At 72.3% G+C, this 230,686-nt stretch carries 183 protein-coding genes, 5 pseudogenes and 1 riboswitch (1 of these 189 cut by a window edge); of the genes and pseudogenes, 98 read left to right on the top strand and 90 right to left on the bottom strand.

Annotated features, from left to right (window positions below; genetic code table 11):
- The 3 genes in view from ACFYXC_RS25780 to ACFYXC_RS25770 are tightly spaced (at most 5 nt apart) and all read right to left on the bottom strand, a layout consistent with a single transcriptional unit that may run on beyond the window.
- Nucleotides 1-249: the start of an ATP-binding cassette domain-containing protein gene (locus ACFYXC_RS25780; RefSeq protein ID WP_389554211.1), read on the bottom strand. Its footprint begins 723 nt before the window's first position; only the first 249 of its 972 coding nucleotides appear in the window; it begins with the start codon at nt 247-249; its stop codon lies off the left edge, out of view.
- Between the two features lie 3 nt (nt 250-252).
- Nucleotides 253-1,326, bottom strand: coding sequence for an ABC transporter permease (locus ACFYXC_RS25775; RefSeq protein ID WP_388920176.1), 1,074 nt, complete (start codon nt 1,324-1,326; stop codon nt 253-255).
- A 5-nt stretch (nt 1,327-1,331) separates the two neighbouring features.
- A complete protein-coding gene (locus ACFYXC_RS25770; RefSeq protein WP_388920173.1) occupies nt 1,332-2,348 on the bottom strand; it encodes a sugar ABC transporter substrate-binding protein in 1,017 nt (338 codons plus the stop codon).
- Nucleotides 2,349-2,615: 267 nt separating this feature from the next.
- Between ACFYXC_RS25770 and iolC the strand changes: the two genes are divergently transcribed.
- The 9 genes from iolC (at nt 2,616) to ACFYXC_RS25725 (ending at nt 15,751) form a co-directional block, all read left to right on the top strand.
- Nucleotides 2,616-3,566, top strand: coding sequence for a 5-dehydro-2-deoxygluconokinase (gene iolC, locus ACFYXC_RS25765; protein ID WP_389554210.1), 951 nt, complete (start codon nt 2,616-2,618; stop codon nt 3,564-3,566).
- 59 nt (nt 3,567-3,625) lie between these two features.
- Nucleotides 3,626-4,504, top strand: coding sequence for a deoxyribose-phosphate aldolase (locus tag ACFYXC_RS25760; protein ID WP_388920167.1), 879 nt, complete (start codon nt 3,626-3,628; stop codon nt 4,502-4,504).
- 25 nt (nt 4,505-4,529) lie between these two features.
- Nucleotides 4,530-5,402, top strand: a complete 873-nt coding sequence (gene iolB, locus ACFYXC_RS25755; protein ID WP_388920164.1) for a 5-deoxy-glucuronate isomerase — start codon at nt 4,530-4,532, stop codon at nt 5,400-5,402.
- 67 nt (nt 5,403-5,469) lie between these two features.
- Nucleotides 5,470-7,344: a 3D-(3,5/4)-trihydroxycyclohexane-1,2-dione acylhydrolase (decyclizing) gene (iolD, locus tag ACFYXC_RS25750; RefSeq protein WP_389554209.1), complete on the top strand. Its 1,875-nt coding sequence runs from the start codon at nt 5,470-5,472 to the stop codon at nt 7,342-7,344.
- A gap of 43 nt (nt 7,345-7,387) precedes the next feature.
- Nucleotides 7,388-8,884: a CoA-acylating methylmalonate-semialdehyde dehydrogenase gene (locus ACFYXC_RS25745; RefSeq protein ID WP_389554208.1), complete on the top strand. Its 1,497-nt coding sequence runs from the start codon at nt 7,388-7,390 to the stop codon at nt 8,882-8,884.
- A 27-nt stretch (nt 8,885-8,911) separates the two neighbouring features.
- The gene (locus ACFYXC_RS25740) at nt 8,912-9,694 is read left to right on the top strand and encodes a GntR family transcriptional regulator (RefSeq protein ID WP_389554207.1); all 783 of its coding nucleotides are present in this window, start codon (nt 8,912-8,914) and stop codon (nt 9,692-9,694) included.
- A 131-nt stretch (nt 9,695-9,825) separates the two neighbouring features.
- Nucleotides 9,826-12,324 carry a SpoIIE family protein phosphatase gene (locus ACFYXC_RS25735; RefSeq protein WP_389554206.1) on the top strand — a complete coding sequence of 833 codons (2,499 nt, stop codon included), beginning with the start codon at nt 9,826-9,828 and terminating at the stop codon, nt 12,322-12,324.
- 215 nt (nt 12,325-12,539) lie between these two features.
- Nucleotides 12,540-15,002, top strand: coding sequence for a beta-glucosidase (locus tag ACFYXC_RS25730; protein WP_388920148.1), 2,463 nt, complete (start codon nt 12,540-12,542; stop codon nt 15,000-15,002).
- A gap of 113 nt (nt 15,003-15,115) precedes the next feature.
- A complete protein-coding gene (locus tag ACFYXC_RS25725; protein WP_388920369.1) occupies nt 15,116-15,751 on the top strand; it encodes a DedA family protein in 636 nt (211 codons plus the stop codon).
- Nucleotides 15,752-15,760: 9 nt separating this feature from the next.
- Here the strand turns inward: ACFYXC_RS25725 and ACFYXC_RS25720 are convergent, their stop codons facing one another.
- A complete protein-coding gene (locus ACFYXC_RS25720) occupies nt 15,761-16,291 on the bottom strand; it encodes a gamma carbonic anhydrase family protein (RefSeq protein WP_389554205.1) in 531 nt (176 codons plus the stop codon).
- 120 nt (nt 16,292-16,411) lie between these two features.
- Here ACFYXC_RS25720 and ACFYXC_RS25715 point away from each other — a divergent pair, with 120 nt between their 5' ends.
- Nucleotides 16,412-17,185, top strand: coding sequence for an acyltransferase (locus ACFYXC_RS25715; protein WP_389554204.1), 774 nt, complete (start codon nt 16,412-16,414; stop codon nt 17,183-17,185).
- A 255-nt stretch (nt 17,186-17,440) separates the two neighbouring features.
- Here the strand turns inward: ACFYXC_RS25715 and ACFYXC_RS25710 are convergent, their stop codons facing one another.
- Entirely contained in the window at nt 17,441-18,292 is an 852-nt protein-coding gene (locus ACFYXC_RS25710) for an EamA family transporter (protein WP_389554203.1), read from the bottom strand.
- 69 nt (nt 18,293-18,361) lie between these two features.
- Between ACFYXC_RS25710 and ACFYXC_RS25705 the strand changes: the two genes are divergently transcribed.
- The 4 genes from ACFYXC_RS25705 to ACFYXC_RS25690 all read left to right on the top strand — a co-directional run bounded on the left by ACFYXC_RS25705 (nt 18,362) and on the right by ACFYXC_RS25690 (nt 21,752).
- Entirely contained in the window at nt 18,362-18,967 is a 606-nt protein-coding gene (locus ACFYXC_RS25705) for a helix-turn-helix domain-containing protein (RefSeq protein ID WP_389554202.1), read from the top strand.
- 43 nt (nt 18,968-19,010) lie between these two features.
- On the top strand, nt 19,011-19,568 hold the full coding sequence (locus ACFYXC_RS25700) for a YbaK/EbsC family protein (protein WP_388920132.1): 558 nt from the start codon (nt 19,011-19,013) through the stop codon (nt 19,566-19,568).
- A gap of 286 nt (nt 19,569-19,854) precedes the next feature.
- The gene (locus ACFYXC_RS25695; protein WP_389554201.1) at nt 19,855-20,652 is read left to right on the top strand and encodes a VOC family protein; all 798 of its coding nucleotides are present in this window, start codon (nt 19,855-19,857) and stop codon (nt 20,650-20,652) included.
- Nucleotides 20,653-20,864: 212 nt separating this feature from the next.
- A complete protein-coding gene (locus ACFYXC_RS25690; protein ID WP_389554200.1) occupies nt 20,865-21,752 on the top strand; it encodes an MHYT domain-containing protein in 888 nt (295 codons plus the stop codon).
- A gap of 27 nt (nt 21,753-21,779) precedes the next feature.
- On the opposite strand, the gene ACFYXC_RS25685 is transcribed toward ACFYXC_RS25690, so the two are convergent.
- The gene (locus ACFYXC_RS25685) at nt 21,780-22,187 is read right to left on the bottom strand and encodes a CoA-binding protein (protein WP_388920124.1); all 408 of its coding nucleotides are present in this window, start codon (nt 22,185-22,187) and stop codon (nt 21,780-21,782) included.
- A gap of 294 nt (nt 22,188-22,481) precedes the next feature.
- Here ACFYXC_RS25685 and ACFYXC_RS25680 point away from each other — a divergent pair, with 294 nt between their 5' ends.
- From ACFYXC_RS25680 to ACFYXC_RS25660, 5 genes are all read left to right on the top strand, one after another.
- Nucleotides 22,482-23,291 carry a hypothetical protein gene (locus tag ACFYXC_RS25680; RefSeq protein ID WP_389554199.1) on the top strand — a complete coding sequence of 270 codons (810 nt, stop codon included), beginning with the start codon at nt 22,482-22,484 and terminating at the stop codon, nt 23,289-23,291.
- Nucleotides 23,288-23,842 carry a SixA phosphatase family protein gene (locus ACFYXC_RS25675; RefSeq protein WP_389554198.1) on the top strand — a complete coding sequence of 185 codons (555 nt, stop codon included), beginning with the start codon at nt 23,288-23,290 and terminating at the stop codon, nt 23,840-23,842. Before ACFYXC_RS25680 ends, ACFYXC_RS25675 begins: the two co-directional genes overlap by 4 nt.
- A gap of 87 nt (nt 23,843-23,929) precedes the next feature.
- Nucleotides 23,930-24,556 (top strand): YigZ family protein, encoded by a 627-nt coding sequence (locus ACFYXC_RS25670; protein WP_388920115.1) that lies wholly within the window; start codon nt 23,930-23,932, stop codon nt 24,554-24,556.
- An 86-nt stretch (nt 24,557-24,642) separates the two neighbouring features.
- Entirely contained in the window at nt 24,643-25,806 is a 1,164-nt protein-coding gene (locus ACFYXC_RS25665; RefSeq protein WP_389554197.1) for an exonuclease SbcCD subunit D, read from the top strand.
- A complete protein-coding gene (locus ACFYXC_RS25660; protein WP_389554196.1) occupies nt 25,803-28,793 on the top strand; it encodes an AAA family ATPase in 2,991 nt (996 codons plus the stop codon). Before ACFYXC_RS25665 ends, ACFYXC_RS25660 begins: the two co-directional genes overlap by 4 nt.
- Before the next feature lie 121 nt (nt 28,794-28,914).
- Here the strand turns inward: ACFYXC_RS25660 and ACFYXC_RS25655 are convergent, their stop codons facing one another.
- The gene (locus tag ACFYXC_RS25655) at nt 28,915-29,361 is read right to left on the bottom strand and encodes an Lrp/AsnC family transcriptional regulator (protein WP_361054702.1); all 447 of its coding nucleotides are present in this window, start codon (nt 29,359-29,361) and stop codon (nt 28,915-28,917) included.
- Nucleotides 29,362-29,455: 94 nt separating this feature from the next.
- Here ACFYXC_RS25655 and ACFYXC_RS25650 point away from each other — a divergent pair, with 94 nt between their 5' ends.
- The 3 genes from ACFYXC_RS25650 to ACFYXC_RS25640 all read left to right on the top strand — a co-directional run bounded on the left by ACFYXC_RS25650 (nt 29,456) and on the right by ACFYXC_RS25640 (nt 31,487).
- Nucleotides 29,456-29,938 carry a rhodanese-like domain-containing protein gene (locus tag ACFYXC_RS25650; protein ID WP_389554195.1) on the top strand — a complete coding sequence of 161 codons (483 nt, stop codon included), beginning with the start codon at nt 29,456-29,458 and terminating at the stop codon, nt 29,936-29,938.
- Between the two features lie 106 nt (nt 29,939-30,044).
- Nucleotides 30,045-30,587 carry an immunity 21 family protein gene (locus ACFYXC_RS25645; RefSeq protein WP_389554194.1) on the top strand — a complete coding sequence of 181 codons (543 nt, stop codon included), beginning with the start codon at nt 30,045-30,047 and terminating at the stop codon, nt 30,585-30,587.
- A 51-nt stretch (nt 30,588-30,638) separates the two neighbouring features.
- A complete protein-coding gene (locus ACFYXC_RS25640) occupies nt 30,639-31,487 on the top strand; it encodes an SDR family oxidoreductase (RefSeq protein WP_389554193.1) in 849 nt (282 codons plus the stop codon).
- Nucleotides 31,488-31,575: 88 nt separating this feature from the next.
- Here ACFYXC_RS25640 and ACFYXC_RS25635 read toward each other — a convergent pair whose 3' ends face one another.
- Nucleotides 31,576-33,267, bottom strand: coding sequence for a DUF885 domain-containing protein (locus ACFYXC_RS25635; RefSeq protein WP_389554192.1), 1,692 nt, complete (start codon nt 33,265-33,267; stop codon nt 31,576-31,578).
- An 82-nt stretch (nt 33,268-33,349) separates the two neighbouring features.
- Complete coding sequence (locus ACFYXC_RS25630) at nt 33,350-33,856, bottom strand: Lrp/AsnC family transcriptional regulator (RefSeq protein ID WP_389554263.1); 507 nt, start codon at nt 33,854-33,856, stop codon at nt 33,350-33,352.
- A 60-nt stretch (nt 33,857-33,916) separates the two neighbouring features.
- Between ACFYXC_RS25630 and ACFYXC_RS25625 the strand changes: the two genes are divergently transcribed.
- Nucleotides 33,917-35,161, top strand: a complete 1,245-nt coding sequence (locus ACFYXC_RS25625; protein ID WP_389554191.1) for a trans-sulfuration enzyme family protein — start codon at nt 33,917-33,919, stop codon at nt 35,159-35,161.
- Nucleotides 35,162-35,263: 102 nt separating this feature from the next.
- Here ACFYXC_RS25625 and ACFYXC_RS25620 read toward each other — a convergent pair whose 3' ends face one another.
- The 5 genes from ACFYXC_RS25620 to ACFYXC_RS25600 form a co-directional block, all read right to left on the bottom strand.
- A complete protein-coding gene (locus ACFYXC_RS25620) occupies nt 35,264-36,721 on the bottom strand; it encodes a GNAT family N-acetyltransferase (protein WP_389554190.1) in 1,458 nt (485 codons plus the stop codon).
- Between the two features lie 142 nt (nt 36,722-36,863).
- A complete protein-coding gene (locus ACFYXC_RS25615; protein ID WP_389554189.1) occupies nt 36,864-39,527 on the bottom strand; it encodes a DUF6493 family protein in 2,664 nt (887 codons plus the stop codon).
- Nucleotides 39,524-40,927, bottom strand: a complete 1,404-nt coding sequence (locus tag ACFYXC_RS25610) for an SWIM zinc finger family protein (RefSeq protein ID WP_389554188.1) — start codon at nt 40,925-40,927, stop codon at nt 39,524-39,526. Before ACFYXC_RS25610 ends, ACFYXC_RS25615 begins: the two co-directional genes overlap by 4 nt.
- Nucleotides 40,928-41,093: 166 nt before the next feature.
- Entirely contained in the window at nt 41,094-42,686 is a 1,593-nt protein-coding gene (locus ACFYXC_RS25605) for an alkaline phosphatase D family protein (protein WP_389554187.1), read from the bottom strand.
- A gap of 332 nt (nt 42,687-43,018) precedes the next feature.
- Nucleotides 43,019-44,461, bottom strand: a complete 1,443-nt coding sequence (locus ACFYXC_RS25600; RefSeq protein WP_389554186.1) for a PLP-dependent aminotransferase family protein — start codon at nt 44,459-44,461, stop codon at nt 43,019-43,021.
- Here ACFYXC_RS25600 and ACFYXC_RS25595 point away from each other — a divergent pair.
- Nucleotides 44,452-45,342, top strand: a pseudogene (locus ACFYXC_RS25595) (DMT family transporter); the annotation flags it as partial. The gene ACFYXC_RS25600 and the pseudogene ACFYXC_RS25595 sit on opposite strands and share 10 nt — an antisense overlap.
- Before the next feature lie 15 nt (nt 45,343-45,357).
- Here ACFYXC_RS25595 and ACFYXC_RS25590 read toward each other — a convergent pair.
- Nucleotides 45,358-46,218: an alpha/beta fold hydrolase gene (locus ACFYXC_RS25590; protein ID WP_389554185.1), complete on the bottom strand. Its 861-nt coding sequence runs from the start codon at nt 46,216-46,218 to the stop codon at nt 45,358-45,360.
- Nucleotides 46,219-46,368: 150 nt separating this feature from the next.
- Between ACFYXC_RS25590 and ACFYXC_RS25585 the strand changes: the two genes are divergently transcribed.
- Nucleotides 46,369-47,262, top strand: a complete 894-nt coding sequence (locus ACFYXC_RS25585) for an RNA polymerase sigma-70 factor (RefSeq protein WP_389554184.1) — start codon at nt 46,369-46,371, stop codon at nt 47,260-47,262.
- Between the two features lie 254 nt (nt 47,263-47,516).
- Nucleotides 47,517-48,278, top strand: a complete 762-nt coding sequence (locus ACFYXC_RS25580) for a GntR family transcriptional regulator (RefSeq protein WP_388920066.1) — start codon at nt 47,517-47,519, stop codon at nt 48,276-48,278.
- A 281-nt stretch (nt 48,279-48,559) separates the two neighbouring features.
- Here the strand turns inward: ACFYXC_RS25580 and ACFYXC_RS25575 are convergent, their stop codons facing one another.
- From ACFYXC_RS25575 to ACFYXC_RS25565, 3 genes are all read right to left on the bottom strand, one after another.
- Nucleotides 48,560-49,717 (bottom strand): ROK family transcriptional regulator, encoded by a 1,158-nt coding sequence (locus ACFYXC_RS25575; protein ID WP_389554183.1) that lies wholly within the window; start codon nt 49,715-49,717, stop codon nt 48,560-48,562.
- Between the two features lie 125 nt (nt 49,718-49,842).
- Entirely contained in the window at nt 49,843-50,505 is a 663-nt protein-coding gene (locus ACFYXC_RS25570; protein WP_389554182.1) for a response regulator, read from the bottom strand.
- A 14-nt stretch (nt 50,506-50,519) separates the two neighbouring features.
- Nucleotides 50,520-51,674, bottom strand: a complete 1,155-nt coding sequence (locus tag ACFYXC_RS25565; RefSeq protein WP_389554181.1) for a sensor histidine kinase — start codon at nt 51,672-51,674, stop codon at nt 50,520-50,522.
- 108 nt (nt 51,675-51,782) lie between these two features.
- On the opposite strand from ACFYXC_RS25565, the gene ACFYXC_RS25560 reads away from it, so the two are divergent.
- The 3 genes from ACFYXC_RS25560 (at nt 51,783) to ACFYXC_RS25550 (ending at nt 54,024) form a co-directional block, all read left to right on the top strand.
- Entirely contained in the window at nt 51,783-52,784 is a 1,002-nt protein-coding gene (locus tag ACFYXC_RS25560) for an ATP-binding cassette domain-containing protein (protein ID WP_389554180.1), read from the top strand.
- Nucleotides 52,785-52,786: 2 nt separating this feature from the next.
- Nucleotides 52,787-53,512 carry an ABC transporter permease subunit gene (locus ACFYXC_RS25555; protein WP_389554179.1) on the top strand — a complete coding sequence of 242 codons (726 nt, stop codon included), beginning with the start codon at nt 52,787-52,789 and terminating at the stop codon, nt 53,510-53,512.
- A gap of 65 nt (nt 53,513-53,577) precedes the next feature.
- Nucleotides 53,578-54,024 carry a hypothetical protein gene (locus ACFYXC_RS25550; RefSeq protein WP_389554178.1) on the top strand — a complete coding sequence of 149 codons (447 nt, stop codon included), beginning with the start codon at nt 53,578-53,580 and terminating at the stop codon, nt 54,022-54,024.
- Nucleotides 54,025-54,028: 4 nt separating this feature from the next.
- Here ACFYXC_RS25550 and mug read toward each other — a convergent pair whose 3' ends face one another.
- The 9 genes from mug to ACFYXC_RS25505 form a co-directional block, all read right to left on the bottom strand.
- On the bottom strand, nt 54,029-54,574 hold the full coding sequence (gene mug, locus ACFYXC_RS25545) for a G/U mismatch-specific DNA glycosylase (protein WP_389554262.1): 546 nt from the start codon (nt 54,572-54,574) through the stop codon (nt 54,029-54,031).
- On the bottom strand, nt 54,571-56,010 hold the full coding sequence (gene purB, locus ACFYXC_RS25540; protein WP_389554177.1) for an adenylosuccinate lyase: 1,440 nt from the start codon (nt 56,008-56,010) through the stop codon (nt 54,571-54,573). Before purB ends, mug begins: the two co-directional genes overlap by 4 nt.
- Before the next feature lie 212 nt (nt 56,011-56,222).
- Nucleotides 56,223-57,014, bottom strand: a complete 792-nt coding sequence (locus tag ACFYXC_RS25535) for an SGNH/GDSL hydrolase family protein (protein ID WP_389554176.1) — start codon at nt 57,012-57,014, stop codon at nt 56,223-56,225.
- Nucleotides 57,015-57,055: 41 nt separating this feature from the next.
- Entirely contained in the window at nt 57,056-58,078 is a 1,023-nt protein-coding gene (locus tag ACFYXC_RS25530; protein WP_388921262.1) for a hemolysin family protein, read from the bottom strand.
- Nucleotides 58,075-59,430: a hemolysin family protein gene (locus ACFYXC_RS25525; RefSeq protein WP_389554175.1), complete on the bottom strand. Its 1,356-nt coding sequence runs from the start codon at nt 59,428-59,430 to the stop codon at nt 58,075-58,077. Before ACFYXC_RS25525 ends, ACFYXC_RS25530 begins: the two co-directional genes overlap by 4 nt.
- Nucleotides 59,431-59,606: 176 nt before the next feature.
- Nucleotides 59,607-60,032 (bottom strand): GNAT family N-acetyltransferase, encoded by a 426-nt coding sequence (locus tag ACFYXC_RS25520; protein ID WP_389554174.1) that lies wholly within the window; start codon nt 60,030-60,032, stop codon nt 59,607-59,609.
- Between the two features lie 176 nt (nt 60,033-60,208).
- Complete coding sequence (locus tag ACFYXC_RS25515; protein ID WP_389554173.1) at nt 60,209-61,075, bottom strand: LLM class F420-dependent oxidoreductase; 867 nt, start codon at nt 61,073-61,075, stop codon at nt 60,209-60,211.
- Nucleotides 61,076-61,154: 79 nt separating this feature from the next.
- Nucleotides 61,155-63,725, bottom strand: a complete 2,571-nt coding sequence (locus ACFYXC_RS25510; protein ID WP_389554172.1) for an ABC transporter permease — start codon at nt 63,723-63,725, stop codon at nt 61,155-61,157.
- An 11-nt stretch (nt 63,726-63,736) separates the two neighbouring features.
- A complete protein-coding gene (locus ACFYXC_RS25505; protein ID WP_389554171.1) occupies nt 63,737-64,582 on the bottom strand; it encodes an ABC transporter ATP-binding protein in 846 nt (281 codons plus the stop codon).
- Between the two features lie 268 nt (nt 64,583-64,850).
- On the opposite strand from ACFYXC_RS25505, the gene ACFYXC_RS25500 reads away from it, so the two are divergent.
- Both ACFYXC_RS25500 and ACFYXC_RS25495 read left to right on the top strand, forming a co-directional pair.
- Nucleotides 64,851-65,078: an antitoxin gene (locus tag ACFYXC_RS25500; protein WP_221350224.1), complete on the top strand. Its 228-nt coding sequence runs from the start codon at nt 64,851-64,853 to the stop codon at nt 65,076-65,078.
- A gap of 49 nt (nt 65,079-65,127) precedes the next feature.
- A complete protein-coding gene (locus ACFYXC_RS25495; protein WP_388921600.1) occupies nt 65,128-65,466 on the top strand; it encodes a fic family toxin-antitoxin system, toxin component in 339 nt (112 codons plus the stop codon).
- A gap of 27 nt (nt 65,467-65,493) precedes the next feature.
- On the opposite strand, the gene ACFYXC_RS25490 is transcribed toward ACFYXC_RS25495, so the two are convergent.
- On the bottom strand, nt 65,494-66,180 hold the full coding sequence (locus ACFYXC_RS25490; RefSeq protein WP_389554170.1) for a class I SAM-dependent methyltransferase: 687 nt from the start codon (nt 66,178-66,180) through the stop codon (nt 65,494-65,496).
- A gap of 492 nt (nt 66,181-66,672) precedes the next feature.
- On the opposite strand from ACFYXC_RS25490, the gene ACFYXC_RS25485 reads away from it, so the two are divergent.
- Entirely contained in the window at nt 66,673-68,898 is a 2,226-nt protein-coding gene (locus ACFYXC_RS25485) for a LuxR C-terminal-related transcriptional regulator (protein ID WP_389554169.1), read from the top strand.
- Between the two features lie 217 nt (nt 68,899-69,115).
- Here the strand turns inward: ACFYXC_RS25485 and bioD are convergent, their stop codons facing one another.
- The 3 genes from bioD to bioB are packed head-to-tail and all read right to left on the bottom strand — an operon-like array spanning nt 69,116 to nt 72,327.
- Nucleotides 69,116-69,823, bottom strand: coding sequence for a dethiobiotin synthase (gene bioD, locus ACFYXC_RS25480; protein WP_389554168.1), 708 nt, complete (start codon nt 69,821-69,823; stop codon nt 69,116-69,118).
- A 1-nt stretch (nt 69,824) separates the two neighbouring features.
- The gene (locus tag ACFYXC_RS25475) at nt 69,825-71,150 is read right to left on the bottom strand and encodes an adenosylmethionine--8-amino-7-oxononanoate transaminase (RefSeq protein WP_389554167.1); all 1,326 of its coding nucleotides are present in this window, start codon (nt 71,148-71,150) and stop codon (nt 69,825-69,827) included.
- A complete protein-coding gene (bioB, locus tag ACFYXC_RS25470; protein WP_389554166.1) occupies nt 71,143-72,327 on the bottom strand; it encodes a biotin synthase BioB in 1,185 nt (394 codons plus the stop codon). Before bioB ends, ACFYXC_RS25475 begins: the two co-directional genes overlap by 8 nt.
- A gap of 209 nt (nt 72,328-72,536) precedes the next feature.
- Here bioB and ACFYXC_RS25465 point away from each other — a divergent pair, with 209 nt between their 5' ends.
- Complete coding sequence (locus ACFYXC_RS25465) at nt 72,537-73,703, top strand: 8-amino-7-oxononanoate synthase (RefSeq protein WP_389554165.1); 1,167 nt, start codon at nt 72,537-72,539, stop codon at nt 73,701-73,703.
- Here ACFYXC_RS25465 and ACFYXC_RS25460 read toward each other — a convergent pair.
- Together ACFYXC_RS25460 and ACFYXC_RS25455 are read right to left on the bottom strand one after the other, a co-directional pair.
- Complete coding sequence (locus tag ACFYXC_RS25460; protein WP_389554164.1) at nt 73,684-73,908, bottom strand: DUF397 domain-containing protein; 225 nt, start codon at nt 73,906-73,908, stop codon at nt 73,684-73,686. The genes ACFYXC_RS25465 and ACFYXC_RS25460 overlap by 20 nt on opposite strands.
- Before the next feature lie 9 nt (nt 73,909-73,917).
- A complete protein-coding gene (locus ACFYXC_RS25455) occupies nt 73,918-74,784 on the bottom strand; it encodes a helix-turn-helix domain-containing protein (protein WP_389554163.1) in 867 nt (288 codons plus the stop codon).
- A 260-nt stretch (nt 74,785-75,044) separates the two neighbouring features.
- Here ACFYXC_RS25455 and ACFYXC_RS25450 point away from each other — a divergent pair, with 260 nt between their 5' ends.
- Nucleotides 75,045-75,488, top strand: coding sequence for an ATP-binding protein (locus ACFYXC_RS25450; RefSeq protein WP_388921305.1), 444 nt, complete (start codon nt 75,045-75,047; stop codon nt 75,486-75,488).
- Nucleotides 75,489-75,490: 2 nt separating this feature from the next.
- Here the strand turns inward: ACFYXC_RS25450 and ACFYXC_RS25445 are convergent, their stop codons facing one another.
- The 4 genes from ACFYXC_RS25445 to ACFYXC_RS25430 all read right to left on the bottom strand — a co-directional run bounded on the left by ACFYXC_RS25445 (nt 75,491) and on the right by ACFYXC_RS25430 (nt 78,083).
- Entirely contained in the window at nt 75,491-76,015 is a 525-nt protein-coding gene (locus tag ACFYXC_RS25445; protein ID WP_388921308.1) for a DUF6328 family protein, read from the bottom strand.
- A gap of 104 nt (nt 76,016-76,119) precedes the next feature.
- Nucleotides 76,120-76,593, bottom strand: coding sequence for a C40 family peptidase (locus tag ACFYXC_RS25440; protein ID WP_389554162.1), 474 nt, complete (start codon nt 76,591-76,593; stop codon nt 76,120-76,122).
- Between the two features lie 3 nt (nt 76,594-76,596).
- A riboswitch (cyclic di-AMP (ydaO/yuaA leader) is annotated at nt 76,597-76,793 on the bottom strand.
- A gap of 338 nt (nt 76,794-77,131) precedes the next feature.
- Nucleotides 77,132-77,440, bottom strand: a complete 309-nt coding sequence (locus ACFYXC_RS25435) for a hypothetical protein (RefSeq protein ID WP_388921314.1) — start codon at nt 77,438-77,440, stop codon at nt 77,132-77,134.
- 7 nt (nt 77,441-77,447) lie between these two features.
- Entirely contained in the window at nt 77,448-78,083 is a 636-nt protein-coding gene (locus ACFYXC_RS25430) for an ATP-dependent Clp protease proteolytic subunit (protein ID WP_389554161.1), read from the bottom strand.
- Nucleotides 78,084-78,153: 70 nt separating this feature from the next.
- Here ACFYXC_RS25430 and ACFYXC_RS25425 point away from each other — a divergent pair, with 70 nt between their 5' ends.
- Complete coding sequence (locus ACFYXC_RS25425; RefSeq protein ID WP_389554160.1) at nt 78,154-78,432, top strand: type II toxin-antitoxin system Phd/YefM family antitoxin; 279 nt, start codon at nt 78,154-78,156, stop codon at nt 78,430-78,432.
- Nucleotides 78,433-79,017: 585 nt separating this feature from the next.
- Here ACFYXC_RS25425 and ACFYXC_RS25420 read toward each other — a convergent pair.
- Nucleotides 79,018-79,983, bottom strand: coding sequence for an ABC transporter permease (locus ACFYXC_RS25420; protein WP_389554261.1), 966 nt, complete (start codon nt 79,981-79,983; stop codon nt 79,018-79,020).
- A 295-nt stretch (nt 79,984-80,278) separates the two neighbouring features.
- Between ACFYXC_RS25420 and ACFYXC_RS25415 the strand changes: the two genes are divergently transcribed.
- From ACFYXC_RS25415 to ACFYXC_RS25380, 8 genes are all read left to right on the top strand, one after another.
- A complete protein-coding gene (locus ACFYXC_RS25415) occupies nt 80,279-80,911 on the top strand; it encodes a TetR/AcrR family transcriptional regulator (RefSeq protein ID WP_388921326.1) in 633 nt (210 codons plus the stop codon).
- 227 nt (nt 80,912-81,138) lie between these two features.
- Complete coding sequence (locus tag ACFYXC_RS25410; protein ID WP_388921603.1) at nt 81,139-81,441, top strand: urease subunit gamma; 303 nt, start codon at nt 81,139-81,141, stop codon at nt 81,439-81,441.
- A gap of 16 nt (nt 81,442-81,457) precedes the next feature.
- Nucleotides 81,458-81,769 (top strand): urease subunit beta, encoded by a 312-nt coding sequence (locus ACFYXC_RS25405; RefSeq protein ID WP_389554159.1) that lies wholly within the window; start codon nt 81,458-81,460, stop codon nt 81,767-81,769.
- Nucleotides 81,762-83,483 (top strand): urease subunit alpha, encoded by a 1,722-nt coding sequence (locus tag ACFYXC_RS25400; protein ID WP_388921332.1) that lies wholly within the window; start codon nt 81,762-81,764, stop codon nt 83,481-83,483. The genes ACFYXC_RS25405 and ACFYXC_RS25400 overlap by 8 nt, the downstream gene beginning before the upstream one ends.
- A 14-nt stretch (nt 83,484-83,497) precedes the next feature.
- Complete coding sequence (locus ACFYXC_RS25395; RefSeq protein WP_389554158.1) at nt 83,498-84,172, top strand: urease accessory protein UreF; 675 nt, start codon at nt 83,498-83,500, stop codon at nt 84,170-84,172.
- A 149-nt stretch (nt 84,173-84,321) separates the two neighbouring features.
- Nucleotides 84,322-85,005: an urease accessory protein UreG gene (gene ureG, locus ACFYXC_RS25390; RefSeq protein ID WP_389554157.1), complete on the top strand. Its 684-nt coding sequence runs from the start codon at nt 84,322-84,324 to the stop codon at nt 85,003-85,005.
- On the top strand, nt 85,002-85,766 hold the full coding sequence (locus tag ACFYXC_RS25385; RefSeq protein ID WP_389554156.1) for an urease accessory protein UreD: 765 nt from the start codon (nt 85,002-85,004) through the stop codon (nt 85,764-85,766). Before ureG ends, ACFYXC_RS25385 begins: the two co-directional genes overlap by 4 nt.
- Before the next feature lie 168 nt (nt 85,767-85,934).
- The gene (locus tag ACFYXC_RS25380) at nt 85,935-87,530 is read left to right on the top strand and encodes an alpha/beta hydrolase (protein WP_389554155.1); all 1,596 of its coding nucleotides are present in this window, start codon (nt 85,935-85,937) and stop codon (nt 87,528-87,530) included.
- Nucleotides 87,531-87,661: 131 nt separating this feature from the next.
- On the opposite strand, the gene ACFYXC_RS25375 is transcribed toward ACFYXC_RS25380, so the two are convergent.
- Both ACFYXC_RS25375 and ACFYXC_RS25370 read right to left on the bottom strand, forming a co-directional pair.
- Nucleotides 87,662-88,393 (bottom strand): lysophospholipid acyltransferase family protein, encoded by a 732-nt coding sequence (locus tag ACFYXC_RS25375; RefSeq protein WP_389554154.1) that lies wholly within the window; start codon nt 88,391-88,393, stop codon nt 87,662-87,664.
- A gap of 256 nt (nt 88,394-88,649) precedes the next feature.
- A complete protein-coding gene (locus ACFYXC_RS25370; RefSeq protein WP_389554153.1) occupies nt 88,650-89,843 on the bottom strand; it encodes an aromatic acid exporter family protein in 1,194 nt (397 codons plus the stop codon).
- Nucleotides 89,844-90,019: 176 nt separating this feature from the next.
- Between ACFYXC_RS25370 and ACFYXC_RS25365 the strand changes: the two genes are divergently transcribed.
- From ACFYXC_RS25365 to ACFYXC_RS25350, 4 genes are all read left to right on the top strand, one after another.
- Nucleotides 90,020-91,204: an alcohol dehydrogenase catalytic domain-containing protein gene (locus tag ACFYXC_RS25365; protein WP_389554152.1), complete on the top strand. Its 1,185-nt coding sequence runs from the start codon at nt 90,020-90,022 to the stop codon at nt 91,202-91,204.
- Between the two features lie 35 nt (nt 91,205-91,239).
- The gene (locus ACFYXC_RS25360) at nt 91,240-91,407 is read left to right on the top strand and encodes a hypothetical protein (RefSeq protein WP_389554151.1); all 168 of its coding nucleotides are present in this window, start codon (nt 91,240-91,242) and stop codon (nt 91,405-91,407) included.
- A gap of 205 nt (nt 91,408-91,612) precedes the next feature.
- A complete protein-coding gene (locus tag ACFYXC_RS25355; protein ID WP_389554150.1) occupies nt 91,613-93,883 on the top strand; it encodes a catalase in 2,271 nt (756 codons plus the stop codon).
- Nucleotides 93,884-94,012: 129 nt separating this feature from the next.
- Nucleotides 94,013-94,246: a hypothetical protein gene (locus ACFYXC_RS25350; protein ID WP_388921362.1), complete on the top strand. Its 234-nt coding sequence runs from the start codon at nt 94,013-94,015 to the stop codon at nt 94,244-94,246.
- Nucleotides 94,247-94,321: 75 nt separating this feature from the next.
- Here the strand turns inward: ACFYXC_RS25350 and rocD are convergent, their stop codons facing one another.
- From rocD to ACFYXC_RS25335, 3 genes are all read right to left on the bottom strand, one after another.
- Nucleotides 94,322-95,605: an ornithine--oxo-acid transaminase gene (rocD, locus tag ACFYXC_RS25345; protein WP_389554149.1), complete on the bottom strand. Its 1,284-nt coding sequence runs from the start codon at nt 95,603-95,605 to the stop codon at nt 94,322-94,324.
- The gene (gene ddaH, locus ACFYXC_RS25340) at nt 95,602-96,423 is read right to left on the bottom strand and encodes a dimethylargininase (RefSeq protein WP_389554148.1); all 822 of its coding nucleotides are present in this window, start codon (nt 96,421-96,423) and stop codon (nt 95,602-95,604) included. Before ddaH ends, rocD begins: the two co-directional genes overlap by 4 nt.
- A gap of 229 nt (nt 96,424-96,652) precedes the next feature.
- Nucleotides 96,653-97,141: an Lrp/AsnC family transcriptional regulator gene (locus ACFYXC_RS25335; protein ID WP_389554147.1), complete on the bottom strand. Its 489-nt coding sequence runs from the start codon at nt 97,139-97,141 to the stop codon at nt 96,653-96,655.
- A gap of 87 nt (nt 97,142-97,228) precedes the next feature.
- Between ACFYXC_RS25335 and ACFYXC_RS25330 the strand changes: the two genes are divergently transcribed.
- From ACFYXC_RS25330 to ACFYXC_RS25315, 4 genes are all read left to right on the top strand, one after another.
- On the top strand, nt 97,229-97,984 hold the full coding sequence (locus ACFYXC_RS25330) for a LytR/AlgR family response regulator transcription factor (RefSeq protein ID WP_389554146.1): 756 nt from the start codon (nt 97,229-97,231) through the stop codon (nt 97,982-97,984).
- 11 nt (nt 97,985-97,995) lie between these two features.
- Nucleotides 97,996-98,370: a hypothetical protein gene (locus tag ACFYXC_RS25325; RefSeq protein ID WP_389554145.1), complete on the top strand. Its 375-nt coding sequence runs from the start codon at nt 97,996-97,998 to the stop codon at nt 98,368-98,370.
- A gap of 101 nt (nt 98,371-98,471) precedes the next feature.
- Entirely contained in the window at nt 98,472-100,208 is a 1,737-nt protein-coding gene (locus tag ACFYXC_RS25320; protein ID WP_389554144.1) for a cation acetate symporter, read from the top strand.
- The gene (locus tag ACFYXC_RS25315; protein ID WP_388921383.1) at nt 100,205-101,419 is read left to right on the top strand and encodes a histidine kinase; all 1,215 of its coding nucleotides are present in this window, start codon (nt 100,205-100,207) and stop codon (nt 101,417-101,419) included. The genes ACFYXC_RS25320 and ACFYXC_RS25315 overlap by 4 nt, the downstream gene beginning before the upstream one ends.
- Before the next feature lie 39 nt (nt 101,420-101,458).
- Here ACFYXC_RS25315 and ACFYXC_RS25310 read toward each other — a convergent pair whose 3' ends face one another.
- The 7 genes from ACFYXC_RS25310 to ACFYXC_RS25280 form a co-directional block, all read right to left on the bottom strand.
- Nucleotides 101,459-101,617, bottom strand: coding sequence for a hypothetical protein (locus tag ACFYXC_RS25310; protein ID WP_107018800.1), 159 nt, complete (start codon nt 101,615-101,617; stop codon nt 101,459-101,461).
- 13 nt (nt 101,618-101,630) lie between these two features.
- Nucleotides 101,631-103,619, bottom strand: a complete 1,989-nt coding sequence (locus ACFYXC_RS25305) for a protein kinase (protein WP_389554143.1) — start codon at nt 103,617-103,619, stop codon at nt 101,631-101,633.
- Between the two features lie 194 nt (nt 103,620-103,813).
- Complete coding sequence (locus ACFYXC_RS25300; protein ID WP_389554142.1) at nt 103,814-105,265, bottom strand: DUF6777 domain-containing protein; 1,452 nt, start codon at nt 105,263-105,265, stop codon at nt 103,814-103,816.
- Between the two features lie 136 nt (nt 105,266-105,401).
- Nucleotides 105,402-106,352, bottom strand: coding sequence for a cytochrome c oxidase assembly protein (locus tag ACFYXC_RS25295; RefSeq protein WP_389554141.1), 951 nt, complete (start codon nt 106,350-106,352; stop codon nt 105,402-105,404).
- 154 nt (nt 106,353-106,506) lie between these two features.
- Nucleotides 106,507-107,532, bottom strand: a complete 1,026-nt coding sequence (locus ACFYXC_RS25290) for a 6-phosphofructokinase (RefSeq protein ID WP_389554140.1) — start codon at nt 107,530-107,532, stop codon at nt 106,507-106,509.
- Between the two features lie 165 nt (nt 107,533-107,697).
- Nucleotides 107,698-108,426, bottom strand: coding sequence for a type 1 glutamine amidotransferase (locus ACFYXC_RS25285; RefSeq protein WP_388921401.1), 729 nt, complete (start codon nt 108,424-108,426; stop codon nt 107,698-107,700).
- A 19-nt stretch (nt 108,427-108,445) separates the two neighbouring features.
- Nucleotides 108,446-109,684, bottom strand: coding sequence for a MurT ligase domain-containing protein (locus ACFYXC_RS25280; protein ID WP_388921404.1), 1,239 nt, complete (start codon nt 109,682-109,684; stop codon nt 108,446-108,448).
- Between the two features lie 143 nt (nt 109,685-109,827).
- Between ACFYXC_RS25280 and def the strand changes: the two genes are divergently transcribed.
- Nucleotides 109,828-110,367: a peptide deformylase gene (gene def / locus ACFYXC_RS25275; protein WP_389554139.1), complete on the top strand. Its 540-nt coding sequence runs from the start codon at nt 109,828-109,830 to the stop codon at nt 110,365-110,367.
- A 174-nt stretch (nt 110,368-110,541) separates the two neighbouring features.
- Here the strand turns inward: def and ACFYXC_RS25270 are convergent, their stop codons facing one another.
- A complete protein-coding gene (locus tag ACFYXC_RS25270) occupies nt 110,542-111,186 on the bottom strand; it encodes a TetR family transcriptional regulator (protein WP_389554138.1) in 645 nt (214 codons plus the stop codon).
- 169 nt (nt 111,187-111,355) lie between these two features.
- Between ACFYXC_RS25270 and ACFYXC_RS25265 the strand changes: the two genes are divergently transcribed.
- Entirely contained in the window at nt 111,356-112,585 is a 1,230-nt protein-coding gene (locus tag ACFYXC_RS25265) for an acyl-CoA dehydrogenase family protein (protein ID WP_389554137.1), read from the top strand.
- 142 nt (nt 112,586-112,727) lie between these two features.
- On the opposite strand, the gene ACFYXC_RS25260 is transcribed toward ACFYXC_RS25265, so the two are convergent.
- The 8 genes from ACFYXC_RS25260 to ACFYXC_RS25225 form a co-directional block, all read right to left on the bottom strand.
- Nucleotides 112,728-113,249: a cupin domain-containing protein gene (locus ACFYXC_RS25260; RefSeq protein ID WP_388921606.1), complete on the bottom strand. Its 522-nt coding sequence runs from the start codon at nt 113,247-113,249 to the stop codon at nt 112,728-112,730.
- A gap of 5 nt (nt 113,250-113,254) precedes the next feature.
- On the bottom strand, nt 113,255-114,463 hold the full coding sequence (locus ACFYXC_RS25255) for a cytochrome P450 (protein WP_389554260.1): 1,209 nt from the start codon (nt 114,461-114,463) through the stop codon (nt 113,255-113,257).
- A 7-nt stretch (nt 114,464-114,470) separates the two neighbouring features.
- Entirely contained in the window at nt 114,471-115,535 is a 1,065-nt protein-coding gene (locus ACFYXC_RS25250) for a type III polyketide synthase (protein WP_388921416.1), read from the bottom strand.
- 222 nt (nt 115,536-115,757) lie between these two features.
- Nucleotides 115,758-116,000, bottom strand: coding sequence for a DUF6213 family protein (locus ACFYXC_RS25245; RefSeq protein ID WP_388921418.1), 243 nt, complete (start codon nt 115,998-116,000; stop codon nt 115,758-115,760).
- 25 nt (nt 116,001-116,025) lie between these two features.
- A complete protein-coding gene (locus tag ACFYXC_RS25240) occupies nt 116,026-117,411 on the bottom strand; it encodes an NADP-dependent succinic semialdehyde dehydrogenase (RefSeq protein WP_389554136.1) in 1,386 nt (461 codons plus the stop codon).
- A 94-nt stretch (nt 117,412-117,505) separates the two neighbouring features.
- Nucleotides 117,506-117,976: an NUDIX domain-containing protein gene (locus ACFYXC_RS25235; protein WP_389554135.1), complete on the bottom strand. Its 471-nt coding sequence runs from the start codon at nt 117,974-117,976 to the stop codon at nt 117,506-117,508.
- Nucleotides 117,973-119,529, bottom strand: coding sequence for an ATP-dependent DNA ligase (locus ACFYXC_RS25230; protein WP_389554134.1), 1,557 nt, complete (start codon nt 119,527-119,529; stop codon nt 117,973-117,975). The genes ACFYXC_RS25235 and ACFYXC_RS25230 overlap by 4 nt, the downstream gene beginning before the upstream one ends.
- A gap of 539 nt (nt 119,530-120,068) precedes the next feature.
- The gene (locus ACFYXC_RS25225) at nt 120,069-121,004 is read right to left on the bottom strand and encodes an NAD(P)/FAD-dependent oxidoreductase (RefSeq protein ID WP_389554133.1); all 936 of its coding nucleotides are present in this window, start codon (nt 121,002-121,004) and stop codon (nt 120,069-120,071) included.
- A 76-nt stretch (nt 121,005-121,080) separates the two neighbouring features.
- Between ACFYXC_RS25225 and ACFYXC_RS25220 the strand changes: the two genes are divergently transcribed.
- The 11 genes from ACFYXC_RS25220 to ACFYXC_RS25170 all read left to right on the top strand — a co-directional run bounded on the left by ACFYXC_RS25220 (nt 121,081) and on the right by ACFYXC_RS25170 (nt 131,789).
- A complete protein-coding gene (locus ACFYXC_RS25220) occupies nt 121,081-121,722 on the top strand; it encodes a helix-turn-helix domain-containing protein (protein ID WP_388921433.1) in 642 nt (213 codons plus the stop codon).
- Between the two features lie 103 nt (nt 121,723-121,825).
- On the top strand, nt 121,826-122,827 hold the full coding sequence (locus ACFYXC_RS25215; RefSeq protein ID WP_388921436.1) for an NADPH:quinone oxidoreductase family protein: 1,002 nt from the start codon (nt 121,826-121,828) through the stop codon (nt 122,825-122,827).
- Nucleotides 122,824-124,032: an acyl-CoA dehydrogenase family protein gene (locus tag ACFYXC_RS25210; protein WP_389554132.1), complete on the top strand. Its 1,209-nt coding sequence runs from the start codon at nt 122,824-122,826 to the stop codon at nt 124,030-124,032. Before ACFYXC_RS25215 ends, ACFYXC_RS25210 begins: the two co-directional genes overlap by 4 nt.
- Nucleotides 124,029-125,114, top strand: a complete 1,086-nt coding sequence (locus ACFYXC_RS25205; RefSeq protein ID WP_389554131.1) for an acyl-CoA dehydrogenase family protein — start codon at nt 124,029-124,031, stop codon at nt 125,112-125,114. Before ACFYXC_RS25210 ends, ACFYXC_RS25205 begins: the two co-directional genes overlap by 4 nt.
- Before the next feature lie 154 nt (nt 125,115-125,268).
- Complete coding sequence (locus ACFYXC_RS25200; protein ID WP_389554130.1) at nt 125,269-126,858, top strand: ABC transporter substrate-binding protein; 1,590 nt, start codon at nt 125,269-125,271, stop codon at nt 126,856-126,858.
- Nucleotides 126,859-126,878: 20 nt separating this feature from the next.
- Nucleotides 126,879-127,844 carry an ABC transporter permease gene (locus ACFYXC_RS25195; protein WP_389554259.1) on the top strand — a complete coding sequence of 322 codons (966 nt, stop codon included), beginning with the start codon at nt 126,879-126,881 and terminating at the stop codon, nt 127,842-127,844.
- On the top strand, nt 127,837-128,799 hold the full coding sequence (locus ACFYXC_RS25190) for an ABC transporter permease (protein ID WP_389554129.1): 963 nt from the start codon (nt 127,837-127,839) through the stop codon (nt 128,797-128,799). Before ACFYXC_RS25195 ends, ACFYXC_RS25190 begins: the two co-directional genes overlap by 8 nt.
- Nucleotides 128,800-128,867: 68 nt before the next feature.
- Nucleotides 128,868-129,761 (top strand): ABC transporter ATP-binding protein, encoded by an 894-nt coding sequence (locus ACFYXC_RS25185; RefSeq protein WP_389554258.1) that lies wholly within the window; start codon nt 128,868-128,870, stop codon nt 129,759-129,761.
- On the top strand, nt 129,754-130,404 hold the full coding sequence (locus ACFYXC_RS25180; protein WP_388921451.1) for an ABC transporter ATP-binding protein: 651 nt from the start codon (nt 129,754-129,756) through the stop codon (nt 130,402-130,404). The genes ACFYXC_RS25185 and ACFYXC_RS25180 overlap by 8 nt, the downstream gene beginning before the upstream one ends.
- Before the next feature lie 168 nt (nt 130,405-130,572).
- Nucleotides 130,573-131,442, top strand: a complete 870-nt coding sequence (locus ACFYXC_RS25175) for a phosphatidylinositol-specific phospholipase C/glycerophosphodiester phosphodiesterase family protein (protein WP_389554128.1) — start codon at nt 130,573-130,575, stop codon at nt 131,440-131,442.
- A gap of 152 nt (nt 131,443-131,594) precedes the next feature.
- On the top strand, nt 131,595-131,789 hold the full coding sequence (locus tag ACFYXC_RS25170) for a hypothetical protein (protein ID WP_388921457.1): 195 nt from the start codon (nt 131,595-131,597) through the stop codon (nt 131,787-131,789).
- Nucleotides 131,790-131,825: 36 nt separating this feature from the next.
- On the opposite strand, the gene ACFYXC_RS25165 is transcribed toward ACFYXC_RS25170, so the two are convergent.
- Nucleotides 131,826-133,055: a phosphodiester glycosidase family protein gene (locus ACFYXC_RS25165; RefSeq protein WP_389554127.1), complete on the bottom strand. Its 1,230-nt coding sequence runs from the start codon at nt 133,053-133,055 to the stop codon at nt 131,826-131,828.
- Between the two features lie 80 nt (nt 133,056-133,135).
- The gene (locus ACFYXC_RS25160) at nt 133,136-133,474 is read right to left on the bottom strand and encodes a DUF779 domain-containing protein (RefSeq protein ID WP_388921463.1); all 339 of its coding nucleotides are present in this window, start codon (nt 133,472-133,474) and stop codon (nt 133,136-133,138) included.
- Between the two features lie 234 nt (nt 133,475-133,708).
- Here ACFYXC_RS25160 and ACFYXC_RS25155 point away from each other — a divergent pair, with 234 nt between their 5' ends.
- The 4 genes and pseudogenes from ACFYXC_RS25155 to ACFYXC_RS25140 form a co-directional block, all read left to right on the top strand.
- A complete protein-coding gene (locus ACFYXC_RS25155) occupies nt 133,709-134,317 on the top strand; it encodes an MSMEG_1061 family FMN-dependent PPOX-type flavoprotein (RefSeq protein ID WP_389554126.1) in 609 nt (202 codons plus the stop codon).
- Nucleotides 134,318-134,386: 69 nt separating this feature from the next.
- Nucleotides 134,387-135,256 carry an ABC transporter ATP-binding protein gene (locus ACFYXC_RS25150; protein WP_388921469.1) on the top strand — a complete coding sequence of 290 codons (870 nt, stop codon included), beginning with the start codon at nt 134,387-134,389 and terminating at the stop codon, nt 135,254-135,256.
- The gene (locus ACFYXC_RS25145) at nt 135,253-136,242 is read left to right on the top strand and encodes an ABC transporter substrate-binding protein (protein ID WP_389554125.1); all 990 of its coding nucleotides are present in this window, start codon (nt 135,253-135,255) and stop codon (nt 136,240-136,242) included. The genes ACFYXC_RS25150 and ACFYXC_RS25145 overlap by 4 nt, the downstream gene beginning before the upstream one ends.
- 34 nt (nt 136,243-136,276) lie before the next feature.
- Nucleotides 136,277-138,361: pseudogene (locus tag ACFYXC_RS25140) on the top strand (iron ABC transporter permease); the annotation flags it as partial.
- Nucleotides 138,362-138,383: 22 nt separating this feature from the next.
- Here ACFYXC_RS25140 and ACFYXC_RS25135 read toward each other — a convergent pair.
- On the bottom strand, nt 138,384-139,283 hold the full coding sequence (locus tag ACFYXC_RS25135) for an RNA polymerase sigma-70 factor (protein ID WP_389554124.1): 900 nt from the start codon (nt 139,281-139,283) through the stop codon (nt 138,384-138,386).
- Between the two features lie 201 nt (nt 139,284-139,484).
- Here ACFYXC_RS25135 and ACFYXC_RS25130 point away from each other — a divergent pair, with 201 nt between their 5' ends.
- The 4 genes from ACFYXC_RS25130 to ACFYXC_RS25115 all read left to right on the top strand — a co-directional run bounded on the left by ACFYXC_RS25130 (nt 139,485) and on the right by ACFYXC_RS25115 (nt 142,707).
- Nucleotides 139,485-140,813 (top strand): macrolide family glycosyltransferase, encoded by a 1,329-nt coding sequence (locus tag ACFYXC_RS25130; protein WP_389554123.1) that lies wholly within the window; start codon nt 139,485-139,487, stop codon nt 140,811-140,813.
- A gap of 2 nt (nt 140,814-140,815) precedes the next feature.
- Nucleotides 140,816-141,301 carry a hypothetical protein gene (locus tag ACFYXC_RS25125; RefSeq protein ID WP_389554122.1) on the top strand — a complete coding sequence of 162 codons (486 nt, stop codon included), beginning with the start codon at nt 140,816-140,818 and terminating at the stop codon, nt 141,299-141,301.
- Nucleotides 141,298-142,203 carry a hypothetical protein gene (locus tag ACFYXC_RS25120; protein ID WP_389554121.1) on the top strand — a complete coding sequence of 302 codons (906 nt, stop codon included), beginning with the start codon at nt 141,298-141,300 and terminating at the stop codon, nt 142,201-142,203. The genes ACFYXC_RS25125 and ACFYXC_RS25120 overlap by 4 nt, the downstream gene beginning before the upstream one ends.
- 108 nt (nt 142,204-142,311) lie before the next feature.
- A complete protein-coding gene (locus ACFYXC_RS25115) occupies nt 142,312-142,707 on the top strand; it encodes a hypothetical protein (protein ID WP_389554120.1) in 396 nt (131 codons plus the stop codon).
- 150 nt (nt 142,708-142,857) lie between these two features.
- Here ACFYXC_RS25115 and ACFYXC_RS25110 read toward each other — a convergent pair whose 3' ends face one another.
- Together ACFYXC_RS25110 and ACFYXC_RS25105 are read right to left on the bottom strand one after the other, a co-directional pair.
- Complete coding sequence (locus ACFYXC_RS25110) at nt 142,858-142,998, bottom strand: hypothetical protein (RefSeq protein ID WP_388921486.1); 141 nt, start codon at nt 142,996-142,998, stop codon at nt 142,858-142,860.
- Between the two features lie 118 nt (nt 142,999-143,116).
- A complete protein-coding gene (locus ACFYXC_RS25105; RefSeq protein WP_389554119.1) occupies nt 143,117-146,305 on the bottom strand; it encodes a tetratricopeptide repeat protein in 3,189 nt (1,062 codons plus the stop codon).
- Nucleotides 146,306-146,574: 269 nt separating this feature from the next.
- Between ACFYXC_RS25105 and ACFYXC_RS25100 the strand changes: the two genes are divergently transcribed.
- Nucleotides 146,575-148,689 (top strand): regulator, encoded by a 2,115-nt coding sequence (locus ACFYXC_RS25100; RefSeq protein WP_389554118.1) that lies wholly within the window; start codon nt 146,575-146,577, stop codon nt 148,687-148,689.
- 16 nt (nt 148,690-148,705) lie between these two features.
- On the opposite strand, the gene ACFYXC_RS25095 is transcribed toward ACFYXC_RS25100, so the two are convergent.
- The 8 genes and pseudogenes from ACFYXC_RS25095 to xylB form a co-directional block, all read right to left on the bottom strand.
- Nucleotides 148,706-149,236, bottom strand: coding sequence for a hypothetical protein (locus tag ACFYXC_RS25095; protein ID WP_389554117.1), 531 nt, complete (start codon nt 149,234-149,236; stop codon nt 148,706-148,708).
- Complete coding sequence (locus ACFYXC_RS25090) at nt 149,233-150,456, bottom strand: hypothetical protein (RefSeq protein WP_389554116.1); 1,224 nt, start codon at nt 150,454-150,456, stop codon at nt 149,233-149,235. Before ACFYXC_RS25090 ends, ACFYXC_RS25095 begins: the two co-directional genes overlap by 4 nt.
- 306 nt (nt 150,457-150,762) lie before the next feature.
- Nucleotides 150,763-152,286, bottom strand: a complete 1,524-nt coding sequence (locus ACFYXC_RS25085) for an aldehyde dehydrogenase family protein (protein ID WP_389554115.1) — start codon at nt 152,284-152,286, stop codon at nt 150,763-150,765.
- 270 nt (nt 152,287-152,556) lie between these two features.
- The gene (locus tag ACFYXC_RS25080; RefSeq protein ID WP_389554114.1) at nt 152,557-153,825 is read right to left on the bottom strand and encodes a GAF domain-containing protein; all 1,269 of its coding nucleotides are present in this window, start codon (nt 153,823-153,825) and stop codon (nt 152,557-152,559) included.
- A 219-nt stretch (nt 153,826-154,044) separates the two neighbouring features.
- A complete protein-coding gene (locus ACFYXC_RS25075; protein ID WP_388921508.1) occupies nt 154,045-154,680 on the bottom strand; it encodes an N-acetylmuramoyl-L-alanine amidase in 636 nt (211 codons plus the stop codon).
- A gap of 218 nt (nt 154,681-154,898) precedes the next feature.
- Nucleotides 154,899-155,914, bottom strand: a pseudogene (locus tag ACFYXC_RS25070) (acetamidase/formamidase family protein).
- Nucleotides 155,915-156,072: 158 nt separating this feature from the next.
- Nucleotides 156,073-157,281: an ROK family protein gene (locus tag ACFYXC_RS25065; protein WP_389554113.1), complete on the bottom strand. Its 1,209-nt coding sequence runs from the start codon at nt 157,279-157,281 to the stop codon at nt 156,073-156,075.
- A gap of 133 nt (nt 157,282-157,414) precedes the next feature.
- A complete protein-coding gene (gene xylB, locus ACFYXC_RS25060; protein WP_389554112.1) occupies nt 157,415-158,860 on the bottom strand; it encodes a xylulokinase in 1,446 nt (481 codons plus the stop codon).
- 189 nt (nt 158,861-159,049) lie between these two features.
- Between xylB and xylA the strand changes: the two genes are divergently transcribed.
- Together xylA and ACFYXC_RS25050 are read left to right on the top strand one after the other, a co-directional pair.
- On the top strand, nt 159,050-160,216 hold the full coding sequence (gene xylA, locus ACFYXC_RS25055; RefSeq protein WP_388921521.1) for a xylose isomerase: 1,167 nt from the start codon (nt 159,050-159,052) through the stop codon (nt 160,214-160,216).
- Between the two features lie 454 nt (nt 160,217-160,670).
- The gene (locus ACFYXC_RS25050) at nt 160,671-161,279 is read left to right on the top strand and encodes a hypothetical protein (RefSeq protein ID WP_389554111.1); all 609 of its coding nucleotides are present in this window, start codon (nt 160,671-160,673) and stop codon (nt 161,277-161,279) included.
- A gap of 33 nt (nt 161,280-161,312) precedes the next feature.
- Here the strand turns inward: ACFYXC_RS25050 and ACFYXC_RS25045 are convergent, their stop codons facing one another.
- The 3 genes from ACFYXC_RS25045 to ACFYXC_RS25035 all read right to left on the bottom strand — a co-directional run bounded on the left by ACFYXC_RS25045 (nt 161,313) and on the right by ACFYXC_RS25035 (nt 166,982).
- The gene (locus tag ACFYXC_RS25045; RefSeq protein WP_389554110.1) at nt 161,313-162,671 is read right to left on the bottom strand and encodes an esterase-like activity of phytase family protein; all 1,359 of its coding nucleotides are present in this window, start codon (nt 162,669-162,671) and stop codon (nt 161,313-161,315) included.
- Nucleotides 162,672-162,858: 187 nt separating this feature from the next.
- Nucleotides 162,859-164,130: an SWF or SNF family helicase gene (locus tag ACFYXC_RS25040; RefSeq protein WP_389554109.1), complete on the bottom strand. Its 1,272-nt coding sequence runs from the start codon at nt 164,128-164,130 to the stop codon at nt 162,859-162,861.
- A complete protein-coding gene (locus tag ACFYXC_RS25035) occupies nt 164,127-166,982 on the bottom strand; it encodes an SNF2-related protein (RefSeq protein ID WP_389554108.1) in 2,856 nt (951 codons plus the stop codon). The genes ACFYXC_RS25040 and ACFYXC_RS25035 overlap by 4 nt, the downstream gene beginning before the upstream one ends.
- A 260-nt stretch (nt 166,983-167,242) precedes the next feature.
- On the opposite strand from ACFYXC_RS25035, the gene ACFYXC_RS25030 reads away from it, so the two are divergent.
- Both ACFYXC_RS25030 and ACFYXC_RS25025 read left to right on the top strand, forming a co-directional pair.
- A complete protein-coding gene (locus ACFYXC_RS25030) occupies nt 167,243-168,286 on the top strand; it encodes a fatty acid desaturase family protein (protein ID WP_389554107.1) in 1,044 nt (347 codons plus the stop codon).
- A 104-nt stretch (nt 168,287-168,390) separates the two neighbouring features.
- On the top strand, nt 168,391-168,573 hold the full coding sequence (locus ACFYXC_RS25025; protein ID WP_388921539.1) for a hypothetical protein: 183 nt from the start codon (nt 168,391-168,393) through the stop codon (nt 168,571-168,573).
- Between the two features lie 149 nt (nt 168,574-168,722).
- On the opposite strand, the gene ACFYXC_RS25020 is transcribed toward ACFYXC_RS25025, so the two are convergent.
- The 4 genes from ACFYXC_RS25020 to ACFYXC_RS25005 all read right to left on the bottom strand — a co-directional run bounded on the left by ACFYXC_RS25020 (nt 168,723) and on the right by ACFYXC_RS25005 (nt 171,686).
- Nucleotides 168,723-169,583, bottom strand: coding sequence for a hypothetical protein (locus ACFYXC_RS25020; protein WP_389554106.1), 861 nt, complete (start codon nt 169,581-169,583; stop codon nt 168,723-168,725).
- Between the two features lie 282 nt (nt 169,584-169,865).
- Nucleotides 169,866-170,183, bottom strand: coding sequence for a hypothetical protein (locus ACFYXC_RS25015; RefSeq protein WP_389554105.1), 318 nt, complete (start codon nt 170,181-170,183; stop codon nt 169,866-169,868).
- Nucleotides 170,184-170,442: 259 nt separating this feature from the next.
- Nucleotides 170,443-171,042 (bottom strand): class I SAM-dependent methyltransferase, encoded by a 600-nt coding sequence (locus tag ACFYXC_RS25010; protein ID WP_389554104.1) that lies wholly within the window; start codon nt 171,040-171,042, stop codon nt 170,443-170,445.
- Between the two features lie 215 nt (nt 171,043-171,257).
- Nucleotides 171,258-171,686 carry a PPOX class F420-dependent oxidoreductase gene (locus ACFYXC_RS25005; protein WP_388921548.1) on the bottom strand — a complete coding sequence of 143 codons (429 nt, stop codon included), beginning with the start codon at nt 171,684-171,686 and terminating at the stop codon, nt 171,258-171,260.
- A 95-nt stretch (nt 171,687-171,781) separates the two neighbouring features.
- On the opposite strand from ACFYXC_RS25005, the gene ACFYXC_RS25000 reads away from it, so the two are divergent.
- Both ACFYXC_RS25000 and ACFYXC_RS24995 read left to right on the top strand, forming a co-directional pair.
- Nucleotides 171,782-172,195, top strand: coding sequence for a roadblock/LC7 domain-containing protein (locus ACFYXC_RS25000; protein ID WP_388921551.1), 414 nt, complete (start codon nt 171,782-171,784; stop codon nt 172,193-172,195).
- A 148-nt stretch (nt 172,196-172,343) separates the two neighbouring features.
- Nucleotides 172,344-173,201: pseudogene (locus tag ACFYXC_RS24995) on the top strand (DUF6397 family protein); the annotation flags it as partial.
- Between the two features lie 447 nt (nt 173,202-173,648).
- Here the strand turns inward: ACFYXC_RS24995 and ACFYXC_RS24990 are convergent.
- Together ACFYXC_RS24990 and ACFYXC_RS24985 are read right to left on the bottom strand one after the other, a co-directional pair.
- The gene (locus tag ACFYXC_RS24990; RefSeq protein ID WP_389554103.1) at nt 173,649-174,521 is read right to left on the bottom strand and encodes an acyl-CoA thioesterase; all 873 of its coding nucleotides are present in this window, start codon (nt 174,519-174,521) and stop codon (nt 173,649-173,651) included.
- Between the two features lie 19 nt (nt 174,522-174,540).
- Nucleotides 174,541-177,054 (bottom strand): DEAD/DEAH box helicase, encoded by a 2,514-nt coding sequence (locus ACFYXC_RS24985; RefSeq protein ID WP_388921557.1) that lies wholly within the window; start codon nt 177,052-177,054, stop codon nt 174,541-174,543.
- Nucleotides 177,055-177,199: 145 nt separating this feature from the next.
- On the opposite strand from ACFYXC_RS24985, the gene ACFYXC_RS24980 reads away from it, so the two are divergent.
- Nucleotides 177,200-177,994, top strand: a complete 795-nt coding sequence (locus ACFYXC_RS24980; RefSeq protein ID WP_388921560.1) for a metal-dependent hydrolase — start codon at nt 177,200-177,202, stop codon at nt 177,992-177,994.
- A 119-nt stretch (nt 177,995-178,113) separates the two neighbouring features.
- Here the strand turns inward: ACFYXC_RS24980 and ACFYXC_RS24975 are convergent, their stop codons facing one another.
- The 4 genes from ACFYXC_RS24975 to ACFYXC_RS24960 form a co-directional block, all read right to left on the bottom strand.
- On the bottom strand, nt 178,114-178,401 hold the full coding sequence (locus tag ACFYXC_RS24975; RefSeq protein ID WP_389554102.1) for a type B 50S ribosomal protein L31: 288 nt from the start codon (nt 178,399-178,401) through the stop codon (nt 178,114-178,116).
- Between the two features lie 54 nt (nt 178,402-178,455).
- Nucleotides 178,456-178,926, bottom strand: a complete 471-nt coding sequence (locus ACFYXC_RS24970; protein ID WP_389554101.1) for a DUF5709 domain-containing protein — start codon at nt 178,924-178,926, stop codon at nt 178,456-178,458.
- Nucleotides 178,927-179,160: 234 nt separating this feature from the next.
- Nucleotides 179,161-180,951 carry an ABC transporter ATP-binding protein gene (locus ACFYXC_RS24965; RefSeq protein WP_388921570.1) on the bottom strand — a complete coding sequence of 597 codons (1,791 nt, stop codon included), beginning with the start codon at nt 180,949-180,951 and terminating at the stop codon, nt 179,161-179,163.
- Entirely contained in the window at nt 180,948-182,747 is a 1,800-nt protein-coding gene (locus tag ACFYXC_RS24960; protein WP_389554100.1) for an ABC transporter transmembrane domain-containing protein, read from the bottom strand. Before ACFYXC_RS24960 ends, ACFYXC_RS24965 begins: the two co-directional genes overlap by 4 nt.
- A 189-nt stretch (nt 182,748-182,936) precedes the next feature.
- Between ACFYXC_RS24960 and ACFYXC_RS24955 the strand changes: the two genes are divergently transcribed.
- Complete coding sequence (locus tag ACFYXC_RS24955) at nt 182,937-183,668, top strand: L,D-transpeptidase family protein (RefSeq protein ID WP_389554099.1); 732 nt, start codon at nt 182,937-182,939, stop codon at nt 183,666-183,668.
- Between the two features lie 117 nt (nt 183,669-183,785).
- Nucleotides 183,786-185,390, top strand: a pseudogene (locus ACFYXC_RS24950) (peptide-N4-asparagine amidase); the annotation flags it as partial.
- A gap of 7 nt (nt 185,391-185,397) precedes the next feature.
- Here ACFYXC_RS24950 and ACFYXC_RS24945 read toward each other — a convergent pair.
- Both ACFYXC_RS24945 and ACFYXC_RS24940 read right to left on the bottom strand, forming a co-directional pair.
- Entirely contained in the window at nt 185,398-186,858 is a 1,461-nt protein-coding gene (locus ACFYXC_RS24945; protein ID WP_389554098.1) for a Gfo/Idh/MocA family protein, read from the bottom strand.
- A gap of 164 nt (nt 186,859-187,022) precedes the next feature.
- On the bottom strand, nt 187,023-187,487 hold the full coding sequence (locus ACFYXC_RS24940; protein WP_388921585.1) for a MarR family winged helix-turn-helix transcriptional regulator: 465 nt from the start codon (nt 187,485-187,487) through the stop codon (nt 187,023-187,025).
- Between the two features lie 96 nt (nt 187,488-187,583).
- Between ACFYXC_RS24940 and ACFYXC_RS24935 the strand changes: the two genes are divergently transcribed.
- Nucleotides 187,584-189,383 (top strand): ABC transporter ATP-binding protein, encoded by a 1,800-nt coding sequence (locus ACFYXC_RS24935; protein ID WP_389554097.1) that lies wholly within the window; start codon nt 187,584-187,586, stop codon nt 189,381-189,383.
- 43 nt (nt 189,384-189,426) lie between these two features.
- Entirely contained in the window at nt 189,427-190,272 is an 846-nt protein-coding gene (mltG, locus tag ACFYXC_RS24930) for an endolytic transglycosylase MltG (RefSeq protein WP_388921591.1), read from the top strand.
- Between the two features lie 122 nt (nt 190,273-190,394).
- Here mltG and ACFYXC_RS24925 read toward each other — a convergent pair whose 3' ends face one another.
- Entirely contained in the window at nt 190,395-191,528 is a 1,134-nt protein-coding gene (locus ACFYXC_RS24925) for an NAD(P)-binding domain-containing protein (RefSeq protein WP_389554257.1), read from the bottom strand.
- Nucleotides 191,529-191,680: 152 nt separating this feature from the next.
- On the opposite strand from ACFYXC_RS24925, the gene ACFYXC_RS24920 reads away from it, so the two are divergent.
- Nucleotides 191,681-192,103 (top strand): secondary thiamine-phosphate synthase enzyme YjbQ, encoded by a 423-nt coding sequence (locus ACFYXC_RS24920; RefSeq protein ID WP_389554096.1) that lies wholly within the window; start codon nt 191,681-191,683, stop codon nt 192,101-192,103.
- 46 nt (nt 192,104-192,149) lie between these two features.
- On the opposite strand, the gene ACFYXC_RS24915 is transcribed toward ACFYXC_RS24920, so the two are convergent.
- Entirely contained in the window at nt 192,150-193,115 is a 966-nt protein-coding gene (locus tag ACFYXC_RS24915) for a mannose-binding protein (RefSeq protein ID WP_389554095.1), read from the bottom strand.
- A 584-nt stretch (nt 193,116-193,699) separates the two neighbouring features.
- On the opposite strand from ACFYXC_RS24915, the gene ACFYXC_RS24910 reads away from it, so the two are divergent.
- The 4 genes from ACFYXC_RS24910 to ACFYXC_RS24895 all read left to right on the top strand — a co-directional run bounded on the left by ACFYXC_RS24910 (nt 193,700) and on the right by ACFYXC_RS24895 (nt 200,554).
- Nucleotides 193,700-194,536: a type VII secretion system-associated protein gene (locus ACFYXC_RS24910; protein WP_389554256.1), complete on the top strand. Its 837-nt coding sequence runs from the start codon at nt 193,700-193,702 to the stop codon at nt 194,534-194,536.
- Complete coding sequence (locus ACFYXC_RS24905) at nt 194,533-195,819, top strand: ricin-type beta-trefoil lectin domain protein (RefSeq protein WP_389554094.1); 1,287 nt, start codon at nt 194,533-194,535, stop codon at nt 195,817-195,819. The genes ACFYXC_RS24910 and ACFYXC_RS24905 overlap by 4 nt, the downstream gene beginning before the upstream one ends.
- 155 nt (nt 195,820-195,974) lie before the next feature.
- A complete protein-coding gene (locus tag ACFYXC_RS24900) occupies nt 195,975-199,292 on the top strand; it encodes a right-handed parallel beta-helix repeat-containing protein (protein ID WP_389554093.1) in 3,318 nt (1,105 codons plus the stop codon).
- The gene (locus ACFYXC_RS24895; RefSeq protein WP_389554092.1) at nt 199,289-200,554 is read left to right on the top strand and encodes a S8 family serine peptidase; all 1,266 of its coding nucleotides are present in this window, start codon (nt 199,289-199,291) and stop codon (nt 200,552-200,554) included. The genes ACFYXC_RS24900 and ACFYXC_RS24895 overlap by 4 nt, the downstream gene beginning before the upstream one ends.
- 307 nt (nt 200,555-200,861) lie before the next feature.
- Here ACFYXC_RS24895 and eccCa read toward each other — a convergent pair whose 3' ends face one another.
- Complete coding sequence (gene eccCa / locus ACFYXC_RS24890; RefSeq protein ID WP_389554091.1) at nt 200,862-204,896, bottom strand: type VII secretion protein EccCa; 4,035 nt, start codon at nt 204,894-204,896, stop codon at nt 200,862-200,864.
- Between the two features lie 456 nt (nt 204,897-205,352).
- On the opposite strand from eccCa, the gene eccD reads away from it, so the two are divergent.
- The 9 genes from eccD to ACFYXC_RS24845 form a co-directional block, all read left to right on the top strand.
- Nucleotides 205,353-206,759, top strand: coding sequence for a type VII secretion integral membrane protein EccD (gene eccD / locus ACFYXC_RS24885; protein ID WP_389554090.1), 1,407 nt, complete (start codon nt 205,353-205,355; stop codon nt 206,757-206,759).
- Between the two features lie 50 nt (nt 206,760-206,809).
- A complete protein-coding gene (gene eccB / locus ACFYXC_RS24880) occupies nt 206,810-208,408 on the top strand; it encodes a type VII secretion protein EccB (RefSeq protein WP_389554089.1) in 1,599 nt (532 codons plus the stop codon).
- 450 nt (nt 208,409-208,858) lie between these two features.
- Nucleotides 208,859-209,194: a hypothetical protein gene (locus ACFYXC_RS24875; protein ID WP_215089266.1), complete on the top strand. Its 336-nt coding sequence runs from the start codon at nt 208,859-208,861 to the stop codon at nt 209,192-209,194.
- A gap of 88 nt (nt 209,195-209,282) precedes the next feature.
- Nucleotides 209,283-209,591 carry a WXG100 family type VII secretion target gene (locus ACFYXC_RS24870; protein ID WP_388926063.1) on the top strand — a complete coding sequence of 103 codons (309 nt, stop codon included), beginning with the start codon at nt 209,283-209,285 and terminating at the stop codon, nt 209,589-209,591.
- 135 nt (nt 209,592-209,726) lie between these two features.
- On the top strand, nt 209,727-210,191 hold the full coding sequence (locus ACFYXC_RS24865) for a type VII secretion system-associated protein (protein WP_389554088.1): 465 nt from the start codon (nt 209,727-209,729) through the stop codon (nt 210,189-210,191).
- A 123-nt stretch (nt 210,192-210,314) separates the two neighbouring features.
- Nucleotides 210,315-214,094 (top strand): AAWKG family protein, encoded by a 3,780-nt coding sequence (locus ACFYXC_RS24860; protein ID WP_389554087.1) that lies wholly within the window; start codon nt 210,315-210,317, stop codon nt 214,092-214,094.
- Between the two features lie 142 nt (nt 214,095-214,236).
- Complete coding sequence (locus ACFYXC_RS24855; protein ID WP_388926054.1) at nt 214,237-214,692, top strand: YbaB/EbfC family nucleoid-associated protein; 456 nt, start codon at nt 214,237-214,239, stop codon at nt 214,690-214,692.
- Nucleotides 214,693-214,694: 2 nt separating this feature from the next.
- Nucleotides 214,695-215,066, top strand: coding sequence for a hypothetical protein (locus tag ACFYXC_RS24850; protein ID WP_389554086.1), 372 nt, complete (start codon nt 214,695-214,697; stop codon nt 215,064-215,066).
- Between the two features lie 81 nt (nt 215,067-215,147).
- Nucleotides 215,148-230,686, top strand: a 15,539-nt coding sequence (locus ACFYXC_RS24845; RefSeq protein ID WP_389554085.1) for a hypothetical protein, incomplete at its 3' end; no start/stop codon positions are given.

The following is a 230,686-nucleotide window of genomic DNA, read 5'->3' as shown; positions in this document are numbered from 1 at the left end:
GCCCGCGCCGTTGTCGCCGAGGACGCACGCGACCCGGCCGGGGTGGACGGCCAGGTCCACGCCGTGCAGCGCGCGGACGTTGCCGTACGCCTTGCCGGCGCCGCGCAACTGGACGATCGGCTGTCCGTCGTCCCGGGCCGCGGTTCCGGCCCGGTCCGCGGCCACCGCGTCGGTGACCGGGGCGCTGCCGGTGGCCTCCGTGCCCTCGGTGGCATCGGCGGAGGCGGGGGAGGTGGTGTTGTCGGTCATGGGTTACCTCCGGGTTGCCTGGCGGCGGACCCACAGATTGACGAGGGCGGCGAGCAGGAGCATGACGCCGAGGAAAGCCTTGAACCAGTCGGGGTTCCAGTTGGCGTAGACGATGCCCTGGGAGACCATGCCGAAGATGAACGCACCGATGACCGGGCCGACCGCGGAGCCGTAACCGCCGGTCAGCAGGCAGCCGCCGATGACCGCGGCGATGATGTAGAGGAACTCGTTGCCCACGCCCTCGCCGGACTGGACGGTGTTGAACGAGAACAGGATGTGCATGCCGACGAACCAGGCACCGGCGCCCACGGTCATGAACAGGGCGATCTTGGTGAAGGTGACCGGCACGCCGACCGCGCGGGCGCTCTCCTTGTTGCCGCCGGTGGCGAAGATCCAGTTGCCGAACTTGGTGCGCAGCAGCAGCCAGGTCGCGGCGGCGGCGAGGATCAGCCAGTAGAAGACGGTGATCTTCACGTCGACGCCGCCGATGCCTATCTCCGAGGCGAAGACGGTCCTGGCCTGGTCGAAGCCGTCCATGTCGCTGATCGAGTCGGTGGCGACGTTGCCCGTGTAGAGCTTGGTGACCGCGAGGTTGGCGCCCTGGAGGATCAGGAACGACCCGAGGGTGATCAGGAACGACGGCAGGCCGGTGCGGACCAGCAGCCAGCCGTTGAACGCGCCGACCGCCAGCGCCACCACCAGGGCGACGACGACGCCGGTCCACACGTTCATCGACAGCTGGAAGCTCCACATGCTGGCGGTGAGCGCGGAGGTGGTGACGGCGACACCGGCGGACAGGTCGAACTCGCCGCCGATCATCAGCAGTGCCACCGGCAGCGCCATGATGCCCATGACGGACGCCTCGTAGAGCACGTTGGCCAGCGAGCTCGCCTCACGGAAGGGGGAGGCGACCGCGAAGAAGAAGACGTAGACCGCGATCGCCGCGATGAGGGCGCCGATCTCGGGGCGGGCCGCCAGCCTGCGGACCAGGGACCGCTGGGAGGTCCGGCCGTCCTTGGGAGCGGCCGGCGAAGCCGGCGACGAGGAGCTCGCCGCCGGTGCCGTTGCCTGGGTCATGGGTGTCACCGAGTGCCCTTCGCGGCGAACTTCGCGATGTCGGCCACGTTCTCCTTGTCGACGAACGCCGGACCGGTCAGGACCGGCTCCTGGCCACCCCCGCTGAAGTTGCCGTTGGTCTTGTACAGCCACAGGGAGTCCACCGACAGGTAGCCCTGGAGGTACGGCTGCTGGTCGACGGCGAACTCGATGTCGCCGTCCTCGACGGCCTTGACCATCTCCTTGTTCAGGTCGAAGGTCGCGACCTTCGCCTTGCTGCCCGCGTCGCCCACGGACTGCACGGCGGTCAGGGCGAACGGGGCGCCGAGGGTGACCACGTAGTCAATCGACGTGTCCTGCTTGAGCTTGGCGTTGATCGTCGACTTCACGGACGGCATGTTCGTGCCGTTCACGTTGAGGGTCGTGGTCTTGCCCTTGAACGTCTTCTTCACCCCGGCGCAGCGCGCCTCCAGGGCGACATGTCCCTGCTCGTGGATGACGCAGATGTTGTTCTTGGCGCCGAGTTCGTTGAGCTTCTCGCCGAATGCCTCACCGGCCACGAACTCGTCCTGGCCGAAGTACTCCAGGAGCCCCTGCTCCTTCCAGTCGTCGATGCCTCCGTTGAGGCCGACGACCGGGATGCCCGCCTGCTTCGCCTTGGCGACCACGGACTTCATCGCGTCCGGCTTGGCGAGGGTGACCGCGATGCCGTCGACCTTCTGGTCGATCGCGTTCTGGACGAGGTTGGCCTGCTTCGACGAGTCGGGGCTGTTCGAATAGACGAGCTCGACGTTGTCCTTGGCGGCGGCGGCTTCCGCGCCCTTGCGTATGAGGTCCCAGAAGGTGTCACCGGGGGCCGCGTGGGTGATCATCGCGACCTTCATACGGGGAGTGTCGGCCTTGCCGGCGGACGCGTTGCCCGAGTTCTCCTCGGCCTTCTTGCCGCCGGAGTCGCTGGAACAACCGGTGGCTATCAGGGCCGCCGCGGCGGCCGCGGCGGCGAGGGCGATTCTGCGGGAGCGGGGGCGAGACGTGCGGTCCATCTTTCCGGCACCTCACTGTGCGACAGGGGAGAGGGAGCTGAAAGCTCGGCTGTTCTGATGAGATCTGTTGGGAGGGGATGTAAGTCCCTGATATACCCCGCTGTCAATACTTTGTTAAGACATCATTTCACGACTACGTGAGAATGTAAGTACAAAGTCTTGACATGACAGGGCCCCGGTCTTACACCTAGGACACACCGGTCCCCTGCGTCCGCCCTCCCGGGCGCACCCCCCGGACATCCGCACCGACCACGAGGAGCGACGCGTATGACCGAGTCCTTCGACCTGATCACCATGGGTCGCATCGGTGTCGACCTCTACCCCCTGCAGACCGGTGTACCGCTGGCACGCGTCGAGACCTTCGGCAAGTTCCTCGGCGGATCGGCGGCCAACGTGGCGGTCGCCGCGGCACGCCTGGGGCGTGCGACGGCGATCGTCAGCCGGACCGGCGATGATCCCTTCGGAGCTTATCTGCACCAGAGTCTGAAAGATTTCGGGGTCGACGACCGCTGGGTCACTCCGGTCGACGCCTACCCCACGCCGGTCACGTTCTGTGAGATCTTCCCGCCCGACGACTTCCCGCTGTACTTCTACCGGCAGCCCAAGGCGCCCGACCTGGAGATCCACACCGACGAGCTCGACTTCTTCGCCCTGCGCGCCGCGAAGATCTTCTGGATCACCGGCACGGGACTGAGCGAGGAGCCCAGCCGCTCGGCGACGCTCGCCGCCCTCAAGGCCCGCGACAGGTCCGGGACCACCGTCTTCGACCTCGACTGGCGCCCGATGTTCTGGAAGGACCCCGACGCGGCGCGCCCGTACTACGCGGAGGCCCTGCGGCACGCCACCGTCGCCGTCGGCAACCTCGACGAGTGCGAGATCGCCACCGGGGTCCGGGAACCGCGGGCCTGCGCCGAGGCACTCCTCGAAGCCGGCGTCGAACTGGCCGTCGTCAAGCAGGGTCCCAAGGGCGTCCTCGCCGTCCACCGCGACGGCACCTGCGCCGAAGTGCCCCCCGTGCCCGTCGAGGTGGTCAACGGGCTCGGCGCGGGCGACGCGTTCGGCGGCTCGCTCTGCCACGGCCTGCTGGCCGGCTGGGAACTGGAGAAGACCATGCGGTACGCCAACGCGGCCGGCGCCCTGGTCGCCTCCCGCCTCGCCTGCTCGTCCGCGATGCCGACCGCCGCCGAGGTCGAGGATCTCGTCACCTCCCGCGGCTGAACCGCCACGCGGCTGAACCTCCCGCGGCCGACGCCGCACCCCCCGAACGGAGCCAACCCTTGAGCATCACCATCCCCGACCTCGTCAGGGTGCGTGCCCGGCACCCGGAGGCCGTGGCCGAAGCGGCCGCCCGCCGCAGCCGGCGTCCCCTCGTCGGCGACAGCGGCCGCCTCATGATCGTGGCCGCCGACCACCCGGCACGCGGCGCGCTCGGCGTCGGCGACCACCGGCTCGCCATGGCCAACCGCGCCGACCTGCTGGAGCGCCTGTGCGTCGCGCTGTCCCGGCCGGGCGTGGACGGGGTGCTCGCCACCGCCGACATCCTGGAGGACCTCCTCCTGCTCGGCGCGCTGGAGGACAAGGTCGTCATGGGCTCCATGAACCGGGGCGGACTGGCGGGCGCCGCCTTCGAGATGGACGACCGCTTCACCGGGTACCGCGCCCAGGACATCGCCCGCCTCGAGTTCGACGCGGGCAAGCTGCTGCTGCGCATCGACTACGGCGACCCCGGCTCGCTGACCACGCTGGAGTCGTCCGCCAGGGCGATCGACGACATGGCCGCGCACCGGCTCCCCGTGTTCGTCGAGCCGTTCATCTCCCGCCGCGTCGAGGGAAAGGTCCGCAGCGACCTCACCGCGGAGGCCGTCACCCGGTCCATCGCCATCGCCTCCGGCCTCGGCGGCACCTCCGCCTACACCTGGCTGAAACTGCCCGTCACCAGCGACCCGGACGACATGGCAGCCACGCTGGAGACCTCCACCCTGCCCGCCGTCCTGCTCGGCGGCGAGGTCGGCAGGGACCAGGAGGGCGCGTACGAGCGGTGGCGGAAGGCCCTGCGGCTGCCCACCGTCCAGGGACTGGTCGTCGGCCGGTCGCTGCTCTACCCCGCCGAGGGCACCGTGGAGACCGCGGTGGACACCGCCGTCGGCCTGCTCTGACCGGAGACCGGAAGGACCACACGTCATGACCAGCGCACACCACCTGCCCGCGGGCAAGGCCGCGAGCGGTCCGTACGCCGTCGATGTCACCCCGGAGAGCGCGGGCTGGAACCACTCCAGCCTCCGCGTCCTCGAACTGCCGCCCGGCGGCACGCACCTGTTCACCGCGGGGGACAGCGAGTGGATCGTCACCTCGCTCGGCGGCGGCTGCACCGTCGCCGTCACCGACGACTACGGCCGTGAGGAGTACGAACTGCACGGCCGCGCGGACGTGTTCAGCGGCGTCAGCGACTTCGTCTACGTGCCCAGGGACGCGACCGCCGCCCTCACCTCCCACGAGGGCGGCCGTTTCGCGCTCACCGGGGCCCGCTGCGACCGCCGCCTGCCGGCCCGCTACGGCCCCGCCGCGTCCGTGCCCGTCGAACTGCGGGGCAGCGGCACCTGTTCCCGCAAGGTGCACAACTTCGGCGCGGCCGGCGTCTTCGAGTGCGACAAACTCATCGCGGTCGAGGTGATCACCCCCGGCGGCAACTGGTCCTCGTACCCGCCGCACAAGCACGACGAGGACCGGCCCGGCGAGGAGTCGCAGCTGGAGGAGATCTACTACTTCGAGATCGCCGACCACGAGGGCACTCCCGGCCTCGGCTACCAGCGGGTCTCACCGTCCGGCAACGGCAGCGGCACGGACGTGCTCGCCGAGGTGCGCGGCGGCGACGTCGTCCTCATCCCGGACGGCTGGCACGGCCCCTCGATCGCCACCCCGGGCCACGACATGTACTACCTCAACGTCATGGCGGGTCCCGGCGCCGAGCGGGCTTGGCTGATCTGCGACCACCCCGACCACGCCTGGATCAGGGAGAGCTGGCAGGACCAGCCGGTCGACCCGCGGCTGACCTGAGCCGCCGCCCCCCTGCCCGTCCCTCCGCCTTCCCGCCGCATCCCCTCCGCATCCGAGTGAGGAACCGATGAACCGCTCCACCCTCCGCCTGACCGTCGCCCAGGCACTGGTGCGTTTCCTGGCCGCGCAGCACACCGAACGCGACGGCGTACGGCACCGGCTGATCGCCGGCACCTGGGGGATCTTCGGCCACGGCAACGTGGCGGGCCTCGGCCAGGCGCTCCTGGAGGCCGGCGAGGAGACCATGCCCTTCCACCAGGGCCGCAACGAACAGGCCATGGTGCACGCCGCCGTCGGTCACGCCCGCCAGCTCGACCGGCTCTCCGCACAGGCCGTCACCACCTCCATCGGCCCCGGCGCCACCAACCTCGTCACCGGCGCGGCCCTGGCCACGATCAACCGGCTGCCCGTGCTGCTCCTGCCCGGCGACTACTTCGCGACCCGCGCCGCCGACCCGCTGCTCCAGCAGCTGGAACACCCCGTCGAGGCCGACCTGTCCGTCAACGACACCCTGCGCCCGGTCTCCCGCTACTTCGACCGGATCACCCGCCCCGAGGCGCTGATCCCGTCCGCTCTGAACGCGATGCGGGTGCTCGCCGACCCCGTCGACACCGGCGCCGTCACCCTCGCCCTGCCGCAGGACGTGCAGACCGAGGCGTACGACTGGCCCGCGGAGTTCTTCGCCGAGCGGGTCTGGCACGTCCGCCGGCCGGCGCCCGAACCGGCCGAGCTGGCCGCCGCGGCACAGGCCGTACGCGGCTCCCGGCGTCCCCTGATCGTCGCGGGCGGCGGCGTCCACCACAGCGAGGCCGAGCAGGCGCTGAAGGCGTTCGTGGACGCCACCGGCATCCCCGTCGCGTCCACCCAGGCCGGCAAGGGCTCCCTGCGCTACGACCACCCGGCGGACGTCGGCGGCATCGGACACACCGGTACCGCCGTCGCCGACGACCTGGCCCGCACCGCCGACCTGGTCATCGGCGTCGGCACCCGCTACTCGGACTTCACCACCGCCTCCGCCACGCTCTTCCAGAACCCGGACGTACGGTTCGTCAACCTCAACGTCGCCGCCTTCGACGCCCACAAGCTCAGCGCGCGGACCCTGGTGGCCGACGCCCGCGCGGGCCTGGAAGCCCTCACCGAGGCGCTCGCCGGGCACCGGGTGGACGAGGCGTACGAGGGCGAGTACCGCGCGGGCAAGGAACGCTGGGAAGCCGTCGTGGACGCCGTCTACCGGGCCGACGACGAGCACGCGGTCCCCACCCAGACCCAGGTCCTCGGAGCCCTGGACGCGGTGGTCGGCGACGAGGACGTGGTCATCAACGCGGCCGGCTCGCTCCCCGGCGACCTGCACAAGCTGTGGCGCGCCCGCAGCCCGCGCCAGTACCACCTGGAGTACGGCTACTCCTGCATGGGTTACGAGATCCCGGCCGGCATCGGCGTCCAGCAGGCCGCCCCCGGCATCCCCGTCTGGTCACTGGTCGGCGACGGCACGTACCTCATGATGCCCACCGAGATCGTCACGGCCGTCCAGGAGGGCCTGCCCGTCAACCTGGTGCTCATCCAGAACCACGGGTACGCCTCCATCGGCGGGCTCTCCGAGTCCGTCGGCGCCGAGCGCTTCGGCACCGCCTACCGCTACCGCGCCCCGGACGGGAGCTTCACCGGCGACCCGCTGCCGGTCGACCTCGCCGCCAATGCCGCCAGCCTCGGCATGGACGTCCTGCGCGCCAAGACCGTGCGCGAACTGCGGGACGCGCTGGCCGCCGCCCGTGTCTCCGACCGGCCGACCTGCGTGTACGTCGAGACCGACCCCACGCCCAGCGCGCCCGGCGCCGAAGCCTGGTGGGACGTACCGGTCGCCGAGGTCGCCTCCCGCGAGGCGGCCACCGCCGCCCGCGCCACGTACGAGGGCCAGGTCGCCGACCGCCGCCGCCACCTCTGACTCCCCGCCCCGACCTCCCACCCACGCAAAGGACCCGTACCGCATGAAGACCATCGACCACTGGATCGGCGGGAAGCCCGTCCAGGGCACCTCCGGCCGCTTCGGACCCGTCTACGACCCGGCCACCGGCGCCCAGGAGAAGCAGGTGCCCTTCGCCTCCGCGGACGAGGTGGACGCCGCCGTCGCCTCCGCGAAGGCCGCCTTCGAGAGCTGGGGCACCGCCTCGCTCGCCAGGCGCACCTCCGTGCTCTTCAAGTACCGCGAACTGCTCGACGCGCACCGCGACGAGCTCGCCGGGCTGATCACCGCCGAGCACGGCAAGGTGCACTCCGACGCGCTCGGCGAGGTCGCCCGGGGCATGGAGATCGTCGAACTCGCCTGCTCGGTCCCGCAGTTGCTGAAGGGCGAGCTGTCCACCCAGGTCTCGAACCAGGTCGACGTGGCCGCCATCCGCCAGCCCCTCGGTGTCGTCGCCGGGATCACGCCGTTCAACTTCCCGGCCATGGTGCCGATGTGGATGTTCCCGCTGGCCGTCGCCTGCGGCAACACCTTCGTCCTCAAGCCGAGCGAGAAGGACCCCTCCGCCTCGCTCCGGCTGGCCGAGCTGGCCTCCGAGGCCGGACTGCCCGACGGCGTGCTCAACGTCGTGCAGGGCGACAAGGTGGCCGTGGACCGCCTCCTGGAGCACCCGGACGTCACCGCCGTCTCGTTCGTCGGCTCCACGCCCATCGCCAAGTACATCCAGCTCAAGGGCATCGAGCACGGCAAGCGCGTGCAGGCCCTCGGCGGCGCCAAGAACCACATGCTGGTGCTGCCCGACGCCGACCTGGACCTCGCCGCCGACCAGGCCATCAACGCGGCGTACGGCTCGGCCGGCGAACGCTGCATGGCCGTCTCGGTCGTCGTCGCGGTCGGCGGCACCGGCGACGAACTGGTCGGGAAGATCGCCGAACGGGCCGCGGCACTGAAGATCGGACCCGGCGACGACCCCGCCAGCGAGATGGGCCCGCTCATCACCCGCGAGCACCGCGACAAGGTGGCCTCGTACGTGGCGGGCGCCGCCGCCCAGGGCGCCGAGGTCGTCGTGGACGGCACCGGCCTCACCGTGCCGGGCCACGAGGACGGCTTCTTCCTCGGTGTCTCGCTCCTCGACAAGGTCCCGGTCACCGCGGACGCGTACCGGGACGAGATATTCGGGCCCGTGCTGTGCGTCGTCCGCACCGACACGTACGAGGAGGCCGTCGCGCTGATCAACAGCTCCCGCTGGGGCAACGGCACCGCGATCTTCACCCGGGACGGCGGCGCCGCCCGCCGCTTCCAGCTGGAGGTCCAGGCCGGCATGGTCGGCGTCAACGTGCCGATCCCCGTCCCGGTCGGCTACCACTCCTTCGGCGGCTGGAAGGACTCGCTCTTCGGCGGCCACCACATCTACGGCAACGACGGCGTCGCCTTCTACACCCGGGGGAAGGTCGTCACCACCCGCTGGCCCGACCCGGCGGACAGCGGCGGCATCAACCTCGGCTTCCCCAGCCACTCCTGACGACGCCATCCGAAGGGAGGGGCTCCCGTGACAGAGACCGACACCGCACGCCCGGCGACCGCCGGGGCCTTCGAGCGCCTGGAGGTCGCCCTGGACCGGGCCAGCCCGATCCCGCTCTACTACCAGCTCGCCCAGCAACTGGAGTCCGCCATCGAGCACGGGGCGCTCGCCCCGGGCGACCTGCTGGGCAACGAGGTGGACATCGCCGCCCGGCTCGGCCTGTCCCGGCCGACCGTCCGCCAGGCCATCCAGTCCCTGGTGGAGAAGGGCCTGCTGGTACGCCGCCGGGGCATCGGCACCCAGGTCGTGCACAGCCAGGTCCGCCGCTCGCTGGAACTGACCAGCCTGTACGACGACCTCGCGGCCGCCGGCCAGAGCCCCGCCACCCGGGTCCTGCGCAACGAGGTCGAGTCGGCCTCGGCCGAGGTCGCCGCGGCCCTCGGCATCCCCGAGGGCCGGGACGTCATCGTGCTCGAACGGCTGCGCTCCACCCACGGCGAACCCATGGCCCACCTCTGCAACTACCTGCCCGCCGCGCTCCTCGCCCTGGAGACCGACAGGCTGGAGGCGACCGGTCTCTACCGGATGATGCGGTCCGCCGGGATCACCCTGCACAGCGCCCACCAGACCGTGGGCGCCCGCAGCGCCACCGCCGAGGAGGGCGGCCTGCTCGACGAACCCGCGGGAGCCGCACTGCTGACCATGCGGCGCACGGCCTTCGACGACACCGGACGGGCCGTGGAGTACGGGACCCACGTCTACCGGGCTTCCCGCTACACCTTCGACTTCCAGCTGCTCGTCCGCCCCTGATCGGATGCGGCCACCGAGCCCGGTGACCGTCCCCGGCGGTAGGTTGAGCCCGTGCGACGCGGGTGCACCGGGCGCCGCGAACGGGAAGACCACTCCCAGGGAGAACCACTCCCGGGAACGGAGAGGGCCGGGTGGCGACGAGCGAGGAGAGCGGTGTGGCGCGTCGGCAGCCCGACATGGCGGACGCCGCTGTGGTGCTGCTGGACGCCCGGGCGACGGTGACCGGCTGGACCGCCGACGCCGAACGGCTGTTCGGTCACCGTGCGGCCGAGGCCGTCGGACGGGCCGCGGCCGATCTGCTGATGCCCGAGGACGCCGCGCGCCTGCCGGTGCTGGCCGCCCGGTGCGCCAGGGACGGCGGCTGGACCGGACTCCTGGCGGTGCGCCACCGGGACGGACATCCGGTCGTCGCCACCGTACGGGCCGTCGCGGCCGGGGAGGCCGTGGACGGCCCGCCCCGCTGGGTGGTCCTGGCGGCGGACACGGCCGGCACCCCGGGCTGGCGCATGAGCCGCGGAGCGCTGGAGCGGATGGCCGCGCACTCGCCGATCGGCATAGCCATCGTCGACGTCGACCTGCGGTTCGTCTGGTCGAACGCCGCCCTGGAACAGTTCGGCGGCGGACCCGGCCGCGAACGGATCGGCAAACGGCTCGGGGACATCCAGCCCGGCCTGGACGCCGAGGCCCTGGAAGCGGTGATGCGCCAGGTCCTGGAGACCGGCGAGACCGTCGCCGGCTACGAACACGTCGGTACGGTCCGGTCGGCCCCGCACCGGGACAGGGCCCACGCCATGTCCTTCACCCGGCTCGACGACGACGCCGGCACACCGCTCGGCGTGTACTACACGGTCGTGGACATCACCGAGCGCCACCGGGCCCGCGAGCGCCTCACCCTCCTGGACCAGGCGGGCGAGCGCATCGGCCGCACCCTGGACGTCACCCGCACCGCGCAGGAACTGGCCGACGTCGCGGTGCCGGGACTCGCCGACTTCGTCACCGTCGACCTGCTGGAGACCGTCCTCCAGGGCGGTGAGCTCGCTCCGGGCCCGACCGGCGTGCCGGACGCCGTACCGCTGCGCAGGGCCGGCCACAGGTCGACCGGCGACGGGGTCCCGGAATCCGCGACGGGGATCGGGCAGGTCGCCCGGTACCCGGCCGGCGCGCCCCCGATCACCGCCCTGACCAGCGGCAGGTCCTGGATCGCGGAGCGGCTCGACCCACTGGCCGAGGAGTGGACCGCCGACCTGATGAACGGCGGGGCCGCCACCGTCCCCGACCTCGGACTGCACACCGCGATGATCGTGCCGGTGCGGGCCCGCGGCACGACGCTCGGCATCACCGCGTTCTTCCGGGGCCGCCGCAAGGACCCCTTCGACGGGGACGACCTGGCGCTGGCCGAGGAGTTCGTGGCCCGTGCGGCCGTGTGCCTCGACAACGCCCGCCGCTACACCAGGGAGCGTGACGCGGCGCTGGTCCTGCAGCGTCATCTGCTGCCGCACCGGCTCCCCGGACAGGACGCCATGGAGGTCGCCGCCTGCTACCGGCCGGCCGACGAGCTGACGGGCCTCGGCGGGGACTGGTTCGACGTCATCCCGCTGTCGGGCGCACGGGTCGCACTCGTCGTCGGCGACGTGGTCGGGCACGGCATCGAGGCCGCGGCCAGCATGGGCCGGCTCCGGGCCGCCGTCCAGACCCTCGCCGACCTGGATCTGCCGCCCGAGGAGGTGCTGGCCCACCTGGACGACCTCGTCGACCGGGCCGGCCACGAGGACGACCCCGGGGCGTCGCCCGGCCCCGACGGCGTACGGGCGAAGGGCGCCAGCTGCCTCTACGCGGTGTACGACCCGGTCGGCGGCCGGTGCTCCATGGCCGCCGCGGGGTACCGCCTGCCCGCCGTCGTCACACCGGACGGCACGGTGGACTTCCCCGAACTGCCGCCCGGTCCCGAGCTCGGCGTCGGCGGCCCGCCCTTCGAGTCGGTCGAACTGCGGCTCGCCGAGGGCAGCGTGCTCGCCCTCTACACCAACGGCCTGCTCGCCGCGGACGGCACCGCCGGTCCGCGGGACGCGGCGGCCGACCGGGAGCGGCTGCGGCGCGTGCTCGAAGGGCCGGCGGCCGGCTCCGTCGCCGGCGGCTCCGGCGCGGCCGGGCTCGACGACCGCTGCCTGGCCGTGGTCGACGCCCTGGTCCCGGCCCGCCCGCCGGACGACGTGGTGCTGCTGCTGGCCCGCGCCCGCCGTCTGCCGGCCGACCGGATGGTGTCCTGGGAACTGCCCAGCGACCCGGCATCGGTGGCGGAGGTCCGCAAGCGGACCTCGCGGCAGCTGTGCGAGTGGGGTCTCGACGAGCTGACCTTCACGACGGAACTCGTCGTGAGCGAGCTCGTCACCAACGCGATCCGGCACGCCTCGGGACCGATCAGACTCCGCCTGATCATGTCCAGGACCCTGGTCTGCGAGGTCTGGGACGCCAGCCCGACGGCCCCGCACCTGCGCCACCCGAAGACGACGGACGAGGGCGGCCGCGGCCTCTTCCTGATCTCCCGCTGCACCCAGCGCTGGGGCACCCGCTACACCCAGGACGGCAAGATCATCTGGACGGAACAGTCCCTGACGGCCCCTTCGGTCTGACCGGCCGCCCGGGACGGCCGCAGGGTCCGGTGCGGCGGACCGGCGGGGGCTCTCGCTCCGGCGCCGGTGTTGCATTCCCGGTCCGCCGGTGGTGCCTGCCGGAGTGTCCCGGCACCTTTGCCGCATAGTGCCCTCCGGAGGGCGAACCAGGACGGCCGCCCGCGCGCCCCGCGGTTCACCTCCTCGTGCCCGCACCCAACGAGGAGTGACGCCTCATGTCCGACACCGTGTCCCGGCGATCCGTCCTGCGCCTGCTGGGCGGCGCGACCGCCGTCGCCTTGGCCGCGACCACCGCCACCCCCGCACCCGCCCGGGCGGCCGCGCGCCGACCGGCCGCCGGCCCCCGCGTGGAGGGACTCCTCACCCGGCTCACCCTCGACGAGAAGATCTCCCTGCTGCACGGCGCCACCGACCCGCGCTCCCTCGGCCAGGCCGGCTACGTCCCCGGCGTGGCACGGCTCGGCATCCCGCCCCTGCGCCTCGCCGACGGCCCCGCGGGAGTCCGGGTGCGGCAGCACGCCACCGCCCTCCCCGCCCCCGTCCTGCTCGCCTCCGCCTTCGACCCGGGCCTCGCCCGCCGCTACGGCCGCGTCATCGGCCGGGAGGGCCGCGCCCTCGGCCAGGACGTCCTGCTCTCCCCGATGGTCAACCTCGTCCGCACCCCCTATGCGGGCCGCAACTTCGAGACCTTCAGCGAGGACCCGCTGCTCTCCGCCGACCTCGTCGCCGAGGAGATCAAGGGCATCCAGGGCGAGGGCCTCATCGCGACCGTCAAGCACTACGCGATGAACAACCAGGAGAAGGACCGCGAGACCGTCGACGTCCGGGTCGACGAGCAGACCCTCAACGAGGTCGAACTGCGCGGCTTCGAGGCAGCCGTCGCCGCCGGGGCCCGCGCGGCCATGGGCGCCTACAACAAGGTCAACGGCACCTACGCCTGCGAGAACAAGGAACTCCTCACCGGCATCCTCCGCGACCGCTGGGGGTTCGAGGGCTGGGTGATGACCGACTGGTACGCGGCCCACAGCACCGTCGCCTCGATCACCGCCGGCCTCGACATGGAGATGCCGAACGGCAAGTACTTCGGAGCCGCCCTCAGGACGGCCGTCCAGGACGGGAGCGTCGCCGAGGAGTACGTCGACCGGTCCGTACGCCGGATCCTCACCGCGATGGACGACTTCGGCCTGCTGGACGGCAGCGCCCCGCCCCGCCCGCGCCGGGACGCGGCGGCGGGCGCGGCCGTCGCCCTGGAGGTCGCGAAGGCCGGCGCGACCCTGCTGCGCAACACGAACGGCACCCTGCCCCTCAGCGGCAAAGCCGCCCGCAGCATCGCCGTCGTCGGCCCCACCGGCTCCGTCCCGTTCGTCAGCGGCGGCGGCAGCGCCCATGTCGTCCCCGACCGGGCCGACAGCCCGCTGGAGGCCATCAGGGCGCGCGCGGGACAGGGCGCCCGGGTGTCGTACGCGCTCGGCGAGGACCTCTTCGGCAAACCCCTGCCGAAGGGCGCCCTCTCGGCGGGCATCACCCCCGAAGGCCAGCGCATCGCGGCCGGCGAGACCTGGACCTACGACGGCACGCTCACCGTCGGCCAGGACGACGAGTGGACCTTCGTCATCCACTACTCCGGTACGCGGCCCAAGGTGCTCCTGGACGGGACCGAGCTCTTCCCGGTGGCGGCCGGGCTCGCCGAGCAGTTCGCCGGCGGACTGGTGTCGGCCGCGCCCGACGGCCTCACGGTCCGGCGCGGCACGCTGGACCTCGCCGCCGGTGAGCACCGCGTCGAGATCGTCGGGAAGGGCGGCGCCGCCGGGCAGACGTTCCGTCTGCGGCACGTCACCGGCGCGACCCGCGCCCAGGACGTGGCCGAGGCGGTCCGGGCCGCGCGTGCCGCGCACAGCGTCGTCCTCTTCGCCTACGAGGACGCCACCGAGAACCAGGACCGCACGACGCTCGCGCTCCCCGGCCACCAGCCCCGGCTGATCGAGGCGGTGACGGCGGCGAACCCGCGGACGACCGTCGTCCTCAACACCTCGTCCTCGACCGCGATGCCGTGGCTGGAGCGCACGGCCGCCGTGCTGCAGATGTACTACCCGGGCCAGGAGGGCGCGACGGCCACCGCCGCCGTCCTGTTCGGAGACTGCGACCCCGGTGGACGGCTCACCCAGTCCTTCCCGGCCGACGACGACCACCATCCGGTCGCGGGTGAACCGCGCCGCTATCCGGGGGTGAGCGGCGTCGAGGAGTACTCGGAAGGGATCCACGCCGGATACCGCTGGTACGACGCCAAGGGCGTGGAGCCGCTGTTCCCGTTCGGGTACGGACTCTCGTACACCTCCTTCGCGTACGAGGATCTCGCCGTGCGGCGGACCGCCACCGGCCTCGACGTGACCTTCACCGTGCGGAACACGGGCCGGCGGGACGGCATCGACGTCCCGCAGGTCTACGTCGGCCCCTCGCCCGACCTCCGGGTCGACCGGGCGGTACGGGTGCTGAGCGGCTACCGGCGGCTCGCGCTGAAGGCGGGGGAGTCGCGCCCGGTCACCGTCCGCGTCGACGAACGCACCCTCTCCTCGTGGGACCAGGACCGGCACGGCTGGGCGCTCGGCACCGGGCGGCGGACCGTGTGGGTCGGCGCCTCGTCGCGAGACCTGCGGCTGCGTACGGCGGTCGAGGTGTGAGCGGCCGACGGGTCCCCGTGCCGGGGAAATGACCAGGTAGGCTGCCCGGCGTGCGCGCGACCGGGCGCACGCCGGGCCCGGCCCGGACCGCGGTGGACCGGAAGGAACAGGCGTTGCACGTCCAGGAATGGCTGGAGACCGTGCCTGCGGTCAGCATCTACGCGCTGGTGGCTCTCGTCATCGGCCTGGAGAGCCTGGGCATCCCGCTGCCCGGCGAGATCATCCTCGTCTCCTCGGCGCTGCTCGCCTCCCAGCACGGCGACATCGATCCCGTCGTCCTCGGCGTCTGCGCGACCGCCGGCGCGATCATCGGGGACTCCATCGGCTACGCCATCGGCCGCAAGGGCGGACGCCCGCTGCTGGCCCGGCTCGGCGCGAGATTCCCCAGGCACTTCAGCGAGGGCCACATCGCCGCCGCCGAGCGGTCCTTCGAGAAGTGGGGCATGTGGGCCGTCTTCTTCGGCCGCTTCGTCGCCCTCCTGCGCATCTTCGCGGGCCCGCTCGCGGGCGTCCTGCGCATGCCCTACTGGAAGTTCCTGACGGCCAACGTCCTCGGCGGCATCCTCTGGGCGGGCGGCACCACCGCGGTCATCTACTACGTGGGCGTGGTCGCCGAGTCCTGGCTCAAGCGCTTCTCCTGGCTCGGCCTGGTCCTCGCCGTCCTCATCGGCCTCACCTCGATGCTGGTCCTCAGGCGCAAGGCGAAGAACATGGCACCGGAGCGGGAACCGGTCCCGGCGACCGACTGACCCGTCGCCCTAGCCCCGGTTGGCGTCCCGGTGGGCCTTCGCCAGCTCCGCGTACAGCACCCCGTTGAGCGAGATCCCCTCCCGCTCCTCGGCGCCGAGTTCCCGCCGGACCTTCGCCGGCACTCCGGCCACGAGCACCCCCGGAGGGACCCGCATCCCCTGCGGCACCAGGGCCTGCGCCGCGACGAGCGACCCCGCCCCGATCACCGCGCCGTTGAGGATCGTCGCGCCCATCCCCACCAGGCAGTCGTCCTCGACGGTCGCCCCGTGCACCACCGCGTTGTGCCCGATGGACACCCGCTCGCCTACCGTGACCGGGAAGCCGGGGTCGACATGCAGCGTGCAGTTGTCCTGCACGTTGCTGTCCGCGCCGATGACGATCGGACCGGCGTCCGCGCGCAGCACCGCGCCGTACCAGACGCTCGCGCCCGGTCGCAGGGTGACCTCGCCGATCACCACCGACGTGGGCGCGGTGAACGCCTCCGGGGCGATCTGCGGATCCTTGCCGCCGATCCCCATGACCAGCGCCTCGTGCGTCATTGCCGTCTCCTCCTGCTCGTCGGTACCGGCACCGTATAGGGGCGGGGCCGCCGCCGGGTGGGGCGAAGATCACAGCCTTCCGAGCTCTTGGGCGGACGTGACGCTGAGTACGGTGAGCGGGTGCCCAAGAGTAGGAACACGTTCTCGTCCCGGCGGCGCCGCCTCGTCCAGCGGGCCGTCCACGCGGGCTGGGCCTGGGTACAGCGGACGGGCGCGGTGACCGCCGAGCGGCCCGGACGGCTGCGGTTCGGCGCGATGGGCACGGGGACCCGGCTCGCCTTCCCGCAGGGCACGGTCTTCGGTGAACCGTGGATCCACCTCGGCGACCACTGCGTCATCGCCGAACAGGTCACCCTGACCGCCGGGCTGATGCCCGACCTCGACCTCGGGCCCGAGCCCATACTGCGCATCGGGAACGGCGTCGTCCTCGGTCGCGGCAGCCACGTCATCGCCGACACGACGGTCACGATCGGCAGCGACTGCTACTTCGGGCCGTACGTGTACGTGACGTCCACCAACCACTCGTACGACGATCCGCAGGAGCCCATCGGCAAACAGTGGCCGCGGATGGAGCCGGTGGAGATCGGTCCCGGCTGCTGGATCGGCACGGGCGCGGTGATCCTGCCGGGGACCCGGATCGGGCGGAACGTCGTGGTGGCGGCCGGCGCGGTGGTACGCGGCGCCGTGCCCGACCACGCCGTGGTGGCCGGCGCGCCGGCCCGCGTCGTACGCCGCTGGACCCCGGCCGACGGCTGGCAGCCACCGCTCAGGACCCCCGCACCGACCCCCATCCCCGACGGCGTCACCCCCGAACAACTGCTAGCCCTCTCCGAACTGGACCCAGAATCCCTCAAGTCCCTGAGCCTCACAGAGGACATACGCGCCCAACCCTGACGAGGGACCCCCCTCCAGAGCCGCGCAGCCCGCCCTTCCAGGGCCGCGCAGTCGCTTTTAGGGGCGCGGGGAACTGCGCGCCAAGCTACAACGCACCCGCACCCAACAGACGGGGGCGCAGCCCGCCCCTTCAGGGCCGCGGGGAACGGCGCGCCAAGCCACGACGCACCCGCACGAGACACACCACCACAGCCACCCCGACTCCGGGCCCGGCCCGTGGCCCCCAGCAGGGGGTCACGGGCCAGGGCCCAGACATCACCCCGTGGCAAGCAGCACCGTACCCACCAGCGCAAGCCCCGCCCCCGCAGCCTGCACCCCCCGCAACCGCTCCCCGAGAACCCCACGCGCCGCCAGAGCCGTGACCACCGGATACAGCGAGGCGAGAACGGCGGCCACGGCGACCGGCCCCCGCTGAGCGGCCAGCGAGTACGTGCCGTTGGCGGCGACATCGGCGAGGCCCACGAACGCGAAGGCCGGCAGCGACCCCCAGGCGACCTTCGGGGCAGGAACGCGACCGCGCCGGACGGCCACGCACAGGGCGATGCCGCCCGTGAGGAGGTTGGTGACGCGCTGGACGAACAGCGCCAGGAAGAGGCCGGTGAGCGTCGAGGACGCCTCGGCGATCAGCGTCATCACCGCGCCGAAGCCGAACGCCGCGAGCAGGGTCAGCAGGACGGCCTGCCGCTGTACGGGCGCGCCCCGCAACTGCGGGCCGCCCGCCAGCACGACTCCCGCGACGGCGACCGCGATCCCGGCGAACTGCACAGGTCCGGGGCGCTCCCCGAGGGCGAGCCCGATCCCGACGGGCACGGCCACCCCGAGGGAAGCGAGCGGCGAGACGACGCCCATCGGGCCGAGTGCCAGCGCCTTGTAGAACGCCAGCATCGCGACGGGCCCGACGACGCCGGCCGCCACCGCGAACCACAACCGCGGGCCCGTCTCGCTCCAGGCACCCGTGACGAGGACGATCGCGCCCAGCACGAGGGCGGCGATCGACTGCGAGACGACCACCACCGTCAGCGCCGGGGTCCGCCGGGTCAGCAGACCGCCGCCGAAGTCGGCCAGCCCCCACAGGAGGCTGGTGGCCAGGGCGAACAGTGCTGTCATCAGATACCTCGCAGTACAGTTCGGTGGACCCGGGTGAACCTGGGCGAACCCTCGGCGTAGTTCAGTCAAATGAACTCTATCATTCAGAATATTGGACGGAATGTGTCGGACCTCGACCTGCTGACCCAGTCACTGGCGCGCAACGTCAAGCGCTGGCGGACCGAGCGGGGCTTCACCCTGGACGCCCTCGCCGCCCGTGCCGGGGTCAGCCGCGGCATGCTCATCCAGATCGAGCAGGCCAGGACCAACCCCAGCCTCGGTACCGTCGTCAAGATCGGCGACGCGCTCGGCATCAGCATCACCACCCTGCTCGACTACGAACAGGGCCCCAAGGTCCGCATCGTCCCGCCCGAGCAGGCCGTACGGCTCTGGCACACCGACGCCGGCAGCTACAACCGGCTCCTCGCGGGCACCGAGGCACCCGGCCCCCTGGAGATGTGGGACTGGCGGCTGATGCCGGGGGAGGGCAGCCTCTCGGACCCGCACCCCACGGGCACGGTCGAGCTCATCCACGTCACCAGGGGCGAGCTGGCGCTGACCGTCGACGGCGTGGAGTATCGCGTCCCGGCGGGTTCGAGCGCCTCCTTCGAGGCCAACACGCCCCACACGTACGCCAACGCCGGTGACGTACCCGTGGAGATGGTCATGGCCGTGTCGGTCCCCGGCGTGCACTGAACCTCTCGGCGAGGACCGCCGGCGCGGCTGTTAGCGTGCGGCCATGCGCGCACCCATCGGAGACTTCGACGACGCCACGCCCGCTCCCGAACGCCTCGACATGCTGCCCGGCCCGGTCGCCGACGCCGTACGCGACTGGCGCGGCAGCGTCCCCGCCGAACGGATCGTGTACGTCGACACCGAGCCGGAGTGGGCCGACACCGCCACCTTCCTGGAGCACTACGGTCCGGAACTCCTCGGGCGGTCCGCGAACTGCGTGGTCGTCGCGGGCAGGCGCGGCGGTGAGACCACCCTCGCCGCGTGCGTGGTGCTGTCCGCCACCCGGGTCGACGTGAACGGCGTGGTCCGGCGCCAACTCGGCGCGCGCAAGGCGTCGTTCGCGTCGACGGACACCGCGACCGGCGAGACCGGCATGGAGTACGGCGGCATCACCCCGCTCGGGCTGCCGGCGGCGTGGCCGGTGCTGGTGGACCCGGCCGTCGTCGACCTGCCGTACGTCCTGGTGGGCAGCGGACGGCGGCGCGGCAAGCTGCTCGTCCCGGGGAAGCTCTTCGCGGAGCTGCCGAACGCCGTCGTGCTGGACGGGCTCGGGGTGGCCTGACCGCCGGGCCGGCGTCCACGACCCGGCGGAACACCTCCGGCGGGCGGGCTCGTCAACACGCGATGCGGGCCGCCGGGTGATCTGTCCGCCGGGGGGCGGGCACCCGCGGCGGCTTGTTTGGGGTGGGGCCACTGGGTACTCGGCGCGTGGACCCCAGCCTGCCTCCGGGCGCGCGAGGCGTGGGCGGGGGATGCTGAGGGCAGACGGAACCACGGCCCGGCGAGCGCTCTCGACGCTGTCGGGCGTCCGCCTGCGCCCCTCGGTACGACTCAGGAACGGTACTGCCATGAACAGCGACGCAAGAGTCCGCAGCGACGTCGTCTCCAGCCACTCGGTGGCCGGCGCTCCGTGCTGGGTCAGCCTCACGGCCCGCGACCAGCAGACCGCCGAGGACTTCTACCAGGCGGTGCTCGGCTGGCGCTTCCGTACGGCCTCGCTGATGGACCGCTTCCGGATCGCCTACGCGGACGGCGTGCCGGTCGCGGGCATCGCGGCCGTGGCCTCGATGTGGCAGATGGCGGTCGCCTGGACCCCGTACTTCGCCGTCGACAGCGCCGACAAGGCGGTGGCCCGCGGCCAGGAGCGGGGCGGGACGACGGCGGTCGGACCCATCGGCTTCCCGCCCGGCCGGGCGGCCCTGCTCGCGGACCGCGACGGAGCCGTCTTCGGCATCTGGGAGGGCCAGCTCGTCGTCGGCTGGGAGACCTGGCGGCGGGCCGCCCCCGCCTTCCTGCGGCTGCACACCCGCAACGCCTTCGACGCCGCCATGTTCTACGGCGAGGTGCTGGAGTGGGCGACCTCGCGGCCCGGCTGCTGCGAGGTGCACTACGACGGGGACGAGGTGGTCCTGCGCAGCGAGGGCGAGGTGGTGGCCCGTATCCACTCGGGCGCGGTGGAAGCGGCCCCCGACCCCACGATCCGGCCCCACTGGCAGGTCCACTTCGCGGTCACCGACGTGGACGCCTGCGTCCGCGCCGCGCTGGCGCACGGAGGCACGGTGCGGGACGGGGCGTCCGACACGGAGGCGGTGCTGCGCGATCCCGACGGGGCGCAGTTCACGGTGACGTCGAAGCCCCAGTCGTGAGGCGGTCCGCCGAGCCACGACCGCGGGCCGTGACGCGTTTCGTCACCACGTCACCGGAACACACCCCTCCGGCGCAAAGAAGACTTTTTATGACCGGAAATGATTGACAGGCGGCACGGATAGCTGCGAATCGCACGAAACCCCTTGCTTCCGCTGTGTCGCGGCCCGTACATCTGTCCCCGCACAGTCGGATTCCGGGGGGATGTTGGCATATGCAAGGTACGGTCGACGGATTTAGTTATGGCACGGTCACCCCGGTCACGGCCTATGTCATGGCCTGTCTGGGAGCCGCGCTGGGCCTGCGTTGCATCACCCGGTCACTGCGCGACGACGACGACACCTCGTGGAAGCCCGGCTGGCTCGCTCTCGGAGCGGCGTCGATCGGCTGCGGCATCTGGACGATGCACTTCATCGCCATGATCGGGTTCCAGGTCGAGGAGAGCCGCATCCGCTACGACGTCGGCCTGACGATCCTCAGCCTCGCGGTGGCCGTCGTCGTGGTCGGTCTCGGGGTGTTCGCCGTCGGATACCGCGGCGCGGGGACGACGACCCTGCTCGTCGCCGGCACCTTCACCGGCCTCGGGGTCGCCGGCATGCACTACATAGGCATGGCCGCCATCCGGCTCAACGGCAGCCTGCGGTACGACGTCCCCACCGTCGCGCTCTCCGTCGTGATCGCCCTCGTCGCCGCCACCGCCGCGCTCTGGGCGGCGGTGGCGATCCGCGGCTTCCTCACCAGCCTGGGCGCGAGCCTCGTCATGGGCGTCGCCGTGTCCGGCATGCACTACACGGGCATGGCGGCCGTCAGTGTCCACCTGCACGGCGCGTCCGGCGGACCGGGGGCGGGCGGATCCGCCCACTCGCTCCTGCTGCCGATGCTCACCGGACCGGTCCTGTTCCTGCTGCTGGCCGGCGTGGTCGTGATGTTCGACCCGATGCTCGTCCTCGGGGAAGGCGACTGGAACCGGACCACGGCCCGCCGCCGGGCACCCGGCCGGCAGCAGGACCCGCCCGCCTGGTCCGGCTCGGCGTTCGAGCCACCGCCGAGGACGGGCCGCCGCGGGTACGAACCGGGGGCGCCCACTCGACGCAACGGGTGAGCCGGGCCGCCCATCAAGGGCACCGGTTCAGCCCAGGCGGGGGATCTCGATCGCCGGGCAGCGGTCCATGACCATGTCGAGGCCGGCCGCGCGGGTGCGCTCGTAGGCGGCCTCGTCGATCACACCGAGCTGGTACCAGACGGCCTTGGCGCCGATGGCGACGGCCTCGTCGGCGACGGAGCCCGCCAGGTCGCTGTTGACGAACACGTCGACGACGTCGACCGCGAAGGGGATGTCCTCCAGTGAGGCGTACCCCTGCTCCCCGTGGACCGTCTCGGCCTTCGGGTGGACCGGGACGACGCGCTTGCCGTAGCGCTTGAGCACGGCCGCGACGCCGTACGCGGCACGCCCTTCGTTCGACGACAGGCCCACGACGGCCCAGGTGTCGCCGAGTTCGGTGAGGATCTTGCGGACCGTTGCCGGATCGCCGTACACGGTGGGCCTCCTGGAATGCGGACACTGATGCTGACGCGGGTGCGGTCTGCTGCGCGGCACAACAGCGGATGCCGTCCGGTGATTCCCGGCGACACCGGGGAACGCGCCGAAGCCGCGGCGCACGCCGAGGGGCCGGCCGGCGGGCCGCCGTCACGCCCGACGGCTCCGGCGGGCGGCCGCACGCGCGTTTCCTCGGTACCGTGCGCCGCCCCGTGCCCCACGTCTCCGCGAACGCGTGTCCGCAATGATGTCCGCCTCCCTGCGCACGGCCCCTCGCCCGCCTACGCTCAGCCCGTGCTGCGTATCACCGACGCCCGAACCGGCGACTCCGTCACCGCCACCCCCGCCCGCCGGGGCCTGACCCGCGTCCAGGCCCATGTGCCGCGCCCCGACACCACCGGCCTGCGGGTCCTCCTGATCGCCGATGTCCTCGTCCGGGCCCTGGAGATCGGCGGGACCCCCGTCTGGACCGTCCTGACCGGCACGGAGCGACGCGCGGAACTCCGGGCCCGGGCCGCCGCCCTCGGCATCCGGCCCTTCGAGGACGAAGGGGACAGCGGCCCTGGCCTCGGCGAGGCCCAGGTGCTGCATGTACTGGGCCGTGCGGATGCGCGGCCGGCGACGGACGACCCGTCGAGCGGCGAGGTGACGAGCGGCGACGTGACGGGCGACGAGGCGGCGGGCGGTGGGGTGACCGGCGGCCTGCGCCTTGAGGTCGCCCCCGCCGGCCTCGACAGCGGCGTCGCCGAGGACGACCAGAGCGCCACCGCCCTGCGCCTCGCACTGCTCGCACGCCCCCGCGGCGAGACCCTGCGGCTGGGCGCGGCCGACCTCGCGGCGGCCGAGGACCAGTTGGCACGCTGGCGGGGCGCCGTCGCCACCTGGGCCACCCGGCCCTCCGGTCCCATCCCCGATCCCGTACGGGACCAGCTCCGCGCCGCCTGGGAGGACGACCTGGACGTGCCCGCCGTACTCGGCGTGCTGCGGAAGGTGGAGACGTCGGGGACCGTCCCGGACGGGGCCCGCTTCGAGACGTACGCCTACGCGGACCGGCTCCTCGGTCTCGAACTGACCCGGGACATCGGCCGCGGGGTCCCGGCGTGATCGCGCGCGCCGGACGGGGCCCGCTGCGCCGGCTCGTGGTGCTGCGGCACGCCAAGTCCGCCTGGCCGGACGGTGTCCCCGACCACGAGCGGCCGCTCGCACCGCGCGGCCGCCGGGACGCCCCGGCCGCCGGATGCGCCCTCGCCGCGGCCGACTGCCTGCCGGACCACGCGCTCTGCTCCACCGCCGTACGCGCCCGGCAGACCTGGGAACTGGCGGCGGCCGAATGGGGCACACCTCCTCCGGTACGCCAGGACGCACGGCTGTACGCGGCGGACGTGCCCACGTTGCTCGAAGCGACGCGCGAGGCTCCCGCCGAGGCCGAGACCCTGCTGCTGATCGGCCACAACCCGGGCCTGGAAGAGCTGGTCCTCACGCTCGCCGGGGACAGCCTCGACGACGCGCTGGACGACGTCCGCACGAAGTTCCCCACCTCGGCCGTCGCGATCCTCGCCTGGCACGGCAGCAGCTGGGCCTCCCTCGGCCCGGGCACCGCGCTGCTCACGGACATGATCGTGCCGCGCGGCAAGAAGCAGCACGACGGGCGATGACCGGTCCGCGCGGGACCAACCGGGGCGCCGTGCGGCTCCGGCGGCCGGTGGTCGCACGCGCGCGTACGGCACGCATACGCTGGCCCGATGCAGGACGAGTACCGCACCGTGGCCCGCGCAGGCGTCCATGAGACCGAGGTCAACCGCTCACGCTTCCGCTGCGCGCTGGCGCCGGCCGCCACCGAGCGGGAGGCCCAGGACTTCGTCGCGGCCGTCCGCAAGGAGCACGCGGACGCGACACACAACTGCTTCGCGTACGTCATCGGCGCCGACGCCGCCGTCCAGCGGGCGAGCGACGACGGTGAACCGGGCGGCACCGCGGGCGTCCCGATGCTCCAGATGCTGCTGCGCCGCGACATGCGGTACGTCGTCGCCGTCGTCACCCGCTACTACGGAGGCGTGAAACTCGGCGCGGGCGGACTCATCCGGGCCTACGGAGGCGCGGTCGGAGAGGCCCTGGACACCCTCGGCACGCTCACGCGCAGACGCTTCCGCCTCGCGACCGTGACCGTCGACCACCAGCGGGCGGGCAAGCTGCAGAACGACCTGAGGTCGACCGGCCGCGAGGTACGTGACGTGCGCTACGGAGAAGCCGTCACCATCGAGATCGGCCTGCCGGACGCCGACGTGGCGGCGTTCCGCGACTGGCTGGCCGACAGCACGGCGGGGACAGCGGGGTTCGAACCGGGCGGAGAGGCGTACGGGGACGCTTAGGCGTACGGGGATGCATAGGCCGCGGATCGGGCCGATACGGGAGTAGCCGCCCGTGATGTCCGACCCGGCCGTTAGTCTCGGGGATCATGAGGCTGCTGCACACTTCCGACTGGCATCTGGGCCGGGCGTTCCACCGGGTGAACATGCTCGGTGCCCAGGCCGAGTTCATCGGTCACCTCGTCACGACCGTGCGCGAGCGCGACGTGGACGCGGTGGTCGTGTCGGGGGACGTGTACGACCGGGCCGTGCCCCCGCTGGCCGCGGTCGAGCTCTTCGACGACGTGCTGCACCGCCTCGCCGGCCTCGGCGTCCCCACCGTGATGATCTCCGGCAACCACGACTCGGCGCGCCGGCTCGGCGTCGGCGCCGGGCTCATCGGCCGCGCGGGCATCCATCTGCGGACCGAGCCCGCGGCCTGCGGCACACCGGTGCTGCTGGCGGACCCCTTCGGGGACGTCGCCTTCTACGGACTGCCGTATCTTGAACCGGCCCTGGTGAAGGACGAGCTCGGTGTGGAGAAGGCGAACCACGAGAGCGTGCTCACGGCCGCCATGGACCGGGTGCGGGCCGACCTCGCCACCCGGGCGCGGGGCACCCGCTCCGTCGTCCTCGCCCACGCCTTCGTCACGGGCGGCGAAGCCAGCGACAGCGAGCGGGACATCACGGTGGGCGGGGTCGCCGCCGTCCCCGCCGGTGTCTTCGACGGCGTCGACTACGCGGCGCTCGGCCATCTCCACGGCAGCCAGACGATCACCGCGCGCGTGCGGTACTCGGGATCACCACTGCCGTACTCCTTCTCGGAGGCCGACCACCGCAAGAGCATGTGGCTGGTCGACCTGGGAGCCGACGGCGGCGTGGCGGCCGAGCGCGTCGACTGCCCCGTACCGCGCCCCCTGGCCCGGATCCGGGGTGAGTTGGCGGACCTGCTCGCCGACCCGGAGCTGGCGCGCCACGAGGAGGCGTGGGTCGAGGCGACCCTCACCGACCCGGTGCGCCCAGCCGACCCCATGGCGCGGCTGACCGAACGGTTCCCGCACACGCTCAGCCTGGTCTTCGATCCGCAGCGGACACCCGACGACCCCGACGTGTCGTACGCACGGCGGCTCGCGGGCCGCAGCGACCGGCAGATCGCGGAGGACTTCGTGGCCCATGTCCGCGGCGCGGGCCCCGACGAGCGCGAACAGGCCGTCCTCCAGGACGCGTTCGACACCGTCCGCACCGACGACACCGTCCACGAGGTCGCCCGATGAGGCTGCACCGGCTGCACATCACCGCCTTCGGACCGTTCGGCGGCGCCCAGGAGGTCGACTTCGACGACCTGTCCGCCGCCGGGCTCTTCCTGCTGCACGGGCCGACCGGCGCTGGCAAGACCTCCGTCCTGGACGCCGTCTGCTTCGCGCTGTACGGCTCCGTGCCGGGCGCGCGGCAGGGCGGTTCGCTGCGCAGCGACCACGCGCTCGCCTCGACCCGCACCGAGGTGACGCTGGAACTCACCGTGGCCGGGCGCCGTCTGGAGGTCACCAGGCAGCCGCCCTTCGAGCGCCCCAAGAGGCGCGGCACCGGCACCACGACGGAGAAGGCCCAGAGCTGGCTGCGCGAGTACCACGCGCCGGCCGGCTCCTGGAAGGACCTCAGCCGCTCCCACCAGGAGATCGGCGAGGAGATCACTCAGCTCCTCGGCATGAGCCGCGAGCAGTTCTGCCAGGTCGTCCTGTTGCCCCAGGGGGACTTCGCCCGTTTCCTGCGGGCCGATGCCGAGGCCCGCGGCCGGCTCCTCGGCCGCCTCTTCGACACCCGGCGCTTCGCCGCCGTCGAACAGCGCTTGGCCGAGCGCAGGCGTACGGCCGAGACGCGGGTGCGCGCCGGGGACGCCGAGTTGCTCGCCGACGCCCACCGGATGCAGCAGGCGGCCGGTGACCTGGTCGAACTGCCGCTGCCCGACCTGACGCCCGGCGATCCGGGGCTCGCCGAGGCCGTACTGGAGTGGGCGGCGATCGCCCGGAGCACCGCTCGCGAGAGATTCACGATCGCCCACTGCGCCCAGGCGGCCACCGAGTCGGCGCAGGCCGCCACGGACCGCGTACTGGAGGACGTACGCGAGGTGGCGCGGCTGCAGCGCCGGTTCGCGGAGGCGCGGGAGCGGGCCGCGCGGCTGGAGGAGCGCTCCGGGGCCCACCGGGAGGCGCAGGCACGCATGGAGCGTGGCAGGAAGGCGGAGGCGGTGGCGCCCGCGCTCGCACTGCGGGAGGCGACCGAGGCCGAGCACCGGCGGGCCGCCGACGCCGAGGCCCGCGCGCGTGCCCTCCTTCCCGACGCGTTCACCGACGCCGGGGCCACCGGCCTCGCGGCCGCCGCGCGCAAGGCCGCCGAGGAACTGGGCGGACTGGAGTCGGCCCGCCGCGGCGAGCAGCGCCTCGCCGAACTCGCCGCAGAGCAGCAGACCCTGGACCGTCAGGAGCGCGCCGACGAGGACGTGCTGCAGGACGCCGGACAGTGGCTCGCCGACTGGGAGACGACGAGGGCCGGCCTGCAGGCCCGTATCGAGTCGGCCCAGGAGGCCGCCACCCGCGCCGAACAGCTCTCCGTGCAGCGCGACCCCGCACAGTCACGGCTGACGGCCGCCCGGCTGCGCGACCAGCTCGCCGGGGACACCGAGGAGGCCCACGCGCGCGTGCTCGCCGCCCGCGAGCGGGCGACGGACGCCCGCGCCCACTGGCTGGACCTCAAGGAACAGCGCCTCAAGGGCATCGCCGCGGAACTCGCCGCGGGCCTCACGGACGGCGCGCCCTGCGCCGTCTGCGGGGCCACCGAACACCCCGCTCCCGCCCGGAAGGTCGACGGGCACGTCGACCAGCGGGCCGAGGACGCCGCGCTCGCCGCCTACCAGCACGCCGACGACCGCCGTGCCGAGGAGGAGCGGCGGCTCGGGGTGGCCCGCGAGGCGCTGGCCGCCGCGACCGCCGAGGCGGGCGACACCCCCACCGGCCGGCTCGCCGAGCAGGCCGGCGAACTGGAGCGGCGGCACGCCGAGGCACGGGCCGTCGCCTCGGGCCTGCACGCGGCCGGCGAGGAGCTCCGGCAGGCCGAGCACGAGCACCGGCGCCGCCTCACCGCCCACCAGGAAGCCGCCGTGCGCGGCGCGTCACGGACCGCGCGCAAGGATGCCCTCGCCCGGGAGACGGCCGCCCTGGAAGGGCAGCTGACCCGGGCGAGAGGCTCGGCGGGCAGCGTGGCCGAGCGGGCCGCCCAGTTGGAGCGGCGGGTCTCGACGCTCACGGAGGCCGCGGACGCCGCCCGCGTCGCGGCGGACACCGCGCAGCGCCTCAAGGACGCCGACGCGCGCCTCGCCGACGCGGCCTTCCGCGCCGGGTTCGACACGCCGCAGGCCGCCGCGTCGGCCCTCCTCGACGACGCCGCCCACCGGGAGCTGCAACGACGGCTCGACGCCTGGCAGCAGGAGGAGGCGACGGTCCGCGCCGTGCTCGCGGAGGCCGAGACGGCCGCCGCCGCGCACCGCCCGCCCGCCGACCTGCGGGCGGCCGAACAGGCCGCCGCCGTGGCCGTCCGGCGGGTCCGCGAGGCGGCCTCCGCCCGCGACGCGGCCCGCCGCCGCTGCACGGAGCTCGACCGGCTGACCCACCGGGCCGCCGCGTCGGTCCGCCGGCTGGGCCCGCTGCGCGAGGAGTACGACCGCGTGGCCCGCCTCGCGACGCTCACGGCCGGCACCTCCGCGGACAACGAACGCCGGATGCGCCTGGAGTCGTACGTCCTCGCCGCCCGCCTGGAGCAGGTCGCGGCGGCCGCCACGGCCCGGCTGCAGCGCATGTCCGCCGGGCGGTACACGCTCGTCCACTCCGACGACCGGGCCGGCCGCGGCCGCAGCGGGCTCGGCCTGCACGTCGTCGACGCCTGGACCGGGCGTGAGCGCGACACGGCGACCCTCTCCGGCGGCGAGACCTTCTTCGCCTCCCTCGCGCTCGCGCTGGGTCTCGCGGACGTGGTCACCGACGAGGCGGGAGGTATACGCCTCGACACGCTCTTCATCGACGAGGGCTTCGGCAGCCTCGACGACCAGACGCTCGACGAGGTCCTCGACGTACTGGACTCGCTCCGGGAGCGGGACCGCAGCGTCGGCATCGTCAGCCATGTCGCCGACCTGCGCCGCCGGATCCACGCGCAGCTCGAGGTCGTCAAGGGGCGGTCGGGGTCGGTTCTCCGGCAGACGGGCGGCGGCTGACCGGCGGCAACCGGCGGCAACCGGTGGCGAGGGGCGACGACGACGTCCGCGGCCGTCCGCGGCCGGGTTCGAGCGGCCGACGGGACTGTTGAACTGCGAGCGGCCGACAGGGTGGTGGGCTTCAGCGGCCGACAGGGCGGCGGGGCAAGGGGGACGAGTACACGACGCTCGTCGTCACCGAGCCGAGCGTGCCGATCCTCCCCGACACCTCCTCCAGGTGGCTCATCGACCGGGTCGCCACCTTGATCACGAAGCAGTCGTCGCCGGTGACGTGGTGCGCCTCCAGGATCTCCGGCGTGGCGGCCACCAGGTCGTGGAACGGCTTGTAGTTGCCGTTCGGGTACCGCAGCCGTACGAAGGCGAGGATCGGCAGGCCGAGGCTCTCCGGGTCCACGACCGCCGCGTACCCCTGGATGACACCCGCCTCCTCCAGCCGGCGCACCCGCTCGGTGACCGCGCTCGCGGACATGGAGACGGCACGGGCCAGCTCGGCGAAACTGGCCCGGCCCTCACGCTGGAGGACCTCGAGAATGCGCCAGTCGGTGGCGTCCGGGGAATACGCGGTCATGAGGGAGAGATAGCAGGGAAAGCCACGGCCGATCAAGCCCGAGGCCGGGGATCGTTCCTTCAAGGGCGCAGATCAGCGGCCGTAGGTTCAGGGCATGGAAAACAGCACTGTCGCCCGCAACGCCGTACTGCGCGTCCCCCCGGCCCCGCCCGCCGTGGCCGCCGCCCACTTCGCGGCGAGCCTCGCCTTCCACGCCGACGTCTCCGACGTCGCCGCCGCACTGGCCGCCGACGACCACCCCGGCTTCGTCGTCGTCGACTCCCGCTCCACGGAGTCCTGGGACCAGGGGCATGTGCCCGGCGCCGTCCATCTGCCCACCGCGCTCGTCCCCGCGGAGGCCGGCCGACTCCTCGACAGGGCGGTGCCGGTGGTCACCTACTGCTGGGGTCCGGGCTGCGACGGCGCCACCCGGTCGGCCCTCGCGCTCACCGAACTCGGGTACCAGGTCAAGGAGATGCTCGGCGGCTTCGAGTACTGGGTGCGCGAGGGCTTCGAGTTCGAGACCTGGGAGGGGCGGGAGCGGCGTGCCGCCGACCCGTTGACGGCGCCGGCCGGCGCGGCGGACTGCGGCTGCTGACCGCTGTGGACCGGCGCAGGGCCGTACGGACTCAGTCGCGTATCGGCCGGCGGCCGGGCAGAGGAATCGTCGATCGGGGTCCGTGCGGGCGTGTAGCTTCTGCCCCATGGTGAGTTACGCGGACCCCGGTCCGGTCCAGTCGGTCGCATGGGTCGAGTCGGGCGGTGGACCGCTCATAGCGATACCGGAAGTGGTGCTGCCGTTCTGGACGGGGGCCGACGGCGACGAACTGGCCTCCGACTACGACAGGGCGTGTGAGGTGGAGGGCCCCGTCGGCCTGCTGCCCGTCGGCAACGCCACGGCCCTCGTCCTCGGCGACGAACCGGCCGCCACCGCGTACCTGCCCGAACACGGCACGCTCGTACGGTGGTTCGCGGGCGACTCCGAGCGGGAACTGCTGACCGGGGTGCCCGCCGCCCTCGACACCGCGGTCTGGGGACACGAGGTGCACTGGCAGGTTCCCGGCACCGTGGTGCTGTTCGACGCGGCCTGGCCGGGGGAAGGGTCCGCACGGACGGGCCACCTGAGCATCCCCCTCGCACCGGGCCGGTACGCGGTCCGCGCGGCGCACGCCGAACCGGGCCCGGAGACCTGGATCGGGCTCGTCCGGCTGCGGCGGCTGGAGGGCGGGCCCACCGGCGGGGTCTGACGCCGAAAATGGCGTGCGGGGGACCAGGAGCGCCGCCCATCATGGTGCGCCATGCCCTCTCATCCCCTTTCACCCGGCACCGAAGACCTGCGCCGCGACGCGCTGCCGTTGCGCGGGCGTACCGCCCTCGTCACCGGGGCCGGCCGGCGCGCCGGCATCGGCCACGCCGTCGCCCGGCGCCTGGCCGCGTACGGAGCCAGTGTCTACGTGCACCATCACGTGCCGCACGACGCCGCGATGCCCTGGGGCGCGGACCGCGTCGAAGAGGTCGTCGCCGGAGTGCGCGAGGCACTCGGCGACCCCGCGGCGCGAGTCGCCGACGGGCCGGGCGACCTCTCCGCACCGGGCGCCCCGGCCGAACTGATCGCCACGGCGGCGGACGCGCTCGGGGGGCGGCTCGACATCCTCGTCGCCAATCACGCCCTCAGCGGTTCGGACGGGTCGCTGGACGCGATCGACGCGGCGATGCTGGACGCGCACTGGGCCGTCGACACCCGGTCGGTGATCCTGCTCGTCCAGGCATATGCCCGGCAGCGGGCCGCGCTGCCACCGCGTACGCCGGGCGGGCGCGTCGTGATGATGACCTCGGGCCAGGACATGGCGGGCGGCATGCCCGGCGAGATCGCGTACGCCCTGCAGAAGGGCGCCCTCGCCTCGGTCACCCGGTCCCTCGCGAGCACGCTCGCCGAGTACGCCGTCACTGTGAACACCGTCAATCCCGGCCCGGTCGACACCGGTTACCTGACCGGGGAGGCGCACCGGACGGTGGCGGCGATGTTCCCGGCCGGGCGCTGGGGGAGGCCGGACGATCCCGCGCGGCTCATCGCCTGGCTCGCGACGGACGAGGCAGAGTGGATCACCGGGCAGGTCATCGACTCGGAGGGCGGCTTCAGACGCTGAGGCGGCCGGTCCCGCGCGAGGCCGGTCCGGACGAGGTGGGTCCTGCTTGCGGCCGGGCCCCGCGCGGAGCCCGGCCACGATGGGGCCGTCAGAGCCGGGACAGCTCGTCCACCAGGTCGTCGAGGCCCAGCGAACCCTGGGACAGCGCCGCCATGTGCCACGCCTTCGCGTCGAAGGCGTCGCCGTGCCGCTCGCGGGCCTTCTCCCGGCCCAGCAGCCAGGCGCGCTCGCCGAGCTTGTAGCCGATGGCCTGGCCGGGGATGGACAGGTAGCGGGTCAGCTCGCTCTCCACGAAGTCCGCGGGACGGCTGCTGTGCGCGCCGAAGAACTCCTGGGCCAGGTCCGGGGTCCACCGCTCGCCCGGGTGGAAGGGCGAGTCCGCGGGGATCTCCAGCTCCAGGTGCATGCCGATGTCGACGATGACGCGGGCCGCGCGCATCATCTGCGCGTCCAGGTATCCGAGCCGCTCCTCGGCGTCCTTGAGGTAGCCGAGTTCGTCCATGAGGCGCTCCGCGTACAGGGCCCAGCCCTCGCAGTTGGCGCTGACGCCGCCGATGGTCGCCTGGTAGCGGGAGAGGTCCTCGGCGACGTGGACCCACTGGGCGAGCTGGAGGTGATGGCCGGGGACGCCCTCGTGGTACCAGGTCGACACCAGGTCGTACACCGGGAAGCGGGTCTGTCCCATCGTCGGCAGCCACGTACGGCCGGGACGGGAGAAGTCCTCCGACGGAGCCGAGTAGTACGGGGCCGCGGCACCGCCGGGCGGGGCGATGCGGGACTCCACCTTCCGTACGCGTTCGGCGAGGTCGAAGTGGGTGCCGTCGAGCTCCTCGATCGCCCGGTCCATCAGGCCCTGCAGCCACTCGCGGACCTCGTCGACGCCCTCGATGTGCCTGCCGTGCTCGTCGAGGTGGGCGAGTGCCACCCACGGGGTCGCGGCGCCGGGCAGGACCTTCTCGGCCTCCTTCCTCATCTCGGCGAGCAGCCGGTGGTACTCGGCCCAGCCGTACGCGTACGCCTCGTCCAGGTCGAGGTCCGTGCCGTTGAAGTAGCGTGACCAGCGCGCGTACCGCTCGCGGCCCACCGTGTCCGGGGCGCCCTCGATCGCGGGCGCGTACACGTCACGCATCCAGTCGCGCAGCGCGACGACGGCGACGGTCGCCGCCCGGGCGGCCTCGTCGAGTTCCGCGCGCAGGGCGTCGGGTCCCGCCGACGCGAAGTCCTCGAACCAGCCGCGGCCCGAACCGTCCGTGTCCGACCAGTCGGTGAGCTGCCCGACGAAGGTCGCGGTGGGGCGGGGGCCCGCGTACAGCTTGCGCTCCAGACCCAGGGACAGGCAGGCGCGGTAGCCGTCCAGGGCCGTCGGCACCGCGCGCAGCCGCTCGGCGATCGCGGCCCAGTCCTCGTCCGTGTCCGTCGGCGTCACGGTGAACACCTCGCGCACCGCGTGCACGGCCGTCTCCATGTTGCCGACGGACCGCAGGCCCTCCTCGGCGTCGTGCACGGCGAGTTCGGCGGTGAGGCGCTCGCGCAGCAGACGGGCGCAGCGGCGCTCGATGTCACGGTCCGCGCCCGGTTGCCGCTCCGCCTCGTCGAGCCGGGCGAGCGTCGTCCGCGCCAGCCGCGCGAGCGCCTCCTGGCCCGCGGGCGAGGTGTCGGGCAGCCTGCTGGAACTCTCCTTCACACCGAGGTACGTACCGGTCACCGGGTCGAGGGCGACGAGTTCGTCGACGTAGGTGTCGGCGACCTCTCGGGGCAGCGGGTTCTTCGTCTGTGACATGCGGCCATCCTCGTACGGGGACGGGCCCCACGTCAGCCCGGTTTCACGGGTTCTGTGCCGCATCGGCCCGATGTCGCCGAGGTCAGCCGGGTGTCGCCGACGGCGTGCCGTTCTGTGCGGCGGGCGGCAGCAGGGGTCCGCAGTCCCACTGCTGGAAGATCAGCCGGGTCTCGACGCGGGCCACCTCGCGGTGCGCGGTGAACTCGTCCAGGACCAGCCGCTGCAGGTCCGTCATGTCGGCGACCGCGACATGCACCAGATAGTCGTCGGGCCCGGTGAGATGGAAGACGGTACGGGACTCCGGCAGCGCCCTGATCCGCTCCACGAACGGCCCGACCAGTTCCCGCCGGTGCGGCCTGACCTGCACGGACAGCAGGGCTTCCAGTCCGCGGCCCAGCTTGGCGGGATCGAGCCGCAGCTGATGGCCGAGGATCACGCCGGACCGGCGCAGCCGGGTCACCCGGTCCAGGCAGGTCGAGGGCGCGACACCGACCTGCGCGGCGAGATCCCGGTAGGTGGTCCGGGCGTCGTTCTGCAACAGGCGCAGAAGGTGCAGGTCCACCGGGTCCAGTACGACGGATTCCGATATCTGCCGAACGTAGCACGGGTTTGTGTCCCCTTACCCCGCTTGTTGTTCAGGATGCTGCCCATGGACATCGGGAGCATCGACATACGCGACGCGGGTGACGGCACGACGAACGGCGGCGCGCCGACGGCCTGTTCGGCGGGGGCCGGTGTGCGGGCCCTGGACACCGAGGCGGTGCACGCCGGGCGGGACGACCTCGCCCGGCAGGGCCTGCACGCCCCGCCGATCGATCTCTCGACCACCTACCCGTCGTACGACAGCCGCGGCGAGGCGGCCCGTATCGACGCGTTCGCCACCGACGGGGCCGAGCCGGACGGGCCGCCGGTCTACGGCAGGCTGGGCAACCCGACCGTCGCTCGCTTCGAGACGGCCCTCGCGCGGCTGGAGGGCACACAGAGCGCTGTCGCCTTCGCGAGCGGCATGGCCGCGCTGAGCGCGGTGCTCCTCGTGCGGAACGCCATGGGGCTGCGCCACGTGGTGGCCGTGCGGCCCCTGTACGGCTGCAGCGATCACCTGCTGACGGCCGGGTTGCTCGGCTCCGAGGTGACCTGGGTGGACCCCGCCGGCATCGCCGACGCCCTGCGGCCGGACACCGGTCTCGTCCTGGTGGAGTCGCCGGCCAATCCGACGCTCGCCGAACTCGATCTGCGGGCGATCGCCCACTCCTGCGGGAGCGTTCCACTGGTCGCCGACAACACCTTCGCCACCCCGGTGCTGCAACGGCCCGCCGAACACGGGGCGCGGCTCGTGCTGCACAGCGCCACCAAGTACCTGGGCGGGCACGGTGACGTGATGGCCGGTGTCGTGGCGTGCGACGAGGAGTTCGCCGGGCGGCTGCGGCAGGTCCGGTTCGCCACGGGAGGCGTGCTGCATCCGCTCGCCGGCTATCTGCTGCTGCGCGGTCTGTCGACGCTGCCCGTACGGGTGCGCGCCGCCTCCGCGACCGCCGCGGAACTGGCCCGGCGGCTCGCCGCCGACCCGCGCGTGGGGCGTGTCCACTATCCGCGGCTCGGCGGCGCCATGATCGCCTTCGAGGTCCACGGGGACCCGCACGAGGTGATCGCCGGGGTACGGCTGGTCACTCCTGCGGTGAGCCTCGGCAGTGTCGACACGTTGATCCAGCATCCCGCCTCGATCAGCCACCGCGTCGTGGACGCCGAGGACCGGCGGGGGAGCGGGGTGAGTGACTGGCTCCTGCGGCTGTCCGTGGGGCTGGAGGACGTGGAGGACCTCTGGCGCGATCTGGACACGGCCCTGGGGGCGCGGCGGGAGACCGGCCTGGTGCGGGAGGCCGCGGCGCGACGGTAGGGAGCGCGCCACGCTTGCGGCGCGGCGCCCGAAACATCTGTGCGGGCAGACCCGGTACGACCACCGGACCTGCCCGCACGGAAGGGGCGCGGAGCGGTTCCCTCAGTCGCGCACGGAGTGCTCGGGCCCGGTGGCGCCGGCGTACGGCAGTCCGGCGTCCGGCAGTCCGGCGTCCGGCGGTGCCGTGTCCAGGCGGGCCGTGATGACCAGGGTGCCCTCCTCGATCTGGTAGTCGAGGGGCAGGTCGAGGCCGCGCATCGCGGCGACCATCCCGGTGTTGGACGACTGCGTGACGGCGTACACGCTCGCGCAGCCGGCTTCCACGGCCATCGCCACCAGGCGGCCGATCAGCTCGCCGCCGATACCGCGCCGCTGCCAGTCGTCCTCAACGAGCAGCGCGATCTCCGTCTCGTCGCCGTCCCAGAGGAGGTGCCCGAGCCCGACGACGCGCCCCGACGTGGTCTGTACGGCGAGCGTGCGCCCGAAGTGCGGGCTGAGCAGGTGCTTGAGGTACTTGTCCGCGTCGCCGACGGGTCCGTGGTAACGCATGCTCAGCGTCCGCTGCGAGCACCGCTCGTGCATGGCCTTCGCGGCTTCGAGGTCCCCGGCGTCGGCGCGGCGCACGGTGATGTCGTTGCCCTGCGGCAGGGTCAGCACGTCCTGGCCGCGCGGTACCCGGGGGCCGAGCCGGGCGTCCAGCTCGACCAGCGCGCGGGCCCGGGCGAACTCGGTGGGGGTGAACGGCAGATAGGGCCGCTCCACGGTGATCACTCCGCCTTCCGGCGCGCGCAGCCGCATCACCGTCTCCTCCAGCGCCCCTTCGACGGGCGCCCCCTCGTCCGGCCGGTGCCCGCGCACCGACGTGGCGGGCAGCGACCGGATCGTGCACCGCCCGAGCAACTGCCGCAGGGCGAGGGGAAGTTCCGCCGCGTCCAGTGCGGTGCGGGTCGCGAGGCCCAGCACCCGTGTGGGCGCGTCCACCAGATCGTGGGTGTCGGCCCGCTCGATCCACGTCCCGGAGCCGCCCGACAGCGACACCGCACGGGTGATCTCGGCCCCCTCCACCGGGGCGGGAGCGCGCAGCAGGAACTCGTCCACGGTGCCCTCGGCCAGCGGATGTGTCTGCAGGCTGAGGATGTCGACCCGCAGTCCCGCCAGCGCCGTGCACAGCGAGGCCAGCGAACCGGGCTCGTCCCGCACGGTGGTCCGCATCCGCCACAGCACCGTCCCCCCGGCCGTGGCACCGCCATCGGCCTGCGTCGCGCCGGTGTCCTGCCCGGCCGCCCCGGCCGCCCGCCCGGATGCGCCCGGCCGGGCGCCGGTATCACCCGCCGGAGGGGCGTGACCGTGGCGTCGTGACCACCAGGTGTGGAAGCCCGCCGTGGCGATCAGTGCGACCGCCGGGATCGCAAGCAGGGCGGGGGCGCCGGGGTCGTACCCGACCAGGTTCGCGACGGCGTCCGCGACCGCCACCGCCGTGAGCAGGGCGGCCAGTTCGACGAGGTGGCGGCGCCGGTGGCTGACCGGGCGGCCGTTCTTCGCGCGTGTCACATCAGACATGTCCGGAGTCATGCAGCCACTGTGGAGTACGGGTGTTGCGTGATCGCGAACGCTTTGTGACTGATCGGTTAAGTGTGCATCTGTCTTTTTTGTTGCATTTTTTACGACTCTCTGTCCTCGTTCGACAGGTCCTCCGCCCGGGTCAGGCAGCCACCCCCTGCTCCAGCGTGGCACGCAGCCGACGGGCCTGCGTCACCAGCCGGGACGCACCGCGCCGCTCCGCCGCCTGCGCGAGATGCGCCATGCCGCCACGCGCTCCGGTTCGTTCGGCACACTCGGCGGCCACCGCCAGCAGTTCACCGAAGCCGCGGGCGGGCGGGGCCTGGCCGTCCGTCGCGAGGCCCGCGAGCAGCACGGGCAGCGCGGTCCGCAGGACGGACCAGACGGTGCCGTACGCGCCGGTCGTCGCCGCGGTGTGCAGGGACTCGGCGAGCCGCAGCGGCTTCACCGCTCCCCGCCGCACCAACTGGCCCAGATCCCTGCCAAGACCCTCGGCGTCCACCTGCCCGCGCGCGGCGAGTATCAGCAGGGCGTCCACCGCGCTGAGCCGGTCCTCCGCATGACGCGCGCCCAGCCCGTACGCCACACACAGGTGCACCGCCTCACCTGCTTCGCCGTCCGCCTCGGCGAGCAGCGGCAGGACCGAGGCGACGGCCCTGATCTCCTCCACCGCCACCGTGGACAGCTCGCGCAGCAGCCGCGCGGCCACCAGCTCCCGCCGCCCGGGCAGCACGGCCAGCCAGTGCGGCCGCTCGGGCTGGTTCCAGTAGTGCCGGCAGTACGAGGTCGCCCCGGAGACGCTCACGGGCCGGCCCAGCCCGCGGAACGCCACGGGGAGGTCCTCCGGCAGCCCTGCCGCCTCGCCGATTTCGAGCAGCACGCGCACCCCCGAGGTGCGTCGTCCGGTCGTGGGCGCCGACAGGCCCCCGCTCCTGAGCCAGCGGGCCAGCCGCTCTCCCGCTGCCGTGCCGAGCGCGGCGGCCCGCCCGGCTGCGGCCGCGAGCGCCGCCCGGTCGTCGCGGCGCACCCGGAGCAGTGCCTGGGTGAAGTCGGCTTCCCCGGGCCGGGCGCCGAGCCGGTGGTACTCGCCGAGACGGGCCACCAGCTCGTCCGGCTCCAGGAGGCCCGACGACAGGGTGGGCGTGGCCAGGAGGAAGGGCATGGGGTCGGTCCGCACCCGGTAGGCCGCCTCCCACAGGCGGGCGTCGAAGACGGCGGACAGTGCGCTGTGCACGCAGGGGTCCGTGGTCGGGCCGTGCTGGTGGGCCTTGTGGAGCGTGGCAGTCCGCACCCGGCCCAGCAGGGCGGCGAGAACGACCTCGAGGCCCTGCGGCGTGTCCCGGAAGTACGCGTTCGCCGAGTGGTGGTGCGGACCCTCGTCCATCCACCAGCACCGTGCGGCCACCGGTCCCAGGGCTTCGGCCAGCTGCTCCCGGCCGCGGTACACGTGCCGCACCAGGCCGTCCAGGGTGCGCTCGAACGCCGCCACGTCATCACCGGCGGACGCCAGCAGGACCCCGACCTCCTCGGCCAGTTCGGCCACCGAGTCCGGCGGCGGCGCGAGCCGGGCGGGCTCCGGCACGGGCGGCAGCAGCTCCAGGTACGGCAACGGTGCGAGGTCGTCCGGCTCCAGCCCCAGCGCCGCGACGGCACGCGCTCGCAGCCCTACGCTCAACTGCGCCGCGGCGTCGGCCACTTCGTCCAGCGACCGCGGGTCCACCTGGCCCGCGTACCGCTCCACCAGCCTCAGGGCGCGCTCCTGGACGTCCGTGTCCTCGTGGCCGAAGGCCCGGGCCACCGCGGGCAGCAGCTCGGCCGCGCCGAACGGGGCGCGCCGCAGCGCCTTCCCCAGGAGCACCAGCTGGGCACGCACCAGCTTCTTCTCCGTGCGGAACAGCACGGTGTCGGTCAGCTCCGCGAGCTGACGGGGCGTGAGGTCACCGGTCAGTGCCAGGGAACCCGACACCGCCTGGGCGTACGACGCCACCGTGGAGGCCGCGTGCGAGGCGAGCGCCAGCCAGTCGGCGACGCGCGCCCGCTTCTCGTCCAGGGTCGGTTCGAGTGCCGTCAGCAGCCGCAGGAAGACCCGGCAGTCGGCCGGTACGGTGCCGCGGAGCAGTCGGGCGACACACGCGTCGAGCAGGTCCGTGCGGTCGAGGACGTCTTCCTCGGTGAGCCTCACCAGGGCGTTGATCCAACTGTGGGGGCCGTCACCGAAGAGCCAGTCCAGGCGGCTGCCGATGTCCGGGATCCCGAAGAGCGCGGGGACGAGCGTCGGCGTGTAGGGATCCTGGCGCAGCCGCTGCAGAACCGTGTCGCCGCGCTGCCACAGGCTGGCGATCTGTTCGACCCAGCCGACGACGTAGGTCTCGGTCGTCGGCACCGCGCAACCCGACAGCCGGACCAGCCCCGCCATCAACTCGTAGGGCACCTGCGCGGTCGCCGGGCGGTCCGCGAGCCGCCGCGCGAGATCGCCGAGCCAGGTCTGCTCCCGGTCGCCCAGCACATGCAGCAGCACCGCGGGAGACGCCTGGGACCAGCGCATGTCGGCCGCCGTGAGCCAGGCCGCCGTCCCGGCCGCTCCGGTGTGGCAGGCCGCCCCGGCCGCGTGCAGGGTGGGATACGCCTTGCGGGACGCGGCGTCCCAGGACGCGGCCCGCAACTCCTTGCGCAGCTCCTTGAGAGCGGGCAGGCAGAGCCGGCGCTCGGGATCCGTCATCCCGTCGAGCAGGCCCGCGGCCTCGCCCGTCCGCCCCGCCCGCACGGCCTTCAGCAACGCGTCACTCACCGGCACCGCACCGCTCATCGCGCACCCCCGCCGACCAGAACCCGCGCCGGGCCGGACACCGCGCCGCGGCGGACCATCCGTACCGCCAGGGCGTGCTTGCACGGTCCGCGCCCGCCCCGGTACCTGGCCCACCACAGACAGCTGCAGCTCAGCACCCCCGCGTCGTCGCGCACCCGGTGCGTGTGCCCGTCCTGCGCGGTCACCGTGCCGAGGGCGCCGTCCAGGACCACCGCACCCGCGCCCACCAGGTCCCGGGCGGCCCGCAACCGGGGGTTGTGCCGCTCCACGCGGTCGGCGTCGTAGGGGAGTTCACGATGGAAGTAGGCCGCCTCCGCCGTGTCGTAGCCGACGCGTCCCGAGGTGCCCAGCCGGACGAGGGCCGCTCGCACCCGGTCCGCGGGCAGTCCCGAGGCCGCGGACAGGTCCCCGACGTCGATCCTGGGCTCCCAGGCCAGCAGTACCGCGATCAGCTCCGCGTCCTCGGCCGCCTCGTCGGTGGCCAGCGCGTCGAGCACTCCGCCCTCGCCGGAGAAGCCGCGGGAGACCTCCGGGGACAGCGTCAGGGTGAGCCGCATCCCGGGCAGGACGACCTCCCAGGCACTGGCCGTCGTGGCGTCCCCGGCGAGCGCGGGACCGTACACCCGCAGGGCCGACGCGTGCCGGAGCACCCTCTGGAGAGCGACCAGCCGCTCCGGGCCCGGGAGGCACACGGCTCCGGGCACCGGCCGGGTCGTGGGCCGCAGTGCGCGCCCCGCGGGCACCACCCAGGATGCGCCGCGGGAAGCGCCCCGGGCACCGGAACGGGGGAGCGAACGCAGGAACCGCACGGCCTCGGCCGCGGGCAGTTCGGCGCGCAGATCGAAGCCGGCCGCCGTCACCTGCGCCTCGGCGAACCCCCGCAGCCAGCGGTCCGGCAGGGGCACCTTCTTCTCCACGACCGGCCCGTCCAGGGTGGTCACGGCCATCTCGTCCGGACCGACGCGCAGGTGCAGCGGATCGTCGGAGCCGATTCTCGACAGGGCGTCCCGCAGCGGGTCGTTGACGTCGACGTTCGTCGTGCCGTGTCCGACCTCGCCGCCGTCGAGGCCCGCCGCCAGCACGTCCAGGCGCGCGTACACCCCGCCGCAGCCGGAGAAGGACTCGAAACGCAGCCGGTCGCCGTTGCCCGTGACCACCGGGTCCAGGGACGAGCGCAGCTGCCGCTGGTGGTAGCGCGCACCCGCCACGTCGGCGACCGCCAGCAGCCCCGCCGACGCGATCTGAGGGGACGTCAGGAAACCGGCGAAGAAGCGCGGATGGTCCTCGACACCGCGAGGTGTCGTCCCCCGCGAGGTCTCGAGTCCCAGGCGGTTTCCGCCCGCTGCGGACTCCAGCGTGGAGGGTCGGGTGTAGGCCACGGCCTGCAGGGATCGCGTCATGGAAAAACCGTAGAGGCGACCACTGACAATCGCCCTGACCTGCGAAGACGTGAGACGCCGCCTGGCTTTGGCAACCCGACGTGCCGCGTACCGGGGGATGACGCCGGTACGCGGCACGGGGTACGAGATTACGGGAGCAGGAGCCCCTCACGCGGCCGGGTACGGGCTACTGCCCCACGCGTCCCGGCTGCAGCACCTTCGTGAAGAGCACCGCCCCGCCGGTCGCCCGCAGGCGGACCGTCAGTTCGCCGCTGCCGCCGTCGATGTCGACCTCGCCGAAGTACTGCGGCGACTCCATCGGTGACACGTTCGCCGTCGTGGGTGCCTTGACGAAGACCCGGTCCGGACCGAACGTGCCGTCCAGCGCGTTCGCCGGGAAACCGCCCGCGGCGAGCGGACCGGAGACGAACTCCCAGAACGGCGCGAAGTCCTTGAAGGCCGCGCGCGAGGGGTCGTAGTGCTGCGCCGAGGTGTAGTGCACGTCCGCGGTCAGCCACACCGTGCCGGTGATCCGGCGGTGCTTGACGAAGCGCAGCAGCTCCGCGATCTGCAGCTCGCGTCCCAGCGGCGCGCCCGGGTCGCCCTGCGCGACGGCCTCGATGTCCGTCGCGCCGTCCGGCACGACCAGGCCGAGCGGCATGTCGGAGGCGATCACCTTCCACACCGCGCGCGAGCGGGCCAGTTCCCGCTTCAGCCACGCCAGTTGCTCCGCGCCCAGGATGCCGGTGGTGTCGTCGGTCTGCCGGCCGGAGGAGTTGGCGTTGCGGAACGTGCGCATGTCGAGCACGAACACGTCCAGCAGCGGGCCGTGGCGCACGACCCGGTGGACCCGGCCGTCCCTGCCCGTGGCGGGCAGCGTCGAGATCGGGAAGTACTCGCTGAACGCCTTGCGGGCGCGGGTGGCCAGTGTGTCGACGTCCTTCACGGTGTAGCGGGCGTCGGTCAGGATCTCGCCCGGGTACCAGTTGTTGGTGACCTCGTGGTCGTCCCACTGGGTGATCGTCGGAACCTGCGCGTTGAACCGGCGTACGTTCTCGTCGAGCAGCGAGTAGCGGAAGTTGCCGCGGTACTCGGCGAGGGTCTCCGCGACCTTCGACTTCTCCTCGGTGGTGACGTTCCGCCAGACCCGGCCGTCCGGGAGCGTCACGGTCGGCGACAGGGGGCCGTCCGCGTAGATCGTGTCGCCGCTGCACAGGAAGAAGTCGGGGTTGCGGCGGCGCATCTCCTCGTAGGCGTAGAGGCCGCCGATGTCCGGGTTGATGCCCCAGCCCTGGCCCACGATGTCGCCCGACCAGACGAAGCGGACGTCCTGGCGGCGCTTGGCGGGCGCGGTGCGGAAGGTGCCGATGACGGGCTCGCCGGTGCGGCGGTAGTCGTGGGGGTCGGCCAGCGTCACCCGGTAGTGGATCTGCTCCCCGGAGGGCAGGCCGCGCAGCGGGACCGTACCCGTGAAGTCCGTGTCCGCGCCCAGGAGCGGGCCGTGCCATCGCTGCGGCCTGCGGAACGATTCCGTCGCGGAGGTCTCCACGATCATGCGGGCGGGGCGGTCGGAGCGGACCCAGACCAGGCCGGAGTTCGTGGTCACGTCACCGGCCTGTACGCCCCACTGCGCCCTGGGACGGCCCGACAGGGCGAACGCCGGGGCCGCGCCGACGGTGGCGCCCGCGGCGGCGGGGAGGGCGAGTGCCGCCGAGGCGGCGAGCGAGCCGCGCAGGACGGTGCGGCGGCCGGGGGGCTGGCTCGGCGGGCGGTGTGGCATGGGACGCCTCCAGGGACGGGTTTCGGCCGGTGTGCACGGCTACAACTACTGGTGTGCCGCAGCGGGGGCGCAAACCGCAAGTGAACAACTCGCTCCGCTGGGCTTGGCGGGGTGGTGACCGTCGGCCGGTATGTGCGGGTTGGTGGGGGCTGGTCGCGCAGTTCCCCGCGCCCCTGAGCACCGGGCGGAGGTTCGGTCGGCGGGCGCTGGTTGGTGAGGGCTGGTCGCGCCGTTCCCCGTGCCCCTGAAGACTCGGCTGGTTGTCGGGTCGGCGGGCGCGGGTTGTCTTCGGTTGCTCGCGCAGTTCCCGCGCCCCTTGAAGGGCCCGTGGGCTAGGTGGGGGACGTCGCTGTGGCCAGTGTGTGGATGCCCTCGCGGATGCGGGTCGGGGAGACGTGGGCGTAGCCCAGGACAAGGCGGACGACGTCGTCCGGCGGCGGGGTCCGCGTGTAGGACGAGAGGGGGCGGACGGCGATTCCGGCAGCCTCCGTGGCGGCCAGGAACCGGCCGGCCGGCCCGTGACGGCCGGGCAGCGTGGCGATCGCGTGCAGGCCGGCGGCGACCCCGGACACCCGCGTCCCGGGAAAGTACTCGGCCAGCGCCGCGACCAGCACGTCACGCCGCTCCCGGTACGCGCGCCCGCAGCGCCGCAGATGCCGGTCGTAGTCGCCCCGCTCCACGAGGCGCGCGAGCACGGCCTGGTCGACGACGGGATTGCCGAGGTCCATCGTGCGTTTGCGTGCGACGACCTCCTCGGCGAGCGACGCCGGCACCAGCAGCCACCCGAGCCGCAGCCCGGGTGCCAGGGACTTGCTGACGGAACCCGTGTACGCGACGTGCTCCGGATCGAGTCCCTGGAGCGCACCCACCGGAGCCCGGTCGTAACGGAAGTCCCCGTCGTAGTCGTCCTCGACGACGAGCCCGTCCACGGCACGCGCCCACTCCAGGAGTTCCGCGCGGCGCCGCGCGGAGTAGGCGATCCCCGACGGGAACTGGTGCGCGGGCGTCGTGACGACGACCCGTACCCCCGACGCGCGCAGCGCCCCGGTGTCCAGCCCCTCCCCGTCCAGCGGCAGCGGCACGGCGCCGAGTCCGGCCGACGCGTACAGGGCCTCGTGTTCGGGACTGCCGGGATCCTCCACGCCCACGGCACGCACCCCGCGCGCGTGCAGCACGATCCCCAGCAGCGTGGCCGCCTGGGCGACCCCGGAGACGACCACCACCCGCTCCGGATCCGCCGCCACCCCCCTGCGCCGGGTCAGCAGCCCGGCGAGCGCGGTACGCAGCCGGGGCAGCCCGCGTGGGTCCGGGTAACCCAGCGCGTGGTGCGGCAGTTCGGCGAGCACCCCGCGCTGCGCGGCCGACCACGCGGCGCGCGGGAACAGCGACAGGTCCGGCGTACCGGGCAGGAAGTCCACCGCCGCGCCGGGGGAGCGGGGAGCCAGGTCCCGCGCGCGGGGGAGGGCGCCCCTGGCGGCCACGCCGACCCACGTCCCGGCGCCCCGGTCGCTGCGGAGGTAGCCCTCGGCGGTCAGCTGCTCGTACGCCTCGGTGACCAGTCCCCGGGACACCCCGAGATCGGCGGCGAGTTCGCGGCTGGACGGCAGCCGCGTGCCCGGCGCGAGGCGGCCCGTGCGGACCGCCTCCCGCAGTGCGGCCTGCAGCGCACGGCCACGCGCGCGCGGCGGTGCCGAAGCGGCCGGCAGGAGCATCTCCCAGGCCCCGGCCCGGCCCGCCGCCGCGAGCGGGTCCGGATTGGTCCCCGATGACGTCATGGAAGTGGACCTTAAACCGGGCCACCGCGCTCCATAGCGTCACTCCCATGACCGACCACACCCGCGGGACCCTGCTCGCGGCCTTCGCCGGCGTCCTCGTCGGCGCCTCCTTCACCGCCAACAGCGTCCTCGGCGCCTACCCGTACGCGGGCGGCCAGTTCCTGCGCTACGGCCTCGCCTGCCTGCTGCTTCTCCCGCTGGTCGGGCGGGGCGGTGCGGCGCCCCTGCGCAGGCTGACGCGACGCCAGTGGACCCGTCTCGCGCTGCTCGCGGGCGTCGGCATGGTCGGCTTCAACCTCGCGGTGATCGCCGCCGAACACACCGCGGAACCCGCGATACCGGGTGTCTTCGTAGGCTGCGCCCCGGTCGTCGTGGCCGTCCTGGTCCCCCTTCTGGAGGGCCGCCGGCCGCAGAAACTCGTCCTCCACGGGGCGTTGCTGGTGGCCGGCGGCGCCTTCACGGTCCAGGGCTGGGGCCGTACCGACGGAGCCGGGATCGCCTTCTCCGTGTGCGCGCTCGCCGGGGAGGTCGGCTTCGCGGTGCTCGCCGTGCCCGTCCTGCGGCCGCTCGGACCGCGGCTGCTCTCCGCGACGGTGTGCGGACTCGCGGCGGCCGAGTCGGCGGTGGCGGGGTTGGTCCTGGACGGCGGCGCCTGGCTGCGGACCCCGGACCGCACCGAGACGGCCGCACTGCTGTGGCAGGCGGCGGTCGTCACGGTCGTCGGCTTCGTCTGCTGGTACATGGGCATCCAGCGCATCGGCGCGGAGCGGGCGACGCTCTTCTCCGGCCTCATCCCGGTGGCCGCGGCCTGCACCGCCCCGCTCGTCGGAACGGGCTCCTACGGGCCGGCGCAGGCCGCGGGCAGCGCCCTGGTGGGGGCCGGGGTGGCCCTGGGATCAGGCGCGCTGCACCGCGGGAAGCGACGTGCGGCGGCTGCCGTCCAGGATGACGCGCGCGACCAGCGCGGGGTCGTCGTTCATCGGGACGTGTCCGCAGCCGGGCAGCCGCACCAGCCGGGCCCGGGGAATGACCTGCTTGGCGCGGATCCCCTGACGGCGTACCAGGATCCGGTCCCGGGTGCCCCAGGCGACCGTGACGGGCAGCTGGGGGATGTCGTCCGTGAACCGGACCGCGGTGCCCGCCCGGAGGGTCTCGGTGAATCCCTCGGCGCCGGCCAGCGCGAGGGTCTCGGCGACCACCGCCCCGGGTGAACGGCGCGCCGGCCGTGCGTAGATGCTGCTCGTCAGCACCGCGCGCCCGGCCGCCGACCGCGACAGCCGCTCGACCACCGGGAGCGGCATGGACCGCGCGGCCTGCCGCATCGCCTGCAGCAGCCCGAACGCGTACCGCCGCTCGACGGGCGACCAGAACCCGGCGGGCGACAGCGCCGTGACGGACCGTACGAGGTTCTCGCGGCCCAGTTCCAGGGCCAGCAGCCCGCCCAGGGAGTTGCCCGCCACGTGCGGGCGGTCCAGCTCCAGCGTGGCGCACAGCGCGGTCAGCGCCGCGTTCATCGTGGTCAGATCGTGCGGGAGCCCCTCGGGCAGCGAGGGGGACTCCCCAAAACCGGGCAGGTCCACCGCGATCACGTCCCGCTCGGCCGCCAGGAGACCGACGACCGGGTCCCACGCCTGCCGGTGATGACCTATGCCGTGCAGCAGCAGGAGCGGCTCGCCGGTGCCCACGCGCCGGTACGCGAGGGTGACGGTCCGCGGGCCGTGCGGAGAGGTGACGCTGAAGGAGACCGTGGCGGCCATGGGCTGCTCCTCGTCTGGGACGGTTACTCCTAGACACCTTGTCAGCAATTACTACCGACGGGTAGCCCTTTGCGCCGCCGGGCTCGTGCGCGGGCCGTACGGCCTCCTATCGCCTGGACACGACCTGACATGCCGGGGTGGGATGGGTCCGTGGCTACCGACACCATGACCGAGGTCTTCGAAGAGCACCGGCCCGTTCTGATGGGCGTCGCCTACCGCATGCTCGGCCGGGTGGCCGACGCCGAGGACGTCGTCCAGGAGGCGTGGCTGCGCTGGTCCGGCGGCGACCGCTCCGACGTGCGAGAACCGCGCGGCTACCTGGTGAGGATCACCACCCGGCTCGCCGTCGACCGGCTGCGGCAGGCGCAGTCCCGCAAGGAGGCGTACGTGGGGCCCTGGTTGCCCGAGCCGTACGTCACCGACTTCGGGGACACCGTCGCCGACACGGCCGAGCGGGCCGTCCTCGCCGACACGGTCTCGCTGGCCGTCCTCGTCGTCCTGGAGTCCCTCTCACCGCTGGAGCGCGCGGTGTTCGTGCTCCGGGAGGCGTTCGGGTACCCGTACGCGGACATTGCGGTCACCCTCGACCGCAGCGAGCCCGCGGTGCGGCAGCTCGCCGGACGGGCCCGCCGGCACGTCGAGGAGAAGCGGCCCCGCTACGAGGTCGACCCCGTCGAACAGCGGGCGCTCACCGAGCGGTTCATCGCGGCGGCGACGGAGGGCGACCTCGAAGGGCTGATGTCCCTGCTCGCCCCGGACGTGCGTCTGGTCGGCGACAGCGGCGGCCTGGCCCAGGCGCCGCTGCGGGTCATCGAGTCCGCCGACAAGGTGGGCCGCTTCATCGACGGCGCCACGCGCAAGGGCCTGGCGGACGTGGCGGACGTGTCGTTCCACACCCTGGAGGTCAACGGCGGTCCGGCGGTCCTGATGCTGTCCGGCGGCAAGCCCGACAGCGTCTTCCAGGTGGACGTCTCCGGCGGCCGCATCAGCTGTGTCTACGTCATCCGCAACCCCGAGAAGCTGCTGTCCCTGGCCGTCGACTGACGGTCGAACGACCAGGACCCCTCCGGCGAGGCCCCCGTTCAGGAGACGGGGGCCTCGCCGTTGTGTCACGTATGGGGCGTATCGCGAACGCCGGATGAACGCTCTGCGGCAACACGCCTGTGCGGGCTGTAACGGATCGAGGATTGGTCTTGACCAAGGGTGGGGGCGGCCATATGGTCGCAGGGTTAGTGCAGGAACCTTTAATAAACAAGGGCGCTAAAAGCCGCCGGGACACGGCGATTGCGGAGGACACGGTGGGGACCACGCAGTTGGATGCAGTGCCGGAGCCCAAGTACTGGCACCTCAGGACCGTGCTCAGCGAAGCACTGGACTCCGAGTTCTCGGTGGGTGAGATCCTCCCCAACGAGCGTGAGCTGGCGGCCCGGTTCGGCGTCGCGCGGGCCACGCTCCGCCAGGCCCTGGAGCAGCTGGAACTGGAAGGCCGGCTCCAGCGCCGCCGCGGTGTCGGTACGACCGTGGCGCCGCCGCGCGTGGGCGTGGCCGTCGGATCCGAGCAGCACACGTGGCCGGGCGCGGCCGGTGACGCCTGGCAGCCCGCGGACTGCGCGACCGCGGTCCCGCCCTCGGCGGTGGCCCAGGTCCTGGAGACCGGGCCCGACGAGCGGGTGCACATCGTGCGCCGCTCCCGGGTGACGCACGGCCAGCCCGTCGCCGCCGAACTCCTCTACATCCCCGCCTCCTCGGTCCCGGACCTGTCCGGCATCGACGCGCCGTCCGGCACGGCACGCGCGCGTGCGGTGCTGCGCGAGCTCCAGCGCCTGGACCTGGAGGGCGAGGACCGCGCGGTGGAGCTGGGCTCGGCGCGTGCGGACGACGCGAAGGAGCTGGACCGGCTTCCCGGTGCGCCCGTCCTCGTCGTCACGACCCGCTTCTTCGCCGAGGGACGCACCGCGGCGGTCTCCGTCGCCACCTATCGTGCCGACACCTGCCGGCTGACCTTCGGCGACTCCGGCGGGGTGGAGATCCACCACGACCCGGAGCGCCGCGCTTCCTGACCGGCGCCACCCCTGCGCGTACGTATTGCGCGTACGTCCCGCGCGGCGCGTACGTCCTGCACGCACGTCCTGCGGGTACGTCGTGCCCCGGCTTCCGGGGCGCCACGGCTCCTGTCCGGCCGGCGGGACCCGACGACGGCGCCGCGCAGGCCCGGTACGAACCGGGCGCCAGCGATCGGGACGCTTGCGGTGCGCGGGACCCGACGTTCCGCGCGGTGCGCGGGGCGGCGATCCGTGCGGCGGCGCAGGGCATGGTGTCCTGTCCGGCGGGCGGGGCCGGCTCAGTGCCGGGCCGTCACCGTGCCCTCCACCGCGAAGAGCTGCTCCTCCACGTGATCGAGAGCCAGGCGCAGCGCACCCGTCGCCACGGCGGCCTCACCGAGGAGCGACAGCGTCACCCGGGGCGGCCGCAGACAGAAGCGTGCCAACTCCTTGCGCAGCGGCTCCAGGACACCGTCCAGCCCCGCCGCCCAGCCGCCGATCACGACGAGCTCGGGGTCGAGGGCCAGCACGAGCGCGGCCACGTCGTGCACCAGACGCTGTATGAAGCGGTCGACGGCCGCCAGCGCCCGTTCGTCGCCGGCGCGCGCGTGCGTGAAGACCTCCGCCACCGCCTGCTCGTCGAGCGGGTGCAGCGGCTCGTCGGTCGTGGACAGCAGCGTCTCCGGAGTGACCTCGCTGCCCAGCAGGTGCAGCGCGCCGATCTCGCCGGCCGCGCCCCCGTAGCCGCGGTGCAGCCGCCCGCCGATGAGGGATCCGGCGCCGGGGCTCAGCCCCGCCAGCACGAACACCACGTCGTCGGACTCGGTGGCCGCGCCCTTCCAGTGCTCGGCGACCGCCGCCGCGTTGGCGTCGTTCTCCACGAGCACCGGGCACTTGAAGGAGCGGCGCAACCGTTCGCCCAGTGCGAGGCCCGTCCACTGGGGCAGTGCCGTACCGAGGCGTACCGTGCCGTCGGCCTCGACGATGCCGGGTGTGGCCACCCCGACGGCACGCAGGGAGCCGCGGGCGACTCCGGCGCGGCGCAGCAGTTCGGCGACGGCCGTACGCAGCCGTTCGAGCCGTTCGTCCGCCGACGCCGTCTCGCAGACGTCCTTCGCGAGGGAGCCGAGCACCCGCCCGTCCAGGTCCGACAGCAGGGCGGACACCCGGTGCGGGCCGATCTGCAGACCGAGCAGATGGCCCGCCTCCGCGCGGAAACGGAACCGCCGCGCGGGCCGCCCCTGGCGCCGTGCGGCACTCTCGTCGGCGGCGGCCTCGACGACGAGCCCGCCGTCGATGAGCCCCTCGACGACGCCCTCGACGGTCGGCCGGGACAGCCCGGTCACCCGGGTGATCTCGGTGAGTGTCGCGAAGTCCGTGGCCCGCAGCGCGTGCAGCACCACCGCGGAGTTGATCCTCCGCAGCAGAGAGGGATCCCCGCCGGTCAACTGCCCCAACGTCCGTCCTCCCAGCTCGTGCGCGTGTCAGTTGGCCGGATCGTACTCGGCGCGGCGGGTCCCGGCGAGTGCCGGGGATCACCTGCTTGCCCCGGACAGGCCACCGACGCGGCGTCGAACCGGAATCAGCCGGGTGCCACGAACCCCGACTCGTACGCCGTGATCACCGCCTGCGTGCGGTCCCGGGCGCCCAGTTTCGCCAGTACGGCGCTGACGTGGGACTTCACCGTCTCGGTGCCGACCACCAGCCGCGTGGCGATCTCCGCGTTCGACAGACCCCGTGCCATCAGCCGCAGCACCTCCGCCTCGCGCTCGGTCAGGGCCGCCCGCTCCAGCACGGCCCGGGCCGCGGGGTTCGCGTCCCCGTCCCCGTACTCGGCGGCCAACTGCCGCACCGAGGCGGGGAACAGCAGGGACTCGCCCTCGGCGACCAGACGCACGGCGTGCACGATCTCGGCCGGGCGCGCCCGCTTCAGCAGGAAACCGTCGGCACCGGCACGCAGCGCCTCGTACACGTACTCGTCGTTCTCGAAGGTCGTCACGACGACGATCTTGGGCGGCCGGTCGACGCTCCGCAGCACCGCGCGGGTGGCCTCGATGCCGTCCATCAACGGCATACGGACGTCCATCGCGACGACATCGGGCCGCAGCCGCCGCACGAGCGGAATGACCGCCGCGCCGTCCGCCGCCTCACCGACGACCTCGATGTCGGGCTGCGCCTCCAGGACGGCCCGCAGTCCGGCCCGTACGAGGGGTTCGTCGTCGACGAGCAGAACGGTGACCGGCATCGGACCAGCGTAGATCAGCGCAACGGCAGCTCGACGTGCACCTGCCAGTCCCCGTGGTCCGGGCCGGTGCGTGCCCGGCCGCCGAGCAGTGCGGCCCGCTCCCGGATGCCCCGCAGCCCGCTGCCCCGGCCCGGTCCCGGTGTCCCCGCCGTCAGCGGATTGCGCACCTCCAGGGAGAGGGTCCGGCTCTCGACGGCGATACGGACGCGGACCGGCACCGAGCCCGCGTGCCGCAGCACATTGGTGAGTGACTCCTGAAGGATGCGGTAGCCCTCCCGGGAGACCGGGCCGGGCACGGTCTCCAGAGGCCCCGTCAGGTCGGCGTCGATCTTCGCCCCGGAGGCGCGCGCGGACTCCATGAGCCGGTCGGCCTCCACCAGGGTCGGCCGGCCGCTTGCGGGCCGCCGCGACTCGCGCAGCACACCGAGCACCCGCTCCAGGTCCTCCAGCGCGGCCCGGCCGGTGTCCTCGATGGCGAGCAGCGCCCGGTCGGTGAACACGGGATCGCCCGCGGCGCGCGCGGCACCCGCCTGCACCACGGCCACCGTCAGCGCGTGGCCGATCGAGTCGTGCAGCTCGCGGGCGATGCGGGTGCGCTCCAGCAGCTGTTCGGTGCGCTCCTCCAGCGCGGCGACCCGCTCGGCCGCCGACGGCCCGAGGAGGCCGCGCGCGACGGCCGTGATCAGCTCGCCGAGTCCGACGACCACCGCGTACAGGGCGATCAGCGGCAGCGGCGCGAGCAGCGCGTAGGCCCAGTGCGGGTGCGACACCGGCAGGAACGGATTGTCGTCCGGTACGTGACCGGTCGAGATCCGGACCAGGTCCACGGCGGTCACCGGCAGCCAGACGGTGGCCCCCACCACCGCCCACCCGCACACCATGCGCGCCTCCAGCCACAGCACGGTCCGCAGCCGGTCACGCCAGGTGGCCGCCGGGGCGACCGAGATCGCCGGGTCCCGCGCGTCCCGCGTCAGCATGAACTGCGCCTGTACGCCCTCGCCGCGCCGCACGGCCGGGAGCAGTCCCAGCGGGAGCACCATCAGCGCGGGCGCCCACGGCGTCGACGGGACGATGAACAGCCACACGCTGACGGCCAGCATGGGAACCCACAGGTGCACGAAGCGGGTGTACGTCGTCCCCCGGGTCAGCGGGCGCAGCAGGCGGGCCATCACCTCATCGTGCCAGCCGGCACCGACAACGAGCCTCCCCCGGACGGGGGAGAGGCCCTCCCCGGGCGGGGGAGGCCCGAGCCCGCCGGGGTCCGCGAGTCTTACGCCGTGACCAGCATCGACGTTCAGGACCTCACCAAGGAGTACGGCACCGCCCGTGCCGTGGACCGGCTCACCTTCCGTGTCGAGCCGGGCCGGGTCACCGGCTTCCTCGGCCCCAACGGCGCGGGCAAGTCCACCACCATGCGGCTCGTGCTCGGCCTCGACCGGCCCACGTCCGGCAGCGCCGGCATCGGCGGTCGCGCCTACGTGACACTGGAGGAGCCGCTGCGTCACGTGGGCGCACTGCTGGACGCCCGGGCCGCGCACGGCTCGCGTACCGCTCGGGACCATCTGCGGGTGCTCGCGGCGAGCAACCGCCTTCCCCCGCGCCGGGTGGACGAGGTCCTGGAGGAGGCGGGCCTCGCCTCCGTCGCCCGACGGCGCGTCAGGACGTACTCCCTGGGCATGCGGCAGCGCCTGGGCGTCGCCGCGGCGATGCTGGGCGATCCGCAGGTGGTCCTGCTCGACGAGCCGTCGAACGGGCTGGATCCCGAAGGGATCATCTGGATCAGGGAGTTGCTGCGCCGGCTCGCGCGCGAGGGCCGCACCGTCCTCGTCTCCAGCCACCTGATGAACGAGACCGCGTCGTTCGCCGACCACCTCGTCGTGCTGGGGCGCGGCCGGCTCCTGGCCGACATGGCGATGCGGGAGTTCATCCACGCGCGCGTGGACCCCCGGGTACGGGTGCGCACCACGGACGGTGCGGCCCTGCGCGAGCTGCTCGCCCGGCACGGTTACCACAAGGTGGAGCGCGAGGTGGCGAACGAGGGCGGGGAACGGTGGATCGTGCACCACGCGCGCGTGGACGACATCGGCCGCCTCGCCTCCGGTGCGGGCCTTCCCCTCCTCGAACTCGCGGCGCAGGAGGGCACGCTGGAGCAGGCGTACCTCGATCTGACGGCCACGGAGACCGAGTTCGCCGCCCATCCCCCTAATCGGCCGCACTTCCCGGACCCACCGCATCCCCCCGACCAGCCGCATCCCCCGGCCCGCCCGCAGGAGGTCTGACCGTGCCGTTCGCACCCCTGCTCCACTCGGAGTGGCTCAAGATCCGTACTCTGCGGTCGCTCGTCGGCACGCTGGCCGCAGTCGTACTCGTCACCGCGGTCTTCTCCGCACTCGCCGGGCTCGACGGTGCGGGGGACCCCGAGTTCGACCCGCTGTTCTCGGCCTTCTTCGGCGTCAGCTTCGGGCAGATCGCGGCGATCACCTTCGGCGCGCAGGCCATGGCGTCCGAGTTCCAGGGCGGTGCCCTGCGGCTCTCCCTGTCCGCGGTGCCCCGCCGCGGACGGTGGTTCGCGGCGAAGGCGGCGGCGATCGGCGCGCCCGCCCTGGCCGTCGGCCTCCTCACCGGGTGCGTCTGCCTGGTGGTGGGCAGGGCCGTCCTCGGCGACCGGGCCGACGGTCCGGGCTGGGGCGAAGGACTGCGGGCGGTCGTGGGCTGTGCCGTCTACCTGGCCCTGATGGCGCTGTTCGCGGCCGGTCTTGCCGCCCTGCTGCGCAGCGGTGTCGCCACGCTGAGCATCCTCGTCCCCTTCCTCCTGCTGGTCTCCTTCGTGGTGGGCGACATGTCGGGGAACGCCGCCGACCTGCTGCCGGACCGGGCGGGGCAGGTGGTGCTGCACGGGACGTGGGACGGCCTGCTCGGGCCGTGGACCGGGCTCGCGGTGACAGCGGTGTGGACGGCGGCCGCGCTCATGGCCGGAACATGGAGCATCCGCCGCCGGGACGCGTGACCCCGGGCGTCCGTTGTCCCCTGACGGGCCGCCAAGTGTCAGTGGTGACCGCTTTACTGGACTTCATGACCACTGACCGACACCTCGCCACGATCGACGAGCTGTGCGTGCGCGACTTCCCCGCGGCGCACGGCTGGTCGGAGGTCGGCGCGGGAGGACCCGGCTACCACCTGGTGGTGCTGGAGACGACGCGCGGTTTCGGTACGGGTGACCAGGCCGGCCGGGAGGAGACCGCGGACCAGTTCACCGCCTACAGGGAGAGCGTCTCGCAACGGCTGGGGGAGCGGTGGGGCGAGGCGGAGGCGAAGAGCCTGGCCGGTGTGTTCCTGCGCTCCCAGGACCCGGAGGAGCGGATACCGAAGCCCTGGGCCTACCTCAGCGCCTATGTGGGATACGTGGACCTGTGGGAGGCCGACGGCAGCGGGCGCTGGGTCGCCGTGGGGGTCTCCGAGCCGGCGGAGGGACATGAGTTCCAGCTCTTCGCCCTGGTCACCGACCTGGCCCCGCCGTGACAGGTCAGTCCCGCGCGGCTGCCCGCAACCGGCCGAACTCCTCCGCCATCGTCGCCGCCGTCCAGTGCGCGTTCAGACCGCTGGGGTTGGGCAGCACCCACACGCGCGTCGAGCCGAACGTCCGCTCCTGCGGCCCGATCGCGGCCTTGCGGTCGTCGAAAGCGGCCCGGTATGCGGTCACGCCCACCACCGCGAGCCACCGCGGCCGCAGCCGTTCCACCTTGGCGGCCAGCAGCCGCCCGCCCTCCCGGTACTCGTCCGCGCCGATCTCGTCGGCCCGGGCACTCGCCCGCGCCACCACATTGGTGATGCCGAGCCCGTAGGACAGCAACTCCTCCTGTTCCGCGGGCTTCAGCAGCCTGGGGGTGAAGCCGGACAGGTGCAGGACCGGCCAGAAACGGTTGCCGGGGCGGGCGAAGTGGTGGCCCGTCGCGGCGGTCATCAGGCCGGGGTTGATGCCGCAGAACAGCACCCGGAGACCGTCCGCGACGATGTCCGGCACGATCCGGTCGCGGGCGGCCTCCAGCTCCGCGGGCGTCAGGCGGGTCAGAGGATCGCCCCCGGCGTGTAACCCGCGGCCTCCGGGTGCTGCTTCACGATCTCCTCGACGCGGGCGACGACCGCCGCCACCTGGTCGGCCGCCGCGCCCGTGAAGGACAGCTTGTCGGCCATCAGCGCGTCGAGCTGCGCGCGGTCCAGCGGGAGGCGTTCGTCCGCGGCGAGCTTGTCCAGCAGTTCGTTGCGCTCGGCGCCCTGCTCGCGCATGGCGAGGGCGGAGGCGACGGCGTTCTCCTTGATGGCCTCGTGCGCGACCTCCCGGCCGACACCCGCGCGCACCGCGCCCATCAGGACCTTCGTCGTCGCGAGGAACGGCAGGTAGCGGTCGAGTTCACGCGCGACGACCGCCGGGAAGGCGCCGAACTCGTCGAGGACGGTGAGGAAGGTCTCCAGCAGGCCGTCGAGGGCGAAGAACGCGTCCGGCAGCGCGACCCGGCGCACCACCGAGCAGGACACGTCGCCCTCGTTCCACTGGTCGCCCGCCAGCTCGCCCGTCATCGAGGCGTATCCGCGCAGGATCACCATCAGGCCGTTGACGCGCTCGCAGGAGCGGGTGTTCATCTTGTGCGGCATCGCCGAGGAACCGACCTGGCCCGGCTTGAAGCCCTCGGTCACCAGCTCGTGCCCGGCCATCAGCCGGATGGTCTTGGCGGTGGACGAGGGGGCGGCGGCCAGCTGCACCAGCGCGGTCACGACCTCGTAGTCCAGCGAGCGCGGATAGACCTGGCCCACCGAGGTGAACGCCTGCGAGAAACCGAGGTGCCCGGCGATCCGCCGTTCCAGGTCGGCGAGCTTCCCTGCGTCCCCGCCCAGCAGGTCGAGCATGTCCTGCGCCGTGCCCACCGGGCCCTTGATGCCGCGCAGCGGATAGCGGCCGAGGAGCTCCTCGACCCGGCCGTGCGCGACGAGGAGTTCGTCGGCGGCGGTCGCGAACCGCTTGCCGAGGGTGGTCGCCTGCGCCGCCACGTTGTGCGAGCGGCCCGCCATGACCAGCTCGCCGTACTCGCCCGCGAGCTTGCCCAGGCGTGCGAGGACGGCGACCGTGCGGTCACGCACCAGCTCCAGGGAGAGCCGGATCTGCAGCTGCTCCACGTTCTCGGTGAGGTCGCGGGACGTCATGCCCTTGTGGACGTGCTCGTGCCCGGCGAGGTCGTTGAACTCCTCGATCCGCGCCTTCACGTCATGGCGGGTGACCTTCTCGCGCTCGGCGATCGAGGCCAGGTCGACCTGGTCGAGGACCCGCTCGTAGTCGGCGAGGGCGGCGTCGGGCACCTCGATCCCGAGGTCCTTCTGGGCCCGCAGCACGGCGAGCCACAGCTGACGCTCCAGCTTCACCTTCTGCTCGGGGGACCACAGGGTGGCGAGCTCGGCCGAGGCGTAACGGCCGGCGAGGACGTTCGGGATACGGGGCTTTGCGGACGCAGTCACGTAAACGGATTCTACTGGCGGTTCCTGCAGGCCACTGCCACGGTCCCGTTGGTCGGAACCCACGAGGCGCCGACCGACGGGGGCCAGGTCCCGCCGGGCCCGCTCCGGGCGGGCGCCGAGTGCAAGCACGCCGCGTGCGCCGAGCCCTCCGTACCAGCGCGCCGCGGGCTCTCGCGCCACTCCACCGACCGCCGCCACTCCACCGACCGCCGCTACTCCACCGACCCCCTGTACTCCTCGTAAGGCAGCAGTTGGGGGCGCTTGGGCGGGCGGCCGTCGCCGGACGAGCGGCCGGTCAGCCGGCGGCCGATCCACGGCAATAGGTACTGGCGGGCGAAGCGGGCGTCGGCGGCCCTGCGGGCGACCCAGCCGGGCGGCGCGGAGGGCGCCATCGGCGTGTGCCACTCGGCGTCCTCCGCCGCGTGCCCGAGCGCCTGCCACACCGCTTCGGCGACCCGGCGGTGTCCCTCGCCCGTCAGATGCAGCCGGTCCACGTCCCACATGCGGGGGTCGCCGAGGGACCGCGCTCCGTAGAGGTCGACCACGAGCGCGCCGTGGCGGGACGCGAGATCGTCGATGCAGACGAACAGTTCCTCCATGCGGGGGCGGAACCGCTCCAGGACCGGGCCCTGACGGCCGGGACTGCGCATCAGGACGAGCTGCTTGCAGGCCGGCGCCAGCCGCTCCACGGCCTCCTCCAGGAGACCCTTCACGCGCACCATGTCGCACTTGGGCCGCAGCGTGTCGTTGAGGCCGCCGACCAGCGTGATCACGTCGGGCTGCATCGTCACCGCCACGTCCACCTGCTCGGCGACGATCTGGCCGATGAGCTTGCCGCGCACCGCGAGGTTGGCGTACCGGAAGCCGGGCGTCTGCGCGGCCATCCGGGCCGCGAGGAGATCCGCCCAGCCCCGGTACGTACCGTCGGGAAGGCGGTCCGACATGCCCTCGGTGAAGGAGTCGCCGACCGCGACAAGGCTGGTGTAAGTGGCATTCGTCTGCATCGCGGAGGAATGATAGCGCGTGCACATACCCACCGGTCTGCTCAGACCGGCTGGCCGAACAGCTCCCTCAGTACGTCCTCCATCGTCACCAGGCCCGCCAGCCGCCCGTCCGTGCCGAGCACCGCCGCCAGGTGCGTACGGCTGCGCCGCATCGCGGTCAGCACGTCGTCGAGCGGCGTGCTCTCCCGGACCCGGGCGATGGACCGCATGTCCCGCACCCCGAACGGCAGGTCGCGCGGCATCGCGTCCAGGGCGTCCTTGACGTGCAGGTAACCGACGATGCGCAGTCCGTCGTCCACGACGGGGAAGCGGGAGAACCCGGACTCGGCGGACAGCGCCTCCAACTGCTCGGGGGTGACGCCCACGCGCGCGTAGACGACGCGTTCCAGCGGCATCACCACGTCCCGCACGGGACGGCGTCCCAGTTCCAGTGCGTCGTGCAGACGCTCCTGGGCGCGGTCGTCGATCAGCCCCGCCTCGCTGGAGTCCTTCACGAGCCGGGCCAGCTCCGTGTCGGAGAAGGTCGCCGACACCTCGTCGCGGACCTCGACGCGCAGCAGTTTCAGCAGTCCGTTGGCGAACGCGTTGACCGTGAAGATCACCGGTCGCAGCCCCCGCGACAGGGCGACCAGCGGCGGACCGAGCAGCAGCGCCGTCCGTACCGGTTCGGCGAGCGCGATGTTCTTCGGCACCATCTCGCCGAGCAGCATGTGCAGGTAGGTGGCGAGCGAGAGCGCGATCACGAACGAGATCGCGTGACCCGTGCCGGACGGCAGTCCCACCGCGTGGAACAGCGGCTCCAGCAGATGCGCGATCGCGGGTTCGGCGACCACGCCGAGGACCAGCGTGCACAGCGTGATGCCGAGCTGCGCCGCCGCCATGAGCGCGGACACGTGTTCCAGGCCCCACAGCACGACACGCGCCCGTCGGTCGCCCGTCCGCCCGCTCTCCATGGACTCTTCGATCTGGCTTCGGCGTACGGAGATCAGCGCGAACTCGGCCGCCACGAAGAAGGCGTTGACGACCAGGGTCGCCAGGCCGATCAGCAGTTGTACGGCGGTCATCGGCCCCGCCCTCCTTCGGATCCGGCCTCTTCGGACCGTGTCTCCCCGGCGCCCGGCGGGCGCATCAGCACCCGCGCGGCCCGCCGGCCCGTCGCGTCCACCACGTCCAGCCGCCATCCGGAGACCTCGACCGAGTCCCCCTCGACGGGGATGCGTCCGAGCTCCGTCGCGATGAGGCCCGCGAGTGTCTCGTACGGCCCGTCGGGGGCGCGCAGTCCGACCCGGGCGAGCCGGTCGGTGCGCAGGGAGCCGTCGGCCGAGTACAGCGTGCGCCCCGCGTCGTCCGTCCCTGCCGTGTCCAGGTCAGGCGTCTCGTGCGGGTCGTGCTCGTCGCGCACCTCGCCGACGACCTCCTCGACGATGTCCTCCAGGGTGGCGACCCCGGCGGTGCCGCCGTACTCGTCGATGACGACGGCCATCGTGCGCTTGCCGGAGAGCCGGTCGAGGAGCCGGTCGACGGTCAGCGTCTCCGGTACGAGCAGCGGGTCACGCATCACCTGCGACACGGCCGTACGGGCCCTGCGGTCGGCGGGCACGCCGATGACGTCCTTGATGTGCGCCACCCCGACGACCGAGTCGAGGTTGCCGCGGTGGACGGGGAAGCGCGACAGACCGGTCGCCCGTGTCGCGTTCGCCACGTCCTCGCAGGTCGCCTGGACGTCGAGGGAGATGACCTGGACCCGCGGCGTCATGACGTTCTCCGCGGTGAGGTCGGCGAGGTTCAGGGTGCGCACGAACAGTTCGGCGGTGTCCGCCTCCAGGGCGCCCAGCTTCGCGGAGTGCCGGGCGAGGGCGACCAGTTCCTGGGGTCCCCGGGCGGAGGCCAGCTCCTCGGCGGGCTCGACGCCGAAGCGGCGTACGACCCGGTTGGCGGTGTTGTTGAGGTGGGCGATGAACGGTCGGAACACCGCGCTGAACCAGCGCTGCGGCGTCGCCACCCGCTTGGCCACGGCGAGCGGCGAGGAGATCGCCCAGTTCTTGGGCACCAGCTCGCCGACCACCATCAGGAAGACCGTGGACAGGGCCGTACCGATCACCAGTGCGACCGACGAGGTCGCCGAGTGCGGCAGCCCGGCCGCTTCGAGGGGGCCGGCGATGAGCGCGGCGACGGACGGTTCGGCGAGCATGCCGACCACCAGGTTGGTCACCGTGATGCCGAGCTGCGCGCCGGAGAGCTGGAACGTGAGGTTGCGGACGGCTCTGAGGGCGCCCGCGGCGCCGACCTCACCGCGCTCGACGGCCCGTTCCAGCTCGCTGCGCTCGACCGTGGTCAGCGAGAACTCGGCCGCGACGAAGGCGCCGCAGGCCAGCGAGAGCAGCACCGCCACGGCGAGGAGGAGCACTTCGGTCATCGGGTCACCTCCGTCCCATGATCGGGCAGGTGCGCGAGAAGCGCGCGGTGCCGGCGCGGCGGGACGCCGTGCCGTCGGCTTTCGGAGGGCTCGCCCATGGTCGGCCGCTCACACCTTTCCTAGGGGGCGTCCCGGGTCCCTCGCGGGCGAAGGACCCGGGGACGCCCCGGCTGAGGTCACTCGACCAGCGGCCTGACCCAGCGCCGCCAGTGCTCTTGCGGCGCGTACCCCGCCGCGCGCCAGGCATGGTGGGCGGTTTCGTTGCGTTGCAGCACCATCGCGTCCGCGCGGCGCCCGCCGAGCCGTACGAACCGCTCCTCCGCCGCGGCGAGGAGCGCCGAACCGATGCCCTGGCGGCGCCGCGCCGGATCCACCGCGAGCCGGTACAGATGGCAGCGCCAGCCGTCGAAGCCCGCGACGACCGTACCCACGAGCTCCCCGTCCCGCTCGGCGAGGATCAGGGCCTCGGGGTCACGGACGATCAGCCGCTCCACGCCGTCCGGGTCGTCGCTGATGCTGGTGCCCTCGGCGGCGGTCCTCCAGAAGGCGAGGACGGTGTCGCGGTCGCCGGGCACGGCGGCCCATATACGCAGATCACTCATGGCCCCGATCCCATCACGGGCGCCGCGCGTGGACACCACATTCCACGATCCGGACACCGACCCGCACGGCTCGGAGGGGACGGGCGGCTTCGACGGGAGGGGCTGCTTCGAGGGGCGAGCGGCTTCGAGGGGACGGGAGTGTTCCGGGGGCCGGGACGGAGTGACGTGTCCCCGTGTCACTCGTCCTGGAGTCCCGCGATGACCGTCCCGAACGCCTCCATGTACGGCTCCAGCACCGTCAGATACGAGAACCCGTACCGCTCTCGCACCGCCCGCACCTTCTCCCTGATCCGCTCCACCGGACCGACCAGCACGATCGGCAGCTCCAGGATCTGCTCCTCGGTGAGATGCGGGACGCGGGGGAGCAGGGGGCGGACGGCGGCCCGCGGGTCGTCCGTGACGGCGACGAGCTGGACGAGCAGATTCAGTTCCGCGGGTTCAGGGCGGTCGACGGCCAGGCGCAGATAGGCCGCGACCCGCCCGTCGATCTCCTCGGCGGTGAGCGGCTCCAGCGTCCCGGTGGTGCTGCCCCGTACCGAGCGCGCCGCGGTGAAGGCCGCGATGTCGGCGTGCTCGGCGGTCAGCCGCAGCATCCGGTCGCCGTTGCCGCCGATGAGCAGCGGCACCCGCCGGTCCGCCGGGCCGAGCAGGCGCTGCAACTCCTCGACCGTGTGCAGCAGATGGTCCACGCGGCGGCCGGGCGACCGGTACGAAAGGCCGGCCGCGTCGTGCTCCGCCTGTACGTATCCGGTACCGAGCCCGAGTTCGAGGCGGCCATCGGTGAGCGCGTCGGTGGTGGCGACCTCGCGGGCCAGCAGCACCGGATTCCAGAACCCGGCGTTCAGCACGAACGTGCCCAGGCGCGGCCGCTCGGTCGCCCCGGCGGCCGCCACCAGCGACGGGAAGGGGGCGGGCATGCCGAGGTGGTCGGCGACCAGGATCACGTCGTAGCCGAGCTCCTCCGCACGGCGGCACTTGGCCCGCCATTCACCGGCGGGGGCGGGGGTGACCAGGCTGACACCGAAACGGAAGGGACGCGGCACGAACGCTCCTCACATGTCTCCAGCACGGCCGACGCGACGCGACCTGACCTGACGTGATGTCACGTGCGGGGCGGTCGCCTCACTCGTGCGCGATGGCGGCGAGCACGTTCATACGTGACGCGCGCAGGGCCGGCAGCAGCGCCGCCACGATGCCGACGACGGCCGAGCCCACGACGACCGCGACGAGGGTGCCCCAGGGGATCGCGAACGCCTCCATCCCCTGCAGGGCGAGGACCTGCTGCACGCACACCCCCCACACCAGCCCGAGCACCAGCCCGAGGACCGCGCCGAACACGGCGATCACCACCGACTCCAGCCGGATCATCCGCCGCAGCTGCCGCCGGGCGAGCCCGATCGCGCGCAGCAGCCCGATCTCGCGGGTGCGTTCCACGACGGACAGGGCGAGCGTGTTGACCACGCCGAGCACCGCGATGACGATCGCGAGCCCCAGCAGGGCGTACACCAGGTAGAGCAGCACGGCGATCTGGTCGTGGATCAGCTTCTTGTAGTCGGCCAGGTCGCGCACCTGCACCTGCGGGTACGGGTCGAGGGTCCTGTCGAGGCCGGAGCGCAGGGTGTCGTCGGAGACGCCCGGAGCCGCGTTCACGTAGAGCGCGGAGTCCTGGCCGCCCGGCACGTACTTCTCGACCGTCGCGAAGCCGAGGAAGAGGCCGCCCTGCGTCCCGAAGCCCTCCGCGGAGTCCTCGTCGGTCAGCGCCGCGACCTTCAGCTCGGCCCTGCGTCCGCCGGGGAACTCGACGGGGACCGTGGAGCCCAGACGCACGTCGTGGTCCCGTGCGAAGTCGATGTCCATGGCGATGTTCCCGTCCGCGAGCGCGGCGGCCGTGCCCCCCTCGGCGTAGGTGACGCGCGCCACGTCGTCGAGCTCCGGGTCGTAGCCGGCCGCGGTCGTCTCGACGCGGTCGCCGTCCGGCAGCCGTACGGCGACCGGCGCGAACCGCTGCCGTACGACGAGACCGGCGCCGTCCGTGTCCTCCACGTTCTCGGTGATCTCCTGCGGGAACGGCATGAAGTTGGCGTTCTGCACCACGAAGTCGGCGCCCAGCGTCTTGTCGATCTGCTGGTCGAAGGACTTGGTCATGGACGCGCTCGCCACGGACATCCCGCCGACCAGGGCGAGGCCCACCATCAGAGCGGCCGCGGTGGCGCCCGTGCGGCGCGGGTTGCGCAGGGCGTTGCGCTGGCTCATCCGGCCGACCGACCCGAACACGGCGGGGAAGAACCCGCCGAGGACCCGGATCACCGGACGGACCAGCAGGGGTCCCGCGATCACCGTCGCGACGAGGGTGAGGACGACCCCGAGGCCCAGCAGGGACGCGGCGGACGAGGTCCGTGTCGCCGTCGCGCAGCCCACGAGCGCGGCGGCACCGAGCGCGCCGACGACCGATCCCACGATCGCCCGGGTCCGCAACGGCCGTCCCACCCCGGCGATCTCGGCGTCCGCGAGCGCGGCCATCGGCGACACCGTGGCGGCCCGGCGGGCCGGGAGGTACGCGGCGACGAAGGTGACGCCCACCCCGACGACGTACGCCGCGACCGGCGTCCCCCAGCCGATGACCATCTCCGTGGACTTCAGGTTCATGCCGAAGACGCCCATGAGCTCGATCAGCCCGACCGCGAGCCCGATGCCCGCGGCCAGGCCCAGCGTGGAGCCGACCAGGCCGAGCAGGGTCGCCTCCGTGAGCACGGACCGGCGCACCTGCCGCCGGTCGGCGCCCAGCGCCCGCATGAGGCCCAGCTCGCGGGTGCGCTGCGCGATCAGCATGGAGAAGGTGTTGACGATCAGGAAGACCCCGACCAGCACCGCGATGCCCGCGAAGCCGAGCATCACGTACTTGATCACGTCGAGAAAACCGCCGAGCTGGGACGCGGCCGTCTCGGCCTGCTCGTCCGCGGTCTCCAGCTCGTACCTCCCGGCGCCGACCTCGGCGGCGATCCGCCGCTCCAGCTGCGCGTCGCTCACCCCCGGCGCCGCGTCCACCTGGATGCTGGTGGCGACCCCGTCCCTGCCCAGCAGCCGGTCCGGCGCGACGGCCGGGTCGAGGAAGACGAGCGCGGCGCCCGGGTTGGTGGTCCTGAAGGTCGCGATGCCGACGACCTCCACCTCGAACGAGCCGGGCTGCGCGATCACGGTCAGCGGGTCGCCGATTTCCACGTCCTTCTTGTCGGCCGTGTCCGCGTCGAGGAGTGCCTCGCCGGGCCCGCGCGGCGCGCGCCCCGAGGTCAGCCGCACGGGGCTGCGGTCGGTGACGTACCAGTCCGCGGCGATGGTGGGCGCGCCCGTGGTCGGACCGACCGACTCGTTGTCGCGGTCGACGACGGTGACGTTCTCGACGGAGACGTCCGGACGGACGAGAGCGGCCCCCTCGACCTGCCGGATGCGGTCCACGAGGCTCGTGGGCACCGTCTCGACGGCCCCGGAGGGGAGCTGCGACTGCAGATCGTCGTCCTTCGGGCCGAGGGTCACGTCGGCCGACGTGGACGCGAAGAGCCGGTCGAACGTACGGCTGACGGTGTCCGAGAAGATCAGGCTGCCCGCGACGAACGCCACGGACAGGACGACGGCCAGTGCCGAGAGCAGCAGCCGGCCCTTGTGAGCGAGGAAACTCCGGAGTGTCGCCTTCAGCACGACGGCCTGCCTCAGTCCCTGTCGGGGGCTATGCCCTGGTCGAGGACGCCTTTGTCGTCGGAGGCGGCGCCGCCCCCGGACGTCCCGCGGATCGTGTCGAACCTCTTCATGCGCTCCAGCACCGCGTCGGCGGTGGGCCGGGCCATCTCGTCCACGATCCGCCCGTCCCCGAGGAAGAGGACCAGGTCGGCGTGGGCCGCCGCGCCCGGATCGTGCGTGACCATGACGACGGTCTGCCCCAGCTCGTCGACGGCGTCCCGCAGGAAGCCGAGGACCTCCAGACCGGCGCGCGAGTCGAGGTTGCCGGTCGGCTCGTCCGCGAAGATCAGCTCGGGTCGCGAGGCGAGTGCCCGGGCACAGGCCACCCGCTGCTGCTGGCCGCCGGAGAGCTGCGCGGGCCGGTGGTTGAGACGGTCGCGCAGGCCGAGCTGGTCGATGACCTGGTTCAGCCACTTCTCGTCGGGTTTCTTGCCCGCGATGTCCATGGGCAGGGTGATGTTCTCCGCCGCGTTCAGGGTCGGGATCAGGTTGAACGACTGGAACATGAAGCCGATCCGGTCCCGCCGCAGCCGGGTCAGTTCGCGCTCCTTCAGCCCGGTGATCTCGGTGTCGCCCAGCCACACCTGTCCCGCCGAGACGTTGTCGAGCCCCGCCAGGCAGTGCATCAGGGTGGACTTGCCGGATCCCGAGGGGCCCATGACGGCCGTGAAGCGGCCGCGTGCGATGTCCACGTCGACCGAGTCGAGGGCGAGCACGGTCGTCTCACCCGACCCGTACGCCTTCGTCAGACCCCGGGCGCGGGCCGCTGTCTCCCCGGCCTCCGTGCGCCCGAGGGCGTGCTCCGCTGCTGTGGACAAGGCCGCCTCCTACGTCGGACTCCGGTGTCCGCGGGCGAGCCTAGTGTGATGCGGGGCACACCCGGTATCCCCCCGAAGTGCCGGGCGGTCTCCGTCGTAGGTCGGTCACCTCGGAGTCTGTGTAAGGGGCACCCGTAAGGGAACTGCTCTGTGCGGTGGCTTCTGGCGGCGCTTTTCGGGCGTCTTCGGCGGAACGTTCGCGGAACCTCCCGAGGCGGTTCCGGCGCCCGTCCTTGCCCTGCTAGCGCTTCGGCGCTAGCTTCGAGGTATGGCGAAGACCCAGCTGAACGTACGCGTGGACGAGGGCACGGCCCGGGCCGCGCGGGAACGCGCCCTGGCCCGCGGGATGAGTGTCAACCGCTACATCGAGGAACTGGTCAGACAGGACACCGGAGAAGCCGGCCACACCTTCGTCGAGGCCGCCGCCGACTTCATGAAGCAGTACGAGTCCGTCTTCGCCGAGGAGTTCGGCACGGACCGAGAAGGCCGTCGCTGAGCTCTTGGACGCACCACGGGACATCAGAGTCGACCTCGCCTGGCTCCTCATGGTCGCTGAGCAGAAGACACCGGGAGACCCCCAGGTCACCGACTGGGGAGCCCTCGTCGCCGCCGTCGGCCGGCACGACGCCGAGATCTTCGGCGTGCCCGTCTACGACACGCCCCACGCCCGCGCCGCCGCCCTGCTCCAGCTCCTGCTGCACGTCCCGGCGCTCGAACGCTCGAACGCGATGTTCGCCATGGCCGTCGCGTACGCCTACCTCGTCGCCAGCGGCCTGAAGGTCGTCACCTCGCCCGAGCAGGTCCGCGATCTGGCCAGACTGGTCAAGACGGGCGGGGCGACCGTGCAGGACATCGCGCGCGAACTGCGCCAGTGGAGCCTGTGAGACCGCCCGCGCGTACGCCGGTCGGCCTCAGGAGGCGGACGGGCGGCGAGCGGTACCGAGCACGCAGTACGAACTCGGTGTCCGCGGCCCCCTGTCGGGCACCGTCAGCCGCCGGTAGGGACCGAGCTCGTATCCCGCGTCCCGGATCGCGCCGACCGGGTCCCGGCCGACGTGGCAGCCGCCGAAGAACAGGGGCCACACCGTGCGGTCGAGGACGCGCTGCCCCGCCCTCATCGCGCCGCCACCGCCTCTTCCGTGCTCGAAGAAGCGCAGCTCACCGCCCGGACGCAGGACACGACGGATCTCGGTGAGGGCGCGCGGCAGGTCCCGGACGCTGCACAGCACCAGCGACACGACGGCCCCGTCGAACGCCTCGCTCTTGACCGGCAGGGCCTCCGCGACCCCCGGTACCACGTCGACCGGCACGTCGGAGCGCAGGGCCGCGGTCCCGGCCAACTGCCGCAGCCGCCGCTCCGGTTCGATCGCGACGACCTCCGAGACCGTGCTCGGGTAGTGGGCGAAGTTCAGCCCGTTCCCCGCACCGATCTCGATGACCCGGCCACGGAGCCCGGCGAGCAGCTCGTCGCGGTGGACGCCGATCGTCGGCTCGGCCGCCACGCTGAACCGGGCGTAGAAACGGGCGAACAGCGGGTGGTGCACCGGCGCCGGGGGCAACGCGCCGGTCTTGCCGGTCCTGGAACCGCGCGGTCGCATGATGCCTCCCCTTGGGGCGTGGACCTATCGCGATTGTCCCCCCGGAAGGCCGCGCTCACCCGTCGGTCCACGAACAGCGGCGGGGCGTCGTCGCCCGACGCCCCACACGTCCGTCCGGCCCGTCCCGTGGCCCTCACGCGGACGGGATCACGGGACGGGCGCACGGCACCGTCCCGCGGCAATCCGCGGCAGTGACACGCGAATCCCCTGGCAGACCATGGCAACGCGCGGCAACCCGTGGCAATCCCCAACGCTCGGCGGCGGACTACCCGCACCCCGGCGGGAACGGCGGTGCCGTCGCGTGTCCGGTGGGATTCGCGCGTGCCGCATCGGTGAAATCGCCGGTCTTTACGCACCACTTGACCCGCCAGTAACGTGACCGCCGTGGTGACCTCGGTGAACCCCCCACCTCTCCCGAACCATTCGCCACCGCCCCTGCCGAACGTTCCGCAGCGACCGGGCGGCACACCGCACCCGCACGAGCGAACGCCGTTGTCCGAAGGCGTCCGCGTCCGGGTGCTGTGTGCCGTGCACGGCGATCCGCTCGCCGCGGCGGAACTCGCGGCCGTCCTCGACGAGCGTCAACGGACCGGTCTGGAACCGCTGCCGCCCGACCCCGTCGCCGTCCTCCCCGGCCTGCTGCGCTCCCTTCGGCCCGTGTTCCGATCCCTCGGCACGGGCACCCGGCGCCTCCTGCTGATCGCCGCCGCCGACCAGCACCCGTTCGCCACGCACGCCTACCAGCGGGCGGTGGCCGCCGCACGCTCGCACACCGGTTCTCTCGACGACGCCGAGGCGGCCGGGCTCGCCCGTGCGACGTCCGCCGGAGTCGTGTTCCGGGACTCCTGGACCCGCATCGCCGCCTATGAGACGGCGTCCGCCGCGGACCGGCGCGAGACGCACCGCCTCCTCGCCCGGGTCCTGCGGGGCGAGGGCGAGGCACCCCGCAGGGCCTGGCACCGGGCGGCCGCGGCACTCGGCCCCAGCCGGCGCCTAGCCGCGGAACTGCGAGCCTCGGCGCACGAGGTGCGCGCCGCCGGTGAACACGCGCTGGCCTGCGCGCTCCTCGAACGGGCCGCGGCGCTGACCCCGGACGCGCGCGAGCGCCCCCGGCTGCTGGCCCGCGCCGCAGCCGACGCCTGGCGCTCCGGCGACGGCGACCGCGCCCGCCGCCTGTCCGCCCACGGCGACATCGACGGGCTCGGCGGGCTGCTCGCTCTACGCGCGGGGAATGCGACGGAAGCCTTCGACGCGCTGCTCGCGACAGCGGAACGCCACGTCGCACGCATCGCCGGCCGTGGCGTCGAGCCCGGTGCGCGGCACGGCACGGAGCTCAGCGTGCGGGCTTCCGGCCCGCGGACGGGGCAAGGCGTGCCCGGCAGCGGCGGGAGCGGCCTCCGGGGCGGGCGCCCCGGCGATCCCGGCACCGCCGCGCACCTGGTGGCATGTGCCACCGAGGCCGCCCTCTACACCGGTGACCTGCGCCGCTGCCAGGAGGCCGCAGCCGTCGCGGCCCGGCTCGGCATCGCGGCGCCGGGCACGCTCGGCGGACTGGCCGCGGCCTTCGAGGGGCGGTACGAGGACGCCCGCGACCTGCTGCGCACGGCCGCCGGGCGCTGCGGATCCGGCGACCCCACCTCACTCATCCACTCGTCCATCGCCGCGCTGCTCCTCGGCGATCACACCCGCGCCGCCTCCGCGGCCGTCCGGGCCGCCGCCTCGGCCCGCGCCCTCGGCGAGCCCGCGACCGTTCCACAGGCCATGGAGTTCCAGGCGTACGCCGAGTTCTGGACGGGACGCCCACGCGCCGCCGGGGCCGCCGCGCTGGACGCCCTGCGGCAGGCGTACGTCACCGGACAGGACAACGGGGCCTGCCACCTTCAGGCGGCCCTGGCCATGTTCGCCGCCGTCACCGGCGACGAGGAACTGTGCCGGGCCCGCGCCGCCGCGGCCCGCGCCCACGCCCTGGAGCGCGGCCTCGGGCTGCCCGCCGCCCTCGCCCTGTGGGCGCTCGCCTTCCTCGACCTGAGCACGGGCCGGTACACGGCGTCCGCGACCCGGCTGCGCGCGCTCGCCGGATTCGGACCCGGGCACGGTCACCGGGCCGTCCGTCACCTCGCCATCCCGCACTATGTGGAGGCCGCCGTCCGGACCGGGGACACCTCGGTCGCGCGGACCGCCCACGCCGACTACGACCGCTGGGCCAGTGCCGTGCGCAGCGTCGACGACCTCGCCCTGAGTGCGCGGTGCCGGGCCCTGCTGGCCACCGGGCACGAGGCCGCCGACCACTACCGGACCGCTCTCGACCTGCACGCGGGCGGCATCCGGGACTTCGAGCGGGCGCGTACGGAGCTGCTGTTCGGCGGTGCCCTGCGCCGGCTGCGCAAGCGGGCGGAGGCCCGGGACCGGCTGTGCAGCGCGCTGGAGGCGTTCGAGCACTTCGGGGCGCCGCACTGCGCGGCCGAGGCCCGGGCGGAGCTGCGGGCGCTGGGGGAGCCGGGGAGGCTGCCGGCCGGGGCGCGCGGTACGGCCGGCCTGCTCACCTCCCAGCAACTGGCCGTGGCCCGGATGGCCGCCGAGGGCGCCACCAACCGGGAGATCGCGTCACGGCTGCTGCTCAGCCCACGCACCATCGACCACCACCTACGCGGCGTCTTCAGCCGCCTCGGCATCCGCTCCCGAATAGAACTGGTCAAACTCCTGACACCAGAGGACTAGCCCCCACAAGGGGCGCGGGCAACGGCGCAGCTCTTGAGGGGCGCGGGGAACGGCGCAGGCTGTCGAGGGGCGCGGGGAACGGCGCCATCCTTCAGGGGGCCGCAGGGAACGGCGCAGCTTTTAGGGGCGCGGGGAACTGCGCGATCTTTTAAGGGGCGCGGGGAACGGCGCGACCAGCCACGCACAACCCGCACCTCACCACCCGGCCGACCGAACTTCAGCGCAGGGCAAACGCTCGCGCATCCCAGCTCCCCCCCAACCGCGGCGCAAGCCATCCGGCCGCAGAGGCCCGGAAGTCAGCGGCAGAAAGACCACCCGCCCCCTCGGGCAACGAGCCGAGCAGCGGCGCCTCCGCCACCACCGGAAGATCCACGACGTTGCAGCGCGACGCCAGGTCGGGCTCGCCCGGCCAGCTGCCGATGACGACCCCGAGCAACTCCAGCCGCCGCGACCGCAGTTCGCGGGCGGTCAGTTCCGTCGTGTTGAGGGTGCCGAGCCCGGCCGAGGCCACCACCAGCACCGGAGCGTCCAGCAGCCGCGCCGCGTCCGCGAGGGTGCCGCCCTCGTCGGCGAACCGTACGAGCAGCCCGCCCGCGCCCTCCACCAGCACGAGGTCGTGTTCGGCGGCCAACTTGCCCGCCGCGTCCGCCACCTCCTCGGGCCGCACCGGTGCGAGACCGGCCCGTCGCGCCGCCGTGGCCGGAGCCAACGGCTCGGGATAGCGGGCGAGTTCGACGGCCGTGACCGCGCCCGCGAGCCGTGCCACCTCGTCGGCGTCCCCGCGCTCGCCCGGCAGCAGACCCGTCTGTGCGGGCTTCAGCACGGCCACCGACCGCCCGGCCCCGACGGCCGCCGCGGCCACGGCGGCCGTCGTGACGGTCTTGCCGACCTCCGTGCCCGTCCCCGTGATCACCAGTACCGTCATGTCAGCCCTCCCGTGCCGCCGCGCACACGGCCGCCGTGATCCGCGCCAGGTCGTCGTCCCCGGTGATGTACGGCGGCATCGTGTACACGAGGTCCCGGAAGGGGCGCAGCCACACGCCCTCGCGCACCGCCGCCCGGGTCGCCGCCGCCATGTCGATCCCGTGGTCCAGCTGCACCACCCCGATGGCCCCGAGCACGCGTACGTCCCGGACGCCCGGCAGTTCCGCGGCCGGCGCCAGCCCGCCCCGCAGCCTCGTCCCGATGCGCTTGACCTCGGTCTGCCAGTCCTGGCCGAGCAGGAGGTCGATGGAGGCACAGGCCACGGCGGCGGCGAGGGGGTTGCCCATGAACGTCGGGCCGTGGGCGAGGACCGGTACCTCACCGCGCGAGATGCCCTCCGCGACCCGCGCGGTGCACAGCGTCGCCGCCATCGTCAGATAGCCGCCGGTGAGGGCCTTGCCCACGCACATCACGTCCGGCGTCACCCCCGCGTGACCGGCCGCGAACAGCGAACCCGTCCGTCCGAAGCCCGTCGCGATCTCGTCGAACACGAGCAGCACGTCATGCGCGTCGCACGCCTCGCGCAGCACCCGCAGGTACGCGGGGGAGTGGAACCGCATGCCGCCCGCCCCCTGGACCACCGGCTCCACGATCACCGCGGCCAGTTCGCCGGCGTGCCGCTCGATCAGTGACCGCAGATGGTCGGCGTACGCCTCCTCGTACGCGACCGGGGGCGCGTCGGCGAAGACCTGGCGCTGCAGCACGCCCTGCCACAACTCGTGCATCCCGCCCTCGGGATCGCACACCGACATCGGCTGCCAGGTGTCGCCGTGATAGCCACCGCGCCAGGTCAGCAGACGCTGCTTGCCGGGGCGGCCGAGCGAGCGCCAGTGCTGGAGGCACATCTTGACCGCGACCTCGACGGACACCGAACCGGAGTCGGCCAGGAAGACATGCTCGAGACCCTCCGGCGACATGTCGACAAGGCGCTTCGCCAGGCGTACGGCCGGCTCGTGGGTGAGCCCGCCGAACATCACATGGCTCATCCGCCCGAGCTGCTCGCGGGCCGCCTCGTTCAGCACCGGATGGTTGTAACCGTGGATCGCCGACCACCAGGACGACATGCCGTCGATCAGCTCGCCGTCCCCTCCCGCCAGCCGCAGCCGCACCCCGTCGGCCGACTCCACGACGAGCGGTTCCTGCCGGCCCGGCATCGGCCCGTACGGATGCCAGACGTGCCGCCGGTCGAGATCGAGCAGCTCACGTACGGCAGGGCCGGGGGAGGCGGGCGCGGCGGGCGGGCCGGCCGGACCGGACAGATCAGGCATTGGGCGCGAGGTCCGTTCCGGCGCCCCGGCGGCGTACCGCGACCAGGTCCGTACGCGCCTCGGAGACCCGCGCGGCCTGCTGGACCGGCTCGCCGGTGGACCCCTCCTCGGCGGCCGGGCCGCTGGGCCCGCAGCCCCCGCCCTCGTGCGAGCCGCAGCCCTCGTGCGCGGGGACCCGGTGCTCCGGGAGCGTGACCTCGCCCGTGCCCTCCACCTCGAACCCGGCGTCCGCGATCATGTCCAGGTCCGCCCGGCCCGCCTGTCCCTCGCTGGTGAGGTAGTCGCCGAGGAAGATCGAGTTGGCCAGATGCAGGGCGAGGGGCTGCATCGTACGGAGATGGACCTCGCGGCCGCCCGCGATCCGCACCTCGACGTCCGGGCAGACGAACCGGACCATCGCGAGGATCCGCAGACAGCGCTGCGGGGTGAGGTTCCACTCCTTGGCGAGCGGGGTGCCCTCGAACGGGATCAGGAAGTTGACCGGGACCGAGTCCGGGTCGAGCGCCCGCAGCGCGTACACGACGTCGACGAGGTCCCCGTCGCTCTCACCCATGCCGGCGATCAGACCCGAGCAGGCGGACAGCCCCGCGGCATGGGCCTTCTGGACCGTGTCCACCCGGTCGGCGTAGGTGTGGGTGGTGGTGATCCCCCCGTACGTCTCCTCGGACGTGTTGAGGTTGTGGTTGTAGGCGTCCGCCCCCGCCTCGCGCAGCCGCTCGGCCTGGCCGTCCGAGAGCAGCCCGAGACAGGCGCACACCTCGACGTCCTCGTGCCGGTCCTTGATCGCCTTGATGGTGTCGGAGACCCGGTCGACATCGCGGTCCGTGGGGCCGCGTCCGCTCGCCACCAGACAGACCCGCTTCGCGCCGCCCGCGAGCCCGGCGGCCGCGGCCTCGGACGCCTGGTCGGGCTTCAGCCACGTGTACTTGAGGATCTCGGCCTTGGAGCCGAGCCGCTGCGAGCAGTAGGAGCAGTCCTCGGGACACAGGCCCGACTTCAGATTCACGAGGTAGTTGAGCTTCACCCGGCGGCCGAACCATTGCCGCCGTACCTTGCCGGCCGCGGCCACCACATCGAGGAGTTCGTCGTCGGAGGTGGCCAGCACGGCCAGCGCCTCGTCACGGGTCGGCAGCTCGCGCCGAAGCCCCTTGTCCACCAGCGTGTTCAGCAGGTCCATGAGGCCCGATCCTGACGTATCCGACCGCGCCGGGCCAAGGAGGGACCGGACAACAGAGACGGTTCGACGTGTGGGTATTGCCACATCATGGGCGGCTGGTGGTGCGGCTAGGGTCTGTGCGTTGCCTACAAAGGGCAGCGGGGGCGGCCGGGCGAGAAGCCGTGTGTCGGGGCCCCATGGGACACCCGCACATCATGGCCGGAGGACACATGGCCCGATCGCCCTTCGAGTGGATCGACGAGCAGGCGCGGGCGCGCCGCCGGGCCGGACTCGTCCGCACCCTGCGCCCCCGCCCGGCGGACTCCGCACTCCTCGACCTCGCCGGGAACGACTACCTCGGTCTCGCCCGGCACCCCGAGGTCACCGAGGCCGCCGCGCGGGCCGCGCGCGCGTGGGGCGGCGGCGCCACCGGCTCCCGGCTCGTCAGCGGCTCCACGGAGCTGCACACGGAACTCGAGCGCGAGCTGGCCGCGTTCTGCGGCTTCGAGTCCGCCCTCGTCTTCTCGTCGGGCTACGCGGCCAACCTCGCCGCCGTCACCGCGCTCGCGCCGCACGGCTCCCTCGTCGTCTCCGACGCGGGCAACCACGCCTCCCTCATCGACGGCTGCCGTCTGGCGCGGGGCGTCACCCAGGTCGTCGCCCACGCCGACCCCGAGGCCGTCCGCAAGGCGCTGGAGACACGCGCGCAGGACACACGCGCGCAGGACTCGCGCACCGGACCCGCGATCGTCGTCTCCGACACGGTCTTCTCGGTGGACGGCGACGCGGCCCCGCTCGCGGAACTGGCCGCCGTGTGCCGGGAGTCCGGCGCCGCCCTCGTCCTGGACGACGCGCACGGTCTGGGCGTCCTCGGCGACGGCGGACGGGGCGCCGCGTGGGCGGCGGGGCTCGCGGGCGCGCCCGACGTCGTCACCACCGTCACCCTGTCGAAATCGCTCGGCAGCCAGGGCGGCGCCGTCCTCGGACCGGCCCACGTCATCGACCACCTCGTCAACGCGGCCCGCACCTTCATCTTCGACACCGGTCTGGCCCCCGCGGCGGCGGGCGCGGCCCTCGCGGCCCTGCGTCTGCTGCGGCGGGAACCGGAACGGGCCGCACGCGCGCGTGCGGTGGCGACGGCTCTGCACGAGCGGCTGACGGCCGCAGGGCTCGAAGCCGTACGGCCGGACGCCGCGGTCGTCTCCGTACGCGCCCCCTCCCCGGAGCGGGCGCTGCGCTGGGCCGCCGACTGCCGTACGGCGGGTCTGGCCGTCGGCTGTTTCCGTCCCCCCTCGGTGCCGGACGGCGTCTCACGGCTGCGGCTCACCGCCCGCGCGGATCTCACCGACGGGCAGGTCGAGCGGGCCGTGGCCGTGATCATCGCAGCGCGTCGATGAACCCCTCCCAGGCCGCTGGGGCGAACAGCAGGGCGGGCCCCGACGTGTTCTTGGAGTCGCGTACCGCGAGCAGGCCGGCCCAGGGGCCGGAGACCGGCCTGGCCGTCTCCACGCAGTTGTTCATTCCCGTGCTGCGGCTGCTGCGCTGCCACCGCACACCGTGCAGACGCGTGCTGGAAGGTACGTACCGAGGCATGGCGGGCATGGTGCCTCCTTATGCGCCGTCCGTCAGACCGGCGATGAAATCCAACGTGTCCTTGGGCGAAAGGGCGTGGACCTGAAGGGAGTCGAAAGCCTCGCTGTAGGCGTGGAGGTCTTCTTTCCGTTCGAGATAGAGGCTACTCGTCAAGTGGTCGAGAACAACCACATCCAGATCAGATCTGTTCGTAAACGAAAAAATTACAAAGGGCCCGGTGACTCCGACGTGCGCCCCCACTCCGAACGGCAGCACCTGAATCCGCACGTGAGGGAGGTGCGCGGCCTCCTTCAGCCGCTCCAACTGCCGTGCCATGACGTCCGGTCCGCCCACTGTCCGTCGTAGCACCGCCTCATCCAGGACGACACTCAGTCGTAGCGGGGTGTTCGAACGCAGCACGTCCTGCCGGGCGAGCCGCACCTTCACCAGGACGTCCACCAAGGCGTCGTCGCCGCCGGGCGCCCGGCCCACGGCGGCCCGCGTCACCTCGCGCGCGTACTCCGGCGTCTGCAGGAGGCCCGGCACCACGGAGTTCTCCAGCGTGCGCATGACGTCGGCCTGCGACTCCAGACTGATGAAATCGCTGTACGTCGACGGCAGAAGCCCACGGTAGGCGTGCCACCAGTGCTGCCGGCCGTCCTCGTCGGAGCCCGCCAGCATGACGAGCAACTCGTGCAGTTCCGGGTCCCGGACGTCGTACGCGTCCAGCAGCAGCCGTACGTCCGCGGGCTTGACCCCGCTGCGGCCGGTCTCGATCCGGCTCACCTTCGACTGGTGCCAGCCGACGAGGCGGGCCGCCTGACCGCTCGTGAGGCCCGCGCGGGCGCGCAGGGCTCGCAGTTCGGCGCCGAGCTTCCGCCGGCGCACCGCGGGGCCGTACTGCATGGCCGTCTCCTTCCGACCGTCGCGCCGACGCTGTGGCGCCCGGCGTCACGCCGACCGTAGAGGACAAACAGGCCGCTGACGCAAATAGGGCCGAGCGTCGCAGAGTTCACCGCTTCGAGCGACAGATATATGCATATCTCGGTGGATCGGCACCGTGAACCCCGAGGTAGTGGCACGCTGGCGCATGCACCAGTCCGGGACCGTACCCGAAGTCATGCACTCCGGTCGGCCTCCGGTCCCGTGGGAAAGGACGACGTCGCATGGCAGACCACCAGGAAGCCTCCGTCACCCTGCCGAGCGATCCCGCCTCGGTCTCCGCCGCCCGTACGTACGTCACCGACGTCCTGGCCGAATGGGGACTTCCCGCCGACTCGGAGGCCGCCGACACGGTCCGTCTCATGGTCTCCGAACTCGCCACGAACGCCGTACAGCACACCTTCGGGCTCTCGCCGACCTTCACGGTGGACATGGAACTCGACCGTGACGAACACCTGCGCATCGGGGTGACCGACAGCCACCCCCGGTTCCCGAAACGGCTGCCCGCGGCCGTCCAGCAGGACAACGGCCGTGGCATGGTGATCATCCGCTGGCTGACCGCGGAGTGGGGCGGCAAGCTCACCGTGCGGCCCACCCGGGAGGGCGGGAAGACCGTGTCGATCATGCTGCCGTGGACGGCGCCGGTGGAGCCGGTCAGGGCCGACTGAGATCACCCGCCGTGGGGGTCGTCCTTGCCGGAATCGTCCTTCGGGCTCTTGTCGGCCGCTCGTTTCAGCAGGTAGGGCATGACCTCCCACAGGGCCGTGCACACGACCAGGGTGGTCGCCCCGGCCACGATCCCCTCGGTCCGGTCCACCGCGACGTCCACGACGAGCAGCATGGACCCGGACAGGGCGAGCGCCAGCACGGCCAGACCGGCCTGTGCGAGCCGGGACGAGGCATTCACCACCTGGGGCTTGGCGCCCTGCTGGAAGAGCCGTCGGTGCAGCGCCGCGGGCGCCGTGAAGAGCGCGGCCGCCAGGACCGAGAGCAGCAGTGTGACCACGTACGTGGTGCGCTGGAACGTGTCGAGGGACGGGAACCGGGGGGTGAAGGCGAGGGTCAGCAGGAAGGCGAAGAGGATCTGGACGCCTGTCTGGGTGACCCGCAGCTCCTGGAGGAGCTCGTTGAAGTTCCGGTCGGCGCGCTCGAGGCGGGTCTCGTTGCGCTCCTCGTGGTGGTGCCGTTCGGCCATGGGTGAACGAGTAACCAGTCCGCCGCCGACGACACGCCGACAACATGCCCGGGCACCTCACGAGGCGGCCCACGGGAATCCCGATGGGCCGCCTCGTGGGCGGATCACCTGACCCGGCCGTACCAGACGCTCTTCGTCCAGATCTTCTGGAGCTTCACCACGTCCCCGGACTTCGGGGAGTGCCAGATCCGTCCCTTCCCGGCGTAGATGCCGACGTGGTAGACGTTCCGGCCCGAGTGGAAGAAGACCAGGTCCCCCTGCCTGCGCTTGGAAGCGGAGATGTGGTTCGTCTTGTTGTACTGGGCCGCGGCCGTACGGGGCAGGCTCTTGCCCGCCTTCTTGAACGAGTACAGCGTGAGGCCGGAGCAGTCGAAGCGCTTGGGCCCCGCGGCGCCGTACTTGTACGGGGAGCCCTTCTTGGAGGCCGCCACCTTGAGAGCCTTCGTCGCGTGCGTGGCCGCTTCCGCGTCGGACGCGAAGCCCGGGGCCACTATGCCGCCGCCGACGGCGGCGATCGTGAGAGCCGATGCGGTACCGGCCCTGCTGAACAGCGACGGGACACGATTGAGCGCAGTCATGCGCAACCCTTCGTCAGCCGCCTGTGAAGGATGACCTGTCGGATTCGGGCTGGCGAAGTTGCCCGGCCGCTGTTGCGGCTTCACCCCAAGGACCACTCGGATCTCTCCGGCGGCCCGTCGTGCCTGGGTCCTCCACTCCTGCCGATCCACTTCTGTCGACCGGTCATCCGGGCAGCGGCAGGACTCGGCGTCCGCCCGGACCGCCCCGCCGCTTGTGGCGGGGGCTTGTCGTCGGAAGGGATCTTGACGCACTGATGTCCCAAAAGCCGAGCGGAATCGGCGATTTGTGGGCTTACTCACCACTCACCCGTTCGGGTGGACAGCCCTTTCTACGGGTGGGTGTCGAGGACTTGGAGGACCCCCGCACCAGCATCGGAATGTCCGATTCCGCCCCAGGAGTAGGCACGTTGCGCAACTCCCGGGGGCCGGAAAAGGCAGCCGCGGCTACGCCGTCCGGGGGTACGCCGTCTGGTTCGTTTGAGATCCGGCCCGGACACCTCGTCACCCGCCCGCGTGACGCCGGGCCGAGGGGGAGGCGTCAGGTGTCGGAGCCGGGCGGCAGGGCGACCCGGCCCGCCCGGCGCTCACCGTCCAGGACGCGCAGCGCCCGGGCCAGGGTCGGCGCGTGCACCTCGTGTTCACCCCTCTGGTGCATCAGGGTCAGCGCGTCGCGCAGAGCGGTGGCGCTGGCCACCAGCGCCTGGGCCGCACGCAGCCCGCGGTAGGTGTCGCCCGAGTGTGCCGGGTTGATCCGGCCGAGCAGGTCGACCACCTCCAGATAGCGGTCGATCAGCTCGGCCTCGGCCCGCGTCAGTGCCGGCAGCGGGGGCAACTCGGGTGGCAGCATCGGCGGTTCACCTCGCGCCGTGGGCGCCGTGGATCGCCCTGCGGCTCGGGACGATCCGGTCGATGAGCCCGTGCTCCAGTGCCTGTCCGGCGTCCAGGATCCTGTCCCGCTCGATGTCCGCCGCGATCCGCTCCCGGCTCCGCCCCGTGTGCCGGGCGAGCATCTCCTCCATCCGTGCACGGGTACGGGTCAGTTCGTCGGCCTGGATCGCCAGGTCGGACGTCTGTCCCTGGACGGGTCCGGAGAACGCCGGCTGACGGATCAGCACGCGCGCGCCCGGCAGCGCGTACCGCTTGCCCGGCGTGCCGGCCGCCAGCAGGACGGCCGCGGCCGAGGCCGCCTGCCCCAGGCAGACGGTCTCCACCTCGCAGCTGACGAACCGCATCGTGTCGTAGACGGCCGCCATCGCGCTGAAGGAGCCGCCGGGGGAGTTGATGTAGAGCGAGATGTCCCGGTCGGGCGCCTGGTACTCGAGGTGCATGAACTGAGCCATCACGTCGTTCGCCGAGACGTCGTCGATCGGCGTCCCGAGAAACACGATCCGCTCTTCGAGGAGCTTCGAGTACGGGTCCGTGGTCCGCGCTCCCGAACTGGTGCGTTCGGTGAACTCGGGCAGGACGTGGCGGGCGGACGGTCGGGTCATGACACACGCCTCCTCCGGGAGAGGTCCTGTAAAAAATGTACAGGACGTACATGACGTTATGATGGGGAGCATGGCCTACGAGATTCCGGTGACGCAAGCCAGGGCTGAGCTCGCCGATCTGATCAACCGCGTGGTGTACGGCGCCGAGCGCGTCGTCGTGACGCGGCACGGGAAGCCCCTCGTCGCCCTGGTCTCCGCGGCTGACCTGGAGCGACTCGAGAAGCTCGACGCGGTGGGGGACGACCGGGTGATCAGCTCGGTCTCCGTCCCCCGGGAAACCGCTTCCGCTCCCCGCGAACGCCAACGTTTCGGAATAACGGCGGAACGACGGGGACCGGGGGCGTCATAGCAACGACTCGTCGGCTACGGCTGGCTGGCCACGGCTGGCGGGCTATGACTCGTCGAGTACGGCTCGCCGGGTGCGGGTGCGGGTGCCGGGGCGAAGACGATCGCGAGGCGACAGCGGGGCGCGGGTACCAAGGGCGGGCGCGGGGACGAGGGCACGGCGGGAGGCCGAGCGTGCGGGGGCGCGGCGCGAGGCCGAGAGCGTGGGGTGCCGAGGCGAGGCGCAGGCTGCGGTGCGGGGGCGAGGGCTCGGTGCGACGGTGCGGCGCGGTGGCGCGACGCGGTGCGAGTGCGCGGTGCGGGACGAGGGTGCGGCGCGAGGGCGCGGTGCGGGGACGAGAATGCGGCGCGAGGGCGAGGTGCGACGGCGCGGCGCGGGCGAGGATTCGTGAGGCTTCTGCGTGAGCGGCGCGAGCCTGCCGTCCGAGGCTGAGCGTCACCCACCCAGGGGCGCGGGGAACTGCGCGACCAGCCCCCACCGACCCGCACTCCACCACCACCCGCACACCGCACACCGCGCAAACAGAGACCGTGCACCCCCGTCCGCTACTGCGGAGGTGCACGGCCGATCAGTGCGCCGCCCGCGAGCTCAGCCCGCGAGCGCCGACGCGGACGCCGACGCCGGTGCCGGCTCCGGCCCGCGCGCGGAGCGCCCCACGCCGCCCACCAGAACCGCCACCAGCCCCAGCGCGGACCACAACGCAAGCGTCACGGCAGGCCCGGCCGCCGCGGCTCCGTCGAAGAAGGAGACCGACTTCAGGAGCGAGGCACCGGCCCCCGGCGGCAACCACTGACCGATCATCCCGACCGGCGCCGGGAGCATCTCCGGGGCAGAGCTCGCACCGGAGAACGGATTGCCGAGCATCATCACGACGAACGCGCCGATGCCGATGCCCGGAGTGCCGATCAGGGCCGCGAGCCCCGCGACGGCGGCGCTCACGGCGAGCGTGGAGAGTGCCAGCACGGCGGCCTCCGGCCACCAGCCCTCGGTGAAGGCGCCCAGCCAGCTGCCCGCGACGAGCGCGGCCGCCGCACCGACCACCACGGCCGTACCGGCCAGCGCGGCGACCGCGCGCCAACCGCGCAGCTTGAGAAAAGTCACCACGGCTCCCGCGGCGATACCGGCAAGCGTCATGGGCAGCACGCTCGACGACAGGACCGCACCGCGCGGGTCGGCGGCGGAGGTCGGTACGACGTCGACGCTCCGCACCTCGGCCCCGCCGGCCTGCCGGGTCACGGCCTGCTGCAGCGTCTGTGCGACGAGAGGACTCGCGGCCGAGGCGGTGAGCAGTTTGGGCCCCTGCCCGGTGGCGACGACCGCGCCGTATACGGTCCGGTCCTCGATGGCGTCCCGTGCGGCGGCCTCGTCCGGGTAGCGGTGGATCTCGAACGCGCCCTCGCGGGACTCGAGTTGCTGCTGGATCTGGGCGGCGGCGGTCGCCGGGCCCGCCACGCCGAGCGGCAGGTCGTGCGGGGCGGTACGGGCCGCGGGCCAGGCGAAGGCCCAGAGGGCCACGGCGGCCAGGACCGGGATCAGCAGGACGACGGCTGCCATGTTGCGGCGGTGCGACGGGGGCGAGGGCTGTCGCTGCGACGGCTCCGGCCTGGTCGCGGCGGGCGTAGCGGAGGTGGCGGACATGCTTCTTCCCTCGGTGTGAACGGGTGGTGGGTGGTGCTCGGGCTTTCGGCCGGTGCCGTGTGGGCCCGGTCGGACCGGTGCGGTGTGGGTGTGCGCGCGGCGTGTCCGGCGCGCTCACTCAAAAAGAAGGATCGTTCGTTTTAGTTGCAGGGCTACTGTCCTGCCGGTAACGGAGCTTGTCAAGAAGGAATGTTCGTTTTAGTTTCGACGCATGGCTCGCGTATCGCAGGAACACCTGGACGCCCGGCGCCGCCAGATTCTGGACGGCGCCGCCCGCTGCTTCGCCCGGAACGGCTTCCACGCCACGTCGATGCAGGACGTGCTGAAGGAGGTGAACCTCTCCGCGGGGGCGGTCTACCGCTACTTCAGTGGTAAGGACGAGCTGATCGCCGCCATCGTCACGGAGGTGCTCGGGGAGATCCGCGAAGCCTTCGAGGACGCCGCCCGGCACACGCCACCGCCGATGCCCGACGTGCTCGTGGGGCGGGTCATGACCCAGGTGCTGGGGCTCGGGGGCGAGGCGAAGCACGGTCTGCGCTGGGACGGAGAGGAATCCTTCCCCCGGCTGATGATCCAGGTCTGGACGGAGACCCTCCGCGACGGTGAGCTGTCCGCGGTGCTGCGTGAGGGGTTCGGCACCGTGCGCGAGGCGTGGGTGCGGATCGTCGAGGGGTATCAGGAGGCCGGGGTGATGCGGGCGGACGTCCCCGCCGAGCATGTCGCGCGGACGCTGATCGCCGCGGCGCAGGGGTTCGCCGCGCAGCAGGCGCTGTTCGGGACCGCGCCGGTGGAGGTGTTGCAGGACGGGCTGCGCGCCCTGATGAGTGTGGAGGCTCCCCGGTAGTTGCTCCGCCGGGTCCCCGGAGGGCGGAGGGTCGGGGGCGGGTGTGAGTGACGTCGGCTGCGGGGCGCGTGTGGCTGGTCGCGCAGTTCTCCGCGCCCCTCAGAGGGCCGGCGGCATGGATTCCCGTGGTTCCGGTGGGGCGGTTAACGTGATGGAAACGCTGCGGAACTAGCCTGCAGCACCGTGTCACCAGGGGTTTCGCGCGTGAGGACTGTGAGGTGGACGCCGTGCAACTGACGCCGCACGAGCAGGAGAGACTGCTCATCCATGTGGCCGCCGATGTGGCGGAGAAACGCCGGGCCCGGGGTCTGAGACTGAACCACCCCGAGTCCGTCGCCCTGATCACCTCGCACATCCTCGAAGGAGCCCGGGACGGCCGAACCGTCGCCGAGCTGATGGCCTCCGGACGCACGGTCCTCACCCGTGAGGACGTCATGGAGGGCATCCCCGAGATGATCCACGACGTGCAGGTCGAGGCCACGTTCCCCGACGGCACCAAGCTCGTCACCGTCCACGACCCGATCGTCTGACGGGGGAGCGGCAGCCATGATCCCCGGAGAGATCCTGTTCGCCGACGGGCCCGTCGCCTTCAACGAAGGTCTCGCCGTCACCCGGCTCACCGTCCTCAACGCCGCCGACCGGCCCGTCCAGGTCGGCTCCCACTACCACTTCGCCGAGGCCAACCCGGGTCTCCGCTTCGACCGCGCCGCCGCCCGCGGCAAGCGGCTGAACGTCGCCGCCGGCACCGCCGTGCGCTTCGAGCCCGGCATCCCCGTCGAGGTCGAACTCGTCCCGATCGCCGGCGCCCGGTTCGTACCGGGCCTGCGCGGCGAGACCGGAGGGGCCCTCGATGCCTGAGATCTCGCGTGCCGCGTACGCGGACCTGTTCGGCCCCACCACCGGCGACCGCATCAGGCTCGCCGACACCGACCTCCTGATCGAGGTCGAGGAGGACCGTTCCGGCGGCCCCGGCCGCGCCGGTGACGAGGCCGTGTTCGGAGGCGGAAAGGTCATCCGCGAGTCCATGGGCCAGGCCCGCGCCACGCGCGCCGACGGCACCCCGGACACGGTCGTCACGGGTGCCGTGATCGTCGACCACTGGGGGATCGTCAAGGCCGACGTCGGCATCCGCGACGGCCGGATCACCGGCATCGGCAAGGCCGGCAACCCCGACACCATGGACGGGGTGCACCCGGACCTGGTGATCGGCCCGGAGACCGAGATCATCGCCGGCAACGGGCGGATCCTGACGGCCGGTGCCATCGACGCCCACGTGCACTTCATCTGCCCGCAGATCGCGGACGAGGCCCTCGCCTCGGGCATCACCACGCTCGTCGGCGGCGGCACCGGCCCCGCCGAGGGGTCCAAGGCCACCACCGTCACACCGGGCCCCTGGCATCTCGCCCGGATGCTGGCGGCGATGGAGGCGTACCCGCTCAACATCGGGCTGCTGGGGAAGGGCAACACCGTCTCCGAGGAGGCGATGCTGTCGCAGCTGCGCGGTGGCGCGCTCGGTCTCAAGCTCCACGAGGACTGGGGCTCCACGCCCGCCGTCATCGACGCCGCGCTCACCGTCGCGGACCGGACCGGCGTCCAGATCGCCATCCACACGGACACCCTCAACGAGGCCGGGTTCGTGGCCGACACGCTCGCCGCCATCGCGGGGCGCACGATCCACGCGTACCACACGGAGGGCGCCGGAGGCGGGCACGCGCCGGACATCATGACCGTGGTGTCCGAGGCGCACGTGCTGCCCAGCTCGACCAACCCGACCCGGCCCTACACCGTCAACACCGCCGAGGAACACCTCGACATGCTGATGGTCTGCCACCACCTGAACGCCGCCGTGCCCGAGGACCTCGCCTTCGCGGAGTCCCGGATCCGGCCCACCACCATCGGGGCCGAGGACATCCTGCACGACCTCGGCGCCATCTCGATCATCTCCTCCGACTCGCAGGCGATGGGGCGTGTCGGCGAGGTCGTCATGCGGACCTGGCAGACCGCGCACGTCATGAAGCGGCGCCGGGGAGCGCTGCCGGGGGACGGTCGCGCGGACAACCGCCGGGTACGTCGCTATGTCGCCAAGTACACGATCAACCCCGCCGTCGCGCAGGGCCTCGCCCGCGAGATCGGCTCCGTCGAGACGGGCAAGCTCGCCGACCTGGTGCTGTGGGAACCCGCCTTCTTCGGGGTGAAGCCGCACCTCGTCGTCAAGGGCGGGCAGATCGCGTACGCGCAGATGGGCGACGCCAACGCGTCCATCCCCACCCCGCAGCCGATCCTTCCCCGGCCGATGTTCGGGGCGATCGGCCGGGCCCCCGCGGCCAACTCCTTCAACTTCGTGGCGCCCCTCGCCGTCGAGGACGGGCTGCCGGAGCGGCTGGGGCTCGGGAAGCGGTTCGTGCCGATCGAGTCGACGCGCGGGGTGACCAAGGCGGACATGCGGGAGAACGACGCGCGGCCGGAGGTACGGGTCGATCCCGACAGCTTCGCCGTCACCATCGACGGGGAGCTGGTGGAGGCCACTCCCGCGGCCGAACTGCCCATGGCCCAGCGGTATTTCCTGTTCTGATTCTGAGGTTCGTCATGTCGCGTGCTGCGTTGCTCGTCCTGGCCGACGGCCGGTTCCCCGCCGGAGGGCATGCCCACTCCGGCGGGGCCGAGGCGGCGGTCAAGGCCGGCCGGATCACCGGGGCGGCGGACCTGGAGGAGTTCTGCAGGGGCCGGCTGCACACGGCCGGACTCGTGTCGGCCTCGCTCGCCGCGGCGGCCGCCCTCGGCGTCGATCCGGTGGAACTGGACGGTGCCGCGGACGCCCGTACGCCGTCCCTCGCCCTGCGGGTGGCCGCACGCAGGCTCGGGCGGCAGTTGGTGCGGGCCGCGCGGGCCACCTGGCCCTCGCCCGAACTCGACGCGCTGGCCGCGGAGTTCCCCAAGGGGGCCCATCAGCCTGTCGTCCTCGGCCTGACGGCCCGGGCCGCGGGGCTCGGGGCTCAGGACGCGGCGTACTGCGCCGCGTACGAGGGTGTCAGTGGGCCGGCGACGGCTGTGGTGCGGTTGCTGAGTCTTGATCCCTTCGATGCGAGTGGGGTGTTGGCGCGGCTGAGTCCTGAGGTCGACCGGGTGGTGGAGCGGGCCGTCGGGGCCGCGCGGTGTGTGGGGGCGCGGGGGGTGGGGGTGCTGCCCGCGGGGTCCGCTCCGCTGCTGGAGGTCGGGGCGGAGGCGCATGCGGGGTGGGGGGTGCGGTTGTTCGCTTCGTAGGGTTCCTCGCCCCCGCCGCCCCTACCCGACCCGTCCCCGGGGGCTGCCGCCCCCGGACCCCCGCCATCGCGCCGGCGCGCTCGTCCTCAAACGCCGGACGGGCTGACAAGACGACAGAGCACACAGCGCACGAGGAGTTGGAGCCGGGTATGCATCTCGATCACCACCACACCCACGACGGACCCTCCGCCGTCAGTGCCGATGCCCGGCGGGCCGACGGGCGGCGGCGGGCTCTGCGGATCGGGCTCGGGGGGCCCGTCGGATCCGGGAAGACCGCTACCGTGGCCGCGCTCTGCCGGGCGCTGCGCGACGAGTGGTCGCTGGCCGTGGTCACCAATGACATCTATACGCGCGAGGACGCCGAGTTCCTGTTGCGTGAGGCGGTGCTGCCGCCCGAGCGGATCACCGCCGTCGAGACCGGGGCATGCCCGCACACGGCGATCCGGGACGACATCTCCGCGAACCTCGAAGCGGTCGAGGACCTGGAGGACGAGGTCGGGCCGCTGGATCTGATCCTCGTCGAGTCGGGGGGCGACAACCTGACGGCGACCTTCTCCAAGGGGCTCGTCGACGCGCAGATCTTCGTGATCGACGTGGCGGGCGGGGACGACATCCCCCGTAAGGGCGGGCCCGGCGTCACCACCGCCGACCTGCTCGTGGTCAACAAGACGGACCTGGCGCCCCACGTCGGTTCGGACCTCGCGCGGATGGCCGCCGACGCGAAGGCGCAGCGGTCGGCGCTGCCGGTCGTGTTCCAGTCGTTGCGGGGCGACGGCGGGGTCGGGGACGTCGCCGCCTGGGTACGGGGGCAGCTCGCGGCGTGGGCGGCATGACGGGCGGAGCGGTCGGAGTTCGGGCCACCGCGCGGATCGATGCCCGCGGGGACGGCCGGGGCCGCACCGTGCTCCCCACCCTGCGGGGCGAGGGCCCGCTCGCCCCGCGCCGGACCCGGGCCGGCGGTTCCGAGGCCAGGGTCCTGCTGGTCGGCGCGATGAGCGGGCCCCTGGGCGGCGACCACTTCACCGTGACGGCCGACGTGGCCGAAGGGGCACGCCTGCACGTCGGATCGGCCGCGGCCACCATCGCGCTGCCGGGACAGGCCGCGGGGGAGGCGCGGTACGACGTACGGCTCAAAGTTGCCGCCGACGCCGAACTGTGCTGGCTGCCAGAGCAGTTGATCTCCGCGAAGGGGAGTGATCTGCGCCTCACGACACATGTCGATCTCGTGGCGGGCGCCTGGCTGACGCTGCGCGAGGAACAGGTCCTCGGGCGGGCCGGCGAAGAGCCGGGGAGGCTCACCAGCCGGCTCACCGTCCTGCTCGACGGGCGGCCCCTGCTCGACCAGGAGCTCGCCTGCGGTCCCGGGGCGCCGGGCGGATGGGATGGGCCCGCCGTGCTCGCCGGGCATCGCGCGCTGGGTCAGCTGCTCGTCGTACGGCCGGAGTACGCGTGGCAGCCGGTCGAGCCGCGGCTGCTGGGGGAGTACGCCGCACTCACCCCGCTCGCGGGGCCCGGCGCCCTGGTGACCGCCCTCGCCCCCGACGCGCTGCGGCTGCGCCGCACCCTCGACGAGGCCCTGCACTTTCTCGGATGACGTACGGCGGAGAGGAACAGCACCGCTCAACGGACAGAGATGTTCCGGTTATCGGATTGGCAAAGAAGGTAGTTCGCCCCTGTTCTCAGGGACCTCACAGCCGAAAGGATCCCCCGTATCGACCACGACGTCAGCACACGACAGCAGGGGGAGACTCTCTTGAGAGGTATGAGAAGGGTGACGGCGTTCGGCTCGGCCGGAGCGCTTGTCACCGCGACGCTGATAGCCGGTGCCGTCGCGGCCCCGACGGCCAGCGCGGACATCCGTCAGGGACGGCACGGCCAGCACGGCCAGGACGCTCAGGCCCGCGGTGCCGAGCTCGCTGCGGCCCGCGCGGCCAAGGCCGGCATCGACTGGGCGGACTGTCCGGCCGACTGGGGGATCGCCAAGCCCGTCCAGTGCGGGTGGGTCACCGTGCCGCTCGACTACGCGAAGCCCAACGGCAAGAAGATCAAGATCGCCGTGGACCGCATCGGCAGCACGGGCACCAAGGCGGAGCGCCAGGGTGCCCTGGTCTACAACCCGGGCGGCCCCGGCGGCTCCGGGCTGCGCTTCCCGCTGCGGGTCACCACCAAGAACCCGCTCTGGGTGAAGACGTCCAAGGCGTACGACTTCGTGGGCTTCGACCCGCGCGGTGTCGGCCACTCGGCGCCCATCTCCTGCGCCGACCCGCAGGAGTTCGTCAAGGCCCCCAAGCCGGACCCGGTGCCGGACTCCGAGGCCGACAAGCGCGTCCAGCGGAAGCTGGCCGCCGAGTACGCGGCCGGCTGCGCCGAGCGCAGCGGCGCGATGCTGCCGCACATGACGACCCCGAACACCGTGCGCGACCTCGACGTCATCCGGGCCGCGCTCGGCGAGAAGAAGCTCAACTTCCTCGGTGTCTCGTACGGCACGTACATCGCCGCCGTCTACGGCACGATGTACCCGACGCACGTGCGCCGCATGGTCGCGGACAGTGTGGTCAACCCGTCGCGCGAGAAGATCTGGTACGAGGCCAACCTCGACCAGGACGTCGCCTTCGAGACGCGCTGGAAGGACTGGCAGGACTGGGTCGCCCGGAACGACGCGGCCTTCCACCTCGGCGACACGCGGGCCGAGGTCCAGGCCCAGTGGCTGCAACTGCGCGCCACCGCCAAGAAGAACCCCATCGGCGGAGTCGTCGGCCCGGCCGAGCTCATCGGCTTCTTCCAGAGCGCGCCGTACTACGACTCGTCGTGGGTGCCGGTCGCGACCGTCTTCAGCAAGTACGTCGCCGGTGACACCCAGGCGCTCGTCGACGCGGCCGCGCCGGACCTCTCCGACACCGCGGGCAACATCGCCTCGGAGAACGGCAACGCCGTCTACACGGCCGTCGAGTGCACCGACGCCAAGTGGCCCACCAGCTGGAAGAAGTGGGACCGCGACAACAGCAGGCTGCACAAGAACTACCCGTTCATGACCTGGGCCAACGCCTGGCTGAACCTGCCGTGCGCGACCTGGCCCGCCAAGCAGCAGACCCCGGTGGACGTACGGACAGGCAAGGGCCTGCCGCCCGTCCTGATCGTGCAGTCCACGCGTGACGCGGCCACCCCGTACGGGGGCGCCGTCGAGCTGCACAAGCGCTTCAAGGGCTCCCGGCTGATCACCGAGAGGGACGCCGGCTCGCACGGCGTGACGGGGCTGACCAACCCGTGCGTCAACGAGAAGGTGGACACCTACCTGCTCACCGGCAAGGTCGGGGCGGCAGACGTGACGTGCGCGCCGCACGCCACGCCCAAGCCGTAGCGCGACCCGGCACATTCAGTGGAGGGGGCGGCCGTCGACCGGCCGCCCCCTCCCGTGTCCCGCTCCTCAGACGTCCCGGCCCGCGAGCCGGACGGCCTCGGCCGCCTGGTCGAACCGGGCGGCCGTGGGCGTCAGCGCTGCGGCAGGCGCGGGAACCTGCGGCCCTTCGCCAGGGCGGCCTTCTCCGCGGCCTCCGCCGCCTTCACGTCCGAGGCGTACCGGTCCACGTACTCCTGCTCGGAGAGGGTGAGGATCGCGTACATGATCTCGTCGGTGATGGCGCGCAGGATCGCCTTCTCGTTCTCCATGCCGGCATAGCGGGAGAAGTCGAGGGGCTCCCCGAAGCGGATCGACACGGGGTGGACCTTCGGGATCTTGCGGCCCGGGGGCTGGGCCTCGAAGGTGCCGATCATCGCGCACGGGATGACGGGCACCTCGGCCCTGAGCGCCATCACCGCGACGCCGACCTTGCCCTTGTAGAGGCGGCCGTCGTGCGAGCGGGTGCCCTCCGGGTAGATGCCGAGCAGCTCGTCCTTGCTCAGCACACCCAGACCCTCACGGATGGCGGCCTTGCCCGCCTCCTTGCCGGAGCGGTCCACCGGGATCTGCCCGACGCTGCGGAAGAAGAACGCGGTCAGCCGGCCCTTGATGCCGGGGCCCGTGAAGTACTCGGCCTTGGCGAGGAACGTGATGCGCCGTTTGAGGATCGCCGGCATCAGGAAGTGGTCCGCGAACGAGAGGTGATTGCCCGCGACGATGGCCGCCCCCGTCGCCGGTACGTGCTCCAGCCCCTGGATCCGGGGCCGGAAGACCAGCCGCAACAGCGGTCCCAAAAGCACGTACTTGAGAACGTAATAGAACAACGGGTCGCTCCTCGCTTCGCCGGATCGGCTCAACCGCCGCGTTCTAGCTGGTCAAGAGGTGTGCTGCGGGACGCCAGTGTATGTCCAGGCGTCGGCCCCTGTAACCGCCCCCGATCGGACTCATGCTGACCCGGTGGCATCGTCCTGCACCACCCGCCGGCCCGGCGGGTGGCTCGTTCCCGCCCGCCTCGCCCGTCCCGCCCGCCCCGGCCGTCTTCGGCTGCTCCCGGCCCGCGGCCCGGGAGGAGCCGGACGCTCAGCCGTGGCTCGGCTGCCGCTCGTCCCGCGAGGCGCCACCGTCGTGCGAGACGCCACCGCCCCGCGAGGCGTCGCCGTCCTGTGAGGGGTCACCGTCGTGCGAGGCGTCGCCGTCCCACGCGTCGACCAGCGCGGACAGGTCGTCCAGCAGCCGCTGGGTGTCCGCCGTCAGACCGCCCAGCGCGGGCGCGGCCTGCAGACCGCTGACCGCGAGCGCCGCGGCCAGCCGGTGATGGGCCGCGACCGCCGTGTCCAGGGCTCGGCGGCGCTCGTCGGCCGCGTCGTCCCGCGAGGACAGGACGTCACCGGACGCCCGCAGCAGCGGCGACAGGATGCCCGGCACGGAGTCCGGCAGCGACACGGCCTCCGACAGCGAGCGCGTGATCGCCCGTATGTGCTCGGTGATCCGGTCCCAGGTGAAGTCCCAGTCGGCGGGCGGCGGCGCGCTCGCCGAACGGCGCAGCCTGCGCCCCGGGTTGTAGCGGTAGCTCTCGTCCGACCAACTGCGCGCGGTCCGCAGTTCCGTCACCACGTCGGCCAGCCGCACGGCCCCGTCGTACCAGTCGCGGGCCCGCTCCTCGTCGTACGACGTCTCGATACCGTCGGCGACCCGGTGCAGCAGGTCGGCGCAGTCCTGCGGCAGCCGGCGGCGCACATGGTGGACCTGACGGGAGTGGACCGGCGGCAGGACGAGGGCGTTCACGGCGATGCCGATGACCGCGCCCAGCAGGGTCTCCAGGAGCCGGTGCAGGATGTCGAACCCGCTGTACGAGCCCTGGACGAGGACGAACAGCGCGGCCGTCGGCGCGTAGAGGCCCTGGTTGCCGAGCCGTGCGTAGTTGCCGAGCAGCACGGCGAGGGGGAGGGCCAGCGCCATCGCGGCCATCGTGTGGTGGGTCAGCACGAGGGCGCCGGCGGCGAGCAGGGTGCCGGTGAGGACCACCACCACCTGCTGCAGGGCCGACAGCAGGGAGCGGTAGACGGTGCTCTGCACCAGGAACAGCGCGGTCCACGGCGCCAGGAGCGCCATCGGCGCGTTCCACCACCAGCCGGCCAGCGCCCAGGCCAGCAGGGCGGCACCCGCCGCCTTGAGGGACTGGACCGCGGTGTCGCGCTCCGGCCCGGCCTCCGTGACGCACCTGCGCACCGAACGCCCGACGGAGACGGCCTCCCGGGTGAGGGCATGCCACAAGTGATGCTTCCTTCCGTTCGATCCTGGTGGGCGCCCCCTCGGGCACCCTTCGGGCGCCGGGTACCCGGCGCCCGAAGATCGGAACGGACGCTTTCCCTGTACCGGCGAGTGTCGGAAACCGAAGAAAGGGGACTCGGGCGGCGGAAGTGAACCACGATCGCTGGAGGAGTCCCACCATGCGTGCACTGACCTGGCAGGGGAAACGTGATGTCCGCGTGGAGACCGTCCCCGATCCGCGGATCGAGAAGCCCGACGACATCATCGTCAGGATCACGACGACCGGACTCTGTGGTTCCGACCTCCACCTGTACGAACTCTTCGGCCCCTTCATCGACCCCGGCGACATCCTCGGTCACGAGCCGATGGGCATCGTGGAGGAAGTGGGACCCGACGTCACCGCCCTGGCCCCCGGCGACCGGGTGGTCATCCCCTTCAACGTCTCCTGCCGCGACTGCTACATGTGCGACCAAGGGCTGCACTCGCAGTGCGAGACGACCCAGGTGCGCGAACGCAACAGCGGCGCCTCCCTGTTCGGATACACCAAGCTGTACGGGCAGGTACCGGGCGGACAGGCGGAGTTCCTGCGGGTGCCGTTCGGCAACAAACTCCCCATCAAGGTCCCCGAGGGGCCGGCCGACGACCGCTACGTCTACCTCTCCGACGTCCTGCCCACCGCGTGGCAGGCGGTGGACTACGCGGCGATTCCCCCCGGCGGCAGCGTCACCGTGCTGGGTCTCGGACCGATCGGTGACATGGCGACCCGGATCGCCCGGCACCGCGGCGCCGGTCTCGTCATCGGCGTGGACCTGGTCAAGGAGCGCCTCATGCGCGCCAGCGCCCACGGAGTCACCTGCTTCGACGCCCGCATGAACGGAAAGGACCTGGCGGACGCCATCAGGGACCTCACCGACGGGCGCGGGACCGACGCCGTCATCGACGCCGTCGGCATGGAGGCGCACGGCACACCGTTCGCCAAGGCGGCCCAGTGGGTCACCGGCCTGCTGCCCGACGCGGTGGCGCAGCCGCTGATGGAGAAGGCGGGAATCGACAGGCTGGGAGCCCTGTACGCCGGCATCGAACTCGTCCGCCGCGGCGGCACGCTCTCCATCTCCGGTGTCTACGGCGGAGCGGTCAGCCCGATGCCGCTCCTGACGATGTTCGACAAGCAGATCCAGGTGCGCCAGGGCCAGGCCAACGTGTGGCGCTGGGTGGACGACATCCTGCCGCTGCTCACGGACGAGGACCCGCTCGGCGTGGACACGTTCAAGACGCACACCATGCCGCTGGAGGACGCGCCGAAGGCGTACGCGATGTTCCAGGCCAAGGAGGACGGAATGGTCAAGACCCTCCTGAAGCCGTGACGACGACCGCCCGAGCAGTGACGAGAGGAGCAGCGATGACGCAGGAAGCCACCCCGTCCCAGGCGGAGGGAGACCGGGACGACGAGGCCGCGGGCCCGTCCGGCGACGAGCAGACCGGTCAGCGACCGGTGCGGCAGACCACGCCCTCCCAGGCCGAGGGCGACCGGGACGACGCCGATGACCAGGCCGACGGTCAGGTCTGACGAACGACGGAGGTGTCCGAGCATGTCCGATCCACGGCGGCCGGAGCACCCCTGACGGACCGGCCGCGGATCCGGTGGGACCCGGATCCGCGGCCTTCCCCCAAGCGGCGGTAAAAGGCTGAGAAATGCTGAAAACCGCTGGTGGGTGATGGTTCGCTCCGGGCGTCGGGGGTACCCAGCCGGTCCCCTGACGCTTGGAGACGCGATGACTGAGAAGAACCCGTTGAAGGCCGTGGCGGCGAAGGCCGCCGACGCCCTGCGCGGGGAGGGCCCGGCGGACGGCGTGCCCGGCAAGCCCGGTGTGCGGACACCGCCGGTCGACGAGCCGACCGCCCCCGAGCCGCCGCTGCCGCCGAAGGCCGACCAGGGCGCGCCCGCGTACGTCGGCCCCACCGGACGGCCGACGGGCGCGGACCCGGACGTACGGGCCCAGGGAGAGGCATATCTGACCACGGCCCAGGGCGCCCGGCTCCCCGACACCGACCACTCCCTCAAGGCCGGCGCCCGCGGTCCGGTGCTCCTCCAGGACCACCACCTGCGGGAGAAGATCACCCACTTCGACCACGAGCGCATCCCGGAGCGGGTCGTGCACGCCCGTGGCGCCGCCGCACACGGGATCTTCCAGGGGTACGGCACCGCCGCGAAGGTCACCAAGGCCGCCTTCCTCCAGGACGGGGTCGAGACACCGGTGTTCGTGCGGTTCTCGACCGTCCTCGGTTCGCGCGGGTCGGCGGACACGGTCCGCGACACCCGGGGCTTCGCGACGAAGTTCTACACCTCCGAGGGCACCTTCGACCTGGTCGGCAACAACATCCCGGTCTTCTTCATCCAGGACGCCATCAAGTTCCCGGACGTCATCCACGCCGGAAAGCCGCACCCGGACCGCGAGATCCCGCAGGCTCAGAGCGCCCACGACACCTTCTGGGACTTCGTGACCCTGCACACCGAGGCCACCCACCACACGCTGTGGAACATGTCGGACCGGGGCATCCCGCGCTCCTACCGGACGATGGAGGGCTTCGGCGTCCACACCTTCCGGCTCGTGAACGCCGAGGGCGGCACCACGCTGGTCAAGTTCCACTGGAAGCCGAAGCTCGGCGTGCACTCCCAGACGTGGGAGGAGGCGCAGATCACCGGCGGCGTCGACCCCGACTTCCACCGCCGCGACCTGTACGACGCCATCGAGGCCGGCGCGTACCCGCAGTGGGAACTCGGCGTCCAGGTCTTCCCGGACACCCCCGAGCAGACCTTCGAGGGCATCGACCTGCTGGACGCGACGAAGATCGTCCCGGAGGAGCTGGCGCCCGTCCAGCCGATCGGGCTGCTCACCCTGAACGCCAATCCCACCAACTTCTTCGCCGAGACCGAGCAGGTCGCCTTCCACGTCGGCCACCTCGTCCCCGGTATCGACGTCACCGACGACCCGCTGCTCGCCGGCCGGCTCTTCTCCTACCTGGACACGCAGATCAGCAGGCTGGGCGGGCCGAACTTCGCGCAGCTCCCGATCAACCGCCCGCACGCCCCCGTCAACGACATGCTGCGGGACGGCATGCACCAGACGGCCGTGCACACCGGCACCGCGCCCTACAAGCCCAACTCGCTCGACGGGGGCTGCCCGTTCCTGGCGGGGGCGGACACCGGCGCGTACATCGAGACGCCGGTGGAGGTTCCGCGCGCGCACAAGGTGCGTGAGGCGCCGGTCTCGTTCGCGGACCATTTCAGCCAGCCCCGGCTGTTCTGGCTCAGCATGACGCCGGTGGAGCGCGAGCACATCGTCTCCGCCTACACCTTCGAGCTGAACAAGTGCTACGAGCAGACGATCAAGGAGCGGGCGCTGCAGGTGCTCGCCAACATCGACTCCGAGCTGTGCGAGCAGGTGGCCGTCGGGCTCGGGCTGCCCGCGCCGCAGCCGACCGTGCCGCTCGGGTCGGTCGAGCCGAGCCCCGCGCTCTCCCAGATCGGCGGGACCTGGCCGCTGGACGGCCGGATCATCGGCATCGTCGCCGACGAGCACGCCGACCTCGACGGGGTCCGCACGGTCCGTGAGGCGGTTCTGGGCGCCGGCATGGTGCCGCTGGTGATCGGGCCCGTCGGCGGGAAGCTCGACGCGGAGGGCGAGCCGGTGCAGGTGCAGCGCACCTTCGCCACCGCCCGCTCGGTGGAGTTCGACGCGATCCTGGTGGCGGGGGTCCCCGGACCGGGCAAGGACGCCTTCGGGGCGCGGGACGCCAAGGCCGGGGACGCCGGGCTCGACGGGGTCGCCGACCCGCGGATCTCGCTGCTGCTGACCGAGGCGTTCCGGCACGGCAAGGCCATCGGGGGATGGGCCGGGGCCGACGCGGTGCTCTCCGGGGCGGGGATCCCCGCCGACGCCGCGGGCGTGGTGACCGCGGACAGCGGCTCGGGCGCCCTGGAGCAGATCACGTCCCTCATGGGCGAGCACCGGGTCTGGCACCGCTTCGGTACGGCACTGTGACCCGTCCGCCCGACAGCCGTGTACGGTCCGCCCGCCCGGGTACCCGTCGGCTGCTCCACACGGGTGCCGCACGGGTCTTCTCGCCGCGGCCACCCGGTTCGGCACGACAGGATTCCGAGGAGGTTCACCATGACCAGTGACACGGAGGCCGGTGGAACCACGGGTACACCGGACAAGGACTACAACCTGATCTGGTACGTCGAGGCATGTCTGAGCAACGCCCTTCGGCTCGAGTCCTACATCCAGGACGCCGAGCGCGAGAAGGACACCGAGGTCGCGGACCTGTTCCGCAAGGCGCAGGCCGACAGCCGTAAGGGTGCGGAGCTGGGGAAGCGGTTGCTGCGCAGCCGCCTGGACGGCTGAGCGGCGGTTTCGACGGTCCGGTCCCGGCGGCCAGGGCGGGTGCCCTGAGCGCCGGGACCGGGTCGTGTGCCGGGCTCAGGTGAGTGGGGGCTGCTCGCGCAGTTCCCCGCGCCCCTGAAGGGGCGTCCCGGACGCCTTGTCCAGAACCGTCTCCAGGGCGTCGAGGGCCGTTCGCAGTTCGTCGGCCGTGATCGTCAGGGGCGGGGCGAGCCGGATCGTCGAGCCGTGGGTGTCCTTCACCAGGATCCCCTCGTGCATCAGGCGCTCGCTGATCTCGCGGCCCGTACCGAGAGCGGGGTCGATGTCGACGCCCGCCCACAGCCCGCGCGCCCGGAAACCCCGCACCCCCTTGCCGACGAGCGCCGTCAGGCCGTCGCGCAGGACCACGCCCGACTCCTCGGCCCTGCGCTGGAACTCGCCGGTCTCCAGCAGCTCCACCACCGCCGAGCCGACCGCCGCGGCCAGCGGGTTGCCGCCGAACGTCGAGCCGTGCTCGCCCGGCCGCAGCACCTGGAGCACCTCGCGCCGCCCGACGACCGCGGAGACCGGCACGATGCCCCCGCCGAGCGCCTTGCCCAGCAGCAGCAGGTCCGGCACGACCCCTTCGTGCTCCACGGCCAGGGTGCGGCCCGTGCGCCCGAGACCCGACTGGATCTCGTCGGCGACGAAGAGGCACCCGGCCCGCCGGGTCAGCTCGCGCACCCCCCGCAGGTAGCCGTCGTCGGGGATGACGACCCCCGCCTCACCCTGGATCGGCTCGATCAGCACGGCCGCGGTCGTCTCGTCGACCGCCGACTCGAGCGCGGCGAGGTCGTTGTACGGGACCACCCGGAAACCCGGTGTGAAGGGGCCGAACCCCGTACGGGCCGTCTCGTCGGTGGAGAAGCTCACGATCGTCGTCGTACGGCCGTGGAAGTTGTCGGCGGCCACCACGATCGTCGCCCGGTCCGGCGCGACGCCCTTCACGTCGTACGCCCACTTGCGGGCGACCTTGATGCCGCTCTCCACGGCCTCGGCGCCGGTGTTCATCGGCAGCACCATGTCCAGGCCGGTCAGCGCGGCCAACGACTCGGCGAAACCGGCCAGCCGGTCGTTGTGGAAAGCGCGCGAGGTCAGCGTCAGCTCGTCGAGCTGCCGGTGCGCCGCCGCGATCAGGGCCGGGTGGCGGTGCCCGAAGTTGAGCGCCGAGTAACCGGCCAGCATGTCCAGGTAGCGGCGGCCCTCGACGTCCTCCACCCAGGCGCCCTCGGCGCGGGCGACGACCACGGGCAGCGGGTGGTAGTTGTGCGCGAGGACGGGTTCCTCGGCGCGGATCAGCTCGGCGGACGAGCGCAGGGAACGGCTGGGCGCGACAGTCATGAGCGGATCTCCTGAGTGCAGCACTTGATGCCGCCGCCGGCCTTCTGGAACTCCGACAGGTCGACGGGGACGGGAACATAGCCGTGGCGTTCGAGTTCGCCCGCGAGGGCCTCGGCACGCGGCGCGATGAAGACGTGGCGGCCGTCCGAGACGGAGTTCAGCCCGAACACCATCGCGTCCTCCTGGCGGGCGATCACCGCGTCCGGGAAGAGCCGGCGCAGCACCTCGCGGCTGCCCGCGGAGAACGCCTCCGGGTAGTAGGCGATGTTCGCCTCGGGGCCGTCGTCGAGCACGAACAGCGCGGTGTCGAGGTGGTAGAAGCGCGGGTCCACCAGCTGGAGGCTGACCGTGGGGACGCCGAAGAACTCCTGCACCTGGTGGTGGGCGGCCCGCTCCGTGCGGAACCCGGTGCCGGCCAGCAGATGGCGCCCGACGAGGACCAGGTCGCCCTCGCCCTCGCACACCGCCTCGGAGCGGTAGACGTCGAAGCCCGCGTTCTTGAACCACGACTCGTACGCCGTCGACTCCGGGCGGCGCTGCGGTGCGTGGAAGAGCGAGCCGAAGACCCGGCCGGCCACGACCAGGGCCGAGTTCGCGGCGAAGACCATGTCCGGCAGGCCGGCGACCGGTTCCACGCTGTCGACGGTGTGGCCGTGGGCGCGGTAGACACGGATCAGCTCCGCCCACTGGCCCCTGGCCAGATCGACGTCGACCTGTGTGTCCTCGTGCATCCAGGGATTGATGGCGTACTGCACGGCGAAGTGTCTGGGTTCGCAGACCAGGAATCGTCTGGGGCGCGGCACACGGCTCATGGGCACAGAGGGGTTCCTCCGCTTTCCTGCGGTGTGGAGTGGGATGCCTCAACGGTAGGAAACGGGGCAGGGGTGCGACAAGGATCAGGAATTGCGCACCACCGCAGGAACGCTGCGTGTCGGGGCGCCTCGACGCACGTTTGCTGCGTGACCCGGTCCGCCAGGACCGCTGCCGAGCCCCCGGAGCGCGCTGCAGGGCTTCCGGAACTGCCTGGCGGACCTCCGGAGCAGGCTGCTACGCCTCCGGAGCGGGCTGGTTCGCCCCCGCCTCCGGGCTCTCCGGCAGGAGGTGGGACAGCACCATGAAGCTGACCGTCTTGCGGATGAACGGCTCCACCCGGATCCGTTCGAGCACCTCCTCGAAGTGCTCCACGTCCCGGGCCCGCACATGCAGCAGCGCGTCCGCGCCACCGGTCACCGTCATCGCCGCCGTGATCTCCGGATGGTTGCGCACCACCTCGGCGAGCCGCCGCGGCGGCGCCGCGCCCTCGCAGTACACCTCCACGTACGCCTCCGTACGCCAGCCCAGCGCGGCCGGTTTCACCGTCGCCGTGAACCCGGTGATCACGCCCGTCTCCCGCAGCCGGTCGGCCCGGCGCTTGACCGCCGTGGCGGACAGCCCGATCGCCGCGCCGATCTCGGCGAAGCTCGTACGGGCGTTCACCATCAGAGCCGTCACGATCTTCCGGTCGAGATCGTCGAAGGAGGCGGACGGAGGTCTCATGCGGGCACTGTATCCAGCCCCGCCGAGCTTGCCCGCCGCATGTGCGGGCATGTGCAGGCGTACGAATTGCTCCTACACTCCGGGTTCATGCTGCGCGCCCTCGCCGTCGACGACGAACCACCCTCCCTCGAAGAGCTGCTCTACCTGCTGGACGCCGATCCACGGGTGAGCAGCGTCGAGGGCGCGAGCGACGCCACGGCGGCGCTGCGCCGCATCAACCGCGCCCTGGAGAGCGGCCCCGGCGGCCACGAGGGAATCGACGTCGTCTTCCTCGACATCCACATGCCCGGTCTCGACGGGCTCGACATGGCGCGGCTGCTCGCCGGGTTCGCCAAACCGCCGCTCGTCGTGTTCGTCACCGCCCACGAGGGGTTCGCCGTCCAGGCGTTCGACCTCAAGGCCGTCGACTACGTCCTGAAGCCGGTCCGCAGGGAGCGGCTGGCCGAGGCCGTCCGCCGGGCCGTCGAGCAGATGGACGCGGTCCCGCCGATACCCGTGCACGAACCCGACCCCGACCACATACCCGTGGAACTCGGCGGAGTGACCCGCTTCGTCGCCGTCGAGGACATCACCCATGTCGAGGCCCACGGCGACTACGCGCGGCTGCACACCGCCCAGGGCAGGCATCTCGTCCGCATCCCGCTCTCCACCCTCGAGGAACGCTGGCGCTCCCGCGGTTTCGTCCGCATCCACCGCCGTCATCTCGTCGCGCTCGGTCACATCAGCGAACTGCGCCTGGACGCGGGTACCGTGTCCGTCCTGGTCGACTCGGTCGAACTCCAGGTCAGCCGCCGTCACGCACGGGAGCTGCGGGACCTGCTGATGCGCCGGACCGCGAGCTGAGGAGGCCGCAGGTGCCGCACGAGCCCACGGACCGCCGTGGTCCCACCGACCGCCGGGTCGTCGTCACCGGCCCGCCGCGACGGACGCGCCCGCTGAGCCGCTACCGGCCGCGGACCGAGATCGACGAGCAGACCACGCTCGGCCACACCTACGTCCGCTCCCTGATGCGCAGCCAGCTGCGGGCCGCGCTCACCGTCTTCGGCGTCCTCGTTCTCCTCGTGGGCCCGCTGCCCCTGGTGTTCACCGTGCTCGGCGACAGCTCCCGCCTCGAATGGGTCGTGCTCGGGTTCTGCGTCTACCCGCCGCTGGTGCTGCTCGCCAGCTGGTACGTGCGCCGCGCCGACGGCAACGAGAAGGACTTCGTCCGCCTCGTCGAGGACCGCTGACCCGTGACAGAGAAGCCTGTGACCGAGAACCGCCCGTGAACGAGAAGCCCGTGAACGAGAACCGCCCGTGAACGAGAACCGCCCGTGAACGAGAACCGCCCGTGAACGAGAACTACGCCGTTCCGGCGGTCGCGCTCGTGGTCGTCGCGACCGTCTTCGTCGGCGCCTTCGGCCTGCGCATCTCCCGCACCACCTCGGACTTCTACGTGGCCTCGCGCACGGTCGGCCCCCGGCTGAACGCGGCCGCCATCAGCGGCGAGTACCTCTCCGCCGCCTCCTTCCTCGGCATCGCGGGCCTCGTCCTCGTCCAGGGCCCGGACATGCTCTGGTACCCGGTCGGTTACACCGCGGGCTACCTCGTCCTGCTGATCTTCGTCGCGGCCCCGCTGCGCCGTTCCGGCGCGTACACCCTGCCCGACTTCGCCGAGGCACGGCTCGCCTCGCAGGGCATGCGCCGGCTGGCCGGAGCCTTCGTCGTCGGCGTCGGCTGGCTGTACCTCCTGCCCCAGCTCCAGGGCGCCGGACTGACCCTCAACGTGCTGACCGGGGCGTCCAAGTCGCTGGGCGGCGTGATCGTCGCGGTCGTCGTGGTGGCGACCGTCGCCGCGGGCGGCATGCGCAGCATCACGTTCGTCCAGGCATTCCAGTACTGGCTCAAGCTCACCGCGCTGCTCGTCCCCGCGCTCTTCCTCGTCCTCGCCTGGCAGGACGACGGCGCGCCGCGCCCCGCCTTCGACGAACCGGCCAGGTTCCGCGAGCACCGCGTCGTGCGGGTCGACGCCGGCCTGGACCTGAAACTCGGCGGACCCCTGACCGTGACCGCGGACGGCACGGTCGACGGCATCCGGTACGAGGACGAGCGGATCGAACTGCCCACCGGCGTCCACCGCATCGAGCGGGGCACCCGGCTGACCTTCACACGGGGCGACCCCGTGCCCGTCGCCGACCGTGTCAGCAACGGCGGCATGTCCACCTCGCTCGCCGCGGGCCGCGAGGAACGCCCGCTGTACGCCACGTACGGACTGATCCTCGCCACCTTCCTCGGCACCATGGGGCTGCCGCACGTCGTCGTCCGCTTCTACACCAGCCCGCACGGGGTGGCCGCCCGCCGCACCACCGTCGCCGTGCTCGGCCTGATCGGAGCCTTCTACCTGCTGCCGCCCGTCTACGGCGCGCTGGGCCGCCTGTACGCCCCGGAGCTGACCCTGACCGGGGACGCCGACGCGGCCGTCCTGTTGCTGCCCGACCGGGTGATCGGCGGCCTCGGCGGGGACCTGCTCGGCGCGCTGGTGGCCGGCGGGGCCTTCGCCGCGTTCCTGTCCACGGCCTCGGGCCTCACCATGGCGGTGGCGGGCGTGCTCACCCAGGACGTCCTGCCCTCCCGCGGCGTACGGCACTTCCGGCTCGGCACGGTCCTGTCCATGATCGTGCCGCTCGCGGCGAGCATGCTCGTGGGCGGATTGCCCGTCGCCGACGCCGTGGGGCTCGCCTTCGCGGTGTCCGCGTCGTCGTTCTGCCCGCTGCTCGTCCTCGGCATCTGGTGGCACCGGCTCACCCCGCCCGGCGCGGCCGCCGGGATGCTCGTCGGCGGCGGCTCGGCGCTCCTCGCGGTCGCCGCCACCATGGCCGGCTTCCCCGGCACGGGCTCGCTGCACGCGCTCCTCGCCTGGCCGGCCCTGTGGTCGGTGCCTCTGGGATTCCTCACCATGGTGCTGGTGTCGCTGGCGACGCCCGGCCGGGTACCGGCCGGGACGGCGGCGATCCTCGCCCGCTTCCACCTCCCCGAGGAACTGGCCGGGGGGCAGGTACGCACCGAGGCCAAGGAGATCAAGGCATGAGCGGATTCCTGGCGGGACTCTGCGTGGCCGTGCTGCCGCTGCTCGCGGCCGGCTTCTGGTTCGGCCGGCGCACCGCCCGCTCACCGAGCCCCGGCGGCCTGGGCACCCCCGTCGAGCACGCCACCTTCGAGACCCTGCACACCGCGTCGCTCGCCGCGCCCCCGCTGCGCGCGGGCCTGACCGGGGAGACGGCCCGCAAGTCCGCGCGGCGGCTGCGCACCCTGCTCGGCACCGACGCGCTCTGCCTCACCGACCAGGACACCGTCCTGGCCTGGGAAGGCGTCGGCGAGCACCACCGGGAGCAGATCATGGAGCGCATCGGCGGGCCCCTGGAGACCGGCCGCGGCGAGGCGTTCCGCCTGGCCTGCGACGAGCCGTACTGCCCGCTGCGCTGGGCCGTCGTCGCTCCGCTGACCGTCGACGACCGGGTGCACGGGGCGCTCGTCGCCTGTGCGCCCCGCGAGTCCGCCGTGCTCGTCCGGGCCACCGGGGAAGTCGCCCGCTGGGTCTCGGTGCAGCTGGAACTCGCCGATCTCGACCAGTCCCGTACGCGGCTGATCGAGGCCGAGATCAAGGCGCTGCGGGCGCAGATCTCCCCGCACTTCATCTTCAACTCGCTCGCGGTGATCGCCTCGTTCGTCCGCACCGACCCCGAGCGGGCCCGCGAGCTCCTGCTGGAGTTCGCCGACTTCACCCGCTACTCGTTCCGCAGGCACGGCGACTTCACCACCCTCGCCGACGAACTCCACGCCATCGACCACTACCTGGCGCTGGTCCGGGCACGCTTCGGCGACCGCCTCGCGGTCACCCTGCAGATCGCCCCCGAGGTACTGCCGGTGACCCTGCCCTTCCTCTGCCTGCAGCCGCTCGTCGAGAACGCCGTGAAGCACGGCCTGGAGGGCGGCTCCGGCAAGGTCGACAAGAGCCGGATCAGCATCACCGCGCAGGACGCGGGCGCCGAGGCGCTCGTCGTCATCGAGGACGACGGCCCGGGCATGGACCCCGCCCGGCTGCGCCGCATCCTCGCCGGCGAGGCCAGCCCCTCGGACGGCATCGGCCTCTCCAACGTCGACGACCGCCTGCGGCAGGTGTACGGCGACGACTACGGCCTCGTCATCGAGACCGCGCCGGGCGCGGGCATGAAGATCACCGCCCGGTTGCCGAAGTACCAGCCAGGTGTGCACTCGGCGGGGCGGCTGCCCCGCGAGTGAGCGGTGCGGCGCCGGAGGGGCCGCACCGGATGAGGCGCGTCAGGTGGGGCGCGACGCCACCATCGCGAGCGTGATCAGGCCGAGCACCACCCAGCCGAACCACAGCCAGCCGCTGCTGCCGAGCGCCACCGTGTAGGCCGTGACCATCACCAGGCCGCCGACGGTGAGCACTCCCATGGTCTTCGTGGAACCGGGCATCGCAACACCCTCCTCATGGTTCGTCCTTCTCCATGGTGCCCCCGTCTTGGCGAATTGCAGTACAGACCACGAAATGTGTGCCGGAGTTCCAGGCGCTCCGGCCGACCCAGGACGAGCTCGCATAGATGCTCGGGTCGTAGCCGTAGTCGGCGGGCGGCACGTTCTCCTGGCAGGCGTCGGTCCCCTCCCGCCTCGCCTCCTCGAAGGTCGTGTCCGGGCCCATCCGGTGGAAGCCGAGCACCTGTTCCTCGTGCGGGCCCGCACACGAGACCAGCTCGGCGCCGGTGTCGGAGACCCGGTCGAGGCAGTCCCGCTTCTGCATGGTGGCCGTGTCCTTGAACACCATGCCGAGGGGACGGTTGTCCCCGACGGGGCCGTACAGCGGCTTCCCGCGGGCATCGAGCAGCAGACAGGCGACACGGCGACCGGCGGCCTCGAAACCCTCGGCGGTCGGCACGACGGCGTAGGAGCGGACGTCCGCCAGCTTCTTGCGGGTCTCCTCGGTGCGCTGCTCGCACTGCGCGGCGGCGCCCGAACGGGCGTCCTCGGCGGAGCCCGCTTCGAACACGTCCATCACCTGGCCGTACGTCTCCTCGCTCCCGTCACCGAGGCACTGCACGGGCTTGAGCCGCGGGTCACCGGTGAAGGGGACTTCCGCCCACTTGGTGGAGACGCAGTTGCCGTCCACGAGCGGCTCGGTCAGCCCGACGGCGTCCCCGTACGGCTTGGCGTCGCTCTTCCCGTCCGGTGGCGGGTTCCCCAGGGCGTACCACGCCCCTGCGCCGCCCGCGAGGGCCAGTCCGAGCGCGGTCCCCAGCAGGGCCGGCAGGACGCGGTTGCGCCTGCGGCGGCGCCGGCCGGGGGGCGCCGGCGGCGGACCGTACGCCTGTCCCGCGGTCCACGGGCCCGGCACGGGGATCTCCCGCGAGGGCGGCCAGGCAGCGGGGCTCTCCTGGCGGGGCGGCACCGAGGACGACTCCTGCCCGGCGGACGGCGCGTACCCCCGTGCGCCCTCCCCGGGGCTCCGCGGCGGCCCGGGCGCGGGTGCGGGGGGAGTGCGGGGCGCGGCCGTGTCGGTGACGGCGCCCGCCCACGGCGGCTCGGAGCCCGGGTCGGACCGGGTCCGGGGATGCGACTGAGGCGTCAGGATCGCGGCCAGCGCCGCCCCGGCCTCCGCGGCGGTGATCCGGCGGACCGGGTCCTTGACGAGCATCGCCGACAGGAGCGGTTCCAGGGCGCCCGCGCGCAGCATCGGACGCGGCTCCTCCAGGACGACGGCGGTGAGCGCCGCGAGTCCCGACTCGCGGTCGAAGGGACCGTAGCCCTCGACGGCGTGGTAGAGCGTGCAGCCCAGCGAGAACAGGTCCGCGGCGGCGGTGGGCGGCCCGCCCTGGGCCCGCTCGGGCGCCAGGTAGGCGGCGGTGCCCACGAGGGCGGAGGTGAGCGTGTACCGGGTCTCGTCGCCGTCGGGCCGCACGGAGATGCCGTAGTCGGTGAGCAGGACCCGGGACGGCGACCCCGTGCGGTCCGGGGCGAGCAGGATGTTGGCTGGTTTCACGTCCCGGTGCATGACGCCCTGCTCGTGTCCCGCGGTCAGCGCGTCGAGCACGGCGAGTCCGATGCGGGCGCACTCGGCGGGGGCCAGGGGCCCGCGCAGGGCGACCAGGGCGCTGAGGTCCAGCGCGCCGGCCACGTACTCCATCACGATCCAGGGCAGGCCCTCGTGCTCCAGGACGTCGTGCACGGTCACCACGTGCGGGTGGCCGCGCAGGCCGGCGGCGTGCCGGGCCTCGGCGCGGGCCCGGGCCACCCGGGCCGAGCGGTCCTGGTCCGCCTCGCCCGGATCGCGGAACAGGATCTCCTTGAGCGCGACCTCGCAGGCCAGCCGCTGGTCGTGCGCGAGCCAGACGTGTCCCATGCCGCCACTGCCGAGCTGGTTCAGCAGGAGGTACCGGCCGGCGATGACCCGGCCGACTCCCGACTGCGGTGTTCCTGATCCCATCCGGTCACTCCCGGGTTCTGCCGTGCGGGCCTAGGGCGTTTCTTCTGGATCAGCCCGGGTCCGCGGCGCCCGGCACGGCGCCTCGCGGCGTTGTCGCACGACCCGAGTACGTCCAGTACGCGAGTCATGCTCCGCCTTGCGATGCACCGCACCGGACACCGCGGCCTGATCCGACCTGATCCAGAAGAAGCGCCCTAGGCCACGCTCCGGTCCGCCGCCTCACCGGTGCCCGATCCGCCGGTCTCCGGCTCGGCGGGTGAACCGGGTCCGCTCGACACCGGCTCGCTGGACGCCGGTCCGCTGCTCGTGGGCTCCGCGAGCGTGGGGTCGGCGGGAGGAGTGGTCTTGGGCGGCGTACTCGACACGGTCGGGGCGGTCGGGTCCGGGGGTGGCGGCGGTGTCGACTCGGCCCCGGTGGGCGTCCCGCCGCCGGGCGTGGACCGCGACGGGGACGGCGACCCGCTCGTGGGCTCGGAGCCCTTGTCCGACGGCGTCCCGGTGTCCGACGGCGTCTCCTTGCCCGGTGAGGACTCCGCCCCGGACGACGTCCCGCCGCCCGACGGCGATTCGGTGCCGTCAGTGTCGTCAGTGCCCTCCGGGTCATTCGGATCATCCGGATCGGTCGGTGGCGAAGGGCTCGTCCCGTCACCGGAGCCGGAGCCGGAGCCGGAGTCCGCGTTCGGGTCCGGGCCCGTGCTCAGCGCCACCGGCGCGCCGAACGCCAGCGGCGTCCCGGGCCCGGGCGTACAGCCGGTCACCGGGGTCTCGCCCGACGGGAACGCGTCCCCGGAGTACGCCACGGCCAGCCTGAGCTCGGCCAGCGCCGCACTGGCCTGGGCGAAGGTCATCCCCGCCACGGCGGGCACCTCGTGCTGCTCCGTCGCGTCGAACGTCTCGTCCTGCTCGCCCGTGGTGCCGACGGGCCGGTCGATGGCCGTGTCCGGGTCGGTCACGTCCAGGAGCGCGATCCGCTCCAGCGGTCGCGGCGAGGGCTTGACGGTCACCACGTCGGACTTCTCGTAGCCGTCCCACTTCTTGTTGCCGTCGTCGAACTCGACCGAGAGCTTCTCGGGATCCTTGTCGAAGGCTTTCAGCGGATTTCCGCACGAGCACTTCACGGCGGGAAGTCCCTGGTCGTTCACCAATACCGCGACACCGGCCTCGAGCAATGCGTCGTACGGGACCGCCCTGTTCTTCTTGTAGTCGTGGTTCTTCACGAGGGTGTCGTGGCGGAGTAGAACGGGTGTGAGATCGTCGACGTACTCCTCGATCCGATCAGGCGTAATGCCCACGATCCGCGCCCATTCCCGGGCTTTCTGTCGGTTCTTGGGATCCGTGAGGAAATCCTTGAGCCGTTCGACGTCGCAGACCCGCTGGTTGCGCGTGCCCCCGTAGAGACCAGGGGTGTTGCCCTGCTGCAACCCGCTGTGCGGCTGCTCCGGCTTGACCTCCCTGCGGTCTCTGCCCAGCGATCCGTCTTCTTCGAAAAAGGGTGCGAGTGACGGTATTCCGGCCGCGACGGCCTTCACGGCGAACAGGCGCTGCTGTTCTGTGCAGCCGCTGAGGATCAACACGGCGGCCAGCAGAACGGCAAGCCTCCGGACCACGGTTTTTCCGGTCCTCGATAAACATGCGTGCATTGTCATGGCCGCTCCCCCCGGCGGTTCCCCCGAACCCTGCAGAGCGGAAGCAGGGCGTCACGCATCATGCTACTGAATGGAAAAGCCTTTCAGTCAAGGAAATCAGCAGAGTGTGCGAAGTGACGGAAAGGGGAAATGGGGCTCAACGACCGCGTGCGTCGAGTGTGGCCAGATAGGCGTTGTACGCCTCGAGTTCCTTGTCGCCGTCACGGTCCGCCGCCCGGTCCGAACGCCGTGCCTGCCGCTGTTCGGACCGGTACCACTGGAAGAGCAGCGCGAGCAGCACGAGCACGGACGGGATCTCGCTGAAGGCCCAGGCGATGCCACCCGCCGCGTTCTGGTCGGCGAGCGCGTCGATACCCAGCGAGGCGGGCGGATTCTCGTACGTGGTGACCATCGGCCCGGACGCCATCATCAGCGCGATGCCGAAGAAGGCGTGGAACGGCATGCCGGCGAACAGCTCCAGCATGCGCATCAGATACCCCGGGCGGTGCGGACCGGGGTCGACGCCCATGATCGGCCAGAAGAACACCAGACCGACGGCGAGGAAGTGGCACATCATCGCGATGTGTCCGGTCCTCGACCCCATCAGGAAGTCGAAGACCGGCGAGAAGTACAGCGCGTACAGGCTGGCGATGAACAGCGGGATCGTGAAGGCCGGATGCGTGACGACCCGCATGAACCGGCTGTGCAGCAGCATCAGGAGCAGCTCGCGCGGCCCTTTGCGGTCGCGTCCCGCGGTCGGCAGCGCACGCAGTGCGAGCGTGATCGGCGCGCCGAGCAGGATCAGGATCGGCGACAGCATGCTGATCACCATGTGCTGCACCATGTGCACGCTGAACATGACCATGCCGTAGTCGTTCAGTCCGGTGCAGAGCACGAGCATGACGCTCAGGACACCCGCGGCGAACGCCACGGTCCTGCCAACCGGCCAGGCGTCACCGCGCCGCACCAGCCGCACCACACCCCACCCGTACAGGGCGAGTCCCACCAGGCAGGCGACGAGGAAGAACGGGTCCGGGGACCATTCGAGCCCCCGCCCCAGCGTGAACGGCGGCAGATCCATGGTCGTGCCGTGCCCGCTGTGATCCATCCGCCGGCTCCTGTTTCGTACGGGTTGAGCGCTGTCTGTCCCCACCCAGACTAGAACCGCCCCCGGTCGGGCCTACGACCGGGGGCGGGTTCGTTTTTCAGGGGCGCGGGGGACTGCGCGACCGGCCACGGACGACCCGCAGCCGACGACTCCCCTAAAGCACACACTCCGCTTCCGCGTACCGCGACTCCGGCACGGTCTTCAACGTCTCCACCGCCTCCGCGAGCGACACCATCACGATGTCCGTCCCCCGCAGCGCGGTCATGTTGCCGAACTCACCCCGGTGCACCGCCTCCACCGCGTGCCACCCGAACCGCGTGGCGAGCACCCGGTCGTACGCCGTCGGCGTCCCCCCGCGCTGCACGTGCCCGAGGATCACCGGCCGGGCCTCCTTGCCGAGCCGCTCCTCCAGCTCGATGGAGAGCTGCCGGGCGATGCCCGCGAACCGCTCGTGCCCGTAGGCGTCCTTGCGGCCCTCGTCGTAGCTCATCGTGCCCTCGCGGGGCTTCGCGCCCTCCGCGGCGACGACGATGGCGAACTTCTTGCCCGCCGAGAAGCGTTCACCGACCTTGGCGGCCAACTCGGCGATGTCGAAGGGCCGTTCCGGCACGACGATCGCGTGGGCGCCCGCGGCCATGCCGGAGTGCAGGGCGATCCAGCCGGTGTGGCGGCCCATGACCTCGACGATCAGGACGCGCTGGTGGGACTCGGCGGTGGTCTTCAGCCGGTCGAGGGCCTCGGTGGCGACACCCACGGCCGTGTCGAAGCCGAAGGTGACGTCGGTGACAGCGATGTCGTTGTCGATGGTCTTCGGCACGCCGACGATCGGCAGACCGCTGTCCGACAGGAGACGGGCCGCCTTGAGCGTGCCCTCGCCGCCGATCGGGATGATCGCGTCGAGCCCGAGTTCCTCGACATGGCCCCTGGCCCGCTCCACGCCGTCCCGCAGGTGCGCCGGCTGGACCCGGGAGGAGCCGAGCATCGTGCCGCCGCGGGCCAGGATGCCGCTCACCGCGTCGAGGTCGAGCTTGAGGTAGTCGCCTTCCAGAAGGCCCTTCCAGCCGTCCCGGAAGCCGATGACCTCGTCGCCGTGGTCGACGACGGCGCGGTGTACGACGGACCGGATGACGGCGTTCAGGCCGGGGCAGTCGCCGCCGGACGTGAGGACACCAATACGCATAGCCCGAAATACCTTCTCAACGTGGGCCGGGAACCGGACCACGCTGTCCGGCTGGACGCCGCCACCCTACCGGCGGCGGGGGGCGTCTCCACATGGTGCGTCCGCCTGCTGGACGTGCCCGCTCACCTGCGCGGGCACGTCGCCGGATGGGCTGTGCTCCTGAGCTCAGGCGGGCTGCTGAGCGGCCGCGATGCGCTCGGAGCGGAGCGCCTCGTACCACCGGTCGTCGACCGGCGGCAGCGCGTTGACATCGAGCGCCAGCTTGAGCAGCAGGTCCGCGATGAGCGGGTTCCTGGCGAGCACGGGCCCGTGCATGTACGTACCGAAGACGGTGTCGTTGTACGCGCCCTCCGTGCCGTCGCCCGTTCCGTTGCCCTTGCCGAGACGCACGTTCGCGAAGGGGCGGGCGGTGGGGCCGAGGTGGGTGACGCCCTGGTGGTTCTCGAAGCCGGTCAGCGGCGGCAGGCCGAGGCGCGCGTCGATGTCGCCGTACACGTCACCCACGCACCGCTCGCCCTCGCCGCGCACGGAGTGCACGTCGAGCAGGCCGAGGCCCGGCTCGCGCTGGCCGAGGTCGTTGATGAACTCGTGGCCGAGGATCTGGTAGCCCGCGCACACCGAGAAGACGATGGCGCCGTTGCCGACCGCCCGCTCCAGACCGCCGTCGCGGCGCAGCCGCTCGGCCGCGAGCCGCTGCGGCCGGTCCTCGCCGCCACCGATGAGGTAGATGTCACCCGAGGTGGGGATCGGCTGGTCGCTGCGTACGTCGAGCCGGGCCACGTCCAGACCGCGCTGGCGGGCGCGGCGCTCGACGACCAGCGCGTTGCCCTGGTCGCCGTACGTGCTCAACAGGTCCGGATAGATCCACACTAGCCGCAGGCTGTTGTCACTCATTCGCTTCGTCCTCCGGGGTTCAGTTGCCGACACGACGCCTCAAGTCCTGGAACGCGGTGTAGTTCGCGATGACCTCGATCCGGCCGGGCGGTGCGAGCTGCACCGCCTGGTCGAGGTTGTCGCACACCTGGAACGACTGGTTGGCGACCTCAAGGCGCACGGCGAGGTCGAGCTTGCGGTCACCGAGGACGAAGATCGGGTGACCGGTGAGCCGGGTGTAGTCGACGTCCCACAGCCAGGAGGTGTCGGTGCCGTCGGCGCCGCGCGCGTTCACCGACAGGATCACCGGGGTCGGCGGCGGGTCGATCAGGGAGAACGTCTCCAGCCAGCCCGCCGGGTTCTTGGCGAGCAGCAGCCGCAGGTCGCGCTGCATGAACTGCACGACGTCGTAGCGTCCGGCCACGGCCTGGACCTGGTACATGCGTTCCAGGGCGACCTGTGGCGGTACGCCGAAGACGGCGGCGACGGCGGCCGACGAGGCGGCGTTGGCCTTGTTGGCGCGGCCCGGCAGCTGGAGGTGGATCGGCCAGGCCGATCCGTGCGGGTCGAGGACGTGGTCCCCGGAGAGTGCCCAGCTCGGCGTGGGGCGGCGGAAACCGCACTCGCCGCAGAACCAGTCGTCGCCGGGGCGCTGCATCACACCGCCGCAGGACGGGCAGGACCAGGCGTCGTCCTTCCACATCTGGCCGGCGGCCACCCACACCACGTTCGGCGAGGAGGACGCGGCCCACACGACCAGCGGGTCGTCGGCGTTGGCGACGACGACGGCCTTGGAGCCGGCCAGGCCCTCGCGCCAGTGCTCGGCCATCATGCGGGTCTCGGCGGCGCGGTCGAGCTGGTCGCGCGAGAGGTTGAGCAGGGCGATGCACTTGGGATCCGTGTCCCGCGCCACCCCGGACAGGTACTTCTCGTCGACCTCGATGACCGCGAACCGCGAGTCGGAGCCGCCGGCCAGCGCCGAGGTGATGCCGGCCGGCATGTTCGCGCCCAGCGCGTTCGACACGACGGGGCCCGCGGCCCGCAGCGCCTCGGCGATCAGCCGGGTGGTGGTGGTCTTGCCGTTCGTGGCCGACACCAGGATGACGTCCAGGTGCTGGGCCAGCCTGGCCAGCAGGTCGGGGTCGAGCTTGAGTGCCACCCGGCCGCCGATCACCGATCCGCTGCCGCGGCCGGCGGCACGTGATGCCGCCGCGACCGCTTTGCCCGCCGTCACGGCGAGCTTGGCCCGCGGCGACAGCGGGTCCGAGTTGCCTGCCATCAGTTCTCGATCCTCCTTGCGTACGGCGCCGCGCACTGCCCCCGGCAACGTCTGGCCCTCAGCCTATCGAGATCCACTCGCAGGCCCGAACCGCGGCACCACTCCGGCGCCCGCCCGACAGTGAGGACCGTACCCTTGCGGCCATGCGACACGGCTCGATCCCCGGCGCCCGAGGGCGCGTTCTTCCTCTGTCCCTCCTCGGCGACCCGGTGTTGCACACACGGTGTGAAGACGTCACGGAGTTCGGCCCCCAACTGGCGCGGCTGGTCGAGGACATGTTCTCGACGATGTACGCGGCGGAGGGGGTCGGTCTGGCCGCGAACCAGGTCGGGCGGTCGTTGCGGGTCTTCGTGTACGACTGCCCCGATGACGACGACCGGCGGCATGTGGGACATGTCGTGAACCCGCGCCTCGTCGAGGTGGACGGGGTGGTGCTGCGGGGGCCCGAGGGGTGTCTGTCCCTGCCGGGTCTGGAGGCGGGCACCGAACGGTACGACCACGCCGTGGTGGAGGGGGTCTCCGTGGACGGGGCGCCGGTGCGGGTGCACGGGAGTGGCTGGTTCGCACGGTGCCTTCAGCACGAGTGCGATCACCTTGACGGCGGGTTGTACGTGGACCGGGTCACGGGGTGGCGGCGGCGGAAGGTGCTTTGGCAGGCGGGGCGGGCCGGTTGGAGGGCTTGAGGGTGCGTTGTCGGGTGCGGGTCCGTTGTGGCTGGTCGCGCCGTTCCCCGCGCCCCTAAGAGATTGCGCCGTTCCCCGCGCCCCTAGAAGCGAAAGACGCGCCGTTCGCCGCGCCCCAAAGGCGAAAGGCAAAAAGATTGTGCCGTTCCCCGCGCCCCTGAGGGGGGCCGTGGGTCAGAAGCCTGGGCCGCCCGCCTTGTCGCCTGCTGCTGCCAGGCGGCCCCAGAGGAGGTCGGCCAGGGCCTGGACCAGCTCGGCGCGGGAGCAGGGGCGTTCGCCCAGCCACCAGTCGCCCGCCGCGTGCATCATGCCGACGATGCCGTGGCCCCAGACGCGGGCCAACTGCTGGCTGTTGGGGCCGAGATCGACCCGCTCCTCTATGACGTCGGCGAGTTCCTCGCCCATGCGTCGCAGGAGCGGAAAGGAGTACGTCCCCACGTCGAATCCCTGGTCGCCCTGCGGGCCGCCCTCCGACGGATGCATCAGGAAGCGGTACACCTGCGGGCGTGCCTCGATCGCCGCGAGGTAGGTGTCGAGCGTGGCCTCCACCCGTTCCCGGCGCTCGGCGGGCGCGTCCAGCGCGGCGCGCAGCGCTTCGAGCAGGGCGTCGGTGTGCCGCTTGGCGAGGGCGGCGTAGAGTCCGCCCTTGTCGCCGAAGTGGCGGTAGAGAATCGGCTTGGTGATGCCCGCCTCCGCCGCGATGGCGTTCATCGAGGCGCCGGGGCCGTCGCGGAGCACCACCCGGTCGGCGGCCTCCAGCAGTTCGCGCCGTCGGCGGTCGGCAGACCTCTGCTGATCGGTCCGCTGCGTGGTGTCCATGAGCTCTCCCCACCCGTGCTGATTCGGTGACGCCTGCGCAACGTAACACCATGCGCCGAGGGTGCCTCGAACGGGCTGCCGAGCCGGAATGGGAGGTTGACTTTTACTACCGACCAGTAACAGGCTACCGTTACCGCAAGTAACACGTAAGTGCAGCACTGGAGGGGTCATGGCCGAGTTCACCATGGAGCTCAACGACGAACAGAAGGAGGTCCGGGACTGGATCCACGGCTTCGCCGCCGACGTCATCCGCCCCGCGGCCGCCGAATGGGACGAGCGGGAAGAGACTCCCTGGCCGGTCATCCAGGAGGCCGCGAAGGTCGGCATCTACTCCCTGGACTTCTACGCCCAGCAGTACTTCGACCCCACCGGCCTCGGCATCCCGATGGCCATGGAGGAGCTGTTCTGGGGCGACGCGGGCATCGCCCTGTCGATCGTCGGCACCGGCCTCGCCGCCGTCGGCGTCCTCGCGAACGGCACCGAGGAGCAGGTCGGCACCTGGATCCCCCAGATGTACGGAGACGCCAACGACGTCAAGGTCGCCGCGTTCTGCTCCTCCGAGCCCGACGCCGGCTCCGACGTCGCCTCGATGCGTACAAGGGCCGTGTACGACGAGGCCAAGGACGAGTGGGTCCTGAACGGGACGAAGACGTGGGCGACCAACGGCGGCATCGCCAACGTGCACGTGGTGGTCGCGGTCGTGGACTCCGAGCTGGGCTCCAAGGGCCACGCGTCCTTCATCATCCCGCCGGCCACGCCCGGCCTGTCCCAGGGTCAGAAGTTCAAGAAGCACGGCATCCGCGCCTCGCACACCGCCGAGGTGGTCCTGGAGAACGTCCGGGTCCCCGGCTCCTGCCTCCTCGGCGGCAAGGAGAAGCTCGACGAGCGGCTCGCCCGCGCCCGTGAGCGGGCGAAGGCGGGCAACGGCGAGCGGCTGAAGAACGCGGCGATGGCCACGTTCGAGGCGTCCCGCCCGGCCGTCGGCGCCATGGCGGTCGGCACGGCGCGGGCCGCGTACGAGGTGGCCCTCGACTACGCCGGCACCCGCGAGCAGTTCGGGCGGCCGATCATCGACAACCAGGGCGTGGCCTTTCAGCTCGCCGACATGCGGACGTCGATCGACGCGGCGCGGCTGCTGGTGTGGCGGGCGTCGTGGATGGCGGTGAGCGGGAAGCAGTTCACCTCCGCGGAGGGGTCCATGTCGAAGCTGTTCGCCAGCGAGACGGCGAAGAAGGTCACCGGCCAGGCGATCCAGATCCTCGGCGGGAACGGGTACACGCGGGAGTACCCGGTCGAGCGGATGCACCGCGATGCGGCGATCTACACGATCTTCGAGGGCACGAGCGAGATCCAGCGGCTCGTCATCGCCCGAACGCTGTCCGGCCTGCCGATCCGGTAGCCCGTCTGCAGCGTCGTCGTGGCTGGTCGCGCAGTTCCCCGCGCCCCTGAAGGGCGAAAAGCTGGGCGCAGCCCGCTTTTCAGGGGCGCGGGGAACTGCGCGAGCAAGCACAGCGGGCCCGCACTGTCCCACCGGCCGAAAGCTAACCGTGGCGCAACGGAGTGAGCTGCTCGATGTCGTACCGCGACCGCAGCTCCTCGATGGCCGCCACGTCCGGAGGACCCCCCGCGTCCAAGATGCGGAGCAACTCGTCGAAGTAGCGTTCGTGGTCCGGCGGCGGCGACGCCTGGAAGAACATCTTCGCCGGCTCCTCCGTCGGATTGGCGAACGCGTGCGGGCACCCGGGCGGCACGACGATCACCGTGCCCGGCGTCGCCCGCACCACCCGGTTGCCCGAACCCGACTGCCAGCGCTGCCAGTTGTCGGGCGTCCGGACGAGCGGCTCGAAGGCGAGCACGTCCAGCTCGCCCTCCAGGACGTAGAACAGCTCCTCGCTGCGCGTGTGGACGTGCGCGCCCACGTCGAAGCCCGGCGGCACGACCACCTCGAAGCTGGACGCGGCCCGCGAGTGCGTACCGGTCACCTTGAAGGTCACGTGCTGGGCCGGGGTCCGGACCGTCCGGCCGTGCCCCGGCGGCACCAGCAGGCCCTCGGGAGGGGTCAGCGCGGTCACCAGGTGACGGGCAGGGCCTCGGGCCCGCGGATCAGTGCGCCGCGCCGCCACGGCACCTCGTCCGCCGAGACGGACAGGCGCAGCGTCGGGATCCGGTCGAGGAGCGCGTCGACCATCAGCTCCGACTCGAGGCGGGCGAGCATGCCGCCCACGCAGTAGTGCGGACCGTGCCCGAACGCCACATGCGGGTTGGGGTCGCGCTCGAAGTCGATGCGGTCGGGGTCGGGGAAGACGGCCGGGTCCCGGTTGGCGGCCAGGTAGGACACGTAGATCGGGTCGCCCTTCCTGATCCGCACGCCGTGCAGGACGACGTCCTCGGTGGCGATCCGGGACAGGCCCACGGCGTTGCGGTGCGGGATGTACCGCAGCAGTTCGTCGAGGGCCCGGGGCCGCAGCTCCGGGTCGTCGCGCAGCCGGTCGAACAGCGCGGGCCGGGTCAGGAGGATGTAGAGCATCTGCCCGGTGTTGTTGGTGACCGCCTCGCCGCCGATCTGGATCGGACCCGCGAGCGCGACCGCCTCCTCCTCGGTGATGTCGCCCCGGCCCACCGCCGCGCCGAGCAGCGAGGTCACGTCCTCGCCCGTCGCGCCGCGGCGCTCGGCGATCAGTTTGGCGAAGTACACCTCCATGTCCTGCTTGGCCCGCTCGCTGGCCGCGGCGCCCTGTGAGGAGGAGAGGATCGCCTGTGTCCAGACGTGCAGGGTGTGCCGGTCGTCGGCCGGGACGCCCATCAGCTCGCAGATGACGGTGATGGGGAAGGGGGACAGGACCCGGTCGATCAGGTCGGCCGGCGGGCCGTCCCGGAGCATGTCGTCGATCATCGTCCCCAGGGTGCGCTGGGCGTTCGCCCGCAGACGCTCCACGCCCCGCAGGGTGAACGCGGCGTTCACCGCCCTGCGCAGCCTGGCGTGGTCGGGCTTGTCGACGAAGCTCATGGCGCCCGGTGCCGGGATGAAGTGCGGCGCCAGCCGGGTGACCTGCCGCCCGAGCACCGCCGCGCGGCTGAACCGGGGGTCGTTCGTCACCAGCCGTACGTCCTCGTAGCGCGTCACCAGCCAGGCCCAGCCCTCGCCGTTGGGCAGCTGGATCCGGTTGATGGGGCCCTCGCGCATCAGCTCGGACAACACGGGGTCGAAGTCGACCCCGGTGAGGTCCAGGGCGGGCCAGTGCCGTACCGGGGGTGCCGCCGCCGTCTCTTCGCTCATGGTCATGTCATGCCGTCTTCTCGCTCGTGCGGTGCCAGCGGCCCAGCGCCATCTCGGCCGTGATGCCCGGCCCGAAGCCGGCGAGCAGTCCGCGTGCCTGGTGGTGGGAGCCCCCCTCGTCGAACAGCCGGCGCAGTGCGTCCAGGACGACGGCGCTGGCGATGTTCCCGTACTCGGTGAGCGTCGCCCGGCTGAACCGGAAAGCCTCCGGCGCCACTTGGAGGAACTTGCTGAGGTCGTCGAGGATCCGTGGACCCCCGGCGTGGATGATGTAGAAGTCCAGGTCGGAGGCGTCCCAGCCGTGCAGCTTCGCGAGGTCGTGGAGGGCGGGGGCGAGCGGCTCCATGGTGGCCGGCACCCGCTTGTCCAGCAGGAAGTGGAAGCCGGTGGCCCGCACGTCGTACATGATCCAGTCCTCGGTCTTGGGGATCAGGTACGAGCCGTTGCGCTCCAGCCGGATGCCCTCGCCGCCCCGGCCACGGACCACCGCCGCGGCGATCCCGTCCCCGAACAGGCCGTTGCACAGGAGCGAGCTCACACCGAGGTCGGTCGGCTGGTAGCAGAGCGAGCAGAACTCGCACGCCACGATGAGGGCGTTGGCCTGCGGGTAGGCCGTACAGAAGTCGTGGGCGCGGTTGATCGCGGCGCCTCCGGCGGCGCAGCCGAGCTGAGCCATCGGTATCTGGCGGGTGTCGCTGCCGAACCCCATCGAGTTGATCAGCCAGGCCGTCATCGAGGGCATCATGAAGCCCGTGCACGAGACGTAGATGATCACGTCGATGTCGGTGGCGAGGACCTCCGCGTCGTCGAGGGCCCGCTGGACGACCGCCGGGACCCGGGCCTTCGCCTCGGCCCCGTACACCTTGTTGCGTTCCTCGAAGCCGGGGTGCTTCAGGGTCTCCTCGATGGGCTGCACGATGTGCCGGGTCAGTACCCCGGTGTTCTCGATCAGCCGTAGCGCGAGCGGCAGTTGGGGGTGGTCGGGATGGCGGGAGCGCGCCAGTTCGAGCGTCTCCTCCATCGTGATGACGTATTCCGGAACGGAGACCGCGGGTCTGCACAAAGTCGCCATGTGCCTGCGCCTTCTCTCGTCCGCCGGGAACTCCCTCTTCCTGGCGGAAGGGTGGTTCCCCCACGATCACCCGGCGGGCCCCGGATATCGCGCCGGACTACTCCAGACCGGGGACGGCCCCGACGGAGAGGCTCCGGTGGAGGCGCGCCCAGAAAGGGCGCGGGGAAGCGCATGCCCGGCCCGTACGCACCCGCGGTGCGCGGCGGACCTCAGGACGGCCGCTCAGCCGCCGGAGGCACCCCCGCTGCTGTGCGCGATGCACGCCACGTCGATACGGTCGGCGAGCTTGGCCAGCTCGATGGTGAGCGCGGCGACCGTGTCCTCGTCGAGCCCGTCCTCCCCGGCCTCGACCAGCCGCAGCCAGCGGCCCCCCATCGTGCGCAGCAGCTTGCTGACGTCGGCGGCAGCCACCTGCAGGGTCCCGCGGTCGTCGACGATCAGGGGCAGGGTCACTTCGCGGTTCACAGGGGGGATCGTAGCTGCGGAACGCTCACGCTCCGTGCCATACGGTGGTGATGTTGCAGAACTCTCGGATTCCGTGCCCCGACAGCTCGCGCCCGTACCCGGACCGCTTGATGCCGCCGAACGGGAACGCCGGGTGGGACGCCGTCATCCCGTTGACGTAGACACCGCCGGCCTCCAGATCCCGTACGAAACGGTCGGTCTCGGCCTCGTCGCGGGTCCAGACGTTGGAACTCAGCCCGAACGACGTGTCGTTGGCGAGGGCCACCGCCTCGTCGAGGTCGGCGGCACGGTACAGGGTGGCGACCGGCCCGAACGTCTCCTCGTGGTGGATGCGCATCTCGGGGGTGATGTCGGCGAGGACGGTGGGCGGGTAGTACCAGCCGTCCCCGTCGGGAAGCTCGCCGCCGCAGAGCACGGTGGCGCCGCTCTCGACGGCGTCGTCGACCAGTTCCACGAGGTCGTCGCGGCCCTGCTCGGTGGCGACCGGACCGACGTCCGTGCCCTCGTCCAGCGGGTCGCCCACCGTGAGGGCGTTCATGCCCGCGGTGAAGTGTTCGGCGAAGGCGTCGAAGACGTCCGTGTGCACGATGAACCGCTTGGCGGCGATGCAGGACTGCCCGTTGTTCTGCACCCGGGCCGTCACCGCGGTCTTCGCCGCCCGTTCGATGTCCGCCGACGGCATCACCACGAACGGGTCGCTGCCGCCCAGCTCCAGCACGGTCTTCTTGACCTCGTCCCCGGCGACCGAGGCGACCGCGCGGCCCGCCGGTTCGCTGCCGGTGAGTGTGGCCGCCTTGATCCGCGGGTCGCGCAGGATGTCCTCGATCGCGCCCGAGCCGACCAGCAGCGTCTGGAAACAGCCCTCCGAGTAGCCGGCCCTGCGGAACAGGTCCTCCAGGTAGAGGGCGGTCTGCGGGACGTTCGAGGCGTGCTTGAGCAGACCCACGTTGCCCGCCATCAGCGCGGGCGCGGCGAAGCGGATCACCTGCCAGAGCGGGAAGTTCCACGGCATGACGGCGAGGACCGGGCCCAGCGGGCGGTAGCGCACCAGGACCCGGGAGGCGCCGGAGTCCTCGGCGTCGGCCTCGGCGCCCTCCTCGTCGGCGAGGAGTTCCTCGGCGTGGTCGGCGTACCAGCGCATCGCCTTCGCGCACTTCGCCGCTTCGGCACGGGCCTGCTTGACGGGCTTGCCCATCTCGACGGTCATGATCCGGCCGATGTCCGGTGCGTCGCCCTCCAGGAGGTCGGCCGCCCGGTGCAGCAGCCGGGCGCGCTCCGCGAAGGAGGTGGTGCGGTGGTGGCGGAACGCCTCCTCGGCGGTGGCGAGGCGGTGTTCGATCTCCTCGTCGCCGAGGGCGTCGTAGGTCTTGAGGGTTTCGCCTGTTGCCGGGTTCACGGTTGCGATGGGCATTGCTTCTGCCTCCTGGTGCCGTATGCAGGGTGCGGGTCTGTCGGGGCCGAGCGCGCCGTTCTCCGCGCCCCTTCCGGGGCGCGTGCCCCTCTCGTCAGCGCGTATGCGTCTCCAGGCGGTCCAGGAACTCCGTCTGGGCCTTGATCAGGACGGCTCTGGCGCGGTCCGTGGTCAGCCATTCCACCCGGTCGAGTTCGGGGAACTCCTGGACGCGGCCCGAGCCGCGGGGCCACTCCATCGTGAAGGTGCCGGGGACCATGGCCGCCGGGTCGAGGTCCGCCTCCACGGCCCAGACCGTGACGATCTTGCCGTTCGTCTGGGTGACCTCGCCCAGCGGGAGAGCCTCGCCCTCGGGTGGTGGCAGGCCCAGCTCCTCGCGGAACTCGCGGCGGGCGGCGTCCCAGGCGGGTTCACCGGGCTCGTACTCGCCCTTCGGCACGGTCCACGCCCCGGCGTCGCGCCGTGCGAAGAACGGGCCGCCCATGTGGCCGAGCAGCACTTCGAGGCCGCGGTCGGAGCGGCGGAACAGGAGCAGGCCCGCGCTGCGTCTCGCGGCGGGGGTCACGGGGCGACTCCCGGGTGTGCGGCGAGCACCGTCTCGACGGTGTCGGCCTCCGCCGGGGTCTTGTCCTCGCGGTAGCGCAGGACACGGGCGAAGCGCAGGGCGACGCCCGCCGGGTAGCGGGTGGAACGCTGCAGGCCGTCGTACGCGATCTCCACGACCAGTTCGGGACGGACGGTCACCACCGGGGCGCTCTGCTCGACCGTGCCGACGGCGAGTTCCTTAAGCCGCTCGGTCTGCCAGGCCAGCATCACGTCGGTCAGGCCCTTGAAGGTCTTGCCCAGCATGGCGAACGAGCCGTCGGGTCTGCGCGCGCCCAGATGCAGGTTGGAGAGCTTGCCGGTGCGGCGCCCGCTGCCCCACTCGGCGGCCAGCACGACCAGGTCCAGCGTGTGGACGGGCTTGACCTTCAGCCAGGACGCTCCGCGCCGGCCCGCGCTGTAGGGGGCGTCGAGGGACTTGAGGACGACCCCCTCGTGGCCGCGCGCCAGGGTGTCGGCGCCGAACCGCTCGGCGGCGGCCCGCGCCGACTCGTCCGTGGCGTCCGGCACCAGGAGGCGGCGTACGCGCATCGGTTCGGGGACCAGCCGGGCGAGCTCCACGTGCCGGTCGGCGAAGGGCAGGTCGAGCAGGTCCCGGCCGTCCACCGACAGGGCGTCGAAGAACACGGGGGAGACGGGCACGGCCTCGGCCGCGGTGGCGACGTCCACCCGGGAGCCCACGCGGCCCGCGGTCTCCTGGAAGGGCCTGGGCCTTCCCCCGGCGTCGAGGGCGATGACCTCGCCGTCCAGGATGAAGCGGTCGCCCGTCAGCTCCCTGGCGGCGCGGGTGATCTCGGGCAGCCGGTCGGTGATGTCGTCGAGGGTGCGGGTGTAGACGCGTACCTCGTCGCCGTCGCGGTGGACCTGGACGCGGATGCCGTCGAGCTTCTCCTCGACCACGCAGGTACCGAGCTTGTCGATGGCCTCGGCGACGGACGGGGCGCTGTGCGCCAGCATCGGCCAGACGGGCCGGCCGACGGTGAGCCGGAACGCCTCCAGTGCCTCGGGGCCGTCGGCGAGCAGGCGCTCGGCCACGGTCTGCAGCGAACCCGCCAGCATGACGGCCCTGCGGACGTCGGCGGAGGGCGCACCGGTCGCCAGCGCGAGGCCCTCGACCGCGACGGCGTCGAGGGCGCCCTGGCGCAGCTCACCGCCGATCAGCGCGAGCAGGAACCGCTGCTCGGGTTCGGTGGCCGCGCCCATCAACTCGCCGACCAGCCGCGTCCGTTGCGTCTGAGAGCCGGCGCCGGAGACAGCGCCGAGTTCGGTGAGGCGGGCGTCCACGTCCCGTACGGTCAGCGTGGCCTCCCCGGCGGGCGGGACGGGCGCGCCGAGGATCTTCCAGCCGACACCGAGCCGCCCCTGGGGCAGGCGGCCCGCCAGGTAGGGGATGACGATCGGCACGTCGTCCGCCTCCGCGTCCCGGAACAGCTCCGCGAGCAGAGCGACCTTCCGGGTCCGCGCCGAGGTGGCGGCGACCTCCTGGGACACACGGGCGAGCCGGGACAGCAACATGAAGTCATGGTGCTACGGAGAGGCCGGGTCTACACCTGGACGACCGGCCCCTGCCGCCCGCCCGGCACGGCCCCCTACGACGACCGACGCCCCGCCCGCCACCTCCCCGCACCCGGCCGACCGGACCCTCCCGCCCGGTCGGGCGGGCGCGGCCGTCATCCCGGAGGCCGCGCCGCGACAACGGACCGACCACGATCCTTCGTCCGGACGGCTGGTAGGCGCGGCGCCCTGGCAGCCGCGCCGCTCCGGATCGGCTGCGTCGCCGCCCCCGGGCGCTGCGGCGTCGCACCCGTCCGGGTGGGCGGCGTGGTGATCTGTCCGGTCCGCCGGGTCCGCCGGGTCCGCCGGGCTGGTCACGCGTTTCGTCTGGGCGGCTGGTAGGGCGCGGTGCTTCGCCCTGGCGGCCGTGCCGTTCCGTTCCGTGCGATCGGTCGCGCTGACGCCCCTGGGCGCTGCGGCGCCGCACCCGGGAGGTGGCGCGGCGCGGTGATCCGACGGGGCAGCGCGCCCCATCCCCCCTCCGCCGGGTGGGTGTGTCGTCATGGGCGGACTGTTGCGTCCAGGTCCGTGAAGAGGAGGTCTGCGTTGATCGTGGCGCCGGCGCGGTAGCCGCCGCTCGCCGCGTTCACGACCTGCTCGGCGAAGCCGGTCGCGTTGCCCGCCGCCCAGACGCCCGGCACGCTCGTCAGGCCCGTCGCGTCGACGGCGGCGTACGAGCCGAACGGTGTCTCCTGGAGTTCGGCGCCCAGCCGCTCCAGCAGACCGGTGTGCGGGACGGCCCGGGGCGCCACGAACAGCACCGAGCGCTCGTGCGTCGTGCCGTCGGCGAGGCGGACACCGGTGAGCCGGTCGTCGACGACGTCGAGCCCCGCGACCTCACCGGGCACCACGGCGACCCCCGCCGCGGCGAGCCTGCGCAGATCCTCGTCCGTGAGGTCCTCCTCGGCGACCGTGTGCAGGAACAGGGTCACGTCCTTGGACCACTGGGAGACGATCAGGGCCTGGTGTACACCCATCGGGGTCGTGGCGAGCACGCCGAACGCCTGGTCCCGGACCTCCCAGCCGTGACAGTAGGGGCAGTGCAGCACGTCCCGGCCGAACCGTTCGGCGACACCCGGCACCGACGGCAGCTCGTCCGCGAGGCCGGTGGCGACGACCAGCCGGCGCCCGTGCACCGCGCGCCCCCCTCCGAGCGTCACGTCGAACTCCCCGTCCGCGTCCCGCGCCACGTCCACCGCCCGGTCCCGGACCAGCTCGACGCCGTACCGCGCGATCTCCTCGCGGCCCGCGGCCAGGAACTCGGCCGGGGACATCCCGTCCCGGGTCAGATACCCCTGCATGTGCGCGGCGGGCGCGTTGCGCGGCTCGCCCGCGTCGATCACGAGCACGCTCCGGCGTGCCCGCCCCAGGACCAGCGCAGCGGACAGTCCCGCCGCGCCGCCGCCGACGACAACCACTTCGTACCTGTCGGTCATGGTGACCACCTCCACGGACAAGGTCGCCCACCATCCCAAGGTTGACAAATGTCTTTGCCGAAACTGCAATACGAAGATGAGTGAGCACCAGGAACACGAGGGTCACGCGGGTCAGCAAGGCCACGAGGACCGTGACACGGAGGGCGTCCTCGCGGAGGTCGGCCCCCGGCTGCGCCGCATCCGCAAGGAGCGCGGCGCCACCCTCGCCGGCCTGTCCACCGCCACCGGCATCTCCGTGAGCACCCTGTCCCGGCTGGAGTCCGGCCTGCGCAAACCCAGCCTCGAACTGCTGCTGCCCATCGCCCGCGCCCACCAGGTGCCCCTCGACGAGCTGGTCGGGGCGCCGCAGGTGAGCGACCCGCGGGTCCGCGCGGCGAAGCCGATCGTCATGTACGGCCGTACGCACTGGCCGCTCACCCGCCAGCCCGGCGGCCTGCAGGCGTACAAGGTGCTCGAACCGCAGCGCAAGCAGGAACCGGACCCGCGGACCCACGAGGGGTACGAGTGGCTGTACGTCCTCTCGGGCCGGCTGCGCCTCGTGCTGGGTGACCACGACGTGGTGCTCGGCGCGGGGGAGGCCGCCGAGTTCGACACGCGGGTCCCCCACTGGTTCGGGTCGACGGGGGAGGGGCCCGTGGAGTTCCTGAGCCTCTTCGGGCGGCAGGGGGAGCGGATGCACGTCCGGGCGCGTCCCAGGCGCGGTGGCGCGGACGACTGACTCGGACAGGCGCCGACTGTTCCCTGAACGGCAAGCGACCGCTTAGTATGCGTTTGACCGTGAGGTGCGAAGAACACAGCCGACAGTCCCGTGGAGGCCCCGCATGCAGGCATGGCAAGTGCACGAGAACGGCGAGCCCGGCGAGGTGATGCGGCTCGCGGAGGTGGAGCGGCCCACGCCCGGCGACGGCCAACTCCTGCTCAGGGTGCGCGCGGCGAACGTCAACTTCCCGGACGCCCTGATGTGCCGCGGCCAGTACCAGGTCAGGCCCCCGATGCCGTTCACCCCCGGCGTGGAGATCTGCGGCGAGACCGAGGACGGCCGCCGGGTCATCGCCACCCCCGCGCTGCCCCACGGCGGCTTCGCCGAGTACGCCGTCGCGGATGCCGCGGCCCTGCTGCCCGCCCCCGGGGCGCTCGACGACGCCGAGGCGGCCGCGCTGCACATCGGCTACCAGACCGGCTGGTTCGGCCTGCACCGGCGGGCCCGTCTGGAGGCCGGCGAGACGCTGCTCGTGCACGCCGCCGCGGGAGGGGTCGGCAGCGCCGCCGTGCAGCTCGGCAAGGCGGCCGGAGCGACCGTCATCGGTGTCGTGGGCGGCACGGACAAGGCCGCCGTCGCCCGGGAACTGGGCTGCGACGTCGTCGTGGACCGGCGCGCCGAGGACGTCGTCGCCGCCGTCAAGGAGGCCACCGGCGGCCGGGGCGCCGACGTGATCTACGACCCGGTCGGCGGGGACGCCTACACGCAGTCCGCCAAGACCGTCGCCTTCGAGGGCCGGATCGTGGTCGTCGGCTTCGCGAGCGGCACGATCCCCAGCCCCGGCCTCAACCACGCCCTGGTCAAGAACTACACGATCATGGGCCTGCACTGGGGGCTCTACAACACCAAGGACCCGAAGCTGGTCCTGCGCTGCCACGAGCAGCTGACCGAACTGGCCGCCCGCGGGGCGATCAAGCCGCTCGTGAGCGAGCGCGTACCCCTGGCCGGTGCCGCCGGGGCCGTGCAGCGCGTCGCCGACGGCGTCACCACGGGCCGGGTCGCCGTGCTGCCCTCCCTCGGGGACACGCTCGCGAACGCCGCCGAGAACGGAGCAGCCGCATGACCGACGCCGTGAGCCCGGCCGGGACGGTCGACGCCGCCGGACTGCGCCGCCGCACCCAGGAGTTGCTGGCCGCCCACCCGGTCGGCCGTACCGACCGGCTGGACTTCCTGAAGGCCCGCTTCGACGCCGGACTCGCCTGGGTGCACTACCCGGAGGGACTCGGCGGCCTCGGTGCGCCGCGCGCCCTCCAGGCCGTCGTGGACACCGAACTGGAGGCCGCGGGCGCTCCCGACAACGACCCGCGGCGCATCGGCATCGGCCTCGGCATGGCCGCCCCGACGATCCTCGGCTTCGGTACCGAGGAGCAGAAGCGCCGCTTCCTCAGGCCGCTGTGGGTGGGCGAGGAGGTCTGGTGCCAGCTGTTCAGCGAGCCGGGCGCGGGTTCGGACCTGGCGGCGCTCGGCACCCGTGCGGTCAGGGACGGCGACAGCTGGGTGGTCAACGGGCAGAAGGTGTGGACGTCCAGCGCCCACCTCGCCCGCTGGGCCATCCTCATCGCCCGCACCGACCCGGACGTGCCCAAGCACCGCGGCATCACGTACTTCGTCTGCGACATGACCGACCCCGGGGTCGAGGTGCGGCCGCTGCGCCAGATCACCGGCGAGGCCGAGTTCAACGAGGTGTTCCTCACCGACGTCCGCATTCCCGACGCACACCGCCTCGGCGAGGTCGGCGACGGCTGGCGGGTCGCGCAGACCACACTCATGAACGAGCGGGTCTCCATCGGCGGCATGCGCATCCCCCGCGAGGGCGGCATGATCGGCCCCGTCGCGAAGACCTGGCGTGAACGCCCCGAACTGCGCACCCACGACCTGCACCAGCGACTGCTCAGGCTGTGGGTGGAGGCCGAGGTGGCCAGGCTCACCGGCGAACGCCTGCGCCAGCAGATGGCCGCGGGGCAGCCGGGCCCGGAGGGCTCCGGCATGAAGCTCGCGTTCGCCCGCCTCAACCAGGAGATCAGCGGCCTGGAGGTCGAACTCCTCGGCGACGAGGGCCTGTTGTACGAGGACTGGACGATGCGCCGCCCGGAGCTGGTGGACTTCACCGGCCGGGACGCCGGCTACCGCTACCTGCGCTCCAAGGGCAACAGCATCGAGGGCGGGACCAGTGAGGTCCTGCTGAACATCGTCGCCGAACGCGTGCTGGGCCTGCCCTCCGAGCCGCGCACCGACAAGGACGTCGCCTGGAAGGACCTGGCCCGATGAGCGCACAGCCCGACCTGCTGTACTCGGAGGAGGAAGAGGCCCTCCGTGCCGCCGTCCGCGACCTGCTCGCCGACCACTGCGACCCGGCCGGCGTGATCACCCGCACGGAGTCCGGCGCCCCGCACGACCGGGAGGCGTGGAAGGCGCTGGCGGACGGCATGGGGCTCGCGGGCCTGCTGGTGCCGGAGGAGCGCGGCGGCCAGGGTGCCACGCACCGTGAAGCCGCCGTCGTGCTGGAGGAGTTGGGCCGCTCGGTCGCTCCCGTGCCGTACCTGACGAGCGCGGTCGTCGCCACCGAGGCGCTGCTGGCCTGCCACGCCGACGACCTGCTGGCCGAGCTGGCGTCCGGCCGCCGTATCGGCGCCCTCGCCGTCGCCCTCGGCGTCGCTCCCGGCGGCGACCACCGGGCCGTACGGGCCGAAGGCGGCGCCCTGCACGGGGAACTGACCGGTGTCGCGGACGCGACGGCCGCCGACGTGCTGCTCGTCCCCGCCGACGACGGCGGGCTGTACGCGGTCGAGGCGGGGGCCGTGACCGTCACCGCGCAGGTCTCCCTGGACCTGACGCGGCCGGTGGCGAAGGTCGTCCTCGACGGAGCGTCCGCCCGCCGGGTCGGCGACGCCGCACCCGCCGTACGGCGGGCCCTGCGCGCCGGAGCCGGGTTGCTCGCCTCCGAGCAACTCGGCCTCGCCGAGTGGTCGTTGACGGAGACCGTCCGCTATCTGAAGGAGCGCAAGCAGTTCAACCGCCCGGTCGGCGGTTTCCAGGCGCTGAAGCACCGGCTCGCCCAGCTGTGGCTGGAGATCGTCAACACCCGTGCCGCCGCCCGCAACGCGGCCGACGCGCTGGCCACCGGGAGTGCGGACGTGGACGTGGCGGTCGCCCTCGCCCAGTCGTACGCGGCGCCGGTCGCCGTCCACGCGGCGGAGGAGGCGCTCCAGTTGCACGCCGGCATCGGTATGACCTGGGAGCACCCGGCGCACCTCTACCTGAAGCGCGCCAAGGCCGACTCGATCGCGTACGGCACGGCGGGCAGGCACCGGGAGGCCCTGGCCGAGCTGGTGGACCTGCGGGCCCCCTGACCCGGCCGCCCGCACGACACGCACGGCGCACTCCGCACGGAGGCCCGCTCCAGCCCCCCGGACAGGAGCGGGCCTCCGCCGTACCCACCCCTCTCATCATGCATAATTGCGATTCGTTCGCAATAACTTATGATCTTCATTAGGGGTGGGCGGTATGAGGGCCCGATCGATACGAGGCATGGGCGCCCTGGCGACAGCGGCCGCTCTGACGGCCGGCTCCGCCGCCTGTTCGGCGCCCGTCGACGGCGAGGGCGACGGCGGGGAAGCGGCGACCTCGGCCGTCGTCGGCATCGCGTACGAACCCGAGACGCTGAGCCCGCTCCTGGGCTTCGGCAAGGACGGCAACTCCAAGATCTTCGACGGGCTGCTCACCCACGACGTCGACCTGGAACTGAAGCCCGCGCTCGCGGCGGCCCTGCCGAAGGTCACCGACGGCGGACGCACCTACACGTACGAGCTGCGCGAGGGCGTGAAGTTCAGCGACGGGGAGCCCTTCACCGCCGCCGACGTCGTCTTCACGTACGAGACGATCCTCGACGAGAAGACCAGCAACCCGTCCAAGGGTGAGCTGGACGCCGTCGACAGTGTCGAGGCGAAGGGCGACGACACCGTCGTCTTCCGGCTCAAGTACCCCTACGCGCCCTTCGCGGAGCGCACGGTGCTGCCCATCGTGCCCGAGCACCTGGCGGGCGGCCAGGACGTCAACACGGGCTCGTTCGGGACGAAGCCGGTCGGCACCGGACCGTACAAGCTCGCCAAGTGGTCCAAGGGCGAACAGCTCGTCCTGGAGGCCAACTCCGGTTACTGGGGCGGCGCTCCGAAGATCGAGCGCTTCACCATGGCGATCATCAAGGACGACGACGTACGCGCCACCCGGCTGCGCTCCGGCGACCTCGACGGCGCGATCCTGCCGCCCAACCTCGCCAAGGCGTTCAAGGGGACGGGGCAGAAGACGTACACGGCCGAGAGCTTCGACTACCGCACGGTCACCCTCCCGACCGGCAACAAGGTCACCGGCGACACCGCCGTGCGCCGGGCCCTGGACATCGCCGTCGACCGGCAGGCCATGGTCGACGGCATCCTCGAAGGCGCCGGAAAGGCCGCCTACGGGCCCGTCCCGACGGACAGCGAGTGGTTCACGAAGGGCACCGAGCGGACGTACGACCCGAAGGCGGCGCGCGCGATCCTCGACAAGGCCGGCTGGAAGCCCGGCAAGGACGGCATCCGTACGAAGGGCGGCGTCCGCGCGAGCTTCCCGCTCTGGTACGTCTCCGGCGACAAGCTCCGCCAGGACCACGCCCTCGCCTACGCCTCCGACGCCAAGAAGATCGGCGTCGAGGCCAAGGTGCAGGCGGGCACCTGGGAGGTCATCGAGCCCCGCATGCCCAAGGACGCCGTCCTCGCGGGCGGCGGCTCACCGGCCGACCCGGACTTCGACCAGTACGCGCTCCTGCGGTCCGACCTGGCCGGCGACGGATTCAACAACATGGGCTGGTACGACAACGCGAAGGTCGACCGGGCTTTGGAGAAGGGCCGCCGCAGCGGCGACCGGGCCGAGCGCAAGGCCGCCTACGACACCGTGCAGCGCGAACTGGCCGGGAACCCCGGCTACACCTTCCTGACCCACATCGACCACCTGTACGTGGTCGACGACCGCTTCGGCCGGCTGACCACGCAGGTCGAACCGCACGACCACGGTCTCGCGGCCGGCCCGTGGTGGAACGTCGAGGACTGGCGGCCGTGAGCCGTCCGCCCTGGGGCCCCATGGCCCGGCTGGCGGGACGGCGGGCCCTGTTCGCCGTCCCCGTCCTCGGGACCGTCACGTTCGGCGTCTTCGCGATCGCCGCGGCCTCGCCCTTCGACCCCGTGAAGGCGTACGCGGGCACGGCAGGGCTCAGCGCCTCGCAGCAGACCCTCGACCAGCTGCGCGCCAACCTCGGCGCCGACCAGCCCCTCGTCACCCGCTGGTGGGAGTGGCTCACGTCCGCCGTGCGGGGCGACCTCGGCGACTCCAGCGCACTGCGGCAGCCGGTCGCCGACGTGATCGGCGAACGCCTGGGCTGGTCCGTGTTGCTGGCCTCCGCCGCCTTCCTCGTGGCCGTCCTGCTGGGCACGCTGCTCGGTGTCCTCGCCGCGCGCCGGCCGGGCGGCTGGACGGACAGGGCCGTCACCTCGCTCGCGTACACCCTGGAGGCGGCACCGCCGTTCTGGCTCGGACTGCTCGTGATGTGGCTGTTCGCGCTCGAACTGGGCGTACTGCCCGCCGGAGGTCTCACGGACACCGGCAGCACGGTGGTCACCGCCGGGCAGGTCGCCCGCCACATCGTCCTGCCCGCGGGCGTGCTGGCGCTCTCCCAGCTGCCCTGGTTCGTGCTGTACGTCCGCCAGGGTGTCGGTGACGCACTCCAGGAGGACCCCGTCCGGGGCGCACGCGCGCGTGGACTCGCCGAGCGCACCGTCCTGCTGGGGCACGCCCTGCGCTCCGGGATGCTGCCGGTGCTCACCCTGATCGGCTCGCGGGTGCCCGAACTCATCACCGGGGCGCTGCTCGTGGAGACCGTCTTCAGCTGGCCCGGCATCGCGGCGGCGACGGTCGAGGCGGCCACCGCCGTCGACTTCCCGCTGCTGGCGGCACTGACCGTGCTCGCCACGATCGCCGTGCTGGCCGGGAACCTCCTCGCGGACCTGCTGTACGGGCTCGCGGACCCGAGGGTGGGCTTCGATGGCTGAGACGGCCCGTACCTCCGACAAGACCTCGGCCACGGAGAACACCTCCGCCCCCGGGAAGACCTCCGCCACCGAGGAGACTCCCGGTTCCGGGAACGGCGGGGTGTGGCGTACCCGCGCGGTCGTGCGGCGCTCCACGCGCGCGTGGCGGGTACGCGGCTCCACCGCCGTCGTCGCCGTGCTGGTCCTGGCCGTACTCCTCGTGCCGCCGTTCGCCCAGCTCGACCAGCAGGCCGTGGACCTGACGGCGAAACTGCGCCCGCCGTCCTGGGAGCACCCGTTCGGCACCGACGACGTCGGCCGGGACCTGCTGCTGCGCTGCGTCTACGGTCTCCGCGTCTCGCTGCTGGTGGGCGTGGTGGCCGCCGTCGTATCCACCGTGGTCGGCACGGCCGTCGGCGCCCTCGCGGGAGCCCTCGGCGGCTGGACCGACCGACTGCTGATGCGGCTCGTGGACATCTTCGCGTCCGTGCCGCACCTGCTGCTCGGCATCTTCATCGTGGCCATGTTCCGGCCCGGCGTCTGGCCGGTCGTCGTGTCGGTGGCGCTCACCCACTGGCTGTCCACGGCCCGGATCGTCCGCGCCGAGGTCCTGTCCCTGCGGTCCCGCCCGTACGTGGACGCCGCGATCTCCGGCGGCGCCTCCCGCCGCCGGGTCGCGGTACGGCATCTGCTGCCCGGCGTGCTGCCCCAGGCCGGGCTCGCCGCCGTGCTGATGGTGCCGCACGCCGTCTGGCACGAATCCGCCCTCTCCTTCCTCGGACTGGGCCTGCCCACGCACCAGGCCAGCCTCGGCACGCTGGTGCAGAGCGCGCGCGGATCGCTGCTCGCGGGCGACTGGTGGCCCACTCTCTTCCCCGGCCTGTGCGCCGTCGTCGCCACCCTGGCCATCGCGGGCCTCGCGGGAGCCTGGCGCGAACGGCTCAACCCGCGTCGCCGATCGGAGCTGATGCTGTGACACCGCGAACCGACCGAGCGGACAGCGGGAACGTCCTGTCGGTACGGGACCTCTCCGTACGCTTCCGGATGCGCGACGGAACGTACGTACGGGCCGTCACGGAGGTCTCCTTCGACCTCGCGGCGGGGGAGTGCCTGGCCCTGGTCGGCGAGAGCGGCTGCGGCAAGTCGGTGCTCGCCTCGGCCCTGCTCGGCCTGCTGCCCGGCAACGCCTCGGTCGCGGGGTCGGCCCTGCTCGGCGACGACCGACTCGACCTCCTGGCCGCCGACGAACGGGTGCTGGCCCGCGAGGTACGGGGACGACGCGCCGGACTCGTACCGCAGAGCCCCGCGGCGCACCTCACCCCGGTGCGTACCGTCCGCGCCCAGCTGACCGAGACCGTGCGGGAGCTGACGGGAAGCGCCGGACCCGAGAGCGTGCGGGCCGCCGCCGAGCGGGCCGCGTTCCCCGAGGACCACCTCGACCGCCACCCGCACGAACTGTCCGGCGGGCTCGCCCAGCGGGCCGCCACCGCGCTGGCCCTCGTCGGCGACGCGCCACTGCTGATCGCGGACGAACCGACGACCGGACTCGACCGGGACCTCGTCGAGCGGACCGTCGACGAACTGCGCCGCCACACCGGCGACCACCGCGCCCTGCTGCTGATCACCCACGACCTGGCGGCGGCCGGACGCATCGCCGACCGCGTCGCCGTGATGTACGCCGGGCGCCTGGTGGAGATCACCGACGCGGCCCGCTTCTTCGGTACGCCGGGCCCCCGGCACCCGTACGCGCGCGGCCTGCTGAACGCGCTGCCCGAGCGGGACTTCACCCCGATACCGGGCATGCCGCCCGAACTCGGCGCCCTGCCGCGGGGATGCGCCTTCGCCGCCCGCTGCGAACGGGCGAGCGAGGCGTGCGCGACCGTACCCGACCTGATGTCCGGCGTGGCCTGCCACCACGTGGAGGTGGCACATGCTTGAACTGCGCTCCGTCACGGCCGGCTACGACCGGCGCGCCCCCGTCGTACGCGACGTCTCCCTGACCGTCCGGGCGGGAGAAGCCGTGGGCCTCCAAGGACCCAGCGGCTGCGGCAAGTCCACGCTGGCACGGGTCGCCGCCCTGCTGCACCGCCCCGACACCGGGCAGGTCGTCCTCGACGGCGAGGCGGCACGCGGCTGGCGCCACCGCGCGCCCAGGGCCCAGCGCACCGCCTTCGGGGTCGTCTTCCAGCAGCCGCGGCTGTCGGCCGACCCGCGGCTGCGGCTCGCCGACCTCATCGCCGAACCGCTGCGGGCCAACGGCCGGCCGACGGACGGCGTACGCGAGCTGGCCGAAACCGTCGGGCTCGGAGCGGATTTGCTCGGCCGCCGGCCGCACGAGGTCAGCGACGGCCAGTTGCAGCGCGCCTGTCTCGCGCGGGCGCTCGCGCTGCGGCCGCGCTGGCTCGTCTGCGACGAGATGACGGCCATGCTCGACGCCTCCACCACGGCCGCCCTGGTCGGCGTCGTGGAGACCTACCGGCGCCGGAGCGGTGCCGGGCTGCTGGCCGTCGGGCACGACCGGGTGCTGCTGGAACGGTGGTGCGACCGGACCGTGGGCTGGGCCGAGCTGACATCGGCGTGAACGGCCGCCGGAGGTGGGCCGGTGAAGTGAACACACAGCGGCAGTCCGGCCAACTCCCCGCACGGCCCTGCTCCTTGGACACGCCGGGACTCCATACTCTCCCCAGTCCCGACTCCGCCGGCCGGGGCGCCCCCGTGGCCCCGTACGGCACTCCCAGGGAGGCATGACATGGCCCTCACCACCCGTCGCAGAGCCCTCACCACCCTCGCCGCCGGCCTGGCGGGCAGCATCGCCCTGCCCGCCGCGTACGCGCAGGCGGGCGAGGACAGACACCGACCGCGTCCCCTGTGGCGAGCCCACGCGCACAACGACTACCTGCACCCGAGGCCCCTCCTCGACGCGCTCGACCACCGCTTCGGCAGCGTCGAGGCCGACATCTTCCTGGTCGACGGCCAACTCCTCGTCGCGCACGACCCGGTGGAGCTCGACCCGGCCCGCACCCTGGAATCCCTGTACCTGGACCCCCTCGCCGCCCGCGTGAAGGCCAACCGCGGCTCGGTGTACCGGGGGCACCACAGGCCGGTCCAGCTGCTGATCGACCTCAAGACCGAGGGCTCGTCCACCTACCTCGAACTGGACCGCCGACTGCGCCGCTACGGGCACCTGTTCACCACGTACACCCGTGGCCGGGTCGTCCCCGGCGCGGTGACCGCCGTGATCTCCGGCGACCGTGCCGCCCGGGTGCCCATGGAGGCCCAGACCGTGCGGCGCGCCTTCTACGACGGCCGGCTCCTCGACCTGCTGGCCCCCACCCCGGCCCCGGCCTCCTTCATCCCGCTGATCAGCGACAACTGGACGCTCAACTTCACCTGGCGGGGCGTCGGCGCGTTCCCCGAGGCGGAGCGGCAGAAGCTGCGCGGGATCATCTCGAAGGCCCACTCCCGAGGACAGCGGGTCCGCTTCTGGGCCACCCCGGACCTCGCCGGACCCGCACGTGACGCCCTGTGGGGTGAACTCCTCGCCGCGGACGTCGACCACATCAACACCGACGACCTCGCGGGCCTGGAGGCGTTCCTGGACGCCCGCCGACGGGCGTAGGGCGCGGGGCGCGCAGGCTCAGGGCCCAGCCCTGCGCCGTCACGCGCAGTCAACACACGTTCGGCGGACACGCCAGCCGCACGGACGAACCTCCCGTTACGCCACACTTGCGGCCGAAAGCCGCGGTGTGGGCGTGGCGGAGGAGGTTGACGGTGGCCATTTCCATCTCTGTGGTGCTGCTGCTCGTGATCCTGGCGGTGGTCTTTGTGCGCAACGGCGCGCTGAAGCTCTCACACGCCGTGGTCTGCGTGCTGCTCGGGTTCTCCCTCGCGAGCACGAGCATGGCGCCGACCATCCACAACGGGCTCACGGCGACCGCCGACATCGTCAGCACGCTCAGGCCGTGAGCCCGCGCCGGCCCGTGCGTGCCGGGCCGGCGCGCGTCACACCTTCGAGAACACGCCGATGCCGTTGGGCACCGGGCGTTCGGCGCCGCCGCTGGGATGGTTGCGCACGGTCGCGGTGGACGACCCCGGTTCGCGGGCGACCAGCGTGCTGGAGCCACCGCCGTCCAGGCTGAACGCGTCCGCCGAGCCCAGCTCCTTCATGGTGGCGGCGACCTCCGCGACGGTGAGACCGCTGCGGAACTCGGGCGCCCCGTCCAGCGCCAGGAGCCAGAGCCGCCCGCCCCCGTCCGAGACGCCCGCCGCGGTCCGCACCGCCGCCGTCACGTCGTCGAGCCCGGCGAGCGGCCGGCCGCCCCGCAGCACCGGGTAACCGCCGACGGCGAAGTGGTACGGGGTCTTCGACGCGGCCGCCACCAGGCGGTGCCGCACCTCGACCCGCTCGCCCACGGACAGTTTCCGCAACTGCTGGGCGCCCGTCTCCCGGCCGACCAGCACGGTGGTGTCCGGGGCGATGGGTCCGCTGCCGGGGGTGTCGGCCGCGGACATGACCTGGCCGTCCTGGACCGTCACCTCGTAGGTGTCGGTGGTGCAGGGCGCGGCCCGGTCGGTGTCGGTCCCGCAGGTGGCCCGCACCCGGGACGCCTGACCCCAGTCGGCCGTGAACGCTCCGACGGATCCCACGGGCAGCGCGTACTGGTTGAGGCCGCCGAGTGGCAGTGTCGCCTCCGTGGTGGCGACGGAGCCGTCGAGGGCCAGGCTGTCGAGGAGGGCCCTGCCGTCCGTGCCCACACCGAGGACGTCCTTGGTGCTCGTGCCGGGCGGCAGGGCGGGACCGAAGCGCTGGCCGTCCGGGACCGCCGCCTTGAGGGTGTGTCCGTTCGCGACGGCCGGGCCGACGGACGCCCCGGTCGCCTCGACGCCGGGGTGCTGGGTCTCGGTGATGTTGAAGAAGTCGCCGTTGACGCCGGCCACGGCACCCTGGGCGTCGGCCAGCTGCGAGACCGTGGACCTGGCCGCGACCGCGCCGGGGTGGAGCAGATCGACACTCACCCGGGGATTGCGCAGGTCGACGCTCAGCACATGTGCGTGTGCCACACCCTTGGCGGCCGGGATGTCGAACTCCGTGTAGCTCACTCCGGGCGCGATCCGGCTGAAGCCCGGCGTGCCGCTGGCCGGTGCCGCCCCGGCGAGGGCGCCGCCGGCCAGCGCGCTCCATGCGGCGAAGACCGTCAGTGCGGTTCTGAGTCGTCCGGTGCGTCGTGTCACGGTGCCCCTGCTCTCCGCTGTCTCCTCAAATGGCCCAGGACACAGGGGAGTTCACCACAGGAAGGGTGCCGTGGCGACGACTACGTGCCGACGAGGCGCGAACGGGTCAGGAAACGTACCCCTTCGGGTGCCTCCAAGGAGAAGCCGCTGCCCCGCCCCTCCACCACGTCCACGATCAGCCGGGTGTGGCTCCAGACCTCGTACTGGCTCCGTGACATCCAGAACGTGACCGGCTCCCCGACCCCCTCGACGGCCAGTGAGGCGAGCAGCACGTCGGAGTCGCCGGTCCTGAACTCGCCCTCCGGGTAGCACATGGGCGCGCTGCCGTCGCAGCAGCCGCCGGACTGATGGAACATCAGCGGACCGTGCGCGGCCCGCAGTCTGCGCAGCAGCTCGGCCGCCGCTGGTGTCAGCTCCACGCGTGGGGCGGATGGGGGCACTGTGCATCACTCCTCAGCGCTACGGGCGTACCTCTGCCGTTACGGGCGTACCACTGCCACTACCGGCGTACCAGTGCCGCGGACCCTACCGTGCCGTCCGGCTCCCTCCGGTGCGGCCGGGAGCGACCGGATCGTTAGGTAAGGCAAGCCTTAGATCGGATAATGTTCTGCGTGCAACTATTTTGCCGGACGCACGTATGTTTGGAGTCGGCCTTGCCGCACACGATCGACACCGCCGCCGGAAAAGGGCCGGACGCCGTGACCGAGAAGGGTGCCGAGGCGGGCGCCGAGGAGGGCTGGGTCGAGCTGAGGTCGGGCGCCGAGCTGCGCGAACTCCTCGGGGAGCCCTGGCCCATCGTGATCGACAAGGTCCATGACCGGCTCGCCGACCTGGACCGGGACATCATCTCCCGCTCGCCCTTCTGCCTGCTGGCCACCTCCGACTCACGCGGCAACTGCGACGTCTCGCCGCGCGGGGACGCCCCGGGCTTCACGCATGTCGTCGACTCCGGCACCCTCGCCCTGCCCGACCGGCCGGGGAACCGGCGGGGCGACAGCTTCCACAACATCCTCGACAACCCGCACGCCGGCCTCCTGTACCTGGTCCCCGGTGGCAAGGAGGTCCTGCGGGTCAACGGCAGGGCCCGCCTCCTGACCGACGCCCCGTTCTTCGACGCGATGACGGTGAAGGGTCAACGGCCCACGCTGGCGCTGCTGTTGGAGATCGACGAGATATACCTGCACTGCCCGCAGTCGCTGCGCCGCTCGGGCGTGTGGGATCCGGCCTCGTGGCACCCGGAGCCGGGACTTCCGCAGCCGTGAGGGACCGGTCCGGCCGGGATGCGGACACCCCCTGTCCAGCACAAATAAGGGTAGGCTAACCTTCGCCAGGTGAGATCTGGTGAAGAAACAGCCGACACGCCACGTTTGCGTGGACATGAACTGTCGGCCACGAGTGTGACCGTGTCGTACGACGGCGTCGACGTCGTGCACGGCGCCGCGGTCGCGCTCCGGCCCGGCGAGGTGACCGTCCTCGTCGGCCCCAACGGCAGCGGCAAGTCGACGCTCCTGCGGACGATCGCCCGGCTGCAGCGGGCCCGCCACGCCACACTCAGGATCGACACCGACACCGACGGCCTCGCCCTGCACGCCCGTGAGTTCGCGCGGCATGTCGCCCTGCTGACCCAGGGCCGGCCCACCCCCGGCGGACTGACCGTGCGGGACGTCGTCGAGTTCGGCCGCTACCCCTACCGCGGCCGGTTCGGCCGGCCCGACCCGGACGCCTCGGCCGCGGTCGACCGGGCGCTCGCGCTGACCGGTGTCACGGACCTCGCCGAGCGGGGTGCGGACCATCTGTCCGGCGGGCAGCTGCAGCGGGTGTGGCTCGCCAGCTGCCTCGCCCAGGAGACCGGCGTCGTGCTCCTCGACGAGCCGACGACCTACCTCGACCTGCGGTACCAGATCGAACTCCTCGACCTCATCCGCGACCTGGCGGACGAACACGGAATCGCCGTCGGAGTCGTCCTGCACGACCTCGACCAGGCGGCCGCCGTCGCCGACCGGATCACCCTGCTCGAAGCGGGCCGGATCGTCGCCGACGGCCCGCCCGAGGACGTCCTGACACCGGAACGCCTCACCGCCGTCTACGGCATCCGGATCGACGTCGACACAGACCCCCTCACCGGCCGACTGCGCACCCGCCCGATCGGCCGACACCACACCCGACACATGCTTACCGAAAGGCTCGGCACCACCTCATGAGACGCCTCCTGCTCACCGCGGCCGCCACCACCGCCGCGGCGCTCACCCTTGCCGCCTGCGGCACCACCGAGCCCGCCGCCGACAAGACCGACAAGACCGACAAGAGCTCCGAGGCCATCACGCTCACCGACGCCTCCGGCAAGAAGGTGAAGCTCGACGGCCCGGCCACCAAGGTCGTCGCCACCGAGTGGAACGTGACCGAGAGCCTCGCCACCCTCGGCGTCGACCCGGTCGGCGTCGCCGACGTCAAGGGCTACAAGATCTGGGGCTCGGCCGTCCCGCTGAAGAACGAGCCGAAGGACATCGGCACGCGCGGCGAGCCGAGCATGGACACCGTCGCCTCCCTCTCGCCCGACCTCGTCGTGGCCACCTCCGACCTGCCGCCCGCGGCCCTGAAGCAGCTGCGCGAGATCGCCCCCGTCCTGGAGGTCAAGTCCGCCGACGGCTCCGACCAGATCGGACGGATGCTGGGGAACCTCGACCTCATCGCGAAGGCCACCGGCACCACCGACAAGGCCAAGACCGTCCGCACCGACTTCGAGGCCAAGCTCGCCGAGGGCAAGAAGACCCTCGCCGACGCCGACCTCGCCGGCACCGGGATCGCCTTCGCCGACGGTTACGTCACCTCCAACCAGGTTTCCCTGCGCCCGTACACCGGCGCTTCCCTCATCGGGACCGTCAACGAGCGGCTCGGCCTCAAGAACGCCTGGAAGGTCAAGGGCGACGCGGCCTACGGCCTCGGCACCACCGATGTCGAAGGTCTCACCGACCTGCCGAAGGACACCCAGTTCGTCTACATCGGCAACGACGACGACAAGAGCAGCAACCCGTTCACCGGCGTGCTGACGAAGAACGACGTCTGGAAGTCCCTCTCGTTCGTCAAGGCCGGTGACGTGCACCGACTGCCCGACGGCATCTGGATGTTCGGCGGCCCCGGATCGATGGAGGCGTACGTGGACGCCATTGTCGACGCGCTGACGAAGTGACGACAGCAGCGAAGTAACGGAGACAACGGAAGCAACGGAAACAACGGAAGTCATGGCCGTCACCGCAACCTCCCCCGCCACCCGTCCGTCGACAGCAGCGTCCTGGACGGGCGCGGCCGCGGTGACGGCCGCCCTCGTCCTCGTCGTCGCGGCCCTCGCGGTCGTCGACATCGCGCAGGGCACCGCCGCCGTCGGACCCGCCGAGGTGTTCAAGGCCCTGACCGGGCAGGCCGACACGGCCGACGCGTCCGTCGTGATCGCCTCACGGCTGCCGCGGATGACCGCCGGCATCCTGGTCGGCGTCATCCTCGGCGTGGCGGGCGCCGTGCTGCAGGCCGTCAGCCGCAACGTACTCGCCTCGCCCGACACCCTCGCCGTGAACGCCGGGTCGTACCTGGCCCTGGGGCTGGTCGGCGCCACCGGCGTCTCGCTCCCGCTGCTCGCCTCCTCCGGCGTCGCCTTCGCCGGCGGACTCCTGGCGGCGTCCGTCGTACTCGCCCTGTCCGGCCTCGGTACGGGCACCGTACGGCTGGTCCTCGCCGGCACCGCGCTGGCGCTCGGCCTGAACTCCGTGACGGAAGGTCTGCTCCTGCTGTTCCCCGAGCAGACCGAGGGCCTCTACCAGTGGAACCAGGGCAGCATCAGCCAGAACGGCTTCGGCGGCGTCCTGCAGATGCTGCCCATCGCCGTGATCGGGCTCGCCGGACTGCTGCTCGTCGCCCGCCGGGTCGACGCGCTCGCCCTCGGCGACGACGCGGCGAGCGGTCTCGGCGTCCCGGTCCGCGCCACGCGCGTCACGGTGGTCGTCCTGGCGGCACTGCTGTCCGCGGCGGCGGTCACCCTCGCCGGGCCCATCGGATTCGTCGGCCTGTGCGCACCGGCCCTGGTGCGCCCCCTCGCCCGCCGCTTCCGGGCCTTCACCCGTTCCCGTACGGCCATGCCCGTGGCGGGCCTCGTCGGCGCGGGACTGGTCCTCGGGTCGGACGTGCTGCTGCGCGCCCTCGTCCCCTCGGACACCGCGGTCGCCGTGCCCACCGGCGTCGTCACCAGCCTGGTCGGCGCCGTCTTCCTGGTGGCGATGGCCCTGCGCCTGCGGGACACGTCCGGAGCCGAGGCACCGGACCGGCTGCGCATCCCCGGCCGGACGGCGTTCCTGGTGACCCTGGCCGTGCTCGTCGCCGCGGTCGTCGGCGTCGCACTCGCCGGCGTCCTGCTGGGCGACAGCAAACTCCTGCTCGGCGACGTCGCGAACTGGGCACAGGGACGGGCCGGCCAGGCCGTGTCCTTCGTCCTGGAGACCCGGGTGCCCCGGGTGCTCGCGGCCCTGTGCGCGGGCGCGGCACTCGCCCTGGCCGGCACGCTCATCCAGGCCGTGACCCGCAACCCGCTCGCGGAGCCCGGGGTCCTCGGCGTGTCCGGGGGCGCCGGACTGGGAGCCGTCCTGCTCGTCACCACCGTGCCCGTCGCCGGCACCTGGAGCGTGGCCGGCGCCGCCTTCGCGGGCGCCGCGCTGACCTCCGTCGTCGTCTTCGGACTCGCGGCCCGGGGCGGCTACCAGCAGAACCGGCTGGTGCTCGTGGGCATCGGCATGGCCGCCGGCACGGCGGCGCTGATCAGTCTGCTCATCGTGCTCACCGACCCGTTCAACGCCACGAAGGCGCTGACCTGGCTGTCCGGCTCGACGTACGGCCGGACCATGCCGGACGTCCTGCCCGTCGCGCTCGTGCTGGCCGTGGGCCTGGTCGTCGCGGTCGCCCGGCGCACCGAACTGGACCTCGTCTCCCTGGACGAGGACACACCGCGGCTGCTCGGTCTGCGACTGTCCCGCGCCCGGCTCGGGTTCCTCGTGGTGGGCGTCCTGCTCAGCGCGACCGCCGTGGCCTCGGCCGGCACCATCGCCTTCGTCGGCCTGGTCGCACCGCACGCGGCCCGCGCCCTGGTGGGCCGACGGCACGTGCGGGTCGTGCCGGTGTCCGTCCTCCTGGGCGCCGCCCTCGTCGGTGTGGCCGACCTCCTGGGCCGCACGGTCATCGCCCCCGCCCAACTGGGCGCCGGCCTGATGACAGCGGCGATCGGCACCCCGTACTTCCTGTATCTGCTCGTACGCAGCCGACGGTAGCCGGTGCTCGCAGGGGCGGGGCTCAGCAGGGGCGCATCGACGCCACGTAGGGGGCCAGCTTGGCCGGGTTCAGCACCCACATGACGCGGTCGATCCCCTCCGCCGACACGTCGACGCACAGCAGGGCGACCGGGTCGTCGCCGGACCGGACGAGAACCGCGGGGCGGCCGTTGGCCTCGACCCACCGGACGTCCGACCCCGGCCAGAACCGCGGCGCGAAGGCGACGAGGTAGCGGGAGACACGCGACAGGCCGACGACCGGGATCCTCGACGCGCCCCGCATCCCGCCGCCGTCGGAGTAGCTGACGACGTCCGCCGCCAGGACGTCCTCCAGCGCCTTCAGATCGCCCGTCTGCGCCGCGGTGAGGAACACCTCCAGCAACCGCTGGTGTTCGGTCCGGCTGACCTGTTCCCGCCGCTCGGCGGCCAGGTGTCTGCGCCCACGGCTCACCAGCTGGCGCGTGTTGGCCTCGCTCGTCTCCAGAATCTCCGCGATCTGCCGGTAGGGGTAGTCGAACGCCTCCCGCAGGACGTAGGCGGCCCGTTCCACCGGATTCAGCTTCTCCAGGAGAAGAAGGACCGCCATCTCGACCGCCTCGGCACGCTCCGCCCCCAACTGCGGGTCCGGGCCGGTGTCGACGGGCTCGGGCAGCCACGGACCCACGTACGCCTCACGCCGTACCCTCGCGGACTGGGCGGTGTTGATCGCGAGACGCGTGGCCACGGTCGCCAGGAAGGCGGCCGGCTCGACGACGTTCGCGTGGTCGGCGTTCTGCCACCGCACCCAGGTCTCCTGGCAGACGTCCTCGGCCTCCGCGGCGCTGCCGAGCACGCGGTAGGCGATTCCGAAGAGCCGAGGACGCGCCGCGACGAACTGCCGCGTAGCCGCATCGAGGGAGCCGACGTCATCCCCGGTGTGCATCGATGCCCCTTCTGTCCCAGAGGCCGCTCATGCTACAGCGGGCCGATGAGGGCCGACGAGGGGAGCGCGGACAGTTCCGGACGCCGCACGCGCGCCCGCGGGGCGGTGTCTCTCGGTGCGACCGCGGCTGTCACAGACCGGGTGGTCATCCGGTCCTAGCTGGCACCGCGACGAGTCGTCCTCGGGTGAGAAAGGTGAATCATGAGAATGCCCCGCCGCCGGAAAGCGGTCACGTCGTCACGATCAGCCACCATCGCGTTCCTCAACATCGGCATGCACGGGCACATCAACCCGACGCTGCCGGTCGCGGCCGAACTGGTACGCCGCGCACACACCGTCACGTACCACACCTCGCCCGCGTTCCAGGAAGAGATCGAGGCCACCGGCGCGACCGTCCACCTCTACCCCGGCGGCGACCCGGCGATGCCCGATCCCCCGATGCCGGTCACCCTGATGGAGGCGCTCGCGCGCACCTCCGTCCGTCTGCTGCCCGCCGTGCTCACCGACCTGCGCCGGATCCGGCCCGACGTGATCGTCCACGACAGTGCCTGCCTGTGGGGCGCCGTCGCCGCCCGCGAACTCGGCGTACCGGCGGCGTCGTCGTTCACCACGTTCGCCTACAACCGGCGCGTCCCGAGCCCCACCCGCGGTTCCCGGGAACTGCTGGCCGCGGCGGTGGGCCGGCCCCGCAGTGCCGCGGGCTATCTGCGCTCGCGCTGGCAGCTGTACCGCCGCTTCGACACCCGAGGGCTGCCACCGCTCGATCTGGGGAACATCCGGCAGCCCCTCAACCTGGTGTACACCTCGCGGGCGTTCCAGCCGGCCGTCGAGGACTTCGACGCGTCCTACCGGTTCGTCGGCCCCAGCATCGGCGCCCGCCCGGCCGACCCGACGTTCCCGCTCGACGGGCTCCAGGACCCGGTGCTGTACGCCTCGCTCGGCACGGTCTTCGACGCCGGTCCGCGGCTGCTGCGCAGCTTCGCCGCCGCGCTCGCCCCGCTGGGCGGCACGGTGGTCCTCTCCACCGGACAGACCGACCCCGCCGCCCTGGGCCCCCTGCCGGCCAACGTGCTGGCCCGCCGCTTCGTCCCCCAGCCGGAGGTGCTGGCCCGCGCGGCACTGTTCATCACCCACGGCGGGATGAACAGCGTCAACGAGGCCATGTACGCCGGAGTCCCGGTGCTGGTGGTCCCGCAGGGCGCCGACCAGCCGATGGTGGCCGAACGCGTCACCGGTTTGGGCGCCGGCCTGTCCATCCGTACCGCGGACGTCACCGAGGACTCCGTACGCGCCCTCGCCCGGCGCCTGCTCGGTGACGCCCGGTTCCTGGCCGCCGCGACCACCCTGCGGACCGCGCAGCGCGAGGCCGGCGGACACCGACGCGCCGCCGACGAAGTGGAGCGGTACCTGCGAAGGCCGGCCGGACGGGCGCCGGAACCGCCCTCCGCCGCGCCTCCTGTCGTACCCGCTGTCGCGCCTTCTGTCGTAACCCCCGTCGATACCCCCGTCGATCCGTCACAGCGAGGCTGAGGATGTCACCCGTCGTTGTCGTCATGCTGCTGCTCGCCGGACTGTCGGAGGCCGCCGGACGCGTCATGCCGCTCATGGTCCGCCGTCCCGGCGTGCCGCGGAACCGGGTGCTGGGCCTGCTGCTGGCCGGAGCCGCCGTCGAGGGTGCCATGTTCGCGCTGTGGCCGCTGACCGCATGGACCCTGACCGAGCTGCTCGTGTCCACACCCCCGGACGGCGAACTCGTGTGGACCCCCGACCGGCTCGCCCCGCTGCTGTTCGCCGCCGTCCTCGCCTTCCCGCTGCTCGGACCGCTGCTGCACGCGCTGCTCTTCGTGGGGGTCGGTACCGCGCTGACCGGCCCGTTGGCCACCGTGACCGGACTCGGCTGGTGGTCCGCGGCCGGTTGCGTCGCCGTCGCCGGGGTGACGCTCGGCGCCGCCGCGGAGGGTGTCCGGCGGCTGGTCGTACGGAAGAAGCCCACCGGACGTCCTGAGGTGACCGCATGAACGACTTCCTGCTCTGGGCGATCGCGCTGGGCCCCGCCCTGCTCGCCGAGGGTCTGCTGGCCCGTTACGAGGTCCTGGCCTACGGCGCGGGCTGGCGGACCCCGACCACCGCGCTCCCGGAAGGCGTGCCCTACGCCCGGGGCGCCGCGCCCGACAGCCCTCCGGCGGCCTACCTGGTGTACCTGGACGGCATCGGGAAGCGCCGGGTCCGTGACAGCCGGGACGGCGGTCAGCTGGTCAAGGCCCTGCTCGCGGCGGCGCCGGAACTCCGGGTGCTGGGGCAGGTGCAGCCCTACTCGCCGCTGGCCGACCCGCTCGCCGACCGGCCGGTGTGGGCGTGGCTGCGCCGCCGCGTCGGACTGCTGCTGTTCCTGCACAACGTCATGCAGATCTTCGTCGCCGCCGACCACCGGTACCGGCCCCTCTACAACCGGGCCGTCGGAACCCAGACGGCCACCCAGCTCGAACTCGCCGGCTACCGCCCGGGAAGCGGAGTCCCGGTGGTGCTGCTGGGTTACAGCGGCGGCGCCCAGGTGGCCACCGGCGCGGTCGACGTCCTGCACACCCGGCTGCGAGCGCCGCTCCAGCTCATCATGTTCGGCGGGTTCCACAACGGCGCCAACGACCTCACCCATGCGGAGCGCGTACATCGGCTCACCAGCGCGTACGACCGGGTGGAACGGGTCGGCACCTGGATCTTCCCGCAGCGCTGGCCGCTGTTCCGGCGCAGCGGATGGAACCGGGCCGCCCGCGCCGGAAAGATCACCGTGCACCGGCTCGACCCCGCCACCCACGTCGGCCCCCGCAGTTACATCAGCCCCTCGGCACACCTGCCCGACGGCCGCACCCACCTGGACCGCACGGCCGCCACGGTGATCGAGCTGATCCGGACCCGACCGTAGACCGGCACGGTGCCCGCGCACGCGCTGACCGAAAGTCACCTGACAGGCACCAGGAGTCAGCGTGATGCGTACTCTGTCGGTGACGGCGTGTGCGGCGACAGGAGGGTCATGGAGGCGGAGTTGGCGGTACTGGCCACGTCAGGGGCCACGGCGATCGTGCAGCTGATGGCGCAGGACGCCTGGGTCACGACCAAGGACCGGGTGCTGGCCCTTTTCGGCGGAAGAGGGAGGAACGGCGTGGAGGCCGTCGAGCCCGCACTCGACGAGACGCGCGCTGTCGCTGCTGGTGGTGACGACATGTGTCTCGCCGAACTTGCCTCGCAGTGGCAGGCGCGATTGCTCGTGCTGCTGCAGCAGGATCCGGCCGCGGCCGACCAGGTGCGTGCGCTGGTGGCCGGATCACCTGATCAGGCAGGCTCGGTGCACAACGTCATCAGCGGTGGTGAGATGCGGGGACCGGTGGTCCAGACTCGCACCATCAACGGCGGCCTGCATTTCGGCTGACGACCTGTGCCTCGGCCGAGGTCCGTCCAGTAGATGGGGTGGCCTGTTGTGCCACCCCGATGTCGATTCCTGGATGGGGAGTTCGCTTCGGGTCAGGGGTGGGACCCGTTGACGGAATTGACCGACGGCGTGCGCCGACCTATTCGGGAATCAGATGATGATGCAGCGATTCACGCCGGCCGTTGCGGCCGAAGCGGGTTCGGCGGCAGCGGCGGTGGGTGTCGCCACAGCGAAAGCACCCAGCATGACAATGAGGGCAAATCCGGACGCCCGGAGGCGCGTCTTGGACACGTGTGCACATTCCTTGCTTGTTGCCGTTGGCTTACGAACGTGAATATATCACTAATGATCGTCAGCCGAATACGTGCCCTATGCACGTCAGTTCGGTTGCTAGGGCGTAGGTGGTTGCCTATTTGACTACCCGCGAGTCGCCGTCGAGGTCGGCCAAGCGTGCGCTTATTGCGCGGGCTTGCTGAGGGTCGCGCGCCCTTGTGATGTCGAACGCTTGTCTAAGTAGCGTGCGTGCGGCAGTGAGGTCGCCGGATGCCAGCCGCACCTCGGCCAGGACTTGCTGGGCCTGGATTGTTTCGTCCATGTCATGCGTGCGCTCGGCAAGAGAGATGGCGGCCTGCAAGTGATGACTTGCGGAGGTGAGGTCCCCTGTAGTCAGATGGGTCTGCCCCAGGCGCCGTTGGGCTTGCGTCTCCTGGTGGGTCGCGCCGATGTGCCGGGCCAGGTCGAGCGCCTCCGTGAGGTGCCGGACGGCTTCTGCCGCATCTCCCGCCTTGCGGTTCGCTTCGCCGAGTCCGATAAGGGTGTCCGCGCGGCTTTTCCGATCGCCGAGCGCTGTGAATTCGACGAGCGATTCCTGATAGAGCGCCAAGGCGGTGTCCGTGTCGCCCGACTCGGTGAGGACGTCCGCCAGGCTGCCGAGTACGGTGGCCCGGTCGTAACGGCTCCCGGATTGCTCCAGGAAGGAGAGTGACTTCTCGAAAGCCTGGCGAGCCGAATCCAGGTCTCCGATGCGCAAATGCAAGTCGCCGTAATTGTTGAGGGCTTTGGCGACTGCCGTCCGGTCGTCTGCTTCCGCGAATCCAGTGAGCGCTTTCTCGAAATGTCCTCGTGCTCGTTCGTGTTCTCCCAGGAACAAAAGCGTCACCGCGATGTTGTTGTGCCCGCGCGCTTTTCCCCAGGGGTCGTCGGAAAGGTCCGTCAGGCTGAACGACTTCTGGAAGAAGACAAGCGCCGTCCGGTGTTCCCCCAGGTGCCAGTGGAGGGTGCCGAGCGTCCGCAGTGCCTCTTCCTCCGCCGCAACGTCCTCCGTCGTACGGGCGATCTGCAGAGCGCGCTCTCCGCTCTCGGTGGCCTGCGGGTAGCGGCCGGTGTGTGCGTGCAGGGCGCTCAGATGCGACAGGGTCCGGCACAGGGCGGGTGCGTCGCCGGTGCGGGACCAGTGGTCCGCGGCGGGACGCAGGACGGTGTACGCGTCCTGCCAGTAGCACTCCGCAGTGAGGAAACCGGTCATGGCGTAGGCGAGCCGGGCCGCGGACTCCGGCTGGTCATGGCCGCGTGCGTAGGCTTCCACGGCCAGCAGGTTGGTCCGCTCGGCGGCGAGCCACGACCGCCCGGCGTCGGCGTCCAGCCGGCGCGGCGTTCGGCTTCGGGGCGGGCCGTCCGGCGGATCGAATCTCGTGCGGCGGGGGTATGCGACGCGATCCGCACTGTCGGCGGTGACGGTGTAGAAGTCGATCAGGCGGCGCAGGGCGTCGGACCGCTCCTGTTCGCTGTCGTCGATCATGGCTCGTGAGCGGCCGTACTCCAGCAGCAGGTCGTGGTACTGATACCGGTCGGGTGTCGGCTCGCGCAGGAGGTGTGAAGCGAGCAGCGATTCGAGGGTGCGTTCGGTGACGGCCTGTCGAAGGTCCAGCATGGCGCCGGCTGCCTCTGCGGTGAAGTCCCGGCCGGGATGCAGGCTCAGGCGACGGAACGCCGTACGGTCCTCAGCGGAAAGGGTCTGGTACATGAGGTCGAAGACCCGAACCACGTCCTGATCGGCGTCCCTGATCTCGTCCAGGCGGCCCTCGGGACGGGCAAGGCGGTCGGCCAGCGTGGTGAGCGTCCAGGACGGATGGGCCTGGAAGCGGCTGGCCACCAACTCGATCGCCAGCGGGAGGCCACCGCAAAGCCGGACGATCCGGGTGACCTCCTCGGCGTCGTGTGCGGGTTCCACACCCGCGAACGCGCAGAACAGAGCCACGGCGTCGTCGTCGGGCAGAACGTCCAGCGGGATGTACCGGGAGTGGGGGAGGCCGGTGAGATGACGTCTGCTGGTGACAATGGTCAGGGACGGGGAACCACCCGGCAGCAGCGGCCGGACCTGATGGGCGCTCACCGCGTCGTCGAGAACTATCACCGCCCGGCGTTCGCCCAGCATCGTTCGCCACAGGGCGCTGCGGCTCTCGAGATCGTGGGGGATGTTCGCTGCGGGAGCACCGAGCAGCCGTAGGAGAGTGCCCAGTGCCGCGCCGGGACTCAGAGGCTCCCCGGCGGGCGAGTGGCCGCGAAGATCCACGTACAACTGCGCGTCGGGGAACTTCTCGGCGAGGCGGTGCGCGCCACCCACCGCTACGGCGGTCTTGCCGACCCCGGCCATCCCACTCACCCTGCTCACGGACCCGAGGCTGATCACCGCGCTGTCCTCCGGTCCCGTCTCCACCGCCGCGCTCAGGGCCGCCAGTTCGGTGTGCCGGCCCACAAGCGGGGGTTGGTGCGGCAGGTTCCGCGGTGGGTGCGGCGCGGTATGTACGGTCCGGTCAGCCGCGGGTCGCGATGTCGGACCTGTGCGTTCCGGACTGCTCCCGCCCCGGACGAGCTCGGTGGCCGGTCTGCGATCGAGGATTCCGCTGTGGATGCGCTGCAGCTCGGTGCCTGGATGGGAACCGAACTGGGCCATCAGGAGTCGGCGGACCTCCTGGTGGACGCGTAGAGCTTCGGTGTAGCGGTCGTTCCCATAGTGCGCAAGCATCAACTGGCCGACGAGCGTCTCGTCGCCGGGGTACCGCTCGACGAGGGTGGTCAACTCGGCAGTCGGTTCGGAGAATCGGCCGAGCCGTAGCAGGGCGCCGATCCGGGAGACGGTGGCACTGAGCCGGTGCTCGGTGAGCGACCTGCGTACGGTCTCGGCCCATGTCCCGGGCAGACCTGCCAGGGCCTCGCCTCGCCACAGCCCTTCGGCCCGGGTGAGGAGGGTGACCGCCTGTTCGTGGTCCCCGTCGCTCATGAGGTGGCCGGCCTGTGTCACGAGGCGCCGGAAGCGATGCCAGTCCACCGAGAGGCGGGCGGTCTCGAGCGTGTACGTGTGGGCGCGGGTGGTGATGGAGGGCGGCGCTGTCGTGGCGGAAGGATCGACACGACGTAGCTGCCGACGGAGTCTCGACACATAGGTGTGCAGGTTCTCGCGGGCATGCGACGGCGGTTCGTCGTCCCATAATCGGTCGATGAGGGTGTCCACCGCGATGGGACGGTCCGCTGCCAGCGCCAGCGAGGCCAGCAGGACCCGTGCCTTGTCCGAGCCGAGCTCCACGCGTTGGCCGTCCACGCGGAGACCGACCGGGCCAAGTAACTCGACTTCCACCAGTGCCTCCCGCGGTTCAGCGCCATTCGACGAACATGGCGGCGTGGCGGTGGACCTGCTGACAGAAGACCGAGCATGACAGGAAGGGAAGGGTGTTTCCAGATGCGTCCGCGCGCTGGCTGGATCGGCCTCCTCCCGGGGCGCGCGTGCCTGTCTCCCCGCATCTTCCGGTCGGAGACAGGGGTATGACGCCCTGATCGGTACAGCGGAGACACGGCTGGGAGAGCGGGTGGATGTCTGTGGCGGGGGAGGACGACCGGGGCCGGACCAGCAACGTCATCGGCGGTGAAGCTCAGCTGTACGGTCCCACCGTGCAGGCACGGGATGTCCATGGCGGCGTGCACATCCAGGCCGCCTCAGCGGTGCGGCCACCGAAACCCAGACAACTGCTGCCGGTACCGGCTCACTACACCGATCGACTCGACGAACACGCGGTCCTGGACCGGTTGTTCAGGGCGCGTGCGGAGGCCGGCGCCGCACAGCCGCTGATCGTGATCAACGGTCCCGCGGGCATCGGCAAGACGACGTTCGCCTCCCGGTGGCTGCATGCCCACGAGACGGCCTTTCCCGACGGGCAGTTGTACGCGGACCTGCGCGGACACGAGGCGACAGGACCGGCTGAGCCGGGCGAGATCCTCGGCCAGTTCCTGCGCGCGTTCGGAACTCCCGCGGTTCCCGGCGACCTGGCCGAGCAGGCGTCCCTGTGGCGTTCGGTCACCTCGCGGCTGCGGATCGCGGTCATGCTGGACAACGCCTTCACCGCGGCTCAGATCCGGCCGCTGTTACCCGGCGGAACCGGCGGGCTCGTCGTCGTCACGAGTCGCCACAGACTGACCGGACTGAGCATGGACGGGGCTGAGTTCCACCGCCTTCCCTCGCTCGGCGACGCCGCCGGGACGGAGTTGTTCATCCGGGGGGTCGGCAAGGACCGCGTCGCCGGTGAGCTCTCCGCGGTCCGGCAGGTCGTCGCTCTCTGCGCGGGCCTGCCGCTCGCGGTGTGTCTCGCCTCCGCACGGCTCGCCGCCCGTCCGGGGCAGCGGGTCGCGGCGCTGGCAGAGGCGCTCACCCCGGACGAGGAGCGCCTGGCCGTTCTGGAAGTGGCAGGAGAGGGAACCGTGCAGAACGCGCTGGACGCGTCATATGCGGTGCTCGGCGCGGAGCCCGCGCGGCTCTACCGCGCACTCGGTCTGCTCCCGGTGCCCGCCTTCGACGTACGCACCGCCGCCGCGGCCTGTGCGGCGTCGACGGCATGGGCGGAACGACGGCTGGGCGAGTTGGTCGAGGCCAACATGCTGGAGGACATCGGTCCGGACACGTACCGCTTCCACGACCTCGTCCGGGTGCACGCCCACGACCGTGCGACAGCGACGGAGAGCGTGACGGCCCGTCGGCGGATCGAGCGCCGAGTCGCCGACTGGTACCTGCGGACGGCCACCGATGCCCAACGGCGCATCACACCCATCCAGCTGACTCTTCCGCGCACCTACGCGTACCCGAGTCGACTGCCCGAGCCGTTCACCGACGACATCGGCGCCCTCGGCTGGCTGGACGCCCGGCGCACCCACCTGATGGCGGTTCTGCGACTGGCCGCCGAACGCGGCTGGAACGCCACGGCCTGGCAACTCGTCGACGCGCTGTGGCCGTTGTTCCTCCGCCTGCGCCACTACGACCTGTGGATCGAGGCACACCGCACCGGGCTGGCGGCCGCCCGGGCCGACGGAAACAGTGCGGCCGAACGGCAGATGCTCAACTCCGGGGCCATCGGCCTGGCCGCGGCGCGTCGTACCGAAGAGGCCATCGAGTGGTACACGGTCTCCCTTCGAGCCGCCCGCGAAGCGGGTGACCGACGGGACGAGGGACAGGCATGGCTGGGCCTCGGCGGATGCCATTTCGAGGCCGGCCGGCTCACCGACGCGGCGGCCCCCCTCGACCGTGCGGTGGAGACGTGGACGGAGTGCGGATACCCACGTGGGGTGGCCCTCGCCAGAATCCTGCTCGGCGAGATCGCACTCGCCGAGCAGGACCTCGACCGGGCCATCACCTGTTTCACCCTGGCCCGGGAGGGTCTTCTGGCCGTGTCCGACCCGCACGACGCCGCGCGGGCCCTCGCCTTCCTCGGGCGGGCCCGGACCCGCGACGGCGACCGGGCCACGGGCACCGCTCAGATGCTGGAGGCACTCGCGACCTTCACCGCTTCGGGCGCCGCGCACTGGCAGGCACGCACCTTGGAGATGCTGGGCGACAGTGCCCGGGAGCGGGGCGACGACACGGCGGCCGACGACTTCCGCGCCCGGGCTCTCGCCCTGTACGAGACCACCAGCCCGGCGGACGCGCGCCGACTCCGGTGACGGGTGGCGCCAGGAGTCACCAGGAGGAACCGGAGCCGTACGCCCCCTGCACGACGCGGATGTCCTGAAGGGACCGCACATCATGACCTGCCACCAGCCAGGTGTGCAGACAGGAGGCCAGCAGCGGCTGGTCTCCCGGCACACGAGGGGCCAGAACGACCGCCTGCCGACCGGCGTCGCCGAGGATCGCCCAGCCGCCTTCCGCCAAGGGCGCCGCCGCGAGCCGGCAGCCGGGATGCGCGCCCGTGACGTCCGTCAGCCAGCGCCGGGCGGCGCCCAACGGCCGTGACCGGCTGGTGAACAGCACGTCCGCGCAGCCCAGCAGAGCACGTTCGCGGTCGGCGTCGGCCGCGAAGTGCTCATCGGTGGCGGCTGTCCCGCGGGCGTCCACGGCACGGACCACGGCCGTGAAGACATGGACGCGTCCCGCCGACGTGCCGCGGAGCGTCAGGTCGCGAAGGCGGTCCGTCCGCTGTGGTGGCACCGGCGGACGGCACGCCGAGGCCGCCGCGGCCCGGCGCAGCGTGACCGTCACGAGGTGCCTCATGCCGGTACCTCCCGTCGGACGTCCGTCCAGGCGTCCAGGGCGGGCGGTTCCGGCAGGGGGACGGTCTCCGGCTCGTGCGCGGGCTGGCCCAGTCCCAGCAACCGGTACATCAGCCGGCGCATGTTCCGGTTGAACCGTCCCGGTTCGGAGGTGATGCGCGCGGCGATCACCGCGTACTCGGCGGGTCGGTACTCGGCTGCCGCGTAGTCGAGTTGGTCGGACAGCGGGTGGGTGGGCGACAGCGCGGGAGCGGTCAGGGCGAGGGCGGCTGCCGGCGAGAAGGGGTTGATCTCCCGCTCCGGCGAACTCGCCAGCACGATGGACGCCTTGGTGAGCGTGCTGTACAGCGTGACGGAGCCGTGGTCGCCGATGACGTGGTCGGCGGCGACGAGAAGGGGCCGCCAGTCGGCCTCGGGTGCCAGGACCGCGACGCCCAGGCGTGCACAGCGGGCCAGCCAGGCGCGCACCTGCCACGAGCCATGCCCCGACCAGACGTTCGGATGGACGAGGACGGCCGAGCGGAACCGTCCGGCGGGCAACTCGGCCATGAGCCGGGGGAGCAGCGCCTCGAACCGGCCGAAGGACGACCGTGCTCCCCAGGTGGAGACGACGACCACCAGTTTCTGCCCGTCTGAGAGACCCAGCGCCTTGCGGTAGGCGGCGCGCAACGGGAGGCTCGCCGCGATCCGGTCGTACGCGGGATCTCCCACGACGTGCGTGAGCGGCAGAGCCTCGGGGCAGTGCTGCTCAAGCACGGACAGCTCCGCGTGGTGAGGCACGGCGACGGCGGCAGGCAGCCTCCCCCCTGGGGCGAGGTCCTGCCTGCGCAGCCCGGCGACGCCCTTGTGCGACCCCGTGCTCCATCGCTTGAGATAGCCGGCCCCGTGGGGCAGCGTCAGCAGCGGAGCGGTGATCTCCTCCACGCCCCGCGGGCCCGCCGCCAGCGCGAGGTCGAAGGACATCCGGACCGCCTCGTTCCACGGCAGTACCGGTCCTCCCAAGCGCTGGAGGAAGGACGGGACTTCATCACCGAAGACGTGCGGCGGTGCCGTGAACACCACCTGAATCCTGAAATCTGCCTCGAGGAGCGACAGAATATCGACCAGTCGCTTTCCATAGGCCAGGGTGTGCACGACGACCAGTACGGTCTTGCGATCGGTCAAGGTCAGCCATTCGCGTTCCGCAACCGATGGATCTCTGCTCGGGTTCAGCGCCGACAAGATGTTCCCCCGTGGTCCGCACGGGCCCGGACGGGCCCTCATGCCGAGCGTCCTGCCCTGCGCGGCGGACGGAAGGCTTGCGCGGACCTTGGAGAAACCTTGCAGACCCCCGACAAGGCCGCTGCCACGCCATGGCGACGGGACCGCTGCCACGGCATGGCGACGGGAGCGCTACCACGGCATGGCGACGGGGCCGACCGGTGTGGGGCGGGTCGGCGGCCGGTGTCTGCGCCATGGACTTGGACCATCTGCCGGCAGGCGCCTGACACAGACAGGAACTCCGGTCAGGCGCCTTTTCTTGTACCCCTAGAAGAAGCCCAGCTTCTTCGCCGAGTACGACACCAGCAGGTTCTTCGTCTGCTGGTAGTGCTCCAGCATCATCTTGTGGTTCTCGCGGCCGATGCCCGACTGCTTGTAGCCGCCGAACGCCGCGTGCGCCGGGTACGCGTGGTAGCAGTTCGTCCACACCCGGCCCGCCTGGATCGAACGCCCCGCTCGGTACGCGGTGTTGATGTCCCGCGTCCACACACCGGCACCGAGCCCGTACAGCGTGTCGTTGGCGATCTTGATGGCGTCGTCGAAGTCCGCGAACGACGTCACGGATACGACGGGACCGAAGATCTCCTCCTGGAAGATCCGCATCCTGTTGTCGCCCTGGAAGATCGTCGGCTGAACGTAGTACCCGCCCGCCAGCTCACCGTCGTATTCGATACGGTGCCCGCCCGTCAGCACCTTCGCGCCCTCCTGCTGGCCGATGTCCAGGTAGGAGAGAATCTTCTCCAACTGGTCGTTGGATGCCTGGGCCCCGATCATCGTCTCGGTGTCGAGCGGATGACCGGGCTTGATCAACTCGGTGCGGGCGACCGCCGCGTCGAGGAACTCGTCGTAGCAGCCCTGCTGCACGAGCGCCCGGGACGGACACGTGCACACCTCGCCCTGGTTCAGCGCGAACATCGTGAAACCCTCGAGCGCCTTGTCCCGGAAGTCGTCGTCCCGCGCCCACACGTCGTCGAAGAAGATGTTCGGCGACTTGCCGCCGAGTTCGAGCGTCACCGGTTTGATGTTCTCGGAGGCGTACTGCATGATCAACCGGCCCGTCGTGGTCTCGCCGGTGAAGGCGACCTTCGCCACCCGAGGACTGGACGCCAGCGGCTTGCCCGCCTCCACCCCGAAACCGTTGACGATGTTCACCACTCCCGGCGGCAACAGGTCCGCGACCAGGCTCATCAAGTAGTGGATCGACGCCGGGGTCTGCTCGGCCGGCTTGATCACGACCGCGTTGCCCGCCGCGAGGGCCGGCGCCAGCTTCCACACCGCCATCAGGATCGGGAAGTTCCACGGGATGATCTGCGCCACGACGCCCAGCGGCTCGTGGAAGTGGTACGCCACCGTGTCGTCGTCGACCTCGCCGAGTGACCCCTCCTGCGCGCGGATCGCCCCCGCGAAGTAGCGGAAATGGTCGATGGCGAGGGGGATGTCGGCGGCCAGCGTCTCCCGGACCGGCTTGCCGTTCTCCCAGCTCTCCGCGACCGCCAGCTTCTCCAGGTTCGCCTCCATCCGGTCGGCGACCTTGAGGAGGATGTCGGCCCGCGCGGTCACCGACGTGCGGCCCCAGGCGGGGGCGGCGGCGTGCGCCGCGTCGAGAGCGCGCTCCACGTCCTCGGCCGTGCCTCGCGCGATCTCCGTGAACGGCTGCCCGTTCACCGGGCTCGGGTTCTCGAAGTACTGCCCCTTGGCGGGCCGGACGTATTCCCCGCCGATGAAATGGTCATAGCGCGCCTGGTAGGAGACGATCGCGCCTTCGGTGCCGGGCGCCGCGTAACGGGTCATGTGCTCTGCCTCCCGAGGAAGGGCCGCCCGCCGTTGGACAGCTCTCGCCGCGAGAGTAGGGAGGCGGAGGTTGCAGGTACGTTGCGCGGCGGGGCTCCGCCCGGCGGCACGGCAGAGCGGGGTAGGCGGGGCGGGGCGCATGGCACTGGGAACTGCGCACCGGGCACGGGGTACGGGGGTACGGGGGTACGTGGCACTGGTGGGCACTGGGCAGCAGCGTTGAACCGGTGACGGACGGCGCGGTGCCTGCGGACGGGGCGCCCGTGCCCGTCAGCGTCGCGCCCACCCGGGGGAGACGGACTGCTCGGCCTCCAACTCGGCCAGGCGGGCCCGTACCGGAGGCGTCGGCCGGGTGGCGGCCAGCGCCCTCCACACGTCGAGGTCGTCCTCGCCCCACACCGCGTGGGCCCAGCGCGCCAGCAGATCGGGGTCGCGACCCGAGACCAGGGCCGCGCGCAGCCCGTCCGCCAGCCGCCGACGCAGCCGCACAACCGCCGGGGCCCGCGACCCGGGCAGCAGCGGACCGGCATACGCCGCCACGGCCGCCGTCACCGCTCCGGCGCCCAGCCTGCGCTCCACCACCGCGACATCGGACTCGACGGGAACCGCGAGCCGGTAGGGCCGTGAACCCAGGATCCCGGGCCCGAGGAGACGGCGCAGGCGGGCCAGTTCGGCGCGCAGTGTCACCGGCGTCACCGACTCGTCCTCGTACAGCGCGCACAGCAACTCGTCGCCGGTGAGGCCGTCCGGATGCCGGGACAGCAGGACCAGGAGCTCGCTGTGTCTGCGGCTCAGACGCAGCTTGCGGCCGCCCGCCACGAGCAGCGCCTCGTCCCGGCCCAGAGCGGTCAGCTGCAGGGCGTCGGTGGCGGCCGGTACCGGCGTGAGCAGCGCCAGCTGTGACTCGGCGGCGCGTGCCACGGCCTGGACGAAGCCCAGGCTGTGCGGATGCGCGAGCCCGTCCCCGCCGGTGATGTCGACCGCGCCGAGCAGCCTGCCGGTGCGCGGGTCGTGCACGGGGGCAGCCGCACAGGTCCACGGCTGGACCCGCCGGATGAAGTGCTCCGCGGCGAACACCTGCACCGGCCGGTCGAGCGCGACCGCCGTACCCGGGGCGTTCGTGCCCATCGCGGACTCCGCCCACCGCGCGCCCGGCACGAAGTTCATGCCGTCCGCCTTCTGCCGGGTACCGGGGTGCCCCTCCACCCACAGGAGTCTGCCCTGGGCGTCGCACACCGCGAGGAGATGCTCGCCGTCCGACGCGAACGTGCCCATGAGTTCGCGGACCAGCGGCATCACCGGCGCCAACGGGTGCTCCGCCCGGTACGAGCCGAGATCCCCGTCGCAGAGCTCCACCCGCGCGGAGCCCTCCGGCCCGACGCCGGCCCGTGCCGAGCGCCGCCACGACTCGGCGACCACGGATCGCACCGGCCGCGGCACCGTGCCCACCTCGGTGAACGTCTCGTGTGCGCGCCGCAGCACGCGCATCCGCTCGGCGGGGTCGGCACCGGGATCGAGGGCCACCCATGGATCGGTCAATTCGGCCTCCCCGGACGGCCTGGGAACTGGATGCGAAGCCACTGGTGCCATCGTCACTCGCGTGGCCGACGCCGACAAGCGTCGCGGCGCGCCCGGCACGGGTCGTCGCGAGGCCCCGCACGAGCCGACCGCCGACCGCCGACCGCCGACCGCCGACCGCCGACCGCCGACCGCCGACCACCGACCGCCGACCGCCGACCGCCGGTCGCCGGTCGCCGGTCAGGCAAAGTTGACGAGTCTGATGTAGCGCGTCCAGTCCCAGTGCGGCCCCGGGTCGGTGTGATCGCTGCCCGGCACCTCATAGTGCGCGAGGATGTGTGAGCGGTCCTTGGGGATGGCGTACGTGTCGCAGATCGCCGCGGTGAGTTTCGCCGACTCCTCGTACAGGGCGTTCGTGAAGTACGCCGGCTTGTCCACCCAGCCTTCGTGCTCGATGCCGATACTGCGGGTGTTGTAGTCCCAGTTGCCCGCGTGCCAGGCGATGTCGCGCTCACGCACCATCTGCGCGATGTGACCGTCGGCGGAGCGGACGACGTAGTGCGCGGACACCTGCTTCTTCGGGTTCTGGAAGATGGCGAGGGTGTCCGGGTAGGTCGCCTGTGTCACATGGATGACCACGAAGTCGACGGGATGGCTCGCCGGGCGGTCGGCCACCGTGTAGTTGGCCCTGTTCGCCGGAGACCACTCGGACGGCGGATAGTCCATGCCCCTCGGGGCCGCACCCGCCCGTGGGGCGGGGAGCAGCGCGGTGGAGAGCGTGGCGAGCGCCGCACTCTGGAGCAGGCGCCGCCTGCTGGGCACGGAGACGGACAGGGAGGTGGGCAGGGAGACGGGTGGGAACTTGGCTCGGTCCACGGATTTCCTCTCGGGGGACGGTGACGTGCTCGGTGGGAGGGATACGAGCCGGGGGACGGCGGGCCGGACCGGCGCCGGACGGCGGTTCGGACCGGCGATGAACGGCGCTCCGGACCGGCAGTGGATGGCGCTCCGGACTGGCGATGGACGGCGGCGGACTGGCGGTGGACGGCGGTCCGGACTGGCGGTGGTCGCAGGTCAAACCATGGGGACAGGGTTCAACGCCCCAGCGCCGCGGCCGTTTCGCGCATCCGCGCATGCAGCCCGCGATGCGTCTCCCGGTCGGGCAGCCACTCCTTGCGGATCTTGGCCACGCAGGTGTAGTTGGTGTCGCAGACGTTGGCCAGCGGCGACTCGACGGTCTGGGTGGCGAACTGGTAGGCGTCCAGCTCGCTGAACCCGTAGTCGCGCACCAGCCATCGCACCAGGTCGAGCTGCGATATTCGGAAGGCGTCCTCCAAGGGGCGTGCCGAGCCGGTCGAGATGATGTGCGTGTCGGATTCGATGCGGGGCCACGGGGTGGAGACGCCCTTGAGCAGTTCGACGATCACCACGGTGTTCATCGCGCACTCGACGGCGACCCCGCAGGTCTCGCCCTCTCCCTGCCGGGCGTGGCCGTCGCCGAGGCTCAGCAGGGCGCCTTCCACGTTCACCCCCAGGTAGCACGTGACGCCGGCCCCCGCATCTCCGGTGTGTCCATGTTGCCGCCGTGCGCGTCCGGCACCAGGGCCGAGCGCACCTCCAGGTTGGCCGGCGCCACTCCCACGGTGCCGTGCATCGGATCCATGGGCAGTTCGATCCGGATGTCGCTGTCCCGTGCGGTGAACAGCGCGGTGCGGCGCGCCCGGTCGAGCTGCCAGATCCACACGGTCTCCGGCAGCGGCGGTTGCAACGTGGCCGTGGTGTGCGTGGATGTCAGCGCCCCGAACAGCGGGACCGTCGTCGACGCCGCCCAGTCCCGTGCCGGTTCGATCGACACGAAGTGCACCGCGACGGTGTCGCCCGGCTCCGCGCCCTCCACGTGAAACGGCCCGGTCTGCGGGTTGAGGAAAGGGAACTCGCACACCTCGGACACCAAGTCCTTCTCGGAGCGCACCCGCCCGGCGAAGCAGTCCTCCGTGAAGAGGTCGAGGACCGTACCCGGCGCTATGCGGGCTACGGGCGGCACACCGCCGAACGTCCAGGCGTAGTCGCCCGGTTCGGGTCGCACGGTCAGGATCCGAGGGTCACTCATGTCGGCACTGCTCCGTTCCTGCGATGGCGGTGGCTTGCGTGCATCACGGTACGGGCCGTGCCGGTTGAGGAGGAAGAGCGGACCCAGGTCCGTGGACAGCACTGTGATTGTGGACAACTCGGTCACCCGAAAGGGGCATTGCAGCCTCCTGAGCGCCCCTACGATCCGCCGCCCACCGCCGCCGGATCGTCCAGTACGGCCCGTACGACGGAATGCGCGGCTCCCAGCAGCGGACCCTGCGGGCCGAGCCCGGAGACCGACACCGCGCAGGCGGGACCAGCCGTCCGGCGGGCCAACTCCCGTTCGAGCGACGGCAGCAGCCACGGCGCGAGCCCGGACAGCGCTCCGCCCAGCACCACGGCCTCCGGGTCCAGCAGATTGACGGCGCCCGTCAGCGCGACACCCAGCGCGGTACCGGCGTCACGCAGGGCTCGCCGAACGTTCCTGTCGCCCTCCGCGGCGTGCTCGGCCAGCAGCCCGACACGGTCCCCGCCGGGTTCCAGGCCGGCGGCGCGCAGCACGGCCTCCTCACCCGCGTACTGCTCCAGGCAGCCGCGGCCGCCGCAGGCGCACGCGGGACCCTCGGGCCGTACCGGCACATGTCCCAGCTCTCCCGCGAAGCCACGCGTCCCGCGCAGCAGCCGGCCGTCCACGACCACGGCCCCGCCGATGCCGATCTCCGCGGAGACGTGCAGGAAGTCGCGCGGTGCCTCCTCGTTGAGCCAGAGTTCGGCCAGGGCGCCGAAGTTCGCCTCGTTGTCGACGGTCAGCGGCAGCCCGTCCGGCAGCAGCGGCCCGAGGTCGGTGTCGTGCCAGCCGAGGTTGGGGGCACGCACCACGGTCCGCGCGTCACGCGCCACCAGACCGGGCACGGCGACGGCCAGACCCGCGGGCCACAGCCCTTCCTGGTCCGCCTCGGCGACGACCTGCCGTATCAGCGAGGTGAGTTCGCGCAGTACGGGCTCGGGAGCACGGCCGCGGTTGGTGCCGTGCCGTACGGCCCGGGCGCGCACGGTGCCGCGCAGGTCGACCGCGCACACGGCGAGATGGTCCACGCCGACCTCCGCGCCGATGCCCGCCGGGCCGCGTCCGCTCAGGGCCAGTGCCGAACCGGGCCGCCCCACCCGTCCCGGCCGCTCCGGGCCCAGTTCCTCGAGGAGTCCCGAGCGGATCAGTTCGTCCACGAGGGTGGAGACGGCCGCCCGGGTCAGCCCGATCCGTGAGGCGACGGCCGCGCGGGACAGCGGTCCGCCGGCGTTCACGGCGTGCGCCACCCGCGAGAGGTTGCGGCGGCGCATGCCCTGTTGCGTGTCGGGCAGCCGTCGGCCAGGACTGCTGGGGTGGGCCTCGTGCAGCGGTGCGGTCATGCCTGAGTCGGTCCTCGTCCGGCCGGTCCCCTGAGGGCTGTCCTTTTCGTGCCGGCGCCTTCGGAGCCCGGTACTCGTGGGGTCCGGGGAGCTGGCGACAACCGGCCCCCGGCTGCCCGAAGGCGACGCGGCGTCAGCGCTGATCGGCCTCCCGCTCCAGCAGCGGGGCCGCGTCGGAGAGTACCCCGGCGATCCGCGCGAGCGCCGCCTCGTCCCGTTCCGCGGCCTCCAGCACCGGCCCGTGTGCGGTGTTCCAGCGTCGGGCCACCGCCGCGGCGTCCTCGCCGGTCAGTACACCTGCGGCCTGTGCCGCGGCGCCGAGCGCGACCAGCTCCTTGGCCCCGGGCACCTGGACGGGACGCCCGGACAGCCGTCGCACGGTCTGCTGCCAGGCCGTTCCCCGCGCGCCCCCGCCGATGAGCAGCAGCGGCGCCGACCGGTCGGCGTCCTCGTCGAGCACCAGGTCGAGGGCGCCGAGCAGCGAGTGGACGGCCCCGTCGTACGCGGCCTGGAGCAGCTGCCCCCGCGTGGTGTCGTGCCGGAGCCCGTGCAGCAGACCCGAGGCGTGCGGCAGGTTCGGGGTGCGCTCGCCGTCCAGATAGGGGAGCAGGGTCACACTCGTACCGGGCTCGACGGCCTCCCGGTCGATGCCGAGAAGGGCTGCGACGCGGTCCACGGCGAGGGTGCAGTTCAGGGTGCAGGCCAGCGGCAGCCAGTCGCCCCGCGCGTCGGCGAAGCCCGCGACGGTACCGGTGGGGTCCGCGGGCCGCCGCGTCGACACCGCGTACACGGTGCCGGACGTGCCGAGGCTGAGCACCGCGGTACCCGGCCGCAGCCCGAGCCCCAGCGCGGCGGCGGCGTTGTCACCGGTGCCCGGAGCGACCAGCGTGCCCTTCGAGAAGGGCAGGTCGTCGGAGTCGCGTACGGTCCCGACGACCTCGCCCGGCGAGACCACCCGGGGCAGCAGGGCGGGGTCGAGCCCGACGTGGCCGAGGACCTCCTCGTCGTACGCCTCCGTCCCGGACGCCCACCAGCCCGTCCCTGAGGCGTCCCCCCGGTCGGTCGTGCCGAGTCCGGTGAGGAGCTCGGTGAGGTAGTCGTGGGGGAGTCGCACGGACGCGGTGGCGCGGACGGACTCGGGCTCGTGCTCGGCGAGCCACGCCCACTTGGTCACCGTGAAGGAGGTCCCGGGCACACTGCCGGTGCGCTCGGCCCACGCCTTGGGGCCGCCCAGTTCCTCCACGAGACGGCGGGCCTGCGGCGCCGACCGTACGTCGTTCCACAGCAGCGCGGGGCGTACCGGAGCGCCCTGGGCGTCGAGAGTGACGAGCCCGTGCTGCTGGCCGCCGACGGACACCGCGGCTGCCTCGCGTGCCGCGTCCCCGCACTGGTGCAGCGCCTCGCGCAGGGCGTCCCACCACTGCCGCGGATCGCTCTCCCGGCCCGCTCCTGAGGACACCGTGTGCGGCGCCTGGCCGCTCGCCACCACTTTTCCGGTGGCCGCGTCCACGACCAGGGCCTTGGTGGACTGGGTGGACGTGTCCACGCCGACGACGAGCGGACCCTCGGCTGCTGACATCGGGCTCTCCCTTTTCCGCGGCTCCGCGGGCTCTGACCTGGTGTTTTCGGGTCCGATCGGGGCCGGCAGAGCCCCGTTCGCACCCGCTGTGCCTCTTCGGAGACATCTTGTCTCTTCCCAGAGATGCCTTCGCATACTAATTTGTTAAGCGCCATGACGAAATAGTCGGAGCAAGCAAGGAGCCGCGGCATGAACTACCAGCCCACCCCCGAGGACAGGTTCACCTTCGGCCTGTGGACCGTCGGCTGGCAGGGAAGGGACCCGTTCGGCGACGCCACCCGGGCCGCCCTCGACCCGGTCGAGTCGGTACAGCGCCTCTCGGAACTCGGCGCCTACGGAGTGACCTTCCACGATGACGACCTGATCCCCTTCGGGTCCTCGGAGACCGAGCGCGAGTCGCACATCAAGCGCTTCAGGCAGGCTCTGGACACGACCGGTATGACCGTGCCGATGGCCACCACGAACCTGTTCACCCACCCCGTCTTCAAGGACGGCGCCTTCACCGCGAACGACCGTGACGTGCGCCGTTACGCCCTGCGCAAGACGATCCGCAACATCGACCTCGCGGTCGAGCTGGGCGCGGAGGTCTACGTCGCCTGGGGCGGTCGTGAGGGCGCCGAGTCCGGCGCCGCGAAGGACGTACGCGTCGCACTGGACCGGATGAAGGAAGCCTTCGACCTCCTGGGCGAGTATGTGACCTCCCAGGGCTACGACCTGCGCTTCGCGATCGAGCCCAAGCCGAACGAGCCCCGCGGCGACATCCTTCTGCCGACGGTCGGACACGCGCTGGCCTTCATCGAGCGCCTGGAGCGGCCGGAACTGTACGGCGTCAACCCCGAGGTCGGCCACGAGCAGATGGCCGGCCTGAACTTCCCGCACGGCATCGCCCAGGCTCTGTGGGCGGGCAAGCTCTTCCACATCGACCTCAACGGCCAGAACGGCATCAAGTACGACCAGGACCTGCGCTTCGGAGCGGGCGATCTGCGGGCCGCCTTCTGGCTGGTGGACCTCCTGGAGACGGCGGGTTACGCGGGCCCGAAGCACTTCGACTTCAAGCCGCCGCGGACCGAGGACTACGACGGTGTGTGGGCCTCGGCCGCGGGATGCATGCGCAACTACCTGATCCTGCGCGACCGGGCCGCCGCCTTCCGGGCCGACCCCGAGGTCCAGGAAGCCCTGCGTGCCTCGCGCCTGGACGAACTGGCACAGCCCACCGCCTCGGACGGCCTCCAGGCCCTGCTCGCGGACCGCGCCTCCTTCGAGGACTTCGACGCCGAAGCGGCCGCCGCGCGCGGGATGGCGTTCGAGCACCTCGACCAGCTGGCGATGGACCACCTGCTGGCCGCCCGCGGCTGACCGGGCGCGGGGCTGATCGCGGCGCGGCACGGAGATTCCCTCCGGCGCGGCGGTCGCCTTCGGCACGGCGGTGGCCTCCGGCACGGCGGTCGTCTCCGGCACGGCGGTCGGCGGCGTGCGGAAGGGCCCTTGCGCGGAAGCGTCCGGAATCATGCGATCCCTGTATGAGTCCGTGTCAAGTTTCGCGCAGGGGTCGCTTCGTGACCGGTTCGAGGCGACTCTTGACGTTATGGCCACGCCGCCCTTACCGCCAGAGCCGCCTCGACCGCCGGACAGCACGCCGCCCTACGGCGGTGGCGGATACGGTCCACCGCCTGAGGGCTTCGGGCCTCCTCCCGCGGGTTACGGCCCGCCTCCAGGGGGCGAGGGGCCGTCGTGGCACAGTGGAGGAGGCCATCAGCCGCCTCCACCTCCGCCACCCGGACCGCCGGGCGGCCCGGGCCGGCGCCGCCGGATGCTCCTGCTCCTGCTGGCCGTGGTCCTGGGGGTGGGCGCGGTTTCCGCGGTCGTACTGGTGGCGGCCAGCGATGACGACTCCCCGGACAGGAAGCAGCCGTCGGAGAGCAGTTCCGGTTCCTCCACGGGGCGACTGCCGTCGCCCTCGCTGAGCGTCCCGTCGCAACTGCCGACCGAACTGCCGTCGCCGCCCTCCGGCGTGCCGTCCGAGCTGCCCAGCGGTCTGGAATCGCTGCCTCCGTCCCTCGCGAGCGACGAAGTGCCGTACTACATGCTGCGAGCCGGAGACTGTTTCGACGTCGACGCCGGCCGGCCGGGGCAGGCGGTGAAGCGGCCCTGCGACGGCAGGCACGACGCCGAGGTCGTGACGGTGACCGAACTGGAGGGTACGTACACGTCTGATGCCGCCCTCAAGAAGGCGGCATCGGACCTGTGCCGAGCGCCCCTGGACGCCAAGGCGGCCAGGCAGCCCGCCGGCACTGTGGCCGGCACCTTGGTGCAGTACCCGGACCCCGCCGGCTTCGAGGTCGGCATCGACAAGGTCACCTGCAGCCTGGCCGCGGACACCGGCCAGGGCGACCGTCAACTCGAACGGCCACTGAGGTGAGCCACGCGCGCGCGGGCAGCGCGCAGCCGTCGCTCAGATCCCGCGCGGCAGTCGTACGTAGGTCACGGTGGTCTCGATCCCGCTGTCCACGAGACGTCCCTGGGCGTCGAACGCCTCTGTCCCGTCCGTCATCCCGAAGTCGTTGTCGTTGATCAGGGCGAGCGTGTCACGATCCACGCGCGCGACGCCTTCGATCTTCCCGGGCACCCCCTTCACCTTCCCGAGGTCGACGACGAGACGCTTGCGCAGCACCGGGACACCGGACGCCGCGGGATCCGCCAGCTGCTCGAGCGACGGCGACGTGGTGTTGTCGTCCCACTTGTCCCCGAGGATGTCCGCGCCGCGGCTCAGCCGCACGACCTGCAACCGGGCGGCCTTGTCGGTGCGTTCCTCGACGAGCAGCCGGTCGCGGCCCACGGCCACCACGGACGAGATCTTCAGCTCGGACGTGTCGTCCTCGCCCGGGTCGACCACGCCCACCGGGTCGAACCGGTACGCGTACTCGGCGGTCACCGCCCGCTTCTTCGGCGAGAAGCGCAGCAGGCGCGTGGTCAGCGACTCCTCACCCGCATCCGTGTCCGGCAGGGACAGCGGACTCTGCACGGCCAGCACCAGATCCCCGCCAGGGAGCAGGGCGAGCCCTTCGAAGCCCCGGTTGATCTTCCGGTGCAGCAGGACCGAGGGCAGTGCCTCGACCACCGGGTAGCCCGCGCCGGTCAGCCGCAGTCCCTCCGGCACGTACCGGGTGAGCACCTTCCCGCGCGCGGAGACGTGGACCAGCGAGGGCCCGTACTCGTCCACGAGCCAGAAAGTGCCGTCCTGGGCGCGCACGATCCCTTCGGTGTCCAGACCGTTCGGGTTGTACGACAGCGGCGTCCTCGCGTCGTAGGTGTACGGCGCCTCGTCGCGTGCCCGCTGGTTGGACAGGCCGGTCACGGGCTCGCCCGCGGTGGTGGTCACCGGGATCGCGTCCAGCACCTTCACGGCGGCACCGGACACCCGGATCTTCACGATCGCCGGGTCGAAGCCGGGCACGGGAAACGTACGGCGCTTCTCCCCGTCCACCTTGATCTGGCCGTTGGGCCCGCGGTCGGTGACAGTCCAGAACTCTCCCTTGCGGCCTGCCGGGTAGATGTCACTACCGATACCGCCGAGGTCCACGCCCCGGTCGTCGGCCACCGTGCCCGCCAGCAGTCCGTTGCTGAACGTGCCGAGAGGGATGTCGCCGAGCGTCGCCGAGCCGGTGACCCGCGCGTCCCGTGCGTCCCGCGCGTCACCTGAAGGCGCGCCGACCGCGGGACCGGCCACCGCGAGAGCGGCCAGCACGGCGAGCGGCACCCCCGTGGCGACGGAGCGGTGGACACGGCGCCGGCCTGCGGCGTACGGGGACATGGGGCCTCCTGAGGCACACGTTTGTTGACATGCGCCAGATTTCGCCCTCACCCCGAACGCCGTACGGCCGGCCGGTGAACGCCCGGCGTCCACCGCTCGTCCGGTGGGGGCGGGCCACGTCCTGCCGGTCCCCGCGGACCCCTGTCAGCGCTGTTCCGCGGCCCGTGTCACCCCGACCGGCCCGGTGTCACTCCTGCCCCGCGGCCAGCGCCAGCGCCGTCGCCGGGTCCCGGGACGGCGGACCGGCGGGAGTCCACCGGCCGCGCTCCTTTCGGTACGGCCACCAGCGGCCGTCCGGGCCCAGACGGAGCTGGGTCCGGCCGCCCACGACGGTCCAGCGGTTTCCGGCCGCACGCAGGACAGGCCGCTCGCCCTCCTCCCAGGCCGACTCCAGGGCGGCACGCGCGCGTGCGAGCGTCTCGGCCCCCACGACCCGCTCCGCCTCCAGTACGTCGAGTCCTGGCACGCCTCCGTACTCCCAGGCCCGGACCGCGAGCGTCAGGCTCTCGCGGTCGCGCCCGGACCCCTCCGCGAGCCGGGCCGCCACCGATGCCCCGGGCCCGCCCGACGCGAGCCGCACGGCATCCTGCGCCGGCGTGAGGTCGGCCTCGACATCGCGCTCTTCGTGACCGGCTCCGAGCGCGTCGACGAGCATCCGGTGCGCCTCCCGGGCGGCCTGCGCCGCCAGGAACCGGAGCGCGGCCGGATCGACTCCGGGAGCGGGAGCGGCCTCCGTGTCCAGCGAGGGCGGCAGACCCGGTTCAGCGGGCACGGCGGGTGCCTCGGGCAACGGCGGCAGGATGTCCCCCGCCGCGTACGCCTCGGCGGCGTCCACACCCTCGCGCGTCTCCTGCCGCACCGCAGGGGTCCCGACGGCCGGGGGAAGGCTGCGCACCTGCAACGCGTCGAGGAGCTCTCGCTCACCGCGGCCGCGCAGGAGCAGCAGCACGAACGGATCCTGGTCCAGCAACCGCGCCACCTGGTAGCACAGCGCGGCGGTGTGTCCGCAGTGGTCCCAGGCGTCACAGCCGCACTCCGCCTCCAGATCACCCAGTCCCGGCAGCAGCTCGACACCGGCCGCCGCCGCGTCCTCGACCAGGTGCGGCGGCATCTCGCGGTCGAGCAGCGCCGCGATGTGCCCCGCCCGCTCGACGGCCATCCCCAGGAACCGGTCCCACTGCTCCTCGGACAGCTCCTGCAGCAGGACGTCCGCGCGGTGCGCCGTGCGGTCGCGGTCCTGGACCACCGCGGTGATACGCCCGGGACGGACCGACACGGCGCCCACGGCTCCCGCGCGCGCGAGCCGACGGCCCGCCTTCAGCTGCTGCAGGTCCAGCGTGGCGTCCTCCAGCGCCTTGAGCCATGCCTGCCCCCACCAGCTCTGGGCGAAGCCCCGGCCGCTCGCGGGCGGCAGGGCCGCGAAAGTGCGCTCCGGAGTGTTCTCGTACGGATCGCTCATCGGGCGCCCCCTCGCAGTTCCACCAGGTCGGCCAGTTGCGCGTCCGTCAGTTCGGTGAGGGCCGACTCCCCGGATCCGAGCACCGCGTCCGCCAGCTCCCGCTTGCGCAGCAGCATGTCCGCGATGCGGTCCTCGATGGTCCCCTCGGCGATCAGCCGGTGCACCTGGACCGGCCGGGTCTGGCCGATGCGGTACGCGCGGTCGGTGGCCTGCGCCTCGACGGCCGGGTTCCACCAGCGGTCGTAGTGCACGACGTGCTCGGCCCGCGTGAGGTTGAGGCCCGTGCCCGCGGCCTTCAACGACAACAGGAAGACGGGCACCTCGCCGTCCTGGAAGCGCTGGACCATGGCCTCGCGCTCGGGGACGGGCGTGCCTCCGTGCAGGAACTGCGAGTGCACACCGCGCGTGCTCAGGTGACGCTCGATCAGGCGTGCCATGCGCACGTACTGGGTGAAGACCAGGACGCATGCCCCTTCGGCGAGGATGGTGTCGAGCAACTCGTCCAGCAGCTCCAGTTTTCCGGAGCGCCCGGCGATCTTCGGCCGGTCCTCCTTGAGGAACTGCGCGGGATGGTTGCAGATCTGCTTCAGCCCGGTGAGGAGCTTCACGATCAGTCCGCGCCGCGCCATGCTGTCGGCGCCGGCGATCTCCGCGAGCGTCTCGCGGACCACGGCTTCGTACAGGCCCGTCTGCTCCTTGGTGAGGAAGACGGCACGGTCGGTCTCCGTCTTCGGCGGCAGTTCCGGCGCGATGCCGGGATCGGACTTGCGGCGGCGCAGGAGGAACGGCCGCACGAGCCGCGCGAGCCGGTCCGCCGCTGCGGGATCCTGCCCGCCCTCGACCGCCTTGGCGTACTGGTTGCGGAACGAGCCTAGGCGGCCGAGCAGCCCCGGTGTCGTCCAGTCGAGAATCGCCCACAGCTCGGAGAGGTTGTTCTCCACGGGGGTGCCGGTGAGCGCCACACGCGCGCGTGCGTCGATCGTCCGCAGCTGCCGGGCGGTGTCCGAGTACGGGTTCTTGACGTGCTGTGCCTCGTCCGCGACGACCATGCCCCACGACATGTCCGCCAGGCGGGCCGTGTCGAGCCGCATGGTGCCGTAGGTAGTGAGGACGAACTCGCCGGCGGCCGCCCCTTCCAGGGTCCGACGCGCGCCGTGGAAGCGCCGCACCGGGGTGCCGGGGGCGAAGCGCTCGATCTCGCGCTGCCAGTTGCCCATGAGGGACGTCGGGCAGACGACGAGCGTGGGGCCCGCGGTGGACTCGTCGGCCTGGCGGTGCAGATGCAGGGCGATGAGCGTGATCGTCTTGCCGAGGCCCATGTCGTCCGCGAGGCAGCCGCCCAGCCCCAAGGACGTCATCCGGGCCAGCCAGCTGAGCCCGCGGAGCTGGTAGTCGCGCAGGGTCGCGGCCAGCGCGGGAGGCTGCGCCACCGGCTCCTGCCCCTCCGGGTCCGACAAGTGGTCCCGCAGGGCCGCCAGCCACCCCGTGGGCCGGACGTCGACCCTGCGACCGTCGACCTCCGTCGAACCCGTGAGGACGGCGCTCAGCGCGTCGACGGGGGTCAGCTTGCGGTCCTGCTGGGCGCGGGCCCTGCGCACCTCGTGCGGATCGACGAGGACCCACTGGTCCCGCAGCCGCACCATGGGACGGTTCGCCTCGGCGAGCTGGTCCAGCTCCTGGCGCGTCAGTTGCCGGTCGCCCAGCGCGAACCACCAGCTGAACGCCAGCAGCGCGTCGGCCCCCAGGAAGGACGGCGCGTCCGAGGCCCGCCCGTTCCCCTCCTGCTCCTCGTCCGGCGGACCGATGACCGCGCGGGCCGTCAGCCTGTGTGCCAGTTCCCTCGGCCAGTGCACCTCCACGCCGGCGGTCGCGAGAGCACGGGCTCCCTCGCCCAGCAGCTCGGTCACCTCCTCGTCGGCGAGCTCGACCGAGTCGGGAACGGCCGCCGACAGCAGGGGAGCCAGCGGCGCCCAGGCCCGGGCCGCACGGCGCAGCGCGAGCAGGGCGTCCATCCGCGCGCGCGGGCCGAAGGCCGTGTGCGGCCCGCTCCACACCTCGGACGCGTCCGCCAGCAGGGCCGGGTCGCTGACGCTGTGCAGTTGCAGCACCGCACGGAACGCCGGCCGGGTCTCGTCCGGGACGACCGACGCGAGGCCCGGTACCTCGACGCGCAGCGAGACGCGTACGCCGGCGTCGTGGCCCGCCGCGACATCGGCGGCCCACGCGCGGTGCTCGGGTACGTGCTGCGGTTCGCGGGCGGCGAAGGCCGGGCCGCCCGCGGCGAGCGTCGCGGCGGGGGAGCGGGGCAGAGTGTCGGCGACGGCGTCGAGAAAGGCGCGCAGCAGCCATTCGGGGTCGGGCAGTCGCAGCGGCTCGTCCGAGTCGACGGGCACCGCGTGGGCGTGCGGGGGCATCGCGGCGGCCAGCTCACGGATCCGCGCGAGGTCCTGCGCGCCCAGAGGCCCCGCGCGCCACGCGTCGTGGTCACCGGCGCTGAGGCCGGGCAGCAGCAGGCCACGCGCCGCGAGTTGCAGCGCCAGCACGGCCGCGGCACCCCAGAAGGCGGTCGCCCCGTGGGTCCGTGTGCCGGCACGCGCGCGCGTGAGGACCGGGAGCGCCGTCCGCACCGGCAGCACGACGGTCGGCGCCGTCACCAGTTCGACGCCGTCCCCGCCGGGAAGGACGAGTGTCACCTGCTCGACGGCACCGGAGCCGACGGGCGGAAGTTCCTCACTTTCGGGCAGCCAGAAGGCGACCCTGCCCGTCCGGGCCGGGTCGGCAGGGATGAATACGGCGCGGCGGCGGGCCAGTTCTGAGACGTCGGAGGGTGTGGGGGCAGGAATCCTCTGCACAGCGATGACTGTGTTCCTCAAATTTGACTACTGGGGGTCGGGGTCGCCGAGGGTACAGCACGACATGAGGTACGCCAAGTGCCCTCTCTCGTGCCCGTTCTTACCTGCCAGGGGTGGTGTCAGGTCCACCCCAGGGTCGAGCTGGCCCCCGTTCGGACCCGGGTGTTGACGCCATGGTCACCGAGGGGCATGAATCCGTACGTTTTCCCAGGTCGGTTCTGTTGCCGCCGAGCCTGTCACCCGAAGACCGGAGTCCCGCCATGCCCGAAACCTCCGCCGCCCTCGCTGAGCCGCCGCCCAGGGCCGCTGTCGCCAGCGAGTTCGCCCCGCTCCTGCGGACCGTCAAAGACGCGGGGCTCCTGGGCCGTCGGCAGGGCTGGTACGGACTCACCATCGCCGGCAACGCGCTCGCCCTGGCCGGCGTCGTCACGGGCGTCTACATGCTCGGTGAATCCTGGTGGGTGCTGCTCCTGGCGCCGGTGTTCGCGGTGCTGTGCGCCCGCACGGCCTTCATAGGCCACGACGCGGGACACTTCCAGATCACCAACAACCGGTCGACGGGCCGCGTGATCGGACTCGTCCACGGCAATCTGCTGCTGGGCCTGGGCTACGGCTGGTGGAACGACAAGCACAACCGTCACCACGCCAACCCCAACCACATCGACAAGGACCCCGACGTCAAGGCCGATGTGCTGGTCTGGACCAGCGGGCAGGCGACGGACCGCTCCGGTCTCAAGCGCTGGCTCACCCGCAACCAGGCGTGGCTCTTCTTCCCGCTCACCCTGCTCGAAGGCGTCGCTCTGAAGGTCCACAGCCTCCAGAACCTGCGCACGCAGTCTCTTCGTGAGCGGCTGGTCGAAGCCCCCCTGCTCATCGCGCATCTCGTCGCCTACGTGACCCTGCTGCTGACCTCCATGCCGCTGGGCACGGCCCTCGTCTTCGCCGCGATCCACCAGGCGCTCTTCGGACTGCACCTGGGCATGGCCTTCGCGCCGAACCACAAGGGCATGGAGATGCCCGACCCCGACGGTGAGGGATGGGGGCACCTTCGCCGGCAGGTGCTCACCTCGCGCAACGTCCGCGGCGGCACCCTGACCGACTGGTTCCTCGGCGGCCTCAACTACCAGATCGAGCACCACCTGTTCCCGAGCATGCCCCGCCCCAATCTGAGGCTCGCCCAGCCCCTGGTGCGTGCGCACTGCCAGGAGTTGGGTATCTCCTACGCGGAGACGGGACTGGTGGAGTCCTACCGTCAGGCCCTGCGGCACATGTACGAGGTCGGAGAGCCCCTCAGGGTCGAGTAGGGGGTGCGCCTCAGGGTCGTATCAGGGTCCGGTCCGGAACCGCCGGGAGCCCGGGTCCGTTCTCAAGACAGAGAGCGGTACTGGCCGCTGAGGAGGCTACGCACATGTCAAGGAACGCGAAAATAGCCGCAGGGGGTGTCGCGGCCGGCATCATCCTGCTCTTCTGGCTGCCCTGGTGGGCCGCGCTGCTGATCGTCCTGGGGGTTCCCGCGGCGGCGTATCTGACGCTGGACCCCTCGCAGCGGCGCAGGCTGCGACGCGTCGGACGCAAGGAACTCGGCCGCTGAGGCCACTCGCCCGATCGGTTTCCCTCCGGAGCACGGGAGCCGACCACGTCGCCGCTCGTGGGCCCGCCGATGGTGCGGTCCACGAGCGGCCGCGTGGTCTGGGGCGGCCGCGTGGCTACTCGGCCCGTCCCGGGCGCGGTCGGCCCGGCTCAGTTCGGGCGTACGGCCATCTTGTCCAGAGCCTGCAGCAGCCCGGGCAGCTCGGGACCACGGCCGACCGTGAGGATCTCCCCGGGTTTGTCGTCGAGCAGCACGAACGCGATGTCGTCGGTCCGCGCCACCATGGACCAACCGGGCCCGTCGGCCCGGAGCGTCCGCGCGTCACCCGGGGCGAAGGACGAGCGCACGCGGCCGAGCGGCGGGGGCGCGTCCACATACGAACGCGCCTCTGCGAGCACACGTTGGACGCCACTGAGCGGCTCGCGCCCGCTGTCGCCGGCCCCGTCTTCACCGCGCTGCTCGGATCCGTCACGCGCGGATGTCCGGCCGGTCGTCGGAACGGCGAATTCCGTCTCGTCGATCTGTTCCCGCCAGGCGGCCCACTGGAGCGCTATCTCGTCCGCGCCGAGACGCCGCTGCGCGGCGCCCCAGGCGGACGTGTCCGGCGGGCACAGCGGTGCCTGCTCCGCGATCTCGGGCGCGGGGTCGTGCGGAGCGGGCACACCGGGCGCCGCGACGGCCACGGCCAGCGGCCACCCGGGCAGCGCCGCCACCATGGAGCGCTCGTCGGGCGACAGGTCGTACTCCATCCCGCAGTCCCAGGAGGCGATGGCGACGGCCACCAGGGAGACATCGTCGATGACGACGGTCCACCGCGCGCCGTCGCCGTCCTGACCCAGCACCAGTCCGTACCCGTCGGCGAGGGGCGCGAGGCCGAGCGCCGCACATGCCTCCGGGTAGTCGTCGCCCAGCACGCTGGGGAACTGCGCCGGCGTCAGAAGCACGGCCGTCAGCACGTACAGTGCGTCGTCGTCCCCGGCGGCGACGGTCTCATCGTCCGTCCCGGCCATCTCTACCTCCCCATCGCTGGATCCGTCGGCGCACCCTAATGCGCGCCCGCGGCCGTTGTCACGGGCCGGATCACGCGGGGAGCTGTGCCCCCCGTCCTCCGCGGGAGGTGCGACGACCGCCCGCGGCGGTGCTGATTCCGCCAGCGCTCCGGCCGTGGCCCGGCTCCGCCCTGGCTCTGCCCCGGCTCGGGGCGGCTGTCCGGTCGGGGCCGACGCGTGTCGAGTCATGGGCGAGGCGACGGGAGATGGCCCGAGGCGGTGACCGGCCCGCTTCCGACCAGGTCAGGCGGTCGGCAGGCCGAGAAGGGTGCGGGCCACAGCGGTGGGCGACTCGTCGCGTTCCCGCGCGAGCGCGATGACGGCCCGGCACGCCAGCTCGTTCACCCCGAACGAGAGAGCCTCCGGCGACACCCATGTCGCGGCCTCTTCGACCCCGTCCTGGTCGTCCTCGGCGCCCGCCGAGACGTAGGCCGCCGCGGCCTCGAACAGGTTGTGCGTCTGCTTCTTCGGGCGCGGCCCGGCCGACGGGACGGAGTCCCCGGACTCGGCCCTCCGTGGGCGTGAGAAGAGCTTCCAGAGTCTGGCCAATGTGCCGGACATTCGGCCCACCTTCCCCCATGCGCTGTTACGTCGGTCATCGCCCATCTGTCTCCATTCAACGTAGAGTTGAAGCTTCGACATCAGAAGAGGGCGGTGCCGTGCGGCGGCGTCGGACGCCGTCGCCGAAGAGGTCGCCGGGAAAGTCTTGGCGGCTCAGCAGATTCCCTGGGAGCCCTGGAGTCCCAGGGGTCCCAGGGCTACCCGTGGCTCCGTGCGATCCGTGCGATCCGTGTGGTCCGGGGGATGCTGAGCGGTGCTGTCAGAGGCGGCGTTCGGCCAGCGCGAGGAACCGGGCGTCCTCGTCCACGTACGAGGTCATGAGCCAGCCGGAGGCGGACAGGAGAGGGCCGAGATTGCCCTCGGCACGCAGGTCGGACGATGTGAGCTGCCGTCCCTGATATGCCGCAAGCGCGGCCCGCCCTATCGGGTGGAAGAGCGCCAGGAGTCCTCCGGGCCGAACGACCCGCGCCAACTCCCGCAGATTCTCGCCGGGGTTCGGAAGGTGCGCGACGAGGCCGGCCGCGAAGACGGCATGCAGCGACTCCGAACGCAGCGGCAGCCGTGCCACGTCGGCGAGAAGCAACCGCCCGGCCCGGTCACGCCCCGCCCGTGCCGCAGCCTCCAGCATGGCCGGCGTCACGTCCGCGCCGAGGACCACGCCCGACGGCCCTACGGCCTTCCTGAGGGGCGGCAGGGCCCGTCCGGTGCCGCAGCCCGCGTCGAGCACGTGATCTCCGTCCCGGAGCCCCAGTTCGGCGACGGCCGCAGCGTACGCGGGACCGTCGTCGGGGAACCGCTCGTCCCAGGTGGCCGCGCGGGCCGAGAAGAACTCCTGGACATGCGTGTGGTCGTCGCTCATGCACCGCATGATCCCGCATCGCACGCCGAGCGACCCCGTCGATCGTCGCCGTCGGTGTTGGCGTCGGTGTTGGTGTTGGTGTTGGTGTCAGGGTGTGCTCGTCGCCGACGGGCTCACCACGGGGCTGGGCGTGGCGAGCATGCACCACCCGTCTCGTCGAGTACGCCGGGCGGATGGAGACCGCCCGGCTCCTGGACTCGGTCGGCTGTCGCAGATCAGTCGGAGACAGATGCCTCCGCCAGAACCTTCTCGATCGACACGCGCACGACGAGTTCACCGGGCACGCCGTTGCGGGCCGCGAACTCCTCGGCACGTTCCTCGCCCATGTACCGGCCGCCGATCCGACCGGCCCACAGCCGCACCTCGTCCAGGTCCTCCGAGATCCGGGCGCGCCCTTGCAGGACGACGTACGCGTACGGAGGCCGGTCGTCGTCCACACAGAGGGCCACCCGGCCGTCCCGGGTCAGGTTGCGTCCCTTGACGGTGTCCTTCCCCGTGTTGAACACCAGGTCGTCGCCGTCGAGCACGAACCAGATCGGCGCCACATGGGGGCGTCCGTCGGCCCGGACGGTCGACAACTTGCCAGTGCGGGTGCCGTGCGAGACGAACGCTCGCCATTCCTCATCGGTCATCTTGTGTGCCATGCCCCTATCCTCCTTGCCCGGACGGCGACGGTGGTGAAGGCTGGACGATCGGATCCTCCGGCCAGGGGGAGCCACACACCACGGGGAGACGGATCATGGCGGAGAACCAGGGGCTCGACTGGCTGCTCGACGACCTGACCCAGCGTGTCGAGCACATACGCCACGCACTGGTGCTGTCCAACGACGGGCTGGTGACCGGGGCGAGCACAGGTCTGCGGCGGGAGGACGCCGAACACCTCGCCGCTGTCTCATCGGGCCTGCACAGCCTGGCCAAAGGCTCCGGTCGGCATTTCGGCGCGGGCCGGGTCCGCCAGACGATGATCGAGTTTGACGACGCGGTGCTTTTCGTCACGGCGGCGGGCACCGGCAGCTGCCTCTGCGTGCTCAGCGCGGCCGAAGCCGACATCGGTCAGGTCGCCTACGAGATGACGCTGCTCGTCAATCGGGTCGGCGAACACCTGCATGTCGATGTACGGCAGCCCGAGCACTCACCCTCCGTGGACCTCTGAAGACATCACACTCCAAACGCTCTGACCTGCATAGACGTCGTCGCGGCCGAGGTTATCCACAGGCTCGGCGCGATACCGGCGAACCGGCTACGGTTTTTCTCGAAGCAAGCGCACGCGACAGCACATCGCTGCACGGGGGAGAACCACCATGTCCGGAGCCACCATCACGCCGACCGTCCTGTCCGACTCGAACGGGCGGACCGGGCGGGAGACACAGCCGACACTCGCGCCGAGCCGCGCCGCGCGAGAACTACAGCTCAAGAGGGGCGAGTTCGACCTCGCCGTCCGGCTCGGCCGCATCCGCACAGTGCCCGACGAAGGTGGCGGAGGACGTCGCGTCACCCGTGCGGAGATCGACAGGGTGAGGTCCGAGGAAGGCTTCCCGGATGCTCTGAGGGAACGCGTCAAAGCGGTCGGTACGTCCGAGAGCGCGGCCCTCATGGAGATCACGACCGCCCGGTTCACCCGCTTCGCCCGCTTGGGTCTCGTCGTTCCCGTGAAGTTCTACCTGAACCGGTACCGGGCCGTGGTGTGGTTGTACCTGGCCGAGGAGCTGCGGCAATTCGCCGCGAACAAGGAGAACGCCCCGCTGCTGAACGGGCGTGTGCCCCGAGGACTGCGCGACCAGTTGGACGCCGGCCTGGACCTGCGCGCCCGGAACTGGCGGGGGCGGCACCTCGGGTTCTCGCTCCGGCAGACCGAGGATCCATGGGCACGCGCGGCGGTCGTGGCCTCGCTTCTCGATCCCGTCCGGGTCGCCGAGATCGTCACCGATCCCTGTGAGCGTGCCTACCTGGACCGCTACCGCCCCGACCGGGACACACACGGTGCGCCCGACTCACCCGCCGCCCGCGTCACCGCCCGGATCATGACAGCGGCTGATCCGGACGAGGTCAGCTGGCTGCAGGCCGACCTGGCGAACGGACTGGCGGAGGCACGCGATCACCGGCCCGCCCCGCGACCGTTGCCGGAGACGGGGATTCCGCACGTGAGCCACGACCGGCCGACGCACCTGAGCCACGACCGGTTGGTGCACGCGGGTCACGACCGGCCGACGCATGAGAGCCACGACCGGTCGGGTGCGGCCAGGGACCGCTGTCTGCCGACCGGGCACCGGCGAGCCGCCGAGCCGAGCCCAGCCGGCATGTCGCGGCACCCGGCCGGGGCACGACGGCCGTCCGAACTACGGCACCCGGCGAGGAAACGACGGCCCTCCGGCCTTCGGCACCCAACTGACCTTCGACACCCGGCTGACCCACGGCACCCGGCCGAGCAGCGGCGACCCGCCGGGCCGCGACCGGCGGAGGCGCGACCGATGGGGGCGCGACCGGCCGAGGTCCGACAACGGGCCGGAGCGCAGCAGCACGCGAACGAGAAACCGGAGCGACCCAGGGGCCTCCTCGGCTGGCTCCGGCGCAGAAACCCCTGAGCCCTCGCCCCCTCCCGGGGTGTCTCAGCTCTCGAGCTTGCGGAACAGCCCTTCCTGGACGACCGAGACGAGCAGGCGTCCCTCCAGGTCGTAGATCCGTCCCCGGGCAAGCCCTCGGCCGCCCGTCGCGATCGGAGACTCCTGGTCGTACAGGAACCACTCGTCGGCGCGGAACGGCCGGTGGAACCACATGGCGTGATCCAGGGACGCCATGTCGAAACCGCGCTGGCCCCAGAGTGGTTCCACCGGGATGCGGACGGCATCCAGAAGGGTCATGTCGCTCGCGTAGGTGAGCGCGCAGGTGTGGACCAGCGGGTCGTCGCCCAGGGGGCCGACGGCGCGCATCCACACGGCACTGCGCGGCTCGGCGTGCTCGATCTCCTCGGGGGTCCAGCGCAGCCGGTCCGCATAACGGATGTCGAAGGGCTGGCGCCGGGCCATGCGTTCCAGCGTCTCGGGGAGTGCGCCCAGATGCTCCTTGATCTCCTGAGTGACGCTCGGGAGCGACTCGGGATCCGGGACCTCGCGGGCCGGCGGCAGCTGGTGCTCGAAGCTCCCTTCCTCAGGCTGGTGAAAGGAGGCGGTCAGATTGAAGATCGTGCGGCCCTGCTGCACGGCGGTGACGCGGCGGGTGGTGAACGACCGTCCGTCCCTGACCCGTTCGACCTGGTACACGATGGGCACGCCCGGTCGCCCCGGACGCAGGAAGTACGCGTGCAGCGAGTGCACGGGGCGTTCCGTGTCCGTGGTCCGGCCGGCGGCGACGAGGGCCTGGCCCGCCACCTGCCCGCCGAAGACCCGCTGCAGGGACTCCTGCGGGCTGCGGCCACGGAAGATGTTGACCTCGATCTGCTCCAGGTCGAGCAGGTCGACGAGTCGTTCCGCTGGGTTCGTCATGTGTCGCGTTCTCCTGTGCTCACAACTGGCCGACGGCGGTGACCTTGACGACGGCACGTCCTTCGGCATCGGAAGCCACGAGATCGATCTCCGCGCTGATGCCCCAGTCATGATCGCCGTTCGGGTCGGCGAAGGTCTGCCGCACCCGCCACAGTCCGTTGTGCGGCTCCTCCTCGATGCGCAGGAGTTTGGGCCCGCGTGCGTCGGGGCCGGTGCCGAGGTCGTCGTACTCGTCCCAGTAGTCGTCCATCGCCTCGCCCCAGGCGTCGGCGTCCCAGCCGGACTCGGCGTCCATCTCGCCGAGTTCCGAGACGTGGTCGAGTGCGGCGAGTTCCACCCGCCGGAACATGGCGTTGCGGACGAGGACCCGGAAGGCGCGCGCGTTGGCCGTGACTGGCTTGACCTGGTCGGCCCTCTCCTGGGCCTCCTCGGCCGTCATGACCTCCGGGTTGGCGAGCTGCTCCCACTCGTCGAGGAGGCTCGAGTCGACCTGACGCACCAGTTCGCCGAGCCAGGCGATCAGGTCCTCCAGGTCCTCCGACTTCAGGTCGTCCGGGACGGTGTGGTCGAGGGCCTTGTAGGCGCTCGCCAGGTAGCGGAGCACGATGCCCTCGGTGCGGGCGAGCTCGTAGTAGGACACGAACTCCGTGAAGGACATGGCACGTTCGTACATGTCGCGGATGACGGACTTCGGGGAGAGCGGGTGGTCACCCACCCACGGGTGGCTCTTGCGGTAGGTGTTGTACGCGTGGGAGAGCAGCTCTTCCAGCGGCTTGGGGTACGACACGTCCTGGAGCCGCTCCATGCGCTCCTCGTACTCGACGCCGTCCGCCTTCATCGCTCCGACGGCCTCGCCGCGGGCCTTGTTCTGCTGGGCGGCGAGGATCTGCCGCGGGTCGTCCAGCGTGGACTCCACGACGGAGACCATGTCCAGCGCGTACGAGGGGGACTCGGGGTCCAGGAGCTCGAACGAGGCGAGAGCGAAGGTCGACAGCGGCTGGTTGAGCGCGAAGTCCTGCTGCAGATCGACGGTGAGGCGCACGATGCGGCCCTCGGCGTCGGGCGTGTCGAGTTTCTCCACCACTCCGCCGTCGAGGAGCGAGCGGTAGATGGCGATAGCCCGCCTGATGTGCCGCAGTTGCTGCTTGCGCGGCTCGTGGTTGTCCTCGAGCAGATGACGCATCGCGGCGAAGGCGTTGCCGGGCCGCGCGATCACCGACAGCAGCATCGTGTGCGTGACCCGGAAGCGCGAGGTCAGCGGCTCCGGGTCGGACGAGATCAGCTTCTCGAACGTGTTGTCCGTCCAGCCGACAAAGCCTTCCGGCGCTTTCTTGCGCACCACCTTGCGACGCTTCTTCGGGTCGTCGCCGGCCTTGGCCAGGGCCTTCTCGTTCTCCACGACGTGCTCGGGAGCCTGCGCCACGACGAAGCCCGCCGTGTCGAAGCCCGCCCGTCCGGCCCGGCCGGCGATCTGGTGGAACTCCCGCGCTCGCAGCGTCCGTACGCGCGTGCCGTCGTACTTCGCCAGAGCGGTGAACAGCACGGTGCGGATGGGCACGTTGACTCCCACGCCGAGAGTGTCCGTGCCGCAGATGACCTTCAGGAGCCCGGCCTGCGCCAGCTTCTCCACCAGGCGGCGGTACTTGGGCAGCATGCCGGCGTGGTGCACGCCGATGCCGTGCCGTACGTACCGCGAGAGGTTGCGGCCGAACTTGGTGGTGAAGCGGAAGTTGCCGATCAGCTCGGCGATCTGGTCCTTCTCCTCCCGCGTGCACATGTTGATGCTCATCAGCGCCTGCGCCCGCTCCACGGCCTGCGCCTGAGTGAAGTGCACGATGTAGACGGGCGCCTGCTTCGTCTCGAGGAGCTCGGTGAGCGTCTCGGTGAGCGGCGTCAGCTTGTACTCGTAGGAGAGGGGAACAGGACGGGTCGCCGAGCGGACGACCGAGGTGGGACGGCCGGTCCGCCTGGTCAGGTCCTCCTCGAACATGGAGACGTCACCGAGCGTCGCCGACATCAGGATGAACTGTGCCTGCGGCAGCTCCAGGATCGGGATCTGCCAGGCCCAGCCGCGGTCGGCCTCGGCGTAGAAGTGGAACTCGTCCATCACGACCTGGCCGACGTCGGCACGCCTGCCGTCGCGCAGCGCGATCGACGCCAGGACCTCGGCGGTGCAGCAGATGACCGGGGCGTCGGCGTTCACGGACGCGTCACCGGTCAGCATGCCGACGTTCTCGGTGCCGAAGATCTTGCACAGCTCGAAGAACTTCTCCGAGACGAGCGCCTTGATCGGCGCCGTGTAGAAGGTGACCTCGTCACGGGCGAGCGCCGCGAAGTGCGCACCCGCGGCGATCATGCTCTTGCCGGACCCGGTGGGGGTCGAGACGATCACATTTGCACCCGAGACCACCTCGATCAGCGCTTCCTCCTGGTGGGGGTAGAGCGTGAGACCGCGTTCCCCGGCCCACGACTCGAAGGCTTCGTAGAGGGCGTCGGGATCTGCGGTCTGCGGCAGCTGATCGATAAGGGTCACGCCCCCATCTTGCCTGTCATCCCACCCGATGAGGGAATCCGATGCGGGGCCGAAGATCACGAACGCTACGCTGTGTCGCCGGCCGGGTGTCAGCGCACTTGGGCAACTGGCAGCCAGCACAAGAGGAATGGGGCGGGGCGCGGCGATGATGGGACCAGCACACTCACTGTCCGGGGCGGCAGCCTGGCTGGGCATCGGAGCGGCGGCGGCAGCCTCCGGTCACACGATGCCCTGGCCGGTCCTGCTGACCGGCGCGCTGATCTGCGCGGGTGCCGCGCTCGCCCCGGACCTGGACCACAAGGCCGCCACCATCTCGCGGGCCTTCGGGCCCGTCTCCAGGGGGCTGTGCGAGATCGTCGACAAACTCTCGTACGCGGTCTACAAGGGGACGAAGAAGCCGGGCGACCCACGGCGGTCCGGTGGGCACCGCACCCTGACCCACACCTGGCTGTGGGCGGTGCTGATCGGCGGCGGGGCCTCGGTCGCCGCGATCACCGGGGGGCGCTGGGCGGTGCTGGCCCTGTTGTTCGTGCACATAGTGCTCGCCATCGAAGGGCTGCTCTGGCGGGCGACGCGTGGCTCCAGCGCCGACGTCCTGGTCTGGTTGCTGGCCGCGACGAGTGCGTGGATCATCGCGGGAGTGCTGGACGAGCCGGGCAACGGCTCCTACTGGCTGTTCACGGACCCGGGCCAGGAGTATCTGTGGCTCGGACTGCCGATCGTCCTCGGGGCCCTGGTGCACGACATCGGGGACGCGCTGACGGTCTCGGGCTGTCCGATCCTGTGGCCGATCCCGGTCGGCCGCAAGCGCTGGTACCCCATCGGACCGCCCAAAGTGCTGCGGTTCAGGGCGGGCAGCTGGGTGGAGCTGAAGGTGCTGATGCCCGCCTTCATGGTGCTGGGCGGGGTGGGCGGCGCGGCCGCGCTCAACTTCATCTGAGGTACCACCGCACGGCAGGGAACCACCCCACGGCACGGACGGATGCCCCCTGCGGGACCCCGCCAGGCGTTGCCGGTACCGGTCGCCGGGACGCCCCCGTCCCGGCAGGGCCGGCAGGGTCACGCCTGCTCGGCCTCGCCCCCGCTCTCGTCGGACGCCTTGCCCCCGGAGCCGTACCGCTTCTCGAAGCGGGCGACTCGGCCCTCCGTGTCGACGGTCCTGGCCTTGCCCGTGTAGAAGGGGTGGCTCTCCGAGGAGATCTCCACATCGACGACGGGGTACGTGCGGCCGTCGTCCCACTCGATCGTCTGGTCGCTGGCCGCGGTGGACCGGGTCAGGAAGGCGTAGCCCGCGGCGCGGTCACGGAAGACGACCGAGTGGTAGTCGGGGTGCTTGTCCTGCTGCATGGTTGCTCCTTGCGTGGGGGAGGGGTGCGCGGACAGGGCGGGGAGGAGACGGGGTCAGCCGGACAGCGGGTCCTCGTCGACGATATGCATGGCGGCCTCCTCCGCCGACGCCGCCGCTCCGTCGATGCCCACGTCGGTGGCGATCAGGGCACTCTCAGCGTCCTCGTGCGCGCCTTCGTCGGGGGCCACGAGACGTCCGGAGCGGACGGCGCCCACCTCGTTGTCCAGGGGCTCACCGTCCGAGTCGAGGCAGTCCCCGATGCCGTCGCCGTCGGGTGGGGTGATGTCCGGCAGCTCCTCCGCGAGGCGTTCGTCGAGGCTCTCGCCGCGGTGCCGCTCGGCCGCTGTCACGTCCTTGCGTTCCACCGCCCAGGGGCGTTCCGGAGGGGACCAGCCCCGGTCCAGCGGGTCGTTCACGCCGTCGGTCTCCAGGGTGTCCTCGGCGTCCAGCAGCCCGGCGTCGTCCTGGACCTCGGATCCGTCGGGCTGGTAGACGTCGTCTCCCCATCCGTCGGCGCTGTCCACGCATACCTCCAGGTGCTCCGGGCCGGCCGGCCGTCATCGCGTTCGGCGCAGTCCGCACGGACCGCTCAGGCCGGGCCACGCCCGTACGGAACACGCGGAACCGGGAGGTTCCCGGGTGCTTCCCGAGCCGGCTCCGAGGTCCACACTTCCACCCCTCTCCGAGACGGCGCAACGGGACACGGGCCGTTCACCGACGGCCCTCCGGCCCACCGGCCGGGGCGGCGCCGGTCCCGCTCATCCGTGCCAGGACCGCCACAGCGCCGCGTACGCGCCGTCCGCGGTGACCAGCTGGTCATGGCTGCCGAGTTCGCTGATGCGGCCGTTCTCGACGACGGCGATGACGTCCGCGTCGTGGGCGGTGTGCAGCCGGTGGGCGATGGCGACCACGGTGCGGCCGTCCAGGACACGGGCCAGGGAACGTTCCAGGTGCCTGGCCGCTCGCGGGTCGAGGAGCGAGGTGGCCTCGTCCAGGACGAGCGTGTGGGGGTCGGCGAGCACCAGGCGTGCGAGCGCGATCTGCTGGGCCTGGGCCGGTGTGAGCGCGACACCTCCCGAGCCGACCTCGGTGTCGAGGCCGTCGTCCAGCGCCCGGGCCCAGCCGTCGGCGTCGACCGCGCCGAGTGCGGCCCACAGCTCGGCGTCGTCGGCACCCGTACGGGCGAGGAGCAGGTTGTCGCGCAGGGCGCCCACGAACACGTGGTGCTCCTGGTTGACCAGCGCCACATGGGAGCGGACCCGTTCCGCGGACATCCGGGACAGTTCGGCGCCGCCCAGTGTGACCTTGCCGGAGCGGGGTGCGTAGATCCCTGCGAGCAGTCTGCCCAGCGTGGACTTGCCCGCGCCGGACGGACCCACCAGGGCCAGCCGGGTGCCCGGCGCGACCTCCAGGGAGACCTGCCGGAGCACGTCGACGCCCGCCCGGTAGCCGAAGTGCACCCCTTCGGCGTGCACGTCACGCCCGTCGGGGGCCAGCGACCCGTCGCCCGCGTCCGGCTCGATGTCACGGACACCCACCAGCCGGGCCAGCGACACCTGGGCGACCTGCAGCTCGTCGTACCAGCGCAGGATCAGGCCCACCGGGTCGACGAGCATCAGCGCGATCAGTCCGCCGGTCGTCAGCTGGCCCACGTTGATCCAGCCCTGGAGGACGAAGTACCCGCCGATCATCATGACCGAGGCGAGGACGGTGGTGTGCGTGGCGTTGATGACGGGAAAGAGCACCGACCGCAGGTAGAGGGTGTACCGCTCCCAGGCGGTCCACTCCCTGACCCGCTGGTCCGACAGGCCGATGCGGCGCACGCCCAGGCGATGGGCCTCGACGGTGCGTCCGGCGTCCACGGTCTCGGCGAGCACGGAGGCGACGGCCGCGTAGCCGGCGGCCTCGGAGCGGTAGGCCGACGGCGCACGCCTGAAGTACCAGCGGCAGCCGGCCACCAGGACCGGGACGGCGACCAGCACCGCGGGCGCGAGCGGCGGCGCCGTGACGACGAGCCCGCCGAGCAGCAGCGCCACCCACACCACGCCGACGGCCAGCTGAGGGACGGCCTCGCGCATGGCGTTGGCCAGCCGGTCGATGTCTGTGGTGATCCGGGACAGCAGATCGCCCGTACCGGCCCGTTCCAGGACACCGGGAGGCAGTCCCACCGCCCGTACGAGGAAGTCCTCGCGCAGGTCGGCCAGCATCCGCTCGCCGAGCATGGCCCCCCGCAGCCGCACCTGGCGTACGAAGAGGGCCTGGACGACCAGGGCGAGGGCGAACAGCGCGACGGTGCGTTCCATGTGCAGGTCGCGCGCGGCCGTCGCGCCGTCGGAGACGTGCTGGACCAGGGAGCCAAGCAAGTAGGGGCCCACCATCGAGGAGACGACGGCGACCGTGTTGACGGCGACGAGCGCGAGGAAGGCCCGGCGGTGCCGCCGGAACAGTTCGGTCACGTAGGCGCGGACGGTCGCGGGGGCGCCGACGGGCAGGGTCTCCGCGGTCGTCGGGGCCGCCGGGTCGTAGGCCGGTGGGGCCACGCCGGTCATGCTGTCTCCTCGATCTCTTCCAGTGCCTGCAAGTGGCTCAGCTCGTGCACGGCGGCCTCGTCGTCGGTCTCCCGGGTCACCACCACGCGGTACCGCGCGTCGCTGTGCAGCAGTTCGCGGTGTACGCCGACCGCCGCCACCTCGCCCTCGTGGACGAGTACGACCCGGTCCGCGCGGTCCAGGAGCAGCGGCGACGAGGTGAACACCACCGTCGTGCGGCCCTGGCGCAGGGACCTGATCCCGTCGGCGATCCGGGCCTCGGTGTGCGAGTCGACCGCGGACGTCGGTTCGTCGAGCACCAGCACTCCCGGGGCCGTGACCAGCGACCGGGCCAGGGCGAGACGCTGGCGCTGGCCGCCCGACAGGGAGCGGCCGCGTTCGGTGATGCGGGCGTCCATCGGGTCGCCGGCGTCCAGTGCTCCCTGGGCGAGGGCGTCCAGGACGTCGCCGCACTGCGCCGCGGACAGCGCCTCCCCGGGGGTGACGTCTCCCGAGGAGGGCACGTCGAGCAGTTCGCGGAGCGTTCCGGAGAGCAGGACCGGGTCCTTGTCCTGGACGAGGACGGCGCTGCGGGCGGAGTCGAGGGGCAGCTCGTCGAGCGGCACACCGCCGACGAGGGCCGACGGCAGCTCCGAGGAGTCGGCCGTATGACCGCCGAGCCGCTCGGCCAGTTCACCTGCGGCGTCCGGGTCACCGCACACCACGGCGGTCAGCTGCCCTTCGGGCGCGAGCAGACCGGTCGCCGGGTCGTACAGGTCCCCGGTCGGCACCACGGCATCGATCGACCCCTCGCCGTCCGTGGCCCGCTCCAGCGACAGCACCCGCGCCGCGCGCCGGGCGGACGGCCGGGAGAAGGAGTACGCCATCGCGATCTCCTCGAAGTGCCGCAGCGGATAGGTGAGGATCATGACGGCGCTGTAGACGGTGACCATCTCGCCGACGGTGATGCGGCCCTCGCGGGCCAGGTTCACGCCGTGCCAGACGACCGCGATCAGCAGGAGTCCGGGCAGCAGGACCTGGATGGCGGAGATCAGCGACCACATCCTGGCGCTGCGCACGGCGGCGTGCCGGACCTCCTGGGAGGCGCGGCGGTAGCGGTCGAGGAACAGTTCCTCGCCGCCGATGCCGCGCAGTACGCGCAGGCCCGCGACGGTGTCGGAGGCCAGTTCGGTGGCGCGTCCCGCCTTCTCCCGCTGGAAGTCGGCGCGGCGGGTGGCCCGCGGCAGCAGCGGCAGCACCGAGAGCGCCAGGACGGGCACCCCCACGGCGACGACGACGCCGAGCGCCGGCTGGTAGACGACGAGGGCGACGCAGACGAGCACGACGGTCACCGCGGCCGCGGTGAACCGCGACACGGCCTCCACGAACCAGCCGATCTTCTCCACGTCACCGGTGGAGACCGCGACGACCTCGCCGGCCGCTACCCGTCGGGTGAGCGCGGAGCCCAGCAGGGCGGTCCTGCGCGCCAGCAGTTGCTGGACGCGGGCGGCCGCGGTGATCCAGTTGGTGACCGCTGCCCGGTGCAGCATGGTGTCGCCCAGCGCGATCCCGGCTCCGCAGAGCGCCATCAGCCCGCCCGCGAGACCGAGTCGCGCGCCCGAGTCGTCCACGACGGCCTGCACGGCGAAGCCCACACAGAAGGGCAGGGCGGACACGGACACGAAGTGCAACAGCCCCCAGACCAGGGCCTTCAGCTGTCCGCCGAGCTGATTCCGGCCGAGCCACACCAGGAAGCGGAGCCCCGAGCGCGCGTCCGGCACGCCCGGGTCGGGATACGGAAGGTCTCGAATCTGCATGACGTCCCAGGAGGCTCGTAGTACGGAGTGGGGGGAGACAACAAACTGTGCAAGGTTCGCGTCGCAGCGTGTCCGCAGGCAAACGGTTTTCCGGCATGCGGCAAAGATTCGGCCCGGACCGCCCGCATTCGGCCCGTATGTCGCGGGGGCGGACGCAAGCGTCCGGAACGTGGTGCGACGATGGACGGCATGCGAATACGCGGTGCGAAGCGCACGACGACCGTGGCCGCGGTCCTGGCCGCCCTGGTGCTGCCCCTGACGGCCTGCGGCGGCTCGGACGACGGAGGCAACGAGCAGGCGGGAGAGAAGTCCCGGCCCGAACAGGCGCGCACCGTCGACCTGAAACGCATCCCGGACGTGGGGGACAGGCTGCGGAAGCAGATCCCCGCCGACTCCCGCCAGGTCGTCGCGGTCTACGGACAGGGCGAGGACTCGGCGGACTCCACGATCGTCCTCTACACCAAGTCCGGCTCCACCTGGGACAAGACCCGCAGCTGGGAGGGGCACAACGGCAAGAAGGGCTGGACGACCGACCACCGCGAAGGCGACAAGCGCAGCCCTGTCGGGGTGTTCACGCTCAGCGACGCGGGCGGCGTCCTCGCCGACCCCGGCGCCCGGCTCCCGTACACGCGGTCCGCCGGCTTCCAGGCCCCGCACTACTGGGCCAAGTCGCACTGGAACGACTTCGATTACGTCATCGCCATCGACTACAACCGTGTCAAGGGCACCTCACCCAACGACCCGACCCGCCCCGAGGGCCAGTCCAAGGGCGGCAGCATCTGGCTGCACATGGACCACGGCAGCGGTACGTCGGCCTGCGTGAGCCTGTCCAAGGCGGGCATGAAGTACCTGCTCCGCACCCTCGACCCGGATCAGCACCCGGTCGTGGTGATGGGCGACAGGGCGAACCTCAAGGCATGAAACCGGACAGCCTTCCGACGCGGCCCTCCACCGCTCGACGGCGCGAACTCGACGCGGAGCGGCTCATGAGCCGAGGGCCCATTGCGGGCGGGGCCGACTCACCGTAGAACACCGCTCATGAGAAGACGGATCATCATGTCCATGCTCGCCGGGGTCACCCTCATGGCGAGCACCCTCCTCGGAGCGGGCCCGGCCGCGGCCGCTCGGCCCGCCGACCCGCCCGCCGAGTTCGGTACCGACTGGCACGACCCCCTGACCGCCGCCCCGCCGGTCACCGGGCCCGCCGGTACATCGTGCGAAGTGACGGTCGCCGAGGCGCGGTTCCGCGACTTCACGCCCTACAAGGGCACGTACGCACCGCCGCGCGGCTGCGGCGACCGCTGGAGCAAGGTCGTGCTGCGGCTCGACGGCAAGGTCGCGGGACGGCAGTACGACCGGCTCGGGTACCTGCACATCGGAGGCGTCGAGGTCTTCCGCACGTCCACTCCGCAGCCCTCGCCCGACGGCATCGAGTGGTCGGTGGAGAAGGACGTCACGCGCTACAGCGACACGTTCCGTGCGGGCCAGGACGTCGAGATGCTGATCGGCAACGTCGTCGACGACACCTACACGGGAATCATCGACGTCAAGGTGACACTCACCTTCTACCCGGCCGTGATCACGAAGCCCGCCGCCAGGACGGACGCGACGCCCGACCGGGTTCTCACCCTCAAGGACGGCACTCTCACCACGCCGCGCAACAGCGAACGCATCGTCGCCGAGGTGTACGCGACGGGGTCGGGCGGCGGGTGCGAGGAGTACTGGTACCTGACCGTGCCCGACGCCGCCCCCTACTCCTGCAAGGCGTCGGACGGGCCCTACCGTGAGGTGCAGATCGAGGTCGACGGCAAACTCGCGGGCATCGCCGCGCCGTTCCCGACCGTATGGACCGGAGGCTGGTCCAACCCCTTTCTCTGGTACGTGATCCCCGGTCCGCGCGCCTTCGACATCAAGCCCGTCGAGTACGACCTGACACCGTTCGCGGGGCTGCTCAACGACGGTCGCCCGCACCGGATCGACGTCTCCGTGGTGGGCGTCCCCGAGGGACAGACCGGCTGGAGCACCCCGGTGAACGTCCTCGTCTGGCAGGACGCGAGGAGCACGCACGTCACCGGAGGACTCACCGCCCACAGGGCAGGCGCCCTCGCGAACTCCTCCGCGCACACGCCCGGCGCCGAACACCGGCTCGACACCGATGCCGGGCACCGGCTGACCGTCTCCGGGTACGTCGACACCTCGCACGGCCGGGTCACGACCACGGTCGACCGTGAACTGGCCAACACGTCCGTGCACCGCTGGACCGACGGCGAGAACACGGACGCGCTCAAGGGCACCTGGACCGACGACGAGAGGGTCACGGTCGACGGACGCGGGCCCGCCCTGACGACCCGTACGGACCGCACGTACACCATGGACGGCACCACGACGCTCGGCGCGGGCGACCGGCTGCGGACCGTGCTGTCCCTGGGCGACCGGGCGGACGCCGTGGAGACACGCGGCGGCCGGCGCACCGCGTGGTCCCGGCTGGACGACACCTACACGGGCGACGCGACCTACACCGCGAACGTGCCGCGCGACCAGCGGCATGCCGTCGCGACGACGAGCGAGCGCTACCGGCTGTACGGCTCGGGCGGGTGCTACGACCGGCGCATCGCGACCGTGCAGGGCACTCTCACCGCCGACTCCACCCTCACCCGTCCTGCGGCTTCGCTGAGTCGATGCCCGGCCGTTCCTTCCGCCACAGGCCGCGGGTGAAGTCCGGAATCGCCTGAGGCGCCCCGTGCGCCTTGATCGAGGCGTGGCTCAGCGGCACCGGCGCGGTCCAGGTGGCGGCGTCGTACACGTCGAAGTCCGGTACGAGGCCGAGCCGTATGGACTGCATCAGCCGGAACAGCATGATGTAGTCCATACCGCCGTGTCCGCCGGGCGGGTCGGAGTGCTCCTTCCACAGCCAGTGGTCCCAGTCCGCGTACGCGGAGAAGTCCCCCCAGGCGTCGTCCGTGTGGTCGGGCTCGATGTAGATCCGCTCCGGGTAGTCCTCGAAGACACCCTTCGTGCCGCCGAGGCTGTTGATCCGGGAGTAGGGATGTGGCGTCGACACATCGTGTTCGAGCCGGATCACGCGCCCCTTGGCGGTCTGTACGAGGCTGATGGTCCGGTCGCTCTCGATGTACGTCTCCTTCCAGCTCGGGTCGCCCGGCGGCAGGTGCTCCGCGCGGTACTCGGCGAGGCCCAGCGAGGGTGTGCCGAAGCTGGAGATGTGGGTGACGCGGTCACCGCGGTTGACGTCCATGTAGTTGGCGACGGGACCGAAGCCGTGGTTCGGGTAGAGGTCGCCGCGCAGCCGGGTGTGCCACAGCCGCCGCCACGGACCCTCGTAGTAGTCCGGGTCGAACATCAGGCCGCGCAGGTCGTGGTTGTAGGCGCCGGCGCCGTGCAGCAGGCGGCCGAACTTTCCGGCGTGTGCCATGCGCAGGACCCGCATCTCGTTCCTGCCGTAGCAGCAGTTCTCCAGCTGCATGCAGTGTCTGCGGGTGCGTTCGGAGAGGTCGACGAGTTCCCAGAGCTGGTCGAGCCGCATGGCGACCGGACACTCCACACCGACGTGCTTGCCACTGAGCATCGCCGTCCGTGCCATCTCGAAGTGCAGGTCCCAGGGCGTGGCCACGTAGACGAAGTCGAGGTCACCGCGCTCGCAGAGGTCCACGAAGTCGTGCTCGCCCTTCGTGTACGTCGCCGGGGCGGGCTGTCCCGCGGCCACCACCTTGGCCGCGGCTCGCGCGGTCTTGTCCTTGACCGGGTCGCACAGCGCGACGACCCGGACCCCGTCCAGAGCCAGGAAGAGATCGATCATGCCGTTGCCGCGGTTGCCGAGTCCGATGATCCCGACCCGTACCGTGCCCCGTCCCTCGAAGGGCACGCCGATCATGGTCCGGCCCTTGGCGGTGGGCGCGGTCGGTCCGGCGTCCGCCCCGGTCTCCGCCGGCGCGTCGGGCAGTGTCGCGGATTCGGCGGCCCCGGCCGTGCCGCCGCCCGCGAACGCACCGAGCCCCAGCCCCGCTCCGGTGATGCCCGCCGTGCGCAGTACCGAGCGCCGGGACCGGCCCTCGGGGTTCTCGTCGGGTTCCGGTGTCGCGTTCTCGTCGTGCATCGGACCTCCTCGGTGGGGGGAGCGCAGGGTTCGGCGCGCTGTCACCCTCCTAGGGGGTGGGCCGGGAGGCAAGGGGCGGAAGCGGTCGGGGAGTTGGAATTTCCGCACCGGGCCCATGGACTTTCGGCTGCACCCGGGGCCGCCGGGCGGGCCGCGCGCCGCCGTCAGCAGTCGTGCTTCGGCTCCCGCGCCACGCCTGCCCCGTCGACCAGCGTGTCCAGGAGCCCGCCGAGTACCGTGCGCTGCTCGGCCGTGAGGGGGGCCAGGATGTCCTCCGCGGCGGCACGGCGCGCGCCGTGCAGCTCCCGCAGGGTCCCGCGTCCGTCGTCCGTCAGCTCGATGCGGATGACCCGCCGGTTGGTGGGGTCCGGTACGCGCCGCACCTTGCCGTTCGCCTCCAGGCCGTCGACCAGGGTGGTCACGGCCCGGGGCACCACCTCCAGCCGTTCGGCCAGGTCGGCCATCCGCGGCGGCGCGTCGTAGTGGGCGAGTGTGCGCAGCAGCCGGGACTGCGCCGGTGTGATGCCGAGTCCCCGCGTCTGCAGGTGGCGCTTCTGGATGCGGTGCACGCGGCGGGTCAACCGCAGCAACTGCTCGGCGAGCAGACCATCGGCGTCTGGGGTGTCCATGGCGGGAACAATATCAGGACGTAGTTCATTGTGAGTAGAGGTAACAATGAGCTATGCTCCGTCAGTCCTCGTCCTTCCCACCTCCCGTAGGAGCCCATGCCCCGCGACGACATCAACTGGACACCGCCACCCGTCGAGGCAGGACAGCCCCGCCAGGTGCGCCGCATCCTCACACTCTTCCGTCCCTACCGCGGGCGGCTGGCCGTCGTCGGCCTGCTCGTCGGTGCCGCGTCCCTGGTCTCGGTCGCCACGCCGTTCCTGCTCAAGGAGATCCTGGACACCGCGATCCCGCAGGGCCGCACCGGCCTGCTGAGCCTGCTCGCGCTCGGCATGGTCCTCAGCGCGGTTCTCGGCGGGGTCTTCGGCGTCCTGCAGACTCTCATCTCCACGACGGTCGGCCAGCGCGTCATGCACGACCTGCGCACCGCCGTGTACGACCGGCTGCAGCGCATGTCGCTCGCCTTCTTCACCAGGACGCGCACCGGCGAGGTCCAGTCACGCATCGCCAACGACATCGGGGGGATGCAGGCGACGGTCACCTCGACCGCCACCTCGCTGGTCTCCAACCTCACCGGCGTCGTCGCCACGATCGTCGCGATGGTCGCCCTCGACTGGCGGCTGACCGTCGTCTCGCTGCTCCTGCTGCCGGTGTTCGTCTGGATCAGCCGCCGTGTCGGCAACGAACGCAAGAAGATCACCACCGAGCGCCAGAAGCAGATGGCGGTCATGGCCGCCACGGTCACCGAGTCGCTCTCCGTGAGCGGCATCCTGCTGGGCCGCACGATGGGCCGCTCCGACTCCCTCACCCGTGCCTTCGCCGAGGAGTCCGAGAGTCTCGTCGACCTGGAGATCAGGTCGAACATGGCGGGGCGCTGGCGGATGGCCGTCATCGGCATCGTCATGGCCGCCATGCCGGCCGTCATCTACTGGACCGCGGGCCTGGCCCTCCAGTTCGGCGGGCCCTCGGTCTCGATCGGCACCCTGGTCGCCTTCGTCTCGCTCCAGCAGGGCCTGTTCCGGCCGACCGTCAGCCTGCTGTCCACGGGCGTCCAGATCCAGGCGTCGCTCGCCCTGTTCCAGCGCATCTTCGAGTACCTCGACCTGCCCGTCGACATCACCGAGCCCGAGCGTCCGGTCCACCTCGACCGGGTCAAGGGCGAAGTGCGCTTCGAGGGCGTCGAGTTCCGCTACGACGACAAGAGCGGCCCGGTCCTCGAAGGCATCGACATCACCGTGCCCGCCGGCGGCAGCCTCGCCGTCGTCGGCCGGACCGGCGCCGGGAAGTCCACGCTCAGCCATCTGGTCCCGCGGCTGTACGACGTCACGGGCGGCCGCGTCACCCTCGACGGGGTCGACGTGCGCGACCTGGACTTCGACACCCTCGCGCGGGGCATCGGGGTCGTCTCGCAGGAGACGTACCTCTTCCATGCCACGGTCGCCGACAACCTGCGGTTCGCCAAGCCGGACGCCACCGACGAGGAACTGCGCGCCGCCGCGAGGGCCGCGCAGATCCACGATCACATCGCGTCCCTGCCCGACGGGTACGACACCGTCGTGGGGGAGCGCGGACACCGGTTCTCCGGCGGTGAGAAGCAGCGCCTGGCCATCGCCCGCACCATCCTGCGGGACCCGCCCGTCCTGATCCTCGACGAGGCGACCAGCGCCCTGGACACCCGTACCGAGCGTGCCGTCCAGGAGGCCGTCGACGCGCTGTCGGCCAACCGGACGACCCTCACCATCGCGCACCGGCTGTCCACCGTCAGGGGCGCCGACCAGATCGTGGTCCTCGACCGCGGACGCATGGCGGAACGGGGCACCCACGAGGAGCTGTTGGCGCGCCAGGGGCAGTACACCGCCCTGGTCCGCAGGGACGCCCAGCTGGAGCCGACAAACTGAAGATATGTCGGGTTTCTAACGGTATGCGGGTTACCGTGCCCGCATGCAGAACTACACTCCGCCCACACCGCCGCAGAGAACCGTCCGACTGACGCGCCGGGGCCGGACCGCCCTTATCGCGACCGGCGCCGTCGTCGCGGCCACCGCCGTCGCGGTACCCCTACTGAGCACGGACGGCACGAAGGAACCCCAGGCCCTCGTGGTCCCCGCGGGCTGGCGCTCCGGCCAGGTGTACGAGGCCATGGACAAAGCTCTCGCGCTGCCCGCGGGCACCAGCAGGAAGTCGCTGGAGAAGGCGCACCTCAAGCTCCCGAACGACGCGAGCGGCAACCCCGAGGGGTACCTCTTCCCGGCGACGTACCCCATCGACAAGAAGTCGACGCCCACGTCCCTGCTCGCACGCATGGTGGAGACGGCGAACAGGAAGTTCGGCGGCGGGACGGTCACGGCCGGTGCCGAGCGCAACGCGATGAACGCCTATCAAACCGTCACCGTCGCGAGCATCGTGCAGGCGGAGGCGGCCACCGAGGCGGACATGGGCAAGGTGGCCCGGGTCATCCACAACCGCCTCGACCGGGGCATGCCCCTGCAGATGGACTCCACCATCGACTACGCGCTGAACCGCGGCACGCCCCGCACCGGCCGCAGCGACACGCAGGTGGAGAGCCCGTACAACACGTACGCGCGGATGGGGCTGCCGCCGACGCCGATCGCCAACCCGGGCGAGGAGGCCATGCGCGCGGCCGTCTCGCCGGCCCAGGGCGACTGGCTGTACTTCGTCACGGTCAAGCGTGGCGACACGCGCTTCACGGCTGATTACGCCGAGCACAGGAAGAACGTCGCCGAGGCCGAGCGCCACGGCAGGAGCGCCTCCGCGTCGTCCGGCTGAGCCGGGCCACGATCTCGGCGTGGTACGTGCTCACGGAGCCGACCGCGCCCCTCCGGGGGCGCGGGGAAGCAGGCGCCGCGCCACTCCCGCCCGCGGGCGTGACCTGCCCCGCGTCCCGCCCCTCAGCCACCGGCCTCCACCGCGACGGGCACGCCCCGCCCGGCGTCCGGCGCAACGCCGCTGCCGTCCGGCGCAGCCCGCCCGGCGCCCGCCAGCAGTCGTCTGATGTCCCGTACCGCCGCCCGTCCGGCGCGATTGGCGCCGATGGTGCTGGCCGAGGGCCCGTATCCGACCAGATGGATCCGCGGGTCGGCGACCGCCCGGGTCCCCTCGACGCGGATCCCCCCGCCGGGCTCGCGCAGCCGCAGCGGGGCCAGATGGTCCACCGCGGCACGGAAACCGGTCGCCCACAGAATGACGTCCGCGGCCACGCGGCGCCCGTCGTCCCACTCCACGCCGTCCGGGGTGATCCGGTCGAACATCGGCAGCCGGTCCAGGACTCCGTCCGCGAGGCCCTGCCGGATCGCGTCGTTGAGCGGCAGCCCCGTCACCGACACGACACTCTTCGGCGGCAGCCCCCTGCGGACCCGCTCCTCCACGAGCGCGACCGCCTCCCGGCCCACGTCCTCGGTGAACGGGCCCTCCCGGAAGACCGGCGGCCGCCGTGTCACCCAGGTGGTCTGCGCCGCGTACGGGGCGAGTTCCAGCAGGTGCTGCATACCGGACGCGCCCCCGCCCACCACGACGACGCGCCGACCGGCGAAGTCCTGCGGGCCGGTGTACCCGGCCGTGTGCAGCTGCCGCCCGCGGAAGGTCTCCTGGCCCGGATAGCGCGGCCAGAACGGCCGGTCCCAGGTGCCCGTCGCGTTGATCAGCGCCCGCGTCGACCACGTACCGTCCGAGGTCTCGACGAGCAGCCGGCCCGCGTCGCCCTCGCGCACGGCTCGCACGTGAACGGGGCGGCGTACGCGCAGGTCGAAGGCGCGCTCATAGGCGTCGAAGTACTCGGCGACGACCTCGGAGGACGGCCGTCCGGGATCGGCGTCCGTGAGCTCCATGCCGGGCAGCGCGTGCATGCCGTGCACCTTGCCGTACGTGAGGGAGGGCCACCGGAACTGCCAGGCGCCGCCCGGCCGTGGCGCGTGGTCCAGGACCACGAAGTCCCGCTCCGGCTCGAAACCGGTGCGCCGCAGGTGGTGGGCGCTGGACAGACCGGCCTGGCCGGCGCCTATGACGACGACGTCGACCTCCCGCACCTCGTGCCGCACCTGCTGCCCTGCCCGCGCTCCGGTGTTGTTCACGCTTCTACCAACTCCGCCGGGGGCGCGGATCTTCCCGCTTCCCCCGGCCGGAGCGGCTCCGGACCGGTCGCGGGCGGGACACGCGACGGATGGGTGAGGATGGGTCCATGTCCGATGCCTTCACCACCCGCGTCCTGAACATCACCTCCGGATCCAGCGAGGCGGTCGTCGACCTCACCCGGGAGTGCGAGATCTTCCTCGGAGAGGCGGCGGGCGGCCGTGACGGCCTGCTCAACGTCTTCGTGCCGCACGCGACAGCCGGTGTGGCGATCCTCGAGACGGGGGCGGGCAGCGACGAGGACCTGCTCGCCGCCCTCCACACCCTGCTCCCCGCGGACGACCGCTGGCAGCACCGCCACGGAAGCCCCGGCCACGGCCGTGACCACGTGCTCCCGGCGATCGTGCCGCCGCACGCCACGCTGCCCGTGATCGAGGGGCGGCTGGAACTGGGGACGTGGCAGTCGGTGTGCCTGGTCGACACGAACCGCGACAACCCGGACAGGCGGGTGCGGTTGTCGTTCCTGGGCTGAGGTCCGCGGCGGTCGGCGGCCCACCCCGAGGTGGGCCGCCGCCGTCTCACGTCGACCAGATGACTCCGCCGTTGTGCAGGATGACGACCTTGCCGTCCGCCCGCAGGACCAGTTGGGCGTTGTCGTGACCGTGGCTCTTGGAGGCCCAGATGGGGCGGTCGTCGGCGTTGTGGATGACGAGGTTGCCGTCCTGCTGGAAGATGGCCCGGTGGTTGGGGCCGAACGTCATGGCCGCCCAGACGGGCTTGTTCTTCTCGTTGTAGACCACGAGGTTGCCGTCGCTCTGCATGACCATGCGGATGCGGTTGGTGGACCATGCCTGTCCGGCCTGCAGGACACCGGTCGCGTAGACGGTCCTGGTCCCCCAGACCGGCTTCGGGGTCGCCTTCGGCTTGGGCTTCGCCTTGGCCTTCTTCTCGGGCGAGCTGCTCGCCTCGGGGCTCGGCGAGGGCGCGGCGGGCTGGGCGACGACGACCGTCGCAGGCTCGCTCTTCTTCGGCTTCGCCCTGCTCGGGGACGGACTGGGCTTCTCGGCCACGTAGTCGTCGAGCACGGCGGGGGCGGACGTCGCGTTCAGGACGGTGTCGGAGTCCGAAGCCAGCCCTTTCGCCGAGTCCGGTCGTTCGTCGTTGGCGCTCCCCGCCAGCAGCAGGGGTATGGCGACCAGGACGGCGCCGGCGATCGCGGCCCCCGCCAGGACCGGCTTGCGAGGGCGTCCGGTGTCGACACCGGTGTCGGCCTTGACGTCCGGCGGAGCCGTGCCGACGGCCGCCGCCACGGCGACGCCCTCCTCGGGCTCCTCGGCGGGCCGGGCGGCGGCCGCGGCCGGGGCGGCGGTGGTGGCGGCCGCGGTCTCCTCGCCGGGGGCGGTGCCGGACTCCGCCTCGGGGGCGGCGGCCGGGCCCGGGGCCTGCTCGTCCGGTGTCGGGGCCGGGGGCGGCGACCCGGGCTCCTCTGCGCGGGCGGCGGCCGCCTCCGCGTTCGCGCCGGGGGTCTGGTGCTGGGGGGACATGCGGTACTCCTCCTCGGTGGCGGAGCTGTGGGGTGGCGGAGTCGGGGGTGGCGGAGCTGCCGGAGGGCGCGGGCCCGCACGGCGGCCGGTTCGGACGGACGCCGGCCGGCACGGCGGCTCCGGACACGTGCCGCGTCCGGAGGGCCGGTCCGGCTCCCGGTCCTGGCCGTCGAGTTCCGCGTGACCCTCCGCGGTGACGGCCGCAGAGGTCCGGGCCCTGCCGGGCGGCGAACCCTTCCGAGCCGTCAAACCCTCCCGTACGGCCCTGGCTTGGACGTGCGGGCGGACGTCATGTGAACGTCGACGAGTCCGATGGCACACCCAACTTAGCCCGTCACAACGGCGACAGCAGCACCCCCGGCCCCAACCGCCCCACCGCTTTGTCCACCCACGCCTCGCTGGTCCCCAAAAGTTCACCACTCGGGCAGCGAACGGACAGGTGAGCCCTCCATACGGACACGCCCCGGCCACCCGCGGACGGGGCGCGTGTGGCATTCTGTTGGCTCCCCGATCTGATCAAGTCGGCGTGCGCGCACGGGGTGCGGCACCCAGGAATTCGTACGGACCGAAGAGTTCAGGTGAAGATGCGGCCCGGAGAACGGCAAGAGGGCAGGCATGATGCCCTGTCCGTGGTGCCTGACGGCTCCGGCCGGGCCACCGCTCCCGAACCGGTCGCCGCCGACGCCACCGAGACCACCGAAGTCGCGGAGACACCCGAGATACCCGAGGCCGTGCGGGCCGCCGCGCGCCGGGCGCCGGGGCACTGGATCGGCGTGGTCGACCCGGAGTGGACCGAGGAGCGGACGCCGCCTGAGTGGGCGGTGCTGGGGGAGTGGCAGTCGGACGACGACGGGGGCGTGGGTGACTACCGCGCCAACCCGGCGTACCGGCCCTCGGCCCGGGTCCTCGGCTGGCCGGAGCCCACCGATCCGGTGGACGCGGCGGCGCAGCGTGCCGCCACCGGCTACGGCTCGGTGGACGAGGCGATCGCGGCGCTCGCGGACGCGGAGGTCACCGTGGTGCGCGGGGCGGACGGCGGGCCGCTCACGGCCACCGGTCGGGACGGGGCGCCGGTGGTGCTGTTGTTCACCTCGCCGGTGCACGAGTTCCTGTCCGAGGCACTTCGGCACGGCACGCTGCCCGCCAGGGACCTGGCCCGTTCGCTGAGCGGTTCGGGCACCCGCTTGCTGGCCAACGCGGGCGCCGCGGCGCCGCTGCTCGTACCGGCGGACAGTCTTCTCGACCCCGTACCCGTGCCGGATGCCGAGGAGATGCCCGCAGCGGACGCCGTGACGGTGGAGAGTTCCGGCGGCCTCCCCGGCGGCTCCCGCGACTCCGCGGACCGCACCGCTCCTGGCGCGGCGGACCGGACCGACAGCTCTCCTGAACCCTGGCCCCACACCACAGGCAGGACCACGTGACACGCTCCGCCCCGCAACCCCCCACCTCCCCGGGAGCCGAGTCCGGTTCCGCCGGCGGTGAGACGACGGCCGAGGCCACGCCCGCGACCCGCACCGATCCCGCGACCCGCACCGATCCCGCGACCCGCACCGATACCGAGGTCGCCACCGCTACGGAGGTCGTCACCGAGCCCGCAGCCGGGGCCGGGCGCACGCCTGAGCCCGGGTCCATGCCCGACTCCGCGGCCGGTACGCGGCCCGCCGCGGCCGGGGTGTCGGCGGCGGAAGGCGGCCCCACGGAGCCCGAAGCCCCGGCCGCCTCCCGGAGCGGAGTCGGCTCCGAGGCGGGTACCGGCTCCGGGACCGCCGCCGGCCCCGAGAGCGGGGCGGATTCCGGCGGTGGCAACCGGTCCGGGGCCGAAGGGGACCTCGGCGCCGCCGCGGCCGTCAAGAGCCGGCTGCCCGCCCTCGTACGGACCATGACCGCGACCGCGATCGACCGCCCTCAACGGGAGACCGGGCCGGTGGGCAGGCCGGGCAAGGCGGTGCTGGCCGGCGCCGCGGTCGCGGGGGCGCTGCTCGTGTCGGTGCCGTTGCTGATGCTCGGCGGGAACGACGACAAGGACCGCGGGGGGCCGGCGTCGGCGGGCACCGTGCTCGGGGGCAACGCCCGGGAAGCCCCGGGCGAGTTCGCGGCCGCCGCACCCGGCACCGGTTCGCCGGGCCCCGCCGCGAAGGAGTCCGCGGGCAGGCAGGGGAAGCCGGTCGTGGCGGCCTCCACGTCCGCCCCGGCGAAGCACGAGGGCGGCGGCGGGACCAAGGACACCGGCGAGGAGAAGCAACCCGCGAAGCAGGGCGGCGACAAGAAGGCGGCCGACGCCAAGGACCCGCCCGCGAAGGCCGGTTCGGGCGTGACGCTCAGTGCCCCGGTCTCCCTGCGCAGCCACCTCTCGGGGCGCTGCGTCGACGTACCGGACGGCGACTTCGCCGACGGCAGGCACCTGGTCGTGTGGGACTGCAACGGCGGCTCCGCCCAGAAGTGGCAGTTCGCCTCCGACGGCACCGTCCGCATCAAGGGCAAGTGCCTGGACGTGGCCGACGCGAACTACAACGACGGCACCCCCGTCCAGATCGCCTGGTGCAGCGGCAACGCCGCCCAGAAGTTCGTCCTGAACGCCAGCCACGACCTGGTCAACACCGTCGTCGGCAAGTGTGTGGACATCAAGGACAACAACCGGGACAACGGGGCCCCGCTGCAGCTGTGGAGCTGCGCGGGGACCGACAACCAGAAGTGGAGCGTCTGAACAGGACGCCCGCGGAGCGGGGCGGACCGAGAACCCCGCCCTCGGCAACCGCCCGCCCCCAGGGCGAGGCATGATGGCACCGTCGGCTCGCCGACACGCGCCCCCGGACGAGGGGGCGCCCACAGCAGACGCCCCCGTGGCAAGGAGGTTGGTGCGTGTCGCGCCAGGTACTGACCGTCGGTCCGGGGGACCGGGACCGCTACCGGACGATCGGTGAGGCACTCGCGGCCGCCCGGACCGGCGCGCTCATCAGCGTCCGGCCCGGGACGTACGCTGAGAACCTGGTGATCAACACCAGGGTCACCCTCACCGCCGCCGAAGGGCGGGGCACGGTGGAGATCCGCCCGCGCTCCGGCAGCGTGATCGCGCTGCGCGCCGACGCGGTGATGCTGTCCGAACTGACACTGCGCGGCGGGGACGCCGAACTGCCCGCCGTGGACGTGCGGCGCGGACAGGCAGCCCTCGACGGCTGCGAGATCGTCGGCGCCGCCTGGACCGCGATGCTGGCCGGCGGCACGGGTTCACTCGCGCTGCGGGAGTGCCGGGTCAGCAACTCGCAGGGCGCGGGCATCGTGGTCACCTCGACCACGCCCACCACCGTGGAGTCCTGCACCTTCGAGCACCTGGGCACCAGTGGCCTGGTCATCGCGGAGCAGGGCGAGGCACGCATCCGCGGCTGCACGGTCCGCGACGCCCGCGGCAACGGCCTGCTCGCCAACGGCGACGCCCGCGGCACCGTCGAGGACTGCGACATCTCCTCCACCGACAAGCCCTCCATCGCCCTGGAACAGAACTCCTCCCTGTCGGTGGTCCGCACCGTGGTGCACGACACCAGCACCGGCGTCCACCTGAGCAGCGGGGGCCGGACGACCCTTGAGGACGTCCGCGTCACCGGGGCGTCCGGGAACGGCATCACCCTCGCCCAGGGCACCGACCCGGTACTGCGCCGCTGCCGCGTCTCGCGCACCCGCGGGCACGGCGTCCTCGTCACCGACCGGGCGCGCGGCACCTTCGAGGACTGCTGGGTGGACGGCGCGCAGGGCGCGGCGCTGCGGGTCGCCGGAGCCGCCTCCCCGGCCCTGACCGGCCTGACGGTGCGCGACTGCGACCAGACCGGGCTGCTCCTCGAAGAGGACTCGGCGCCGGAGCTGGACCACCTGGAGGTGATCGGCGGCTCACCCGCGATCGCGGTGCGCGGCGGCGCCAACCCGCTGCTGCGCCGGGCCCGCCTGATGGAACCCTCCGGCGACGGCATCTCGACCGCCAAGGACGCCCGCGGCCGTGTCGAGGACTGCGAGATCGTCCGGCCGAAGGGCGCGGGGGTACGGGTCGCCTCCGGCAGCACCCTCTACCTGGCGGGCGGCGGAGTCTCCGACACGGCCACCAGCGGTCTCGTCGTGGAGGACGGCGGCAATGTCACCGTCCGCGACTTCCGCGTCGAGATATCCGGCGAGGAAGGCGTCGTCGTCGCCACGGGCGGCGAGCTGACCGCCAACCGCACCACCGTGCACGCCCCCAAGGGACACGGTTTCCTGCTCCGCGAGGGCGCGCTCGCCTCCCTCAGCGGCTGCGAGGTCTCCGGCGGCGCCCAGGACGGCTTCCGGGTGGAGTCCACCGCGCCGGTGTCCCTGGTGAACTGCCTCGCCCGGGAGAACGAGGGCGGCGGCCTGGTGCAGACCGCGCCCGGTGACCGGCTGGCCGTGGAGGGCCTGAACAGCACCGGCAACGGCAAACGCGACGCCTGGGGCAGCGGCAGCGCCGAGAACACCGACCCGGCCGGGTCCGGCGCCGCGGACGCGCCCCCGCCGGACCGCGCGGACGGCCCGCTCGGCGCCCTCAACGCGCTGATCGGCCTGGAGAACGTCAAGCAGCAGGTCCGCACCCTGGTCAACCTGACGCAGCTCGCCCAGCGCCGTGAGCAACTCGGCATGTCGGCCCCGCCGATGAGCCGGCACCTGATCTTCGCCGGCCCGCCCGGCACCGGCAAGACCACCGTCGCCCGCCTCTACGGGGCGATCCTCGCCGAACTGGGTTCGCTGCGCAGCGGCCACCTGGTCGAGGTCTCCCGCGCCGACCTGGTCGCACAGGTCGTCGGCGGCACCGCCATCAAGACCACCGAGACCTTCCAGCGGGCGCTCGGCGGCGTGCTGTTCATCGACGAGGCGTACACCCTCGCCTCGGACAGCGGCAACGGCGGCGCCGACTTCGGCCGGGAGGCGGTGGACACCCTGCTGAAGCTGATGGAGGACCACCGCGACGACGTCGTGGTGGTCGCGGCCGGCTACTCCCGCGAGATGGAGTCCTTCCTCGGTTCCAACCCGGGCCTGGCCTCCCGCTTCTCGCGCACCGTCGAGTTCGAGAACTACGCGGTCCCCGAACTCGTCGCGATCATGGAGAACATGTGCGCCCAGCACCAGTACGAGCTGGGCGAGGGCACGGCGGACGCACTGGCCGCGCACTTCGAGGCGATGCCGCGGGACGCCGGGTTCGGCAACGGCCGTGCCGCGCGCGGGGTGTTCGAGGAGATGGTGGACAGACAGGCGGTCCGGCTCGCCTCGCTGCCGCAGGTCGGTGAGCACGACCTGCGGCTGCTGCTGCCGGAGGACGTCTCCGCCACCGCCGCCGCACAGGCCACCGAGACCACGGCCCCGGCCGACGACCCGCTGACCCGCCTCGGCGACATGATCGGCCTGGCCGAGGTGAAGCGCGAGGTCGCGGACCTGGTCAACCTCATCACCACCGCCCGCCACCGGGCCGCCGCCGGACTGCCGGTGCCCTCGCTCAGCAACCACCTGGTCTTCACCGGCCCGCCCGGCACCGGCAAGACCACCGTCGCGCGCCTGTACGGGGAGATCCTCACGCAGCTCGGCGTCCTGAAGCGGGGTCAGCTGGTCGAGGCGGCCCGCGCCGACCTGGTGGGCCGCTACATCGGGCACACCGCCCAGCTCACCCGCGAGGTCTTCGAGAAGGCCCGCGGCGGTGTGCTGTTCATCGACGAGGCGTACACCCTCACCCCGCGCGGCGGCGGCGCCGACTTCGGCCAGGAGGCCGTGGACACCCTGCTGAAGCTGATGGAGGACCACCGCGACGAAGTGGTCGTCATCGTCGCCGGCTACACCGACGAGATGGAGCGCTTTTTGGCCTCCAACCCCGGCCTGTCCTCCCGCTTCCCGCGCCGGATCTCCTTCGCCGACTACTCCTCCGAGGAACTGGTCACGATCGTGCGGGCCCAGGCCGCGAGCATGGGGTACGAGTGCGGAGCAGGCACCGGGCCCGTGCTCAAGGAGTACTTTGACTCGGTGCCCCGGGACCGCTCCTTCGGCAACGCCCGGCTGGCCCGGCAGGTGGTCGAGTCCATGGTCACCCGGCAGGCGGGACGGCTCAGTTCACTGGCCACGCCCACCCTGGACGACCTGCGCATCCTGCTCCCCGAGGACGTCGTGTCCGCGGCCCCGAAGGCGGCTCCCCGATGACGATGCCCGCCCGCGGGGTGGCCCGCCTGCTGTCCGGCACCGGTCTCGCCGCCGCGCTGCTGCTGCCCGCGGCCGTCCCGGCCCAGGCGGCACCCCCGTCACGCCTTCCCGCGGCCGACGGGAAGAAGGGGCAGGAGCTGCCCGGCATGCCCTCCGCGCTGGATCCGGACGCCGACGCGGTCAGCTGCACCCCCGCGTCCCGCGAGAAGGCGAAGAAACAGGACTGGTCGCGCCAGCGCCTCGACCTGGACCGGTTGCACCAGTACAGCACCGGCGCCGGAGTGACCGTCGCCCTGATTGACACCGGCGTCGTCCCGGGCGCCGCCGGACTCGACGGCAGGGTCACCGCCGAGGGCACCGCCGGTGACGACTGCGTCGGCCACGGCACCTTCCTGGCCGGGCTGATCGCCGGGGCCGGCGACGGCGGCCCCCGCCTGACCGGTGTCGCGCCGGGCGCGAAGATCCTGGCCCTGCGCGGTACCGACGAGCGCGGACAGGCGAGCGCCGGCCTCGTCACGCAGGCGCTGCGCGAGGCGACCGAGGCCGGAGCCGATGTCGTCGCGGTCGCGGCGGCCCTGCCGCGCCGTGACACGGAGCTGACCCGCGCGGTCGCCGACGCCCGCCGGGCGGGCGCGCTGGTGATCGCCGCGGCCACCCCGGACCCGCCCCGCGGCGGCACCGAGGACATCCCGGCGCGCACCTACTGGCCGGCCGGTGAACCCGGGGTCCTCTCGGTCGCCGACATGCTTCCCGCCGGTGTCCGCCCGGACAACGCGCCGGCCACCAGCGGCATCGACCTGGCCGCCCCCGGTGCGGGGGTGGTCTCCGGCGGCCCGCGCGGCGACGGCCACTACCTCGGCGCCGGCGCCTCGGTGGCCACCGCCTACACCGCCGGGGCGGCCGCCGCGGTCCGTGCCGTGCGGCCGGACGACTCGGCCGACGCCGTCGCCCGTCGTCTGACCGCGACCGCCTACCCGGCCGACATCCCCCAGCTGGATCCGTACGCCGCCGTCACCACGGTCCTCGGCGACGCGGGTGCGGCCGCCGGTGCGGAGCGGGCCGCGAAGCCCGTGGCCGTGCGTGACACCTCGGCCGCCGACCGCGCGACCGAGCGCGCGACGCTCTTCGTGCTCCTCGGCACCGGTGGTGTGCTGGCCGTCCTGTGGGCGGCCTTCGCCCTTCCCCGGGCCCGGGCGCGGGGGTGGCGGCCGGCGGCGGCCGGCGGAACGGGGTCCTCGACGGGTGGATCCGTCGAGGACTGAGTCGGGGACTGAGTCGGGGACTGAAGGGCACCGGCTGCGGGTTGTCGGCTGCCTGCGGGGCGGTGGGGGCTGGGCGCGCAGTTCCCCGCGCCCCTGCAGGGCGGGCTGCGCCCTGCCCCGGAAGGGCGGAGAGGACCGCGTCCGTTCCCCGCGTCCCTGAAAGGCGGAGGACTGCGCCGTTCCCCGCGTCCCTGGAAGGCAGGGTGCGCCTTGCCCGTGTGCTGGCTAGGCAGGACCGTGTGGGGCGCTGGGCGGAAGCGGGGGCTCCTTGCGGTGGCCCCCGCTTCTTCGTGGGGAAAGGGTGTCCTCAGTCGGGTCTGGCCTGGGGCTCCTCCACCAGTGCCGTCTGCATCAGCCTCGCCCGGCGGCGGGCGATGTGGAGTGCCCGGCCGGGCGGGAGGTTGCGCGGCTTCGCGTTGCCGAAGAGGCGGCCCTCCGTGGGCGGGCAGGAGAGCAGCACGGCCGGGTTGTTGGCCTCGTCGAGGCGGCGGATCAGTCCGTCGCTCAGACCGCGTCCCGCGCCCATGGCACTGCGGGCGACGACGAGGTGCAGGCCCATCTCGAAGCCGAGCGTCAGATACTCGAAGAGCGGCTCCATGGGGCTCTGGAACGAGCTGCCGGAGACCATGTCGTAGTCGTCGATCAGGATGAACAGCCGCGGCCCGGTCCACCAGTCGCACTTGCGCATGCGGCTGGGCGCGATGTCGGCACCGGGGACCCGGGTCTTCATCGCCCGGGCCGCGCCCTCGATGGTCTCCTTGAGGTTGTCCAGGGAGATCACGTGCCCGATGCGGTACTCCTCGGGAACGGTGTCCACCAGGGTGCGGCGGTAGTCCACCACGATGATCTTCGCTTCGGCGGGGGAGTAGCGGGCCGTGATGCCCGCCGTGACGCCGCGCAGCAGGTTGGTCTTGCCGCTCTCGGTGTCGCCGACCACGATCAGGTGCGGGGTGCGGCTGAAGTCGTGCCAGACCGGTTCCAGGGCGTCCTGGTCGATGCCGAGGGGCAGACGCATGCCGCCGCCCTCGGTGGACTCGGGCGCGGGGAGCTCGGCGAGCGGCAGCCGGTGCGGCAGCATCCGCACCTGCGGGGCGGGCGCCCCGGACCAGTGCCGGGCCACCTCGGTCACCAGGTGGGCGACGCCCTCGCCGAGGTCCTCCAGGGAGCCGCTGCCGTCCAGCCGGGGCAGACCGGCGAGGAAGTGCATCTTGCTGTCCGCGGTGATGCCGCGACCACCGCTGCGCGGCACCGAGCGGGCCTTGCGGGTGTCGATCTCGGAGTCCATCGGGTCACCCATCCGCAGTTCGAGGCGGGTGGCCGACTGGTCGCGGACCTGGGCGGACAGCTCCACCCAGCGGGTCGTCGTGATGAGCAGGTGAATGCCGTAGTTGAGGCCGCGGGCGGCGAGCTCGTTGAACTTCGGGATCAGGTCGTCGTAGTCCTGCCGGACCGTCGACCAGCCGTCCACCACCATGAACACGTCGCCGAACGGCTCGTCGGGGAACTCCCCGGCGGCCCGGCGGCGGCGGTAGGACTGCATGGAGTCGATGGTGTGGTCCACGAAGAACTGCTCGCGCCGGGCGAGCAGCGTCATCACCTCGGCGACCGCCCGGTGCACCCGCTCCGGGTTGAGCCGCGCCGCGACACCGCCGACGTGCGGCAGCGCGGCGAGCTGCGAGAGACCGCCGCCGCCGAAGTCCAGGCAGTAGAACTGGATCTCGGCCGGGGTGTGGGTGAGGGCGAGGGCACCGATCAGGGTGCGGGTGAGCGTGGACTTGCCGCTCTGCGAACCACCCGCGATCGCGACGTGGCCGCCCGCCCCGGAGAGGTCCACGATCAGCGGGTCGCGGCGCTGCTCGAAAGGCTTGTCCACCAGACCGACCGGGACCCGCAGCCTGCCGGTGCCCGACCAGCCGGTGGCGGTCAGACCGCGCTCCGGGTCGGGGGCGATGCCGGGCAGCAGGGCGTCCAGCGGGGACGGCTCGTCCAGCGGGGGCAGCCACACCTGGTGGGCCGCGGGGCCCGAGTCGCGCAGCCGGTCGAGGGCCACGGCGAGCAGCGTCTCCGCGTCCTCCTCGGACTCCTCCTTCTCCGGCTCCGGTTCGGGCGCGGCCTCCAGCGTGCGGGGCACCACCCAGCCGCTGGTCCACGGCACCACCTGGCTGGCCACCCTGGCCTGCACCACCGCGCCGGTACGCCGCCGGTAGGTGCCGGACGAGTAGGCGGCCCGGAAACGCGTCAGGGACTCCACGCCGGACTTCAGGTAGCCGCTGCCGGGCTGGGCCGGCAGCTCGTAGGCGTCCGGCACACCGAGTACCCCGCGGCTCTCCATGGCGGAGAAGGTCCGCAGGCCGACCCGGTACGACAGGTGGCTCTCCAACTGGTGCATACGGCCCTCGTCCAGGCGCTGGGAGGCCAGCAGCAGGTGCACCCCGAGGGAGCGGCCGAGGCGGCCGATCATCACGAACAGGTCCATGAACTCCCGGTGCGTGGACAGGAGCTCACTGAACTCGTCGACCACCACGAACAGGCTCGGCAGCGGGGTCAGGTCGGCCCCCGCCGCCCGCGCCCGCTCGTACTCCAGGGCGGAGGTGTAGTTGCCGGCCGAGCGCAGCAGCTCCTGGCGCCGCATGAGTTCACCGTGCAGGGCGTCCTGCATGCGCTCCACCAGCGCCACCTCGTCGGCGAGGTTGGTGATGACGGCGGAGGTGTGCGGCAGTTCCTCCAGGCCCAGGAAGGTGGCGCCGCCCTTGAAGTCGACCAGGACGAAGTTGAGGGTCTCGGAGGAGTTGGTCAACGCCAGGCCGAGGACGAGGGTGCGCAGGAGCTCGCTCTTGCCGGAGCCGGTGGCGCCGATGAGCATGCCGTGGGGGCCCATGCCGCCCTGCGCGGACTCCTTGATGTCGAGTTCCACCGGGCGCCCGTCCACCCCGACCGCCACCGGCACCCGCAGCCGCGCCGCGCCGGTGTGCTTGGCGAAGAGGGTCGCCGGGTCGTGCCGGTGCAGGTCGGGAATGCCGAGCAGGGTGGTCAGTTCGACGTCGCTGTCCAGCGGCTGCGCGATGTCGGTGCCCAGACTGATCCGGCGGGCCGTGAGCAGCCGGGCCAGCGACTCCGCGGCGAGCGAGCCGAGCCGGTCCGGGCGGCCGAGCGGCACGGAACGCTCCTTGCGGCTGCGGTCGGTGCGCACCAGGCTCACCCGGTCGGGGCCGGCGGTCAGCCGCAGGGTGTTGCGGCCGGGCCGCCAGCGCAGCGCCCCGGAGACGTCGAGGACCACCGCGTTGCGGTAGCCGTGCCCCTCCCAGCGGTGGCCCTCGGGGACGGTGACACCGTCCAGGACGACGACGGTGTAGGGCTCGTCACGGCCGGGGCGGGCATCCGCGTCGAAGCCGGGACGCTCGGCGAACTCGGCGCCGAGCAGGTCGTCCAGCTCGGTGAGGTCGGCGGTGATCCGGCGGACCTGACCCGCGCCGTCCTCCTCGTGCGGGTGCAGCGCGTGCGGCAGCCACTTGACCCACTCCCAGTCGGGGCGCCGCTCGTCACTGACACAGGCCGCGATCCACAGTTCCTCGGGCGCGTGGAACACCGCGAGCTGGGCGAGCGCGGCACGCACGAGCGCGCGTACGGAGTCGGTCGGGTCCTCCACCGGGGCAGCGCCCCCGGCCCGCGCACCGCCCGTCTCCCCGGCCGGCGGGACCCCCGGCTCGGCGGCCGGCTCACCGGTCTCTTCGGGGCGCAGCAGGATCCGCGCCGAGGAGCGCAGATACAGGCCGAGGGGCTGCTCGGGGACGGTGGAGTAGGCGCGGATGAAGCGGCGCAGGGCGTGCGCGCAGAGCGGTTCGAGGTCCTCCACCGGCCGGGTGGAGACCGGCTGCAGGGTGAGCGCGAGCTGCTGCTCGCCGACCGCGAGCCGGGCCTCACCGAAGTCCTCGTCGGCCGGCCGGCGCTCCCACAGCCGCGAGGTGCGGGCCAGCGAGCGCAGTGAGGCGGGGTCCGGGTGGCGCCAGGCGAGCGCCCGCTGCTGCTCCACGATCGTGGCCCGGACCCGCTTGCGCATCTGCGCCAGATAGCGGAGGTAGTCGCGGCGTTCGCCCTTCAGGCGCTGCTTGCGCTCGCTGGAGCGGCGCATCAGCTGTCCCAGCAGCATGGCACCGGCGGAGAGCGCCATGACGCCCATCGCCAGATACATGAAGACGCCGTTCCCGCCGCCGGGGCGCAGGAACATCAGCATCATGGACACCGACATCAGCGCCATCGGCAAATAGGTCCATATCGCCGAGGTGTCGGGCACGGTCTCGGCGAGGACCGGTGGCTCCTGCAGGGTCAATTGACCCTCGGGCATCTCCGGTCCGCGTCTGCGGGCCGGGCGGCGAAACAGCACCACACTCAAGGAACAGAACCTCCGGTCTCACTGCCTTTGTGGCCCGCGCCGAATACCGGCACGCCCGGTGACGGAAAGGACCGCACCGAGCCGATTCTCCGGGTGCCGCACGACGCGGTTCACGCCGGGGTGAATGTTTCGCGCGGACAGCCGCCGCGGGTAACTCCCGTGAAGGACAACTCCATACCGGACAATGCGTCCGGTCCGCAGCACGATCCGGCGGGCGTAGGCGCTAGTCTGCATTCACGGAACGCGACCTGTCCACGTGGCAGAGGAGGTCGCCGGCCGCGCGGACACCAATTTCCCTTCCCGGTACCCCCCGTTCCGGGACGCGTCGGCCTTCCGTACTCTTCGCAGGTCCCCTCTCCCGGGGAAGTCCTCCTGTCAAAGCCCCCACGGAAGACGAGAGTTCAGCTGATGACCGACAGTGCGGTGGCCGAGCTGTGCCGCCTGACCGTACGTGCGCCGAGCGTCTCCGTCGATCTGGCCGTGCCCGCCGACGTGCCGGTCGCCGACCTCCTGCCGACGCTGCTCCGTTACGTGGGCGAGGAGGCCGAGGAGGCCGGTCTCGACCACGCCGGCTGGGTGCTCCAGCAGCTCGGCGACGCCCCGCTCGACGAGGAGACCACCCTCGACCACGCCGGGCTCGCCGACGGTGCCGTGCTCTATCTGCGCCCGCACACCGAGGCGCTGCCCGAGGCCCGGCTCGACGACCTGGTGGACGGGATAGCCGACACCGCGGCCCGCAAGCTGCACACCTGGCACCCCGGAGCGGCCCGCGGACTCCTGGTCGGCACCGCGGCGGCGACCGTGGCGGCCGCCCTCGCACTGGTGCTCTGGCCCGGCGCGACCGCCTCCGAGTCCACCCAGGTCGTCTTCGCCGCCGTCACCGGGCTGCTGCTGCTCGCGGGCGCGGGCTCCGCCAGCCGCGCGGTCGGCGACCGCCTCTCCGCGACCGCCCTCGCCCTGCTCGTCGCGCCCTGCCTGGCGCTGGCCGGCTGGCTGCTGCCGGGCGGTGACCTGACCGGCCCCGACGCCGCCCAGGTCGCGGGCGCCCGGCTCCTCGCGGCGGGCGCGGCCGGAGCGGGCGGCGCGGTCCTCGCGCTCGCCGCCACCGCGGTCGGCGCCCCGGCCCTCTTCGCGACCGCGCTGGTCTCGGTGGCGACCGCGATCGCCGGCGCCCTGATGGGGTACTCCGGCCTGGACGTGCCGGCCTCGGTGGCGCTGGTGGCGACCGTGGTCGCCCTCGCCGCCGGCGCGGTGGCACCCTTCGCCTTCAAACTGGCCGGGATGCGGCTACCCGCCCTGCCGTCCTCCGCGGCCCAGCTCCAGGAGGGCATCGAGCCCTACGCGGGCGACGAGGTCGCCGAGCGCACCGAGCTGGCCGGGCGCTGGGTCACCGCGCTCTTCGCCTCCACCGGGATCGTCGCCGCGGCCGCCCTGGTCGTGCTGACCGACGACCCGAACCTGCCCGAGGTGCTGACCTCCGTCGGGCTGAGCCTGCTGCTGCTCCTGCACTGCCGTGGCCTGGTGCACATCGGGCAGCGGCTGACCCTGGCCGTGCCCGGTGTCTGGGGGCTGCTGCTGCTCGCCCGCGCCTGGGCCGCGGACGACGGCGGCGACGTCCGCGTGGTGGTCTTCGCGGTGCTGCTCGGCGCCGCGGCCGCCCTGGTGATCGCCGCCTGGACGGTGCCCGGCCGCCGGATGCTGCCGTACTGGGGCCGCGCGGCGGAACTCGCGCACACCGGCTTCGCGGTGGCGCTGCTGCCGCTCGCCCTCTGGGCGGCGGGGCTCTTCGGCTGGCTGCGCGGCCTGTTCGGCTGAGCAGCACCAATGGCTACGCCGCGGCATGGAGAAGGAGTTGAGGAGAGGCCGTGCAGTCCAAACGAGACCAGGTCCACGCCCACACGTTCATGATGGGCAGGCTCAGTTCGAGCCTGCTGACGGCCGACCCGGACGCCCCGGAGAGCCCGCTCGGGCGCACCACCCGGGGGGTCGTCTTCGGTGTCCTGGTCACCGTCCTGATCGGCGCGGGCGCCACCGTATACGGCCTGCTGCGCCCCGGCGGGAACGACGGCTGGCGCGACGGCAAGCACCTGGTGGTCAACCGTGACACCGGCGCCCGGTACCTGTGGACCGGCACCGACGGCGTACTGCATCCCGTGCGCAACTACGCCTCGGCGAAGCTGATCGGCGGCTCCGACCTGGCGACCGCGGACGTCCGCACCCCTTCGCTCGAGGGTGTCCCGGTGGGCGCCCCGGTCGGCATCCCCGGCGCCCCGGACGTCGTGCCCGGGGCCAAACAGCTCGACGACGGTGCCTGGCACATGTGCGTCACCGGCCCCGACGGGGCACTGCCCGACACCTCCGGCGCCGTCACGACCAGCGGCGTGGACAAACCGGGGGCCACCACCGTGGCCGCCGGGACGCCCCTGGACTCCCGCGGCATCGGCCGCGACCGCAGTGTGCTGGTACGCGGCCCGGACGGCACCGAGTACCTGGTGTGGCGGGGCAGCAGACTGCCGCTGGACCGCGCGTCCGACGCCCGCAACGCCCTCGGCTACGGCTCCCAGCAGCCGATGCGGGTCTCCGCGGCCTTCCTCGACGCGCTGGCGCCCGGCCCCGCCCTGAAACCGCCCGCGGTGCCGGGACGCGGCGACGAGGGTCCCGAACTCGGCGGTGAGGCCAGCCGGATCGGCCAGCTGTTCAAGGTCAGCGTGCCCGGCGGCGGCAGCACCTACCATCTGCTGCGCGAGGACGGCCTGGTGCCGCTGACCCGGCTCGGCGCCGCCCTGGTGCTGGGCGACCCGGCCACCCAGAAGGACGCCTACCGGGGCCGGTCGCCCGAGGTGCGCACGGTCGGTGCGGACGCGCTGCGCGAGCACCGCGCCAAGGACGCGGACGCCGGCGGATCCGCGGAGCTGCCGGACGCGCCGCCGCTCCCGCAGTCCGCGGAGCGCGGCACCGCGCTCTGCGCACAGGTGGACGGCGACAACGGCGGTGTACGGATCAGGTCGGTGCTGGTCCCGCTGACCCGGCTCGCCCCGGTCGCGGTGTCGGAGGGCACCGCCCAGCCGCTCGAACCGGCCTGCGTCCCGACGGACGCCACGGTGGTGCGCCCGGGGCACGGCGCCCTGGTCAGGGCCCTGCACGCGAGCGGCGCCGCGCACGCCGGAACCACCTACCTGGTGGCGGAGAACGGTGTGAAGTACCGCGTCTCCGCCAAGGAGTCGCTGGCGGCACTCGGGTACGAGGCCGGGGACATCGGCTCGGTCCCGGCACCGCTGCTGGCCGCCCTCCCCACCGGCGCGGACCTCGACGCCACCGCCGCGGCCGGTGCCACCGAACCCAGGGTGACGGCTCCGGAGTGCGGCACCGCCGACAAGACGGACCCGAAAGGCACGGAGGGCGTGAAGCAGGCGAAGGATGCCGAGGGCACGGAGGGCGCGGCGGCCACCGTTCCACAGAGCTGACACCACCTGCCGTTCCCGGCCCGGAGCGCATACCGTGCCCGGGAAAGGAAGAAGGAAAAGGGCGAGCGCGGTAAAACGCCGAGCGGATACGAAGACAGAAACCTCAGCAAAAGCTCAAGCATTGAGGCCGACGCCCGCCGGGCGGAATCCGGCGGGTGTACGCACATTGCCGGGCACGGTTCTTCCTCGTGACCGTTCGGTCTCTCCGCGTGCCCGCTTTCCGCCCGCTCCGCCGTAACCCGTGGACGGCTCCGGTCCGGCGTGCCCGTGTTCGGGCACGCCTGTTCATCTCACTGCAACGTTCGCACAACTCCGTTGCCATACAGGCGAATTCTTCCGGAGCGGCTGTTGCTCACATCTTCCCTGCACGCGTTGCGCGGAACCCTGTTTTCTCTTTAGCCTCAGCGGGCAACGGTGCGACGAGACGCGCCTGAACGAAGGGAGCGTGACATGGCGGACAGTGCCGCGAGGAAAGCGGATTATGCCAAGGGCTTGGGGGGCGTCTCCTCTCTGGAGTCGGCCCGGAACCAGGTCGAGAAGATCCAGGACAACGTTGCCCAGATCGCCGCGCGTTCGGGCGTCGGCGGCGACGAGGGCCAGGCCCTGCTGAAGCTCTTCCGCAGCTGGAACACCGAGGCACAGAAGGTCGTCGTCCAGATCAGCACGATGATCGACGCGCTCCAGGAGAACGTGACCTCCGCCAACCGCCTGGCGAAGGAGAACCAGGACCTGACCGAGGTCCTCAACAGCAAGACCAGCCAGGGCGTCTTCGAAGCGCTGCGCTGAACCACCCGGCGGTACCGGCCCCATCCCGTGCGGGGCCGGACTTCGTGAGTTTCCCGGGCCCGGCGCCCGGCCTTCGAGAGGAGACGTCATGGCCGACGGCATCATTGACGTGCAGTACCCCAAGGTTCAGCAGGCCATCGAGGAGTTGATGGAGCAGACCCAGGGGATCATCACGACCCTCAACAACCTGGAGGACGAGCTCAAGCCGCTCGTCAGCACCTGGGAGGGCGCGGACCAGGAGCAGTACCGCGTGGTCCAGGCGGAGTGGGACAACGCCACCAAGAACATGGCGCGACTGCTCGGCGACAACGGTGAGCTGATCCGGACCATCCACGACAACCACTCCCGTGACGAGCGCAAGAGCGCCGACAACTGGGGCAACGTGCGGGCCCGTTAAGGGCCGCGCCCGCCGGCCCGTCTGATCCGAGGGCGCCGGACCGTCCGCATGGCAGCCCCGTGCGGACGGTCGCGGCCGTGCCCACCGGGCCGTCCCGTATCCCCGTCCGGCAACCAAGCAGCAGGAGATCGTCCCATGGCCGGTGAGAAGGCCGACGTCAAGCATTTCGACCTCAAGCAGATGGAGAACTTCCGGGACAACGAGGTACAGCCGGTCTACACCGCCGCCAAGAAGCACCGCGAAGAGGGCGACGGGTCCACGATCCGCCCGCTCGGCCAACTCGTCGACGGGCACACCACCCCGGACAACCTCGACCAGAACCAGCAGCTCCTGCGCATCGGCAAGATGGCCACCGAGCCCCTGGTCTCGGGACCGAAGCTGATCGAGGGCATCCGCACCACGGCGGAGGCCATCGACAAGCTGCTGGGCGACCAGATGGACCTCTTCAAGGAGCTCAAGGAGGCCCTCTCGGACACCATCGAGGAGGCCAACAAGACCAAGAACAAGAACCTGGACTCCATCGACGCGCAGACCCTGCTGCAGACCTTCGAAGAGGTCGACACCCTCACCGCCGGCGGCACGGAAGAGGAAGAGGACTGACCCCGCCCGTGCCGGCGGTGGCCACGGCCGGCCGGCGCGCTCCCGTAGGACACACACGCCCGCGCACCCGTACGTAGACACGGTGCGCCGGCGAGGACGACAACCGACCAGAAAGGGCGCCCGGTGGCCGATCGCTACGACCCCAACTCCGGCACCAACCTCGACAAGTTCGACAACGCCGGCGACCCGTCGAGTGACACCTGGGCCACCCTGGTCACCCACATCACCGGCTATCCCGTGCCGGACCGCAACACCATCTTCGACACGCTCCGCTCCGATCACGGCGGCAAGCTCTTCCGGATGGACATCAAGGAGCGCAGCCTCAGCCTGATGGTCAAGGACTCCGGGTTCCTGACCAACAGCGGCGAGGACTACGACATCTTCTTCTTCGACGGCGGCAAGAAGACGAAGATCATGCAGGCCCGGATCGTGTTCGAGGGCCGCGTGAAGGCGGGCGAGGAGATCATCTTCGCCGGCCCGGGCTCCGACAACGTCAACGACGCCCAGGTCCGTGAGGGCAACGAGTTCACGGACTACAACAAGGACAAGATGTCCACCATCCCGCTCGCCCGGTACATGAACGGGCCGCGGACGGCGCTCCTCGAACTGCTGAGGGGCGGCACCCAGAACGCCCGCTTCAGCAACCTGGGCGTGGGCGGCAGTGACGCGGTGGACCTGAACTCCTTCAACACGACGGGCCAGTCCTTCGACTACGCCGCCAAGTTCTTCCGGGACCACGCCATCGTCCTGAAGGACTGGGAGGACCGTTTCGGCAAGGACGACGCGAGCTGGAAGGGCGAGGCGGCGGACGTCTTCCGCAGCCTGCTGACGAAGATCCGCGAGAACTACGACGCCTACATCGAGACCTTCGACTCCTCCGCCGGTACCGGCGACGAGACCGGCACCGGCAACACGGTGTACTCGCGCGCCCTGTCGCTGGGCCGCAAGTATCTGGAGGACGCCGCGAGCAAGCTGCTGGACGCCTGGCTGGCCTGGGCCAAGTCCCCGTACTACGACCCGCACCAGGTACTGCGCTACGTCCTGGACGACCTCGCCCAGTGGGTGGACGCGAACAACGTCGCCAAGACGGACATCACGTCCACCACCACCCGCTACAGCACGACCGTCAGGCACAGCCCGCAGGGCGGCTTCACCCAGACGCACCCCGAGTACGGCGACCTGACCGACATCGCCAACTGGGCCAAGGTCGGCGACAAGGCGGTCAAGGTCTGGAGCCAGGGCGTCGCCGAGTACCTGGGCAAGCCCGCGGCCACGGTGCAGTCCAACCTGAACAACCACTTCCTCGACCTCGGCGAGGACTTCGCGGACAACGTGCCCAAGCCGAAGTCGACCAGCACGGCCTCGGAGGAGTACGAGGAGAAGAAGGCGAAGGAGGCGGAGGAGGAGCTCGAGAAGCAGAACGAGGAGAACAAGAAGTACCAGGACGAGCTGCGCGAGGAGCAGAACCGTCAGCGCGAGGAGGACAGGAAGTACCAGGAGGAGCTGCGCGCCGAGCAGGAGCGCCAGCGGGAAGAGGACAAGAAGTACCAGGACGAGCTGCGCGAGGAGCAGAACCGTCAGCGCGAGGAGGACAAGAAGTACCAGGAGGAGCTCCGCAACGAGCAGAAGGCGGAGCAGGACGAGGCCAAGCGTGAGGCCGAGGAACTGCGCAACGAGCAGAAGGCGGAGCAGGACGAGGCCAAGCGTGAGGCCGAAGAGCTGCGCAACGAGCAGAACCAGCAGCGCGACGAGGACAAGAAGTACGCGGACGAACTGCGCGAGGAGCAGCGGCGCGAGCAGGAGGAGGCCAAGCGCGAGGCCGAGGAGCAGGCCAAGGCCGTGGAGGAGAGCCTCGGCGGACTCAACGACCCCAACAGCGTGCTCAACGACCCCAACAGCGCGCTCGACGACCCCAACGCGGTCACCACCGAGAACCTCGGCAGCCTCGACGACCTGCTGAACCAGAACAACGCGGTCACCACCGAGAGCCCGGGCGACATCGGGGACGTCAACGGCACCGGCAACGGCCAGGGCGAGACCGACCTGGGGCCGGTCACCCAGAGCCTCGGCAACCTCGGCGGGCTGAACGCCGGGGGCGGCGCCCTCAACACCCCGACCGGCGGCAAGACGCAGAGCGACGGAGGCAAGCTCACCACCGACTTCCCGGACGGCAGCAGCACCTCCTTCGACCCCGACAGCGGGCTGCTCACCAGCACCTCGCCGGACGGCAACGTCACCACGACCGACCTGGGCGACGGCCTGAAGGTGACCAACCCCGACGGTTCGGTGACCTTGCTGGGCGACGACGGGAAACTGACGACCACGTTCCCGGACGGCACCACCCAGACCGTCGACCCCGCCACCGGCCAGGCGATCACCACCCATCCGGACGGCAGCACCACCACGACCGACCTGGGCAGCCTCACCGACCTCAACGGCAGCGTCAACGGCGACGGCGTGCTCGACGGCCCGACCGGAACCAACACCCAGCTGAACAACGCCGGCGAGCTGACCACCGACTTCCCGGACGGCAGCAGCACCTCGTTCGACCCCGACAGCGGGCTGCTCACCAGCACCTCGCCGGACGGCAACGTCACCACGACCGACCTGGGCGACGGCCTGAAGGTGACCAACCCCGACGGTTCGGTGACCTCGCTGGGCGACGACGGGAAGCTGACGACCACGTTCCCGGACGGCACCACCCAGACCGTCGACCCGTCGACCGGCCAGGCGGTCACCACCGACCCGGATGGCACCACCACGACCGAGAACCTGGGCAGCCTGGGCGACCTCAACAGCCAGAACAGCCTGAACGACCTCGGCAACAGCCTGAACGACCTGAACGACCTGAACGACCTGGGCGACATCGACTCCGAGGTGACGACGGAGTCGCTCGGCAACCTCGACGGCCTCAACGCCGACGGGTCCGCCCTGGAGACCCCGACCGGCGGTGAGGTCCAGCTCGACGCCGACGGCGACTTCATGACGACGTTCGACGACGGCAGCACGTCCAGCTTCGACCCGGACAACGGGCTCCTCACCAGCACCGACGCGGACGGCACCACCACGACCACCGACCTCACCCACGGCGCGAGGGTCGCCAACCCGGACGGCTCCTTCACCTCACTGGACAACGGCCAGCTGACCACCACCTTCCCCGACGGCAGCAAGCAGGTCATCGACCCGGACACCGGCATCGCCGCCGTCACCGACCCGCAGGGCCGCACCGAGACGGTGGATCTGCACGACCTCAACTCGTCCCTCGGCCACGACAGGTCGGACCTCCTCGACGGCCTGGGCGACCTCAACGGCATCGGCGACATCGACGGGGCCGGCGGGGTCGGCGGCGGTGGCGGCACCACCTCGCGCGACGTGCCGCTCTCCGAGCTGGGCCTCGGCGGAGGCACCGGCGGCGGGTCCTACGGCGGCGGCCTCTCCGGCACGGACTCCCTGTCCTCGGACTTCCAGGGGACCGGTGTCGCCCCGCTCTCGGACGGCGCGGGCTCCCCGCTGACCGCCGCCACGGCCGCCAACTCCGCGGCCGGCGTCCCTGGAGCCCCCGGCATGCCCGGCAGCCCCGGCATGCCGATGGGCGGCGGCATGGGCGGTATGGGCGCCGGCGGTGAGAAGGGCAACGGCGAGCGGGTGCGCGCCGTCCTGGTCGACGCGGCGGAGGAGAGCGAGCGCCGCAACCGCCGTCGCCGCAGCCCGTGGAACCGCCAGGAGGACAACGACACCTTCCTGACCCCGGCCGCCCGGGTGACGACCACCGGCGGCGGCGACCCCTCCGAGGAGGAGCCGCAGCCTGGCCGCAGGGTCACCAGTTCGGCCGACTTCCTGGAGGAGGACGAGGACGTGTGGGGCACCGAGGAGGGCGGCACCCCGGCCGTCATCGGCCGGTGACCACCGTGCGGGCCCGGCACGACCTCGGGGGAGAGACGAATCCCACCCGGCCCCGGCTTCCCCGACCACGCCCCCACCAGGCAAGATCAGCGGGAAAGTCGACGGATCCGTGCGGAGAGCGACGGAGAAGGGCGGTGCGGGCGTGACGGAACCGCTGGAGAAGCGTCTGGAGAAGGCGATGGCCGAACTCCAGGCCGCCCAGGAGGCGGTGGCGCGCACCGAGCGCGAGCTGCGCCAGGCGTCGTTCGCGGTGCTCTCCTCCGACCGCGCGGTCCGCGCCACCGTGGGCCCGCAGGGCGAGCTCGCCGGGATCGAGTTCCTGGAGAACAAGTACCGCGACATGTCCCCGCAGGAACTGGCCGCCAGCGTCCTGGAAGCGGCCAACGCGGCACGCGTGAAGATGAACCGGCACGTGATGAAGGCGATGGCGCCCTTCACCGAGCCCAGCAGCAACGTGCCGGAGCTGAAGGGCTTCGAGCTGGACTGGGAACGGATCTTCGGACCCGAGGTCCTGCGCGACGACGACGAGGACAAGGAGCGCGGCGGCCCGGCCGCCCCCGCCTGGCGGGACGCGCTCGGCGAGGACGGGGAGGACTGACCATGGGACAGCGCTACTACGTCGACCCGCAGCGCATCGAGGCTCTCGCGGGACAGCTGGAAGAGATCGGCACCCTGGCCAGGAGCATGACCGAGGAGTTCCTCGACGAACTGGCACCGACGGTCGGGTGGCCCGGTACGGAGGGCGAGTTCGCCGAGAAGGCCAAGCCGCAGGAGCAGAAGGAGCGGCAGACCACCAAGGACACCATGATGTCCATCCGCGACGCGCTGGTGGGCATCACCGACGCCACGGTCAGCCAGGTCCGGCTGATGAAGAACACCCGTGACGCCAACATCGCGGACATCGAGCAGAACAACAGAGAGATCGACACCCATGGGCTCGACGGCGGCCCCGGCGGGCATGGCCGCCGCTGACCTCCGCGCCGTCGGCCGCTCCCGCACCGTGCCGGGAGCGGCCGGTCCGTCCTGCCCGAACGACGTGTGGGGCGGCCCCCGATGAGCATGATGGCGTCGCCCGAGGTCAACGCGATGATCTTCATCCTCACCGGGGAGAGGCTCATCGACGCCGACGAGGACCTGGCCTACGAGAGCCGCCGGCCCTACTCCGGCCTGGGCCGCAAGCTCGACCGGATGTCGTCGCTGATCGAGAAGTCCATCCACGACATCGCCGAGGTCATGCCCGACGACCTCTCCAAGTCGTACGCCAAGGCGATGGGCATGCTCATCGACGACGGCGGCAAGAACTACCTGCGCGACTTCGCCGAACAGCTCGACAAGATCGCCGAAGGCCGGCGCAAGACCTCCATGGACATCATGGAGTCCAAGTGGCAGGTCATCGCCGAGGTCATCCGGCTGCTCATCGAGATCGCCATCTACCTGGCGATGTCCTTCTTCACCGGCGGCGCCTCGGCCAGCCAGATCATGATGGCCAAGCTCCGCAGCCGGTTCATGATCCTCGCCACCCTCAGCCACCTGCTCCAGCGGCTGCACATCGCGCCCTCGCTGACCGAGGCGTTCGCCGAGGCGTTCACCACCTTCGCGGTGCGGCTGGCGATGATGAACTTCGCCCCCAACGGCCGCCGCCCCGACGGCTTCGACTGGAACGACATCCTCAAGTCGGCCGCGTTCGGCGCCGCCGCGGGCTTCCTCACCAGCATCTTCGACGACATCGCGAAGAACATCGTCAAGAGCTACGACAACAACTTCCTCAAGGACGGCCCGGACCTCAACTTCAAGGACAACCCCAACCTCAAGAACCCCCCGAACCTCGATTTCAAGAACGACGGCCCGAACCCCAAGCCGGACCCCGACCCCACCCCCAACCCCCACGACGGCACCCCGAAGGACCGCCCGGACCCCAGCCCGTACGGGAACGGCCCCAACCCCACGAACAACACGCCGACCACCTTCCGGAACGACCCGCTCTCGTTCCGGAACAACACCAACCTGTGGCGCAACAACCAGATCCTGCGCAACAACGCCGACCGGCCGGGCGCGCTGGCCGGGCACTACGGGCTCAAGGGGACGGCGGACTTCCTCGCCGCCGGCTCCGGTGAGGCGCTGGCCGAGATCTTCATCAAGGGTGTCTTCGACGGTGACTGGTCCACCAGTTGGTCCACCTTCGTCGGCGCGGGCATCAGCAGCCAGGTCGAGGCCACGCTCACCGACGCCGCCCTGAACAGCGGCGCCGAACTGCGCCACGCCATCGACAAGTTGCGCATGCAGCCACCGCCCACCGTCTCCGGCGGCGACTCCGACACGCGGGACTCCGACGGGTCCACGCGCTCCGGCGACCGCGCGGGCGACGGGACCGACCGCGCCGGCGGTACCGGTGGTCCCTCGGGTACGGACCTCTCGGGTGGCGCCGGCTCGCCCCGCACCTCGCCCCAGCCCGTCACCCAGCAGAACACCGGCAACACCAACGACATCGGCGGCACCGGTACGGGGGACTTCGGGGGCAGCGAGTCGCCCCCGAAGTACTCCGCCGAGGACCCGCCGCCGTACAGCAGCCCGGCCCCGCCGCCGTACTCCCCGGGCCCGCTGCCCGTGACCGCCGCCGAGAACGAGCTGTGGCAGCAGGTCCACAACGGTTCCGCCGAGGTCCGCGAGCAGGCCCTGCGCGACCTCGCCGCCCTGCGCGGTTCCCAGGCGCCCGGCAGCACCGAGATCGGTGTCCGCGACAGCCTGCACGGCAACCTGTCGCAGGTGCCCGAGATCCGGGTGGTGCCCGCCGGGAACAGCCCTGCCGCGCAGGTCGACACCGACGACGTCCGCCGCGCCCTCGACAGCTTCGGCCCGCCGGTCACGGTGGGCGCCCCGATCGACACGGGCACATTCGGCGACGGCTCCTCGGACGACTCCGGCGCCGTCCAGAACTCCCCGGACGCCGTCCAGAACGCTCCGGACGCCGTCCAGAACTTCCCGGACGCTTCGGGGGAGGTGCTCGCGCAGGACGACCGGACGGCTCCGGCGCCGGCTCCGGTAGCGGGGGCCGGCACCGGCTCCGGCAGTGGTGCGGGGACCGGCTCCGGCAGCGGTTCAGGGACCGGGGCCCGGCCGAGTGGCGTACCCACCGCCGGAGGCAACCAGTCCCCCTCCGCCGCGCAGCCCGAGGGCACCCAGGACACGCAGGGCGCCCAACCGACCCAGGGCGCCCCCGACCCGGAGGGCACGGCCCCGGCGGACGGTTCGCGCACCACGGCCGTCGACTCGGGCGACAACAGGAGCACTTCGGGCTCCGCCGAGAACGACCCCGCCCCGGCCCCCGGCGTCACAGCCCCCGATGTCACGGCCGCACCGCCGAAGGTGAGTACCACCGGCTCGTACGCCGACACGGGTGACGTGCGTGACGTCAGTGGCCCGGGCGATCCGGGCGAGGCGGTCGACCCGGGCGAGGTGAAGGCCGGTCCGTCCCCGGTTCCTACGAGCCCCTCGTCCACCCGGTCGTCGCCGTTGACGATCGTCGTCTCGGAGGTGCCGCCGCCGGGGGAGGGCGCGCCGGAAGCCGCCGAGCTGCTGGACGGGGCCGGGGTGGACCGGGCCGTCGTGCTCGGGCCGTCGGTCGCGTCGGACGGGGCGGGGCGTCCCGTACGCGCCGCCGTCGAGCTGACCCGCGAGGGCCCCGGTGCCCCGGTCCGGGTCCGCCCGCTCACCGGCCCTCCGGCCCCCGTGCTGCCGGACGGCACTCCCGGCACCGCGGACGCCGCGTTCCCCGGCGCGGACGTGCTGCTGCCGCTCGCCGACGCGCTGGGCCCGGCGCCTGCCACCACGTCCGGCCCGGCCACGCAGGACGCCTCCACGCAGGACACCGTCACGCAGAACCCCGTCACGCAGAACCCCGCGACCACTGACGGCGACCCGGTCACCGCCCCGGCCACGCGCCCGAAGGTGGTCTCGGACGTCTTCTCGGACGCGACGTCCCTCGCGGACGGCAAGGCGGCCGGTCCGGACCTCACGGCCACCGACCTGCCCGCCGCGGCCAAGCTGGCCACCCTGTCCCGGCCCTGGACCGACACGGCCACCGACCTGTACCTGGAGTCGGGCGACAGCGACAGCGGCAACAGCAACAACGGCGACAGCAACGACAGCAACGACAACGGAGTGAGTGGGCACGGCCCCGGCGGCGGACGCGGGACAGGGAGCGGCGGCACCCCGCCTCCCCCGGCGCCCACCACCACGACGGACACCGGACCGGTGACATCCCCCGTGGCGCCCCCGCCCGTGGGGCGGATCGTCGTACGGCCGACGGACGGCGTCGGTACGGCCGACGACGCAAACGGCCGCGCACGCCCCTCGGGCGGACCGGTCGTCACCACCCTGGACGGCCACACGGTGCCCGTCGCGCACCTGCGCCGCTGGGTGCCGACCGCGACCGCCACGCCGCAACCGGGGCGCGCCGTACAGACGTTGACCATCTCGCAGGACCCGGCCGAGGACGGTACGGCGCACGGCGCGGCGCGGCGCGCGCTGCTGGGCCAGGACACCTTCCGCGGCGTGCGCACCACGTCCGCGCAACCGGCTCCCGGGACCGCCGCGGACCGGCCCGCCCGCCGTACCGTGTTCACCGGCCCGCCGACCGCGCTCCCGGGGTCGGGCACCGAGCGCGGCGCCGACTACTTCACGAGTCACGGCACCTCCCGTACCGTCACGCTCGGTACCGAGAACGCGGCGCGACCCACCGTGAAGGTCAGCGGCGTACAGCTCGGCGAAGTGCTCAAGTCCTGGGCGCAGGACGGGGACCAGGACCGGCCACTGGTGCTCTTCTCCTGCGAGACCGGGCGGCAGCCGCAGGTCGCGGGACTGCCGGTGGCGCAGCACGTGGCGAACCGGACCGGGCGCCAGGTCTACGCGCCGACCACCGAGGTGGGCACGGCCCGGGACGGGAACGGCACCGTGCGCGCGGTGCTCACCGAGGGCGCGGACGGGCCGGGAGGGTGGCGCCTCTTCACCCCCGAGCCCAGCGGCGTGGACCTGGACGGTCTGGCGCGCGACGCCGGCCTGCACGCGGGCCCCGAACCGGCCGACGCCTTCGCCCGGGCCCGTACCCTCCAGCAGATCCGCACCTTGCGCGAGACGCTCGGCCCGGATGCCGAACAACGGCCCGAGAACCGGGAGTTGCTCGCGGGACTCGCCTTCGTGGACAACCTGCGCTGGCTCAGCCAGGACACCGCGGCCCGTTACGGCGACGGCCGGATGACCCCGGACCTGCTGCGCCGGATGGTCGTCGACCGGGGTGGTGCGACGGGCGACGCCACCACCGATCCCGGCGCCGCTCCCACCGTCGAGCAGTACACCGAATTCCTGCGCGCCGCAGCCCAGTTGCGTGCCACCGCCGGGTCCGACACCACGCTCGACGCCCTGGTGCCCCCGCCGCCGCCCGCGCTCCCGCCCACCACCCTGGTGTCGCCCGAGGACGTACGCGGCCTGTCCTACGCGCCCTCCGCGCAGATCACCTGGTCGCTCGCCGGTACCCCGCTGCCGCTGTCCGAACTGGGTCTGAGCGCCGAGGACACCGCCGAACTCGCCCGCCGCAGGCCCGACCTGGCGCCCGCGCCGAGCCGCCCGGAGAGCCTCGCCGAGGAGATGACCCTCCTCAGCAAGGCCACGCCCGGCACGGCGGACACCGTGCAGGCGGACCACCACTCCTTCCAGCGCCTGGACACCCCCAGTGGCGGGAACTGCCTCTTCCGGGCGGCCCTCGACAGCGCGCGCAGCCAGGCCGTGCCACCGGCGTGGGCCGCGCGGAACATCGTCGGCCTGCGCCGTCTGCTGAGCGAACGGATCACCGGGTCGGAACTCGGCGACGCCGTGGCCCTGGCGATCCCCGACCCGGTGTTCTCCGTGGTGGACGACCTGCGGATGCGCGCCCTCGCCGGGGTGCGGGACCCGGCCGAGGGCGACCGGCTCACCCGGCTCTGGAACCGGATCGCGCAGGACGTCGTCGGCGACGGCGACCCCGCCGCCTGGCAGCGGATCATCCGGGACAGCGACTATCCGCACCTCGCCGACGTGGTATCGACCCCCGTCGACGCCTGGCGGCTCGGTGCCAAGGGGCTCGTCGGCGCGGCGGCCGAACTCCCGGCGCTGTGGGCCTCTCCCTTCGCCGACCCGCTCCCGGAAGCACTGGCGCACACCCTCGACCTCGATCTGCGGCTCGTCCAGCCCGACCCGCGGTCGCCGGACAGCGTCTTCGTCAACACTCTCAACCCGGGCGGCCAGGGTGACGCCCTGTACCTGGCGTACAACGGCACCGATCACTTCGACGCCCTGGTCCCGGCCTCGGCGCCGCTCACCCCCGTACCCGACCCGACCACGATTACGGGCACGGGCACGACTCACGATCCGGCCGACGCACAGGACCCGGTCACCCCTGACCCGGCGACCCCCGACCCGGCCGCCCCGGAACCGGACGGTTCCGACCCCTTCGGGGAGTGGCTGCGCAGCATGGGCGGAGTCACCGATCTCGACGGGCCCGGCACGCAGACCCCCGACCGGGGTGACCCGGTACCGCTGGAGACCCAGCTCGAACGCCATCGCCCGGCCCGGCTGCTGACCGGTCCGGACGCCCGGCCGCCGGGTCCGGTACCGACCACCGTCACCTTCGAGGACGGCAGCCGGCTGCCCACGGTCCTGATCCATCCGGACGCCGACCCGGGGGACGGCACCCCGGGCGGCCGCCCCGACGGCACCCCGCGCGGGCGTCCGGCCGGACTCTTCACCGGCCCCGGCATGACGACCCTGCGCTCGCCCGAGCAGGTGGCCGAGGAGATCCTGGCCAAGCTGCCGAAGAAGCTGCGGGCCCAGTTCGACGAGGCGGAGCTGCTGCGCCTGCTGACCGAACAGCCCGGTGCCTTCACGGCCCCGCGCGGCGCGCGCTTCGTGGGCCGGGAGAAGTCCGGTGTCGGTCACGAGATGACGGTCGAGGCCATCCCGTACCACCGCTGGGAACGCTTCTCCGACGTGAACGGCGGTACCGTCCGGCTGGACACCATGCGCCGCGGCCAGGCCGGTACGGGCGGCGGACGCAGCGTCGGCTTCGGGCGCCGGATCGCCGGCGGGCTGAGCATGGGCCCGCCGCTCAACTGGCTGCTGAAGATCGGTGTCTCGCTGGGCTGGACCCGCAGGACCGACTACGCCCAGGGCACCCAGGCGTACAACCAGTCGGAGTGGCGCGCCCACGAGGGCTCGCACCTGCATCTGGACGACGTCCACTACCGGGTACGGGTGGACCGCGTCACCGAGGCACCGAAGGCCACCGGCCCCGACAGCCGGCCGGGCCCGGGCGGCACCCCGGGCGACCGGCCCGCCTCGGCGCCGCCGAAGCCGCACTGGCAGCGTACGCGGGTGCACTCCGCGGAGTTCGCGATGCGCGACGGGCTGAGCTGGCGGCTGCCGGACGACCTCACCGTGCCCTACCAGGGACCGCGGCGGGCACCGACGGCCCTCACCTTCCCGGACGGCGTCGAGCCGCGGATCATGGACACCACCGGACTGCACCTGACGGACCCGCCGGAGGACATCGCACTGGCCGTCTCCGGGGCCCGGCCCGGCAGTTCGGCGCACCGGACGCTGGTCTCGTACGTCCGTCCCGGGCGGCTGCTCGCCCTGTTCGGCCGGTTCTCCGGACCGGTCACCGGGCCCGAGCTGACCCAAGGCAGCGGACAGCACCCGCTGGGGCACCTGATCGTGGAGCGGTCGGTGCCGCACCGGGCCACCCTGGTCACCGAGTCGGTCAAGGCGGAGTTGCGCGACCTCACCCAGACCACCTACCAGAACGAGCGCGGCCACGTCCGTGACACCCGTCTGGGCATCCAGGTCACCGCGGGGCCGAACTACACCCTCGTCGGCGCCGAGACCGATGTACGTCTCCAGGGCGGCCCGTTGGTCCGCGCGGACCTCAGCGCCGGGCGCGGCCACTACCTCGGCGTCGACGCCGCCCGCAAGACCACCGGCCGCGTCCGCAACCACCCGGTCGCCCTGTACCGGGTGGAGCGCACCCTGATGGTGCGCAAGCCCGGCGAACCGCCGTCGGCCGCGCGCCCGGTCCGGGTGGTCAGCCTCGACTGGATCTCCACGCAGGACGCCCGCCGCCTCGCCGGCTGGGACAGCCGCACGCCGGGGCAGGCGGGCCCCGACCCGGACGCCGAGCCGCCGGTGCCGTGGTACCTCACCCGGGAGGACCCGGTCCATCTCAGTGGGCAGGTCCGCGCGGAGGGTTTCCGGCCGGTCCGCCCGCAGACCCAGGTGCAGACCCAGCCCCAGACCCAGTCAGGAGATCAGCAGCCTCCGACCCAGCAGCCTCAGCCGAATCAGCAGCCGCAGTCTCAGCCGACCCAACAGCCGCAGCATCAGACGCAGAACCCGCAGCCCGCGCCCCAGGACCCCATGCGGGCCTTCGCGGACACCGTCCTCGACACCCTGCACCGTTCCTACCCGTCGCTGTTCGTCCCGCCGATGATGCTGCGGCACCCGCGGCTCGCCAAGTTCTGGTACGGCGACGGGCGGATGCGGACCGCGCTGCACAACGACCGACAGGTGCGCGAGGCGCTGAACCGGCCCAGCCTGGCGCAGAGCCTGGACGACCTGACCACCACCGGGGTGCCGGTCACCCTCACCGAGGACGGCAAGGTGCGCCGCGGCCACCACACACTCATCCTCCGGGCACGCCTCACCGACCGGCAGTTCGAGACCACCATGAGCGAGCGCTCGCTGCGCAACGCCGTGATCGGCACCGAGGTCTCGGGGCAGGGGCAGCAGGCGTCCCTCACCCTCTCCGGAGGTGTCGAGCTGGGTGTCTCCCCCCGCGACCACAACAAGGTGCCCGACGTCGGGCTGCCCCGCCAGGCCGGCAACGTGACCGTCGGGGTCAGGCACGCCAAGACCGACCAGAAGGCCACCAGGAACACGGTCGCGGTGGCCCACGACCAGCTGACGTTCCAGACCGGCGCCGACCTCTACAGCTACCAGGTGGAGCTGGGCGCGTCCTTCGAGGGCCACCGCCGCCCCCGCGGCTGGGCCAGGCTCGCCTCGGTCGGTCTGCTCGGCGCGGGCGTCTTCGTCAGCAAGGTCGAGGAACGGCCCCTGTTCAGCCGGGGCAACGAGACCGTGGGCCGGGTGGAGCTGGCGGTACCCGCGGTGCACGGCTCCGAGCGCTTCGCCCCGGCCGACCCGCCCACCGCCGGTACCGGTACGGCGCCGGCGACCTCCGCGGTGGCGCCGCAGCAGCTCTCCGCCACCGAGGCCGACCAGCTCCTCGACGGCACCCGCCCGCTGCCGAGGACGGACTCGCCCGACCGGCGGCTCACCAGGAGACTGCTGAGCGTCCCGCACGTGGTGCTCAGCGCCGAGGGCGGCCCGCAGCGCCAGCAGCTCATGCAGGACACCGCCGACCGCGCCTCGGGAACCTCCTGGCACGTCAGCGCCCCCGGCGCCCCGGTGCGCACCGCGCTGCGCCGGGCGATGGCCAACCTCAGCGTGGCCGGCCAACTCGGCCAGTACCTGGGCCCGTTCGGCTCCCGCGTCGCCGGACTCAACGGCGCCGGGCCGTTCCGTACCCACTACCTCAAGGCGGCGGTCCGCGGCGAACTCAGCAACTTCCAGGTCAGGAGCGACCCGAAGCCGGCCAGCCTGGAGGCCACCATCGGCAACGAACACCGCGTCGCCGGCAGCACGAGCACCGTCACCCGTACGACCGTCGGCCTCCAGGGCGCCGACATGCCGCTGCAGCAGGCCCCGGGCCAGTCGGCCGTGGTCGGCTCCTACTCGACCGCCCTGCAGTACGCCTGGGGCAAGGGCCGCAGCGTGTCGCAGACCCTCACCCGGGGACGCAACACCACCCTCACCTTCGCCGGGCGCATGTACCTGGTCGTCGCCGACGCCGCCGAGACCGTGGCGGTACGGGACCGGTGGACGGCCGCGATGGGCACGGTCGGCACCCGCGCCGGAGCCCGCATCAGCTCCGCGGCCGGGCGGCTCTCCGGACGCCTCGGCGACAGTCTCGCCCCGCGCCGGGCCGCCGCCGCGCTCCAGCGCGTCCGCGACGCGGTGATATTCCACCTGCCGATGCAGGACGTCATCGAGGCCGGACTCGCCCCGGACGGCCTGGGCACCACCACGCCGCACAACCTCGGCGGCGGCTACCGGCTGCCCCCCTACCTGCGCAACCGCCGCTTCCCCAGCCACCCCAGCGGTCAGCTCGACGCCGGCCCGGCGGCACAGCAGCTCCTGGGACAGCTGGAGAGGATCGGGGTGCCCTCGCACGACCGGGAGCAGGTCCTGCAGCGGCTCTCCCCGGATTTCCTCCGCGGCCACCTGCACGAGCTGACGACCGACGGATTGACCCTGCCGGTCCGCTACCGCGCCTGGTCCAGCCCGCACCACCTGCCCGTAGGCGGCAGCCCGGGACAGGTCCGGTTCACGCTGACCCCCGTCACCACCACCGTGGACCGGCTGCGTACCGGCTACGAGCTGGAGGACTACCGCACCATCGCCCGCGACGACGCCGACGGCGCCTCCCAGGACCGCGGCGCCGACGTGACACTCAGCGCCGGCCAGCGCGCGGCGGAGAGCGGCATCCTCGTCGCCAACCCCTCGCTCCAGGGCACCGCGGCCAAACAGCGGTCGAGCACCCGGACCCGGACCGCGGGCACCACCGCGATGCCCAACATCGCCACCACCCAGGCCCACGCCGAGATCGTCACCAGCTATGTCCTGACCGTCACCATGACGGACACGACCGGCGACCCCCTCACCCCCGGTGTCACCACCCCGGTCGGCAGCCTCAACGAGATCCTCCCGGCGAACCTGCTCACCCCGGACGGCGACGGCGCCGACGGCGCGCTCACCGAACAGGACGTGCCGGAACCCGAGCGTGCGGTGCGGATGCTGACCGCTGACCAGGCCCGACCGGAGAACATCGCCGCCTGGCGCACCTCCACCACCGGGGACGGCACCGGCGGCGCCGACCCGGACATCCTGCCCTTCGACGACCGGATCGGTTCCGGCATCCTCGCGGTGGACATCCGCGGCGCGGCCAACGTGCAGGACGCCCTGACCCTCGCCACCGCCCGTGCCGACGGCTCGGGCGACGGCGACCTCGGCAGACGGCACACCGGGAAGGTCCTCGACTCCCGCGTGCGCATGGCCCGCCAGACCCCGCTCACCGGACTCGGTACCGCCCCCGCCCAGGCCCAGCAGGAGGCCACCGCGCAGGGCGGTCTGACCGCCGGCTTCCGCGAGGCGCTCGGCGCGAACGGCTCACCGCTGCCCGCCCAGGCGTCCGTGCGCCTCTTCGGCCAGTACCACACCGCCGAATCGCGCCTCTACGCGAAGATGCACCGCGGCGGCGCCCGCCTGCTCGCCGTGGAGAACAAGCCCCGCATGGAGGCCATGCAACGGGCGAAGACCTCCGACGCGTCCGAGGCCGGCATCACCGACAACGTCGAGGGCGCCGTGGGCACGGCGCCGATGGCGGGCAACAGCAACGCGGGCGTGACCAACCCGGGCGCCACCGTCCCGATCGGCGGCTCGAACGACGGCACCGTGCTCAAGGGCACCGCGGACACCACCCTCGGCACCCACGTCAAGGTCGTCACCGACCGCAGCATGCTGTTCGCGATACCGGTGAGCTGGCTCTCCGTGGCCGAGGTGGACCACCGGATCACCGACAGCCGCCCGCTGCACGCGCTCGGCAAGGCCAGGCGCGGGCCGCGCGCCGCCGAGGCCGAGACCACGGCCCTGGTCTGGCTGCGCGAGGACATCGCCCGCGACTACGGCCTCCTGGACGACAGCACGTTCCCCGACGAGGTCCTCGCGGCCTGGGACGACCTGTCCAAGGCGGCGGGCGACCTCGCCACGGCCGAGAAGAACTACTACGACGCACGGGCGCGGGCCCGGGAGACCTGGCTCGACCTCAGCCCGGCGGACCGGGCCGCGCTCGGCGACGACAACTCCGGCCCGCCGGCCGATCTGCCGCCGGACGTGCTCTGGTCCCCGGCCGTCGTCGCCTGGCAGGCCGCCCGCCAGGAGGTCCACCGCTGGGAACAGCACACCGACGCCGCCGCCCGGGACCACCACCGGTTGCACCTGGCCGCCTCCCGCCTCACCGCGCACCACCGGGGTTCGGCCTCCGTCCCGGTGCCGGACCGGCCGCAGGAGTACACCGAACCGGACTGGCGCTCCGAGGCACCCGAGCCGTACACCGTCACCGACGGTACGGACCCGGCCCCGCGTACGATCACCTCGCCGGACGGCGCGACGGTGCGGGAACTGCACGACGTGCCGCACGACGGCGCCTCGTTCTTCCACGCGCTGCTCGCCGCCGCCCAGACCCGGGGCCGGCTGCCCCACCTGCTCGGCACCGACCTCGCCGACCGGTTCACCAGCGCCCCCGGCGACCCGGCGGTCACCGCGGAGGCCGTCGGCGCCGCCCGCGACCGTCTCGCCTGGGCACTGGGCGAGGACAGCAACCAGGACCTCCTCGACGCCCTCGCCCTGGACGCCGAGGACACCTTCACCCAGGACGAACTCGACGCCGCGGGGGTGCGGCTGACCCCGGCCCAGCAGACCGAGTTCGACGCCTTCGGCCGGCTCCCGCAGACCTACTGGCCGACCCCCGCGCAGCGGGTGGCGCTCGCCACCGCGGCCCTGTCCCGCCCCTTCGCGGCCGAGCCCCCGCAGGACGGCGGCACGGAACGCCCGGACGGCGAACCCACCCCTCCCGAGCGCCGTGCGGGCGACCACGGCGGAGCCGACCTGCTGCCCGCCCTCGCCGCCCGCGTCCTCGGCACCCCGCTCACCGTGGTGACCGGCGAGGGCCGCGACCAGCTCTTCCTCCCGCACGGCACCGATCCGGCCGCCGTCGACCCGGCCGCCGATCCGGTCCTCTTCACCAGCGACGGCTTCTTCCACGCCGCGCTGCCGCCCGGGACCCCGCCGCCGGTCACCACTCCGTTGCCGGCCCCGACGACGACAGCGACGACAGCGACGAAGGCCGCGACGGCCGCGACGAGCACCGGGTCGGAGCCGCGGTCCGCACGACCGCCCGCACACCGCAGCCACGCCACCCCGCCCTGGCTGCCGCCGGCCGACAGCGACGGCCCGCGTTACCGCCTCGACCGCGACGGTGTCCTCACCGCACCCGACGGCGCCACCTACACCCAGGTGGCCCCCTCCGGCCGCGGCAACGGCTTCTTCGGCGCGCTCTCCACCGCTCTGCGACAGGCGGCCGAGCAGTCCGGACCGAACCGCCAGGAGGCCGCACGGCTGCGCATGCGCGCCGCGGCGACGCCCACCCAGCTGCTGCGCCTGAACGGTCTGCCCGCCGACCCCGCGGAGCGCGACGCGCTGTTCACACCCCCGCCCCTGCGGACCCACCCCGGTGAGCCCGCGCCGAGCCGCAACGCCGTCGAGGGGCACCTGCGCCGCCACCTCGCCGAAGCCCCGTGGGGTCCTGGGGCCGACCGCGCCGTGGCCCGGTGGGCGGCCGCCGCGACCGGCACCACCGTCACCCTGATCGAGGAGGACGGCACCGCCCACACCTACCCGGGGCCGTCCGGCGAGAGCGGTCCGCACCTCCGGCTCCGCCGCCGGGGCGGGGACTTCGTCCCCCTGCGCCTGCACACACCCGCACCCGCCCCGAAGAACACGGAACCCATGGCGGACCCCATAGCGGCCCCTATGGAGGAGGCGCACGATCTGAGCACGCTGTCCGGCACCGGCACGGGCTCCGACGTGCCCACCGGCTCGGACACGGCCCCCGCCGCACCGGAGCCGGTGCTCCGTCCCTTCAAGTTGGGGAACTACGAGTTCACCAACCTCAACCAGACGGAGAGGTACACCGACAAGGCGGTCCGGATCGTCGAACTGCTCGACGAGCACACCACCATCAAGAACTACGTCGGTGGTCGCCCGGTCCGGATCACCCTGCACGTGCGGACGACGGAGACGCCGGCCGACGTACGTGACCTGGGTGACGAGGGCGTCCAGATCAACCTGGCGAGTTACTACTTCGAGAAGTACGACGTCGGTTATGTGATGGGGATGCTGGCGCATGAGATCGGTCTGCATCCTCTGGCGTCGCGCAACGCGGAGATTCCGGAGCAGGAGGAGGCGTACCGGGGGATGCCGCTGCCGGTGCCGGGGCTGACGGATCTGAGGACGCCGCGCACGATGAACACGGAAGGGGCGGGGCAGGCCGACCACATCATGGCCGCCTACCCGCGCACCATCCGGCACGGCATCTACCGCGACATCGTCATAGAGATGGCCAAGGTGCTCGCGCAGCACGCACGGGTCGGCGTGCCGGGCGCCAAGCCCCAGGACGTCACCGACCTCTTCGACACCTACCTGATGGACCTCGCCTCCATCGCGGTCACCAGCGACTACCGCATGAACGCGGTCAAGGAGCCCAACTACACGGCGAGGGTCTACAACGCCTACAAGGAGATGCTGCGCGCCGAGCTGGCGGAGAACGCCGCTCTCCGGGATCTCCTGCCGTCGAACAAGACCCTGTTCGGCGTGGCCCGCTCCTTCACGCAGCTCGCCACCAGCATCGCGACCAACAACCGGGGCGACAGCATCCAGCAGCCCGTCGTCCCGGAGCGGACCGGCGGCGACCCGGGCGCCACCACCGGCGAGGCGCGCCCCAGGCTCCCCGAAACCGGTACCGCGCCGCAGAACGCGCCGTCCACCGCCTCACCGTCGACGCAGGGCGTGCGTGGTCCGCGCGGCCCGCGTGACAGTCGGCCGCGGTTCGTGGTGCGGTCGGGCTTCGACGCCCGGCGGTTCTCGTACCAGGGCGAGCCGGTCACCGACCTCACGGTCCGCATGGCGATACGGGGCACGGACGGACAGGTCTCGCGGGTGTTCGACCAACTCGAAGCGGGCGTGCAGGAGTTCCTGAACGCCCCGGGACACCGTCTGTTCAACGGCGACAGGCTGCACGTGACCGTCGAGCTCGTCGACCCCTCCGAAAGCCCGCACCTGACCGTGGACCTGGCGGGCCGGGACCGGGCGATGGATCAGACCACCTGGTGGGCGGACGCCGCCCCGGTGCAGCTGGTGCACGAACTCACCCACCAGCTCGGTCTGCGCGACGAGTACCGCGATACCGACTCCCCGCACCGCCCCCACATCCTCGGCAGCCTGCTGGGCGACCTCGACCAGGCTCCCGAGGACCCCTTCCTCGCCCCGGCCGGCCTACGGGACCGGCACTTGGCCCTGCTCGGCGCGCTCATCGGCGACGTGACCCCGGCACCACAGCGAAACGGCGACCAGGCCGAGCAGGCCGATCAGGCGGGTCAGGCCCACCAGGACGACCAGAGTTGGGCGGAGGCCAGGAGCGCCGCGACCGCGGAGCCCCGTGAGTCCATCTGGGTCGACCCCGTCTCCCTGCCCAGGTCCGCCGACGGCACGGCGGGCACCGAGGTTCCGGCTCATATGCAGCAGGACCCGGACACGGTCCCCACCGCATCGGAACCGGTGCTCCGTCCCTTCAAGTTGGGGAACTACGAGTTCACCAACTTGAACCAGACCGAGAAGTACATCGACAAGGCGGTCCGGATCGTCGAACTGCTCGACGAGCACACCACCATCAAGAACTATGTCGGCGATCGTCCGGTCCGGATCACCTTGAAGGTGCGGACGACGGAGACGCCGGCGGATGTGACGGACCGCGGTGACGCGGGTGTGGACATCAACCTGGCGAGTTACTACTTCGAGAAGTACGACATCGGTTACGTCATGGGGATGCTGTCCCATGAGATCGGCCTGCACCCTCTCGCGTCCCGCAACTCGAAGATTCCCGAGGAGGAGGATCTTTACCGGGGCATGCCGCTGATGGTTCCGGGGCTGGAGGGTCTGAAGACGCCGCGTTTCATGAACACCGAGGGTTCCGGTCAGGAAGACCACGTCATGGCGGCCTTCCCCCACACCATCCGGCACGGCATCTACCGCGACATCGTCCTGGAGATGGCCGAGGTGCTCGCACGGCACGCGCGGGTCGGCGTGGCGGGAGCCAAGCCCAAGGACGTCACCGACCTGATCGACACCTACCTGATGGACCTGGCCTCCATCGCGGTCACCAACGACCACCGGGCAAGAGCGATCACGGACCCCAGCTACACGGCGCGCGTCTACAACGCCTACAAGGCCCAGCTGACCGAGCACATCCCTCAGACCAGCGCCGTCCGCACCCTGCTGCCCGCCGACAAGGGACGGTTCGGCGTCCTCGGAGACTTCGCCCAACTGGCGGCCAGCGTAGGAACCAACAACCGCGGCGACAGCATCCAGCAGCCCGTCGCACCGGACCGGTCCGGCGGCGCCACGGCCGGCGACACCGGCGAGGCACGCCCCAGACTGCCCCAGGCCGAGGAACTGCCCAGGACCGAGGAGTCGCCCCGGACCGAGGAACTGCCCCGGACCGAGGAGCCGGTCCTCATCCCCTTCAGGTCGGGGAACTTCGAGTTCACGAATTTGAAGCACACGGATGAGGTGTTCCGTGAGAAGGCGGTGCGGATCATCGAGGTGTTGCGGAG

The sequence above is a fragment of the Streptomyces sp. NPDC002701 genome, from assembly GCF_042889045.1.
GTDB lineage: Bacteria > Actinomycetota > Actinomycetes > Streptomycetales > Streptomycetaceae > Streptomyces.
Note: the sequence above shows the minus strand (reverse complement) of the source record. Positions and strands in the feature narration are given on the sequence as shown.

What these genes read in the sequence shown, in the direction of transcription:
- ACFYXC_RS25775 (WP_388920176.1), bottom strand. Translation starts at nt 1,326, where the DNA reads ATGACCCAGGCAACGGCACCGGCGGCGAGCTCCTCGTCGCCGGCTTCG.
- ACFYXC_RS25770 (WP_388920173.1), bottom strand. Translation starts at nt 2,348, where the DNA reads ATGGACCGCACGTCTCGCCCCCGCTCCCGCAGAATCGCCCTCGCCGCC.
- iolC (WP_389554210.1), top strand. Translation starts at nt 2,616, where the DNA reads ATGACCGAGTCCTTCGACCTGATCACCATGGGTCGCATCGGTGTCGAC.
- iolB (WP_388920164.1), top strand. Translation starts at nt 4,530, where the DNA reads ATGACCAGCGCACACCACCTGCCCGCGGGCAAGGCCGCGAGCGGTCCG.
- iolD (WP_389554209.1), top strand. Translation starts at nt 5,470, where the DNA reads ATGAACCGCTCCACCCTCCGCCTGACCGTCGCCCAGGCACTGGTGCGT.
- ACFYXC_RS25745 (WP_389554208.1), top strand. Translation starts at nt 7,388, where the DNA reads ATGAAGACCATCGACCACTGGATCGGCGGGAAGCCCGTCCAGGGCACC.
- ACFYXC_RS25730 (WP_388920148.1), top strand. Translation starts at nt 12,540, where the DNA reads ATGTCCGACACCGTGTCCCGGCGATCCGTCCTGCGCCTGCTGGGCGGC.
- ACFYXC_RS25720 (WP_389554205.1), bottom strand. Translation starts at nt 16,291, where the DNA reads ATGACGCACGAGGCGCTGGTCATGGGGATCGGCGGCAAGGATCCGCAG.
- ACFYXC_RS25710 (WP_389554203.1), bottom strand. Translation starts at nt 18,292, where the DNA reads ATGACAGCACTGTTCGCCCTGGCCACCAGCCTCCTGTGGGGGCTGGCC.
- ACFYXC_RS25705 (WP_389554202.1), top strand. Translation starts at nt 18,362, where the DNA reads ATGAACTCTATCATTCAGAATATTGGACGGAATGTGTCGGACCTCGAC.
- ACFYXC_RS25700 (WP_388920132.1), top strand. Translation starts at nt 19,011, where the DNA reads ATGCGCGCACCCATCGGAGACTTCGACGACGCCACGCCCGCTCCCGAA.
- ACFYXC_RS25695 (WP_389554201.1), top strand. Translation starts at nt 19,855, where the DNA reads ATGAACAGCGACGCAAGAGTCCGCAGCGACGTCGTCTCCAGCCACTCG.
- ACFYXC_RS25690 (WP_389554200.1), top strand. Translation starts at nt 20,865, where the DNA reads ATGCAAGGTACGGTCGACGGATTTAGTTATGGCACGGTCACCCCGGTC.
- ACFYXC_RS25670 (WP_388920115.1), top strand. Translation starts at nt 23,930, where the DNA reads ATGCAGGACGAGTACCGCACCGTGGCCCGCGCAGGCGTCCATGAGACC.
- ACFYXC_RS25665 (WP_389554197.1), top strand. Translation starts at nt 24,643, where the DNA reads ATGAGGCTGCTGCACACTTCCGACTGGCATCTGGGCCGGGCGTTCCAC.
- ACFYXC_RS25660 (WP_389554196.1), top strand. Translation starts at nt 25,803, where the DNA reads ATGAGGCTGCACCGGCTGCACATCACCGCCTTCGGACCGTTCGGCGGC.
- ACFYXC_RS25655 (WP_361054702.1), bottom strand. Translation starts at nt 29,361, where the DNA reads ATGACCGCGTATTCCCCGGACGCCACCGACTGGCGCATTCTCGAGGTC.
- ACFYXC_RS25650 (WP_389554195.1), top strand. Translation starts at nt 29,456, where the DNA reads ATGGAAAACAGCACTGTCGCCCGCAACGCCGTACTGCGCGTCCCCCCG.
- ACFYXC_RS25645 (WP_389554194.1), top strand. Translation starts at nt 30,045, where the DNA reads ATGGTGAGTTACGCGGACCCCGGTCCGGTCCAGTCGGTCGCATGGGTC.
- ACFYXC_RS25640 (WP_389554193.1), top strand. Translation starts at nt 30,639, where the DNA reads ATGCCCTCTCATCCCCTTTCACCCGGCACCGAAGACCTGCGCCGCGAC.
- ACFYXC_RS25635 (WP_389554192.1), bottom strand. Translation starts at nt 33,267, where the DNA reads ATGTCACAGACGAAGAACCCGCTGCCCCGAGAGGTCGCCGACACCTAC.
- ACFYXC_RS25625 (WP_389554191.1), top strand. Translation starts at nt 33,917, where the DNA reads ATGGACATCGGGAGCATCGACATACGCGACGCGGGTGACGGCACGACG.
- ACFYXC_RS25620 (WP_389554190.1), bottom strand. Translation starts at nt 36,721, where the DNA reads ATGTCTGATGTGACACGCGCGAAGAACGGCCGCCCGGTCAGCCACCGG.
- ACFYXC_RS25615 (WP_389554189.1), bottom strand. Translation starts at nt 39,527, where the DNA reads ATGAGCGGTGCGGTGCCGGTGAGTGACGCGTTGCTGAAGGCCGTGCGG.
- ACFYXC_RS25610 (WP_389554188.1), bottom strand. Translation starts at nt 40,927, where the DNA reads ATGACGCGATCCCTGCAGGCCGTGGCCTACACCCGACCCTCCACGCTG.
- ACFYXC_RS25605 (WP_389554187.1), bottom strand. Translation starts at nt 42,686, where the DNA reads ATGCCACACCGCCCGCCGAGCCAGCCCCCCGGCCGCCGCACCGTCCTG.
- ACFYXC_RS25600 (WP_389554186.1), bottom strand. Translation starts at nt 44,461, where the DNA reads ATGACGTCATCGGGGACCAATCCGGACCCGCTCGCGGCGGCGGGCCGG.
- ACFYXC_RS25590 (WP_389554185.1), bottom strand. Translation starts at nt 46,218, where the DNA reads ATGGCCGCCACGGTCTCCTTCAGCGTCACCTCTCCGCACGGCCCGCGG.
- ACFYXC_RS25570 (WP_389554182.1), bottom strand. Translation starts at nt 50,505, where the DNA reads ATGCCGGTCACCGTTCTGCTCGTCGACGACGAACCCCTCGTACGGGCC.
- ACFYXC_RS25565 (WP_389554181.1), bottom strand. Translation starts at nt 51,674, where the DNA reads ATGGCCCGCCTGCTGCGCCCGCTGACCCGGGGGACGACGTACACCCGC.
- ACFYXC_RS25550 (WP_389554178.1), top strand. Translation starts at nt 53,578, where the DNA reads ATGACCACTGACCGACACCTCGCCACGATCGACGAGCTGTGCGTGCGC.
- ACFYXC_RS25535 (WP_389554176.1), bottom strand. Translation starts at nt 57,014, where the DNA reads ATGCAGACGAATGCCACTTACACCAGCCTTGTCGCGGTCGGCGACTCC.
- ACFYXC_RS25530 (WP_388921262.1), bottom strand. Translation starts at nt 58,078, where the DNA reads ATGACCGCCGTACAACTGCTGATCGGCCTGGCGACCCTGGTCGTCAAC.
- ACFYXC_RS25525 (WP_389554175.1), bottom strand. Translation starts at nt 59,430, where the DNA reads ATGACCGAAGTGCTCCTCCTCGCCGTGGCGGTGCTGCTCTCGCTGGCC.
- ACFYXC_RS25520 (WP_389554174.1), bottom strand. Translation starts at nt 60,032, where the DNA reads ATGAGTGATCTGCGTATATGGGCCGCCGTGCCCGGCGACCGCGACACC.
- ACFYXC_RS25500 (WP_221350224.1), top strand. Translation starts at nt 64,851, where the DNA reads ATGGCGAAGACCCAGCTGAACGTACGCGTGGACGAGGGCACGGCCCGG.
- ACFYXC_RS25495 (WP_388921600.1), top strand. Translation starts at nt 65,128, where the DNA reads ATGGTCGCTGAGCAGAAGACACCGGGAGACCCCCAGGTCACCGACTGG.
- ACFYXC_RS25490 (WP_389554170.1), bottom strand. Translation starts at nt 66,180, where the DNA reads ATGCGACCGCGCGGTTCCAGGACCGGCAAGACCGGCGCGTTGCCCCCG.
- bioD (WP_389554168.1), bottom strand. Translation starts at nt 69,823, where the DNA reads ATGACGGTACTGGTGATCACGGGGACGGGCACGGAGGTCGGCAAGACC.
- ACFYXC_RS25475 (WP_389554167.1), bottom strand. Translation starts at nt 71,150, where the DNA reads ATGCCTGATCTGTCCGGTCCGGCCGGCCCGCCCGCCGCGCCCGCCTCC.
- bioB (WP_389554166.1), bottom strand. Translation starts at nt 72,327, where the DNA reads ATGGACCTGCTGAACACGCTGGTGGACAAGGGGCTTCGGCGCGAGCTG.
- ACFYXC_RS25465 (WP_389554165.1), top strand. Translation starts at nt 72,537, where the DNA reads ATGGCCCGATCGCCCTTCGAGTGGATCGACGAGCAGGCGCGGGCGCGC.
- ACFYXC_RS25460 (WP_389554164.1), bottom strand. Translation starts at nt 73,908, where the DNA reads ATGCCCGCCATGCCTCGGTACGTACCTTCCAGCACGCGTCTGCACGGT.
- ACFYXC_RS25455 (WP_389554163.1), bottom strand. Translation starts at nt 74,784, where the DNA reads ATGCAGTACGGCCCCGCGGTGCGCCGGCGGAAGCTCGGCGCCGAACTG.
- ACFYXC_RS25450 (WP_388921305.1), top strand. Translation starts at nt 75,045, where the DNA reads ATGGCAGACCACCAGGAAGCCTCCGTCACCCTGCCGAGCGATCCCGCC.
- ACFYXC_RS25445 (WP_388921308.1), bottom strand. Translation starts at nt 76,015, where the DNA reads ATGGCCGAACGGCACCACCACGAGGAGCGCAACGAGACCCGCCTCGAG.
- ACFYXC_RS25440 (WP_389554162.1), bottom strand. Translation starts at nt 76,593, where the DNA reads ATGACTGCGCTCAATCGTGTCCCGTCGCTGTTCAGCAGGGCCGGTACC.
- ACFYXC_RS25435 (WP_388921314.1), bottom strand. Translation starts at nt 77,440, where the DNA reads ATGCTGCCACCCGAGTTGCCCCCGCTGCCGGCACTGACGCGGGCCGAG.
- ACFYXC_RS25430 (WP_389554161.1), bottom strand. Translation starts at nt 78,083, where the DNA reads ATGACCCGACCGTCCGCCCGCCACGTCCTGCCCGAGTTCACCGAACGC.
- ACFYXC_RS25425 (WP_389554160.1), top strand. Translation starts at nt 78,154, where the DNA reads ATGGCCTACGAGATTCCGGTGACGCAAGCCAGGGCTGAGCTCGCCGAT.
- ACFYXC_RS25420 (WP_389554261.1), bottom strand. Translation starts at nt 79,983, where the DNA reads ATGGCAGCCGTCGTCCTGCTGATCCCGGTCCTGGCCGCCGTGGCCCTC.
- ACFYXC_RS25415 (WP_388921326.1), top strand. Translation starts at nt 80,279, where the DNA reads ATGGCTCGCGTATCGCAGGAACACCTGGACGCCCGGCGCCGCCAGATT.
- ACFYXC_RS25405 (WP_389554159.1), top strand. Translation starts at nt 81,458, where the DNA reads ATGATCCCCGGAGAGATCCTGTTCGCCGACGGGCCCGTCGCCTTCAAC.
- ACFYXC_RS25400 (WP_388921332.1), top strand. Translation starts at nt 81,762, where the DNA reads ATGCCTGAGATCTCGCGTGCCGCGTACGCGGACCTGTTCGGCCCCACC.
- ACFYXC_RS25395 (WP_389554158.1), top strand. Translation starts at nt 83,498, where the DNA reads ATGTCGCGTGCTGCGTTGCTCGTCCTGGCCGACGGCCGGTTCCCCGCC.
- ureG (WP_389554157.1), top strand. Translation starts at nt 84,322, where the DNA reads ATGCATCTCGATCACCACCACACCCACGACGGACCCTCCGCCGTCAGT.
- ACFYXC_RS25385 (WP_389554156.1), top strand. Translation starts at nt 85,002, where the DNA reads ATGACGGGCGGAGCGGTCGGAGTTCGGGCCACCGCGCGGATCGATGCC.
- ACFYXC_RS25380 (WP_389554155.1), top strand. Translation starts at nt 85,935, where the DNA reads ATGAGAAGGGTGACGGCGTTCGGCTCGGCCGGAGCGCTTGTCACCGCG.
- ACFYXC_RS25365 (WP_389554152.1), top strand. Translation starts at nt 90,020, where the DNA reads ATGCGTGCACTGACCTGGCAGGGGAAACGTGATGTCCGCGTGGAGACC.
- ACFYXC_RS25360 (WP_389554151.1), top strand. Translation starts at nt 91,240, where the DNA reads ATGACGCAGGAAGCCACCCCGTCCCAGGCGGAGGGAGACCGGGACGAC.
- ACFYXC_RS25355 (WP_389554150.1), top strand. Translation starts at nt 91,613, where the DNA reads ATGACTGAGAAGAACCCGTTGAAGGCCGTGGCGGCGAAGGCCGCCGAC.
- ACFYXC_RS25350 (WP_388921362.1), top strand. Translation starts at nt 94,013, where the DNA reads ATGACCAGTGACACGGAGGCCGGTGGAACCACGGGTACACCGGACAAG.
- rocD (WP_389554149.1), bottom strand. Translation starts at nt 95,605, where the DNA reads ATGACTGTCGCGCCCAGCCGTTCCCTGCGCTCGTCCGCCGAGCTGATC.
- ACFYXC_RS25335 (WP_389554147.1), bottom strand. Translation starts at nt 97,141, where the DNA reads ATGAGACCTCCGTCCGCCTCCTTCGACGATCTCGACCGGAAGATCGTG.
- ACFYXC_RS25330 (WP_389554146.1), top strand. Translation starts at nt 97,229, where the DNA reads ATGCTGCGCGCCCTCGCCGTCGACGACGAACCACCCTCCCTCGAAGAG.
- ACFYXC_RS25315 (WP_388921383.1), top strand. Translation starts at nt 100,205, where the DNA reads ATGAGCGGATTCCTGGCGGGACTCTGCGTGGCCGTGCTGCCGCTGCTC.
- ACFYXC_RS25310 (WP_107018800.1), bottom strand. Translation starts at nt 101,617, where the DNA reads ATGCCCGGTTCCACGAAGACCATGGGAGTGCTCACCGTCGGCGGCCTG.
- ACFYXC_RS25305 (WP_389554143.1), bottom strand. Translation starts at nt 103,619, where the DNA reads ATGGGATCAGGAACACCGCAGTCGGGAGTCGGCCGGGTCATCGCCGGC.
- ACFYXC_RS25300 (WP_389554142.1), bottom strand. Translation starts at nt 105,265, where the DNA reads ATGACAATGCACGCATGTTTATCGAGGACCGGAAAAACCGTGGTCCGG.
- ACFYXC_RS25295 (WP_389554141.1), bottom strand. Translation starts at nt 106,352, where the DNA reads ATGGATCACAGCGGGCACGGCACGACCATGGATCTGCCGCCGTTCACG.
- ACFYXC_RS25290 (WP_389554140.1), bottom strand. Translation starts at nt 107,532, where the DNA reads ATGCGTATTGGTGTCCTCACGTCCGGCGGCGACTGCCCCGGCCTGAAC.
- ACFYXC_RS25285 (WP_388921401.1), bottom strand. Translation starts at nt 108,426, where the DNA reads ATGAGTGACAACAGCCTGCGGCTAGTGTGGATCTATCCGGACCTGTTG.
- ACFYXC_RS25280 (WP_388921404.1), bottom strand. Translation starts at nt 109,684, where the DNA reads ATGGCAGGCAACTCGGACCCGCTGTCGCCGCGGGCCAAGCTCGCCGTG.
- def (WP_389554139.1), top strand. Translation starts at nt 109,828, where the DNA reads ATGCGACACGGCTCGATCCCCGGCGCCCGAGGGCGCGTTCTTCCTCTG.
- ACFYXC_RS25270 (WP_389554138.1), bottom strand. Translation starts at nt 111,186, where the DNA reads ATGGACACCACGCAGCGGACCGATCAGCAGAGGTCTGCCGACCGCCGA.
- ACFYXC_RS25265 (WP_389554137.1), top strand. Translation starts at nt 111,356, where the DNA reads ATGGCCGAGTTCACCATGGAGCTCAACGACGAACAGAAGGAGGTCCGG.
- ACFYXC_RS25255 (WP_389554260.1), bottom strand. Translation starts at nt 114,463, where the DNA reads ATGAGCGAAGAGACGGCGGCGGCACCCCCGGTACGGCACTGGCCCGCC.
- ACFYXC_RS25250 (WP_388921416.1), bottom strand. Translation starts at nt 115,535, where the DNA reads ATGGCGACTTTGTGCAGACCCGCGGTCTCCGTTCCGGAATACGTCATC.
- ACFYXC_RS25240 (WP_389554136.1), bottom strand. Translation starts at nt 117,411, where the DNA reads ATGCCCATCGCAACCGTGAACCCGGCAACAGGCGAAACCCTCAAGACC.
- ACFYXC_RS25230 (WP_389554134.1), bottom strand. Translation starts at nt 119,529, where the DNA reads ATGTTGCTGTCCCGGCTCGCCCGTGTGTCCCAGGAGGTCGCCGCCACC.
- ACFYXC_RS25225 (WP_389554133.1), bottom strand. Translation starts at nt 121,004, where the DNA reads ATGACCGACAGGTACGAAGTGGTTGTCGTCGGCGGCGGCGCGGCGGGA.
- ACFYXC_RS25220 (WP_388921433.1), top strand. Translation starts at nt 121,081, where the DNA reads ATGAGTGAGCACCAGGAACACGAGGGTCACGCGGGTCAGCAAGGCCAC.
- ACFYXC_RS25215 (WP_388921436.1), top strand. Translation starts at nt 121,826, where the DNA reads ATGCAGGCATGGCAAGTGCACGAGAACGGCGAGCCCGGCGAGGTGATG.
- ACFYXC_RS25210 (WP_389554132.1), top strand. Translation starts at nt 122,824, where the DNA reads ATGACCGACGCCGTGAGCCCGGCCGGGACGGTCGACGCCGCCGGACTG.
- ACFYXC_RS25205 (WP_389554131.1), top strand. Translation starts at nt 124,029, where the DNA reads ATGAGCGCACAGCCCGACCTGCTGTACTCGGAGGAGGAAGAGGCCCTC.
- ACFYXC_RS25200 (WP_389554130.1), top strand. Translation starts at nt 125,269, where the DNA reads ATGAGGGCCCGATCGATACGAGGCATGGGCGCCCTGGCGACAGCGGCC.
- ACFYXC_RS25195 (WP_389554259.1), top strand. Translation starts at nt 126,879, where the DNA reads ATGGCCCGGCTGGCGGGACGGCGGGCCCTGTTCGCCGTCCCCGTCCTC.
- ACFYXC_RS25190 (WP_389554129.1), top strand. Translation starts at nt 127,837, where the DNA reads ATGGCTGAGACGGCCCGTACCTCCGACAAGACCTCGGCCACGGAGAAC.
- ACFYXC_RS25185 (WP_389554258.1), top strand. Translation starts at nt 128,868, where the DNA reads ATGCGCGACGGAACGTACGTACGGGCCGTCACGGAGGTCTCCTTCGAC.
- ACFYXC_RS25180 (WP_388921451.1), top strand. Translation starts at nt 129,754, where the DNA reads ATGCTTGAACTGCGCTCCGTCACGGCCGGCTACGACCGGCGCGCCCCC.
- ACFYXC_RS25175 (WP_389554128.1), top strand. Translation starts at nt 130,573, where the DNA reads ATGGCCCTCACCACCCGTCGCAGAGCCCTCACCACCCTCGCCGCCGGC.
- ACFYXC_RS25145 (WP_389554125.1), top strand. Translation starts at nt 135,253, where the DNA reads ATGAGACGCCTCCTGCTCACCGCGGCCGCCACCACCGCCGCGGCGCTC.
- ACFYXC_RS25135 (WP_389554124.1), bottom strand. Translation starts at nt 139,283, where the DNA reads ATGCACACCGGGGATGACGTCGGCTCCCTCGATGCGGCTACGCGGCAG.
- ACFYXC_RS25130 (WP_389554123.1), top strand. Translation starts at nt 139,485, where the DNA reads ATGAGAATGCCCCGCCGCCGGAAAGCGGTCACGTCGTCACGATCAGCC.
- ACFYXC_RS25125 (WP_389554122.1), top strand. Translation starts at nt 140,816, where the DNA reads ATGTCACCCGTCGTTGTCGTCATGCTGCTGCTCGCCGGACTGTCGGAG.
- ACFYXC_RS25120 (WP_389554121.1), top strand. Translation starts at nt 141,298, where the DNA reads ATGAACGACTTCCTGCTCTGGGCGATCGCGCTGGGCCCCGCCCTGCTC.
- ACFYXC_RS25115 (WP_389554120.1), top strand. Translation starts at nt 142,312, where the DNA reads ATGGAGGCGGAGTTGGCGGTACTGGCCACGTCAGGGGCCACGGCGATC.
- ACFYXC_RS25100 (WP_389554118.1), top strand. Translation starts at nt 146,575, where the DNA reads ATGTCTGTGGCGGGGGAGGACGACCGGGGCCGGACCAGCAACGTCATC.
- ACFYXC_RS25095 (WP_389554117.1), bottom strand. Translation starts at nt 149,236, where the DNA reads ATGAGGCACCTCGTGACGGTCACGCTGCGCCGGGCCGCGGCGGCCTCG.
- ACFYXC_RS25085 (WP_389554115.1), bottom strand. Translation starts at nt 152,286, where the DNA reads ATGACCCGTTACGCGGCGCCCGGCACCGAAGGCGCGATCGTCTCCTAC.
- ACFYXC_RS25065 (WP_389554113.1), bottom strand. Translation starts at nt 157,281, where the DNA reads ATGACCGCACCGCTGCACGAGGCCCACCCCAGCAGTCCTGGCCGACGG.
- xylB (WP_389554112.1), bottom strand. Translation starts at nt 158,860, where the DNA reads ATGTCAGCAGCCGAGGGTCCGCTCGTCGTCGGCGTGGACACGTCCACC.
- xylA (WP_388921521.1), top strand. Translation starts at nt 159,050, where the DNA reads ATGAACTACCAGCCCACCCCCGAGGACAGGTTCACCTTCGGCCTGTGG.
- ACFYXC_RS25050 (WP_389554111.1), top strand. Translation starts at nt 160,671, where the DNA reads ATGCTCCTGCTCCTGCTGGCCGTGGTCCTGGGGGTGGGCGCGGTTTCC.
- ACFYXC_RS25045 (WP_389554110.1), bottom strand. Translation starts at nt 162,671, where the DNA reads ATGTCCCCGTACGCCGCAGGCCGGCGCCGTGTCCACCGCTCCGTCGCC.
- ACFYXC_RS25040 (WP_389554109.1), bottom strand. Translation starts at nt 164,130, where the DNA reads ATGAGCGATCCGTACGAGAACACTCCGGAGCGCACTTTCGCGGCCCTG.
- ACFYXC_RS25030 (WP_389554107.1), top strand. Translation starts at nt 167,243, where the DNA reads ATGCCCGAAACCTCCGCCGCCCTCGCTGAGCCGCCGCCCAGGGCCGCT.
- ACFYXC_RS25025 (WP_388921539.1), top strand. Translation starts at nt 168,391, where the DNA reads ATGTCAAGGAACGCGAAAATAGCCGCAGGGGGTGTCGCGGCCGGCATC.
- ACFYXC_RS25020 (WP_389554106.1), bottom strand. Translation starts at nt 169,583, where the DNA reads ATGGCCGGGACGGACGATGAGACCGTCGCCGCCGGGGACGACGACGCA.
- ACFYXC_RS25015 (WP_389554105.1), bottom strand. Translation starts at nt 170,183, where the DNA reads ATGTCCGGCACATTGGCCAGACTCTGGAAGCTCTTCTCACGCCCACGG.
- ACFYXC_RS25010 (WP_389554104.1), bottom strand. Translation starts at nt 171,042, where the DNA reads ATGAGCGACGACCACACGCATGTCCAGGAGTTCTTCTCGGCCCGCGCG.
- ACFYXC_RS25005 (WP_388921548.1), bottom strand. Translation starts at nt 171,686, where the DNA reads ATGGCACACAAGATGACCGATGAGGAATGGCGAGCGTTCGTCTCGCAC.
- ACFYXC_RS25000 (WP_388921551.1), top strand. Translation starts at nt 171,782, where the DNA reads ATGGCGGAGAACCAGGGGCTCGACTGGCTGCTCGACGACCTGACCCAG.
- ACFYXC_RS24990 (WP_389554103.1), bottom strand. Translation starts at nt 174,521, where the DNA reads ATGACGAACCCAGCGGAACGACTCGTCGACCTGCTCGACCTGGAGCAG.
- ACFYXC_RS24980 (WP_388921560.1), top strand. Translation starts at nt 177,200, where the DNA reads ATGATGGGACCAGCACACTCACTGTCCGGGGCGGCAGCCTGGCTGGGC.
- ACFYXC_RS24975 (WP_389554102.1), bottom strand. Translation starts at nt 178,401, where the DNA reads ATGCAGCAGGACAAGCACCCCGACTACCACTCGGTCGTCTTCCGTGAC.
- ACFYXC_RS24965 (WP_388921570.1), bottom strand. Translation starts at nt 180,951, where the DNA reads ATGACCGGCGTGGCCCCACCGGCCTACGACCCGGCGGCCCCGACGACC.
- ACFYXC_RS24960 (WP_389554100.1), bottom strand. Translation starts at nt 182,747, where the DNA reads ATGCAGATTCGAGACCTTCCGTATCCCGACCCGGGCGTGCCGGACGCG.
- ACFYXC_RS24955 (WP_389554099.1), top strand. Translation starts at nt 182,937, where the DNA reads ATGCGAATACGCGGTGCGAAGCGCACGACGACCGTGGCCGCGGTCCTG.
- ACFYXC_RS24945 (WP_389554098.1), bottom strand. Translation starts at nt 186,858, where the DNA reads ATGCACGACGAGAACGCGACACCGGAACCCGACGAGAACCCCGAGGGC.
- ACFYXC_RS24940 (WP_388921585.1), bottom strand. Translation starts at nt 187,487, where the DNA reads ATGGACACCCCAGACGCCGATGGTCTGCTCGCCGAGCAGTTGCTGCGG.
- ACFYXC_RS24935 (WP_389554097.1), top strand. Translation starts at nt 187,584, where the DNA reads ATGCCCCGCGACGACATCAACTGGACACCGCCACCCGTCGAGGCAGGA.
- mltG (WP_388921591.1), top strand. Translation starts at nt 189,427, where the DNA reads ATGCAGAACTACACTCCGCCCACACCGCCGCAGAGAACCGTCCGACTG.
- ACFYXC_RS24920 (WP_389554096.1), top strand. Translation starts at nt 191,681, where the DNA reads ATGTCCGATGCCTTCACCACCCGCGTCCTGAACATCACCTCCGGATCC.
- ACFYXC_RS24915 (WP_389554095.1), bottom strand. Translation starts at nt 193,115, where the DNA reads ATGTCCCCCCAGCACCAGACCCCCGGCGCGAACGCGGAGGCGGCCGCC.
- ACFYXC_RS24910 (WP_389554256.1), top strand. Translation starts at nt 193,700, where the DNA reads ATGCGGCCCGGAGAACGGCAAGAGGGCAGGCATGATGCCCTGTCCGTG.
- ACFYXC_RS24895 (WP_389554092.1), top strand. Translation starts at nt 199,289, where the DNA reads ATGACGATGCCCGCCCGCGGGGTGGCCCGCCTGCTGTCCGGCACCGGT.
- eccCa (WP_389554091.1), bottom strand. Translation starts at nt 204,896, where the DNA reads ATGCCCGAGGGTCAATTGACCCTGCAGGAGCCACCGGTCCTCGCCGAG.
- eccD (WP_389554090.1), top strand. Translation starts at nt 205,353, where the DNA reads ATGACCGACAGTGCGGTGGCCGAGCTGTGCCGCCTGACCGTACGTGCG.
- ACFYXC_RS24875 (WP_215089266.1), top strand. Translation starts at nt 208,859, where the DNA reads ATGGCGGACAGTGCCGCGAGGAAAGCGGATTATGCCAAGGGCTTGGGG.
- ACFYXC_RS24870 (WP_388926063.1), top strand. Translation starts at nt 209,283, where the DNA reads ATGGCCGACGGCATCATTGACGTGCAGTACCCCAAGGTTCAGCAGGCC.
- ACFYXC_RS24865 (WP_389554088.1), top strand. Translation starts at nt 209,727, where the DNA reads ATGGCCGGTGAGAAGGCCGACGTCAAGCATTTCGACCTCAAGCAGATG.
- ACFYXC_RS24850 (WP_389554086.1), top strand. Translation starts at nt 214,695, where the DNA reads ATGGGACAGCGCTACTACGTCGACCCGCAGCGCATCGAGGCTCTCGCG.